The sequence below is a fragment of the Azospirillum terrae genome, from assembly GCF_053470425.1.
The window spans coordinates 216,281-416,601 of sequence record NZ_JBPXMR010000004.1 but is presented as its reverse complement, the minus strand read 5'-3'; the positions used below and the strand labels follow the sequence as shown (position 1 = coordinate 416,601).

The window sequence follows — 200,321 nt, the reverse complement described above, 5'->3', positions numbered from 1 at the left end:
GATGGAACTGGGCCACCAGCCGCTCCGGGTCTTCCAGCAGACCACGGACATGCTCCCACACGGTCCGCTCGATGTCCGGCGCGGCGACGTTGGCGCGGGGACACGGCTGCGCCCGGGCGGTTTCCACGCAATCCTTGCCGGCGCAGCGGTAGTAGAGGCGTTCGGCCCGCTTTCCCGCCGGCCGGGTCGTACCGTGCATGGACAAGCCGCAAGCGCCGCAGGTCAGCAGACACCGCAGAAGGTAGTCATGCTTGCTGTTGTTGCGGAACGACAAGGTGGCGTTGCGGGCGAGTTGGGCCTGGGCGCGGTCCCAGGTGTCCTGATCGATGAGGGCGGGCACCGCGATCGGGATCCACTGGTCCTTCGGCCGCAGCCGGCGGCACCCGACGCCGGAATAGGTTGGCTTGCGGGGGCGCGGCTTTTTCGCCGCGACGAATTCGTAGCGGTTGGCGTAGGCGGTGCCGGTGTAGACGGGGTCGGACAGGATGTGGTGGACCGTCGACGGCGACCAGGGGTGCCGGCCGCAGCGGGGGAACCAGGGCCCGAAGTTCAGGCGCTTGAGAATCTGGCGCAGGGTCATGCGCTCCTCCACCAGCCAGGCGTAGAGCAGGCGCACGGTTTCGGCCTCGGCGTCATCGATGACCCACTGGCCGGCCGCCTTCTCCTGACGCGGCAGGTAACGGTACCCGTAAGGTGGGTGGGTGCCGACGATCTGGCCGGCGCGGGCCTTCTGAAGTTTGCCGCGGCGGAACCGCTCCCCGAGGAGGGCGCGTTCGTACTCGGCGACGGCGCCCTGGATCTGAAGCAGCAGCTGGTCGCCGGGATCGTCGGTGATGGTGCGGTTGAGGAAACCGACGGCGCAGCCGACCCGGCGGAATTCCTCGAGGAGCAGAACCTGGTAGGCGTAGCGCCGCGCCAGGCGATCCGGGGCCAGCACGGCGACGATATCGACCTCGCCATCGCGCACCGCATCGCGCAAGGCATCCAGCCCCGGCCGATCGAGCCGGGCGCCGCTGTAGCCTTCATCACGGAAGACATGGCTGTCGTTCAGGTCGTGGCCGTTGGACTCGGCCCAGGCGCGCAGGGCGACGAGTTGGCTGTCGATGGTCTGCTGGCGCTCCTGGCGTTCGGTGGAGACGCGGGCATAGACGGCGGCATGCATGATGCTTCTCCCTCGGCCGGGCCGGCGGTCGCCGCCGGCCGTGATGTCGCGATGGGGGCAAGAAGACGGCGGTAGGTGTCGGCCAGCCGATCCGGCCCGTCGCGGGTCCGGACGAAGACGGAGCGGATGGCCCAGGTCGCTGGCGTCGGGGGGTGTCGATGGCGCGGCATGGGCGGGCACCTCGGTGGTGGAGGTGTCCGCCCAACAGACCGCCACGGCGGTCACCGGCGACGGTGGCGCGGTTTGGCCAAGTGCGGCCAAGCAAACGCCAGCGTAGCCGTGAAGTGGATTCGGTCGATTGCGTTCGGATCGTGCATTGGATCCGCAACGCCTTGGCGCACGTGCCCAAGGGCCAGCACACCATGGTGGCGGCCGCCCTGCGCCAAGCCTTCCTGCAGCCCGATGCCGAGCCGGCCCGGCAGACCTGGCGCCATGTCGCCGACCAGCTGCGCGAGCGCTGGCCGAAGCTGGCGGCGCTGATGGACGAGAGCGAGGCCGACGTGCTGGCCTACATGAGCTTCCCCGCCCAGCATCGGGCCAAACTGCACAGCACCAACCCACTGGAACGGCTGAACAAGGAGGTGAAGCGGCGCGCCGACGTGGTGGGCATCTTCCCCAACGAGCCGTCGATCATCCGCCTCATCGGCGCGGTGTTGCTGGAGCAAAATGACGAGTGGCAGCTCCAGCACCGCTACATGCAGGTCGAGGCGATGGCCGAACTCTACACCCCGGCCGCCGAGGCCGACCCAGTCCAGATTCCACCCAAGGCCGCCTGACCGATGGCCACCTTAAGCCACACCCGAATTTACACCTGCTTGACGGACGTGACCGCGCCACGCTCACGCTGGCAAGCTGTTCGCTGTACCCGTTGGCATTCCTTGGTTCACGTCGTTGAGCCGCTCTATACCGCCAAGGTTATGCCCGGACTTTTGCCCCACGTACCGCGGGAGCGAGGTTAAGGCGCTGAATTCGTGTATGATTCTGGTGCTGAAACAGTCTCACCACGGATCAACGGAGTTCACGCCCGCCATGGCCGAGAGTACCGGGGTTCTGCCCGGCTTGTCACCGGTTGCCGGCAAGCCGGTTATCGCCGCCTTCGATGGCGGCCGTCTCACCTCCGACGCCGGCATCCTGCTGCTGGCGGAGATCGACCGGCGGCTCGGGATCTGCGAGCGCCTGGCGGATTGCATCGAGGACCCGCGCGCCCCTGAGCGCATCCAGCACACGCTGGCGGAGATGATCCGCTTCCGCGCCCTGCTGATTGCGGCCGGGTATGCGGATGCCAACGACTGCGACGCTCTGCGCACTGATCCCGCCTTCAAGATGGCGGTCGGTCGGCTGCCGGAGAGCGGAGGCGACCTCTGCTCGCAACCGACCATCAGCCGGCTGGAGAACCTGCCCGGCCCAGTGGCGCTCAAGCGCATGATGGCAGCCATGGTGGACCTGTTCTGCGACAGCTTCGCCACGGTGCCGCGGCGCATCGTGCTAGACATCGACGACACTGAGGACCGCGTCCACGGCGCCCAGCAACTCTCGCTGTTCCACGCCCATTACGACGGACACTGTTTCTTGCCGATGCACATCTACGAGGCGACGACGGGCAAGCCGGTGGCCGTCATCCTGCGGCCCGGCAAGACGCCGGACGGCGCCGAGGTGGCGCTGGTGCTGCGCCACGTCGTGCGCGCCATCCGCGCCCGCTGGCCGCGCGTCGATATTTTGGTGCGCGGCGACAGCCATTACGGCCGCCACAAGGCGATGAGTTGGTGCGAGCGCAATCGCGTCGGCTACGTCTTCGGTCTGGCCGGCAACAAGATCCTGCTCGGGCGCATCACCGATCTGGCCGAAGACGCTGCGATGGGCCGGCTGGCCGGGGAGGCGGACAAGGCTCGGCGCTTCCGCGCGCTCCATTACGCCGCCCGCACCTGGAAGGTCGAGCGGCGGGTCATCGCCCGGGTCGAGGCGTCGGCCCAGGGCACCGACACGCGCTTCATCGTCACCAACCTGACCGGCACGCCCAAGGCGCTGTACGAGACCATCTACTGCGCCCGCGGCCAGATGGAGAACCTGATCAAGGCGCACAAACTGCACCTCGCCTCCGACCGGACGTCGTGCAGCAAGGCAACTGCCAACCAGTTCCGATTGCTCATCCACACCGCCGCCTACTGGCTGCTGCACACCTTGCGCGGCTTGGCGCCGAAGGCGTCGTTCTGGCGCAAGGCGCAGTTTGACACGCTGCGCCTCGGCCTCATCAAGGTGGCGGCGCGGGTCACCGAGATGGTGACGCGCATCAAGGTGTCGCTGCCCTCCAGCTTCCCCTACCAGGAAAGCCTCGCGGTGCTGGCCGCACGCACCGTCAAGCTGCCGCCGTGATTGCTGGGGCGACGTGCCCCCGAACGAACCTGTCCCCGCAACCCTCCAGCCCCGTCATGCCGCGCCGTTGGCGCCACCCATCGACGCGCCTTCGGGCCGCCGTTCCAAAACGCTGATGAATGATCCGGGCTAACGAGGCGCAAGAATTAACTCCTGTGATTTTTCAGGCTAATGATCCTTGGGCTGCGTCTACGATCCCATGCGGGCATAGTGTTCCTTGACACAATACGCTGGATTGTTGCCACCAAGCAGCGGATTTGCCGGATTTCGACTCGCTATATGCCGGACAAGCTTTTCTTAAGTCGTTGATTTTGCGGAGGTGGGTAGTCCGCTTTATGCCGAACTCAACATCCCGAACGGGTGAGCCTCGGAAGCGTCCCTGGTTGCGGGTGGGGGTTGCCCCCACCCTTGTTCCATGATGCTCGCTCGTTTCGCCTTTCGGGCCGCCACGGCAGCGCTGGTCCTGGCCGCCTCCCTCGCCTTCGCCGCGCCCGCGTCGGCGCTCCAGGACGACGCGCGCCTCGACGGTCTTTTCCGCATGCTCCTCACCGCGCCGGCCGGCGAGACGGCCGAGGCCGTCGAGGACGAGATCTGGGCGATCTGGCTGGAGCACCCCGGCCGCGAGGTGCTGACGCTGATGAAAGCCGGCGTGGACCTCCTGCACAAGGACGACTTCGCGGCGGCGCTCAAGGCGTTCGACCGCATCGTCACCCTGGCGCCGGGCTACGCCGAGGGCTGGAACAAGCGGGCCAACGCGCATTACCTGCTCGGCGACTATCCGGCGGCGGTGGCGGACATCCGCCACACGCTGCTGCTGGAGCCGCGGCACTTCGCGGCGTTGGCCGGGCTGGGGCTGGTCTATCTGGCGGTGGACGAGCCGGCGGGGGCGCTCAAGGCCTTCGAAGCGGCGCTCGCCATCAACCCGCACATGGACGGCGTGCGCGAGCAGGTCGACACGCTGCGCAAGCAGATCGCCGGGGCGCCGCTGTAGAGGGCTGGCTCAAGCCTCCACCCACGCGATGCGCAGGATGTTGGTGTTGCCCGGCGTGCCGAAAGGCACGCCCGCGGTGATGACCAGACGCTGCCCCTCCGCCGCCAAGCCGTCGTCGTGGGCGATGCGGGCGGCCTTCTGGACCATCTCGGAGAAGTTGTCCACGTCCTCGGTCTGCACGCTGTGCACGCCATAGGCGATCACCAGACGGCGCGCCGTCTCCGGGCTGGAGGTCAGGCAGAGGATCGGCACCTCTGGCCGCTCGCGCGCGGCGCGCAGCGTGGTCGAGCCGGACGTGGTGTAGGTGACGATGGCCGCCGCCTCGATGGTATGCGCCACCTGCCGCGCCGCGGCGGTGATGGCGTCGGCGGCGGTCTGCTGCGGGTCGGGGTGCTGGGCGTCCATGATCGTGCGGTAGAGCGGGTCCTGCTCCACCCGCCGGGCGATGCGGTCCATCATCGACACGGCCTCGACCGGGTAGGCGCCGGACGCCGTCTCGGCCGACAGCATCACCGCATCCGCCCCGTCGTACACCGCGGTGGCCACGTCCGACGCCTCGGCGCGGGTCGGGGCGGGGGCGGAGACCATGGACTCCAGCATCTGCGTGGCGACGATCACCGGCTTGCCGGCGCGCCGCGAGTCGCGGACGATGCGCTTCTGGATCGACGGCACGTCCTCGGCCGGCAGCTCGACGCCGAGATCGCCGCGCGCCACCATCAGGCCGTCCGACAGCTCGATGATCTGGTCCAGGTGATCGATGGCCTGCGGCTTCTCCATCTTGGAGAGCAGCGCGGCGCGGCCGGCGATCAGCTTGCGCGCCTCGGCCACGTCCTCCGGCCGCTGCACGAAGGACAGCGCCACCCAGTCCACTCCCTGGTCCAGGGCGAACACCAGATCCTCGCGGTCCTTGTCGGTCAGCGGCGACAGCGGCAGCACCACGCCCGGCACGTTGACGCCCTTGCGGTCCGACAGCCTGGTGCCGGACACCACGATGGTGTCGGCGTGCTCAGGGCTGCATGAGACGACGCGCAGGCGCACCTTGCCGTCGTCCAGCAGCAACTCGGCCTCGGGCTCCAGCGCCGCGAAGATCTCCGGGTGCGGCATGCCGACGCGCGTGGTGTCGCCGGGCTCCTTGGAGAGGTCGAGGCGGAAGCTCTGGCCGGCGGTCAGCTCGACGGGGCCGTTGGCGAACTTGCCCAGGCGCAGCTTCGGGCCTTGCAGGTCGGCCATGATGGCGATGGGGCGGCCGGTTTCCTTCTCCAGCGCGCGGATCGCCTTGACGCGCGCGCCGTGGTCGTCGTGGCTGCCGTGGCTGAAGTTCAGGCGGAACATGTCCACGCCCGTCTCGAACAGCGTGCGGATCATCTCCGGCGTCGAGGACGACGGCCCCAGCGTGGCGACGATCTTGGTCAGGCGGAAGCGGCGGATCGGGCTGCCCTTGCGTTTCATGGTCTTCTTTTTCCTGATCGGCGGCCGGCGTCAGCGCAGGCGGGAGGAGACGAGGAGAGCGCGGAAATCGTTGACGTTGGTGAGCGTCGGCCCGGTGACCACGAGGTCGCCCACCGTCGCGAACAGAGTGTACGCGTCGTTGTTGCCCAGCACGGCCTGCGGATCAAGGCCCGCGGCGCGCGCGCGGTCGAGAGTGTCCGGCCGGACCAGCGCCCCGGCGTTGTCCTCGGTGCCGTCGATGCCGTCGGTGTCGCCGGCGAGGGCGTGGATGCCCGGCGCCCCAGCGAGGCCGAGCGCCATGCCCAGCGCGCATTCCGCGTTGCGCCCGCCGCGGCCCTGGCCGCGCACCGTCACCGTGGTCTCGCCGCCGGACAGCAGCACGCAGGGCGGCTCCAGCGGGTGGCCGTGCTGCGCGCAGGACAGCGCCATGCCGGCCAGCACGCGGCCGACGTCGCGCGCTTCGCCCTCCAGCGAGTCGCCGAGGATGATCGGCGTCACCCCGGCGGCGCGGGCCTCCGCCGCGGCGGCTTCCAGCGCGTCCTGCGGCCGGGCGATGATGACCGCCTCGGCGCGGGCGAGGCGCGGGTCGCCGGGCTTGGGGGTTTCCGAGGCCGGGTCTTCCAGATGGCGGCGCACGGCGTCCGGCGGCGTGATGCCGTAGCGCGCCAGCACGGCGCGGGCATCGGCCAGCGTCGTCGGGTCGGCGATGGTCGGGCCGGAGGCGATCACGGTCGGGTCGTCGCCGGGCACGTCGGAGACCAACAGCGCCACCACCCGCGCGGGATGCGCCGCCAGCGCCAGCCGTCCGCCCTTGATGGCGGAGAGGTGGCGGCGCACGCAGTTCATCTCGGAAATCGTGGCGCCCGAGCGCAGCAGATCCTTGGCGACGCGGCGCTTGTCGTCCAGCGTCAGTCCCGGCGCCGGCAGCGCCAGCAAGGCCGAGCCGCCGCCGGACACCAGACACAGCAGCAGATCGTCGGCGCCGAGGCCGGAGGCCATCTCCAGGATGCGCTCGGCGGCCTTGGTGCCGGCTTCGTCGGGCAGCGGGTGGCCGGCTTCCAGCACCTCGATGGAGCGTGTCGGCGCGCCGTGGCCGTAGCGGGTGACGACGAGGCCCGACAGCGGGCCGTTCCAGTGATCCTCGACGGCCTTCGCCATGGCGGCGGCGGCCTTGCCGGCTCCGACGACGACCGTGCGCCCGGTGGGCGGCGGCGGCAGGGCCGGGGGGACGCGGGCGTCGGCGGACACCGCGTGGATGGCGGCGTCGAACAGGTGGCGCAGAAATTGGCCGGGATCGGCAATGGGGTGAGCGGACACGGCGGGGGGTCCTCGATGGTTCCGGGGAACCGGGCAGGCTGCCCGCCTATCAACTGAAGGGTTGGACCCTGGATGTCAACGGGGGTGGGCGCGATGGCGAGAGCTCAGCCCCCCGGCGCGCTCCGCCCCGACAACGGCGTTCCCCCCGTCGTGCCCATTTCCTGATAGCGGTGCAGGACCCAGGAGAGGTGTTCGCGCACGGCCTCCGCGGCGGCGTCCGGCTGTCGCTGGGCGATGGCCTCGTGGATGGCGCAGTGGTGCTGGTACATCTTCTCCTCGTCCACGGCGAAGGCCGGGGAGTGGTGGAACTCCACCATCTGGCCCAGCGTGTCGCGGATCGTGAAGAGGAGGTGCAGGTAGACCGGGCTGGAGGCGGCGCGGCCGATGGCCAGATGGAAATCCATGTCGTCGGCGCTGCGGTTGCCGCCGGGCTTCGCCATGGAGGCGACGATCTGGCCGATGGCGGCGATCTGCTCGGCGTTGCCGCGTTCGGCGGCGCGGCGGGCGGCCCAGGTTTCCAGCTGGATGCGGATTTCGACGAGGTCGTAGAGGTTGTCGAGCTTGACGCGGACCATCTCGGTCAGCGCGCCGTCCATGCCGCCGGCCGAGGACACCACCCGCGTGCCGCCGCCCTGGACGGCGGTGAGGAAGCCCTGGGTCTTCAGCTTCTGCAAGGCGGCGCGCACGGAAACGCGCGAAACGCTGAGCTGTTCGGCCAACTGGCGCTCGCCGGGCAGGCGCTGGCCGGGCTCCAGATCGCCCGTGCCGATGCGGTCGAGGATACGCTCCGCCACCCAGTCGGAGATGCGCCCGGTCGTCTCGGAGGCCGTGGCTTGGCCGTCGTCGGACACGTTGCATACTCCCGTGATTATTCAATCCTCGAAGCAGTACTCGCGCGCACGTGGTGCGTCAACCGGTGAGGCGTGCTGACAGCATTGCGGTATTGCCGTTCCTCGGTTTACCTATGGTTTACCGGGTGCCCCGCCGGGCCAGCAGGATGCCGAGCAGCACGATCGCCGCACCCGCCGCCTGCCACGGCCCCAGCGGCTCGCCGAGCAGCGCCCACGCCAGCACCGCGGCGGCGGCCGGTTGCAGCAGCAGGCTGACCGAGGAGAACGAGGCCGGCAGATGCGCCAGCGCGTAGGCGATCAGGCTCTGCCCGCCGGCGTGGCTGAACAGCGCCAGCCCCAGCAGCACCGCCCAGCCGTACGCCGTGCCGGCGATCAGGCTCTCGCCGGACAGGAGCGCTATGGGCAGCAGCGCCAGGGCGGTGACGACACCGCTCCAGGTCATGATGGTGGCGGTCGAGAACTCCGTGCGCAGGCGGCCGACGGTGAGGATGTAACCGGCGTAGAACATGGCGGTGACCAGCCCGAGGGCATCGCCGAACAGCGCGTCCATGCTGAGGTGCAGGCTCTGCCCCATCAGCACCACGGCCCCGGCGACGGCGAGCACGAGGCCGGCCACGAAGGTGCGGGTGAAGCGTTCCTTGAACAGCAGCCACGACACTGGCGCCACGAAGATCGGCGCGAAGTTGGCGAGCAGCGTGGCGTTGGCGACCGAGGTGAACTTGATCGACCAGTGCCAGAACGCCAGATCCCCGGCGAAGAACAGCCCGACCAGGGTGAGCCGCGAATAGTCGGAGCGCGTGGACGGCCGGCGCGAGCGCGGGCCATCGGTGCGCTCGAACCGGGTCCAGGCGTACAGCGCCGGCACCGCGAAGCCGACCCGCCAGAAGGCGGTGGCGGTCGGCCCCAGTTCCGACAGGCGCACGAAGATCGGCGAGAAGGCGATCCCCAGCGCGCCGGCCAGCAGCGCGATCAAGGCGATGCGGGCGGTGCGGTCGGCGTGGGCCTGCGCGGCGGCGGTGGTGGTGCTGGCGTCGGGCATGAATGCCTTATAAACGGGCAACGCGTCGTCCGCCAGCGTGGGCGACGGAGTGGCCCGTGTGCGCTGTGCACCGTTGTGCTGGGGGCGTTTGCCGCACAATGCCGCAAAATGGAGAGTTCCGGTGTTCCATCAATGGGTTGCCGGTGATCGTTCGTGAACGGGCGTGTAGCATTTCGTTTGCTGGCGAAGCAATTCGTGGGCGGCGAATGAAACGGAATGAAACGCCATGCAACACGTTTCGTGGTAGTGTTGCATTCGGTCCCGCTGTCGGTGGGCGCAATTCGGGTGTTTAAGGACTTTGATCCTAGCAAATGCTGTGGTGGATGGCAACGGCGTCGGCATGGTCTTTCCGAAAGTTCGCGGTTCGCGTGGCTTCGTCTCCAATTCCTCTCGCCCCCTACGACCCGCAATTCGCCGTGCACACCCGCGTCGCCGTCACCTTGCCGCCGCAGCCCTCGAAGCACGTGCGGTAGGTTTCGTCGCACGCATTCCGGCAGCCGCCGATGTAACACAGGCTGCGGTAGCGGTTGGCGTAGTCGAAGTAGGTCCGTCCGGTCCCGCCGCGGCGGGGTCCCCCAGGATCGCCCACCTCTTGCTGGAAATCGCGCATGGCGCGCGATTCGGCATCGGTGAGGCAAAGACGCTCGCTGCGGTCACAGGACCGCATGCACGTGGCGCGCTCGGCCTCGCACCGGGCGGCGCAGCTTCGGCCTTCGGCGGTGTCGGGCAGGGAGTAGCCGTAGGTCGTCTCGATCACCGGCGCGCAGGAGGCCAGCAGCAGAAAGGCGAGCAGCGGGGCGAACGGCGTCGGCATGGCGGCGGCTTCCCGAGGGGAACGGAATAAAGCTGGCTGTCCGCCGGTTGTTCGGCAAGCCGCCTGCGGCTTGCCCTTTCGTTCGCTCGCGATACAGTTGGAGCCATGAGCCTGCGTTCCCCTTCCCCCCGCCAACCGGTCGACCACAGCCCGCCGCTGCTGGGTGAGGACGACCCGCCGGCCGTGCGCGTGCTGAACGGCGACGGCTCGGCGCAAGTCCTGCTGGTCTGCGACCACGCGTCCTGCGCCATTCCGCGCACACTCGGCACGCTGGGCCTGCCGCCGGAGCATCTGGTCCGCCACATCGCCTGGGACATCGGCGTCGCCGAGCTGACGCAGACGCTGTCGGCGCGCTTCGACGCACCGGCGGTGCTGTCGGGCTATTCGCGGCTGGTGGTCGATCCGAACCGGGCGCTGGAGGACCCGACGCTGATCCCGGTGGTCAGCGACGACGTGGTGGTTCCCGGCAACCGCGCCCTGGATGCCGCGGACGTCCGGCGGCGGGTGGGCGCGCTGTACCGCCCCTACCACGACACCATCAAGACCATGGTCGCCACCATGCACGACCGCGACACGGGCGGATGGGTGGTGCCGGCCATCGTCTCGATCCACAGCTTCACGCCGGAGATGCGCGGCGTCCGGCGGCCGTGGCACGTCGGCGTGCTGTGGGACCACGACCCGCGCATCCCGCTGCCGCTGATCGAGCGTCTGCGCGCGGACGGGCGCTGGGTGGTCGGCGACAACGAGCCGTACTCCGGCCGCACCACGCTGGGCGGCACCGTCGAGATGCACGCCACGCCGGCCGGCCTGCCCAACGTGCTGATCGAGGTGCGCCAGGACCTGATCGCCGACAGTGCGGGCGTGGCGGCGTGGGCCGACGTGCTGGGCGAGGCGCTGGCGCCCATCCTCGCCGACCCGGCGCTGTACCGCGTCGAACACCATCCACGGGGTTGAGCCATGCAGGAACCCGCCTTCACCCTCGGCCTCGAAGAGGAATATCTGCTGGTGGACCGTGGCACGCGCGACATCGTGCAGTCGCCGCCGGAGGAGATGCTGACGGCCTGCCAGGACAAGGCGCCCGGCCAGATCCACCCGGAGTTCCTGCGCTGCCAGATCGAGGTCGGCACCCCGGTCTGCCGCACCGTGCAGGAGGCGCGCGCCGAGCTGGCGCGCCTGCGCGGCACCGTGGCCGGGGTGGCGGACGCCTACGGGCTGGCGCCCATCGCCGCCTCCACGCACCCCTTCGCCGCGTGGGAGCCGCAGAAGCACACCAACCGCGACCGCTACAACATGCTGGCGCGCGACCTGGGCGCCCCGGCGCGGCGGCTGATGATCTGCGGCATGCACGTGCACGCCGGCATCGAGGACGACGACCTGCGCATCGACCTGATGAATCAGGTCCGCTACTTCCTGCCGCATCTGCTGGCGCTCAGCACCTCGTCGCCGTTCTGGCGCGGGCGGGTGATGGAGCGCAAATCCTACCGCCTGTCGGTCTGGCACGAGCTGCCGCGCACCGGCATGCCGGACGCCTTCGACAGCTACGGCGAATATCTGCACCACGTGAACGTGCTGGTGAAGGCCGGGGTGATCGAGGACGCCACCAAGCTGTGGTGGGACATCCGGCCGTCCACGCGTTTCCCGACGCTGGAGATGCGCATCACCGACATCTGCACGCGCCTGGACGACGCCATCACCATCGCGGCGCTGTACCAGTGCCTGCTGCGCATGCTGTGGCGGCTGAAGCTGCGCAACGTGGCGTGGCGGCCCTACAAGAACCTGTTCATCGAGGAGAACCGCTGGCGCGCCCAGCGCTATGGGCTGGACGACGGGTTGGTGGACTTCGGGCGCGGCGAGATCGTCGGCTACCCGGAGCTGCTGGAGGAACTGATGGAGCTGGTCCGCGAGGACGCCGAGCATTTCGGCTGCCAGGCGGAGCTGGAGAACGCCCGCGACATCCTCGCGCGCGGCACCAGCGCGCACCGGCAGGTGGCGGTCTACCAGGAGGCGCTGGAGGCGGGTGCCACGGGGTGGGAGGCGCTGCACAAGGTGGTGGACTGGCTGGTGGACGAGACGGTGCAGGGGGTGGAGCCGGTGGAGTGACGCGAGCGCGTCCCCGCCGCCCCGCTTGACGCCTCCTTCCACCGTCCCTACGCTCCGCGCCCAGTGACACAGGCGAGGAGGCCGTCCATGGCGGACGCGAAGTTCCTGAAGTTCGACACGCTCAGCCTGCACGCCGGGCAGCAGCCCGACCCGACCACCGGGGCGCGCGCCGTGCCGATCTATCAAACCACCTCCTACGTCTTCCGGGACACCGATCACGCCGCGGCGCTGTTCAACCTGGAGCGTCCGGGGCACATCTATTCGCGCATCTCCAACCCCACCGTCGCGGTGCTGGAGGAGCGCATCGCGGCGCTGGAAGGCGGTGTCGGCGCGGTGTGCACCGCCAGCGGGCAGGCGGCGCTGACGCTGGCCATCACCACGCTGATGGGTGCGGGCGGGCACATCGTCTCCTCGGCGTCGATCTACGGCGGCAGCCGCAACCTGCTGGCCTACACGCTGCCGCGCTTCGGCATCGAGACGACTTTCGTCAACCCGCGCGACCTCGACGGTTTCCGCGCCGCCATCCGGCCGGACACGAGGCTGGTGTTCGGCGAGGTGCTGGGCAATCCGGGGCTGGAGGTGCTGAACCTGCCGGAGGTGGCGAAGATCGCCCATGCGGCGGGGGTGCCGCTGCTGGTCGACTCGACCTTCTGCACGCCGTACCTGTGCCGGCCGCTGGAGCACGGTGCCGATCTGGTCATGCACTCGGCCACCAAGTGGCTGGGCGGGCACGGCGTCGCCATCGGCGGCGTCATCGTCGACGGCGGCACCTTCGATTGGGAAGCGTCGGGGAAGTTCCCGACCATGACCGAGCCCTACGCCGGCTATCACGGCATCGACTTCGTCGAGGAGTTCGGCCCGGCCGCCTTCATCATGCGCGCCCGTGCCGAGGGGCTGCGCGACTTCGGCGCCTGCATGAGCCCGACCAACGCCTTCCACATCCTCCAGGGTGTCGAGACGCTGCCGCTGCGCATGAAGGGGCACATCCACAACACCCGCCGGGTGGTCGGATTCCTGGAGTCGGAGCTGGCGTCCGAGAAGGGCGCCGTGGACTGGGTGAGCTACCCGGAGCTGGTGGATCATCCCGACCACGCGCTGGCGTCGAAGCTGCTGCCGAAGGGGGCGGGCTCCATCGTGTCGTTCGGCATCAAGGGCGGACGCGCGGCGGGCAAGCGCTTCATCGAGGCGCTGACGGTGTTCTCGCACCTCGCCAACGTCGGCGACGCCAAGTCGCTGGTCATCCACCCGGCCTCGACCACGCACGCCCAGCTCGACGCCGAGGCGCTGAAGGCCACCGGCGTCGGCGAGGAGATGATCCGCCTGTCCATCGGGCTGGAGGATGGCGACGACCTGATCGACGATCTGCGGCAGGCGCTGCGCGCCGCCCTCAAAGGCTAAGGATAGGGGTAAGGGCCGATGGAACTGACGGTCAACGACGCGCCGGTCTTCGCTCACACCGGCGGCCGTCCCTTCGATCCGACGCTGCCCGTGGTCGTTCTGATCCACGGCGCCGGCATGGACCACACGGTGTGGAGCCTGCAAAGCCGCTACCTCGCCCACCACGGCCGGTCGGTGCTGGCGGTGGATCTGCCGGGGCACGGGCGCTCGGGCGGGGGGCCGATCGCCTCGATTGCCGGGATGGCGGACTGGGTGGTGGCGCTGCTGGACGCCGCGGGGGCCGCGAAGGCGACGCTGGTCGGGCATTCCATGGGCGCGCTGGTGGCGCTGGAGGCGGCGTCGCGCCATTCCGGCCGGGTGGCGTCGCTGGGGCTGCTGGGCGTGGCCGAGAAAATGCCGGTGCATCCCGATCTGCTGAAGGCCGCTGCCGACAACGACCCGCTCGCCATCGATCTGGTCACCGGCTGGGGCTTCGGCCCGCGCGGGCATGTGGGCGGCAATCCGGCGCCGGGGCTGGCGCTGGGGCCGACCTCGCGCCGGCTGATGGGACGGCAGAAGCCGGGCGTGCTCGGCATCGACCTCGCGGCGTGCAACGCCTACACGCGCGGCGCCGAGGCGGGCGGGCAGGTCGCCTGTCCGGCGCTGTTCCTGCTGGGGGCGCTGGACCGCATGACGCCGGCCAAGGCCGGGCGGGCGCTGGCGGCGCGCGTCGCCGGGGCTTCGGTCAGCGTGCTGCCGGGCATCGGCCACATGGTGATGGTGGAGGCGCCGGACGCCACCACCGACGCGCTGGCGGCTGGCGTCTGATTTCCAGTACGCTGTTACCGGATGGTCATCAGAGGATAACTTTTGGCGTCTAAATTATCGCGACGATAGACCGTTCGTGCGTCGGCACCCTGGATAGGAATGAGGCGTGCAGCTCAGCGAGCCTTACTTTCGCGCCCTGATGGCCAACTCGACCGACGTGATGGCGGTGCTGTCGCGCGACGGCCGCTTCGTCTTTGTCGGCGACAACGTGCGCAAGGTGTTCGGTCACGCGCCGGAGGACATGCTGGGCCGGCCGCTCGGTGACTTCGCGCACCCCGACGATCGCGCCTCGCTGATGGAGCGCCTGGGAGTCCGCGCCCGCGCGCCGCAGGGCAGCACCGGCACCAGCACCTTCCGCCTGCGCGACTCCGCGGGGCGCTGGCGCACCGTCGAGGCGACCGGCTGCAACCTGCTGGACGATCCCGACGTGCAGGGGATGGTCGGCAACATCCGCGACGTGACGGAGCGGGTCGAGGCGGAACGGCGGCGGCGCGAGAGCGAGGCGCTCTACCATTCGCTGGCCGAGGCGGCGCCGGTCGGCATGTTCCGCACCGACGCCGACGGCGGCATCCTGTTCGCCAACCGGCAGCTCGCCGCCATGACAGGGATGCCGGTCGAACGCATCCTGGCCGAGGGCTGGTTCGCCGCCGTGCACCCCGACGACCGGCCGCGGCTGGAGGAGGAGTGGGCGCGCAGCGTCCCCGCCGGCACGCCGATGCTGTTCGACTGCCGCCTGCTCGGGCCGGAGGGGACGGCGGCGGCGGTGTTCCTGCAAACCACGCCCGTGCGCGACGCCGAGGGCTGCGCGCGGGGCTGCATCGGCTCGCTGACCGACATGAGCGAGTACGTGCGCACCGCCGAGGCGCTGCTGGTGGCCGAGGCGCGCAACCGCTCCGTCGTCGAGGCGGCGGCCGACGCCATCCTGACGGCGGACGAGGAGGGCATCGTCCACAGCTTCAACCCGGCGGCCGAGGCCATGTTCGGGGTGAGCGCGGCGGACATCGTCTGGCAGAAGCTCGACCGGCTGATCCCGCAGGCGGTCGTCGAGCGGCACCGGGCCTACCTGCACCGACCGAAGCCGACGCCGGTGAGCGGCTGCCTCAACGACATCCAGGCGCGCCGGGCGGACGGCACGCTGTTCCCCATCGAGCTGTCGGTGTCGCTGCTGGAGGTCCAGGGGCGCCGGCTGTTCACCGCCATCGTCCGCGACGTGACCGAGCGCAAGCTCATCGAGGCGGAACTGATCCGCGCCAAGGAGGCGGCCGAGACCGCCGACCGCGCCAAGTCCGCCTTCCTCGCCACCATGAGCCACGAACTGCGGACGCCGCTGAACGCCGTCATCGGCTTCGCGCAGGTGATCGAGATGCGCATCCTCGGCGCCGACGCCATCGACCGCTACACCGATTACGCGTCGTCGATCCGCCAGTCGGGCGAGCATCTGCTGGGCATCATCGACGACATTCTGGACATCTCGAAGATCGAGGCCGGCGACTTGCATCTGATGGAGCAGCCGGTGGATCTGACCGACGTGGTCGGGCAGTCGCTCAACCTCGTCGCCATGCAGGCCGGGCAGCGGGGCGTGGCGGTGAGGCTGGATCTGGAACGCGAGTTGCCGCCGTTGCGCGTGGACGAACTGCGCCTGCGGCAGATCCTCGTCAACCTGCTGTCCAACGCCATCAAGTTCACCGACACCGGCGGTCAGGTGACGGTCGGCGCGCGGCGTGCGGCGGATGGCGGGGTGGAAGTGCGCGTGCACGACACCGGGGTCGGCATGGCGCCCGAGGACATCCCCAAGGCGATGGCGCGCTTCAGCCAGGTGGACCAATCGATGACCCGCCGCCACGAGGGCACGGGGCTCGGCCTGCCGCTGACCAAGCGGCTGGTGGAGAAGCACGGCGGTACCCTGCACATCGACAGCGAGCGCGGAAAAGGCACCACGGTGACCGTCCACCTGCCGGCAGAGCGGGTGATGCGGTTGGAAGAGTTGTTGGGGGAATAGCTCCCTCCCCCGGCCGAGCCGGGGGAGGGACTGTTTTGCCGTTACGCCGCCTGCTGGGTCAGTGCCGGCTGGCGGCCGGCCGCCGCCTCGATCTTGATCGCGCGGGGCTTCATGGCCTCGGGGATCTCACGGGCCAGCTCGATGTGCAGCAGGCCGTTCTCCAGCTTGGCGCCATTCACCTTGATGAAGTCGGCTAGCTGAAAGCGGCGCTCGAAAGCGCGTCCGGCGATACCCCGGTAGAGGAATTGGCCGGTCTCCTGCTCCTTCTTAGCTTTCCCAGTGACCACCAGCGAGTTCTGCTGAGCGGTGATTTCCAGATCCTCCGGCCCGAAGCCGGCGACGGCCATGGTGATCCGATAGGCGTCGTCACCCAGCTTTTCGATGTTGTAGGGCGGGTAGGACACCGCCTCGTCGCTGGTCGCAGCGCCTTCGAGCAGGCGGGTCAGACGGTCGAAGCCGACGGTCGAACGGAACAGAGGCGAAAGGTCGTAAGTACGCATGACATATCCTCCAAGAGAGCGATATTGCGATCGGGAACCACCGTCATGGTCGGCTCCCGCGGGCGTTTCGCCGGAAGACCCCATGTGGGCGTCCGCCAGCGCCGTTAGACATAGTCACGGTCCCGCGGGCGTCAAGAGGGTCCGCATCACGGGAATCCGCACGCGCGGGACCAATGTCCACTCATCCTTTGTTAATCAGTTGCCGCCACGCTCGGTTTCGGGCCACGCGGCCGCGGGAGGGGTACGGCCGTGATCGCTTCTGCCACGTTCTTCAACGGGACGTACGACGAGACGATGGCGCTGCTCATCGAGACGCGCAATTACATCGCGTACCACGAGGCCGGCGACCACCAGAACCGGCCGCCGCACGTCCGCCTCCAGATCAGCTATGAGAGCATGCGGGTGACCAGCCGCCTCACGCAGGTGATGGCGTGGCTGCTGGCGCAGAAAGCCGTGCACGCCGGCGAGATCACGCAGGAAACGGCGGCGTCGGATGAGTTCGCGCTGTCCGGCGGCGAGATCTGCTCCGATCCGTCAGGCCCGGACAACGACGACCTGCCGAGCGGTCTGCGCAGCCTGCTGGAGCGCAGCCACCGCCTGTACATGCGCGTCCACCGCCTGGACGAGCAGTTCCGCGACCGCGTCGCCGAACTGGCGGTCGGGTAGGGCGCTCTCACGAAACACAAACGCGAAAAGGGCGCCCGGAGGACCGGGCGCCCTTTTCGCAGACGCAAACTGGCGTCAGCCTTCCTTCTTGAGGCCGAACCCAGCGAAGCGCTTGTTGAACTTGGCGATCTGGCCGCCGGTGTCCAGCAGCTTCTGCACGCCCGTCCAGGCCGGGTGCGACTTCGGGTCGATGTCCAGGCGAATGGTGTCGCCGGCCTTACCCATGGTGCTCCGGGTCTGGAACGAGGATCCGTCCGTCATGACGACGGTGATCTCGTGATAATCCGGATGGATGTCTTTCTTCATGGCCCAGGTCCCTAAATGCGAGCCGGGTTTATAGCGGCGACCTCACCGTGATGCAACCTGTTCCGTGCATCGGATGCTCCTTATCTTGAGCGGAAGGGCCGGGCGCGCCATATGGGCGGTCTGATCGCGCCCAAATTCGCCCGAAACCCAAGGATATCCGGTGTCCCGCGAACCGACCCAAGCCGACGCGGCCCCCCGCCGCGACCTGAAGCCGTTGCGCCGGCTGCTGCCGTTCCTGTGGCCGTACCGCCTGCAGATGCTGGGCGCCTTCGTGTCGCTGGTGGTCGCGGCCGGCACCGTGCTGGGGCTGGGGCAGGGCATGCGGGTGCTGGTGGACCGCGGCTTCACGGCCGGCGACGCGGCTCTGCTCGACCGGGCGCTCCTGGTGCTGCTGGGCGTCATCGTGCTGATGGCGGCCAGCACCTTCGGGCGCTTCTATCTGGTGTCGTGGATTGGCGAGCGGGTGGTCGCCGACTTGCGGCGCGCCGTCTATGACCATGTGCTGAGCCTCAGCCCCGGCTTCTTCGAGACGACGCGGACCGGCGAGATCCTGTCGCGGCTCACCACCGACACCACGCTGTTGCAGACGGTGGTCGGCTCGACGGTGTCCATTGCGCTGCGCAACCTGTTGCTGCTGCTGGGCGGGCTGGCGATGCTGCTGGTCACCTCGGCCAAGCTGACCGGGCTGGTGCTGTTGGGGGTGCCGCTGGTGGTGGCGCCGATCATCCTGTTCGGCCGCGGCGTGCGCCGGCTGTCGCGCGACAGCCAGGATCGGGTCGCCGACATCGGCGCTCACGTGGACGAGACGCTGACCGGCATCCGCACGGTTCAAGCTTATACCCACGAGTCGCTGGAGCGCGTCCGCTTCGCCGACCGCGTCGAGGACGCCTTCCGCGTGGCGATCCATCGCGTGCGGGTGCGCGCGGTGATGACGGTGGCGGTGATCGTGCTGGTGTTCGGCGCGGTCGGGCTCATCCTGTGGATCGGCGGCCACGACGTGCTGGCCGGCCGGCTGACGGCGGGTGAGCTGTCGGCCTTCGTACTGTACGCCGTGGTGGTGGCCAGCTCGATCGGCGCCATCAGCGAGGTGTTCGGCGATCTGCAACGGGCGTCGGGCGCCACCGAGCGGCTGTTCGGACTGCTCGCCACCATGCCGGATGTGCAGCCGCCGGCCGAGCCGGTGCCGCTGCCGCAGCCGGCCAAGGGGGCGCTGGGGTTCGAGGACGTGCGTTTCCACTACCCCTCGCGCCCCGACGACGCGGCGCTGGAGGGCTTCACGCTGGCCGTGGCGCCGGGCGAGACGGTGGCGCTGGTCGGGCCGTCGGGGGCCGGCAAGTCCACGGTCTTCCAACTGCTGCTGCGCTTTTACGACCCGCAGGCGGGTGCGGTGCGTCTGGACGGCGTGGACATCCGCGACGCCGATCCGGCCGAGGTGCGGCGGCGCATCGGTCTGGTTTCGCAGGACCCGGTGATCTTCTCCGCCGACGCCTGGGAGAACGTCCGCTACGGCCGCCCCGACGCCAGCGACGACGAGGTGCGCGCGGCGGCCGAGGCGGCGCACGCGCTGGAGTTCCTGGAGGCGCTGCCGGACGGGCTGTCCACGTACCTCGGTGAGAAGGGCGTGCGGCTGTCGGGCGGGCAGCGCCAGCGGCTGGCCATCGCGCGGGCGATCCTGCGCAACCCGCCGGTGCTGCTGCTGGACGAGGCGACCTCGGCGCTGGACGCCGAGAGCGAGCGCATGGTGCAGGACGCCCTGGAAAAGCTGATGAAGCAGCGCACGACGCTGATCATCGCGCACCGGCTGGCGACCGTGCTGAACGCCGACCGCATCGCGGTGATGGAGCGGGGGCGCATCGTCGCATCCGGCCGGCATGCCGAGCTGGTGAGCCAGGGTGGGTTGTACGCGCGCTTGGCTGCCTTGCAGTTCGATGCGGCGGTGGAGTAGGGGAACAGCCCTCTCCCGCCCCGGGAGAGGGTGGCCGGCGAGAGCCGGCCGGGTGAGGGTAAGCGCAAGGATCCTTGGATTTACCCTCACCCTCCCACTCTTCGAGTGGACCCCTCCCTCTCCCGGGGCGGGAGAGGGGTATGCGCCTATCGCGCTTCCCAACCCCGCCCGAGTCGGCTATATCCGCGCGGCCCATGAAAACCGCCGATTTCGACTTCGAACTGCCGCAAGACCGCATTGCGACCCACCCCGCGAGGCCGCGCGATTCCGCGCGCCTGCTGGTCGTGGGAGAGGCGCTGTCCGATCGCATCGTGCGCGAGCTGCCCGACCTGCTGCGGCCCGGCGATCTGCTGGTCTACAACGACACCCGTGTCATCCCGGCGCGGCTCACCGGCACGCGCGGCGTGGTGAAGGTCGAGGTCACGCTGCACAAGCGCGAGGGCGAGGATGCCTGGGCGGCCTTCGCCAAGCCCGGCAAGCGCCTGAAGATCGGCGACACCATCGGCTTCGCCGAGGGTTTCTCCGCGGTGGTCGAGGACAAGCGCGAGGGCGGCGAGGTGCGGTTGCGCTTCAACGTCGGCGGGGCGGCGCTGTTCGCCAAGCTGCACGAGCACGGCTTCATGCCGCTGCCGCCCTACATCCACCGCGACGGCCCCGACCCGCAGGACCAGGACGACTACCAGACCGTCTTCGCCCGCCACGAGGGCGCCGTCGCCGCGCCCACCGCCGGACTGCACTTCACGCCGGACCTGCTGGCGGCGCTGGAAGCCAAGGGCATCGCGCGCGTGCCCGTGACGCTGCACGTCGGCGCCGGCACCTTCCTGCCGGTCAAGGTCGAGGACATCGCCGACCACAAGATGCACGCCGAGTACGGCGAGGTGTCGGCCGCGACCGCCGAGGCGGTGAACGCCACGCGCGCGGCGGGCGGGCGGATCGTCGCGGTCGGCACCACGGCGCTGCGGCTGCTGGAATCCGCGGCGTCGGAAGATGGGCGGCTGGCGCCGTTCGCCGCCGAGACCGAGATCTTCATCACGCCCGGCTACCGGTTCCGCATCGTCGATGCGCTGCTGACCAACTTCCACCTGCCGTGCTCGACGCTGTTCATGCTCGTCTGCGCGTTCGCCGGGATGGAGCGCATGAAGGCGGCCTACGCGCACGCCATCGCCTCCGGCTACCGGTTCTATTCTTATGGCGACACGTCTTTGCTGGTGAGGGCCTCGTGAGCGGGTTGGCGTTCGAACTCCTGAAGACCGACGGCGGCGCGCGGCGCGGCTGCCTGCACACCGCGCACGGGCTGGTCAACACCCCCGCCTTCATGCCGGTCGGCACCGCCGGCACCGTCAAGGGCATGCACCCGGAACAGGTCAAGGCCACCGGCGCCGAGATCCTGCTGGGCAACACCTACCATCTGATGCTGCGGCCCACGGCCGAGCGGGTGGCGCAGTTGGGCGGGCTGCACAAATTCATGAACTGGCCGGGGCCGATCCTCACCGACAGCGGCGGCTTTCAGGTGATGTCGCTGTCCGAACTGCGCACCATGGACGCGGACGGCGTCACCTTCCGCTCGCACGTGGACGGCTCCAAGCACCGGCTGACGCCGGAACGCTCCATGGAGATCCAGCATCTGCTGGATTCCAACATCACCATGGCCTTCGACGAGTGCACGCCGTTCCCGGCGACGCACGAGCAGGCGGCGGCCTCCATGCGGCTGTCCATGCGCTGGGCCGAGCGCTGCAAGACCGCCTTCGCCGCGCGCTGCGGCTATGGCCTGTTCGGCATCGTGCAGGGCGGCGTCTATGAGGATCTGCGTGCCGAGTCCGTGGCGGCGCTCACCGGCATCGGCTTCGACGGCTACGCCGTGGGCGGGCTGGCGGTGGGCGAGGGGCAGGAGGAGATGTTCCGCGTGCTGGACTTCACCACGCCCATGATGCTTGCCGACCGGCCGCGCTATTTGATGGGCGTCGGGCGGCCGAGCGACCTCATCGGCTCGGTGCGGCGCGGCATCGACATGTTCGACTGCGTGATGCCGACACGCTCGGGGCGGACGGGGCAGGCGTTCGTGCGGCGCGGCCAGATCAACATCCGCAACGCCCGCCACGCCCACGACGAACGGCCGCTGGACGAGGGCTGCCACTGCCCGGCCTGCACCAGCTATTCGCGCGGCTATCTGCACCACCTGTTCAAGGCGGGTGAGATGCTGGGGCCGATGCTGTTGACGTGGCACAATCTGCGTTTCTACCAGGATCTGATGGCGAGCCTGCGGGTCGCCATCGAGGAAGGCCGCTTCGAGGAGGTGGCGACGGCCTGGGAGGCGGAGATGGCGCTGGGCGACATTCCGGCGACGGCGGACCCGCTCAAGCCCGTTCCCGTGGAGAGCTGAGATGAGCGACGAGACGATCTACCGCAACCTGACCCAGTTGGGCGGCAAGACCGAGCAGCCCGCGTCGCCGGACGTGGCGATGCTGGAGCGCGTGGCGAACCCGCATCCCGGTGAAAAGTATCTGGTGCGCTTCGCGGCGCCCGAGTTCACCTCGCTGTGCCCGATCACCGGGCAGCCGGACTTCGCGCATCTGGTGATCGACTATGTGCCGGGCGACTGGCTGGTCGAGAGCAAGTCGTTGAAGCTGTACCTTGCCTCGTTCCGCAACCACGGCGCCTTCCACGAGGCGTGCACGGTGTCCATCGCCAAGCGCCTGGAAGCCGAGTTGAGCCCGCTGTGGATTCGCATCGGCGGCTATTGGTACCCGCGCGGCGGCATCCCCATCGACGTGTTCTATCAGTCCGGCGAAGCGCCGGCCGGCGTGTGGATTCCCGACCAGGGCGTGGCACCCTACCGTGGCCGCGGCTGACGACATACGGGCGAAAGCCCGGTCGCTGGGCTTCGACGCGGTGGGGTTCACCGACGCCGGGCTGGGCGACGGGGTGCGGGAACATCTCGCGGAGTATCTGGAGCGCGGCCGCCACGGCGATATGGCGTGGATGACCGAGAAGACCGACCGGCGCGGCGATCCGCGCACGCTGTGGCCCGACGCCCGCAGCGTCATCGTGCTGGGCATGTCCTACGCGCCGGACTTCGATGTGCTGGAACGGCTGGAGCGGCGCGACCGCGGGGTGATTTCGGTCTACGCGCTGAACCGCGATTACCATGACCTCATCAAGGGGCGGCTCAAGCAACTCGCGCAGTGGATCGCCAGCCGGTTCAAGGCCGAGGTCAAGGTGTTCGTCGACACCGCGCCGGTGATGGAAAAGCCGCTGGCGGCGCGCGCCGGTGTGGGCTGGCAGGGCAAGCACACGGTGGTGGTGTCGCGCACGCACGGCTCCTGGCTGTTCCTGGGCGAGATCTACACGACGCTGGACTTGCCGCCCGACGAACCGCACGCCGACCGCTGCGGGACGTGCCGGCGCTGCCAGGACGTCTGCCCGACCGACGCGTTTCCGGCGCCGTACCAGCTCGACGCGCGGCGCTGCATCTCGTACCTGACCATCGAGCACAAGGGACCGATCCCCGAGGAGTTCCGGGCCGCCATCGGCAACCGCATCTATGGGTGCGACGATTGTCTGGCGGTGTGCCCGTGGAATCGCTTCGCCCAGGCCAGCCGCGAGGCGGCGTTCCTGCCGCGCGAGGCGTTGACGGCGCCGCGGCTGGCGGAGCTGGCGCGGCTGGACGATGCGGGGTTCCGGGCGCTGTTCACGGCGTCGCCGGTCAAGCGCATCGGGCGCGACCGCTTCGTGCGCAACGTGCTGATCGCGTTGGGGAATTGCGGCGACCCGGCGCAGGCGGCGGTGGCGCGCAGCCTGCTGGACGACCCGGCGGAGGTGGTGCGCGACGCGGCGCGCTGGGCGGTGGAGCGGCTCAAACCCTCTCCCGCCCCGGGAGAGGGTGGCGCCGTAGGCGCTGGGTGAGGGTGTGGCAAGGATACTTGGTTTTACCCTCACCCGGCCGCTGCGCGGCCACCCTCTCCCGGGATGGGAGAGGGTTGTTGGAACTCCGCCGGCTTGGCGTTCCAGCACACCAGCCGCAGCCGTCCGTCCGCCTCGCGGCGGATCAGGCCGAGATGGCCGGTCTTCATCTGGTAGGACACGCCCGGCTCGGCGACGCCCAGCAGGCGCGGTACGAAGCGCAAGGTGCCGTTGCTCGACACGATCAGCCGGCGCTCGCCGTCCCTGGCCGTCGCCAGCACCTCGTCGAGGAAGCCCCGCAACGCGTCGAGGATCTCCGCCTGCGTGCTGCGCCAGCCGGCGTTCTCCGGCCAGACGTCTTCCTTCTGCCACGCCTCGGCCATGGCGCTGCCGCCCGGCAAGGCGGCGATCTCCTCGGAGCTGAGCCCGGCCCAGGCGCCGTAGTCGATCTCGTCCAGGCGCGGGTCCTGCGCCGCCGGGGCGTCCGGGCAGATTGCCGCGCGCACGATGCCGGCGAAGCCGCGCGTGCGCATCAGCGTGCCGGAGGTGACCGAGGTCGGCAGCAGCCCGGCGGTGCGCAACGCCTCCGCGGCCTCGCGCGCCTGTTCCTCGCCGCGCTCGACCAGGGGCAGGTCGGTCTCGCGGCCGACCCAGGCGACCTTGTCGCCAGGGCCGAAGGTGTTGCCGTGGCGGGCGAAGATCAGGCTGACCGTCATACCAGTTCCCCCTCGCGCTCGATGATCGCCTCGGCCAGATCGATGTCGGCGGGTGAGTCCACCGAGCCGTGCGTGCGGCCGCGGTAGTCCACCGTCACCACCTGGATCGGAATGCCGTTCTCCAGCGCGCGCAGCTGCTCCAGTTGCTCGGCCTGCTCCAGCGGCGTCGGCTCCAGCGTGGCGAGGCGGTCCAGCGCGTCCGTCGAATAGCCGTAGATGCCGATGTGCCGGAACACCGGCGGCGGCTTGGTGGTGTCGCGGGTGCGCAGGTAAGGAATGATGTTTTTCGAGAAGTACAGCGCCTTGCCGGTCCGGTCCATGGTGACCAGCGTGCCGCTCGACGGGTTGCTGCGCTTGTGCTCCTCCAGAGCCGCGACCTGTTCCCACGAGCAGTGCACGGCGGCGGTGACGATGCTCACCGACGGGTCGGCGTGGAAGGCGTCCACCAGCGCCTGCACCACCCACGGCGGGGTCAGCACGGCGTCGCCTTGCAGGTTGATCACCGCGTCGGGGCGCTTGTGCAGCGTTTTGATCGCCGCGTGCGCCCGCTCGGTGCCGTTCTCGCAGTCGGGGGAGGTCATGATCGGGATGGCGCCGAAACCGCGCGCGTGCTCGGCGATGCGCTCGTCGTCGGTGGCGATGTAAACCTCGGCGACGCCGGTGACCGCCTTGCCGATGGCCCACACCCGGTGCAGCAGGCTCTTGCCGCGGATCGGCAGCATCGGCTTGCCGGGAAGCCGCTTGGAGCCGTAGCGCGACGGGATGACGATGGCGATGTCCATGCCGGCCTTCCGATTTTTCACTTCGTGACGATGGGGCATACCACAGCTTTCAGCGCGCGGGCGAGATCGACGGGCTTGCATGCGATCTGCAAGCCGCGCCGGCCGCCGTTCACCACCATCTCCGGCAGTGACTCGGCGCTCTGGTCGATGAAGGTGCGCAGCGGCTTGCGCTGGCCCAAGGGGCTGATGCCGCCCACCATGTAGCCGGACGAGCGCTCGGCCGCCGCCGGGTCGGCCATCTCCGCCTTCTTGGCGCCGGCCGCGTGCGCCAGCGCCTTCAGGTCCAGGCGCGCGGCCACGGGGATCACCGTGCACACCAGGGCTTTCGTGTCGAGCTGCACCACCAGCGTCTTGTAGACAACCGCCGGGTCGAGCCCCAGGGACTCGGCGGCGTGCAGGCCGATGGCGTCGGCTCCAGCGTCGTATTCATACTCCAGCAGGCGGAATTCCAGTCCCGCCGCCTTGGCCGCGCTCACCGCTGGTGTGCCCTTGCTCGCCATGCTCTGCCTGCCTTTTTGCCCATTTCTTGGGCCGATTGTTCGTCCGAAGGTCAATATGCCTCGTCCAAAGGACGTGCGCCGTGCCGCCCAACCCGTTTGCGAGAGGGGTGCAATGTTGTTTTTCCCGTTCCGAGGACAATCGCGATTGAAATGCTGCGAAACTCGGGTCATCCTCGCTGCACCGCAGTCCCCGGCGGGCAGCGGCTTGTCACTACTTGCACGAGACTTGTTCATGTACGACCGTCCGCAGCGCAACGCCTCCCGCGATCCCGAGATCACCCACCGCGACATCCGCGCCACCGTCAAGTGGTACAACCCGACCAAGGGGTTCGGCTTCGTCACGCCCGATGACGGGTCGCCGGACGCGTTCCTTCACTCCTCCGTCGTTCAGTTCTCCGGCCATGACGAGCTGCCGGACGGGGCGACCATCATATGCGACCTGGGGCGCGGCCCGAAAGGCCTTCAGGTCGCCACCGTCCATTCCGTGGACACCTCCACCGCCAGCGCCCCGCGCCCGCGCGCGCCGCGTGGCGATTACGGCGGGGGCGGCTACGACCGCGGCGACCGTGGCGGCTACGGCGGCGGCTATGACCGCGGCGGCTACGGCGGTGGCGGCTACGGCAGCCAGGGCGGCGGCGAAGTCGTCGAGGGCACCGTGAAGTGGTTCAACGCGACCAAGGGCTTCGGCTTCGTGGCGCCGGACAGCGGCGGTAAGGACATCTTCGTCCACATCCGCGCGCTGGAGCGCTCGGGCCTCAGCGCGCTGGCCGATGGCGAGCCGGTCCGCGTGACCGTCCGCCAGGGCGCCAAGGGTCCCGAGGCGGAGCGGGTCGAGATCGCCTGACGCCGGATTTCCGGCCGTCCCGGCGCGAGGGGCCGCCCGTCGAGGGCGGCCTTTTGCGTTCGGGGGGTATAAGACTGCCAAGACTTTGCGTTGCGTCGGGAATTGGAGATAATAAGGACTCGAAACTGCCGCGGGACTGGGGGGGCACGGTGTGAGGACGCTGCTGGCGCGCAGTCTCGACCAGTTGGTGGTGCATCGGCCGAGCGCTGCGCGCGCGCACGGTATCGCCTTGCTGTGCGTGATGCTGGCGACGCTGCTGCGGCTGACGCTCGATCCGTTCGTCGCCAACGTGGTGCCCTTCGCCACCTATTATCCGGCGATCCTGATCGCGACACTGGTCGGTGGTGGGGCGGCGGGCCTATCGGCGTGGGCATCGAGCAGCGTCGCCGTCTGGTACTTCATCTTCCCGCCCAACTTCCACTTCACATGGCTGGCGGTCAACGAGGCAACCAGCCTCGGCCTGTTCGCGCTCACCAGCCTGCCGGTCGTCGCGGTGGCGCACCGGCTGCGCCGCGTCGTGGCGGCGCTGCAACAGAGCGAAGACCGCTTCCGCACACTGGTCGAGGCCGTTCCGCAGCTGGTCTGGACGGCGGGCAGCGACGGCGGGTGCGACTACGTCAACCGGCAGTGGGTCGCCTTCACCGGCATTCCGGCTGCGCGGCACTTCGGTAACGGCTGGATGGACGCCATCCACCCCGAAGACCGCGAAACGGTGGGGGCCGTGTGGCGGGCGGCCCTGGCGGGGCGGGGCAGCTACGACCTGGAATACCGGCTGCGCCGTTTCGATGGTGGCTACCGCTGGTTCAAGGTGCGCGGCTTGCCGTTGCGCAACGCCGCCGGCCAGCCGGTGCGCTGGATCGGCGGCGCCACCGAGATCACCGAAATCCAGGAAGCCCGGCAGGCGCTGGCGCGCTCGCACGACGATCTGGAGCGGCTGGTCGCCGAGCGCACGCGGGAGCTGGCCGAATCCAACCGCCTGCTGATCGCCGAGATCGCCGAGCGCGAACGCGCCGAGGCGGCGCTGGCCCGCGCCCAGCGGCTGGAGGCCATCGGGCAGCTGACCGGTGGCGTGGCGCACGACTTCAACAATCTGCTGACCGTGATCGTCGCCAACCTCGACATGATGGACCGCGCCGCCGACAACCCCGAGCGGGTGCGGCGTCTGGCCTCCGCGGCGCTGGCCGCGGCCGGCCGCGGCGAGCGGCTGACCCAGCAGCTCCTGGCCTTCGCCCGCCGGCAGCCGCTGCGGCCGGAGGTGGTCGGAGTCAACCGGCTGCTCCGGGAACTGGAGCCGCTGATCCGCCGCGCGGTCGGCGAGGCGGTCGAGGTGACGCTGGACCTGAATGAGGGCCTGCGCCCTTGCCGGGTCGATCCCAGCCAGTTCGAGGCGGCGGTGCTGAACCTTGCGGTCAACGCCCGCGACGCGACTCCGGCGGGCGGGCGCATCACCGTTTCGGCGAGTGGCCGGACGCTGCCGGCGCCGGAGGACGATGCGCCGGTGGAACTGGCCGCCGGCGAGTGGCTGATGGTCGCCGTGCGCGACACCGGGGCCGGCATCCCGGCGGACGTGCTGCCCCACGTGTTCGACCCGTTCTTCACCACCAAGGACGTCGGCAAGGGCTCCGGCCTGGGGCTGAGCCAGGTGTATGGCTTCGTCAGCCAGTCGGGCGGGCAGGTGCGCATCGACAGCGCGCCGGGGGGCGGCACCACCGTGCAGATCTGGCTGCCGTGCGCCGCCGCCGGGGCCGAAGAGCCGGCCGCGCCGCGCCCGGCATTGCCGGCGGACGGGCTGGCCGGCTACGGCGAAACCGTGCTGGTGGTCGAGGACGACGCGGATGTGCGCGCGGTGGCGGTGGAGACGTTGCAGGCGCTGGGCTACCACGTGGTCACCGCGGCGGACGGCGTCGAGGCGGTGGAGGTTCTGGAGAGTGGTCAAGCCATCGACCTGCTGTTCACCGACGTGGTGATGCCGCGCGGCATCAACGGCGCCGAACTGGCTCGCCGGGCGCACGAACTGCGGCCGGGGCTGCGCGTGTTGCTGACCTCGGGCTACACGGCGCAGGCGCTGACGTCGGAGCACGGCGTGGTGCCCGGCTTCCCGCTGCTGCGCAAGCCCTACCGCAGTGCCGCGCTGGCGGGCGAGGTGCGGGCGGCGCTGGCGGAGGCGCCCATGGCGCCCGAGCCGTTGCGCGTCTTTGTCGTCGAGGACGACGAGCTGACCCGTCTGGCGGCGCTGGAGCTGCTGGATGACATCGGCGTGCGGGTGGTGGGGGACGCAGCGGATGGCGAGACGGCGCTCGCCCGGCTCGACGGCGTGGCGGATTTGGACGTGCTGCTCACCGACATGCGCCTGCCGGGCATGAGCGGCGCCGACCTGACGCGCGAACTGCGCCGCCGCCGGCCGGCGTTGCGGGTGGTGCTGGCGACCGGCTACGGCGATGCGGTGGAGGGCTTCGACGGAGCCGCCCCCGGCAACGCCATTCTCGCCAAACCTTACGGCACCGCGGAGCTGTGCCACGTTCTGGACCGCATGCGCGTTCGCGAGGCGGCGGAATAGCCTACTGGTCGTAGCCGCCGCGGCTGCTGAAGAACACCAGGCGCATGAGGCCGAAGGTCAGCAGCGCCACGCCCAACGCGCCCAGCCCGAGCGCCAGCCAGCCGTTCAGGCTCATGGTTTCCGACGCCAGATAGAGCTGGTAGGCCGCCCAGCCGATGGCGACGGCGCAGGCCACCACCACGACGATGAGCAGGAACAGGGTGCCGCGTGTCATGCCCTTGACGGTGGGGCGTCGCGCTCGTCCGTCAAGGCACGCGGATCCTTGCCCGGAAGAATGCCGCCAGCACCGGCAGCGCCAGCCCGGCGGCGAGGAACAGCGGCGGGAAGCCGTAGGCCTCGGCCAGTGGCCCGCCCAGCGCCACGCCGGCGGCCTGACCCAGGAAGAAGCACGAGGCGAACACTGACACCGCGACGCCGCGGGCGTGCGGCGCCATCTGCGTGGCCTGCGTTTGCAGCGTGTTGTGGAACAGGTAGAAGCCCAGCCCGCTGAGCGCGATGGGCAGCGGCAGCAGCCACCACGGCGGCGTCAGCGCGAACAGCGCGAAGGCCAGCGCCAGCAACACGCCGCCGGCCAGCACCATGTTGCGCTGGCCGAGCATCGCCACCACGCGCGACGCCATGGTCGTGTAGGCCAGCGCGCCGATGCCGAACGACGCCAGCAGCCCGCCGATGGCCGTGTAGCCCAGCCCGTAGGCGTGCCGGACGAAGGCGCCGACGAAGGTGAAGCCGCCGAAGAACAGCATGCCCTCGACGAACACCACGCCGACCACCAGCCGCACGCGCGGCGTGCGCGCCAGCGCGGCGAAGTTGGCGATCAGCCCGGACAGGGTGACCATGTTGCGGACCTGCACGACGCGCGGCGAGCGCAGCTCCAGCCACAGCAGCGCGCCGATCGCCACGTAGACGGCGGCCAGCGCCAGGAACACGCCGCGCCAGCCGATCCACTCGCCCAGCGCGCCGCCGGCCGCCTGCCCGGCGATGACGCCGAGGATCTGCCCGGACATGAAGCGGGCCAGCACCGGCTGGCGGTTCTCGTAGGGCACGATGTCGCCGATGTGCGCCATGGACAGCGGGATGATCGCCGCCGCCGTGGCGCCGCTCAGCAGCCGCAGCGTGCCCAGCGTGGCGAGGTCGCCGGCCAGCGCCGCCAGCCCGGTGCCGAGCGCCGACAGCAGCGTCATGACGGCGATCAGCGTGTACTTGCCGTAGCGGTCGCCGACGGGGCCGTAGATCACCTGACACAGCCCGTAGGCCAGCGTGAAGCCGGTGGCCACCACCGAGGCGCTGGCGACGCTGGTGTGGAACTCCTCGGCCACCTGCGGCAGCAGCGGGTCGGCGACGCGCGCCGTCGCCGCCGAGGCGAAGGCGGCGAGGCTCAGCAGCGCGATGGAGCGGAAGGGGACGGGAGCGGCGGCGGCGAGGCTTTCGGTCATGGACGCGAGCCTACCCGCGCACCGTCTGTCTCGCCAACCATGCTCATCCCATGACAGGGCTGCGCGTGGCGGATGGCAGGGCGGCTAGGCTCGCATGTCTAGGCCCGGCCGGCCACGGTGCCGCCGGCGCGCTCGACCGCGGCGACGCGGAAGCGGATGTCCTGGACGATCTGCTCGACCAGCGGCTTCGCCTGATCGGCCGGCAGGCCGCGGGTGGTCAGCAGCTCCAGCGTGATTCGGCGATAGGCGTCGATCGCCACCTCGCGCGTCTGGACCGGCACGCCGGCCAGGAAGGCGGACAGCTTCTGCGCCACCTCGGTGGCGGCGATCTCGACGCGGGTGGGAACGGCGGGGGTCTGGCACGATCGGGTGGTGGCCGGCATCGGGGGTTCCTTTCGGACCATCGTCCACACCACGATAGCGGGGTGAGAACGCACCACCAGACACCCCGACGACGTACCCGTTCCGGGCAAGACCCGCCGCTTGGGATCACTCCGATCGGCTGCGCCAGAAGTCCGGCGCGCGCTGCTCCTTGAAGGCCGCCACCGCCTCGCGCAGTTCGTCCGAGCGCAGGCAGGCGTCGAACTCCCGCACCTCGTGGGCGCTGCGTTCGGCCACGGTGGCGAGGTCCGCCTTCAGCAGCGCCTTGGTGCGGCGCAGCGCGCCCTGCGGCTTGGCCGCCAGCGCGCCCGCCACCATCATCGCGTGGTCGAGCAGTTCCTCGGCGCCGATGATGGCGTTCACCAGCCCGAAGCCGTGCGCGGTGGCGGCGTCGAACGGCTCGCCGAGCAGCACCAGCTCCGCCGCCTTCTGGTGGCCGACCAAGCGCGGCAGCAGGAGCGACGACGCGGCCTCCGGCACCAGTCCCAGATTGACGAACGGCAATTGGAAACGCGCCGCGGGCGTGGCGTAGACGAGGTCGCAGTGCAGCAGCATGGTCGTGCCGATGCCCACCGCGACACCGTCCACCGCGGCGATGACCGGCTTGGTGGCGCGCATGAGCGCGTCGATGAAGGCGAGGATCGGCGTGCCCTCGGCCGAATCGATGGTCAGGAAGTCGTTCAGGTCGTTGCCGGCGCAGAACGCCCCCGGCGCGCCCGCGATGATGAAGCTCAGCACGCCGTCGTCCTGCTCGCCGCTGCGGATGGCCTCGGCCATCGCCGTGTACATGGCGAGCGTCAATGCGTTCTTCTTTTTCGGCCGGTCCATGCGGATCAGCCGGGCGCCGTCCCGGTCGGTGACGGCGATGGTGTCGGTCATCGGGGTTTCCTCTCCTGCTGCGCTTTGAGCCGAGGATAACACCAGTCGGCGGAAACAGGTGACCTTTACGTCAACGTGAAACCTCGGACGGGGCCGGGTGTTATCCCTTCGGTACGTAAGGCATCCAGAACCGAGGGAGTTTGCCATGCGCGGAGCGCTGCTGTGGATTCTCGGGATACCGATCCCGATCATCATTCTGCTGTACCTGTTCCACGTGATCTGATCGGCACGAGACTGGCCCCGGTTCCGGGGCCTTCTTTTTTGGTGTAGCGTTGCCGTGAACTCAACGGGAGACTGCGCCATGGAACCGAGCCTCGCCCTTCTCAGCATTCTCGGCGCGTTGACGGTGGGCGCGGTCAGTCCGGGGCCGAGCTTCGTGCTGGTGGCGCGCACGTCGATCGCCCTGTCGCGGCGCGACGGGCTGGCGGCGGCGCTGGGCATGGGCGTCGGCGGCGTGGTGTTCTGCGCGCTGGCGCTGCTCGGCCTGCACGCGGTGCTGGCGAGCGTGCCCTGGCTGTACGCCGGGCTGAAGCTGTTCGGCGGGCTGTATCTGGCGTACCTCGGCGTGCGGATCTGGCAGGGTGCGCGGCAGCCCATCGTGGTGCCGGACGGGGCCGAGGGCGGGGCGCGCGGTGTGGGGCGGTCGTTCGGCTTCGCGCTGGCGACTCAGCTCAGCAACCCGAAGACGGCGGTGGTCTACGCCAGCATCTTCGCCGCGCTGCTGCCGGCGGACCCGCCGCTGTGGGTGTCGGCCGTGCTGCCGCCGGCCATCTTCGCCATCGAAGCGGGCTGGTACGCGCTGGTGGCGGTGGCCTTCTCAGCCGGGCGTCCGCGGGCGGCGTATCTGCGCTCCAAGATCTGGATCGACCGGGCGGCGGGCGCGGTCATGGGCGCGCTGGGGGTGCGGCTGGTGGTGGAGGCGGTGCCGGTTTAAGTTAGCCAATCAGTTTTCCCCCTGATCCAAACAGGAGAGAGTGTCGTGGACTCGGTCGTTGCCCTTCTCTGCATCCTTGGCGCCTTGACGGTCGGGGCGGTCAGCCCAGGGCCGAGCTTCGTGATGGTGGTGCGCACGTCCATCGCCGTGTCGCGGCGCGACGGGCTGGCGGCGGCGCTGGGCATGGGAGCTGGGTGCGTGGTGTTCTGCGCACTCGCCCTGATCGGCCTGCACGCGGTGCTGGCGAGCGTGCCGTGGCTGTATGCCGGGCTCAAGCTGTTCGGCGGGCTGTATCTGGCGTACCTCGGCGTGCGGATCTGGCAAGGCGCGCGGCAGCCCATCGTGGTGCCGGACGGGGCCGGGCAGGGGGCGCGCGGTGTGGGGCGGTCCTTCGGCTTCGCGCTGGCGACGCAGCTCAGCAACCCGAAGACCGCGGTGGTCTATGCCAGCACCTTCGTGGCGTTGTTGCCGGCGGACCCGCCGCTGTGGGTGTCGGCCGTACTGCCGCCGGCAGCCTTCGTTATTGTAGCTGGGTGGTACGCGCTGGTGGCGGTGGCCTTTTCCGCCGAACGGCCACGGGCGGCCTACCTGCGCTCCAAGATCTGGATCGACCGGGCGGCGGGGGCGGTGATGGGGGCGCTGGGGGTGCGGCTGGTGGCGGAGGCGGTGCCGGGCTAATTCAGCCGGTACGACACCCGCAAAACCCCCTCTTCCTCGCTCTCGGCAACCGTAAACCCGAAGTGGCCGAGGAAGCTCAGCATGGGGGCGTTCTCGGTCAGCACGTCGCCGGTCATCTCCAGCGTGCCGCGGTTGCGGCAATAGTCCATCATCTTGCGCATCATGCGCGTTCCCAGCCCCTGGGCCTTCAGGTCGGAGCGGGTGACCATCGAGAACTCGGCCTGCCGGTTGTCAGGGTCGGCCACCACGCGGATGACGCCCAGGGTTTCCGGCTCGCCGTGCGCGTCGGGGGCGATGGCGATGAAGGCCATCTCGCGGTCGTAGTCGATCTGCGTCAGCCGCGCCATCTCGCTGTGCGGCAGCGCCGCCTTGTAGTGGAAGAAGCGGAAGCGCATGTCCTCCGGCGTCAGCTTGGAGATGAAGACGTGGTGTGCCGGTTCGTCCTCGGGCCGGATCGGCCGCAGCAGCACGGCGCGGCCGTCGCGCAGCAGGATCGTCTCCTCCAGCCACTTCGGGTAGGGGCGGATGGCGAGGCGGTTGGGGTCGGGCCTGGCCGCCGCCACCTTCATGCGGGCGTCCACCGCCGTCACGCCGTGGTCGTCGGCGAACAGCGGGTTGATGTCCATCTCCAGAAGCTCCGGCACGTCGGCGATGAGCTGCGAGACCTGCATCAGCGTCAGGCAGACGGCGTCCAGATTGGCGGCGGGGCGATTGAGGTGCTCCTTCAAGAGCGTCGCCACGCGCGTGCGCGCCACCAGCTCCTGCGCCAGTGGCACGTTGAGCGGCGGCAGGCCGACGGCGAGGTCGCGGAACAGCTCGGCCGCGCGCCCGCCCTCGCCGAACAGGATGATCGGGCCGAACAGCGGGTCGGTGGCGGCGCCGATGAACAGCTGGCGGGCGTTGCCGCGCGGCACCATGCGCTGCACGCTGAAGCCGGTGACGCGGGCGTCCGGCCGCTTCTCGCGCACGCGGGCCAGCATGCCGCGGGCGGCGGCCTCCACCCCGTCCGCCGTCTCCAGGCCGAGCGCCACGCCGCCGACGTCCCACTTGCGGCGGATGTCCGGCGACATCACGGTCACCGCGACGGGGAAGCCGATGGACTTGGCAAGGCGCTTGGCGTGAGGCGGGTCCTCGGCGATGTAGGTCTCGACGACGGGGATGCCGTAGGCGGACAGCACCTCCTTCACCTGCGGCTCGTTCAGGTAGGTCTGGCCGGCGGCGAGCGCCGCCTGGACGACGCGGCGCGCGGTGTCCGGGTCGGGGTGGAACTCGACCGGGATCGAGGCCGGCGTCTGCATCAGCGAATCCTGCCGGTGCCGGTAGTTCACCATGTGCAGGAAGGCGCGCACCGCGTCGGCCGGCGTGTCGAAGGTCGGCACGCCGGCTTCGACGAACAGCTTGCGGTCGGTCGCCACCGTGTCGCCGCCGATCCAGCAGGTCAGCACGTTGGTGCCGTGCTGGCGCACCGTGCGGATCACCGCCATGGCGGCCTCGGTGCTGCTGGTCAGCGTGGTCGGCGTGTGCATGGCGAGGATGGCGTCGATCTCCTCGTCCTCGCCGAGGATCTTCAGCACGTCGGCGTAGCGCGCCGCGGTGGCGTCGACGCGGATGTCCATGGGGTTGAGGCCGTTCCATTCGGCACCCAGCAACGCCCGGAGTTTCGCCGCGGTCTTGTCGGACAGCGTGGCGAGGTTCAGGCCGCCGGCGTACAGCTCGTCCGCCGCCATGGTGCCGGTGCCGCCGCCGTTGGACACGGCGACCAGCCGCTCGCCGCGCATGGGGCGGGCGCGGGCCAGGGTCTCCACGGCGCCGAACAGCTCGTCGATGGAGCGCACGCGCAGAATGCCGGCGCGCTGGAGCGCTGCGTCGAACACGTCGTCGGGATCGACCAGGGACAGCACGTCGGCCGACAGCTCGACATAGCCGGCGGTGCTGGTGCCCGGCGGCCGGCGGCCGGCCTTGATGGCGAGCACCGGCTTGTTGCGCGCGGCGGCGCGGGCGGCGGCCATGAAGGTCTTCCGCTCCCGCAGATCCTCGATGTAGAGCAGGATGGCGCGGGTGCCGGGGTCGGAACCGAGATAGTCCAGCACCTCGCCGAAGCCGATGTCGGACGCGTCGCCCAGCGAGACGAAGTGCGAAAAGCCGACCTTGCGCGGGTAGGCCCAGTCGAGCACCAGCGTGCCCACCGCGTCCGACTGCGAGACGAAGCCGATGTGGCCGGGCAGCGCCTTGACGTGGCTGAAGCTGGCGTTCAGGCGGAACGGCGGCACCTGGATGCCCAGGCTGCGGCCGCCGAGGAAGCGGAGGTCGTGGCGTTTGGCGGCGGTCAGCGCGCGGGTGTGCTGGGCTTCGTTCATGCCGCCGATGACCAGCGCGGCGCGGGTGCCGCGGGCGCCGAGTTCGTCGATCAGGTCGGGGACGGTGTCGGGCTGGGTGCACAGCACGGCCAAGTCGGGGGTGCGCGGCAGGCTGAACACGTCGGGGTAGGCGAGCACGCCGGCCACCGCCTCCTGGCGCGGGTTGACCGGCATGATCGGCCCTTCGAACCCGCCGGCCTGGAGGTTGCGCATGATGACGTTGCCGACGCTCTGCGGCCGGTTGGTGGCGCCGACGACGGCGACGGACCGCGGGCGGAACATGTGCTGGAGGTACAGGATGCTCATGGGCGCGCGACGCTCCTTCACGGGGATTCTATGCGCCCGGGGTGGGAGTGGGCAAGGTTGCTGCGGGTCCGGTGATTCGTGGCGTCGGGGGCAACATTCACACGGATTTTGGGGATTTTGGCACGGATTACACGGATGTTCTTTTATGCTTGCGGTGCGTCGAGTCATCCCGAAGGCCGCTGCTGAGCACGATTAGAAGAAATCCGTGTAATCCGTGTTTAAATCCCCAAAATCCGTGTGAATCTTGTTTTTCGGGCGAAGGGTTCACAGCCCCAGATACGCCTCCTTCACCCGCTCATCGTGCAAGAGCGCGGTGCCTGTGTCCGCCAGCACCACGCGCCCGGTTTCCAGCACGTAGCCGCGGTCGGCGATGGCCAGCGCCGCGTGGGCGTTCTGTTCGACCAGGAAGATGGTCGTCCCCTTGGCCTTCAACGCCTCCACCGCCGCGAAGATCTCCGCCACCAGGATCGGCGCAAGGCCCATGCTGGGCTCGTCGAGCAGCAGGAGCCGGGGGTGTGCCATCAGCGCGCGGGCCATGGCCAGCATCTGCTGCTGCCCGCCCGACAGGGTGCCGGCCGGCAGGCGGCGGCGTTGCGCCAGGATGGGGAACATCTCGAAGCTGCGGTGGATGTCCGCTTCCACGTCCGGGCCGTGCCGGCGGTAGGCGCCGAGGCGGAGGTTGTCCTCCACCGTCAGGGGTGCGAACACCTGCCGGCCCTCCGGCACCTGGAGGATGCCCAGATCCACCCGGCGTTCGGGGGCCATGCCGGTGATGTCCCGGCCCTCGAACCGCACGGTGCCGGAACTGGCCGGATGCACGCCGGACAGAACGCGCAGCAGAGTCGTCTTGCCCGCTCCGTTGGCGCCGACCAGCGCCACCAGTTCGCCCTCGTCGATGGTGATGTCGATGCCGTGCAACGCCTCGATGCGGCCGTAGTGGGCCGACAGGCCCTGGATCTCCATCATCATGCGGCGGCTCCCAGATAGGCGGAGATGACTTCGGGGTGGGCAGCGATTTCGGCCGGCGTGCCCTCGGTCAGCTTGCGGCCGTAGTTCAGCACCAGGATGCGGTCGGAGATGCCCATGACCATCTTCATGTCGTGCTCCACCAGGATCACCGTGATGCCCTGCGCGGCGATCTTCTTGATGACCGCATCCACCTCGCGGCTCTCGGTGGCGTTGAGGCCGGCGGCCGGCTCGTCGAGCAGGATCAGCTTGGGCTCGGTCGCCAGGGCGCGGGCGATCTCCAGCCGTTTGAGCGCGCCGTAGGGCAGGGAGGCGGCGTCGGAATCGACGTAGCGGCCGCAGCCGACGAACTCCATCAGGCGGATGCAGTGCTCGCGCGCTTGGTCGTCGCGGCGGACCACGCCGGGGAATCGCAGCAGCGACGGCAGCAGCCGGCGGTCGAGCCGCAGGTGCCGGCCGACCATGACGTTCTCCAGCGCCGTCATGGTGGTGAAGATCTGCAGGTTCTGGAAGGTGCGCGACAGGCCGCAGGCGGCCTGTTCGTGCGGTGGTTTGCCGGCCATCGCGGCGCCGTCCAGAAAGATCGCCCCGCGGCTTGGCGTGTAGACGCCGCTGATGAGGTTCAGCACCGTCGTCTTGCCGGCGCCGTTCGGGCCGATGATCGAGTGGATGGTGCCGGGCTCGACCTCGAAGCTCAGCTCGTCCACCGCGGCGATGCCGCCGAACTGCTTGGACAGGTTCTGTACGCGCAGCAGACTCATGACCGCCTCCCCCCTGACTGTTTCCAGGACTTGGCGAGATCGAGCAGGGTCACGAACAGGCCGCGGCGCATGAACACCATGGTGCCGATCATGATGGCGCCGAGGATCATCGACTCGTAATCCTCGAACGCCACGAGGATCTGCGGCAGCACCGTCAGCGACACCGCGCCGACGATGGCGCCGAAGGTCGAGGCCATGCCGCCGAACACCACCATGGTGACCAGTTCCACCGACTTCATGAAGCCGGCTTTGCCCGGCGTGATCATGCCGGCGTAGTGGGCGAACAGGCTTCCGGTGACCGCGGCCATGATGGCGGAGACGACGAACACCAGCACCTTGTAGTGCGCGGTGTCGACGCCGAGGACCTGGGCGCCGATCTCCGTGCCGTGCAAGGCGCGCAAGGCGCGGCCGACGGGGCTGTCGATCAGGTTCAGCGCCAGCCAGACGGCGAGGATCAGCACGCCGCCCACCGTCCAGTACCATGCCTTGTCGCCGGACAGCTTCCAGCCCAGCACCGTGAAGTCGTCGAGCATCAGCCCGTCCGGCCCGCCGGTGATCCAGCTTTCGGTGTTAAGCACGATGGAGATGATGACGCCGAGACCGAGCGTGGCCATGGCGAGGTAATGGCCCTTCAGCCGCAGCACCGGCCGCGCCACCACGAAGGCCAGCACGCCGACCAGCACCGCGCCGGCCGCCAAGGCGCCCAGCGCCGGCCAGCCGTAGCGCACGGTGAGGATGCCCGACGCGTAGGCGCCCAGCCCGAAGAACGCCGCGTGGCCCAGGCTGATCTGGCCGGCGTAGCCGACCAGCAGGTTGAGGCCGACGCAGACGATGGCGTTGAGCCCGGCGTTGATGGCGATGTCGTAGGCGTAGGCGTTGGACAGCGCCAGCGGCAGCAGGGCGATGACCAATGCCAGCAGGCCGAGGCCGCCGGTGCGCGGCTTCATCAGCGCGCAGGCAAGGCCGCTGCGTCGCCGCACGGGCGCCGTGGAAACGTGAACGTCCGAGGTCATACGCGCTCGCCCCCCTTGTGTCCGAGCAGACCGTTGGGCAGGAAGAACAGCACGGCCAGGATGATGACGAAGGCGGTGGCGTCCTTGTAGGCCGAGGACAGATAGCCGGCGCTCATCGCCTCAGCGATGCCGACGATCAGCCCGCCGAGCACGGCGCCCAGGCCATTGCCGAGACCGCCGAGCACCGCCGCCGAGAAGCCCTTGAGGCCCAGCATGATGCCGGTCTCGTAGCTGGTGAAAGTGATGGGCGCGACGACGATGCCGCCGATGGCGCCCAACGCCGCCGACAGCCCGAAGGAGGTCAGCAGCACGCGGCGGATCGGCACGCCGACCAGTTGTGCGCCGAGCTTGGAATAGGACACCGCCAGCATCGCCTTGCCGGCCATGGTGCGGCCGAAGAACCAGCCCAGGCCCAGGATGGCGGCCAGCGATACGCCCATCACCCACAGGCTCTGCGGCAGCATGGTGGCGCCCAGCACGTTGAGCGGTGCGGTGCCGGTGAAGGCGGGCAGCGCGTGGAACTCCTTGTCCCAGACCACCTGCGCCAGTCCGCGCAGGAAGATCGACGCGCCGATGGTGATGATGATGACGGTGACGACCGAGGCGTCCTTGGCCGGCAGAACGGCGAAGCGCGCCAGCGCCAGCCCGACCAGGGCTGTGACCGCCACGGCGAGCGGGATCGCCAGTTCCATCGGCAGCCCCAAGCCGACCAGCGCGACGGTGGCCATGCCGCCGATCATCAGGAACTCGCCCTGGGCGAAGTTGATGACGTGGCTGGCGTTGTAGATGATCGAGAATCCCAGGCCCGCCAGCGCGTAGATCGCGCCCAGCGTGATGCCGGAGAACAGGTATTGCAGGAAAGCCGACGCCATTTGGTTCCCTCCCGTGAATCCCCTCTCCCCGCCGGGGAGAGGGTGGTCCGAAGGACCGGGTGAGGGGGTTCTCGGGGGACCGCAAATGCAAGCGACGCGAGACCCCCTCACCCCAACCCTCTCCCCGGAGGGGAGAGGGGGATTTGGCGTCAGTCGACCAGCGCCCAGGCGCCCTTGCGGACTTCCACCATGTGGAAGGAGTCCGGCTTCAGGCCCATGTGGTCCTTGACGGACATGGTCACCATGCCGCCGGTGCCGATGTAGCTGGAGGTCTTCTCGATCTCATCGCGCACCACCGCCTTGTCGGTCGAACCGGCGCGGTTGATCGCCGCCAGCGCGATCATCAGCCCGTCGTACGCGTGCCCGGCGAAGGTCGACACCTCGGTCTTGAAGGTGTCCTCGTAGGTCTTCTTGAAGCTGGTCACCACCGGCTTCTGCGGGTCGGTGGCCGACAGCTGGTCGGCGACCACCAGGCCGGCGGCCGGCAGACGCACGCCCTCACTGGCCGGGCCGGCGAGCTTGATGAACTCCTTCGAGGCCACGCCATGGCTCTGGTACAGCGGCAGCGTGAGGCCGAGTTGCTGGTAGTTGCGCGTCACGATGGCCGGGCCCTGACCCAGGCCGAAGTTGAACACCGCCTGCACGCCGGCCGCGTTCTTGATGCGGGTGAGCTGCGCGGTGACGTCCGGGTCCTTGGGCGAATAGACCTCGTCGGCGACGATCTCTATCCCGAAGTCCTTGGCGATCAGCACCGACTGGTCATGGCCGGACTTGCCGAATCCGGCGTCCTCGGAGATCAGGCCGATCTTGGTCAGCCCGCGCTTCTTCATGTCGGCGAACACCTTCTCGGCCGCGAGGCGGTCGGTGTGCGGCGTCTTGAACACCCACTTCTTCATGGGCTCGACGATCACCACGGCGCCGGCCAGGGAGATGAAGGGGATCTCCGCCTTCTCGGCCAGCGGCACGGCGGCCATGGTGGTGGCGGTGGTCGTGCCGCCGATGAGGATGTCCACCCCCTCGCTCTCGATCAGGCGCTTGGTGAAGCTGGCCGCCTTTTCGGCCGCCCCGGCGTCGTCATAGACGGTGAGCTGGAGCTTGCGCCCCTTCACGCCGCCGTCCTTGTTGATCTTGTCGACGAACAGCTCCAGCGTCTTCTTCTCCGGGTCGCCAAGGAAGGACGCGCCACCCGTCACCGACAGGATGGCGCCGATCTTGATCGGCGGCTCGGCGGCCTTGGCCGCCATGGGCTGGAACGACAGGGCGAGCGCTACCGCGCCCGCACCGAGGATAGTCGGCAGGCCGAGGGATGGTGCCTTCATGGTGTGCGTTTCCTTCCACGTTTCCCTGGGTTTTTTCCGCCTGTCGCCCGGCGGTTTGGTGGCCAAGCAAACTGTTGCTCTTGCTTAAGCCGTTATTCGGTACTATAATGCGTATTTAATGGGCAGCCAAGCGGAAAGTGGGGTTATACGGATCGGCCGAGCCGGTTCCGAACCCAGCCGGGAAGCGCCCTTCGGCAACCAACGCCGCCAAAAAAACGCAAGAGGAAACGCATTATGAAGGCCAGCCTGAACGCCGGTATCAGCACCACCAAGCGCATCGTCATCGACCGTGACCGCACCATCGGCTTCATGGGCGAGGAGGGGCGCGTCTACGCGACGCCGGAACTGGTCCGCGACATCGAGGTGACCTGCCGCGACTTCCTGCTGGAACATCTGGATGAGGGCGAGGACAGCGTCGGCACGCGAGTCGAGCTGGACCATATGGCCCCGACGCTGGTCGGCATGTGGGTGGACATCACGGTTACGGTGGCCGAGGTGAACGGCCCGGCGGTGACGCTGGAGATCCTCGCCCGCGATCCTCTGGACAAGATCGCCAAAGGCAAGCACGGCCGCTTCATCGTCAGCGTGTCGAAGACGGCGGAGCGTCTGAAGGCCAAGGCCGCCAAGGTCGCCGCGCTCGTCTGACATCCCATGTCCGCACCGGCGGGCGGGCGCCGTGACGGCGTCCGCCCGAGGGGAGACTCCATGCACGAGATCCGCATTCACGGACGCGGCGGGCAGGGCACTGTGCTCGCCGCCGAGATCCTCGCCAAGGCCCTGGCCGCCGCTGGCAAGTACGCCGTCGCCATCCCGTCCTTCGGGTTCGAGCGGCGCGGCGCGCCGGTGTCGGCCTGCCTGCGCGTGGACGAGCGCGAAATCCGCGCCATGACCAACATCTACCACCCCAACACGCTGCTGTGCATCGACCCGACGGTCGGGCGCGCGGTCAACATCTTCGACGGCATGGCCGACAACGGCACGCTGGTGCAGGCCAGCCGGCGGCCGGTCGAAGAGCTGGCTCTGCCCGAAACCGTTGAAACGGTTGGCATGTGCGACGCGGTCGGCATCGCCATGGGCATCTTCAAGCGGCCGATCACGAATTCGGTAATGCTTGGCGCATTTGCGCGGGCGACCGGGCTGGTGTCGCTGGAGGCGCTGAAGGACGGTATCGAGGCGGCGGACTTCCGCGACGCCGGGCTGACGCAGAACCTCGCGGCGGTCGAGCGCGGCTACAACGAAACCAAAATCTACCGGCGCACGGAGGGCGGCTATGAAGCCCGAGCCTGAGGCGATTCCAAACGATCTCTGCCCGGTCGCCACCGAGATGACGACGATGCTGCCCGGCGACTGGCGGGCGGTGAAGCCGGTGGTGGACCGGGCGAAATGCGTGAAGTGCGCGGTGTGCTGGCTGTACTGCCCGGTGCAATGCATCGTCGAGAAGCCGGCGTGGTTCGACGTCGATCTGCGCGTCTGCAAGGGCTGCGGCATCTGCGCCAGCGAGTGCCCGCACCGCGCCATCGCCATGGTGGAGGATTCCGATGGCTGACGCCGCCCTGCTGTCAAACAAGCCCCGCACCATCGTCTGCGACGGCAACGAGGCCGCCGCCTGGGGTGTGGTGCTCTCGAGGCCCGACGTGGTGGCGGTCTACCCGATCACGCCGCAATCCTCGCTGGTCGAGTACGTCTCGCAGTTCATTGCCGACGGCACGCTGGACGCCGAGCTGCTGAACCTGGAGGGGGAGCACAGCGTGCTCTCGGCGCTCCAGGGGGCGGCGCTGGCGGGGGCGCGGACCTACACGGCCACCTGCGGCCCCGGCCTCGCCTTCATGTTCGAGCCGTACGTCCGCACGCCGGGCCTGCGGCTGCCCATGGTGGCCTCGCTGGTGACGCGCGACATGCTCACCCCGCAATGCGTCTGGGGCGGCCAGCAGGACGCCATGACGGTGCGCGACTGCGGCTGGATACACATGTACTGCGACTCCGTGCAGGAGGTGCTGGACACCACCATCATGGCCTACCGCATCGCCGAGCACCGCGACGTGATGCTGCCGGTCAACGTCAACCATGACGGCAACTACCTGAGCTACGGCGTGGCGCGCGCCGAGATGCCGGGGCAGGCCGACGTGGACGGGTTCCTCGGCGTCAAGGACGTGAACTGGCACGCGGCGCTCGACCCGCAGCGGCCGATGGCCATCGACCCGCTGACCGGCGGGTCGGGCGGGCCGGGGCCGTCGATGTTCGTGCGCTACCGCAAGGGTCTGTGCAACGGCATGCAGAACGCGCTGCGCGTCATCGAGGACGTGCACGCGGAGTGGGGCCGCCTCACCGGCCGCTACCACGCGCCGCTGGTCGAGGAGTACCGGCTGGACGACGCCGAGGTGGCGCTGGTCACCATCGGCTCGATGACCGGGGCGGCCAAGGACGCGGTGGACGCGCTGCGCACCGCCGGCAAGCGGGTCGGCCTCATCAAGGTGAAGACGATGCGGCCCTTCCCGGTCGAGGCGCTGGCGCGGGCGCTGTCCAAGGTCCGGGCCATCGCCGTGGTGGACCGCGCGGTCAGCTACGGCTGGAACACCGGGCCGCTCTACCAGGAGACGCTGGGGGCGCTGTACCGGGCGCGGCACATGATCCCGGCGGTCAGCGTCATCGGCGGACTGGCCGGTGCCGACATCACCGATGGGCATTTCGCGCGCTGCATCGAGATGGCGTTTGCCGCCGCGGCTACGGGCCAAGTCCCGGACGGCCCGGTGTGGCTCAACGAGAACGATTGAGGGGACCGACGATGCTGCACACCCGCTACCTCGTCGTCGGCGCCAGCCACGCCGGCCTGGAGGCGGTGACGGCGATCCGCCACTGGGACGCCGAGGGCTCGCTGACCATGTTGAGCCGCGAGGCGCACCAGCCCTATTCGCCGACCATTCTTCCCTATGTGGTCTCCGGCCGCTCGAAGCCGGAGCGCGTCGCGCTGAAGGACGCGGCGTGGTTCGCCGAGCGCAACGTGGATTTGCGCTGCGGCGAGGAGGTGGTGTCCATCGACACGGCGAACTCCGTCGCCCGCACGGCGTCCGGCGCGGAGTTGCAATACGAGCGTCTGTTGCTGGCGACCGGCGCCGCGCCTGCCGTGCCGCCGGTGGAGGGCTTGGCCGACGTGACGTTCCACGTGCTGCGCACGCTGGACGACGCGCTGGCGCTGCGCGACGCCGGGGCGGGGGTGAAGACGGCGGTGGTGCTCGGCGCCGGGCTGGTCGGGCTGCACGCGGCCGAGGTGCTGGCCAAGGCCGGAAAGCGGGTCGTCGTGGTCGAACGGCAGCCGCACGCGCTGCCCGGCTATCTCGACGCGCCGGCGGCGGAGATCGTCGAGCAGGCATTCCGCGACCGCGGCATCTTCCTGATGTTCGGCCGCACGGTGGCATCCGTGCAGGGCAAGGACGGCAACCCGGCGGCCATCACTCTGGACGACGGCGAGATGCTGCCGGCGGAGCTGCTGCTGATCGGCACCGGCGTGCGGCCGGTCACGGGCTTCCTGACCGGCTCGGGGCTGGCGGTGGAGCAGGGCATTCTGGTGGACGACACCATGCGCACCAGCGCCGCCAACGTCTGGGCGGCCGGCGACGTGGCGCAGGCGCGCGCCTTCTTCGGCGAGGGGCGCATCGTCAACGGCATCCTGCCCGACGCGGTCGAGCAGGGCCGCATCGCCGGCATGGCGATGGCCGGCGATCCGGGCCTCAAGCCCTATGTCGGCGGCTTGCCGATCAACACGTTCCCGTTCTTCGGCCGCCACGCGGTGAGCGTCGGCATCTCCGGCGAGGGCGATCCGGCGGTGGAGACCCATACGCGCCTCGATGCCAAGGCCGGGCTCTACAGCCGCATGTCGCTGAAGGGCGGCCGGCTGATCGGCGTGTGCACGGTGGGCATGCCCATCGACGCCGGGGTGATGTGGCAGCTCATCAGCCGCCGCGTCGATCTGGCTCCGGTCAAGGAGGCGTTCGTTGCGGCGCCGCTCGACACCGGCCGGACGCTGATGTCGCGGTTGTGGCGCTGAGGGGAGGGCGGAACATGTCCAGCTACGAGACCATCGCCTTCCGTGCCGAGCACTGCGACGGCTGCATGAAGTGCGTCACCGCCTGCGCGCAGGCCAAGTCGGGCACCGACGACCCGGTGCACTCGCGGATCAATATCCTCGCCAGCGCCGATACCTGGGAACTGGCGCTGTGCCGCCAGTGTGGCGATCCGAAATGCGTCAGCAACTGCCCCTCCGCCGCGCTGGCGAAGGACGGTGAGAGCGGCGTCATAGCCTGGGATGCGGACCAGTGCGTCAACTGCCTGCTGTGCACGGTGGGCTGCGCCTACGCCGGCATCACCTACGACGCTCAGGTCGGGCATGTCGCCAAATGCGACATGTGCGGCGGCGATCCGGCCTGCACCAAGGCCTGCCCGACCGGCGCGCTGACGCTCAACACCGCGGCGCGCATCCACAAGCGGGTGGCCGACAAGGAAGATCTGTTCGCGCCGGGCTTGGCGGCCTGCCAGGGCTGCAATTCCGAACTGCTGATCCGCCACACGCTGCGCCATGTCGGGCGCAACACGGTGGTGGCGACGCCGCCCGGCTGCATCCCCGGCATGGGGACGGTCGGCTACAACGGGCGCACGGGCACCAAGGTGCCGGTCTTCCACCCGCTGCTGACCAACACCGCGTCGATGCTGACCGGCATCAAGCGCTACTACAACCGCATCGGCCGCGACGACGTGCAGGTGCTGGCGCTGGCCGGTGATGGCGGCTCGTCGGACGCCGGGTTCCAGTCGCTGTCCGGGGCGGCCGAGCGCGACGAGCCGATGCTGTACATCTGCGTCGACAACGAAGGCTATATGAACACCGGCATGCAGGCGTCCTCGGCCACGACCTACGGGTCCTGGACATCGACGACGCCGGTCGGCGAGCGGCTGAAGGGCAAGTCCGGCGAGGCGAAGAGCCTGCCGCTGGTCATGATGATGCATAACTGCTCGTACGTCGCCACCGCCGCCACGGCGTTCCTGGAGGACTTCTACGAGAAGCTCGACAAGGCCATCGAGGTGTCGAAGACCGGCATGGCCTACCTGCACGTCTTCGCGCCGTGCCCGACCGGCTGGCGCTTCGGCTCCGACCGCACGACGGACGTGTGCCGGCTGGCGGTGGAGACGAACTTCTTCGCGCTGTGGGAGTTCACCGCCGATACCGGGCTGAGCTTCACCCGGCCGGTCTCCCGGCCGCGGCCGGTGCGCGACTATCTGACCGGCATCGGCAAGTACAAGCACCTCAGCGAGGAACAGGTCCAGCACATCCAGGCGACGGTCGAGCGCCGGGTCCAGCAACTGCGCCGCTTCGAACGCGCGAGCGCTTAAAAAATCAAAGGGGGGAAACCGCAATGTCCATCACGACCGCCGACTACATGTTCGCGCCCGACGTGGAGACCATGCCGCGCCACAAGCTGGCCGATCTCCAGCTCAAGCGCCTGCAGCAGGTGGTGCGCCGCGCCTACAAGAACGTGCCCCACTACCGCCGCACCTTCGAGGCGGCCGGCGTGGTGCCGGACGATCTGAAGACGCTGGAGGATCTGGCGAAGTTCCCCTTCACCGTGAAGACGGACCTGCGCGACAACTACCCCTTCAACATGTTTGCCGTGCCGATGAACGAGGTGATCCGGCTGCACGCCTCGTCCGGCACCACCGGCAAGCCGACCGTGGTCGGCTACACGGCGGGCGACCTGGACACCTGGGCGCAGCTGATGGCGCGCTCGCTGGCCTCGGCCGGCGGGCGGCCGGGCAACCTGATCCACAACGCCTACGGCTATGGGCTGTTCACCGGCGGCCTGGGCATGCACTACGGCGCCGAGAGGCTGGGCTGCACGGTGGTGCCGATGTCCGGCGGCAACACCGAGAAGCAGATCGTGCTGATCAAGGATTTCGGCGCGCAGATCCTCTGCGCCACGCCGTCCTACGCGCTGAACATCGCCGAGGTGGCGGAAGCCGAGGGCGTGGACCTCAAGAACTCGCCGCTGAAGATCGCCATCTGCGGCGCCGAACCGTGGTCGGAGGGCATGCGCAAGGCGCTGGACGACCGGCTGGGCGTGCGCGCCCACGACATCTACGGCCTGTCGGAGATCATGGGCCCCGGCGTGGCGGTGGAGTGCCAGGAGCGCGACGGCCTGCACGGCTGGGAGGACCATTTCCTCTTCGAGATCGTCGATCCCGAGACGATGAAGCCCAAGGCCATGGGCGAGACGGGCGAGCTGGTCATCACCACGCTGACCAAGCAGGCGCTGCCGATGATCCGCTACCGCACGCGCGACATCACCAAGCTGTCGGCCGAGCCGTGCTCGTGCGGGCGCACCCACGTGCGCATCCTGCGGGTGACCGGGCGCAACGACGACATGATGATCATCCGCGGCGTCAACGTGTACCCGTCGCAGGTCGAGGCGGTGCTGGTCGGCTTCCCGAACATCGCGCCACACTACCAGCTGGTGATCCAGCGCGAGGGCATGCTCGACACCATGACGGTCGAGGTCGAGGCCGAGGCCGGCTTCGCCATCAGCCAGGACGCCTACGAGCACATCGGCCAACAGGTGCAGCACCACATCAAGTCGATCATCGGCGTGAGCTGCCGCGTCGTCGTGCTGAGCCCCGGCGAGCTGCCGCGCTCGCAGGGCAAGGCGATCCGCGTGCGCGACCTGCGCAAGAAGGCGCCGGGGGTTGCTTGAGGGTACGGCGACGCCCACGTTGGGTCGGCAAGGGTGAACGGAGGGGTGGGTATGCCGACGGTGTGGGCGTTCGACGGTCTGGTTCCGGTGGTCGATCCGACCAGCTACGTGCACCCCTCGGCGGTGCTGATCGGCGACGTGATCGTCGGGCCGGGCTGCTACATAGGGCCGTTCGCGTCACTGCGCGGCGACTTCGGGCGGATCGTCATCGAGGCGGATGCGAACGTGCAGGACGGCTGCGTCCTGCACAGTTTCCCGGCGCGCGACATGCTGATCGAGGCGGAGGGGCACATCGGGCATTCCGCGGTGCTCCACTGCTGCACGATCCGCCGGGGTGCCATGGTGGGGATGAACAGCGTGATCAACGACGGCGCGGTGATCGGCGAGTACGCCATCGTCGCGGCGCAGGCGTTCGTGAAGGCGGGGGCGGAGATTCCTCCGCGCTGGCTCGCCGCCGGGATACCGGCGAAGCCCGTGCGGGCGCTGACCGAGCAGGAAATGGCCTGGAAGGTCGAGGCGACGCGGCAATACCAGCGGCTGACGGAGCGCTCTCTGGCGACGGTGCGGCCGGTGGAGGCGTTGACGGCGGTGGAGCCGGATCGCCGGCGCGTGACGGGATCGGACATCGACCCGCTGCATGTGGTGAAGGGACGGTAAGAACCCTCTCTCGTCCCGGGAGAGGGAGGGGCCCGCCCGGAGGGCGGGAGGGTGAGGGTAAATCCAAGGATCCTCGCCGGTACCCTCACCCGGCCGCCTCACGGCGGCCACCCTCTCCCGGGGCGGGAGAGGGGGTTAATTCATCCCCCGGTACGTCTCGGCCAGCCGGGAGTCCACGTCCGGCTCCAGCATCATGCCGATGCCGGCGAGCAGGCCCATCTCCTCCTTCTGCACGTGGAAGATCTGCCGCTCCGCCAGTTCCAGGCCGAGCGTGTGGACCTCCGTCCAGTCCTCGGACGTGAACGCCCCGGCCTTAAGGGCTTGCGTGATCAGCTGCACGACATCCTCGGCGATGGGGCCGATGGCTTCATGCTCGGACACCAGGGTCAGCACCATCGGCTGCTCGCCGACCTCGGCCAGCAGGGGGAACAGGTGCTCCTCCTCGAAGGCGAAGTGCGTGGCGGTTTCCTGCGCCAGCACGCCCTTGGCCTCGACCAGCACCGCCCGCACCTTCGGGTCGGTCAGGTCGGCCGGCTTGCCCGGCCCCTGGCGGGCGAGCAGCGTTTCCAGGTTCTGCACCGCCCGCAGGCAACGCTCGTGGTCGTCGTGCAGCAGGCGGCCGATCTGTGTGGTGTGTTCGAACATGGTTCAGCCCTTCTGTTGCGGAAGTTGCCAGCCGGTGCGCTCGCCGGCCCGGCTGGTGCCGCGGCCGCGCACCGGCGTGTGGACCACGGCGAAGCCGTTGGAGCGCGCCGCGCGCAGCACGATGGTCACCTTGACGAACCAGCCCGTCACCGTCAGAGCGATGCCGGACAGCACGCCCAGCACATCGGGCAGCACGCCGACCAGCGCCAAGGCCAGCAGCGCCGCCGGCACCGCATGCCCCCCGATCACCAGCGGTTCCGCTTCGGCCAGCACGGCCAGCGTGCCGGCCGGGGCGCCGTTGGCGTCCAGCTGTGTGCGGTAATGCCGCCACGCCGCGTAGCGCGCGCCGCACAGCAGCAGCGCCGCCGCGTAGGCCCACAGCGGCCGGGTGCCGGCCAGCCCGGCGATCACCAGATACAGCCCGGCGCCCTCGGCGAGGCCGCTCGCCAGGATGAAGGGCTGTATCGCCGGCTCGCTCCAGGCGCGGATTCCCTTGGCGGCGCGCAGGATGCGCGCTTGGCAGTACAGGAAACCCAGCCCGACCAGCGCCGCCGCCGCCATCAGCAGCGCGGCGGCGATGCCCATCTCCGGCCGGCTCAGCGCCAGCAGAACCGACAGCGCCGCAAGGCCGAACAGCGGCAGCGAGACGATGCCCTCGCGGGTCATCCACGAGGTCTGCGGGTGGAAGAAGACGTTGATGGCGCGCAGCGGCTTGCCGATCTCCAGCCAGACCATGGACAGGCCGAAGCCGATGAAGGCCAGCGCCAGCAGACCGGCCGCGGCGAACGGTCCGCCGACCAGCGCGGCGATGGCGGCGAAGACCAGCAATCCGGTGCCGGTGCCGCCGCCGATGAAGTTGCACGCCGCCCGCAGGTCCCACGAGCGTTGCAGCTTGGGAACGGTTCCGATGTTCATGCCCCAGCTCCCTTTTGGGCCCCATCCCAGAGATAATAGAAGCCGGGGTTCGTCCCCTGGTCCTCGTGCATGCGGAAGTGCTGGTTCTCGCGCAGCAGCTTCGACACGTTGCTGTCCGGGTCTTCGATGTCGCCGAACGACAGCGCACCCGAGATGCAGGAGTTGACGCAGGCCGGCGTGGCGTCGGGATCGACGCCCGGTGTCAGGCCCTTCGCCGTACCGGCATCCACCGTATCGACGCAGAAGGTGCACTTCTGCGCGACACCGATCATCGCCGGGTCGTAGCGCCGCTTCTCCACCACCGTCGGCGTGTCGCCGAAGGCCCACATTGGTTTGTCCACCTTGTAGCGGGCCTCGTACGGGCAGGCGACGGCGCAGTACGAGCAGCCGATGCACAGATCGTAGTCGATGGTGATGATGCCGTCGGCGCGCTTGCCCGTCGCGGTGGACGGGCAGACCTCCATGCAGGGCGGGTCGGAGCAGTGCTGGCAACCCACGGGGATGAACACGCGCTGGACGTCGGGGAAGGTGCCGACCTCCATGTCCACGACGCGGCGCCACTGCACGCCGGGCATGGTGGCGTTGGTGACCTTGCAGGCCGCCGTGCAGGTCTGGCAGCCGATGCAGCGGCGCAAGTCCGCGACCATCACATAGCGGGTCATGCCGCACCTCCGACCATCTCGGGCAGGATCTTCTTGAGCGACACCTTGACCACGTCGGCGCCCGATCCGGTGGAGTCCGTCAGGTCGAGCGATAGCGGCGCCACGGTGTTGAGGCTGGGGAAGCCCAGCTCCTTGGCGAAGGGTGTCGCCCAATGATCGAACTGGCCGTGGATGATCAGCGTGTCGGGACGCACCCCCTGGATCACGATGGCCTTGCCGCGCGTCACGTTGGTGATCGAGCGCACCTCCACCATGTCGCCGTCGACGATGCCGAGCCTGGCTGCCGTGGTGGCGTTGATCTGCACGCCGCCGTGGTCGCGCACGTTCTTGCCGACGTCGTTCATCAGCGGGATGCCGGCGTTGTTGCCGGTGGTGTACTGCATGGTCTTGGTGGTGATCAGCCAGAACGGGTAGTCGGCGGGCTCGCCGCCCAGCGTCCTGACCGCGTCCTCCCACTTCTTCGGCACGTCGTGCCATTCCGGGAGCGCGGTGTACTCGTGCAGCTGCTCGTCCCACCAGTGGATGCCGGCGCCGTGCAGGCGGGCACCCAACTCCTTGCCGACGCGCAGCAGGCGTTCCTGATAGGGCAACTCGAAGCGCAGGCCCAGCTTCACCATGGTCGGGTAGAGGTACCAGTCCACCCGCTTGAACGGCACGAGGAAGTGGCCGTTCTCCTTGAACCAGTCCAGGTCGTGCACCTCCTCACCCTTGGTGAAGGCGGCGCAGGCGGCCTTGCACTCGGCGTCCCAGATGGCGTCCACCGAATGCTCGGCCGTGGGGTCGAGGGTGAAGTCGTAGCCTTCGCCCTTCAGCGGCACCAGGGCCGCACCGCGGTTGATCGCCTTGTTGTAGTCCTCAAGGAGGCCGCAGCGCTTGGCGAGCTGTCCGGCGATCCAGGTCATGTCGCGGGCGTCGCCCTGCGGTTCGACCGCCGGCTGGCGCAGCGCCACGCCCTGGTGGTGCCAGTGCTGCTCGACGAACTTGGTGCCGCCGACGCGGATGAGCTGGGTGCTTTCCAGATCGGTGGCGTCGGGCAGCAGGATGTCGGCCATCCAGTTGGTCTCGTCCACCGTGTAGGCGAAGGCGACCACGAAGGGCATCCGCGCCATGTTCTCGACCATCTGCTTCGTGTCCCAGAAGGAGATGGCCGGGTTGGTGCGGAACAGGAACCAGACGTCGGGGAAGCTCGGCTTCGGCCAGCCCTCCGGCGTGGCGCGCAGGAACATCCAGGCGAGGTGCGTCGGGCCGAGCGCCTGACTCCACGACGAGTTGCCGACGATCGGCACCAGCGTCTTGTGGGCGTTGCGGCCGGAGGGCTTGGAGGCCCAGTTCTCGGAGTCGGTCGCGTTGAACTTCGTCTCCATGAAGCCGTCGGCGCCGGGCTTGACGCTGCTCAGCCGGTTCTCGTGCGGGCGGTTGAGGCGGACGGTGGTGCCCAGCGTGCCGCCCGGAACCTCCAGCGCACCGACCAGCGTCGCCATCATGGTGCGCGCCCAGCAGCACTCGTAGGCGCCCCAGCCGTTGTTGACCGTCTTGCCCAGCGTGATCGCCACCGGGCGGAAGGGCAGGGTCTGCCCGTCGATCTCGATGGTCTGGCCGACGCAGGCGTTCTCCACGTACTCGTTGGCGACGCGGCGCACGGTCTTGGCGGGGATCTGGCAGACGCCCTCCGCCCATTCGGGCGAGAACTGCGCCATCTGCTCGATCATCGCGGTGAAGGCGGTGTGGCCCTCGACGGCGCGGTGTTCCCACTTGGTGTCGTCCGGGCCGTGCTCGACGGCGTGCGGGACGGTAAATCGGCCCTCCAATGCCGGTTCGGCGCCGGGGGAGTCGTGCGGGACGGCCTTGCCGGTCTTGAGGTCCCACAGCAGCGGCTTGCCGCTGTCGGGGTCGCGCAGATAGTAGCCCTCCGGGCCGATCAAGTAAGGCGAGGCGGTGCGGTCGCGCAGGAAGGGCAGGTCGAGCTTCTCGCGCGGCACCTCGTGCAGCAGCACGTGGATCAGCGACAGCAGGAGCGCGCCATCGGTCTTCGGCTTGATCGGCACCCACTCGGCCGACGCGGCGCCGGTCACCGACAGGTGCGGCTCGACCTGGACGCGCTTGATGCCGCGGATGCGGGCGTCGGCGTGGCGGTAGACGGCGCACACGCCGCCCGACACCTCGACGTTGGTGCCGAACGAGATGACGTAGCGCGTCATCACCGTGTCGGCGCACACCGTGAAGGCGCGGTGCCAGTACTCGCCGTAGAGGTGCTCGGAGTGGACGCACTTGACGCCCTGGCCCGAGCCGAAGCTGAAGTCGATCGGCCCCCACGACGCCAGCCACGCCGGCAGCGTGCCCATGTAGCTGGCCGGCGTGCCGCCGTGCCCGAAGGTGGCGGCGACGCGCGGCAGCCCGGCCTCGTCCAGCAGCCCGGTGGCGCGGACGTGGTTGAGCTTGGTCGCGATGGCGTCCAGCGCCTCGTCCCAGCTGATCGGCACGAAGCCGGGGTCCTCGCCGCGGCCCTTTTTGGGGTTGGTGCGGCGCATCGGAGTCTGGATGCGGTGCGGGTTGTAGGTCTTCTCGATCAGCCCGTACGCCTTGACGCACACGCGGCCGGCGGCCGGGTGCTCCTTGGCGGCGAAGTTCGGGCGGATGTTGGTCGCAACGCCATCCTCGACGACGACGGTCATCAGGTCCGGTCCCGCCACGCAGTTGTAGCAGTAGGTCGGGACGGATTTCGGCTTTGCCCTGTTGTTGGCTGCCTTCATGTCGGCTCCCTAGCGCCTTCCCCCTGTGGCGCGGTTGGGGTGTCCTCCGCGCCAATTGTGCATAATGGTACCACTATGCCAAATTAACGCACGAGGTTCAACGTGCCGTTTGGGCAGGAGTGGTTCCGGCAGACAGGAGCCATTGTCGCGGGCGGGTTTCCATACTACCTTGAGCTATCAATCCAACCGCTTCGCTCGGTCTTAGAGGCCCGGCGGCGCACCCGTTGGACGCGTCGGCGGCCGGATATCAGCAATGTCGCACCAGAATTCTTCTATCACACAAGAGCACGACACAGCGCTGCGCGTGAGGCCGGCGGAACCGTCCGACGTGCCGGCGGTGATCGCGCTGGACGCCGAGACGACGGGGCTAGAGAAGCCCGCGTACTGGAGCGACCTGTTCGAGCGCTATGGCCGGCGCGCCCAGGACCGGTTCTTCCTGATCGCCGAGCATGGCGAGCAGCCCGTTGGCTTCATCGTCGGCGAGGTGCGGGCGTGGGAGTTCGGCTCGCCGCCGTCCGGCTGGATCTTCGCCGTCAACGTCAAGCCGGGCACACGGTTGCTGGGCGTCGGCTCGCATCTGTTCGACTCGATCTGTGCGTGCTTCCGGCTGGCTGGCGTGAAAAAGGTGCGCACCATGCTGTCGAAGGAGGCGACGTTGCTGATGTCGTTCTTCCGCAGCCAGGGCATGCGGGCCGGCCCCTTCATCGAACTGGAAAAGAGCCTCTAGCGATGAGACTGCAAAAGGCCACGCGCTTCGCGCTCTACGCCATCCTCGAACTGGCGTCCGACCCGGAGAAGCAGTTCTCGGCGGCCGACATCGCCGAGCGCTTCGACATCTCGGTCAACCACCTGTCCAAGGTGCTGCGCTCGCTGGGCCGCGCCGGGCTGGTGGAGGCGGTGCGCGGGGCCGGCGGCGGCTACCGCTTTACCGGCAACGCCAAGCGCATCACGCTGCTCGACCTGATCCGCCTGTTCGAAGAGGTGGACTCCGCCCACAACGACACCCGCGAGCCCGGCGATACCACGCCGGAGGGCCGCGCGCTGGGCAGCGTGCTGGAGGAGATCGAGGACATCGCCCGCGCGACGCTCAGCTCGATCTCGGTCGCGACCATGCTGAAGCTGATCGCCGAGGAACGCCGTGCCGCCGGTATGGATCTGCGGGCGATGGCGGAGTAGGCATGGTGCGAACAACAGAATTCACACGGATTTTGGGGAGTTGAACACGGATTACACGGATTTTTTTTAGATCCTGCGCAGCAGCGGCTTGCAGGAACGCCGATGCGCTGCAAGCGTCAAAAAATCCGTGTTTAAATCCGTGTAATCCGTGTAATCCGTGTGAATTCTGCTTCAGACAAGAATCCTCGGACTTCGGCTTACGTCCAGCCCGGACACATTTGCGCCTGGATAATGGGGTGGAACCTTGATCGGGGGCCACCTGTTGGCTGGCGAGAACGGAACTGCGTCGGAACAGGGCCGGCACGGGGGCTGAGATGGACGACGGCAGCACTCCCCGACACGCACCCAACCACATGCCCCCGCCGGACGCGGCCGGGGCGCCGCAGCACACCCGCGACGCACCGTTGCGTGGCGATCCGGTGCTGGACGGCAATCGCCCGCGGGTGACGAGTCCGCCGCGCGTCTCGCCTTCGGCGGCGGACGGGGGCTGGACGGTCGGCGGCGTGACGATGCCGATGGTGGCGCTGCTGGTGGTGGTCGTGCTTCTGGTGCTCAGCATGCTGGTGCTTCGCTAGCCCCGGTGCCGGCTTTCGAGACGGGAGGTTTCCCATGGGCAGGACCATTGTCTCCCAGGGCGGCCGTGCCGGCGATGCTCGCCGGGCGGTCGACGGTCTGGTGTGCGCCGAGCCGCAGGGCGCGGGAGAGCGGAACTTGGACGATCCCGCGGCGGATCGGGCCGGCACGCGGACCAAGGATGATGCGGACGTCGGCCAGCCCGGCACCTCGCCGGGGACGCGCGGCGGGGCGACGGCTTTTGGAGGGATCAAGCGCGAGACGCCGCGGACGAAGACACCCTCTCCCCAGGGGAGCGATAGGAATCAGGTCGGATAGGAAATCTCGACCACCTCGATGTTCTCCACCCCCGCCGGGGTGCGCAGCGCCACGACATCGCCCTCCTGCGCCTTCAGCAGCGCGCGGGCGATGGGGGAGATCCAGCTGACGTGGCCCTTGTCGGTGTCCGTCTCGTCGATGCCGACGATGGTGACGGTGCGCTCGGCGCCGTCCTCGTTGGCGTAGGTGACGGTGGCGCCGAAGAACACGCGGTCGCGGTTGGTCTGCCGCTCGGGATCGACCACCTCGGCGGCTTCCATGCGCTTGGTCAGGAAGCGGATGCGCCGGTCGATCTCGCGCAGCCGCTTCTTGCCGTACAGATAGTCGCCGTTCTCCGAGCGGTCGCCGTTGCCGGCGGCCCACGACACCACCTCGACCACCCGCGGGCGCTCGACGCGCAGCAGGTGCTTCAGTTCGTCCTGCAAGCGCTGGAAGCCGCCCGGCGTGATGTAGTTCTTCACGCCCTTGGGGATCGCCGGCGCGCCCTCGGCGCCGTCGTCATCGTCCCCGTCGGACTCCCTGGTGAACGCCTGGCTCACGGTCTTGATCGGCGTCAGGGCAGCGGCTTGCCGTCCATCAGGTCGACGAAGCGGCGGAACAGGTAATGGCTGTCCTGCGGGCCGGGCGACGCCTCGGGGTGGTACTGCACCGAGAAGACCGGCTTGCCCTTCAGGCGGATGCCCTCGTTGGTCTGGTCGAACAGGCTGACGTGCGTCACCTCGACGTCGGCCGGCAGGCTCTCCGGCAGCACCACGAAGCCGTGGTTCTGGCTGGTGATCTCGACGCGGCCCGTCGCGAGGTCCTTGACCGGATGGTTGGCGCCGCGGTGGCCGCGCTCCATCTTCGCCGTCCGGCCGCCCAGCGCCAGCGACAGCATCTGGTGGCCGAGGCAGATGCCGAACATCGGCACGCCGGTGTCGATCAGCGCCTTGATGGTCGGCACGGCGTATTCGCCGGTGGCGGCGGGGTCGCCGGGGCCGTTGGAGAGGAACACGCCGTCGGGCTTGTGGCGCATCACGTCCTCGGCCGTCGCGTTGCCGGGGACGACCGTCACCTTGCAGCCGGCGTCGGCCAGGCAGCGCAGGATGTTCTGCTTGGCGCCGAAGTCGATGGCGACCACGTGGAAACGCGGGTTCTCCTGCGTCGCGTAGCCCTTGCCCATGGTCCAGGCCGCCTCGGTCCAGGAGTAGGTCTGGCGGCAGGAGACCTCCTTGGCGAGGTCCATGCCCTCCAGCCCCGGCCAGCCGGCGGCCTTGGCGCGCAGCGCGTCGAGGTCGAAGTTGCCCTTCGGGTCGTGCGCGACGACGCCGTTCGGGGCGCCCAAGTCGCGGATGCGGCGGGTCAGGCGGCGGGTGTCGATGCCGGCCAGACCGATCAGGCCGAAGCTCTTCAGCCAATCGTCCAGATGGCGGGTGGAGCGCCAGTTCGACGGATCGGTGATGTCGGCGCGCAGGATCAGGCCGCGCGCCGCCGGGGTCACCGTCTCGATGTCCTCGGGGTTGGCGCCGACGTTGCCGATGTGCGGGAAGGTGAAGGTGATGATCTGCCCGGCGTAGCTGGGGTCGGTCAGGATTTCCTGATAGCCGGTCATCGAGGTGTTGAAGCAGACCTCGCCCACCGAATCCCCGATGGCGCCGATGCCGCGGCCACGGAAGACCGTTCCATCGGCAAGGACGAGCACACCGGTGTAGAGTTCGGGGGAATTGCTATCGGGCATCGGGTCCGCACCTTCACAACGCCTGCCGCGGGCGACATATCCACTGCACGCGGAACAGCGTCGGCATAGCATTCCGCGGGGCGCACGCGCTCGCGCCTGAAGGCCCCCGTTCCGGTCAGGGCGCGGGGGCAAGCGGGCTTCGAATAGACAGGAGCGGTGGGCCGGTCAACCTATATGACGAATGGCCGCAGGATTTCCACCCCCTCGTTTCTCGCAGCAGGGTTTCGCGGGGCGGGGATGCTGGATGCGGCGGGAGGAATGCGCTATCTGGTGCGCCTTGCTGAACTGAAGCCGACGAACGAGGACGATCATGCTGCGCAACCGCTTCAACGAAGCCATGAAAGACGCCATGCGGGCGAAGGAGCAGGGCACCCTGTCCACCGTGCGCATGATCCTCGCCAAGCTCAAGGACAAGGACATCGAGGCGCGCGGCAAGGGCGTCACCACCGGCCTCGAGGACTCGGAGATCCTCGGCATGCTCCAGGGCATGATCAAGCAGCGCCAGGAGTCCGTCGCGCTGTACGAGCAGGGCGGCCGCCAGGAACTGGCCGACAAGGAACGCGCGGAGATCCAGGTGATCGAGAGCTTCCTGCCCAAGCAGATGTCCGAATCGGAGGCGGTGGAGGCCATCAAGGCGATCATCGCCGAGACCGGTGCTGCGTCGGTGAAGGACATGGGCAAGGTGATGGCCGAACTGCGCGCCCGCTACGCCGGCCAGATGGACTTCGGCAAGGCCAGCGGCCTGATCAAGCAGCAGCTTTCGGGAGGGTGAGTCTTCTTTCCCGTTCCCCTCCCTCTCCCGGGGCGGGAGAGGGGATATGGGGGCAGCCCGGTGTCCGATGACGGGACCTTAACCGTTCTGCTATAGCGTACGGCCCTTCTCGCCCGTTTGACCGGACCCCGATGGCCTTCCCGCCCCAATTCCTGGAGGAACTGCGCGTTCGTCTGGCGCTGTCCGACGTGATCGGCAAGCGCATGCGCCTGCTCCGCGCCGGCCGGGAGTACAAGGCGCCGTGCCCGTTCCACAATGAGAAGACGCCGTCCTTCTACGTCAACGACCAGAAGGGGTTCTTTCATTGTTTTGGCTGTGGGGCCCATGGCGACATCATCGGCTTCGTCATGCGCCACGACAACATGGCGTTCCCCGAAGCTGTGGAGGCGCTGGCGTCGGAGGCCGGGCTGCCGGTGCCGCGCCCGTCGGACGAGGACAAGCAGCGCTACGAACGCCGCAAGACCCTCAACGACCTCGTCGAGCAGGCCTGCCGCTGGTTCGAGCAGCAGTTGATGGCGCCGGGCGGGCGCGCCGGGTTCGAGTACTTCCGCCGCCGCGGCCTCGACGACGAGACGATCTCCCGCTTCCGCCTGGGCTTCGCGCCGCCCGACCGCGGGGCGTTGCGCCAGCATCTGCTCGCTCAGGGCTTCTCCGACGACGACATGGTCACCGCCGGCCTGCTGAAGCGGCCGGAGGACGGCCGCGCGCCCTACAGCTTCTTCCGCAACCGGGTGATCTTTCCGGTGGCCGACCGGCGCGGGCAGGTGGTGGCGTTCGGCGCCCGCCTGCTGGAGGGTGACGGGCCGAAATACATCAACACCGCCGACACGCCGCTCTTTCACAAGGGCACGCTGCTCTACGGTCTGTCCCGCGCCCGGCAGGCGGCGGGCGACGGGCAGCCGGTGGTCGTCGCCGAAGGCTATATGGACGTCATCGCCCTGGTGCGCGCCGGCTTCGAGGGGGCGGTGGCGCCGCTCGGCACCGCGCTGACCGAGACGCAGATCCAGGAGCTGTGGAAGCTCATCCCCGGTGCGGAGAAGGAGCCGTACCTCTGCTTCGACGGCGACAAGGCCGGCCGGCGCGCCGCGTGGCGGGCGGTGGACCGCATCCTGCCGCACCTCGCCCCCGGCCATTCCGCCCGCGTCGTCTTCCTGCCGGAGGGCGAGGACCCCGACAGCCTGATCCGCGCCCACGGCGCCAAAGCCATGCGCGGCATGCTGGAAGCGGCGATCCCGCTGGCCGAGGCGGTCTGGCGCATGGAGACCGAAGGCAAGCGCACCGACAGCCCGGAGACCAAGGCCGCCATCAAGGCGGCGCTGGAGGCGCGCTGCGACCAGATCGCCGACCGCACCGTGCAGTCCTTCTACCGCACCGACATGCGCCGGCGGGTGGACGAGGCGTTCGCCTGGAAGCGCCCCGCCGGACCGGCGAAAACCCCATGGCAACCGGGTCCGCGCGGCGCGACTCGGAAGCCGCAAAGGCACCAGGTGGGCGAGCCGGGGCTGCGCACCTCGCCTCCGCCGGGGCATGTGCGGGGGAGGGTGGGCCGGCCAGTGCAGGAGCATGTGCGCGAAAAAGTTATGCTCGCCACCATCGTCAACCACCCAGAGTTGTTCGATGAGGTGGGGGAATCGCTGGGAATGCTGGCTTTTCCGCCCGGACCGCTCGAAGAGCTGCGGCAAGCGGCCATTGGAGTGCTTTCTGCCGACTCAGGGAGCGACTCGGGGCTTGACGCCGCGGCTGTCGAAAGCCATTTGTCTTCCGCGGGCTTCGATACCATTTTGGCATCATTGCTAAGCGAGTCGACCTATGACCATGGGCGCTTCGCCCGGCCGGACGCATCCCTGGAGGAAGCGCGGCGGGGCTGGTGGCCGACCTGGGGGCACCTGCATCACGAGCGGGTCGCTGCCGAACTGAGGGACGTGAGGGAGACGCTGGAGCGCGAGTACAGTGACGAAACGTACGCGCGGATGTTGGCTCTCCTGCAGGAGGTCATCAAGGTCGGAATGGGGATGGATGACACGGACCTCGACGACAATGCGTCGTAACCACTGTTGTGGTGGCGGAACGGGGCTTTGGACGGAAAAAAAAGCGGGGCCGGGTGTTGGTTCAGGCCAATCTTGGTTTGGTTGGAAAAATTCGGTTGGCGGAACGAACGGCGCGGTGTGACCGCCGCGGCTTCGTGTCGTCTTTTCTTTATCTGGGGTAGTGCGGGGGCAGCAGTCGCATGGCCACGAAAGCAGCGAACAGCGTCGAATCGTCCGAAAACCGGGAAGAGTCCGGTGACGGTCCTCTGATGGATGGCATGGGGTTGGCCGTCAAGAAGATGATCGCCAAAGGCAAGGAGCGCGGCTACGTCACCTACGACGAGCTGAACTCCGCCTTGCCGCCCGACTCCTCGTCTTCCGAGCAGATCGAAGACACGATGGCGATGCTGTCCGAGATGGGCATCAACATCGTGGAGTCCGAAGAGCAGGACGACGCCGCCAACGCGGAAGCCGCGGCGGACGGCGAGGGCCGCTCGGCGGGCAACCTGGACGACGACGACATCGGCCGCACCGACGACCCGGTGCGCATGTACCTGCGCGAGATGGGCTCGGTCGAACTGCTGAGCCGCGAGGGCGAAATCGCCATCGCCAAGCGCATCGAAGCCGGCCGCGAGATGATGATCGGCGCGATCTGCGAATCGCCGCTGACCATCCGCGCCATCATCGAGTGGCACGATTCCCTCATGGAAGGGAAGATGCTGCTGCGCGACATCATCGACCTGGACGCCACCTACGGCGGCGGCCCGGACGGCGAGGGCCTGCCGGACGGCGTGGTGCCGGCCGAGGGGCTGGCCCCCGGCGCCGAACCGGCCGAGGGCGATGAACCGGAGGGTGCCCGCGCCGAAGGCGGCGACGAGCGCGAGCCGGGTGCCGAAGGCGACGGCGAAGGCGAAGGCGACGAGGACAACAACATGTCCCTGTCGGCCATGGAGGCCGCGCTGAAGCCGCAGGTGCTGGAGACCTTCGAGAAGATCAAGGCGACCTACGACAAGCTGCACAAGGTGCACGAACAGCGCCTGACCGCCATGCAGCGCGGCGAGGACGTGACCAAGCAGTCGGACAAGAAGTACGAGAAGCTCAAGGCCGAAATGGTCGAGCTGATGAACACCGTCCGCCTGAACAACCAGCGCATCGAGCAACTGGTCGAGCAGCTCTACGGCCTGAACCGCAAGCTGACCGGCTATGAGGGCAAGCTGCTGCGCATGGCGACCGAGTGCCGGGTCAAGCGCGAGGACTTCCTGAACCAGTACTTCGGCCACGAGCTGGACCCGAACTGGCTGGAGCGCATCCGCGGCCTGAACCCCAAGACCTGGGGCAAGTACGCCGAGAAGTACGGTGCCGAGATCACGAAGACGCGTGAGGCCGTGGGCGGCATCGCCGACGAGTCGCGCGTGCCGATCAACGAGTTCCGCCGCATCGTCTCGACCGTCCAGAAGGGCGAGAAGGAAGCCAGCCGGGCCAAGAAGGAGATGGTGGAGGCCAACCTGCGCCTCGTCATCTCCATCGCCAAGAAGTACACGAACCGCGGTTTGCAGTTCCTGGACCTGATCCAGGAGGGCAACATCGGCCTGATGAAGGCGGTGGACAAGTTCGAGTACCGGCGCGGCTACAAGTTCTCGACCTACGCGACGTGGTGGATCCGGCAGGCCATCACCCGCTCGATCGCCGATCAGGCGCGCACCATCCGCATTCCGGTGCACATGATCGAGACGATCAACAAGCTGGTGCGCACGTCCCGCCAGATGCTGCACGAGATCGGCCGCGAGCCGACCCCGGAGGAGCTGGCCGAGCGTCTGATGATGCCGTTGGAGAAGGTCCGCAAGGTCCTGAAGATCGCCAAGGAGCCGATCTCCCTCGAGACGCCGATCGGCGACGAGGAGGATTCGCACCTCGGCGATTTCATCGAGGACAAGAACGCGGTCCTGCCGCTCGACGCGGCGATCCAGGCGAACCTGCGCGAGACGACGACGCGGGTGCTGGCTTCGCTGACGCCGCGCGAGGAGCGGGTTCTGCGCATGCGCTTCGGCATCGGCATGAACACCGACCATACGCTGGAAGAGGTCGGCCAGCAGTTCAACGTGACCCGCGAGCGCATCCGCCAGATCGAGGCGAAGGCGTTGCGCAAGCTGAAGCACCCGAGCCGTTCGCGCAAGCTGCGCAGCTTCCTGGACACCTGATCCGGAGTTTGGGTAGGGATGATACGGACGGGGGCCTTTCGGCCCCCGTTTCGTTTGCGGAGGGCGCACTCCGGGGTTGCGCGCGGCTTGGTTTGCCGCCACATTCCCTGCTCTCGTGGGCCTGTAGTTCAGCGGTTAGAACGCGCCGCTCATAACGGTGTTGTCGTCGGTTCGAATCCGGCCAGGCCCACCACCTTCTCTCAGAAGCCTTGATCCGCCTGGAGCCGTTGAAAACGCTGTGGATTTGGCGTGTGGATCTCCACACAATGCCTCCACACAGCGCGTTTCGGAGGCGGTCGTGGCGGGACGGAAGACGAGGGCGGGCAAGCCCAAGGCAGGTGACTGGAGGCACATCGTCGAGCGGGGCGGCAGGCTATATCTGCGACTCCGTGTGCCGTCCGATGTGCAGAGCCATTTCGGCGGACGCTCCCATCTGGAACGCGCGCTTGGCACATCGGACGTCGTCACGGCGCGGAGGACGCGGAACCGGCTTCTTCCGGAATGGGAGGCGGCCTTTGCGGAAGCCCGCACCCTTCCGCCGCCGGATGCATACCGTCCGGTCATGGAGCGCTACGGGCTGACCGGGCCGGCTACGCCCGACATCGTCCGGCGGTTGCGCGAGGCGTTGGCGCTTGAGGCGCAGATTGCTGCCGATGCTGATGCGGCCTATGAGGAACGCCTTGAGGAACAGCGCGCCTCGGCTCGCGCCTGGGCGGACGGACACTCGGACGCTGAGTGGGAGGCGCTACGGGTGCGCGCGCTCTACGCCCACCGCATTCCCGCATTGCTGCCAGGGCAGCAGGAGCGCCCCATTGCTGCGCTCGCGTCCGATTCGGTGGTGGCACCCGACGAGGTGTTGGCGGCGCTGGATCGCGTAGAGGGTAAGGCCGTTCCACCGCCTCCCCCGGCATCTTCGTCCGAGGAATTCACCCTTACCGACGCGCATGCGCTGTATCTCACGGAGAATCCCGACATCGCGCCGAGGACGCGGAGGGAGTGGGTGACCGCCGTGAAGGAATTCACATCCCTGCACGGCGACATGCCGGTGAGGGACATCACCAAAGCGGCTATGATCGCCTACAAGGACCGCCTGCGGTCACATATGACTGCGAAGGGAACACCGCGTACCCCGGCGACGGTCAACAAACTGCTCACTGGGATTCGGTCAATCCTGGAAGTTGCCATCAACCACGGGCATTTGTCCGAACCAAACCCTGTCGCGAGACTAAACATAAAAATCAAGAGGAAGAAGGGCAAGAAGAAGAGGTTGCCGTTCCTGATCTCAGAAATTGAAAAGGTGCAGATTCCGTTGGAGGATCGGGACTATTGGCTGTGGAAATTGCTCGTGTATACTGGCGCCCGCCTTGGCGAAATTTCACAGATGCGCAAGGCAGATGTCGTCGTGAGAGGCGGCGGACCCTGCGTCGTAATCCATGACCAGGACCACCGACGGGTCAAGAACGAGCCGTCCATTCGGGTCGTTCCGATCCACCGTGACATTCGGGCCGACTTCGTTGCCTGGGTACAGGGACGCCCGGACGGCCCGCTATGGCCCCGGTACTGGCGCAAGGTGGACGGGGTGATGGCGCCGCACACAGACCCAGCGTCCAAGCGTTGGAATCGCATACTCCGGCTCGCGGGCGTCCATTCCAACAAAAAATGCCTGCACTCAGTGAGGCATGCCTACAAGGATTGGTTGCGTGTCAAAACGAAAGACGAAGAAAAACGCGATGCGATCACGGGCCATTCTGGATATGGGGGCGTTGGTCGGGATTACGGTGATGGACATTTCATCCAGAAACTACGGCGAGAGATTGATAAGATTGATCTGAAGGCAATCAAAAAGTTGCAGGAGGTTGACCTGTCGGAGTGGCAACGGGAGGTCGAAGACGACAGTGCGGACTGACGCCGTATCGCCCGCACAGCCGCCTCCGATCCCTGCGTTTGCGAGGCTCCGCCCTCGGTCGTGCTTGTGAACGGGGGCGCCATTGCATGCAACGATCGGCCCGCCATCATAAAATGCCTTTGTAGAGACGATCCTGGCCTGAACCATAAGCATGCCTGCGAGACAATGTGTCGCGAACGACTATATTGCGACGTGTTGACATCGCGATGTTGCTTACGTAAACATGCCCAACGACTTTGCGCGCGGAATAGTAGAATAAAACACACGTTGGAGTAGAGCCAAGGTGACAGAAAACTATTTCTGGGCATGGGGTGATGAGAAAGTAGGCTGACAAAGTAGCGATTTTATCCGACGATCACAGGGAGGTATAGATGAATGGGGTTGTTCTTGGTGCTCTGGGGTTTTGCGCTGTTATCTTCATCTTTATAGTTATGATGAAGACTGGGGAAAGTAGTGAAGTTGGTAGTGATGGTATCATGTCTCTCCGTGGCGTGAAAGTTGATGTAAACAAGAAAGAACTTTATATCGAAGATAAAACATATCAGTCCGGTGACATCCGCGGAATTCGCTATGAGAAGTGGGCCGATGGTTCTGGAATAGTCTACATAGATCTCAATGACATGAATCGCCCATCGCATAAGATGACGTTTACCGCAGGAAATGCTATGGAGAATTTCTTGCAAAGATTCTCGTTGGTTTTTGGCATCTCCCTTTCCTGATTTTTCCTTTGCGCCGCCAATGAGGCTATGCCGTTCGTATGCGGAGCCATCGCACCGGCTTGTCGCGAGCATGGCGAAGACCGGCTCCGTCTTCCTCGCATCTGGCGGACGGTGGCACGTCCGTGACGCTGACGGTGGATCGGAGGCGGTGGCGGGCACCTTGGGGAGCAATCGGGCAACCGCCTCCGATCCCCGCAATCTTGCGGAGTCGCATCCGTCCGTTTTTGTAATTTTGTTTTCAGGTTCCGAGGGTCAGCCGGATGGCTGCGGTCTATCCCGAACCACTCCCCTTGTGTAACTCATGCGCAACTGCACCGAGGGCTCACCGACGGGGGTAGCCTCCACGAGGCCGATCAGCATGGCACCCGGAAACACCCTGCGCACCTCGGCCAGCGTGTCCGCCGCCGCGTCGTCCACCAGCGGCTCGGTGGCTGTCGTCTCCTCGACCAGTGGGGGCAGGGGAAGCGGGAGGGGTGGCGGGGCGTTGTGATTTCGCCAGTCAAGCGTCGCCCACGCCGCGGCATAGAGGCGCGCCGCGCTGGTACGGGACCGCTCGCAGCGCCGGGCCGCCTTATCGGTGTGCTGTGCCTGGAGGGCGGCGGCTACCTCCGCGCCGTCCAGGTGTCCGGCGCCTGTCAGCGCGGCATGCTCGGCGGCGGTGACCAGCACGTGCAACCCGCCGCGCCGGATTGTCCCTAGTTGGGCCGCCACGGCGGGTGGGGTGAACGGTCGCGTCGACTCCACGCCGTAGTCCCGACGCCAGACATGCGGGCAGTCCGCATCGGCGTCCACTGCCACCTCGGCCACCCCGGCGCGTCGCTGGTACGCCTCGCCGTAGCGTCCAACCCGTTCCTCTCTCACCGGTTGAAGCGTGTGGGTTGGCCCCTCCGCGTCAACGACAAAGCCAACCGCCGTGAATGCGTGCATGTCCAGCAGCGCGTCGCCGTATCTCTGCTCGGACAGCGCCCTGGCGACGTGCTGCGCCAGCGGCATGTCGGCCAGCGAGTCCGGGTCGCTCGTGTAGAGGTAATGCCAGTCGGCTTGCAAGCCAGCCCGCAGGCCGACCATGGAAGATCGGCGGACGCCATGCGCCCACGCTGCGGCGGCGTATTCCGGGCACAGGGCAGGGTTGAGGTACGGCAAGATGTACGATGCCAGCGAGGCGGCCCGCTTGGGCTCGCCCCTGGCGTCGGGCATCGGCTGCCCGGCCCGGTCCAGCAGCACGTCGCCCTCCGGCTGCAACACCCGGATGTTGATCCGGGAGGCGGCGAAGGCGCCGCGCACCGCGTTGTCCGACGCTTCGGTGAATGCGTCCAGCAACTCGCGTTCGCGCGCGACGAGGGCGAGGTGCTGCGCGTGCCAGCGGGTGCGCATCTCGTCCTTGGTCCCGCCGTGCCGGGCGCTCATCTCCCGTGCCGTCTGCCGGGTCCAACCGGCCAGCGCCTCACGGGAGTCGGCCAGGAGACTTTGGATTTCCGCGCGCACCGCCCGCGCCTGCTTGCGGAGATCGTCGGCGACGACAGCGTGCTTCACGTCGCTGCGGTACGGTCCAAGGTTCCAATCGTCGATGTAGACGCCGTGCCGGCAGCCGTCGCATCCCTCGTCTGGCATCGGCCCGCCGGTCAGCGCGGTTGCCACATCGTCAATGCGCTCCTCGGGCACGCACGCAATGACGTGGCGGTGTAGGGTGCTGCTGTCGTGGAACTCAGCGACGATGAACGCGAAAAGGGGGATGCTCCATTTCTGGAACAGGTTGACGGCCCGGTGCCACATGCCCTGCATAGCCATCGCCGCATGCTCGGACGTGTTTTTCGGGTCGCCCCGCCGACCCTTGGTGGCGCCGACGTGAAACTCGGCAGGCAGCGTCAGCGTAATGAAAACCACGCGCCACCCAAGCCGCCGTGCTACCTCCTGCATGCCCAGCGCCTGGGTGTAGCGCCGCGCATTGCGGGCGGCGGTGGCGCGGTCGGCGATGTCCGCCATCGGCATGGCCCGGATGGCGTCGGGCGTCCCGGCGGCGTCCAGCGGCACGGCGTATGACCCTGCCAGCCACTCACGGGTGCGAGCCTGTTGCTCCTCGTATGCCTCGGCGACCTCATCAGACACCACCGCCCGTCCCCGTTTGCCCCCGACCAACCCGAGCACGACATCGGCGTGAGCATGGGCAAAACGGGCGCGCTTCTTGATTGCACGGGCGTGGAAGTGCGGATCGGTTTGGCGCCGCTGGTCCGGGGTCCGCTCCTCTTCGGGAATCGCGGCGAGGTCGGCGGCGGTCATGTCGGCCAGCGCGCAAGCCAGCGACCAAATGCGGGTACCGTCGTACCCGCACGCGATGTGTTCCAATGCCGCCCGTTGGCACGTCTCCGGGTCGTCCGATACCTGGAAACGCCGGGTGGTAGCGAGTGGGACGACGATCTCGTTGTAAAGGGCCTCCGCCGCGTGGGTCTCGCTGTCGGTGTGACGCGTCCGCCGCACCCACTCGCCGCCCGCCGCGCGCCGCTGTTTGGGCGACAGCGCGGCATAGAGCGCGGAGAACGCCTCGGCGGGGCTGCGCAGGTCCGCGTGAGGATCGTATTTCGCCGGGCTGCGCAGGCCGTTGAACAACGCGCGCGCCATCGGCGACAGCCTCGACCGGGCGGCTTGCCGTTGCTCGTCGCGGCTGCGTAGCCGCGCGAACATCGCGTGTGTTTCGGCGCGCCAGTCGCGCGAAACGGTGAGAAAACCAGCATCATCAAACGGCATCATGCCCCCTTCGTGGGGCGACAACCGGAGACGACTGTGATGGTGGATGAGGATTTCGGAGGCTACGGACTAAATAACGTTGCCGCGCCGCGCGTGTTATCCTATAATCATCAAATCATCATCAGCCGACCTCCGATCGCCGCCCCGCCTGCCAGCAGAGTTGATCGGAGCCACGAAGAAAAAACCACCAAGAGGTTATGCCTCGCGGTGGTTTTTTTGTGCGGCGCCTGCCAGTGTAGCAGATGGCTTCGCACAAATCTTTTTGATGATTCGTCACTAAGTAATTTTTTCGGAACGCGCGAAGCGTTGATATAGACGCGAAAGTTCCGTCAACTGTGAGGCGTCAACTAGTTTACTCAAAATTGTATGATTGTGCCGTCGATGCTCGGTGACATGCGGGTGTAATGCCAACATCATTGTTCGTTTGTCATGTGTTGTTGCTGTCATGCTGCCCCTGTGTCGTTGCTGGTATCGCCGCCAGCCTTCCTGAAGGTCGGGTCGAGCCACGGCGGAACCGGATTCGGCGGCTCCGGTCGGTGCTCTGCCTGCGCCTCCTCCTGGCTCTGCTTCTGCGACGTTTCCTGGGGGTGGTTGAGCCGGCGTGCCGCTCGCTCCTCGGCGGTCATGCCGTGGGTGCCGCGCTCGTGGTCTTCAGCGATGGCGATGGCGTCGGCCAGGGTGTCGCGGGCACGCTGGTCATGACGGAGGGCGTGTAAGGCTACTTCCCGGTCTTCTAAAGATGCCCGGCGCACGGCATGCCGCAACGCTGTGTCGTCTCGGCCTGCGTCGTATGGGTCGGCGGTGCCCTCCAGGGCGGCGCGGCGACTGCTGGCCGCGCGTTCGGCCAGGGTACGAAGCGTGGCGGGCGGATGGCCTTCTACCCGCGCCGGCTCTGCTGGCGCCGAAGTGGGGGCGTCCAGGTCGCTCCACAGCCGCGCCAACGCGTCGGCCCGGCTGCTGGCCATCCGTGCGTCCAGGTCGTCCGACGGCGCGCGTTGGGCCAGCGTTGCGGCGCGCTGGTCCAGGAGATCGCCGACGCGCTGCCGCAGTGCCGGCGGGCATGTCGCGAACACGGCGCGGACGTTTTTGAGATCGCCCCGGCTGTGTGCGGTGGCTGCGGCGCGGGCGTACTCGCCGGCTGCATCTGCAGCCGGCTGCTTGACCTGGCTGTCGGTCGCCGCTGCGCGTTCGGTGGCGAGGCGCCGCCGTTCTTGCTCGACGATGTGCCGGAGTTCGGGATTGGTCACCTCCAGGCCGGCGGCAACGGCGGCGCGGGCCGCGCGCTGTTTGAAATCGTCTGGTCCGGTGAGGTTGATCGCCTGCCAGCCTTTGGCCCGTGCGAGCGCGATCATGCCGCCGATCGCCGTGACGGACGGGTCGGCGCGGCCTCGGCCTCGCCCCTGCCACGCGCCTGTGATGGTGATGCGGTCGCCGTGGTCGTCGACGGTGGAACCGTCGTTGAAGATGACGCGCGGGCCGTCCTGGGCGTCCAGGTCGAGCCGGCGCACCGTGTCGGCAATGCGCGGAAAGTCGTCCAGCGGGCCGTATCGCCCGGCCAACAGGCGCGCCTTGTAGCCGGCGGCGCGGCGCTGGCGCTGCTCCTCGGTCAGGGCCGCGCGCTCAACGGGGCGGATGCCGGCAGGTTGCGCGGGTCGGCGGCGTTGTTTTTCTCGGTCGAACGCCGCAACCGCTTTGGTGGCGCGCCGCCGTTCCGTGCGGGCGCGGTGCTGGTCGCCGCGCTCTGTCCGTGTCCCCTTCCTCTCGATGGCGATGGCCTGCGGCCCAAGGTGCTTCGTGGGCTCCTGAGTGATGCCCCGGTCCCGGAAGGAGCGCGCGTCCTGCCGTAGATCCTGCCCCGCGCGCTCATAGGCGCGATTCACGAGTTCAGCCCATCGGGCGCGGATGGCGGTGACACGTTCTGGCCCGTTGAAGAGGTCGGACACCCTCTTGCCCGGCCCATCGGGACCGATGGGGAGGTGAGACACCATCACGTGGGCGTGAAAATTCCTGGGGTCGCCGCCGGGAAGGTCGGCGGCTTCCTGGTGCTGGCGTGGGTGTGGGGCGTGAATGTTCGCGTCCACGGCAACACCAGTTGCCGCGAGTTCGGCGGCAAGGTCGCGGATCAACTCGACGCGCTGCGCATGGGTCAGCGTTGCCGGAAGGGCCAACTCCAACTCGGTGGCCACCCTGCCGTTGGCTCTTGTCTTGGCTTCCAGGCGGTTCCATAGCGCGGCGCGATCCTGCGCCCATGCGCATGCCGGCGGCACGACGATTTCGCTGAACACGACACCATGGCGGCGGCTGTAGTCGAACGTTTCGCCCGTCCGCTGGTCCTCCAGAAGCGCGCCGGATCTGTAGGCCGCTGCGGCGACGGCGGAGCGTCCGCCGGCCCGACCGATTGGCTTCACGGATAGGTGGTATTGATTGTCGTGTTCCGGCATTCGCCCTTCCCTCCTCGTTTTTGCTCTGACCGTTGGAAACTGCGCCGCCGGCTGCCCCCGGAGGGCGCACGGGTTTCAACTCTCGCTTGTGATGGTTGAAACCCATAAGTGCGCCCTTCCGGGGCTTGTCCCTTACTGAGGCTTGGCTGGTGGCCGAAATTTTCCGGGTGCCCCGCTGCGGCTCTACCGCCGCGCCGGAATGCCCGCACATACAGTCCATCTGAGGTCCGTGACCGCATGCGGGAGAGAGAGCATGACAATTTCGGAGGACGAGGTGGCCGACTGGCTCGCGAGTCTCGACGACGGCGATTTGTCGGAGCGGAAGCGACTTGCTGAGGCGAGGCGCGTTCGTGCAGAGCAAGCGCTGGCGCGGCTCGGCCAGGACCAGCGAAAAATCGACACGCGCCGCAAGATCGTCGTCGGCAGTTCGGTGCTCGCCGCCGCTCGTCGCGATCCGGAGAGCAGCAAGTTCCTCTATCGTGTGCTGAACGCAGCGGTGACGATGCCGCGAGATAGAGCGTTGCTCGGCCTCGATCCGCTACCACCCGCTGACGCTGGCGCGGGTGCGCCCGCGCAATGTGACGACCGACATTGAGAGAGGGTGCGACCGTGGCTGAAGACCCCATCCCCCTCTCGCTGCTTGAAGCGCTGGCCCGCTATGGCTGGCCATCGGAAATGCTCGGTCCCGTCCCACGGGCGGGTGGTCTCGGATGCGCCCGCGTCGCTGCCGGGCTCGGCTGCTGGCGCGTGTGGGCTGATCAGGCCGACGACATCGCTGCCGCCCGCGCGGCGACGGACGATAGCGGCAACGCTGCCGATCTTAAGCGCGTCCTCGCCCGGATTGACCGCGAGATCGCTGAGTTGGAACTCCATGCGTTCCGCGACGTGGAGCGCTCTGGCGCGGTGGAGCCGTGGCGGCTGGCCCGCATCGATGCGCTGAGGGCGCGTCGGCAGAATGTAAGGATGCTCGCCGCTGCCGGATTTACGCCGCCGATCTGAGCGCGAAACGAAAAGGGCGGCTTGAAGCCGCCCTATCTTCGCGCCGTTACCGCTGAGCAGTCCCGGATTCCGTATTTTTGCCGCCGTTGCCGGCGCACGGGTACGGAATGACCCGCCTTGGCAGAATGTCAGCGCTTAGTCTCGCCGGCTACCTCGGCGGCAGCCGACCGCAGCCCCACGGCGAACGGCGTGAGCGGCTCGCCGTGGCCGACTAGCCCGCATGCGGCTGCCACGGCGCAGAGCAAGTGCGGAACCTTGTCATCATCTGCCACGGGCTCGTTAGCGCCCTCAATCGCACGCTCCGCGAGCGTCGCGGTCCGCAGCAGCACCCGTGCTGCTGTCGCTGGGTCGAGGCGGCGTGTGCTTTCGAGCGCAAATGTCCTCGCCTCGTCGACTCGCTGTGCGAAATCCTCCGCGTCCAGGGTGTAGGTCGCCGTATTCATGCCGCTCCTCCCTCGCTGTCGCCATTGCCCGGCTGCGGCATCGGCCCCTCGTCGTCCCAGTCGCTGTACCAGCGCCGCGTCGCTTCGTCGCCCGCTGCATCGATCAGCGCGCGCAGCGCGTCCCACTCTCTGGGCGCTGTCCGGTCCCCGGAATTCCACTTCGCACGTATCGCGCGCTTGAGGGCGACCGCCCGCGCATGCTCGCCGTCGGTCATCGTGGTCCTCGCATAATTACTCATACTGTCCTCCTGCTGCCGCCCGGCGGCTGCGTGAAATTCGCCTCGACCCCTTGGCGGTGCCGGTACCACCGCAACGGCGCATATGCGTTGCCGTCCCGCATGTAGCCGCCGTCCGTGCCCGTGATTGCCACCTCGGCGGCGGCGAGGGCACCGGGGCGGTGGTCCTCCACGCCCAGCCGCCCGCCGCCCGTCCACGTCCAGCCGGGGCCGTCGTGGTCCAGCGTGAAGCGGGCGAGGGGCGTACCGAGCGGCACGCTGCCGCGTCCGGTTGCGTCGTACTCGTGCCATGCCCCCCATATGCGCAACATCGCGTCAGCCATGGTCGTCCACCTCGTCGTCATCAGCGGTGACGGTGGCATCCCAGCGCAGCATGGCAGCGACGACGGCAAGACGGTGCTCGCCGTGTACGTAGTCCAACCGCTGCCACATGCTGTCGCGGCTCACCTCATCGGCGAGCCAAGAGTAATCGCAGACATGCAGGAGGGCGCACGCTATGGCCACTTCACTCGACGACATCACGCCGATGGCGTCACGCACACGCTGCATATTCGCGTCGGCCTCCTCAGCGTTGCAGTCGAGCAGGGCCCTGAACGCTTTCTGTACGTCGCGCCAGCACCGGCAGCGTGCGATGGGAATGCCAATCCGGTGGGCAATTTGCCCGCCGGGACCGCGTGCGAAATCGTGAAACGTCAGCGCCGCGCTGCCCGACTGTGGCGCGCTGCTCACGGGGGCGCCGTATCTGACCCACTTAATCCCCGCCTTGCCCGTCAAAGGTTCCGACATAATCATTTCTCCCATCAGCGTGGCCAATTTTGCCAACGACAACATAATATCACACACTCTGAGAGGTAGTTATGCAATTTTTGCAGATGCCAACCAACATTTATGCCGTAGCAAGACTTGTTTGCGAGGGCGAATTGCTTAAAGCATCCGTGCTCGTATGTGTCTTGTCTTCGTAATTCGAGTCTCGTCTTCGTAATTGGAGTCTCGTCTTCTCGCGCTCGCCGCCCCCGCTTTCCAGTCCCGCCGACAGGCGGGGCCGGAGCGCAGCGGAGCATGTCCCCAGCGGCTAAAAGCGCCGTCGACAGCGCAACTTTGGCCGCTGGGGGCATGTGCGTAAGCGGGGGCGGCGTCGGGTGGGCCGGCGCGTGCCAGTGCGGTCGTCCTCGCAAATCCGGGCGCGTAAACGAGTTGACGTCATCCGGTCGCGGAAGTGTCCGCCGGCCCGCCAGCCGGCGGGCAAAGCCGGAGCCCCTGGGGGCAGAGGCTTTTTCATTCGGGCGGGGGGAGGGGGCTCCTGGGTGTCGTCGTCGGGAAACCGCATGACCGGAGGTCGTCAACGCTGCGACAGCATGCCGCAGGGTGTGGTCTCCACACAAAGCCACCACACAAATTGAGAGGCGCCGCTCGTTAACTGATTGAAATGTAATGGCATTAATGGTGCGGTGCGCCCTCCGGCCGGGCCCACCACTCCCTCCAAGAGGGGCGCGACAGTCCGTTGGTTCCACGCGGAGCCGCTCCGCCGGTCTACCGCGCCGCAGTTCGCTATGCCGCCTCGCCCAGGAGTTTCTTGAGCGTCTCATGCAGCAGGCGCGGCGTCACTGGCTTGATGACGATTCCCAGTCCCTGCTTGGCGGCTTCGGCCCGCAACTCCGGCCCGGTGTCGCCGGTCAGGATCACCCCTGGCACCATGGCGCCGACCTGCTCACGGACCAGAAGCACCGCATCGACGCCGGTGCGGTTCTCCGCCAGCCGGTAGTCGCTCACGATGACCGCCGGGGTCCGGCCATCCATTCTGAGCCGCTCCCGTGCTTGCTCGGCCGAGGTGCCGGTTATGGTGTCGTACCCCCAATCACGGACGATCTCCCGCAATCCCAGCAGCACGTCGGCCTCGTCGTCGATCAGGACGGCCAAGCGCCCGCCCCCGTTCGGCGCCACCGCCGCGAACGGTTCCGACGGGCGCACCGCACGGGTTTCGCCAAGCGGGACATCCACCGTGAACACGGAGCCTCGCCCCGGCACCGAGCGCATGGACACCGGATGGTCGAGCAGCTTGGACAGCCGCTGCACGATCGACAGCCCCAGGCCCAGACCCTTGTTCCGGTCGCGCTCCGGGTTGGCGACCTGATGGAACTCCACGAAGACCAGGTCCTGCTGGTCGGGAGCAATGCCGATGCCGGTGTCATGCACCGCAAGATGGGCGCGGACACCGACGACGCGGCACTCCAGGTGGATGCTCCCCTGCTCGGTGTATTTGATGGCGTTCTCGATCAGATTGCGGACCATACGACCAAGGAGATGGCGGTCGCTGCGCACCACCACATTTGCCGGGACGTCCACCTTGAAGTCCAGCCCCTTGCCCCTGGCGATCGGCGCGAACGAGGCGCCGATCTGGTCGAGCACGGGAGCCAGCAGGACATCTTCGACGGTCGGGCGGATCACCTCGGCGTCCAGGCGGGAGACATCGAACAAGCTGTCCAGCAGCCCCTTCAGGGCTTCAAGGTTGCGCTCCAGCGTGTCCAAGGCGCTCCGGCCGCGCTCCGTGGACACTTGGCCGTGCAAGGCGGCGGCGAAGAGGAAGATCGACTGCAAGGGTTGGCGCAGATCATGGCTTGCCGCGGCCAGGAACTTGGACTTCGCCAGGCTCGCCCGTTCGGCCTCCTCCTTGGCCCGGCGCAGCGCGTCCTCCATGGCCTTGCGCTCGGTGATGTCGCGGCCGACCGACTGCTTCTCGACGAAATGGCCGGCCTCGTCGAAGATCGCACAGCCCTCCCAGGCGAACCAGCGGATGCCGTCCACCGTCAGGATGCGGGCCTCCACCGTACTCCGGTGGTCCAGCGCAGTCTTCGTCTCCTCGATGGCCGCCCTGATCGCCTCGTGGTCGTCCGGGTGGACGAACTGGGTCCACGGAGACTTCAGGAGTTCGTCGCGCAACGGGCCGAGCGTCCGGCACGCCGTGTCGTTCACGAAGGTAAAGCGTCCGTCGGGGCCGATCCGCACGATCAGGTCGGCCTGCGTCTCCACCAAACCGCGGTAACGCGTCTCGCTGGACCGCTGCGCCGTTTCGATGCGCTTCAGGTCGGTGATGTCGCGGGAAATGCCGATGATGCCGACGACGCGGCCGGTGTCGTCGCGCAACGGCGTCTTGGTGGACAGGTAGCAGCGCGTCTCCCCGTGGCCCTTGCTGAACACCACCTCCTCGCACGTCACGGCTTGGCCGGACCGCATGATTTGGCGGTCGTTGTCCCGCACCTCGGCACCGTTCTCGAAGGAGGCGCGATCCTGCTCGGGGACGCCGATCAACTGGTTGCGCTCCTTGCCGTGCACGAACCCGGTTGCGGCGTTCGCCACGATGTACCGTCCCTCCATGTCCTTGACGAAGATCGGGTCGGGGGAGGATTCGATGATGGTGTCCAGCAGCGTCAGGTTCTCCTTCAGCCGCTCCTCGCCTCGGCGCAGCGCCTCCTCCATGCGCTTGCGCTCGGCGATATCCTGGAGGGTGAGGACCGCCATCACCGTCCGCCCGTCCGTGTCGCGCACCGGCGCCGCACTGATGGCGAAGGTGGTCAGGCTTCCGTCGCCGCGGCGGTAGAGCATCTCCTCCTGGGCGACCTCCTCGTCGTGCAGCAGTGCCCGGAGCAGCGGGTACTCCTCGGGTGCGTACGGGGAGCCGTCCGGGTGGACGGCTCCGAACTTTGCGTAGTCATTCACGCCTTGGGCGTCGTGGACGGGATGGCCGAGGAGGCGCTCCAGCGCCGCGTTGTGCAGCAGGCGCCGTCCGTCCGGCGCGGCCGCCGCGAACACGCCCGAGGGCAAGTGCGCGAGCACGCCCTTCAGCAGCATCCGCTCCTTTTCGAGTTCCCGGGCCAACCCCTTGCGCTCCTGTTCGGCCTGCCGGCGCTCCGTGATGTCCTGGAAGAAGACCGCCATGCCTTCGCGTGATGGAAACGCCCGTGCGAAGAACACACGTCCGCTCAACGGTCCGGTGACCTCGAGCTCACAGGGTGCATTCACCTCCATGACTTCTTGGAAGCGCGTCGCGACGTTGGTGCTGACGAGTTCAGGATAGGCTTCCCAGAAGCCTTGGCCCGTCGCATCCCGGCCGCCCGGAAGGAGCGTCCGTGCGCGTTCGTTCATGAAAGTCACGCGCCAGGTGCGGTCCACGTCGAGGACGGCGTCGGTCGTGCTTTCCAGCACCGTGGCCATTTTGAGGGCTGTGCGGAGCGAGTCTTCGCGGGCCTGCGCCTGAAGCTGCTGGGCTCGGTCCCGTTCGGTTCGCCGCCGGACCGACAGTGAGACCAGCAGGATGAGCAGGATTGCCACCAGCCCCGCCGCGGCCACGGTGACGGTGGCGTTTCGCCGCCATCCGGCGAGGAGATCATCCTCGGCCAAGGCGACGGCGACGACCAGCGGGAAGCCGCTGATTGAGCGGTAACTGACGAGACGCGGGGTTTGATCGAGCGGGCTGAGGGCCCGATAGGTTCCGTTCGCGGTCTCGGGCAGGTGCTTCTGGAACAGAGTCCGCGTCGAGTTGTCTTTCCCGATCGCCTTTTCGTCGTAGGGGGAGCCGACGAGCAGGATACCGTCGCGCCGGTACAGGGCGATGCGGTCGTGGTCCCCGAGGTCCAGTTCGCGGAAGAACCGCTCGAAGTAGGGAGGCTCCACCGCGGCGACGGCGATACCGCCGAAGCTGCCGTCCGGGCGGGTGATGCGGCGGCTGACGCTGACGAACCAGCGCTGCACCGACCGGCTGATAAGCGGCTTGCCGATGCGCAGGGCGGGGCTGGGGTCGGCCACGTGAGCTTTGAAGTAATCACGATCCGCGAGGGCGATGTGAGGCGTGTTGGGGTGATCGGTGTCCTGGGTGATGAAGCCATCGGGGCCGATGACGAAGAGCGCGCGGATCTCGGGCAGTGCCTTCAGGCGCCCGCGCAACGTGTCCTCGAAGGCCGGGTTGTGATCGCCGAGTCCGGGGCTCAGCGTCAGCGCGTCGATGATGCCCGTCAGCGTCAAATCGACGGCCTGGAGGCCGCGGACCGTCTGCTCCTCGAGCACCCGGCTAAGCGCTCCTGCCGATCGCTCTCCTGCATGAAGTGTGTTTGCGCGGTCAAGCCACAACCACACCCCGGTTCCGGCGGCCAGCACGATCAGCGCGACTGTGGTTAAGACGCCGCTGCGTATCCAGTGGCTTCGAGAGGGCTCATGAGAACTGTAGGCAGTCATGGCAGGTTACCGGTATTGGCAACGCCGAACTTCAACAGCTAGCCGTCTTTGCTTGATGTGCGGCCCGAACGGAGGCTGTCAAGTTGCAACCTTTCCCGCTGGTGTCGCTCGTCACCCCATATGGCTACCTTCACGCTTGGCTTGGAACCACATGGCCCTGGGGAGTTGAGGTGATGCGGGTGCCGCATGATACGGCCGGCGCTCGGAGCCCGCCGTCATCATCCGCCAGCCTGGAGCCGACGAACGATGACGGTCGGCGACGCCGTGCCTACCGGCCGGCCAGCGCGCCAGTCAGGCGGGTGCGGATGGCGGCGACGGCGCATTGCAGGGGGCGGTCGTCCTCCGGCTTCGGCGTGCCGGACATCGCCACCTCGGGGCACAGATCCTCCATGCGCCAACTGCGCGGCGGCGGCGGCGGGGTGGCGCTTGCGTCGCAGGTCGCCGGGTCGGGGTGGGTTTCCTCGGCGTTGGCGGCGCCGGGCGGGGCGCCCGGCGGCGGCGGCGGACCGGCCGGCTTGATCTCCAGGTTCGGCGAGATGCCGAAGCAATCCACCAGCCCGCCGGACGGCCGGAAATAGCGCGCCGTGGTCAGCCGGATGCCGACCTCGCCGGTCAGCGACGAGATGGTCTGCACCGAGCCCTTGCCATAGCTGCGCGCGCCGAACAGCAGGGCGCGGTTGTGGTCCTGCAAGGCGCCGGCGACGATCTCCGACGCCGAGGCCGAGCCGCTGTTGATCAGCACCACCAGCGGCAGTCCGGGCATCAGGTCGCCCGGCGTGCCGCCGTAGCGGCGGTTCTCGTCCGGGTCGCGGCCGCGCACCGAGACGATCTCCACCGCCTCCAGGAAGCGGTCGGCGACGTTGACCGCCTGATCGAGCAGCCCGCCGGGGTTGTTGCGCAGGTCGATCACCGCGCCGGCCAGCTTGCCGCCGGTCTGCCGGCGCATGTCCTCCACCGCCTCGTCCAGGCTGTGGGCGGTCTGCTGGTTGAAGGCGGCGATGCGGATGTAGGCCACGTCGCCCTCCAGCCGGTAACGCACGGGCTGGATCTTGACCACGGCGCGGGTCAGCGACACCCGCACGGGCGCCTCGCTGTTGCTTCGCCGCAGCGTCAGCGCCACCGAGGTGCCGACCGGGCCGCGCATGCGGGCCACCGCGTCGCGCAGGTTCAGGCCCTTCACCGCCTGCTCGTCGATCTTGGAGATGAGGTCGCCGGTGCGCAGGCCGGCGCGCGAGGCGGGCGAGCCGTCGATCGGGCTGACGACACGGACCATCCCCGATTCGTCGTCCATGGTGACCTCGATGCCGAGGCCGCCGAACTCGCCCTGCGTCTGTTCGCGCATGTAGCGGAAGTGCTCGGAGTCGAGGAAGCTCGAATAAGGGTCGAGCGAGGTCAGCATGGTGTCGAGCGCACCCTCGGTCAGCGCGCGGTCGTTGGCGCCGGGCTCTTCCTTCTTCTTCTTCTGAAGGCCCTGCACCGCCTTGTCGACCAGCACCTGCGGGTCGGAGGGCTTGACGTGCTCGCTCAGCACGCGGCGCAACACGTCGGCGAACAGGATGTAGTTGCGGTCGGTGGTGGCGAGCTGGGTGCCGCTGGGGCGCACCTTGGCGAACTCGTGCCGGTAGCGTTCGAGCGCGGTGCTGACGTCGGCGCGCCCGGCCGGCCCCACCGCGCACGCCGTGCCGGAGCCCACCATCAGCAGCAGCAACGCCACCAGCAGTCTCGCCATTCTGCGCCCCTCTCGGCTGACCGGTCCCACCGGCCTGTTGCTGGTCATCGACGTCATCGCACCACGCATTGTCTCAACGCCGGAAACACGCTGGCGCGCCGTAACGCCGCACCCGGGTCCCGGCAACCCGCCCGCAAGGTAGCATGGCGCACCGCCGATCTCAAATTGGCCCGGAAGGGCGCAGCGTCCGGCAAAGTACATGGGAACGGGACGTGCGGTTTGCCCAGCGCGTTCCCACAAAAATCACAGCTTTAGTAGGCGCCGCGGCCCGACACCATGACGCGGGCGGTCTTCAGCATGATCGCGATGTCGCCCCAGAAGCTCCAGCCGAAGACGTAGGCGGTGTCGAGCTGGACGCGCCGGCCGTAATCGACGTCGTTGCGGCCGCTGACCTGCCACAGCCCGGTCAGGCCCGGCCGGCACTGCGTGTAGAAGGCGAAGCAGGTGCGATAGCGCGCCACCTCGGCGTCGACGATGGGGCGCGGGCCGACCAGACTCATCTCGCCCTTCAGCACGTTGAAGAGCTGCGGCAGCTCGTCCAGACTGGTGCGCCGCAGGAATCGGCCGATTCGGGTGACGCGCGGGTCGTTCTTCAGCTTGTGGGTGGCGGCCCATTCGGCGCGCGCCTGCGGGTCGCGGCGCAACAGCGCCTCGAACACCCCATGCGCATCGACGACCATGGAGCGGAACTTCCAGCAGGTGAAGGCGCGCCCATCGGCGCCGACGCGCCGATGCCCGAACACCGCCGGGCCGCCGTCGAGCAGGATCAGCAGGGCGATCAGCAGCATCAGCACCCCGAACAGCCCCAGCAGCCCGAGCGCCCCCACCACGTCGAAAACCCGCTTCAGCCGGTTGACCCGCAACGGCCGCGGTGGCGCCAGCCGCCTTGCCAGATCGGTGGAGGTCATACCGGCCAATGGGATGTTCTGCAGAGTCGCCATCGCGTCCTCGTGTTCGCTCGGGGAATCCCTTCCGTGCCTTGGTGGCGCGAAAGGGAGCCAGGGAGTAACGCGCTGGACAAGAGGAAGACTCGGTGTCCGCAATGTTCTTCCAGGTGGCAAGGAGGGCAGGCGCCGTAACGCCGACGCGTTTTCTTGCCATGCGATGGGGTGAATACTTTCGGGGTGTCAGCAGATCCGGGGCAATTGCTCGCCGCTCAGCCAATCGACAATGCGCTTGCCGCCAAAGCGCGTCTCCATCTGCACGAAGTGGTGCGGGTCCTCGTGCACGGTGCCGATGATGGCCGCGTCGCGGCCCAGGGGATGGGCGCGCAGGACGGCCAGCAGGCGGTCGGCGTCCGCCGCGGCGCAGACGGCGATCAGCTTGCCCTCGTTGGCGACGTACAGCGGGTCGAGGCCGAGCAGCTCGCACGCCGCCGCCACTTCGCCGCGCAGCGGCACGTCCGCCTCGCGGATCAGCATGCCGACCTGGGACTGGTGGGCGATCTCGTTGAGCGTGGTCGCCAGCCCGCCGCGGGTCGGGTCGCGCAGCACGTGCACGTCGGGGACGGCCGCGACCATGTCGGCCACCAGCGTGTGCAGCGCCGCGCTGTCGGAGACGATGGCGGTCTCGAAGGTCAGGTTCTCGCGGGTGGACATGATGGCCACGCCGTGGTCGCCCATGGTGCCGCTGACCAGGATGACGTCGCCGGGCGCCGCCCGCTCGCCGGACGGCGCCACGCCGGGGGGAATCACGCCGATGCCGGTGGTGGTGATGAAGACGCCGTCGCCCTTGCCGCGCTCGACCACCTTGGTGTCGCCGGTCACCACCGGGACGCCGGCCTCCTTCGACGCCGCCGCCATGCTGGCGACGATGCGCGCGAGGTCGGCCAGCGGGAAGCCCTCCTCCAGGATGAAGCCGGCGGTGAGGTAGAGCGGCTTGGCGCCGGCCATCGCCACGTCGTTGACTGTGCCGTGCACCGCCAGCGAGCCGATGTCGCCGCCGGGGAAGAACAGCGGCGAGACGACGAATCCGTCGGTGGTCACCACCATGCGCCCGGCCGGCGCGTCGAACGCCGCTTGGTCGTTCTGCTGGTCGAGGTACGGATTGGCGAAGGCGGCGGCGAACAGCTCGCGCACCAGCTGGGCCATGGCCTTGCCGCCCGAGCCGTGGCTCATGTCCACGGAGCCGTTGGCGAGGTCGAGCTTGCGGGTGAACAGGCGGTTGGCGGTCATGGGCAGCCTATCATTCTAATGTGCCGTCGTCGTCGCGGTGCTGGGCGCCGTGCCAGATACGGACAATCTCCACGTCGCCGGGCGAGGACATCGCGACCGGCGCGGCCGCCCCAGCGCCGCGTGGTGAACTCCCGAATCTGGAAGAGGATGCCCAGCGCTTCGGGCGACCAGATGACCCGACGCGGCACGGCGGAGGTCAGCGTTGCCTGGGAGCGCGCCGTTTCACCTCCGGCGGCGGCAGTTCATGGTCTGTGTCCCAGCTGTCCACCCAGGTCCACACATCCTCGTCGTCAACATAGTGGCCGGCATCAAGGGACGCCAACCCCTCGCGGACGGCCTTCAGGAAGGCCTCCTTGTCGCCGTAGACGGGGTCCCACTCGGTGGGGCGGTCAGGCTGGGGCTGCGGCTTGCTCATGGCGGGAAGGGTATCACTGCCCTACGGCCCCGGCAACGGCATCACCCGTCTGCGCCACGCCGGCCTCGGCCAGCAGGGCCAGCGTCTTCTCGGCCTCGGCGCGGTCGAGGCGGGTCAGCGCGTAGCCGACGTGGACGATGACGTAGTCGTCCACCGCAACCCCCTCCACCAGCGCCAGTGAGACGGGCATGGTCACGCCGCCCAGGTTCACCGTGGCGCGGTCGTCCTCCAGCAGCGCGACGACGCGGGCGGGAACGGCTAGGCACATTCGTTCAGTCCTCCTGCATCACACTCAGCGCGGCGAGCCATGCTTGACCGAGGCTCAGGCCGCCGTCGTTGGCCGGTGCCTGCCGCGGCAGCAGCGCCGTCACGCCGCGCGCCGCGAAGGCGGACACCAGCCGCTGCGCCAGCACGCCGTTCATCAGGCAGCCGCCGCCCAGCGCGATCCGGTCGAACCGGCGCGCCGTCAGTTCCGGCATCGCCCAGTCCACCAGCGCCGCCGTCAGCGTACCATGAAACAGGTCGGCCCCCTCCGCCGCATTGACGTGCAGCAACCGCTCCAGCAATGGCGCCGGGTCGAGCACGCCGCCATTCACCGTCCAGGCGCCCTCGGCGACGGTGGGGCGGCGCACCAGGGATTCCAGCGCCATCGGCGCCTCACCCTCGAAGCCGGCCACCGCCCGCACGCCGAGCAGGCCGCAGGCGGCGTCGAACCAGCGCCCGCACGAACTGGTCTGCGGCGCATTGAAGCCCGCCTCGATCATCCGGCGCACGCCCTCGGCCGGGCCGTGCGCGCCGAGGCGCGGGGCGATCTCGTCGGCGCGTCCCAGGCGGGCGAGGGCGGCTGCCGCCATGCGCCAGGGCTGGCGCGCCGCCGTGTCGCCGCCGGGCTGGGCGAGCGGGGCGAGGTGGCCGATGCGCTCGAACCGCGCGCCGTCCAGCAACAGCATCTCGCCGCCCCAGGACCCGCCATCGGCGCCCAGGCCGAAACCGTCCAGCGCCAGGCCCAGCGCCGGTCCGGTTACGCCGTGCTCGGCCAGCACGGCGGCGATGTGGGCGTGGTGGTGCTGCACGGGCCGGGTGGGAAGGCCGAGGCGTTCGGCGAAGCGGGTGCTCTGGAAATCCGGGTGCAGGTCGTGGGCGACGGCGACCGGCTCGACCTCCAGGATGTGCAGGAGGTGGGCGACGGTCTCCTCCAGGAAGCCGATGGTGGCGGCGTTGTCCAAATCGCCGATGTGCTGGGACAGGAAGGCGTGCGCGCCGCGGGTGACGCAGACGGTGGCCTTGAGGTGCCCGCCGACCGCCAGGATCGGCGGCACGGGATGCGGGAGGCGGATCGGCACCGGCACGTAGCCGCGCGCCCGGCGGAGGAAGGCCGGGGCGCCGGCCAGCACGCGGACCACGGAATCGTCGGCGCGCACGACGATGGCGCGGTCGTGGTCGACGATCAGGTCAGCGATGCCCGCCAGCCGCCGGTGCGCCTCGTCGTTGCCGGTGGCGAGGGGTTCGCCGCCGGGGTTGGCCGAGGTCATCACCAGAGTGAGATCCTGCGGCTCCTCCAGCCACGCCGTGCCGGCGGGGCGGCCGGCGGCCTCGTGGAACAGCAGGTAATGCAGCGGCGTGTAGGGCAGCATGACGCCCAGCCATGCGAGGTCGGGGGCGATGTCCCTGGGGAGATCCGGCGCCCCGATCTTGCGGCGCAGCAGCACGATCGGGCGCGCCAGGCCTTCCAGCAGCTTCCGTTCCTGATCCTCCACCTCGACGAACCGTTCCGTCGACGCCGTGTTGGCGACCATCAGGGCGAAGGGCTTACCGTTGCGCTGCTTGAGCCGGCGCAGGCGCTCGACCGCCTCGGCGTTGGTCGCGTCGCAGGCGAGGTGGAAGCCGCCAAGACCCTTCAGCGCGACGATCTTTCCTGCCTTGATGGCTGTCAGAATGTCCGCGATGGAATGCGACAGGCGCGGGCCGCAGGCCGGGCAGGCGGTGGGCTGGGCGTGAAAGCGGCGGTCGGCGGGGGCGTGGTACTCGGCGGCGCAGGCGGCGCACAGCGGGAAGCCGGCCATGGACGTCTGCGGCCGGTCGTAGGGCAGCCGGCGGGTGATGGTGAAGCGCGGCCCGCAGTGCGTGCAGGTGAGGAACGGGTAGCGATAGCGCCGGTCGGCGGGGTCGAACAGTTCGGCGAGGCAGGCCGGGCAGACGGCGGCGTCGGCGGTCACCGCGGTGGTGACGCGCTGCGTCGGGTCGCTGGCGCGGATGGTGAAGCCGGCCTCGTCGGGGACGGCGGGGACGAGCTGCGATTCCACCGCGTCGATGCGGGCGAGCGGCGGCGGATTGGTGGGCAGGGCGTGCAGGAAGCTCTGGGTGTCCGCCCCTTGCACCTCCAGCAGCACGCCTTCGCCATCGTTCAGCACCCAGCCGGTCAGGCCGTACGCGTGGGCCAACGCGTACACGTACGGGCGGAAGCCCACCCCCTGCACCTGACCGCGGACGCGGACCCGGAACCGTTCGGATGTAACACTATGAAACACTATGAAACGCTGTTCGGGGTTGTGTCTCATTCCGGTGATCAACCCGATGCGGCGGCGAAGGAAAGGTTACTATGGGACTGAAGTCCCTAGCAACTTTTCCCGTCATCCCCGCTTCGCCATGGCCAACCCTGCTTCGATCCAGGCGTACCATGCCTCCAGACCGGCACCGGAGGTGGCGGAGACTTGCAGGACCTCCAGGCCGGGTTTGAGCTGGAGGGCGTAGGCGATCATCCGCTCGACGTCGAAGCTGAGGTGCGGCAGCAAATCCACCTTGGTGACGACCAGCAGGTCGGCGGCCGCGAACATGTTCGGGTACTTGAGCGGCTTGTCCTCGCCCTCGGTCACCGACAGCACCACCACCTTATGCGCCTCGCCCAGGTCGAAGCCGGCCGGGCAGACCAGATTGCCGACGTTCTCGATGAACAGCACGCCGTCCTGCGGCGTGCCGAGCTTGCCCAGCGCCTGCGTCACCATCTGGGCGTCGAGGTGGCAGCCCTTGCCGGTGTTGATCTGGATGGCCGGGGCGCCGGTGGCGCGGATGCGGTCGGCGTCGAAGCTCGTCTGCTGGTCGCCCTCGATCACCGCCACCGGGAAGCGGCCCCTGAGGTCGGTCAGCGTGCGCGCCAGCAGCGTCGTCTTGCCCGAGCCGGGGCTGGACATGAGGTTGAGCACGAACGCCCGCTTGGCGGCGAACAGTTGCCGGTTCACCGTCGCGAAGCTGTCGTTCTTGGCGAGAATGTCCTGTTCGATCTGGACCAGCCGCGTCTGGCTCATCCCCGGCACCTCGGTGCCCGCCGGGCCGCGGCCGAGGTCGATCGCCTCGTGATGGTGATGGCCGTGGTCGTGATGCCCATGGTGATGATGGTGGTGATGGCCGTGGCTGTGATGGACCACGGTGCCGTCGGGCAGCACGTGCTCGTGGCCGCCATGGTCGTGGTCGCCATGGTTGTGGTCATGGTGCCCGTGGGCGTGCCCTTCGACCTTCGTCTCGCCTTCGCCGCAGCCGCAGACCGTGCACATCACTCGACCTCCAGTTCTTTGACGCGCATCTCCTCGCCGCCGGTGACGACCAGCTGGTGGCCGTCGCATCGCGGGCACGGGTCGAAGCGCTGCGCCAGCGGCACCGTCGTCTCGCAGACCATGCAGAAGGCCTGCCCGCCGGGCCGTTCGATCTCCAGTTTGGCGCCTTCCGCCAGCGTGCCGCGGCTCGCCACGTCGAAGCCGAACTCTAGCGCTTCGGGCTCGACGTGGGAAAGCGTGCCGATGATCAGGCGGATGGCTTTCACCGTGCGGAAGCCTTGCGTCTCCGCCTGTTCGCCGATCATCTCGATGATGTTCCGGCACAGCGCCATCTCGTGCATGGGGTCTCCGTCAGGCGGGGAGAAGGGTGTGCGGCCGATAGCCATCGGCCAGCGCCGCCACCGTCGAGGGCGGCGTCAGCAGGCGCGCTTCGCCATCGCCGCGCGGTTGGTGGTCGGTGTAGCCGGCCGGCGTCCAGGCGTGCAGCCCGGCGCCGTGCACCAGCCACGCCGTGCCCGGACTCTGCAACAGTTCGACCATGGCGCCGTCCGGCAGGGTGGCCAGCGCGGCGGTGTGGCCGGCGAGGCGCTCGGCGTGCAGATGCGCGTCCAGTTCCGCGGCGCGCGGCGGCGTGGCGAAACCGTTGCCCTGTGCCCAATGGCGGCGGAAGCGCTCGAAGTCGGCGCGCCGGCAGAGCGCGCAGGGGCGATGCCCGGCGGCCAGCGCCGTCGCCTCGTCGAGGAAGAACAGCTGCGTGTTCAGTCCGGGGCCGTCGAGCGGCAGCGGAGTCTTGGGCTTGTAGCCGGGGCTGCAACAGATCCAGGCCCGCGAGGCCCACCGCCGCGTGCCGATGTCGTGCGACTTGCCCGTCAGGCAGCCGCGGTTGCCCATGAAGGCACAGATCCTGAAGGGGACGGCGATCAGGTCACCGAAGGGTGTGACGCGGTTAGGTCGCGGCATGCGCCAGGGCCTCCCGCTCGATGTCGATGCTGACGCCGACGCACGGGTCGAGCGCCGCCACCAGCAGTCCGGCCCGTTCCTGCAAATCCGCGCCGGCCGGCGCGCCGGTCAGGCCGCGGGCGAGCGGCCCATCGGGGTGGAAGTTCCATTCGGTGGGCGCCACGGTGCGGTAATCGGCGACGCGCCCGTCCTCCAGCCGCACCCAGTGCGCCAACTGGCCGCGCGCGGTCTCCACCACCCCGGCGCCGGTGCCGGGCGGCGTGTGCTCGGCGCCGGCCCCGGCGGGCGTCAGGTCGTCCAGCAGCTCGGCCAAGCGGGCGGGCAGCGTTGCCAACTCGGCGAGCCGCGCCGCGGTGTGGGCGGCGAGACCGGGGCCGAAGCGCTCCAGCAGTTCGGCAACCGGCGGCTGGCCGCCCATGCGGGCGAGCGGGCCGGTGCAGGCCGGGGCGCCGCCGTCGTGCGGGCGGGCGCCGAACGCGGGATCGGCGGACAGGTGGCGGGCGAACCACGCCGCCGGGCGGCCGGGCAGCGGCGCCACGGCGCAGGCGCCGAAGCCGGGGTGGGCCAGCGTGCGGCGCAGCAGCCGGGCGGCCGGGGTGAGCCCCTGTTCCGCCCAGGCGGCAAGGCCGTCCAGCTCGTCGGGGAAGGGGACTCCGCCCAGAACCTCCTGCGTGATGTGGGCGTCCAGCCGGGCCGCCGCGACGGCCAGCGCGTCGCGGTTCGGCTGGAGGTCGCCGCCGCCCGGCCGCAGATGGTCGCGTGTGGGGTAGAGCGCCGGCAGGATGCCGGCGGTGATCGCGCGCAGCGCGGCGAGGTGCCGGGTGTCGGGCGGTTCGCCCAGGCGGTGCGGCCAGTCCATGAAGGCCTGCCAGGCATGGCTCGCCAGCGTCTCGGCCAGCACCAGCAGCGTGCGCGCGGTGCGCTGGGCCTGTGCCGGTTCGAGGCCGAGCGCCGCCTCGCACGCCTCCAGCGATGCCACGCCCTGCGCCATGCCGCAGACGCTGTACAGCAGCGGCACGAGGCGCACCGCCTCGGCCACGGTCTTGCCGCGCAGCGCGGCGGCGACGTCGGTGGGGCGGTGCACGGCGACGTGCGCGGCGCGGACGATGCCGCCGGAGACCGTCAGGCGGACGGCGATGCTGCCTTCCAAGGCGGCTGCGCCGCTCATCACCCGCCGCCGAACAGGGCGCGGCGCGAGCGCGGCGGCTTCGCCGGCCTGGTGCCGACCGGGGGCAGCGGCGGGGGCAGCGTCGGTTTGGGGATGTCCGGTGCGTCCTCAGCGGCGCTTGCCACCAGCAGCGCGCCGAGGGCGGCGTGCGCGGCGTCGCGGGCGTCGTCCTGATCGCGCAGCACCTTCATGTCGGACACCGCGGCGATGACCGCCAGCGTGCCCAGCGCGCCGACGCGGGCCGCCTTGAAGGCGAAGGTGCCGGCGGGGAGGGTTACCTCCGTCTGGTCGCCGTCGTTCAGCGCGGCCCAGCGCGCCGGATCGTGCGGGATCAGCACGGCGTTCAGCGTCCACGGCGCGATCAGCACGCCGAGCCACGCGCTGCCCATATCGCGGAAGCCGACCGCCTCGACCCGAAGCGCCGGGTTGCACACCGCCAGCCCCTGCATGTCGGTGTCGGCGACGGCGCGGTAGGCGGCGGTCAGGGCGTCCACCCGCACGGCCATCGGGTCGGCGCCCGGCGTGGCGGCGAAGAAGCCGTGCTGTGGGCCGCCGCAGCCGGGGCAGCGCCAGTGCGCCGGCAGCCGGCCGAAGGACACGCTGACCGGGATCTCGCGCAAGGGATCACCGGCGCGCCCATCGTAGACGGTGCCGCAGGCGCCGCAGGACAGGCGTTCGTCGAGGGCGAAGCCGGCAGTCGTGGTCCCGGCAGTCGTGGTCATGGAGCGGCTTCCCGTGCGGCAAGGATGTCGGCGAACAGGTGATCGGTGTTGCCGCCCTGCGCCGCCAGCAGGATGGCGTCCAGCGCGTCGTTGAGGGGGGCGACGTCCTCCTCGTCCAGCTCGCGCACGGCGCTGGCGATGTGCACCAGCACCCAGGCGCCGACCGGCACCTCGCCGACCAGCAGCAGGTTCACCATGCGCTCCTCGCCGCGCCCGGCGCAGCGGGCGAGGATTCCGTCGGTCTCCAGGACCCGCATGGGGATGCCGATGCACATGCTGCGCGTTCCGGTCTTATGGTGGGCGGAGCGTCGGGCTTGCGATGCCCCGCCGCATTGATGTGCGTCAACGCGGGCGTGCACGGACCGTCACACGGCCGTCATGGAAGGGCGCTAGGGTGCGTGCACATCCATGTCTCTCGACGAGGTTCTCCGATGGCCTTCAAGGCGCTTCTCGCCGGTACGACCGCTCTGGCCTGCTGCGTGGCGGCGGGGGCTTTTGCCCAGGTTCAGGACCCTGCTCCGCTCAAGGTCACGGCGGTGGAGTTCACCCCGACCCCGGCACCGGCCAGCGAGTTCGAGATGATTTCCGCGTACACGGCCTCCTCGGCGGTGGTGACTCTGGCGGACGGAAGCAAGAAGACGTTTCCGTTGAGCTACAACGCGCTGCACCGCTCGGGCGATTATCTGAACGGCTGGTACGCCGGGCTGGTGGTCGACCGGAACGGCCAGCCGGTCCTGCAGACGGCCCCCGATTCCAAGGGGCAGGCGCGCGGGCCGTTCAAGTCGGCGGGCGCCGACGGCACCTCGATGCTGATGCTGCCCAACGCCACGGTGGACGGGGTGAAGGGGCACACGCTGTTCCTGGTCAACCACCTGGAATACGACACCGAGGGCGAGAATCTCGATCCCAAAGGGCCGCCGGTGGACCTCTACGGCAAGCTGCCCATGGCGATGAACCTGACGGTGCTGGACCAGGACCCGGCGACCGGCAAGCTCACCCCGGTCAAGCTGTCCAACATCGACTTCTCGGCCACCGAGGGGCTGTGGATCCCCTGCAACGGCTCGACCACGCCGTGGATGACCCACCTCGGCAGCGAGGAGTACGAGCCGGACGCCCGCGCCTTCGAGACGAAGCCGCTGGAGCCGATGAACCTCTACCGCGGCACGCTGGGCAAGACCGCGGCGGAGGGCGGCGCCAATCCGTACATGTACGGGCATCTGGTCGAGGTGACCGTGGCGCCGGACGGGGCGACGCGGGCGGTGAAGCACTTCTCCATGGGCCGTCTGGCGTTCGAGTTGGGCGACGTCATGGCCGACCGCAAGACGGTCTACATGGGCGACGACGGTGACGACGTGATCCGCGCCATGTACGTGGCGGACACCGAGGGCGATCTGTCGGCCGGCACGCTGTACGCCGCCAAGTGGATTCAAGAGGATGCGGCCAACTACGGCAAGGCGCGCCTGGAGTGGATCCGGCTCGGCCACGCCACCGACGCCGAGGTGAAGGCGATCATCGACGGGGGCGTCAAGTTCTCCGATATCTGGGAGGTGGCGTCGGCCGACGCGGTGAAGGCGGAGCCGGCGAAATTCCCTGGCTTCAAGCCGGTCTACGCCTATCCCGGCAGCGGCTCCAAGGTGGCGCTGGAGTACTACAGGCTGAAGCCCGGCATGGAGCAGGCGGCGGCCTTTTTGGAGACGCGGCGCTACGCCGCCACCCTCGGCGCCACCACCGAGTTCACCAAGATGGAGGGAATCGCCCACTCCGCCGCCGACGCGAAGCAGTGGACGGTCATCAGCTATGTGCGGGCCGGCATGATCGACGGCCAGAACGGCAGCCGCCCGCAGGACGACATCCGGCTGGCCGGCGACGAAAAGGACCTGACCTGCGGCGTCGTCTACGAGAGCAACCTGAAGGGCGGGCAGAAGGATAGCGCCGGCAACCCGATCGCCAGCGCGCTGGTCGCCGTGGACATGGTCGGTTTGGTGTGGGGCGGCCGGCAGCCGGCCGGCGCCAAGGCGGGCACGTACGACAAGTGCGACACCGAGAAGGTCGCCAACCCCGACAACATCCGTTACTCGGAAGCCATGCGGACGCTGTTCATCGGCGAGGATTCCGGCAACCACCTCAACAACTTCACCTGGGCGTACAATGTGGACGGCAAGACCGCGGTGCGCATCTTCAGCGCGCCGGCGGGTGCGGAGAACACCGGGCTGAACGTCTACGACGACTACAACGGCCACGCCTACATCACCGGCAACATCCAGCATCCCGGTGCTGCCGAGGATCTGTCCAAGTACCCGGACGCCGTCAAGGTGGACCTGCGCCGCAAGATCGACGAGCGCGGCTGGGTCGGCTACATCCAGGGTCTGCCGGCGATGACGCGGTAAGCGGTCGCACCGCTAGCGCTGGGGCGCGGGCGGCGGGCCGGGCGGGGGAGGGGGCGCGCCGGGAGGCGGGTTGGGGCGGGCCACCAGACCCTCGGGCGAGTCCATGCAGGTGGCCGGGCCGGTGCCGTTCGGCGTGGCGTGCTGGACCACGTCGCCGGCCTTCTTGCCGCGGCAATCCGTGTAGGCGTGCGGCGGTGGCGGGCGGCCGTGCTGCGGGCCGGCGCCCTGCTGCTGGCCCTGCGGCTGGGGGGCTTGCGCCCAGGCGGACGGCGCGAATGCGACGGCCAGCGCCACGCAGACGCCGCGGACGATGGGGGGAATGGGCATGGCGGCTCCTCTCTTCACTCTTGTCGCCGCGCCGGCTCGACGCCCAGCGCGCGCAGTTCGGTCAGCACCATCTCCACCAGTTCCGGCACCTTGGCGGCGACCTCAGGCGTGAGGTCCAGCGTGATCTGCATGCCGGCGGGCACGCAGCCGATGAGAACCGTGCTCTCCGGCCCTTCCTCTTGCAGGCGCAGCGTCGCCAGCAGATCGGACAGGCCGACCTGATGCGGCGACAGCTTGCCCTTGAAGAAGGCCGGCACCTCATCGCCGGTCAGGCGGACCAGGGTGGCCGGCGGCGCGCCGGTCTTGACGGCGTCCACCACGATCATCCGCCGGTGGCTGGCGATGATGTCCAGCATGTCCATGCCGCAGGTGCCGCCGTCCACCAGCGAGACACCCTCGGGCATCGTCCAGCCGGCCTCCAGCGCCTCGACCACCCGCACGCCGATGCCTTCATCCTGCATGAGGATGTTGCCGAGGCCGAGGATGAGGATGGGCATGATGCTTCCTTATGGTGCGGACAAAAAACGCCGGGGGCTCGCACCCCCGGCGTCGGTTCGGATCGCGGTGGCGGTCAGGCCACCTTGACCTGGTAGGTGGACTTGCTCTCCGTGTCGGTCAAGTGCACGGCGCAAGCCAGGCACGGGTCGAAGGAGTGCATGGTGCGGATCACCTCCAGCGGCTCCTCGGGGTTGGCGACGGGATTGTCCATCAGCGAAGCCTCGTAGGGGCTGAGGTTGCCCTTGTCGTCGCGCGGGCCGGCGTTCCAGGTGGTCGGCACCACGGCCTGATAGTTCTTGATCTTGCCGTTCTCGATCACCACCCAGTGCGAGAGCAGGCCGCGCGGCGCCTCGTGCACGCCATAGCCGCGGATCTCGCCCTTGGGGAACACCGGCTTGTTGAACGTCTTGGTGTCGCCCTTGCCGATGTTCTCCATCAGCAGGGTCCACTGGTTCATCACCTCCTCGTGCAGCACCACGCAGCGCACCGCGCGCGCCGCGTGGCGGCCGATGACGGAGTGCAGCGCCTCCGGCCCCACCTGGGTCCCGGCGATGGCCGACACGGTGGACAGCACCTGACCCACCCAATAGCGCGTGCGCTCGTGCCCGGCGGCGTACATGTTCAGCACGTTGGCCAGCGGGCCGACCTGGGCGCGCTTGTCGTAGAAGGTCGGCGACTTGATCCAGCTGTACTTGCCGTCGTCCTGCCAGTCCGTGTACTGCGGCTTGGTCTCGCCGACATAGGGGTGCAGCGGGCCGGCGCCGGTCTCGTACCAGGAATGCTTGGTGCTCTCCTTGACGCCCTGCTCGAAGAAGGCGTCGTTGAAGCTGGTGATCGGCTTGAAGGTCGCGAAGTCGGCGTTCTCGATGAAGCCGCCGGGCAGGGCGAACTTGGTCCCCTTGGTGTCGATGGGCATGTCGGGGGTGGTCAGATAGTTGACCACGCCGCGGCCCACGGCGGTCCAGTCGGCGTACAGCGCACCCACCGCGCAGACGTCGGGGATGTAGACCTTGGTGATGAAGTCGCCGACCTCGCCGATCAGCGTCTTGATGTACATCAGCTTTTCCAGCGTCAGCGTGGACTGGCTGTCGAAGTTGATGGGGTTCGACACGCCGCCCACGGCCATGTTCTGGATGTGCGGGGTCTTCGACCCGAGGATCGCCACCACCTTGTTGATGCGGCGCTGGTAATCGAGCGCCTGGAGGTAGTGGGTGGCGGCCATCAGGTTGGCCTCAGGCGGCAGCTTCATCGCCGGGTGGCCCCAATAGCCGGAGCCGAAGATGCCGAGCTGGCCCGAGTTGACGAAGGCGGCCAGCCGCTTCTGCGCCGTGGCGAAGTCGGTCACCGAGTTGTTCGGCCAGTCGGACAGGGACTGCGCCAGCTTGGCGGTTGCCGCCGGATCGGCCTTCAGCGCCGAGACGATGTCGACGAAGTCCAGCGCCGAGAGGTGATAGAAGTGCACGATGTGGTCGTGCACCGCGTGCGCGCCCTGGATCAGGTTGCGGATGTACTGGGCGTTGAGCGGGATCTCCAGCTTCAGCGCGTTTTCCACCGTGCGGACCGACGCGATGGCGTGCGAGGTGGTGCAGACGCCGCAGATGCGCTGGGTGAACACCCAGGCGTCGCGCGGGTCCTTGCCTTGCAGGATCAGCTCGATCCCGCGCCACATCTGGCCCGACGCCCAGGCCTTGGTCACCTTGCCGCCATCGACTTCGCAGTCCACCCGCAGATGGCCTTCGATGCGGGTGATCGGGTCTACGACAATGCGCTGAGTCACGGTACGTGTCCTCCTAGATCAGCCGTGCTTCGCATCGGCGGCGTGCATGACGGGCAGCGTCTTCACGAAGATGAGATAAAGCAGCACCTCCAGGGCGAAGATGCCGACGGTGACGAAGATCTCCCCCAGCGAGGGGAAGTAGTGCCAGGGGCCGACCGCCGGCTCGAACCCGACGAGGTAGACGTTCAGGCGGTAGATGATGCCGCCGAACAGCACGAACGACGAGCCGAGGAACAGCGTCTTGCGGCGCGTGCGGTTGGTCTTGGGCAGCACCAGAGCCAGGCCGGCCGCGAACAGCGCGATCTCCACCCAGAACATGAGCGAACCGTTGGCGCCGAACGGCGCGCCGAGCTGGCCGCGGACGATCAGGTCGACGATTCGCAGCGCCAGGAACACGCCGGTGACCACCAGCATCAGCTCGGCCACCTTGCGCAGCACGATCTTTTCCGAGGGGCGGTTGAAGCACAGCGCCGCCATCACCGATTCCCAGATGACCACGGCGAAGCCCATCAGGACCGCGGTCAGCCAGAAGAAGACCGGCAGCATCTGCGTCTGCCACAGCGGCGACAGCTTGTGGCCGACCACCACCATCATCGTCCCCAGCGAGGACTGGTGCATGGTCGGCAGCAGAACGCCCAGCGCCACGAAGAAGAACAGCAGGCGGTTGAGCTTGCGCCGGGCGTTCTCCATGCCGAACTTCTCCAGGAAGGTCGGCATGAACTCGATGACCAGGACGACGGTGTAGGTCGCCACGCACAGGCCGACTTCCAGCATCACCGAATTGGGCTGCGCGTACCAAGGCAGCAGCAGGTGGTAGAAGTTCCAGTAGCGGCCGAGGTCGACCAGCACCGCCAGACCGGCGAGGCCGTAGCCGAACAGGCTGGCCAGCACCGCCGGGCGCACCAGGGGATGGTATTTGCCCTTGTTCAGGATGTAGGCCATGAAGGCCATGACGTAGCCGGCGCAGCCGAAGGCGGTGCCGATGACCACGTCCACGGCGACCCACATGCCCCACGGATAGCCGTCGGAGATGTTGGCCACGGCGCCCAGGCCGCCGGCGAAGCGCTGCGCCGCGATGACGGCGCCGATGCCGACGAAGGCGAGCGCGATCAGGAACGGCTCCGTGATCAGGCGGCCACCGATGGGCTTGTGCGGGTTGACCCACTTGGGCTCGGCGCGCGAGCTGGACGTGGTGTCCGAAAGGATGCTGGCCATGGCTCCGCCTCAATCCACGTCGTGGTCTTTGGTGTTGCGGTGAGCGAGGTAGGCGAGGCCCGCCAGCAGCGTCGCCGGGCCGACCATGCCGGCGTACAGCGTGTGCTGGATGCCCTCCGACAGCGTGGGGTAGCCGTACTCCGGCACGTCGGTCGGCAGGTTCAGCTTGTCGAACGGCACGGCGGAAACCGCGAGGCACTGCGTGCCGCCCAGCTCCTTCTCGCCGTAGATGTGCTGCTGGTAGGCGACCCGCACCGTCGCTTCATGGCCGTCGCGCTTGCCGCCCACCGCACCGGTGATGTCGCCGCGCGGGTACTGCGTGCGCTCGCCGGGCTTCAGCGCGACTCGGCGCTTGGCCTCCGCCTTCAGGTCCTCGGTGCGGCCGAACAACGTGGCGCCGGTCGGGCAGACGTCGGAGCAGGCCGGCAACTGGTTTTCCGCCAGGCGGTGCTTGCACAGCTGGCACTTGCGGATCTGGCCGAAGGCTGCGTCGTACTCGTACTTCGGCACGCCGAACGGGCAGGACAGCACGCAGTAGCGGCAGCCGATGCAGGCGTCGGGGTTGTAGCTGACGATGCCGGTCGTGGCGTCCTTGGTCATCGCCGAGACCGGGCACACGGAGACGCAGGACGGATCGGCGCAGTGCAGGCACTGCCGCTTGATGAAGGCGAAGCCGTTCTTCTCGTGGTCCTTCTCGGCCATCGTGCCGTCGGTGTAGACCTTGATGACGTTCAGGGTCTTGCCCGACAGCTCCATGGGCGTGTCCCAGGTGCCTTCGTTCCAGGCGGTCTGCTGGGCGTTGATGTCCGGCGGCATGCCGTTGGCGTCCTTGCACGCCTTCACGCAGGCCTTGCAGCCGATGCACAGCGTGCTGTCGTACAGCAGGCCCACCGCCTCGGCCGGGATCGGCTTGGGCGCGCGCTGCAGGGCGTTCGCCTCGGGGGCTGCGGCGACCGCCGTGCAGGCCGTGGCGGCGGCGGCGGCGCTGCCGCGGGCCGCCTTGCTGAGGAAGCTGCGACGGGAGAGCGTCATGACGGCCTCCTCACGCGCTGGGCTTGGAAGAATCGTCGGCCTTGTCCTGCTTGCCGAGGCGGCTGGCGATCACGGCACCGGCGCCGATGGCCGCACCGGTGATGCCGGCCACCGCGGCGACCGCGCCGGGGCTGGCCCCATCGCCCTTGTCGGAGCGGACGTCCGGGTAGGTGTTGGGCGGCGTCACCGACTTCAGGTCGGCCAGTTCATGGATGCTCTTGGAGAAGCCGACGCCCTCCTCGGTGCAGCCGAAGCAGGGGTGGCCGGTGCCGACCGGCCAATTGCCCTGGCCGACGTCGTTGAAGCCGATGGACGGGCAGTTGGCGTAGGTCTCCGGGCCCTTGCAGCCCAGCTTGTACAGGCAATAGCCCTGGCGGTGGCCGTAGTCGCCGAACTCCATGGCGAAGCGGCCGGCGTCGAAGTGCGGGCGGCGCTCGCAGTTCTCGTGGATCAGGCGGCCGTAGGCGAACTTCGGCCGGCCCTTGTCGTCCAGCTCCGGCAGCTTGCCGAAGGTGACGAAGTGCAGCACCGTGGACAGGAAGTTGTAGGGGTTGGGCGGGCAGCCGGGGATGGTGATGACCGACTTGCCCTTCAGCACCTTGTTCAAACCCTTGGCGCCGCTGGGGTTGACGCCGGTGGACGGCCAGCCGCCCCACGACGCGCAGGAACCGATGGAGACCACCGCGGCGGCGCCCTCCGCCACCTCCTGCACCTGTTCCAGCATGGTCTTGCCGGCGACCTTGCAGTAGATGCCGTTGTCCTTGGTCGAGACGGCGCCGTCGAGAACCATGAGGTACTTGCCCCAGTTCTCCTTCATCGCCTTGGCCTTCCAGTTCTCGGCCTGGTGGCCGGAACCGACGCTCAGCGTCTCGCAATATTCCAGCGAGATCTGCTCGAGGATCAGCGTCTCCAGGCTGGGGTGGTTGGTGCGCAGCAGCGTCTCCGTGCAGCCGGTGCAGGCCGAGCCGGACAGCCAGATCACCGAGGGGCGCGGCGCCGTGCCGGCGGCGTTGGCGATCTTCACACCCATGGCCGGCGCCAGCCCGAGGGCGGCGGCGATGCCCGCGCAGTAGTTGATGAACTCGCGGCGCGTCAGGCCGCCCAGCGTCCCGTCGTAGCTGTCGAGGTCGCCGAGCTGCTCGGCACCGAGATCCACAAGACCGTCAGGCATCACTTCCCCCCAAACCCCGGCATGCCGGTTCCAAGCAACCCCATTGATCCCCAAAGGGGATCGAATGGACATACTTTGATTGGGGCTATTGCATCAACTTGGGATAGCTGCCGTCGTTGATCTGTATCAACGGCGAAGCCCGAGGTGAAAGGATCGGTCTCATTCGGCCCGGCATCGGACATCAAGAGCCGATTGTATGTGGACGGCAAGCTTCGGCGCGGGAGTGCAACGTGGCGTGCGGCGTTGGTTCTGAGGCAAAATGTCGCGGCTGGGTGACCGGGTCAGTCCGCCTCGGACAGGTGTTTGGTCCCGGTGGCGACGGCATCCAGCATGGCGGGGAGCGAATCGGCCGGGTGCTCCACCGGGCGGCGGGCCAGCCGCACCACTTGCAGGAACGCCAGCAGCACCACCGCGGCCAGCAGCCCGATCGTCATCGACTGCCAGTGCTGGCGCGCTTCGGCCAGCGCCGCGGCGTGGCGGGCGACGTGGTCGGCGGTGGCGGCCGACGCCGCGGCCAGATCGCGGCCCAGCGACAGCCGGTTCGCCCGCACCGGCTCGCTGCCGACGAACAGCCGGGCGTCGTCCGGTCCACGCTCGCGGACGAGGCGCACCGCCTCGCGGCGCAGGTGGACGAACTCGGCGATGCGGGCGGTCAGCAGGTCGGCGTGCGGACGGTCGGCCGGCGGCGCAGCCTTCCGCCACGCGGCGACACCAGCCTCCAGCTGCTGAAGCGTCCCGAGCAGGGCATCGGGCGACGGCAGCGCGTCCGCCGTCGAGGCGGCAAGCACCAGCGAGCCGATCTGGTCGAGCAGAATGCGGCGCGCCGTCGCGGCCTCCAGGGCGGCTTGCTTGCCGCGCACGTCGGTGATCGCGGCCGAGGTGAGCGACCCGGCCACGCCGAGCGCCAGGGCGAACAACAGGAACAGCCACCCCAAGCCCCGCGGAAGCCGTAGCGTTCCGCCAGCCTGTGTCTTGCCAGCCTGTGTCATGTCGAACTCCCCGATCCGCCGGGCGTCGCACGGCGGCGCCATCCATACCGGACCGTACATTAGGCGATTTGCTATTTAGTCTCTAAACGGTATCGAGTCAAGCGGCGCCGGCGCTTGCCATGAAAGTGACGGGAACGGCATACTCGCGTGATCCGGCGCGCAGCCGGGACCGCCGCCGTCGAGGAATGCGCCGCCGAGGATTGCGCCGCCGTGCCGAAACCCGCACTTGCCGATGCCGAGACGGCCGAGGAACGCATCCGCCGGCTCGAACGCCGGGTGGCGGAGCTTGAGGCCGATCAGGAGCGGCTGAACGCCACGCTCGAGGTGCTGCGCGACCGCGACGAGCTGCTGAGCCTCGCCATGCGCGGCCCCAACGAGGGGCTGTGGGACTGGAACCCGATCACCAAGGACCTGTTCCTGTCGGCCCGCCTGCTGTCGATCCTGGGATTCGGCAGCAACGAGCTGCGCACCACCACGCACGAGTGGCTGAAGATCGTCCACCCCGACGACCGCGCGCAGTACGAGCGTCTGGTGTCCGAGCACCTGAAGGGCGTCACCGGCCATTTCGAGTGCGAGTACCGCGTCGCCGACCATGCCGGCAACTGGCGCTGGGTGCTGGCGCGCGGGCTGGCGCTGCGGCGAAGCGGGGAAGGGGGGGACCGGCGGGCCTACCGCATGGTGGGCTCGATCGGCGACATCACCGAACTGAAGCGGCGCGAGACCGATCTGCGCGGCAGCGAGGCGCGCTTCCGGTCGCTGGTGCGGACGGCCGGCAGCATCATCCTGGTGCTGGACGCCGGCGGCGCCGTGATCGAGGCCAACCGCGAGGCGGAGCGCGCCTTTGCGCTGGAGCCCGGCGGCGCTGTGGGCCGGCCGTGGCGCGACCTGATCGCCGAGCAGCAGGGCGGCCCCTTCGCCTTCCAACTGGTCGCCGCCATGGCGGGCATGGAGATCCGCAACTTCGAGCATTCCTGGAGCGATACCACCTTGGGCGGCCGGGCCGGCAGCGAGCGTGTCGTGCTGTGGAACATGAACCGCCTGCCGGACGCAGCCGGTGGGCCGGCGGCCATCGTCTGCGTCGGCCAGGACATCACGCGGCGCAAGCGCGCCGAACTGGCGCTGCGCGAGGGCAACGAGGCGCTGGAAGCGCGCGTCGCCGCCCGCACCGCCGAGCTGAGCCAGGAAATCCAGGAGCGGCGGCGCGCCGAGGAGGCGCTGCTGGCCGCCAAGGAACAGGCCGAGCTGGCCAACCGCGCCAAGTCCGAGTTCCTCGCCAACATGAGCCATGAACTGCGCACGCCGCTGAACGCCGTCATCGGCTTCGCCACGATGATCCAGGGGGAGATGGTCGGGCCGCTCGGCACGCCCCGCTACGGCGAGTACGCCGGGCTGATCGTCCAGTCGGGCGAGCATCTGCTGGCGGTCATCAACGACATCCTGGACGTCGCCAAGATCGAGGCCGGCAAGTTCGAGATGCACCCGCAGCCGGTGGATATCCGCGACGCGGTGAGCAGCTCGGTCCAGCTGATCCGTGGGCGGGCGGCGGAGGGCGGGGTGGAGCTGTCGGTGGAGATCGCCGGGGACACGCCGATGCTGCTGGCCGATCCCGTGCGGCTCAAGCAGATCCTGCTGAACCTGCTGTCCAACGCGGTGAAGTTCACCGCCAGCGGCGGGCGGGTTGGTCTGACGGTGCGGCGTGATGACGCACATGGCCTCGTCGAGATCGCCGACACCGGCATCGGCATGAGCCCGGAGGACATCGCCGTGGCGCTGCAACCCTTCGGCCAGGTGGACAGCCACCTTGCGCGGCGCCACGGCGGCACGGGTCTGGGGCTGCCGCTGGTGCGCTCGTTCGTCGATCTGCTCGGCGGGACTATGGCCATCGACAGCGCCGAAGGGCGGGGCACCACCGTGCGGGTCCGCTTGCCAGCGGCCGAGTGATATGGAATAAGTAAAATGCTGCGCATGTTCGTCATCGTGACGATCAACCGCTGCTTTCCATGCTCCATACCATGACCCGCTTCGCCTCGCTCCGTCTGCTCGCGCCGGTTCTCGTGCTGCTCGGAATCGGCGTGTTCGCCCTCGATCGTCTGCCGGCCGCGTTCGGCGCCGGCGACACCGCGCGTGCCTCGGCCCGCGCCACCGCCGCCAACCCCGCCTGGGGCAAATCCGGCGTGGGGTACCGCTATGCCTTCGACGGCAAGTGCGACGACCCGCGTTACGCCGTGACCACCGGCATCGCCGAGGTTGGCACCGACGATTACGACTGCGCGCGCTTCGGTGGCGGTCTCAAGAAGTAGGAGTCGGTTGACAGGACGCTGGTTGCCGGGTGTTTTGGGGGCCTTCCCGTCGGCATCCCGGAACACCGCATGCGCCGCCTGCTCGTCCTCCTCGCCCTGACCCTTCTCCCGTCGGTCACACACGCCCAGAGCGTCAACTGCGCCAAGCCCGCCTCGCCGGTCGAGAAGGCGATCTGCGACGACAGCGCGCTCGCCCCGCTGGACCGGCTGGTGGCCCGCAGCCTGCGCTTCGCGCAGGAGGCCGACCCGGCCGGGGCCGAGGCGCTGCGCGCCGACCAGCAGCGCTGGATCGCCGTCCGCGATGCCGCCTACGTCCCCACCAACGTCGCCCCGCTGGTGCGCGCCCACGAGGCGCGGCTGCGCGCGCTGATCGCCAAGGCCGGCGGCCGGGCTGTAGCCGCCGCGTTGGCCGCTGCCTCCCCCATCGACCCGCTGCGCGAGTCGAACCCGCAGGCGGAGGAAAACACCGCCTTCGTCGCTTTCGTGATGACCACGCTGCACCCGCAGCCGCCGGCTCCGCCCGCGGCGGCCGACGAGGGCGACGTGCTGTCCACCTACGAGCTGTACGCCGGCTTCACCTCCATCACCCCGCTGCCCGACGGCCGGCTGTTCGCGGCGGTGGCCCAGGACTGCGGCGCGTATCAGTGCTCGACGATTCCCTTCGTGCTGGACCGCAAGGCCGGCACCGCGACGCGTCTGGCCGTCGAGGTGCCGGACGCCAAGGGCGTTCCGCGCCGCGACCCCACGGCGACCCGCGTCGGCATGGTGACCGTGGCGAACGGTGTGGTGGAGATCTTCGATCAGGCGCGTGGCGGCGGCGACTGCGGCACCCGCTGGTTCTACCGCGTCGACGGCGCGACGCTGGCGCTGGTCAAGCGCATCGACAAGCCGGAGTGCGACGGCAAGGAGTGGACCGCGAAGACCGCGACGATGAAGGTTTATCGGTGATTTGACCCTCCCCCGCCTCCGGCGGGGGAGGGACTGAGCGCATGTTTGCTTCCCCCCACTCCAACCCCCACGTTAAGAAAAGGGCAGCGGAGGCGGGTATGGTGGCGAAGCGGAACAATCCGACGCGGGACGATCTGAGGGCGCGCATCGATCAGGCGCTGGGCAACGCGAAGGCCGATCTGGTCATCAAGGACACGCGCTTCCTCAACGTGGTGACCGGCGAGATCGCGCAGGGCGACATCGCGCTGTGCGGCGACCGCATCGTCGGCACCTATGAGAGCTACGACGGTACGCAGGAGATCGACGGGCGCGGGCTCACCGTGGTGCCGGGCTTCGTGGACAGCCACGTGCACTGCGAATCCACCTGCGTGACACCGTTCGAGTTCGACCGCTGCGTCCTGCCGCGCGGCACCACCACGGCGGTCTGCGACCCGCACGAGATCTGCAACGTGATGGGTGAGCGGGGCCTGCGCTACTTCCTCGACAGCGCCGCGACGATGGCGCTCGACCTGCGGGTCCAGCTGTCGTCTTGCGTGCCGGCGACCGAACTGGAGACCTCCGGCGCGCGGCTGGAGGCGGACGACCTCGTGCGCTACCGCGATCACGCGCAGGTCATCGGGCTGGCCGAGTTCATGAATTTCCCCGGAATCTTCGCCAAGCTGCCCGCGGTGCTGGACAAGCTGGCGGCGTTCGACGGCCGGCACATCGACGGGCACGCACCGCTGGTGCACGGCCGCGAGCTGAACGCGTACCTCTCCTGCGGCATCCGCAACTGCCACGAAACCACCAGCGCCGCCGAGGCAATGGAGAAGCTGCGCAAGGGCATGCAGGTGCTGATCCGCGACGGCTCGGTGTCGAAGGACGTGCACGCGCTGGCCGAGGTAATCGCGCCGGAAACCTCGCCGTTCCTTGGATTCTGCACCGACGACCGCAACCCCCTCGACATCGCCGAGGAGGGGCACATGGACCATCTCATTCGCGCGGCGATCAAGCTGGGCGCACCGGTGGCGCACGTCTATCGGGCGGCGACGTGGTCGGCGGCGCGCGGCTTCGGGCTGTTCGACCGCGGGCTGGTGGCGCCGGGGCAGAAGGCGGACCTTGTGCTGCTCGACGATCTGGAGACCTGCGCCGTTAACCGCGTCATCAAGGACGGCCGCGTGGTGACGGCGGAGCACTTCGCGCACCGGGCACCGGTCGACCCGGTCGGCCTCAACTCGGTCAAGCTCGATCCCGTCACGGCGGAGGACTTCGCGGTGCCCGCCGGCAACGCCACCCAGCCGGTGATCGGCGTGCTGCCCGGCAAGATCATCACCGAGCGCCTGTCGCTCGACGTGCCGCAGCGGCGCGGGCGGACGGTGGCCGATCCCGAGCGCGACATCCTCAAGGTCTGCGTCCTGTCGCGCCATGGCGTGAACCGCAACGTCGGGCGCGGCTTCGTGCGCGGCTTCGGCTTCCGTCTGGGGGCCATCGCCTCGTCGGTCGGGCACGACAGCCACAACGTCTGCGTCGTCGGGGCGGACGACTCCGACATGGCCGTGGCGGTCAACCGGCTGATTGCGCTTCAGGGCGGCTTCGTCGCGGTGCGTGGCGGCCGGGTGCTGGCGGAACTGGCGCTGCCGCTCGCCGGGCTGATGAGCCTGGAGCCGTTCGAGACGGTGGAGCGGGAACTGCGCACCCTGCGCCGGGCGGTGCGCGAGGACATGGGCTGTCCCCTTGCCGAACCGTTCCTGCAACTGGCCTTCCTGCCGCTGCCGGTGATTCCGCACCTGAAGATCACCGACCGCGGGCTGGTGGACGTCGACCGCTTTGAGCTGATCGCCGCGTAGTCTTCCCCACCCTTGGGAGAGTTGCGCCCCGCCGGCAGGTTCTTGGGATGTACATCCGCCAGAGATTGAATCATTGAATGGCGAAGGGTGCATGCTTCCAGGGCAGCCAATTCGGCTGCGCATGTCTGGGAGGGCAATCAGATGAACCCGTGCAGGATCGCCCTGTCTCTCTCCGCGGCGGCGTTGACGCTTGCGTCCGCCGGCGCCTTCGCCCAGGACCGCGGCCCCGGCCACATGGCGCCGAAGACCGACGCCGAGATGATCGCCAACGCCATGTCGGCCGCGCCGCGCGCGGTTGCCGAAACGGCGACGATCATCGCCATGAACGACAAGATGGAGATGCGCACGCTTCGCCAGGGGACGGGCAACTTCACCTGCATGCCCGACAATCCCACGACGCCCGGCAACGACCCCATGTGCCTGGACAAGAACGGCATGGCGTGGGCCAGCGCGTGGATGGAGCACAAGGAGCCGCCGAAGGGGCAGATCGGCCTCGGCTACATGCTGGCCGGCGGTTCGGACGCCAGCAACGACGACCCGTACGCCACGGCTCCGGCCGCCGGGCACAAATGGGTGGACACCGGCCCGCACGTGATGATCCTCAACGGCATGGATTCGCTGCAGGGGTATCCGCGCTCCGCCGACAACCCCAAGGTGCCGTACGTCATGTGGGGCGGCACGCCGTACGCCCACATCATGATGCCGGTCGCTGAATCCATGGAGCAGACGGCCGAAATGCCGCCGGCCATGCCGGCCAAGCCTTAACCCGCCGTCCCCGCCAGCCGGCGTCCCAGTTCCATGGCCGGGCGTTCCACCCGGCGGTGGAAAAGGTGCGCGACGCCCAGCGACGCCGGCACGGTGGCGATCAGGATCAGGCCCAGCGGCACCTGACCGTTCAGCAGGTGCAACAGCGTCAGCAGCACCAGCAGGTGCGTCAGGTACAGGCTGTAGGACACCCGGCCCAGCCACTCCAGCGCCGGTGCCGACAGCAGGCGTTGCGCAGCCGGCGAGCCGAGCGTCAGCGCGATCAGCAGCGTCGCTCCGGCGGCGTTGCCGATGTCGGTGGTCATGGTCAGCGCGATGCCGGCGGTCACCCACAGCACCACGCGCCCCGGCGGCGACACCCAGCGCAGCACCGCGATGAACAGCGCGCCGTGCTGCGCCAGCACCACGCCGAACAGCACGAACGGCACGAAGTGCAGCGTCACCAGCACCGCCTGCCACGGCGTTTCTCCGTACAGCGGGCGGGTGCCGACGCCGGCCTGCTCCAACCCGACGCCGACCACCGCAAACAGCACCAGCGCCGAGCCCAGCGCCACACGCGGCCGCAGCCGGCCCCACAGCATCAGCAGCGGCAGGAACGCGAAGATGCGCAGGCCGTGCACGAGGCTCCACATCACGCCGTCCAGCACCGCGGCGTCGCTGCGGCCGGTCATCAGCAGGTGTGCGGCGACCAGCTCGACCGTCACGTCGCGGCTCCACGACCAGGAATCGATCCAGCGGTTGACGCCCTCCAGCGGCCCCGGCCCGATGACCAGACAGAGCCCCGCCGCCAGCAGGATCGCCGCAGCGAACGGCAGGTAGATGCGGCACAGCCGGTCGAGCAGGAAGCGCACGTACCCCGCCTTGCGCCCGGAGGTGAGCGCCAGCGTCAGCACATAGCCGCTCAGCACGAAGAAGAAGATGACCGCCGGCCGCCCCTCGGCGACGAGGCGCAGCGGGGTGGGATGGACGTAGGGTTCGAGGGCGGCGAGGTGGGCGGTGGGCAGGGCCGTGTAGGCATGGTGCAGCAGGACGATGGCGGCGGCAATGCCGCGCAGCGAGTCGAGCGTCGTGATGCGCATCCCCAGGACCCCGTCGCAATTCGGCCCCTATGCGCAAAGGAACGTCGTGACGGCGGATCGGTGCGACGCAAAAGCAGGGTTAACCCTATTTTAGCCCTCAAACGGCGGGCGGGGCCATCCGGCCCCTTGCCTTCGCGGCCATGGGGCCGCGGGGGCTCTCGGCGGATCCAATGGATCCGCCTGCCGCCAGCGCAAACCAAAGGTTTGCGCGAGAGGCCTCAACGCCCCAGTCGCTCTACGCGCTCCTACAGCACCTTGAAGCAGCGGGCCATGTCCTGGTCTTGGCCGACGAACTGGCAGCTGTAGCCGTTGTTGAAGCTGAAGCGCGAGCCCTTGGGGTCCATGCGCTTCGCCGAGACGACAGTGGTGTTGCCGCGCTTGAAGTGCGCCCAGGCCGAGGAATCCAGGTGGATCTGGATGCCGTTGGAAAACGCCACGTTGCGGTCGCGGCCGATGGCGACAGTGATGCCGGTGTTGAACTTCAGGCCACCGCCTGGCAGCGGTTCGGCGAACAGGCCGTTGGTGCAGTTGACGCCGTCCGGCTGCACGCTGACGCATTCGAAAGGCTTCGGATCGGCCGCCGTCAGGACCATGGCGTAGATCGCGACTTCCAGCACGCTCAAGGGCATGGGGCACCTCCCAGTTGCGCCACGCTCAAGGTGTTACGCCGGATTGATTGCCAAAACCATAATTCCGTATGTGGACGCTCAAATCCGCGCCACCATGCTGCGGACCTCGGCGATGGCGGCGGCCAGCAGGGCGGACTGGCGGGTGGCGGTGCCGGAATCGCCGCGCACCAGCGCCTCCTCGATGCCGCTGCACAGCTCGGCCAGCCGGTGTGCCCCGGCGGTGCGGGCGGCACCTCCGGCGGCGTGCGCGGCAAGGCGCGCGGCCTGGAGGTCGCCCGCCGCCAGCCGGGCGGCGAGGTCGGCGCGCAGATCCTCCTCGTTGCGCAGGAACAGCGCGTAGAGATCGTTCACCTGCGCGGTCAAGCCGCCGAAGTTGCGGACCATCGGCGCGACATCGAGGATCTCCGGGTCGATGTCGGCGGGGCTGTGGAGCGGGGCTGCGGTGGCCAAGGCGATTCATCCTCTGCGGGTATGAATACAGTTGCAGGGGCAACCGGCGGGCGTCAACGCCGCCAGGGCGCGGCGAAAGGACGCTTGCTGCGATGCTGGAACCCGGCGCGGCCGTCGGTGTTCCCGTAGCGACACCTGTCATGAACTCCGAGATGGCGGACACCCGCGCATGACCGAGGCGCCTCTGGACGTTGTGGTCATCGGCGGCGGGCCGGCCGGGCTGACCGCCGCTATCTACTTGGCGCGCTACCGCCGCCGCTTTCTGGTGATCGACGCCGGGGCGCCGCGCGCCGCCTGGATCCCGCTGTCGCACAACCACGCCGGCTTCCCGGACGGCATCACCGGAATGGACCTGCTGGGCCGGATGCGGATGCAGGCCAAGCGCTACGGCGCGCCGGTCGAGCGCGGCTGCGTCGCCTCGCTGCAAAAGCGCGGCGGCCTGTTCGTCGCCCGCACCGAGGCGGGGGATGAGGTGGCCGCCCGCACCGCCATCATGGCGACCGGCGTCATCGACGTGGAGCCGGTGCTGCCAAACCTCTACCAAGCGGTGCAGCGGGGACTGGTCCGCCATTGCCCGATCTGCGACGCCTTCGAGGTGATCGGCCAGCGCGTCGGCGTCATCGGTCACGGCGCGCAAGGGGTGGGCGAGGCGCTGTGGATGCGTACGTACACCGACGACATAACGCTGCTGACGCTGGGCGACCCGCTCGGTCTGTCCGACGCGGAGCGGCGCCGCTTGGCCGCGATGAACGTCCGCGCCGTCGAGGAACCGGTGACCGAGGTGCACACGGAGGCCGGACGCATCGCCGCACTGACCACCGCCGCGGGCGAGCGGCTGGTCTTCGACACGCTGTATTCGGCATTGGGCGCCGTGCCGCGGACGGACCTGGCCAAGCCGGTGGGCGCCGGGCTGGGCGAGACGGGGCGGTTTGCGGTAGACGCCCACTGCCGCACCGACGTGGACGGCCTGTTCGCCATCGGCGACGTGGTGGAGGGGCTGAACCAGATCTCCGTCGCCATGGGGCACGCGGCGGTGGCGGCGGTCGCCATTCACCGGAAGATGCTGAAGGAAGAAGCGCTTCTGTAACTTTCCTGCACCTCGGCTGTTCAGCGCTCAAGCAAGGAATCCGTGGTGCGGGAGGATCGAGTGAGAACCGCGAAAGGATGGGCCGCAGCGGCCCTTTGGACGGCCCTGACCGGAAGCGCGTTCGCGCAGGACGGCGCGCCGCCGGTGATCGGCGAACCGCATCCCTGGCAGCTCTGGCACCAGACGGCGGTGACGCCGGTGATGGAGATGATGAGCAGCTTCCATCACCTGCTGCTGTGGATCATGGTCGCCATCGTGGTGCTGGTGATCGGGCTGCTGGGCGTGGTCATGCTGCGCTTCAACGCCAAGCGCAACCCGGTGCCGTCGCGAACCGCGCACAACACGCTGATCGAAGTGCTGTGGACCGTGGTGCCGGTGATCGTCCTGGTGGTGATCGCCGTGCCGTCGTTCCGCCTGCTGTATTTCGCCGACCGCACCCACCAGGCGGAGATGACGCTGAAGGTCACCGGCCGGCAATGGTACTGGGATTACGAATACCCGGACCAGGGCGGCTTCACCTTCTCCTCCATCATGATCCCGCCCGAGGACGTCAAGCCTCCGCAGCGCCGGCTGCTGGACGTGGACAATCACGTGGTGCTGCCGGTCGACACCAACATCCGCATTCTGGTCACCGGCGGCGACGTCATCCATTCCTGGTCGGTGCCGGCCATGGGCATCAAGCACGACGCCGTCCCCGGCCGCAACAACGAGACGTGGATGCGCATCGAGCGGCCGGGCATCTACTACGGGCAGTGCTCGCAGATCTGCGGCGTGAACCACGCCTTCATGCCGATCGAGATCGAGGCGGTGCCGAAGGACCGCTTCACCCAATGGGCCGCCGGGAAGAAGCAGGCCATGCTGGCGCCCCAGATGGCGCCCCGGACGGCGCCGCACACCGAAATCGCCGAACGCGCCGACACGCGCGCAACCGTTGAGTGAGAGAGGCTGCGATGGCCGAGCAACGCGAGACGCACGTCCACCCCCACCCACACGACCTCGACCACGGTCATGACCACAAGCCGGCCTTCGTGCAGCGCTGGCTGTTCTCGACCAACCACAAGGACATCGGAACGCTGTATCTGGTGTTCGCGCTGGTGGCGGGCATCGCCGGTCTGGCGCTGTCCGGCATCATCCGTGCGGAGTTGCAGAACCCCGGCCTGCAGATCGTGTCCAGTGGCCAGACGTGGAACGTGGTGTCCACGGCGCATGGCCTGATCATGATCTTCTTCGTGGTCATGCCGGCGCTGATCGGCGGTTTCGGCAACTGGTTCGTGCCGATCATGATCGGCGCGCCGGACATGGCGTTCCCGCGCCTCAACAACATCAGCTTCTGGCTGCTGGTACCGGCGTTCTGCCTGCTGTTCGGCTCGGTCTTCGTGGACCCCGGAGCGGGGACCGGCTGGACGATCTACCCGCCGCTCTCCTCGGCCTCGGGGCATCCCGGACCGTCCGTCGACATGGCGATCTTCGCCCTGCATCTGGCGGGGGCGTCGTCGGTGCTGGGCGCCGTCAACTTCATCACGACGATCTTCAACATGCGCGCGCCGGGCATGACGCTGCACAAGATGCCGCTGTTCGTCTGGGGCATGCTGGTGACGGCGTTCCTGCTGCTGCTGGCGGTGCCGGTGCTGGGCGGCGCCATCACCATGCTGCTGACCGACCGCAATTTCGGCACCACCTTCTTCAACCCCGAGGGCGGCGGCGATCCGCTGCTGTTCCAGCACCTGTTCTGGTTCTTCGGCCACCCCGAAGTCTACATCATGATCCTGCCGGGGTTCGGCATCATCAGCCAGGTGATCTCGACCTTTTCCAAGAAGCCGGTCTTCGGCTATCTGGGCATGGCCTACGCGATGGTCGCCATCGGCGTCGTCGGCTTCGTGGTGTGGGCGCACCACATGTTCACCACCGGCCTCAACGTCGACACGCGCGCCTATTTCACGGCGGCGACGATGATCATCGCGGTGCCGACCGGCATCAAGATCTTTTCCTGGATCGCCACCATGTGGGGTGGCTCCATCGAGTTCAAGACGCCGATGCTCTTCGCGCTGGGCTTCATCGTGCTGTTCACCATCGGCGGCGTGTCGGGCGTGGTGCTGGCCAATGGTGGCCTCGACATCTCGCTGCACGACACCTATTACGTCATCGCGCACTTCCACTATGTGTTGTCGCTGGGTGCGGTATTCTCGATCTTCGCCGGCTGGTATTACTGGATCGGCAAGATGAGCGGGCGCCAGTACCCGGAGTTCTGGGGCAAGGTGCATTTCTGGCTGACCTTCATCGGCGCCAACCTGACCTTCTTCCCGCAGCATTTCCTGGGCGTCGCCGGCATGCCGCGCCGCATCCCGGACTACCCCGACGCGTTCCACGCCTGGAACCTGATATCGTCGCTTGGCTCTTACGTGTCGTTCACCGGGCACATCATCTTCATCGCCACGGCGATCTACACGATCTGGTACGGCAAGCGGGTCGGAGCGAACTATTGGGGCGAGGGCGCCACGACGCTGGAGTGGACCCTCAGCAGTCCGCCGCCCTACCACCAGTTCGAGCGGCTGCCGCAGGTGAAATAATCCCTCTTCCGCCCCGGGAGAGGGAGGGGCTCACGCGCAGCGTGGGAGGGTGAGGGTAAATTCAAGGATCCTTGGATTTACCCTCACCCGGCGCCTTCGGCGCCACCCTCTCCCGGGGCGGGAGAGGGTTCGTCCCCCCGCCGCATTTCCGCGGCCAGGGCGTCGCGCGCGTCGGGGGGCAGGCGGGCGATGGCATCGGCCAGCAGCGACAGCCGGCGGCGCAGCCCGTGCACGGTGTCGAGCAGCGACAACACCACCGGCACCGCCTCGTCGTTGACGTCCATGTCGTGGCGCAGGTCGCAGATCAACTCGATCCGCGCCACGTCGATCTCGCTGAAGGTCCAGCCGGTGCCCTCGTGGTGCGGGCGGACCCAGTGCCGCTCGATCCACAGCGTCAGGTCGCCGGAGGTGGCGCGCCGGCAGTTCGCCAGCACCTCGTCGAAGCCGATGCTCATCCACTGACCTCCATCCCGCGGCGCGGGTCGTAGCCGGCGGGCGGCGTCCAACTCTTGACGAACTCCTCCAGCGCCGGGTCGGGCGGATCGGGCAGGGCGATGCGCAGCGTCACGTACTGGTCGCCGCGCGTGCCCTTCTGCGGGTCGGCGATGCCCTTGCCCTTCAGGCGCAGCACGGTGCCGTTGTTGGCCCCCTTGGGCACGCTGAGCATCACCGCTCCGTCGATGGTCGGCACGCGCACCTTGGTCCCCAGCACCGCCTCGGCCAGCGTCACCGGCAGGTCGAGGCGCACGTCGCCGCCGTCGCGCCGGAAGAAGGGATGCGGGCGCACCTGCACGGTGATCAGCGCGTCCCCGGCCGGCCCGCCGCCGACGCCCGGCAGCCCCTGGCCCTTGAGGCGGACGGTGCCGCCGTCCTCCAGCCCGGCGGGCAGGTCGATGTCCAGCGTGCGGCCATCGGGCATGGTCACCCGGTGCTTGCCGCCCTTGACCGCGTCGAGGAAGTCGAGCGGCAGCGTCAGGCTGAGATTGCCGCCTTTCATCCACATGCCGGCATCGCTACCCCCACGGCCGCCCCTCCGGCCGCCCCCAAAGCCGCGCCCGCCGAACAGGTCGGCGAAGACGTGCTCCAGATCGTCGTCGGCCATGGCGTCGGCGCCGTGGTACTGCGTTCCGCCGGGGCCGCCGGCGTAGTCGCGGTAATAGTGCCGCTGCGGGCGTTCCTGCCCATCGGCGTCGATCTCGCCGCGGTCGAAGCGCGCCCGCTTCTCCGGGTCGGAGAGCAGGTCGTTCGCGGCGGTGATCTCCTTGAACCGCAATTCGGCGTCGGCTTTGCCGGGGTTGAGGTCGGGGTGATACTTCTTGGCGAGCTTGCGGTACGCCTTGCGGATCTCGTCCGCCGAGGCGGTCTTGGATACGCCGAGGATCTCGTAGGGATTGCTCATGGTGTGCATCGCAAAAGCAGGTCAGGTCCCGCTCTGGCATGTGCGTCCGCAATTCAGCAATTCAAGTGGGTGAAATCGTCGGCGGCTGCCCCAAAATATCCGGCATGCGCACGATACCGACCAATACCGCGGCGGCCACGGTGCATCGACGCCACAAGACGATGAACCTGCTGCACTCCCTGCTGCTGCTGGGCGGCATGGTGGGGCTGCTGACGCTGTGCGGCTGGATCGTCGCGGGCGGGGAGGGCGTGCTGTGGGCCTTTGCCGCTGGGGCGTTCAGCCTGCTGTTCAGCCCGCGGGTGTCGCCGCGCCTGGTGCTGAGCATGTTTGGCGCCCGCCGCCTGTCCTACGCCGAAGCACCCCGCCTGTTCGAGGTGGTGGACGCCCTGTCGCGGCGCGCCGCGCTGCCCAGGGCGCCGGACATTCACTACATCGCCAGCCCGATGCTGAACGCCTTCACGGTCGGCAGCCGCGATCAGGCGGCCGTCGCCATCACCGACGGCCTGCTGCGCGAGTTGACCCTGCGCGAGTTGGCCGGCGTGCTGGCGCACGAGATCAGCCACGTCCGCAACAACGACCTGTGGGTGATGGGCCTCGCCGACATGGTGGCGAGCCTGACCCGCTTCATGGCGCTGTTCGGCACGGCGCTGCTGGTGGTCAATCTGCCGCTGATGCTGATGGAGCAGGAGGGCGTGTCCTGGACGCTGGTGCTGCTGCTGACCCTGGCGCCGACCGCCGGGGCGCTGCTGCAACTGGCGCTGTCGCGCACCCGCGAGTACGACGCCGACCTCGACGCCGCCCACCTGACCGGCGACCCGGAGGGCGTGGCCTCGGCGCTGTCGCGCATCGACCGGCTGCAAGGGCATGTTTGGGAAGGCGCGATGCTGCCCGGCGGCCGGTCGCGCGGCGGGCCGTCGCTGCTGCGCACCCACCCCGACACCGCGGAGCGCGTCCGCCGCCTGATGGAACTGCGCACCCCGCCGCCGGTGCTGCCGGGGCTGGAGGCGCTGCCCATCCACTTGCCGTTCCCGCACGCCCGCCGCCGCCCGCGCTATCGGGTCAGCGGGTACTGGTACTGATCCACAGATATTTGCGCTAAAACCGCTGTTCCAATAAGGCCAAAAAATCTTGTGAATTGTTCGATATTGACGCGCCGGGTAGTGGGCTAATATTCATTCGTCGTTGTGCGGTGCCATAAAAAACGGACATCTGGCTTCATGAGCAACCTGATCACGGAACGTGTGCTGCGCGTGCATCATTGGACCGACACGCTGTTCAGCTTCCAAACCACGCGCGACCAGTCGTTCCGCTTCGAGAACGGGCAGTTCACGATGATCGGGGTGGAGGTCGGCGGCAAGCCGCTGCTGCGCGCCTATTCCCTGGCCAGCGCCAACTACGAGGACACGCTGGAGTTCTTCTCCATCAAGGTGGAGGACGGCCCGCTGACCTCGCGCCTCCAGCACCTGAAGGAAGGCGACCCGATCATCATCAGCCGCAAGGCGACGGGCACGCTGCTGGTGGACAACCTGCTGCCGGGCAAGACTTTGTACCTGCTGTCGACCGGCACCGGGCTGGCGCCGTTCCTCAGTATCATCAAGGACCCCGAGGTGTACGGGCGCTTCGAGCGCATCGTGCTGACGCACACCTGCCGCACGGTGGATGAGCTGGCCTACCAGGAAATTATCAAGGAGGCGCTGCCGGGGAACGAATACTTCGGCGACGAGGTGCGCGCGAAGCTGGTCTATTACCCGACCGTGACGCGCGAGGCGTTCCACACCCAGGGCCGCATCACCGACCTGATCCGCTCCGGCCAGTTCTTCGACGATGTCGGCACCACGCCCTTCGATCCGGAGAACGACCGGGTGATGCTCTGCGGCAGCCCCGGCATGCTGGCCGACACGGTGGACCTGCTGGAGGAGCGCGGCTTCGCCGAGGGCTCCAGCGGCGAGCCGGGCCATTACGTGGTCGAGAAGGCGTTCGTCGAGCGCTGAGGCGAACGCTGAGACATTTGGCCTTCTGGACAAGCGGCCCGTTGCTTCCCTAGAACAGAGGCGGGCCGCAACTCCAGGACAGCCATGACCTTCGAACGCCGGATTCTTCTGCTCGTCGCCGCGCTGCTGGTGCTGGCCGTCGCGGCAACGTCCGTGGCGCTGACCTGGGGAGCCCGCGGCGCGCTGCTCGACCGCACGCGCGCCGAAGCGGAACGCGCCGCCGGGCGTCTCGCCCACGCCGCGGCGCTGGCGCGCACCGTTCCGGCCGAGGCCGAGGCCGCCGTTGCCGAGCAGATGGTGGCGCAGGCGGCGCTGGCCGCGCAGTACGCCGCCTCCGCCGAGGCCGCCAAGCTGCCGGTCAAGGCGGTCGCCGACCGCCTCAAGTCGGTGGTGGACGGCACCGCGCTCAAGGACATTCTGGTCACCGACTCCCGCGGCAAGGTCGTGCTGGGCAGCACGCCGGGGCAGGACTTCACCTTCACGCCGGACGGCAAGACCGCGGCGTTCTACGGGCTGCTCGGCCGCAACCCGGCGGTGGTCGTGCAGCCGGCGGCCCGGCGCGAGGACGGCCGCACCGTGAAAAGCGTCGGCGTCGCCGGCGTGGACAAGCCGCGCATCGTCCAGGTCACCGCCGACGTGTCCCGCCTGAGCGAGATCACCCGCCGCCTCGGCATGGAGCGCGCCGTCGAGGATGCGCTGGCCGGCGGTGCCGTGGCCGTCTGGGTGCTGGGGGGCGACACCGCCGTCCTGACGCGCGGCGGAAGCGCCGAGGCGCAGCTCTCGCGGGCCGAACTGGACGCGGCGAAGGCCGCGAAGGGGCGCCCGCATGCCGTGGCGGACGGCGGCGTGCTGACCGCGGTGGCGGCGGTCGAGGGTGGCGGGGCGGCGCTGGTGCGGTTGCCGCTGCCGGGCCTGCCGATGACTCTGTGGGCCGGGCTGCTGGTCGGCGCGCTGGCGGTTGTCGGCGGCGTGTGGGCGGTGTGGCTGGCGCTGCGGCGGCAGACGGAAGCGCTGGCGCGGCTGACCGGTGCGGCGACGGCGCTGGAGAACGGGCGCTTCAACCCCTTCACGCTGGACCCGTTGCGTGAGCGGCCGGACGAGGTCGGCCGGCTGGCCCGCGCCTTCCGCGCCATGGCCGGTGCCATCGACGCGCGCGAACAGGGGTTGGAGGCCGAGTTGCTGGTCCGCGCCGCCAAGCTGGAGGAAACCGCCGAGAAGCAGAAGGGTGAGCCGGCGGTGGTGGACCCCTGACCCGTATCGTCAAGCGGGGCCGTTCAGGCTGGGTTCAGGCAGTGGAGGCTAGGGTCGCGGCGATCCGCTGACCGGCGAGGGAGAAAGATCCGTGACCGACCATGTTTCCAAGACCCGCTACGACCTCGTGGCGCAGGCGCTGCATTGGGGGACGGCGCTGGCGATCATCGCCGCCTTCATCCTGATCCAGGTGATCGAAGGCATGCCCAAGGGGGACCAGCGCTCGTTCCTGATGGGCATTCACAAGTCGCTGGGCGTGACCGCGCTGGCCCTGGTGCTGGTGCGGGTGGTCTGGCGCCACCTCAATCCGCCGCCCGCGGCGCCGGCCATGCCCGGTTGGATGGAGATGGCCAGCCGCTGGGGGCATGTGGCGCTCTACGCGCTGATGGTGGCGGTGCCGATGGTGGGCATGGTGATGTCGTGGTCGGCCGGGCGGCCCATCGGCGTGTTCGGCCTGTTCACGCTGCCCGATCTGCTGCCGCCGAACCCCGCCCTCAAGAAAGGCGCCGAGGAAGTGCACGAGGTGCTGGGCAACATGATCCTGATCCTTGCCGGAGCGCACGCCGGGGCGGCGCTGTTCCACCAGTACGTGCTGAAGGACGGCGTGCTGGCGCGCATGCTGCCGTGGGGTAAAAACCCTCTCCCCGCTGGGGAGAGGGTGGCCCGATAGGGCCTCTCGCGCTGGCTTTGCCAGCGCTGACGGCGGCAGGCGGATCGAAGATCCGCTGAGAGCCGGGTGAGGGGGTTTTCGGGGGACAGAAGACGTTCGCGACGCGGGCCCCCCTCACCCTAACCCTCTCCCCAGAGGGGAGAGGGGATTATTCAATGCCGTGACGCTTTGTGATCGCCGTGGGCGCGTTTCTCGGCGGTGTCGCGGCCGATCAGCTTGTTGAAGTTGGAGCCTTCCTCGTAGAGCAGCGCCAGCTTCGACTCATCGAACTGTTTGAAGAATTCCGACCATTCGATCTCTTCCAGCTCGTTGTGATCCGACTGTTGGGCCTTGGGGAACATCAGGCGCAGCAGGCCGACGCCGGTCTTGCGGTTCCTGGCTTGGCCGTGCGTGCTCTTGACGACGGCCGGCTTGCCGCCGTGCCGCTCGGCCCAGTGGCGGATCTCCTCGTGGTCGGTGGTGGTCTTGGCCATGGTGGCCTCCCTTTTTCGGTGGGAACCCAGGGAGTCGAACAGCCGGGCTCAGCCGGCGTTGCGCCGCCGTGAGGACTCGCGCGCGCGGGTCGCCTGCTCGCGCTCCAGACGCTCGTGCAGGAAGGCCAGCACCGCGGCCTCCGCGCCGTTCAGGCCGGACAGTTCGTCGCGCAGCTCCTCCTCCACCTCGGCCTTCAAGGCGTCCAGCAGATTGCCTTCCAGGTAGGCGTCGAGCACCTCGGGGTGGACGTAGCTCTTGCGGCAGACGCTGGTGGTGTTGCCGAGGCGGGCGGCGACCTGCTCGATGGCGCGGGTGATGTTGCGCTTGGCCTTGGCCTTGCTGTCGAAGCTCTCGAACTCCTTCAGCGCCAGGGCGGCCAGCACCGTTCCGGCCCAGGTGCGGAAGTCCTTGGCGGTGAAATCCTCGCCGGTGATGGCGCGCAGATAGCCGTTCACGTCGCCCGAGGTGATGGCGTGGCGCTGGCCGTCGTCGCCGATGTACTGGAACAGCTCGTCGCCCGGCACGTCGCGGCAGGCGCGCACGACGCGGGCGAGGCGGCGGTCCTTCAGTTCGACGTTCCACACCTTGCCGGATTTGCCCTTGAACGCGAAGCGGATCTGCGCGCCGTCGATCTCCGCGTGCCGGTCGCGCAGCGTGGTCAGGCCGTAGCTGCGGTTCTCGCGCGCGTAGGTCTCGTTGCCGATGCGGATCAGCGTGGTCTCCAGCAGGCGCACGACGGTCGCCAGCACCTTGTCGCGCGGCAGGCCGGGGCGCGACAGATCCTCCTCGACGCGGGCGCGGATCGCCGGCAGCGCCCGGCAGAACTCCAGCATGCGGCCGAACTTGGTGCCCTCGCGCTGCTCGGTCCAGCGCGGGTGGTAGCGGTACTGCTTGCGGCCCTTGGCGTCGCGCCCGGTGGCCTGGATGTGGCCGCCCGGGTCCGGGCAGATCCACACGTCGGTGTAGGCCGGCGGGATCGCCAGTTTGCGGATGCGCGCCAGCGTGTCCTCCTCGGTCACCGTGGCGCCGTCCGGCCATTTGTAGGTGAAACCCTTGCCGGACCGGCGCCGGCGGATGCCCGCCTCCTCGTCGGAGACGTAGGTCAGCCCGGCGCAGGCGGCGGCCTGCTGCGGGTCGGCATTGTCGGGGAGAGGCGGTGTGCGAACGTCCATAAGGTGAGTCAACGGACCGCGCCGCCGCTTGTTGCCGTTATGATATCGTGCCGCACCGCAACAAGGAGCCGAGGCCATGGAAGAGACGAAGCTGACCGCCGCCCTGCCGAACCTCGACGTGCAGATCGTCCACCGCGCGTACCCCGATGAAAACGCCGAGGCGATCTCGATCACCTTCAAGGCGACGCCGGACTTCGAGACGGTGGGCAAGATGCTGGCGCCGAACCTGCCGCTGCTGGTGCTGTGGGCGGCGCCCATGCAGGCGTGGGGTGCGATGATGCAGCAGGCCTGGGCGCCGTGGCTGAACGCGGCGGGGGTGTCGGCGAAGCTGCTGGAGCGGAAGTAAATTCCCTCTCCCCTCCGGGGAGAGGGAGGGACCCACGCGAAGCGTGGGAGGGTGAGGGTAAATCCAAGAATTCTTGCGCGACCCTCACCCGGCCGCTTCGCGGCCACCCTCTCCCGGGACGGGAGAGGGTTTACCCGGTGACCATTTCCGGCCGTTAGCCAATCGTTAGAGGTAGAGGCGCAGCCTTCCGCGTGGTGTCCCGCGCGGAGGGTGGTCCTTGGCGAACGCGTCTTCCTGGCTGCACGGCGCAGCCCTCTACCAGATCTACCCGTTGAGTTTCCTCGACGGAAATGGCGACGGCTGGGGCGACCTGGAGGGCGTGCTGGCCGGGCTCGACCACGTCGCGTCGCTGGGGGTGGACGGGGTCTGGCTATGCCCGTTCTACCCGTCGCCGCTGAAGGATTTCGGCTACGATGTCGCCGACCACCGCGCCGTGGACCCGCGCATGGGCGACCTTGCCGGCTTCGACCGGGTGCTGGAGCGGGCGCACGCGCTGGGGCTCAAGGTGCTGGTCGATCTGGTGTGCGGCCACACCTCCGACAAGCACCCGTGGTTCGAAGCGTCGCGCCGGTCCCGCACGGGAGACCACGCGGAGTGGTATGTCTGGGCCGACGCCAGGCCCGATGGCTCGCCGCCCAACAACTGGCTGTCGGTGTTCGGCGGCGGGGCGTGGAGTTGGGAGCCGCGGCGGCGCCAGTACTACCTGCACCATTTCCTGCCCAGCCAGCCGGCGCTCAACCTGCACAACGAGGCGTGCCTCCAGGGCGTAATGGACACCGCGACGTTCTGGCTGGAGCGCGGGGTGGACGGCTTCCGCATCGACGCGGTGGACTTCTTCGCGCACGACCCGCTGCTGCGCTCCAACCCCGCGGCGCCGTGGCGGGCGGCCGAGCCGCCGCTGAAGCCCTTCGCGCTCCAGCGCCACCACTACGACATGATGCACCCGGCGGTGCGGCCGATCCTGGAACGGCTGCGCGCCACGGTGGACCGTTATCCGGGCAGGGTCCTGCTGGGCGAACTGTCCAGCCAGCCCGGCGCCGGGCAGCGCATTGCCGACTACACGGCACCGGGGCGGCTGGACGCCGCCTACAGCCTCAGCCTCGCCAAGCAGCCATTCTCCGCCAAGGCGCTGGCGCAGGCGCTGACCGGCACGCCGGACGCGCAGGCGATCTGCTGGAGCTTCTCCAACCACGACGTCGAGCGCGCGGTGAGCCGGTGGCTGCCCGCGGGCGCCGAGCGTGAGCGGTTCGCGGCGCTGCTCGCCGTGCTGTTCTGTGCGCTGCCCGGCACGCTGTGCCTGTACCAGGGCGAGGAACTGGCGTTGCCGCAGGCCGAACTGCCGCGAGACCGCCTGCGCGACCCGTTCGGGATCAACTACTGGCCGGAGTTCAAGGGCCGCGACGGTGCCCGCACGCCACTGCCCTGGCGCGCGGCGGCGCCCAACGCCGGCTTCAGCGCGGCGGCCGAGGCATGGCTGCCGGTGCCGGACGCGCACCGCCCGCTCAGCGTCGATGCGCAGGAGCGCCGGCCGGGCAGCCCGCTGGAGCTGTGGCGCGCGGCGCTCCGCCTGCGCCGGAATCACCGGGCGCTGGTGGCCGGCAATCTCTCGGCGGTGGAGGAGAAGGGCGACGTGCTGGCCTTCGAGCGCACCGCCGATGGCGAGAGCCTGCTGGCGGTGTTCAACCTCGCCGACCGGCCGGCGGAGTACATTTTGAGGCGCAAGCCGGGGCTGGTGCCATGCAATGTGCCGCGCGTCCCCGGCGTGCCGGCCGCCGAGATCACCCCCGACGGCCGGACGCTGGTGCTGCCGCCGCTGGGGGCGTTTCTCGGGCTTAAGAGTTAACCGACATCGGCCTGCGGCATCAGCTCGTACTGCGGCTTGACGCCGGGCAGGGCGCGGAAGCGCTCGCGCCACGCGGCGACGTTGGGGTAAGCCGTGAGGTCGATGGCCGACTCGTCGGCGAGGTCGATCCACGGGAAGGCGAAGATGTCGGCGATGGTGACGCGCCCGCCTTCCAGGAACTCTTTGCCGGCCAACTGCTGGTCCAACTGCGTCAAGCCGTTGGCGGCCTGGGCGTCCACCCAAGGCCATGCCGCCGGGTCCTGGTTGAAGCGGCGGGCGGCGCGGGCGCGCTGCACCGGCAGCAGCACGTCGGCCAGCCACGACAGCCAGTCCTGCAAGCGCAGCTTCTCCGCCGTGTCGCGTCCGCCGAACTGGCCGGTCTGTTCGGCCAGATAGGTGAGGATCGGCCCGGATTCGCCCAGCGCGACGTCGCCGTGCACCAGCGCCGGCACCCGGCCGAAGCGGGTGATCGCGAGGTATTCGGGGGTCTTCTGCTGCTTGGCCTTGAGGTCGATGTGCCGGTAGGCGAAGGGCACGCCGGCCATGGTCAGAAACAGCACGATGCGAGTCGCCGGCTGCGAGACGAAATTGCCGTATACGGTGAATGTGTCGCTCACGGAATAGTCCTTCCCTGCTTTGCGTTGGTCGAAATACCCCCGATAGCGGTTCGGGAGAGGTAGCGTGGAACACCCGGGCCGATACCGGGTTCAGTTTACAGGTTCTTTCCTCGTCGCCATCGGAGAAAGGCCGCATGTCTTCCGTGCAGTCCGTCGATCCGCTTTCCGCCCGCCCCGCCGGGGCGTGCTTCCCGTTGCTGTGTCCCGCTGCGGTCGCGGCGGCGCTGGCCGCGGCGCTGGCCGGGCACGCCGCCGCCGGTGCGCACCCGCCCGACGAGGCGGCGGGCCTCGCCTGGATCCTCCTGGCGGCGGCGGCTCTGGGGGCCGGTGGCGGCGTGTTGCAGGCGCACGTGCCGGGACGGGCCGCAGCCGGGCTGGTCGGGGTGCTGCTGCTGGGCGCCATGGCCTCGGCGACGCAGGCGTCCGTCGCCGCGGGAGCGTTCGCCGCCCTGGCCGGCGCGATGCTGGCGGCGCTGCATCTGGGCGGCGACCGGCACCGGTGGCTGGGGCCGCTGCTGTCCGGGCTGGCGTTCGGGCTGCTGTTCCTGCTGGGGGCGGCGGAGAACCCGGCGGCGCTGGCCGCCGCGGCACCGGCGGCGCTGGCGCCGTTCTGCTATGGCGCGGCGTTCGGCGTCATCCGGCACGGGCCGGCGTGGGGTGGCGACCAGCGGCCGGCGCTGCTGGCGATCGGGCTGCTGCTGGCGGCGCTGCTGCTGCCGCTGGGGCTGGGTTGGTTCGGCGATTACGCGGGGATGAGCGCCTTGCCCTTCGCGGCGGTGCTGACGTGGTGGGTGCTGCCGGACTTCCTGTGGGGGGCGAGCGACCCCCGCCCGCTGCCGGTGCAGACGGCGCTGACCGCCGGGCGGCTGTCCGCCCCGGCGCTGGCCGCGGCGCTGGCCGCCGGATTCAGCGGGCTGGTCGTCGGGTTGACGCTGCTGCTGCTGGTGCCGCTCGCCGGGTTGCTGGAGCGTGCGCTGGGCGGGCGGTGAGCCTCGTCACCCCACAGCCCGCAGCGACGGCGAACCCGACGCCAGACGGTCCCAGGTCAAGCGCCCGGTGCGGATCGCCTCGGCCAGTTCGGGGCGCCGGGCGAGGGCTTCCGCGGCGTGCGGGTCGCGGCTGTGCGCCAGCGCCAGGGCCGCCGCCATCGCCATCTCGACGTTCGGGCCGTCCAACTCCGCCGCCAACTCGTCCACCACGTTGTTGCACACCTTGTCGCCGGCCGCCTGCCACATGCAGACGGGCACGCGCTGGCCGGTCTGGCGGCGCTGGCGGGCGAAGTCGCGCAGCTCATGGGCGAGCACGGCGTTGGCGCGCCGCTCCAGCCCGACGATGCCGGCCATCGGCACCCCGAGGAACGCCGCCTTGAGGATCATGCGGTTCCAGCCCGTCTCGTCGAAATGGTCGGCGGGGTAGGGGTTGAACAGCGCCACCGCTTCGAACAGGGCGTGGTCGTCGGCGCGCAACGCCTCCAGCGCCCAGGTCCGCTGCCGCTCGGGATAGGGCAGCAGCGGCAGCGCCCGGTACAGCGCCGCCACCTGGGCGCGGTCGCCGCTGCGCAGCAGCCGCGCCAGCATGTCGCCGTAGCTGTCCCCGTCGCTGTCGTCGTAGACCAGCAGCAGCGTCGTCCGCGCCGCCTGATCGGCCGTCCACAGCGTCGGGCACCAGCCGGCGCGCGCCCGCTCGGCTTGCGTGCGGTCTTCAGGGCGCAGCCGCAGCGCCGCAGTCCCGACGGTGCGCGGAACCTGCGCGAACGCGGTGAAGAAGACGCCGTCCGGGGCGGCGTCGTTCAGCGCGTCGCGCATGCGGTCCAGCCAGTCCACCCCCTCCGGCGGTGCCGCCGCCTTCAGCCATTGACGAAGCAGCATCAGCACGTGTTGGGTATCGACGGGATGGTACGGTTGTGGCATGGCGGGCGCTCCCGAAGGAACTTACGGTGGCCGGATAACCGTGGGCTGGCCCGTATGGTTCCGAAAGGGGAATGGGAGAGTGCGCGGTACTACCCCATAGTACAAAGCAACAGTACAAAGAATGCGCGAGCAGGCGAGGGAGAAGCGGAATGCGACGGACGGCGCTGGCGTTGGGAATGGGGTTGTTTGTGAGCGTGGCCGGCGTGGCGTGGGCGGCGCCGCAGCATGGCATCGCGCTCTACGGCGAGCCGAAATACGGCCCCGGCTTCGGCCACTTCGACTACGTCAATCCCGACGCCCCGAAGGGCGGCAAGGTGACGCTGGCGGCCATCGGCTCGTTCGACACGCTGAACCCCTATACCCTCAAGGGGGCGGCGGCGGCCGGGCTGGCGTTCACCTACGACACGCTGACCACCAGTTCCGCCGACGAGGTGTCGGTCGAGTACGGCTTGCTGGCCGAGAGCATCGAAATCCCGGAGGACCGCTCCTGGGTCGCCTACGTGCTGCGGCCGGAGGCGCGCTGGCACGACGGCAAGCCGGTGACCGCCGAGGACGTCGTCTTCTCCTTCAAGACGCTGACCGACAGCCACCCCTTCTACAAGAGCTACTATTCCCCCGTCGCCAAGGTGGAGGCGGAGGGCGAGCGGCGCGTGCGCTTCACCTTCAAGCCGGGCGACAATCGCGAGTTGCCGCTGATCGTCGGCCAGTTGCCGGTGCTGCCCAAGCATTACTGGGAGGGCAAGACCTTCTCGCAGACGACGCTGGAGCCGCCGCTGGGCAGCGGGCCGTACAAGATCGCCTCGGTCGATCCCGGCCGCACCATCACCTATGAGCGCGTCGCCGATTATTGGGGCAAGGACCTGCCGGTCAACCGCGGGCGTTACAATTTCGCGACCATTGCCATGGAGTACTACCGCGACACCACGGTGGCGTTTCAGGGCTTCCGCGGCGGGGTGATCGATTTCCGCCAGGAGAACTCGGCCAAGAACTGGGCGACCGGCTACGATTTCCCCGCCGTCAAGGAGGGGAAGGTGAAGGTCGAGGAGATCCCCAACAAGGTCCCCGCCGGCATGCAGGCCTATGTGTTCAACACCCGCCGAGCGGTGTTCGCCGACCCCAAGGTGAGGCAGGCCATCGGCTACGCCTTCGACTTCGAGTGGGCCAACGAGACGCTGTTCCACAAGGCGTACAAGCGCACCGACAGCTATTTCGAGAACTCCGATCTGGCGTCCAAGGGCCTGCCGGGGCCGCTGGAGCTGGAGCTGCTGGAGCCGCTGCGCAACCAGATCCCGGCGGAGGTCTTCACCAAGCATTACGAGCCGCCGAAGACCGAAGGCCCGCAGGGCATCCGCAAGAACCTGCTGGAGGCCAAGCACCTGCTGGACGCGGCCGGCTGGGAGGTGAAGAACGGCGTGCGCGTCGATCCCAAGACGGGCAAGCCGCTGGCCTTCGAGATCCTGCTGGACGAACCGACCTTCGAGCGCGTCACGCTGCCCTTCATCGAGAACCTCAAGCGCCTGGGCATCCAGGCCAGCCTGCGCTCGGTGGACGCCTCGCAGTACGAGAACCGCGTCCGCGACTTCGACTTCGACATGATCGTCGGCCAGTGGCCGCAGTCGCTGTCGCCCGGCAACGAGCAGCGTGACTTTTTCGGGTCGGACAGCGCCAACCGACCGGGCAGCCGCAATCTGGCGGGCATCCGCAACCCGGCGGTGGATCAGCTGATCGATGCCGTCGTCCGCGCCGGCAGCATGGAGGATCTGCGCGCCGCCGTGGCCGCGCTGGACCGCGTGCTGCTGTGGAACCACTACGTCGTTCCGCACTGGTACAACGGCACCTTCCGCGTCGGCTATTGGACGAGGCTGAAGCGGCCGGCCACCACGCCGCCCTATTCGCTGTCCTTCGATGCGTGGTGGGTGGACGGCAACGCGCTGGCCCAGGGCGCATCCGGGCAGAACGGGGCGCCGGCTCCGGTGGCGCGCTGATCCGCCGCAACTCAAAGCCGTGTTTTCCACTTGGCGGTGCGGAACGCGGTAACGTGCCGTTAACTAAGATTTGCGAGAAACTTGTCGTACGTTCTATGAATAGGGAAGCGAACGGCATGGACTCGCTGACACCCGATCGCCCTGCCGCCGGGCACCTTAAGCTGATGGGTGGTTTGGACATGGACACTGTCGAGCAGGCCCGCACAATCCTCGTGGTCGAGGACAACGTGCTCATGCGCAAGCTCTTCGTTCGCTGCCTGGAGGAAGGCGGCTACACCGTCATCGAGGCGGAGGATCCGCGCGACGTGGTGGAGCTGATGCTGGACGCCACGCCGGAACTGGTGGTGATGGACATCGTCATGCCCGGCATGTCGGGGGTGGAACTGATCAAGCTGATCCGCGCCGACGCGCGTCTGGCGGGCACCCCGGTTCTGGCGGTGACCAATCTCGCCACCCCGGCGGACAAGCGGCGGCTTGCCGACGCCGGCTTTAACGGCCATGTGTCGAAGCCGATCAAGCCCAAGGACTTCCTCGCCAGCGTCGGGACCTTCTTCGGCGTCGCGGCGGCGGAAACGACCTGACACACCAGCGGAGCGGACATTCCATGGCGCGTTACCTTGTCACCGGTGGCTGCGGATTCATCGGATCGCACCTGATCGAGCGGTTGCTGGCGGCCGGGCATGAGGTGCGCGTCCTCGACGATCTGTCGACCGGCAAGCGCGAGAACCTGCCCGCCGGTGTTCCCGTCACCGTCGGCAACGTCGCCGACGCGGCGGCCGTGGACGCGGTGATGCAGGGCGTGGACGGCTGCTTCCACCTCGCCGCCGTCGCCTCGGTCGAGCGTTCGCGCGAGGCGTGGCTGGAGACGCACCACGCCAACCTGTCCGGCACCATCGCCGTGTTCGACGCGACGCGGCGTGCCAAAGCCGGCGGCCCGGTGCCGGTGGTGTACGCCTCGTCGGCCGCGGTGTACGGCGACAACCCGACCATGCCGCTGACCGAGGAGTCCGCGACGCGCCCGCTGTCCGCCTACGGCGCCGACAAGCTGGGCTGCGAGCTGCACGCCCGCGTCGCCGACGGGGTGCACGGGGTGCCGGCCACGGGGTTCCGCTTCTTCAACGTCTACGGGCCGCGGCAGGACCCGAAATCGCCCTATTCCGGCGTCATCTCCATCTTCGCCGGCCGCATCGCGCGCGGCGAAGGCATCACCATCAACGGCGACGGCGAGCAGGTGCGCGACTTCATCTACGTGAAGGACCTCGTGCGCTGCCTGACCGCCGCCATGGACCGGCCGCAGCCGGGCGCCCCGGTCTACAACGTGTGCACGGGCGTCGCGACGTCGGTGAACCGGCTGGCCGAGGTGCTGGCCGACCTGTCCGGCCGGCCGCTTCAGCGCACCTATGGGCCGGCGCGGGCCGGTGACATCCGCGTGTCCATCGGCGACCCGGCGCGGCTGATCGCCGCCTTCGGCACGGCCTGCCAGACCTCCCTGGAGGATGGTCTGCGGGACACGCTGGCATGGCTGGGGTGAGACGGGCGCTCGCGGCGGCGGTTCTCGGTGTGATGTTGACAGCGCCGTCCGTCCTCCGGGCCGAGACTCCCTGGGTGGTGTATTACGCCGACAAGGAGCCGCCCTCCGTCTTCGAGCCCTACACCCTCGTCGTCCTCGACAGCGAACACCACCCGCCGCTGCGTCCGCTCAAGGACCGCGGCAAGCGGCTGCTCGGCTACATCAGCCTGGGCGAGGTGGAGAGCCACCGGCCGTGGTTCGAGACGGTGAAGGCTTGGGGCATCCTGTCGGCCGAGAACCCCAACTGGCCCGGCAGCTTCTACGTGGATGTGCGCGACAAGCGCTGGGTCGAGCTGGTGGTGGCGGAGCTGGTGCCGGCGATCCTGCACCGTGGCTTCGACGGGGTGTTCCTCGACACGCTCGACAACCCGCCGCACCTGGAGCGCACCGACCCCAAGACGTATGCCGGGATGACGGACGCGGCGGCGCGGCTGGTCAAGACGCTGCGCCGGCACTTTCCGGGCATCCGCATCATGCAGAACCGGGGGTACGAGCTGCTGCCGGAGACCGCCGGGGCGATCGACTACGCGCTGGGCGAGTCCGTCACCTCCGGCTGGGACTTCCAGGCCGGCACCGCGCACCCGCAGCCGGAAGCGGACCGGGCGTTCCAGGTGGATGCTCTGAAGGCCGCCAAGCGCCTCAATCCGGCGCTGGAGGTGATGACGCTCGATTATTGGGACCCGAAGGACGCGGACGGCGTCGCCAAGCTCTACGCCACCGAGCGCAACGAAGGCTTTTCGCCGTACGTCTCGACGGTCGAGCTGGACCGCGTGCTGCCGGAGCCGAAGCGGTGAGGGGGGCGTCCGTCTTCCGGGCGTTGCTCCTTGCCGTCGTCCTGCTCGTCACCCTCGCCGCGCCGCCCTTGGCGGGAACCGTCCCGCGCACCATCCTGGCGCTGTACGACGGGCGTGAGGAGAAGACGCTCAAGCTCTCGCGCATCCACTCCATGGCGGAGATGCCGCTCAACCACCTCGGGCTGACGGTGGTTTACTGGGACGTGGCGAACGGCCTGCCGGACCCGGCCGCCTACCCGGATCTGCGCGGCGTGATCACCTGGTTCGCCGGAGATCCGTTCGACGACCCGCCGGCCTACGTGTCCTGGGTGGGCGGGCTGATGGACCGCGGCGTGCGCGTCGCCGTGCTCGGCCAGTTCGGCGTGCGGGCGGCGCATGGCGGCAAGGCGATGCCGCTGGCGCTGGTCAACCGCTTCCTTGGGCGCTTCGGTCTGCGCGACGACGAGGGGTATTCCGACCTCACCTACCGCTCGCGCCCCATCGTGCAGGACCCTGACATGGTCGGGTTCGAGCGCACGCTGAACGGCGTGCTGCCCGGCTATCCGCTGTTGCGCAAGCTGGACGACCGCGTCACCTCGCACCTCGTGCTGCGGCGCGGCGGCGATCCGGCGACCGACAGTCACCTGATCGTCACCGGCCCCAGGGGCGGGCTGGTGGTGGAGGGCTACGGCCGCTACTTCGACCCGGAGTTCCTGCGCAAGCGCTGGATCGTCGATCCCTTCGCCTTCTTCCGCCGCAGCTTCACCACCGACGATTTGCCCAAGCCGGACGTCACCACGCTGTCCGGCCGGCGGATGTACTTCAGCCATGTGGACGGCGACGGCTGGCGCAACGTCACGGAAATGAAGCCCTACGCCGAGAAGAAGCTGATCGCCGCCGAAGTGGTGCTGAAGGAGGCGGTCGAGGCGCACCCCGACCTGCCGGTCACCATCGCCCCAATCGTCGGCGACCTGGACGCCGCGTGGAAGGGGACGCCGCAGTCGCTGGGCGCCGCCCGGCGCCTGTTCGCGCTGCCGCAGGTCGAACCGGCCAGCCACACCTGGACGCACCCGTTCTTCTGGGGCTTCTTCAAGGGCCACGACCCGGCGCGCGCCGAACCCGCCCCGCCCAAGGAAGAGCCGAAGGAGGACAGCGGCTTCCTCTCCCGCCTGCTGAAGGGCCGCAAGGTCGACGCCGACGACAGCGTCGGCGAGGTGGCGGAAGCCGCTGCCGGTGCCGCCGACATGGGCAAGTACACGGTGCCGCGCGCCTACCTGCAAACCCCCTTCGACCTGGGGCAGGAGATCGGCGGCTCGCTGGACTACCTGTCCAAGCTGGCGCCCGAGGCCAAGCCGGCGCGGCTCATCCAATGGTCGGGCGACACCTCGCCCTTCGAAGCGGCGGTGGCCGAGACGCGGCGTGCCGGGGCGCGCAACATGAACGGCGGCGACACGCGCTACGACGCCGAGTACCCATCGGTCACCTCGGTTTCGCCGGTCGGCATCGCGGTGGGGGCGGAGCGGCAGATCTACGCCGCGGCCAGCAACGAGAACACCTACACCGATCTGTGGACCAACCGCTTCTTCGGCTTCCAGAACCTCGTCCACACGCTGCGCAACACCGAGACGCCGGTGCGGCTGAAGCCCTTCAACATCTACTACCACATGTATTCCGGCCAGAAGCTGGCCAGCGTCCACGCGCTCCGCAGGAACCTGGAGTTCGCCGAAGCGTCCGAACTGGCGCCGGTCACCGCCGCCACCTACGCCGCCATGGCCGAGGGGTTCTACACCGCGAAACTGCTGGCGGAGGGCGAGGGGCGCTGGCGGGTGGCGGACCGCGGCGCCTTGTCGACGCTGCGCTTCGACCGGGCGGTGTTCAAGGCGGTGGACTTCGACCGCTCGACCGGCGTGCTCGGCCAGCGCCACCACCAGGGCAGCCTCTACGTGGCGCTCGACCCGGACGTGGCGGAGCCGGTGGTGGCGCTGGCCGGTCTGGACCGCGGCGACATCGACCCGCCCGCACCCCGGCCCTATCTGGTGCACGGGCGCTGGGCCTTGGCCGGATTGCGCATGGAGGGCGAGGGGTTCACGGTGCGCGCCCAGGGCTTCGGCCCCGGCGCCATGGTCTGGCATGTGCCGGCCGCCGGGCGTTTCGAGGTGACCGCCGAGCGCGACGGCCGGACGCTGTGGCGCGGCACGGCGGACGCGGGCACCGACGGCCGCCTGTCCGTCACCGTGGCGGCGCACGCCGAGACACCGCTGACGCTGCGCGTCGCGCGCGTGGGGCGCTAGGCGATGCGCGCCAACCTTCTCGTCGTGGCGCTGGTGCTGGCGTTCGGTGTCGCGATCAGCCTGCTGCTGATCCCGCGCGGCGGCGAACTGGCCTTGCAGCGCTTCCGCGACCAGGATTTCGAACCGGCGCTGGCCGCCTATCAGGCGCGTTTCGAGGCCGGCGAGCGCGGCGCCGGCACGGTGATGCCGCTGACCCGGCTGTCGCTGATGGACGGCAACGTCGAGCGCGCCATCGCGCTCATGGAGGCCTATGTCGCCCGCGAGCCCAACCAGTTGGCCGGGCGCGAGCTGCTCGGCACGCTGTACCAGCACGCCCAGCGCACCGGCGACTATCTGGACAATCTGGAGGCCATCGCGCGCCTCAAGCCGTCCGAGGACGTGTTCCGCGAACTGGCCAACACCTACGGCTTCCACGGCGATTTCGACCGGCAGGCGGAGGCGCTGAAACGCCTGCTGGCGTTCCGCCCCGACGATTTCGCCGCCGTCGTCGACCTCGCCCAGCTGCTTGCCGCGCGCGAGCGTCTGGCCGAGGCGGCCGAGGTGCTGTCCGCCGCCGACGACCGTGCCAACGGGAACATCGAGTACGACGGCCGCGTGCTGCTGACCAGCCTGCTGCACGATCTGGAGCGCACCGACGAGGCGTTCCGCCGCGCCGGGCGCTGGCTGGCCGAGGACCCGCCGACCTATGCGATCCTCAGCCTGACCGGGCTGATGATGGAGATGGGCCGCCCCGACTACGCCCACCGTCTGCTCGCCCCCTTCACCGAGCGCGCCATGCGCGAGCCGCCGCTGGAACTGATGCTGATCGACCTGGAGATCGCCCAGGGCCGGCTGGAAGAGGCGCAGCGCCAGTTGCGCGACTGGCCGGTGCGCAAGCCGGTGGACGATGCCTCGCTGGGCCGCTTCATCGCGCTGGCGATCAACGCCGGGCTGCCACGTCTGGCGCTGGAGCAGGTGCGCGGGCGCGACCCTCACCTGATCCCGGAATGGGCGGTGGTCGGCCTCGTCGAGACGGCGTTCCGGGAACGCGACCGCGCCTTCCTCGACCGCCTGATCGGCGAGTTGGGCGACACCTTCCTCGCCGAGCGTCCGGTGCTGGCCGGCGAAATCGCCCTGGCGCGCGGCGACCGCGAGGGGGCGGCGCGCTGGGCTGGGCGGGCGGCGGAGGACCGTGACCTGACGCTGTCCGAGCACATGGCGGCGGTGCGCCTGCTGGTCCGCGCCGACCGCCGGGAGGCCGCCGTGGCGGCGTTCGACCGACTGGCGCCGGACGCCGGGGCGGCGGACGATCTGCTGGAGGAACTTGGCCTGCTGTTCCTCGACCTCGACCGCGCGGCGCGCGGTCTGGCGTGGTTCGAGGCGCGCCGGGCGGCGCGGCCCTCGGCGTCGGCGGATCTGGGGTGGGTGCGGCTGGCGGCGCGCGCCGGTGACGCGGCGGCGGTCGCCAGGTGGCTCGACGCGCACCCGACGCTCGATGCGGGGCTGCTGCAGGATGTTGCCAACGCCGCCGTGGAGCGCGGCGCCGTGCCGCTGGCGCTCAAGGCCGCAGAGCGGGTGCAGGCGCAGGCACCGACGCCGCGCAGCCGGCTGGCGCTGGCCAACGCGCTGGTCGCCGCCGGCCGGCCCGCGGAGGCGCTGGGCCACCTACGCGCCTTGCGTGACGGCGGTGGGACGGAGGTCGAGGCGCTGTACATCGCCGCTCTGGCCGGCGCCGGGCAGACCGACGAGCTGGCCCGTGCCGTCGGCGCGCGGCTAGCCTCCGACGCGGTGAGCGCCGCGGACAAGGACCAACTCGTCCAGCTCCTGATCGAGCACAAGGCTTACCGGGAGGCGCTGCCGCACCTGCGCGAGCGGGCTGAAACGGGTGGGCTGGAGTGGCTGTACGCCTACGCCGACGCCGCCATGAAGGCCGGCGCCGGGGCGGAGTTGGCGGCCTTCCTCAGCGAGGCGCTGGAGCGGCCGGGGCTCGACCCGAAGACTCGCGACGCCATGGCTTACGCGCTGCTCGACGCCGCCGGGCCGGCCGGCGCGCTGCCCATGCTGAAGAAGTTTGCCGATACGGCACCCGCCGGTCCGTGGGAGGGGCTGTACCGCGAGACGTTGACCAAGCTCGGCCGCAAGGACGAGTTGCGCCGTCACTTGGTGGCGCGTGCCACCGACGACCGGATGCCGGTGCCGGAGCGCCGGGCGCTGGCCTTCTCGCTGCTGGAGTTGGGCGAGAAGGCGGCGGCCGAGGCAACGTTCCGCAAGCTGGCGGCCGGGCAGGGCGTGGACGGGCCGGACGTGCGCCAACTGCTGTTCCTGTGGGGGCCGCGGCCGGGACCGGCGGCGCTTGACTGGCTGGAGGCGCGGGCGCGGGCGGCCAAGCCGGCCGAGCAAGGAGCATGGTTCGACAAGCTGGCCGAGGTCGGCGGCGCCAAGCGCGTCGCTGCGGCGCTCGGGCCCAAGGCGGCGGCTGGGGCGGCGGACGGCGCGCTGCGCGGTTCCTACATCGAGGCGCTGGCGGCGGCCGGCAAGGGTGCGGAATTGGCCGATGCGGTGCGCGCCGCGCTGCCCGATGAGCGCGAGCCGGACAAGTTGCGCCGCTACGCCCGGCTGGCCGAGCGGGAGCGGCAGATGTCCGTGTCCGCCCAGGCGTGGCGGGCGTTGCTGGCGCTGCGGCCGGACGACGGCGAGGCGTTGCGGCAGGTCGGCATGCTCGCCTACGGCGACGCCAAGTTCGCCGACGCCGAACGCGCGCTGGGCCGGTTCCTCGCCACGTCGGACGGTGATTACGAGGCCAACTACTTCATGGGCGAGGCGCTGGTCTCCCAGAAGCGCGCCAAGGAGGCCGAGCCGTTCCAGCGCCGTGCGCTGGCGCAGGTGCAGGCCATGGGCAACCGGAGCGACGCCGTCCGCCAGACCGAGGCCAATCTGCTGCACCGCCTGGGTCGCATTGACGAGTCGGCGGCTTTGTTCGACAAACTGCTGGCCGCCCGCCCCACCGACCGCCAACTGCGAGCCGATTACGCCGCCATGCTCATCGAGAACCGCCGACTGAAGGAGGCGCGCCATGTGCTGGGGCAATGACTCCCTCCCTCGCCCCCGGCGGGGGAGGGAAGGGGCCCGCGAAGCGGGAAGGGTGGGGGCAAGGATTCTCGGGATGACCTTGCCCCCACCCATCCTCCCCCAGCGGGGCTGGGGGAGGGGTTTGATCCTTGGCCTTGCCCTTTTTGTCGCCACCCCCGCGCTCGCCCAGCCCATGCGCATCGCGGCGGAGCGCAGCGAGGCAGCGGCGTCGCTGGCGCTGTCCTGGTCTGGCGCTGGGCCGGGCGCCGTGAAGGCCGAGCACACGCAGGACGGCCGCGAGCTTGTCTTGCGCTTCAGCCGCCCCATCGGCGACGCGCGCGTCGAGGCGATCTCCGAGCGGCTGACCGGCTGGGTGGACGGCGTGCAGTACGGCTACGACAGCCTGTTGCTGGTGCTGGCCCCGGAGGTGACGGCCACCGTCACGGACACGCGCGGCGGCGTGCGCGTCGCCTTCGCCCCGGCCCCGCGCCTCACCGCCGACGAGCGCAAGGACGAGCGCCGGCTCGACTACTTCCGCGCCGTCACCATGATGGAGGACGGCCGGGTCAGCGAGGCGCGCGGGCTGCTGTCGTCCATGCTGAAGGACGAGCCCAAGGACCGCGAGGCGGTGGACCTGCTGGCCCAGGTGGCGGAACGGCAGGGACGCTGGCGCGAGGCGGTCGGCCTGTACGGCCGCGCGCTGGACCTCAGCCCCGACAACAAACCGGCGCTGGACGCCCGCAAGCGCCTGCTGCGCGAGTTCGGCGATCAGGCCCGGCTGGACTTCGACATCTTCCATGTCCGAAACGCCGACGTGCAGCGCATCGGCCGGCTGACCGGCAATCAGGAGGTCGGCTGGAACAGCGCGCTGCGCACCACGGTCGAGCGGCGCAAGCTGGACGTCGATCAGGCGCGCCATCCCGATGGCCGGCTGGAGGCGTTCCACGGTCAGCGCACGCGCGGCGAACTGAGCCTCGTGCACGATTGGGATTCGCTCGACCAGTCGCGCGCCAGCCTGTTCTTCGCGCAGCAGACGCTGGGCGCCGGGCTCGGCCACGACCTGCGCGACGGCAGTGGCCAGACGCGGTTCACCATCGGCCTGCGGGAGCCGACCTATACCTTCGTCGAGGGCATCGTCAACGCCGGCCGGCGCGACCGCGTGTCTGTGCTGCGCGAGCAACGCCTGTCGGAGCGCTGGCTGGCGACGCTCGGCGGGGCGCTCAACCGCTACGGGCTGGGGGCGGAGGGCGATCTGGCGCGCACCGCCTCGCTGGAGGGGGCGGTGCGCTACACGTTCCTCGTCCAGCGTCCGATCGCCTCGGTCGCCTATGTGCTGGACGCCGAATACCTCGGCCGCCGCGTCGAGCGGCTGGACCCGCAGGGGCTGTCCTTCGCGCCGCTGCCGGTGACGCGGCGCGAGGTGCACTCGCTCCAGCTTGCGGTGGAGGACAGCTTCGACAACGGCTTCCGCTACGCCGCGCAGGCCGGCTGGTCGTACGACCGCTTCAACAAGGGCGGGCCGTTCGCCGCGGGGGCGGTGGCCTATGAGTTCGTCGAGGGGCTGGAGGCCGGCGTGCGCGCCAGCCACACCATCAGCACGTCCCGCGGCACCGGCAACGTCGTGGATTCCGCGGGAGGGTACCTGCTTTGGCGGTATTAACCAGTTGCTATCGTTGCCGCGCTAAGGCTGGGGCGATGCACGTGACGCGGACGGCCGACGCATGAGCGCTTCCACACTCGAACCGGACAGCGTGCCGGAGACGCGCGAGGACGCGCCCAAGCGGCTGCTGGGCTTCCGCCGCGCGGCGCTGCTGGAACTGGTGCTGTTCTTCGGCGCGGCGCTGGCGCTCGACACGCTGACCGGCGGCGCCCGCTTCGAGAGCGTGCAGCCGCACCCGTTCTGGATTCCGGTGCTGCTGCTGGCCGTGCAGTACGGCACCGGCGAGGGGGTGCTGGCGGCCATGGCGGCAACCCTGGCGCTGCGCGTCGGCAACATGCCGGAACAGCTGATTTCACAGGATTTCTACCAGTACCTCTACGCCGTCAGCCGCGAGCCGATCCTGTGGCTGGTCGCCGCGGTGCTGTTGGGCGAGCTGCGCATGCGCCAACTGCGCGAGCGCGAGGAGTTGCGCGCCGGGCTCGCCGCCGCGCGCAGGGAGTCGGATGCCATCGCGCGCTCCTACCGCCAGCTGAAGACGGTGAAGGAAAGCCTGGAAACCCGCGTCGCCGGCCAGTTGCGCACGGTGTTCACGCTCTATCAGGCCGCCAAGTCCATCGACAAGCTGGACGAGGGCGAGATCATGCTGGGCGTCGCCGACCTGATCCGCACGGTCATGCGGCCGGAGAAGTTCTCGCTGTTCCTGCTGAACAACGACGTGCTGGAGTCCGTCACCAACGACGGCTGGGAGGACGACGACACCTACGCCCGGTGGTTCGACGCCGCCTCGCCGATCTTCGAGACGGTGGTCGGGCGCCAGCGCTTTTTGTGCGTGGCGCGGCCGGAGGACGAGCGCATCCTGCAGGGCCAGGGCCTGCTGGCCGGTCCGCTGGTCAGCGAGGACACCGGCGCCGTGGTCGGCATGGTGAAGGTGGAGAGCCTGGGGTTCATGGACCTCAGCGTCCACAGCGTCGAGAACTTCCGCATCCTGTGCGAGTGGATCGGCACCGCGCTGGGCAAGGCGCGCCAGTACCGCGAGGCCGCCGATCAGCGCGTCACCACCGAGGATGGCGCGCTCTACACCTCCGGCTTCATCGGCCGGCAGGCGGAATTCCTGGCGCACCTCGGGCGGCGGCTGGGCTTCGAGACGACGATGGTGACGATCAAGCCCTCGGGCATGGCGCGCCTCAGCCCCGCCCAGCGCCACGCGGTGGCCGCCGCCATCGGCAAGGCCGTGCGGGAATCCCTGCGCGACACCGATCTGGCCGGCGATTTCGGGCACAACGGCATGGTCTACGGCGTCGTGCTGCCGGGCACGGCGGTGGAGCAGGCGCGCATCGTCGCCGCCAAGCTGGAGAGCGCCGTGCGCGCCGCGCTGCCGAGGCCGCTGGCCGGCGTGCGCATCGAGTTTATCGCCGAGCGGGTGGCCGAACGGGAAGAGGAGGCGACGTGATGGACGAATCGCTTCCTGTCGATGCCCCGCGCCTCGCCACCCTCGAACTGGTCGCCGTCGCTCTGACGGCCCTCGCCGCCGAGGCCGGTATCGGCCTGCTGGCCTTCGGCTTCTGGCCGATCAATGGCGCGGTGTACAGCGCCGTTGCCGGGCACCTGGGGCTGGCGGTGCTGCTGGCGCTGTGGCTGGTGACGCGGCAGCGGCGCGGGCTCGACCTGCGGCTGCCGGGGCTGCTCGCCCTGACGACGCTGTTCCTCGGGCCGCTCGGGCCGGCGGCGACGCTGGTGTGCGCGGTGCTGTTCGCCATCTTCAGCCGCTTCGCCATGGGCTTCCAGGACTGGTACCTGTCGCTGTTCCCGGAAAGCCAGGTGGAACCGGCGCAGGAACTGTACGAGCTGATCGTCTCCGGCCGCGAGCAGGCGCATCTGGCCGCGGCGGAATCCTTCACCGACGTGATGGCGGTCGGCACCCCGGCGCAGAAGCAGGCGGTCATCGCGCTGGTGGCGCGCCACTTCCGCCCGGCCTTCACGCCGGCGCTCAAAGAGGGCCTGTCCGACGCCGACCCCTCGGTGCGCGTGCAGGCCGCCACCGCCACCGCGCGGGTGGAGCATGAGTTCTCAGAGCGCTGGCAGGCGCTCGACAGGGCGGTCGCCAGCAACCCGGACGACGTGGCGACGCGCTTCGCGCTGGCCCGGCATCTGGACGATTACGCGTTCTGCGGTCTGCTCGACACCAACCGCGAGGCGGAGGTGCGGCAGAAGGCGTTGGAGGGGTACCGGACCTGCACCGCCATGGCGCCGGATGAGGAGATCCGTCACGATTTCGGCCGGCTGCTGCTGCGCCTGGATCTGGTGGAGGAGGCTGCCGACACGCTGGAATCGCTGGTGGACCAAGCCTCCGACCGGCGGATTCTGGTCTGGTACGCGGAAAGCCTGTTCCGCCTCGGCCGCTTCGCCGACCTGCGCGCGCTGTGCGAGCGGCGGCCCGACATCTTCGGGCCGGACGCCGAACTGCCGGACACGCTGCGCGACGTGATCGGCCTGTGGAACGGCGGGCTGTGGTTCGACGAGCGGGAGGCGGCATGAGCAAGCCCCCCGCCCAGCCCGCTGACGTTTGTCTGTTGATGGAGGGCTCGTACCCGTACGTGGCGGGTGGCGTGTCCACCTGGACGCACGACCTCATCAAGGCGCACCCCGACCTCACCTTCCACGTGGTGGCGCTGGTCGCCGACCGCGAAACGCGCAAATTCGCCTACGACCTGCCGCCCAACGTGACCGGGCTCAGCCACGTCTACCTTCAGGACCCCGATGCGGGCTGGCCGTGGACGGCCGGGCAGGGTCAGTTGTTCCGCCGGCTGGAGGGGCCGCTGCGCCGGCTTCAGCAGGGCGGCGGGCTGGCCGAGGTGGCGGAGGTGGCGCGCCTGCTGGCGCCGAAGCGCGGGCGCATCGGCCGGCGGGTGCTGCTGAACTCCGAGGACGCGTTCCGTATGGTCGTGCGGCTGTATGAGGCGACGCTGCCGGACGCCTCGTTCCTCGAGTATTTCTGGGGGTTGCGGGCGCTGATGGGCGGGCTGTTCGCCACCATGCTGGCGCCGATGCCCAAGGCGCGCGTCTACCACGCCATCTCCACCGGCTACGCCGGGCTGTTCGCGGCGCGCGCCAAGCTGGAAACCGGGCGCCCGGTGCTGCTGACCGAGCACGGCATCTACACCAACGAGCGCCGCATCGAGATCCTGATGGCGGAGTGGCTGTTCGAGGGCTCCGACATCAGTCTGGCGGTGGAGAAGAAGAAGCGCGACCTGCGCGACCTCTGGCTCGACACCTTCGCCAGCTATTCCAAAGCCTGCTACGACGCCTGCGACAAGATCGTCACGCTGTACGGCGGCAACCAGGAATTCCAGCGCCGCCAGGGCGCCGACCCGGCCAAGCTGAAGATCATTCCCAACGGCATCGACTACGCCGGCTACAGCAAGGTGCAGCGCGACACGGCCGACCGGCCGCCGACCATCGCGCTGATCGGCCGCGTGGTGCCGATCAAGGACGTGAAGACCTTCATCCGCGCCGCCGGCATCCTGCGCGAGGACATACCGGACGTGAAGGCGATGATCCTCGGTCCCCTGGAGGAAGATCCGCAGTACGTCGAGGAGTGCCGGACCATCGTCAAGCACCTGGGCCTGGAAGACACGGTGATCTTCGCCGGCCGCGTCAAGCTGACCGACTGGCTGGGCCGGGTGGACGCCATCGCGCTGACCTCGGTGTCGGAGGCGCAGCCGCTGGTGATTCTGGAGGCCGGCGCGTCGGGCGTGCCGACGGTGGCGACGGACGTGGGCTCGTGCTCGGAACTGCTGCTCGGCCGCCCGGACGAGGAGCCGCCGCTGGGGGCGGGCGGCGCCATCACCACGCTGGCCTCGCCGCTGGACACGGCGCGCGAACTGGGCGCGCTGCTGCTCGACAACATGTGGCGCGAGCGCTGCGCCGTCGCCATCAAGGAGCGCGTGCGGCTCTACTACGACAAGGTGGAGATCGACCGCATCTACCGTGCCCTCTACGACGAGCACATCGCCATGCCCGATGTCTCGGTGCCCGATCTTTCCGTGGGGGCCGCGTAGATGGCGGGCATCGGCTTCGCGCTGCGCAAGCTGGCGCGCCGGGACGATCTGCTCGGCGTGTTGCAGGGCTATGCACACTCGGCGTTCATCGCGTCGGGGCCGTGGATGTTCACCATCCTGGCGCTGGCCGGCATCAATCTGCTGGGCCGCAATCTGGCGGCCGAGGACGAGCTGACGCTGTTCCGCGTCGTCATCATCTACAATTTCTGCTTCTCGGTGGTGCTGACCGGTCCGCTGGTGCTGGTCGCCACGCGCTATCTGGCGGACGCCATCTATCTGAAGCAGGTGGATACGGCGCCGGGCATGCTGCTGGCCAATCTGGGCGTGGCGTACGGGATCGCGGCGCTCACGGCCGGGCCGTTCTACCTGTTCTTCAGCGACCTGTCGCCGGCCATGACCTACGCGGCGCTGGTGAACTTCTTCCTGGTCTGCGGGATCTGGGTGGTGTCGATCTTCCTGTCGGCGCTGAAGGACTATGTGATGGTCACCACCGCGTTCGGCGCCGGCATGCTGCTGAGCTTCGCGGCGACGCTGGTGCTGGGGGCGCTGGCCGGCGGGGTGGGGATGGTGTGGGGATTCAGCGTCGGGCTGGCCGGCATCCAGTTCGCGCTGATCGCCCGCGTGTTCGCCGAATACCCGTACCGCGTGGCGCGGATCTTCGCCTTCCTGGCCTATTTCCGCCGCTATTGGGATCTGGCGCTGATCGGGCTGGTCGCCAATCTGGCGGTCTGGGTGGACAAGTGGATCATGTGGAGCGCGCCGGAGCACGAGACGGTGTCCGGCGCCATGGTCATCTACACGGCGTACGACAGCGCCATGTTCGTGGCGTACCTGACCATCGTGCCGGCGCTGACGCTGTTCACCGTCAACATCGAGACGCGCTTCTTCGAGCGCTATCAGGCCTTCTACCGCGACATCCAGAGCCACGCGACCTACGCGCAGATCGCCCGCAACCACAAGCTCATCATCCAGGCGCTGCTGGAGAGTGCGCGCAACCTCATCATCCTCCAGGGTGCTGTGTGTGCCATCAGCATCTTCATGGCGCCGAGCATCGTCGGCTGGCTCGGGCTGCACTACGCGCAGATCGGCATGTTCCGCTTCGGCACGCTGGGGGCGTTCTTCCAGGTGCTGTTCATGTTCACCACCATCATCCTGTCCTACTTCGACCTGCGGCTGCGCAACCTGCTGGTCCAGCTGTTCTATCTGGCGGCCAACGCCGGCTTGACCTGGGTGTTCAGCGAGTTGGGCTTCGCGTGGTACGGCTACGGCTATTTCCTGGCGTCGCTGTTGGCCTTCGCGGTGGCCTATTTGATGGCGGCGGACGCGCTGAAGCGGCTGCCCTTCGTGGCGTTCGTCGCCAACAACCCGTCGGTGCGCTGATGCGGGCGCCGTGGCTTGCGGCTCTGCTGCCGGCCGCCTTGTCGTTCGCTCTGGGGCCGGCCGCGGCGCGGGAGCCGCTACGCACCGAGCCGGGGCACATGCACGGCATGATCGAGCCCTACGTGACGCCGCAGCCCGGCCTGCCGCGCACGCAGCACATCCGCGCGCAGGTGGTCTATCGCCTGCCCAAGGGGATCTCCGAGATGGCGACCAGGGACGCCACGCTGTCGCACCTGTGCCAGCGTGGCGCCTTCATCCCGGAGAAAAGCAGCTTCTATTGGGCGCACACGCCGGACCGCGCTTACGCGGTGGCGTTCTCGGGCGGGGCGAACCTGACGGACCCGCAGAAGAAGCGCAAGCCGGGCAAGGTGTACTTCTTTGATCTGGCGGACGCGCGCTGCACCGTCTGGATCGGCGATCAGGCCAAGCTGATGGCCCACTATGTCGGGCCGCTGCCGGGAGACTGAGGGTGGGGGCTACTCCGCCAGGAACTTCGCAATCGCGTCCCCGGCCTTGGCGATGTTGAACAGCCCGTCCAGATGCCCCATGGGGCCGGTGATGGCCTCGGTGTACTCGACCTTGCCGCCCTCGTTCAGCTTGGCCTTCAGCGCCCGCATGTTCTCGTCCGGGAAGAACACGATGTCGTTCGCCGAGGGGATCATCAGCACCGGCGCCTTGATCTTCGCCAGCCCTTCTTCCAGCGAGCCGCCGTTGCCGGTCACGAAGATCTGGTTGGCCTTCACCAGATAGAGGAAGTGGTTGGCGTCGCTCAGCGCCGCACGGGCGGCTGCGGCCTTGTCGAGAAAGGACTCCACCTCGTACTGGTTGGCCATGGAGGCGCGCGGGTCCTTGCCCTCCTCAGCGAACTTGCGGCCGAACTTGGCATCGAACCATTGCCAATAGTTGGCCTGGAGCGTCACCACCTTCAGCGCCTCGGCCAGACCCTTCACCGGCTCGGCCTTGCCGTAGTAATCGCCGTTGTTCCAGTTGGGGTCGAGCTTGATGGGCGCCGCCCAGGCGTTCAGCCAGCCGATCAGGAAGGCGTTGGACTCGGCGCCGCCGATCACCGGGATGACGCGCTTGACCATCTCCGGGTGCGAGGCCGCCCACTCGAACGCCTGGAGCGAGCCCATGGAGCCGCCCATCACCGCGTGCAGCGTCCTGATGCCAAGGCTGTCCAGCAGTGCCTTCTGCACCTCGACGAAGTCGCGGATGGTGACCACCGGGAAGCTCATGCCGTAGGGCTTTCCGGTGTCGGGGTCGATGCTGGCCGGGCCGGTGGTGACCACGTTGGGGTCCTTGGCGCCCAGGTTCACCAGCGTGTCGGAGCTGATGACGAAGTACTTGTCGGTGTCCAGCGGCTTGCCGGGGCCGATGATCGCGTCCCAATAGCCGGGCGCCTTGTCTTCGGTCTTGTACTTGCCGGCGGCGTGCGACGTGCCGCTGAAGTAATGGGTGACCAGGATGGCGTTGTCCTTGGCGGCGTTGAGCGTGCCGTAGCTCTCCCAGCCGATGCGGACGTTCTTGATGGTGCCGCCGCCGGTCGTCGTGTAGCTCGGCATCTCGAAGATCTTCTTCTGGACGATGCCGTCATAAGCGAACGCGGGCGCTCCCAGGATCAGGCTGGCGGCAACCGCAAGACCGCCGAGCGTCGAACCCAAACTGCGCATGAAGATCCCTCCCTGTCGGATGTGCGAACGTCGATGGAGCGCCGGTGCGCGATTCTCTTTTTTGGGGAGTCTATGCCGGCAATCGGGCTTGTCCAGCGGGGCAAAAGGCAGGGCGGCCGCTGTAACACGGTGCGTGTTGCTGCGGCTTTCTTTCGCGCACCAAACAATGGTATGACCACCCCCTCAGTCCTTCGGATATAACCCCGGCCACCGCTGCCCCGCCTGGATGCCCACCATGTCGCTGCGCCGCACTGAATCGTACGGCTATCTCGTGAACTACCTCGGGCGCCTGTTCGCGCGGGCGCTGGAGCGGCGGATCGGTCCGCACGGGCTGTTCCCCGGCCAGATGCCGGCGCTGCTGGCGCTGTGGGAACGCGAGGGGATCAGCCAGGCCGAGCTGTGCCGCATCGTCCAGGTCGAGCAGCCGACCATGGCGAACACGCTGAACCGCATGGAGCGCGACGAGTTGATCCGCCGCGTGCCGGACCCGGAAGACCGCCGCCGCGTGCTGATCTACCTGACCGACCGCGCCCGCGCGCTGGAGGAACCGGTGACCGCGCTGGCCCGTGACGCCAACGGCATCGCCGGCCAGGGCTTCACCGAGGAGGAGTCCCGCGAGGCGATGCGGCTGCTCGGCAAGCTGATCAGCAATCTGGAACGCGATGTCAGCGTTTGAATAAAAGATATATAAACCACGCCTGTGCGGCGGTGGCGCAAGAAGAATGAAAGCTTCAGCTTAAGCAATCGTATTTTTGTTCGAGTCTTCGATGTTTCGCGCCTTACGGCTACGTTGCAGGTTCTCTTTTTGTTCTTGAACGGTGTGAAAGAACAGCCATATTTAGAGTCCGGCGCCATGGTTAACGCCGGGTTGGCTGCAACTTCGCATCGGACGGCGCGGCATGGCGATCACGGAGCAACAGAGGGCCTTGCGGGCTGGGCGGGTCGGCTCGTCCGACGCCGGGCGCGTGATGGCCGGAGACTGGCTCGCGCTGTGGCGTGAGAAGACCGGGCGCGCCGAGCCGGCGAACCTCGATCTCGTTGCCGCCGTGCAGATCGGCATCGCCACCGAGCACCTGCACCCGCGCTTCGTCGAGCACGCCACCGGCGTGCCCTGCGTTCCGGCCGAAGGCACGGCCGTCCATCCCGAGCATGACTGGCTGGTGGCGCACCCGGACTTTCTGAGCTGGGACGGCGCGCCGGCCGGCGCGCCCGACACGCTGGTAGAGGCGAAGTTCTCCGGCGGCTTCCAGTCCGATGCGGACTTGGCGCAGCGCTACCACTGGCAACTCCAGCACCAGTTCCTGGCGACCGGGATGCAGCGCGGGATGCTGTCGATCCTGCGCCCGACCGGTCATTCGCTGATGCGGGTGCGGCGCTCGGAGGTGGAATGCGACCGGTTGCTCGCCACGCTGGAGGCCTTCTGGTGGCACGTGGCGAACGATGTCGAGCCATCGGACCCGCTGCCGGCCGACGCGCCGCTCTACGAGACGCTGCGGGTGGTGGACATGGCGCGCCACAACCGCTTCGCCGCGCTGGCCGCGACGCTGGTGGAGCGGCGCCCGGCGGCGCTGGAATGCCGCGATGCCGAAGCGGCGCTGAAGGCGCTGATGCCGGCCGACGCCAGGGTGGCGTTCGTCGCCGGCCTGTATCTCGCGCGCGACCGCGACGGGCGCTTGAGCCTGCGCTACGGCGAACCGCCGCGCCGCGCGCTGGACCGGGCCGAACGTTGGGATTCGACCACCGTTCTCTCCGCTGACCTTAGCTTGTCCGCCGTTCTCGACGGGGGCTGGGGTGAGGGGAGAGATCAACAGCCCTGAAAGGGCAAGCTTGTATAGGGGACCCCACCGATGGGACGTATGAGCAAGACCGACACCGTGGCCGAGACGGGCAAGGTCGAAACAAAAACCGATGGCCCGAAGATCAGCGGCCCGCAGACCGACACGCTCGACCTGTGGAACCGCCTGAAGCGGACCGATCCCAAGGCGACCAAGCCGTTCACCCGCGCGGGCGGCTTCCGAGGCACGCAGATCGACCCGACGTGGCGCTTCCAGATGATGACCGAGGTGTTCGGCCCGGTCGGCAAGGGCTGGGGCTATGAGCAGATGGACTGGACCATCGCCGAGCGCATGGTCTTCATCTGCGCTCGCGTCTGGTACGTCGATCCGGCGAGCGGCGAGAAGTGCTGGACCGGCCCGCAGTGGGGCGGCACCGAGATGGTGCGCCGGCGCAACGGCATCGAGGCGCCGGACGACGAGTGCTTCAAGATGTCGATGACCGATGCGGTGGGCAAATGCCTGCTTCAGATCGGCCTCGCCGCCGACGTCTACATGGGCCAGTTCGACGATTCCAAGTACCGCGAGGAGTCGGAAGCGTTCTACGCCGCCAAGTCCAACCCGGAGCTTCAGCCCGACGCCATTGCCGCGTTCGAGGCCGAGGTGAGGAAGCGCCTGAACGCCTGCCTCGACCTGGACGATCTGGAGGAGGTCTGGCGCGCCGGTGCCGGCACGCGGCTGCGCGAAATCGGTTCGGTGGACAAGGCCGCGCAGCACCGCATCACCGGCCTGTTCGCCCAGAAGAAGGCCGAGATCATCCGGCGCGAGGAAGGCCGCGAAGAGGGCCGCGAGGAAGCGGCGTAACGCCCATGGCGAACCTATCCGCCGAACGCTCTCCCAGCGGCCTGTTCCGCATGGCCACCTGGGAGGGCGACATGGAGCGCAGCCACGCCCAGATGCCGCGCTGGTACTGGAACCGCGCCGAGCGGTACCGCCAGTTCGCCCGCTGGGTGGAGGCCGAGGCCGACGGCATGGCGATGCAGCTGGCCCGCCATCTGCGCCCCGACACCCCGCCGGAGACGGCGGCCCCGGTGCGCATGCTGGTCGAACTGCTGGCCCGCGACGCCGCCTGGGCCCGGCACAGCGCGGAACAATCGGTGGAGAGGGCCGCCTGACATGAGAAGGAAGAACAAAGCGATGACCATCGAGGAGGTCCAGGCCCGTCTGCGCGCGGCGCACGCCCGCATCGGGCACGAGGGCCGCTTCGCCCTCACCCTCAGTCTGACCGGGACTGAAGAGGCGTACCTGACGCACTGGTTCCGCCCTGACCCCCACGCCTTCGAGGACTGCAAGGCGGTGGGCTCCGGAACCATCACGGAATGCCTGGCGGCGCTGGAGCGCTACGTCGCCGGCTACCGTCGCCAGCCGACCAATGAAGAGGTCGGTCTTATCCTAGGGCTCGCCCCACCCGCCGTGGACGAGCCTGGGGGGACGGGGAAACGACGCTTCCTCGTGGCGGCGGAATGAACTGACGCTCCGTTGTTGACTCTCCATCCTGACCCCTTCCCCGACCTGTGGGGGAGGGGTTTTTTGTGGCGCCAGCCTGCTTACATCAGGAAAAGCTGAAGGAGTGGAGCCATGCACGTCGTCTGCCCCCATTGCGACACCGTGAATCGCGTGCCCGACGACAAGCCGGCCGGACGCGGCAAGTGCGGCAACTGTGGCCGCGCGCTGTTCGACGGGCATTCGGTGGCGCTGACCGGCGACCGCTTCGCGGCGCACGCGGAGAAGGGCGACTTGCCGCTGCTCGTCGATTTCTGGGCGCCGTGGTGCGGCCCGTGCCGGAGCATGGCTCCGGCTTTCGAGCAGGCGGCGCAGGCGCTGGAGCCGCGGGTGCGGCTGGTGAAGGTGAACACCGACGAGGAACAGCGCCTGGCCGCGGCGTTCGGGGTGCAGAGCATTCCGACGCTGGCGCTGGTCCACAAGGGCCGCGAGATCGCCCGCACGGCGGGAGCGATGCCGGCTGCGGCGCTTGTGCAGTGGACGAAGGCGCGGTTGGGGATGTGAGTTTCTTGCCCTCCCCCGGCCGCGCCGGGGGAGGGGACCAAGGTCACCCCTTGCGGGCTGCCAGCGCCCTGGCAAACGCGTCCGCCAAGCTGCCTTCCGCCGCCGGTTCCGGCTTCTTCGCCGGCTGCGGCTTCGGCGCCGGGCCGGTCTTCGCCGCCGGAGCCCCGCGCCGCTCATCGCGCTGCTGCGGCGCCGGCCGTGCCGCCGGCTCAGCCAACCGCATGGTCAGGCTGATGCGCTTGCGCGGGATGTCCACCTCCTGGACCTTCACCTTGACGATGTCGCCGGCCTTCACCACCGCGTGCGGGTCCTTCACGAAGCTGTTGGCGAGCTGCGAGATGTGCACCAGTCCATCCTGGTGCACGCCCACATCCACGAACGCGCCGAACGCCGTCACGTTGGTCACCACGCCCTCCAGCAGCATGCCGGGCTGGAGGTCCTTCAGCTCGTTGACGCCCTCCTTGAACTCCGCCGCCTTGAACTCCGGGCGGGGATCGCGGCCGGGCTTCTCCAGCTCCTTGATGATGTCCTCCACCGTCGGCACGCCGAAGCGCTCGTCGGTGAAATCCTCAGGTGCCAGCGACCGCAGAAACCGCGCGTCGCCGATCACCGAGCCCAGCTCCTTGCCGGTCTTCTTCAGGATGCGCTGGACCACCGGATAGGCCTCGGGGTGGACCGAGGAGGCGTCCAGCGGGGTTTCGCCGCCCTGGATGCGCAGGAAGCCCGCCGCCTGCTCGAAGGTCTTCGGGCCGAGGCGCGGCACCTCCAGCAGTTGCTTGCGCGAGCGGAAGGCGCCGTGCGCGTCGCGGTATTCGACGATGTTGCGGGCGATGGTCTCGTTGAGGCCCGAGACGCGGGTCAGCAGCGGGATCGACGCGGTGTTGAGATCCACCCCCACGGCGTTCACGCAGTCCTCGACCACCGCGTCCAGCGAGCGCGCCAGCTTCTGCGGCGCCACGTCGTGCTGGTACTGGCCCACACCAATGGACTTCGGCTCGATCTTCACCAGTTCGGCCAGCGGGTCCTGGAGGCGCCGGGCGATGGACACCGCGCCGCGCAGCGACACGTCCAGTTGCGGGAACTCCGCCGCCGCCGTCGCCGAGGCGGAATAGACCGAGGCGCCGGCCTCCGACACCATGATCTTGGACAGCTTCAGCTCGGGATGCCGGGCGAACAAGTCGGCGACCAGCTTGTCGGTCTCGCGGCTGGCGGTACCGTTGCCGATGGCGATCAGCTCGGCCTTGTGGCGCACGGCCAGCGCGGCGATGGCGGCGATGGAGCCGTCCCAGTCGTTGCGCGGCTGGTGCGGGTAGATGGTGGTGGTCTCGACCAGCTTGCCGGTGGCATCGACCACGGCGACCTTGACGCCGGTGCGGATGCCCGGATCGAGGCCGATGGTGGCGCGCATGCCGGCCGGGGCGGCCAGCAGCAGGTCGTGCAGGTTGCGGGCGAAGACGCGGATCGCCTCGTCCTCGGCCTTCTCGCGCAAGCCGCCCATCAGGTCGGTCTCGATGTGCGGGCCGATCTTCAGCTTCCAGGTCCAGCGCACCACGTCCGACAGCCACTTGTCGGCCGGGCGGCCAAGATCCTTGATGCCGGTGTGCGCGGCGATGGTGCGCTCGGCCGGGTGCTTCTCGCCCTCCGGCACCTCCAGGTCGAGGTTGAGGTCGAGCACGCCCTGCGCCCGGCCGCGCAGCAGCGCGAGCGCGCGGTGCGAGGGCACCTTGCCCAGCGGCTCGGCGAAGTCGAAGTAGTCGGAGAACTTGGCGCCCTCGGCGCGCTTCTCCTCGACCACCTTGGAGTGGACCTTGCCCTTTTCCGCCATGTCCGCGCGCAGCTTGCCGACCAGTTCGGCGTCCTCGCCGAAGCGCTCCACCAGGATATGACGGGCGCCGTCCAGCGCCGCCTTCACGTCGCCGACCGCCTTGCCGGCATCGACGAAGGCGGCGGCCTCGGCCTCCGGCGCCTTGGACGGGTCGGCGAGCAGAAGGTCGGCCAGCGGCTCCAGCCCGGCCTCGCGGGCGATCTGCGCCTTGGTGCGGCGCTTGGTCTTGTAGGGGAGATAGAGATCCTCCAGGCGCGTCTTGGTGTCGGCCTGTTTGACCTGCAATTCCAGCTCGGGCGTCAGCTTGCCCTGCTCGGCGATGGAGGTGAGGATCGTCGCGCGCCGGTCCTCCAGCTCGCGCAGGTAGCCCAGGCGTTCTTCCAGCGTGCGCAACTGCGTGTCGTCGAGGCCGCCGGTGGCCTCCTTGCGGTAGCGCGCGATGAAGGGGACGGTGGAGCCTTCGTCCAACAGCGCGACGGCAGAGGCGACCTGGGCTTCGCGGACCTGGAGTTCGTCGGCGATGCGGCGGCTGATCGGGAGCATGGCGAGCGATGACCGTGATGGAAGCGAGGGGGGCTCCTATACCCCTTCCACCCCCACCATGCCACTGGCGAGAAGGGGGAGGCCGTGGGGCGGGGGCCTCCGCGGTCGAATGGAACAGTTTGGAACGCTATGGAACAGTGTGCGGAGGGTGTTCCATTCACGCCCCCTTCGCCGCGGGCACAGTTCAGGTGTTTATGACTTTGATCCTAGCGAAAAATGGGGTGCTTGGCAAGACGGAAGGATGGAGCCTCACGTCACCGGACCCTTGGGGGGGTGGCGGTGACCATTCGCGCCTCCTGATGGTGACGGCGTCACACGGTCAGCCGCCGCCGGGGCGCGACACCCGGTTCTTGCTGGTGGTGTGCGCCAGACGGATCTTTGCGTATGTAGAACGAAACGATCCGTCTGGTTCTGTCCATTAGTTCAGGCGCGCATGTCAGGGGTGCCATCCAGGGCGTCATCCAGCGACGGTATCCAGGTGAAGTCGCTCATCCTTTCTTGGACTTCAAAAAACGTGTCCCGGAACTCCGTGCAGGTGTCGCAGCAATTCACACGGAGTGCCGGATCTCCAATAAAGAAGTTCTCGCGAAATTCCTGATCATATTTCAGAAGCCTCTTAAGTGCCTTGAGGCAGTCATTCCAGCCCTGGCGGTAGATCGAGGCAATGACTTCATCTCGGTCTCGCATGGTTGCCTCCTTGGTGGATGTGCGGCAATGATGCGCCGGGTGTCATGCGAATTCAACGCGATAATCCGTCTTGACATGCAGGATTGTCTGTTTTTCAGTCACGTTACTATGCGTTTTCACGATATTAACCTATTATATGTGCGATGGAAATTAGTCTGCCCGTGCGCGATGGAATTAATCTACTGGCCGAAGGGCATGTTTAGATTACTCGGTAATTATGCTGCTGGCGCTCGTGGTACAAAACAGCCTGCTGAATCGAACTAGACGGATTGTGTCGTTTGTAGCTCGTGGACACGACGCATTCCGCCGCCTTAACTGAGCCACTTACGTAACGGTCCGTCTGGCGCACACCACTAGAAGCTGAGTCCGAAAGCGTCGGCGAAGCCCCGGCGGCCGGCCTCGGTGACGCTGATGGCGCGGCTGTCGCGCACGCGCTCGATCCAGCCCAGTTCCAGGCAGCGGGCGCACAGCGCCGCCCCCAGCCGGCCGGCGAGGTGCGGGCGGCGCTCGCTCCAGTCCAGGCAGGTGCGGCAGAACGGGCGGCCGCCGCGGCCCGAGGTGAGGTCGATGCCCAGCGTGCCGGCGAGGAAGCTCCCGCCCGCCTCGGTGAGGCGGCCGGCACCATCGGCGAGCACGACGTGCCCGCGCTCCCGCAGTGCGTCCGCGAGGCCAACGCCGAGCCGCCCGGCGAGGTGGTCGTAGCAGGTCCGCGCCGTGCGCAGCGCCTCGTCGCGCGGTCCGGTCGGGCGGTGGCGTTGCGGTCCGGCGGCGGCGACCGCCATCAGGGCTTCGATGGCGTGCGCCACCTCCGGCCCGGCCAGCCGGTGGTAGCGGTGGCGGCCCTGGCGCTCCTCGGCGATCAATCCGGCCTGCCGCAGCCGGGCGAGGTGGCCGCTGGTGGTCTGTGGGCTGACGCCGGCATGCCACGCCAGTTCGCCGGCGGTCAGCGCCCGGCCGTCCATCAGTGCCGAGAGGATGTTCGCCCGCGCCACGTCGCCGATCGCCGCGGCGACCTCGGCCAGCGTGTTTCCGGAAACCATGCTGCTCATGGCATGAACGATAGACGAGGCCGCCGGCTCCGTCACGCTGCGACGCTTCGGCCAGGGCCGTAGCGTTCGGCAGCGACGGCTGTCGATTGGCGTGACACTCTGTGGGCGCTTCTGGAGCACGGGGGAGTGACGGCGATGAACGGACAGGGCGCGGCCAAGGGGAACGGCGGACTCGCCGGTGAACTGGCGCTGCTGGCGGTGCTCGCCGTGCTCTGGGGCGCCTCCTACACCTTCATCCGGGTGGGGGTGGCGACGATCCCGCCGGTGACCTTCATCGCGGCGCGCACGCTGATCGCGGGCTTGGTCCTGCTCGGGGTGTTGCGCTTGCGCGGCATTGGGCTGCCGCGCGACCGCGCGATCTGGGGCAGCTTCCTCGTCCAGGCCGGGCTCAACAGCGTGCTGCCCTTCACCCTGATCGCCTGGGCCGAACTGCGGGTCGAGGCCAGTCTTGCCGTCATCCTCAACTCCACCACGCCGGTCTTCACCTTTTTGATCACCTGGGGCCTGACGCGCCACGAAGCGGTGACCGGGCGCAATCTCGCCGGTGTCGCCGCGGGTCTGGTCGGGATCAGCCTCATCGTCGGCACGCAGGCCCTGGACGGCTTGGGGAGCGACCTCGTCGCGCAGATCGCCATCGTCGCCGCCACGGTGGCCTATGCCGGCGCGGTGATCTTCGGGACGCGGTTCAAACATTTCGACTCCATGGTCCCGGCGGCGGGCTCGCTGATCTGCGGTGCCGTCGTGCTGGTCCCCGTCAGCCTCGTCGTCGACCGGCCATGGACGCTCCAGCCGGCCATGGGATCGTTGCTGGCGCTGCTCGCCCTGTCGGTGTTCTCGACCGCGCTGGCCTTCGTCATCTATTTCCGGCTGTTCCGCACGTTGGGCTCGGTCGGGGCGACGGCGCAGGCGTACCTGCGCGTGCCGGTCGGCGTCGCCATCGGCGTGCTGTTCCTGGGTGAGCGCTTGCCGCCGACGGCGTGGGGCGGCCTCGTCTGCGTGGTGTTCGGCGTCGCCGCGATGACGCTTCCCGCGACGCGGGGTGCCAAGCGCGAAGCCGCCGCCGTCGAGGCGCGGAGTCGCCGGGCTGTGACATGAACACGGTTAAGAATTTTGGTTAATTTCTTTACCTTGCATTAACCAAACCCGCGTAGAACGGTCTTCAGCAACTTGGTTGCGTTTCCTCCCGAACCAAAACTGACGGCCCCCGGCGAACGCCTGGGGCCGTTTTTTTGTCCCATGCGGCGGAGGCGGTTGGCGCCGGCCGACCCACCGGCCTTTCGCGCCCCGGCAACACAGCGTCATATTGTCAAGCCACAGTATTTCCCCTTGCAACGAGCGGGCGGAAAGATCCTTACTTATAGGGTACTCCCTCCTTAGGTTTCCGGCCGTGGGTCTCGTCGTTTCTGCAATCGCCTGTCTCCTGCTGCTGGCGGCGGTGGGGGTGGCGGTATCCCGTATTTCGTTCGCGCGCGGTCTCGTGTACGGCGGCACCACGGCGGTCTGCGCGCTCATCGCGCTGTGGGCCGTGCTGTCGCTGGCCGGTGGCCGCGGGACCGAGGCGCTGGTGCTGCCCATCGGGTTGCCCTGGCTGTCGGCGCACTTCCGCGCCGACGCGCTGTCGGCGTTCTTTTTGCTGGTGATCAACCTGACGGGCGCCACCGCCAGCGTGTTCGGCTGGGGGTATGAGCGCGCCCACCACGACACCCGAACCGGGCCGGTGCTGCCGCTGTACCCGCTGTTCATCGCCGGCATGAACCTCGTGCTGGTGGCCGACGACGCCTTCGTCTTCCTGGTGTCGTGGGAGTTCATGTCGCTGGCCTCCTGGCTCTTGGTGCTGTCCACCCACCGCGACCCCGACACCCCGCGCGCCGCGCGCATCTATCTGATCATGGCGAGCTTCGGCACGGTGTGCCTGCTGCTGGCCTTCGGGCTGCTGGCCGGCACGCACGGCGACTACAGCTTCGACGCCATCCGCAGCCACGCCCCGGCCGAGTGGGCGGCGACGCTGGGCGTGCTGCTGGTGCTGGCCGGTGCGGGGTCGAAGGCCGGCATCGTGCCGCTGCACGTCTGGCTGCCGCTGGCGCACCCCGCGGCTCCCAGCCACGTCTCGGCGCTGATGTCCGGCGTGATGACCAAGGTGGCGGTCTACGCCATCATCCGCGTGCTGTTCGACCTGATCGGCGAGCCGCTGTGGTGGTGGGGCGGCGTCATGCTGGTGTTCGGCGCGGTTACCGCCATCATGGGCGTGCTGTACGCCATGATGCAGGACGATCTGAAGCGCCTGCTCGCCTACTCGACGGTGGAGAACATCGGCGCCATCGTCGTGGCGCTGGGCATGGCGCTGGTGTTCAAGGCGTCGCACACGCCGGTGATCGCGGCGCTGGCCATGTCGGCGGCGCTGCTGCACGTCATCAACCATTCGCTGTTCAAGAGCCTGCTGTTCTTCGGCTCCGGCGCCGTGCTGTGCGCCGCGCACAGCCGCGATCTGGGCCGCATGGGCGGGCTGATCCACCGCATGCCGGCCACCGCGGTGTTCATGCTGGTGGGGGCGGCGGCGATCTCGGCGCTGCCGCCGCTGAACGGCTTCGTCGGCGAGTGGCTGCTGTTCCAGGCCATCCTCAATGGGCCGGCGCTGCCGCAATGGTCGATGAAGATCCTCATCGCCGTCATCGGCGCGGCGCTGGCGCTGGCGGCGGCGCTGGCGGCGGCGTGCTTCGTGCGCATGTACGGCACGGCGTTCCTGGGCCGCCCGCGCTCGACGGAGGCCGCCAAGGCCGGCGAGGTGGGCTCGGCGATGCGGCTGGGCATGGCGGTTCCGGCCATCCTGTGCGTTCTCCTGGGCGTGCTGCCGACGCCGGTCCTGCGGCTGTTCGAGCCGGCGACGCGGCTGATGGTGGACGCCGGGCCGTTCGACGACCGCGCCTACCAGCCGTGGTTCTGGCTGGCGCCGACCTCGGCCATCGGCAACTCGTACAACGGCCTGATCATGCTGGTGGCGATCGGCGGGCTGTCGCTGGTGCTGGTCGTGGCGATCCACCGCTGGGCGTCGGCCCGCGTGCGGCGGGCCATCCCCTGGGGCTGCGGCTATGACGGGCTCGACCCGGCGGCGGTCACCCAGTACACGGCGTCGAGCTTCGCCCAGCCGATCCGCCGCGCCTTCGGCTCGACGGTGTTCAACGCCCGCGACCACGTGGACATGCCCGAACCCGGCGACACCCGCGCCGCGCACTTCCGCGTCTCCTGGACCGATCCGGCGTGGAAGGTCATCTTCACCCCCATCGGCAAGGCCGTGGACCGGCTGGCCGACATGGTGAACCATTTGCAGTTCCTGACGATCCGCCGCTACCTGTCGCTGATGTTCTTCGCGCTGGTGGTGCTGCTGGTCATGGTGGCGGTGATGCAGCGATGACCCTGGCGATGTCCATCTTCCTGCAACTCGTGCAGATGGTGCTGGTGCTGGCGCTGGCGCCGGGGTTGACGGGGTTCGTGCGCTGGGTGAAGGCGCGGCTGGTCGGCCGGCGCGGGCCGTCGATCCTCCAGCCCTACCGCGACATCCTGCGCCTGCTGCGCAAGGAGGTCGTGCTGGCGCACAACGCCTCCTGGCTGTTCCGCAGCACGCCATACCTGATGTTCACCGCGATCTGGCTGGCGGCGGGGCTGATCCCGACCTTTTCGACGCAGCTGGCCCTGGCCCCCACGGCGGACCTCATCGCGCTGATCGCGCTGCTGGGTTCGGCGCGCTTCTTCCTGGCGCTGGCCGGCATGGACGTGGGCACCGCCTTCGGCGGCATCGGCTCGTCCCGCGAGATGATGATCGCGGCGCTGGCCGAGCCGGCCATGCTGATGGTGGTGTTCTCGGTGTCGATCCTCGTGCGCACCACCTCGCTGGCGGAGATCGCCGAGTTCATGGTGTCGGGGGCGGTGGGCCTGCGCATCTCGCTGGCGCTGGCGCTCATCTCGCTGATCATGGTCGCCATCGCCGAGAACGCCCGCATCCCCGTCGACAACCCGGCCACGCACCTGGAACTGACCATGGTGCACGAGGCCATGGTGCTGGAGTACTCCGGCCGCCATCTGGCGCTGATCGAGGGCGCCAGCATGCTCAAGCTGCTGCTCTACATGGCGCTGATCGCCTGCGTCTTCGACCCCTGGGGCATGGCGGGGGCGAACGCCGACGGGGCGGCGATCCTGCGCGGGCTGGTCAGCTTCGTCGCCAAGCTGGCGGTGGGCGGCGCGCTTCTGGCGGTGTTCGAGACCTCCGTCGCCAAGATGCGCGTCTTCCGCGTCGGTGAGTTCCTTGGTGGCGCGCTGCTGCTCAGCTTGTTGGGAGCCATCTTCCTTTACGTGTCGCGGGGGGTGTGATGCTCGACCTCGGTTACGATGCCGCGCATCTCCTGGGGGCGGTCGTGCTGCTGATGAGCTTTGCGCTGCTCTACCAGCGCCGGCTGTTCTCGCTGCTCAACGTCTTCGCCTTGCAGGCGCTGGCGCTGTCGGCGGCGGCGGCGTGGCAGGGCTACATCCAGGACGCGCCGCACCTCTACATCACCGCGCTGCTGACGTTCGGGCTGAAGGCGATCCTCATTCCGGTGGCGCTGCACCGGATCATCCTCAAGCTCAACATCCACCGCGCCATCGAGCCGGCGCTGTCCATCGGCCTGACCATGCTGGCCGGCGTGTCGCTGGTGACGCTGTCGATCCTGCTGGTGATGCCGGTGACCGAGCAGGCCTCGGCGCTGACCCGCGAGGATCTGGCGCTGTCGCTGTCGGTGGTGCTGCTCGGCCTTCTGATGATGATCTCGCGCCGCAACGCGGTCAGTCAGGTGGTGGGCTTCATGTCCATCGAGAACGGGCTGATCCTGGCGGCCATCGGTGTCGCCGGCATGCCGCTGGTGGTCGAGATGTCCATCGCCTTTTCGGTCATGGTGGCCTTCATCGTCTTCGGCATCTTCCTGTTCCACATCCGTGAGCGCTTCGACACGCTGGACATGCACAAGATCGAGTCCTTCCGGGGGGAGAGCGAGTGAGCCCGATCTACGGCATCGTAGCCCTGCCGCTGCTGTCGGCGGCCATGCTGGCGCTGGTACCCTGCTACAAGCTGGGGGCGTGGCTCAACGTGGCGGTGTCGGGGGTGACGCTGGCGCTGTCGCTGCTGCTGTTCGGCGGCGACACCGGGGCCGACGCGCTGTTCGTGGTGGACGCCTTCAACATCTACCTGCTGGTGCTGACCACCTTCGTCGGCTTCACCACGTCGATCTTCTCGGCCACCTACATCGGCCACGAGATCGCCGCGGGCAAGCTCAAGCCGCTCAACATGCGCTTCTACCACGCCATGTATCAGGCGTTCATGTTCACCATGCTGCTGGCGCTCAGCGCCAACAACCTGGGCGTCATGTGGGTGGCGGTGGAGGGGGCGACGCTGACCACCGTGCTGATGGTCAGCCTGTACCGCACCGCCGCCAGCATCGAGGCGGCGTGGAAGTACTTCATCCTGTGCGGCGTCGGCATCGCGCTGGCGCTGTTCGGCACCATCCTCATGTACCTCGCCGCGCAGCCGGTGATGGGGCCGGGCATGGCGGCGATGACCTGGACCGAACTGATCCGGTTCGTGAGCAAGGTCGATCCGTCCATCCTGAACCTCGCCTTCGTCTTCCTGCTGGTCGGCTACGGCACCAAGGTGGGCTTGGCGCCGCTGCACGCGTGGCTGCCCGACGCCCACGCCGAGGGGCCGACGCCGATCTCCGCGGTGCTCTCGGGGCTGCTGCTGAACGTGGCGCTGTACGCGGTGCTGCGCTTCAAGATGCTGCTGGCGGCCAACGGGGCGGCGCTGTCGCCGGGGCCGCTGATGGTCGCCATGGGGCTGGGATCGCTGACGCTGGCCGGCTTCATGCTGTACCGGCGGCGCGACATCAAGCGCTTCTTCGCCTACAGCTCGATCGAGCACATGGGCATCATCACCTTCGCCTTCGGCATGGGCGGGCCGCTCGCCAACTTCGCCGGCCTCCTGCACATGGCCATGCACAGCCTGACCAAGTCGGCGATCTTCTACGCCGTCGGCCACGTGACGCAGGCCAAGGGAACGCAGGCCATCACCAGGATCAGCGGCCTGACGCTCAGCCATCCGGCGCTGGGCTGGGGCCTGCTGCTGGGCGTCGTCGCCATCGCCGGGCTGCCGCCCTTCGGCATTTTCATGAGCGAGTTCCTGCTGATCACCTCCACCTTCGCCCGCGAGCCGCTGCTGGCGCTGCCGCTGACGTTGGGCGTGCTGATCGCCTTCGGGGCGCTGGTGCTGCGGGTGCAGCAGCTGTGCTTCGGCGAGCCGGAGGGCGAGTCGGCGCCGATCCACGGCTCGCTGGTGCCGCTCTACGCGCACCTGGGTCTGGTGCTGGTGGCCGGGATCTGGCTGCCGGGGCCGCTGGTGGCGTGGTTCCAGACCGTCGCGCATCTGTTGGGATAGGGCCATGTACTTCGGCGAAGACCCCCTGTTCGGCATTCTCAGGCGCATCGGCAAGCCGGTGGAGGGGCACCGTCCCTGGCCGCGCTACACCACCACCGTGGGCGGCTGGCGCACGCTGATCGAGGCGATGGCCGGCAACAGCTGGTCGCTGCTCGGCCTGTGGGCCGAGCCGGGCATGGTGCACGCCGCGGTGCGCGAGGACATGGCCGGCGATCTGGCCGTGGTGACGCTGGAGTGCCCGAACGGCACCTTCCCCAGCATGAGCGGCGTGCGCCCCGGCGCCATCCGGCTGGAGCGCGCTATCCAGGACCTGTACGGCCTGACCGCCGAGCGGCTGACCGACCCGCGCCCGTGGTTCGACCACGACCGCTGGGGCGTGCGCCGGCCGCTGTCGGACAATCCGGCCGCCCCCATGCCGAACCCGCCGCCCTACACCTTCCTGCCCATCGAGGGCGAGGGGCTGCATCAGGTCGCCGTCGGCCCGGTGCACGCCGGCATCATCGAGCCCGGCCACTTCCGCTTCACCTGCAACGGCGAGACGGTGGTGCGGCTGGAGGAGCAGCTGGGCTGGGTGCACAAGGGCATCGAGGGCCTGATGCGCGGCAAGAGCATCGAGGACGCGGCCAAGCTGGCCGCCCGCATCTCCGGCGACAGCACGGTCGCGCACTCGCTGGCCTTCGCGCAGGCGGTGGAATCGGCCCTGGGCGTCGCCGTGCCGCCGCGCGCGGTGTGGCTGCGCGCGCTGATGGCGGAGCTGGAGCGCCTCGCCAACCATCTCGGCGACATCGGTGCGGTGTGCAACGACGCCGCCTTCGCCTTCATGCTGGCGGAGATGAGCCAGCTGCGCGAGCTGGTGCTGCGCACCGCCGACGCCTGCTTCGGCCACCGGCTGATGATGGACCGCGTGGTGCCCGGCGGTGTCGCCGTGGACATATCCGTGGACGGGCCGGCGCGCCTGCTGGAGATGGCGGCCGAGCTGCGCCGCCGCTTCCCGCCGCTGGTCCGCGTCTACGACGAGAAGGCGAGCTTGCAGGACCGCACGGTGGGCACCGGCACGGTGTCCGGCAGTCTGGTGAACCGCTTCGGCACCGGCGGCCACGTCGGGCGCGCCTCGGGGCGCGGTATGGACGCGCGGCGCAGCCCGTCCTACGCCCCCTACGAGGATCTGGAGTTCGAGGTGCCGGTGCTGACGGAGGGCGACGTCAACGCCCGCGTTTGGATCCGCATCCGCGAGGTGGAGCAGAGCCTCGGTCTGGTCGAGCAGATCGTCAAGCGCATGCCGGGCGTGCCGCGCGACCAGGCGGGTCAGACACCGCTGCCCCGCGTCCCGGTGGAGGGGCCGGCCGGCGAGGGCATGGCCTTGGTGGAAAGCTTCCGCGGCGAGATCATGACTTGGGTGCGGGTGAACGCCGGGGGCACCATCGACCGCTGCCACCCGCGCGACCCGTCCTGGTTCCAATGGCCGCTGCTGGAAGCGGCGATCGAGGGCAACATCGTGGCCGACTTCCCGATCTGCAACAAGTCGTTCAACTGCTCCTACTCCGGGCACGACCTGTAGGAAGGGACGGACGATGCTCAAGCACATCCTCAAGGCGCTGCGCGGCGGCCCGGTCACCATGGACGGCCCGGCCCCGGCGCAGGGCGCGCTGGACGAGCTGGCGGCCAAGCTGCACCGGGCGACGCACCTGCGGCTCGGCCGCAGCCTGTCGATCCGCGAGGTGGACGCCGGCTCGTGCAACGGGTGCGAGCTGGAGGTCCACGCGCTCAACAATCCCGTTTACGATCTGGAGCGCTTCGGCATCCGCTTCGTCGCCTCGCCGCGCCACGCGGACGTGCTGCTGGTGACCGGGCCGGTGACCAAGAACATGCGGGAGGCGCTGCACCGCACCTGGGACGCCATGCCGGACCCGAAATGGGTGGTGGCCTGCGGCACCTGCGCCATCGACGGCGGGCTGTTCAAGGACAGCTACGCGGTGACCGGCGGCGTGTCCGAGGTGGTCCCGGTGGACCTGCACATCCCCGGCTGCCCGCCGCGCCCGGTGGACCTGCTGGCCGGATTGCTGGGGCTGCTGGAAACCAGCGCTGCGAAGTGAAGTTAGTCCCTCCCCCAGCGGGGCTGGGGGAGGGTTATTCCTTTACCGCCCCATCAACGCGCCCATCACCTGGGTGTGGCCCTGCTGGCGGCCGAGCGTGATGGCGGAGTTGCCCATCTGGTCGGTGCGCGACGGGTTGGCGCCGGCGTCCACCAGCATGCGGACCACCGGCTCGTTGCCGGCGTGCGCGGCGTACATCAGCGCGGTCCAGCCGTGGTTGGCCGCCCGGTCGACGATGGCGCCGCGGGCCAGCAGGGCGCGCACCACGCCGGTGTGGCCGCGCGCCGCCGCCGCCATCAGCGCGGTCTTGCCGTCGTCGTTGCCGGCGTTGACGTTGGCCCCGGAGTCGGCGAGCAGCGCCACCACGTCGTCCCGCCCGTTCCACGCCGCGTACATGATGGCGGTGGCGCCGTCGCGGGTGCGCAGGTTGGCGTTGGCGCCGTGCTCGACAAGCAGGCGCGCCGCGTCGCGCAAACCGGCTTCGGCGGCCAGCATCAGCGGCGTCTTGCCGTTCTCCAGGCGCTTGTTCGGGTCGCGCCCGGCGGCCAGCACGGCGCGCAGCGACGCCGGCTGGTTGAGGATCGCCAGCGTCGATTCCTGGTCGGCGAAGCCGTCGGCCAGCTCGGACGGCGGCAGCTTGGCCGGCTGCGCCTCCGGCTGGCCGGCGCGGTCTTCGCCCTTGAGCTGCGCGCGCAGCGCCGGGTCGTTGGGGCTGACCACCAGCGCGCGTTCCATGTAGCGCTTCGCCTCGCCGGGGCTGCCGTCCTTCTCGGCCTGGGCGGACCAGCGCCGGTAGGTGTCGACCATGGCCGCCACCAGTGCCGGGATCTCCGGCGAATCCGGCGCCACTTCGCGCAGACGCTGCACCGTCTCGTTGGCGTTGTCGCCGGGCGGCGTGGTCAGGCGCTTGCCGGCCATCTGCCGGCGCGCCTGCTCGACCAGAACGCGCGCGCGTTCCGTGGTGCTCGGTTCGGGCTGCGGCGGCGGGGTGTCATGAAGCTTGGGCAGGGCGGCGACCGGGGCGGGCTCTGCTGGTGGTGACTGGGCGGGTGGTGTCGGGGCGGGCGGCGTCGGAACCGGGGCGATGGCCACCGGTGCGGGCGCGGCCGGCGACGGCGGGATGGCCGGGAGCAGCACGGCCGGCACGGGCGCGGTTGGGGGCGGCGGGACGGCCGGGAGCGGCACCGTCGGCACGGCTGCGGCTGGCGGCACGGCTGCGGCTGGCGGTATGACGATGGTCGGCGGCAGCGGACCGGTGTCGCCGCCCGGCGGCGACGGCTCGGCCTTCGGCAGCGGCGGCGTCAGCGGCGCCGGCTTCTCGGGCGGAACGGTGGGCTCGACGGAAAGGGCGCGGGTGGGCGGACGCTCCTCTACGGGCGGCAGCGCCGCCACCTGGTCGCCGGGAGGGCTCTGCGATGGCCGATCCCGTTCGGGGAGGCCGGTGCGGTCGAGCGCCAGGGCGTCGTCACCCTCCGCGCGCGGCCAGCCGAAGGTGTCGCGCGACCATGCGCGCGCGGTGTCGCCGACGCCGGCCCACAGCGTTCCCGCCTCGTCGCCCAGCCGTGCGGCGGTGTGGTCGAGGTCGATGTCCGGGCGGAACTGCTGGAGCGCCAGCGTGGCGCCCGCGCCAGCGACGGCGACGAGGATCGCCGCGGTCACCCAGGCGCCGGTCACCGTGTGGAGGCGCTGGCGCAGCGGCTGCGTCGCGGTCGCCAAGGACGGCACGGTCCACTCCGCATCGCTCTGGGGAGCGGGCCGGGGCAGGTGGCTGAAGCCGATGGCCGACACGGTCGCCTCCTGCACCCCGTGCGGTGTCGCCGAGGGCACGGCGTCGCCGGCCAGCCGGTAGATGACGCCCATCTCGCGCATGGCCTGCTGAAGGCCGGGGCGGGCCAACGTGTGCTCCAGGTCCGGCGTGCCGGACAGCAGGATCTGCACGAATCGCCCGCTGCCCGTTTCCGACCGGCTCAGTTCGGTGAGGTCGAGCAGCGTGGCGGGGGTGAGGAGATGGGCGTCCTCCACCGCCAGCAGGCCGCTGCCGGCCATGTCCAGCTGGTTCTCCAGTTCTCCGATCAGCGCGTCGAAGTCGGTGCCGTCGCCGTCGTCCGGCTGCACCCCCGCGGCCGCGGCCGCGGCGACCACCAGATCCTCGACCTGCATGCCGTGCTGTGCCACCACCGGCAACACCAGCGCCCCGTCGGACCCGACCTGCTCGATCAGCCGGGCGAACACGCCCGACCCGGCGCCGCCGACCAGCACCAGCAGGCGCTTGCGGGCGAGCAGGGCGAGCAGAAGCCCATCGAACGCTTCCTGCTGGTCGGGGCAGAACGCGCCGCGGCGCGGCGGAGAGGGCTGCTGAGCGTGACGGTCCATGGACGTGCCGTGGCCTGTGAAAAAGGTACTCGGACCAAGAGTCTAGTAACGCCGCCGCCCCTTGCGACGGTGCAAAAGGGCGGAACTCCCCCTCTTTTGGAGAGGGCGGGCACCACGGGAGGGCTGGCCGGCTGCGGGGCAGCCGGTATAGGGTGCCGGCCCCGCAACGCCTTTCCCCAGGCCTGACCCATGCGCATCGGCATCGACCTCGGCGGTACCAAGATCGCCGCCGTGGCCCTCGACGAGCAGGGCCGCGAGCGCGCCCGCGTGCGCGCCGACACGCCGCACGGCTACGACGCGATGCTGGACGCGCTGGCCGGCACGGTGGCGGAACTGGAGCGCGCGGCGGGGGCTGCGGTGGGCGTGGGCGTCAGCCTGCCGGGGGTGGTCGACGGGGTGGCCGGGACGGTGCGGGCGGTGAACCTGCCCTGGATCGGCGGGCGGCCCTTCGCCGCCGACCTCGCGGCGCGTACGGGGGGCGGCGTGCGGATCGCCAACGACGGCAACTGCTTCGCCCTGTCGGAGGCGGTGGATGGTGCCGCCGCCGGGGCCGGGGTGGTGTTCGGAATCATCCTCGGCACCGGGGTTGGCGGCGGGCTGGTGGTCGGCGGGCACATCGTTCCCGGCGCCAACGCCATCGCCGGGGAGTGGGGGCACACGCCTCTGCCCTGGCGCCGGGAGGAGGATGGGCCGCCGGAGCCCTGCGGCTGCGGCCGAATGGGCTGCATCGAGACGCTGCTGAGCGGCGGGGGCTTGAGCCGCCTGCACGCCCACCACGCGAACGAAACCCTGGCGCCGCCGGAGATCGCCCGACGCGCCGAAACCGGCGACGCCCAGGCCCGCGCGACGCTGGAGCGCTACGCCGACGCGCTGGCGCGTGCGCTGGCGGTGATCGTCAACATCCTCGATCCCGACGCGGTGGTCATGGGCGGCGGCCTGTCGAACCTGACCGGGCTGGCCGAGGCCGTGTCCGTCCGGCTCGGCCACCACGCGCTGGTGGCGACGCCGCGCACGCGCATCGTCCGCGCGTGGCATGGTGCCGAGAGCGGCATGCGCGGCGCTGCCTGGCTGTGGCCGCGGGACAACCGGTGATTGGCACGATGTTTGCGGCGTAAGAAGCACCTGAAGGGGAGCGGTGCCTCATGAGACACGGAAATGGCGGAGTCGAGCGCGTGTCGGCCCAGAACGCGTCGCAAATTGCGAACCGATTTGCATATAGCGGTATGGAAAATGCCAAGCCGCCGCGCCGTCGGCTGGAGCATGCGTGCATGTCGCTTCAGGACGCCGCAGAGGAATTGGAGGCGGTGCTGGATTCTCTGCCGTCGTCAGACGCCAGCGGCGCCGAGCACGTGCACGAGGCGATCGGCACCATCATGGAGACGCTGCGGCTCCTCAGCGACGCCTACGGGTGTCTGGAGACGCGCGACACGTTGCGTGTGGTCGGAAGCGGCGACTGACGCGACGTGGATTGAGCGGAGACTGAAAGGGGGGCGTTCTTCGCCCCCCTCCTTTTTTGGCCCCTCCCTTTTTGAGGAGAGGGGCTCCGAGCCGAATCGATCGGTGGCAGGATCAGTCCGTGATCGTCTGCCAGAAGAAGAAGATGGCGACCAGGGCCAGCAGGGCGATGTCCATCGCGGGACTCCCTAAAAATGGGGGTTGGGGCGGGTTCGGACGCTTCTATACGCCAGAATCCGCAGCGGGGGGAGCCCCCGGATCAGCAACGCTCCATTTTTCCGCCGACCCACGTGGCGGTGGGCCGCAAGGCCCCGTCCAGATGCACGAGGTCGGCCGCCAGCCCCGGCGCGATGCGGCCGCGGCGCGACGCGATCCCCAGGAAATCGGCGGGGTAGGCCGACGCCATGCGCAGCGCCTCGTCCAGCGGAATACCGATCCGCTCGACGCAGTTGCGCACCGCCGTCGCCATGTCCAGCGCCGAACCGGCCAGCCGCCCATCGGCGCTGACGCAGCGCCCGCCCTGCACCGTCACCGTCCGGCCATAGAGCTGGAAGTCGCCGGGAGGGGCGCCCACAGGAGGCATGGCGTCGGTGACCAGGAACAGCTTGCCCGCCGGCTTGGCCTTCCACGCCAGACGCACCGCGGCGTCGTGCACGTGGTGGCCGTCCACCACGATGCCGCACCACACCCGATCGTCGGCCAGCGCCGCGCCGACCGCGCCCGGCGCGCGGTGATCCAGGGGGCTCATGGCGTTGTAGAGGTGGGTGAAGCCGCTCACCCCCGCGGCGACGCCGGCCTGCGCCTGCTCCCAGGTGGCGGCGGTGTGCCCGGCGCAGATGCGCACGCCGCGCGTCGCGAGATCGCGTATCACCGCAAATGGCACGGCGTCCGGCGCCAGTGTGACCAGCGTGCGGCCGGGGCCGAGGCGGGTCATCAGGTGCAGATCCTCGTCGTCCGGCGGGCCGATGAAGCGGGCGTCGTGGACGCCGCGCCGGTCGAGGCCGATGTGCGGCCCTTCCAGATGGATGCCCAGCACGCCCGGTTCGCCGGCGGCCAGCGCGGCGGCGACGGCGTCCACCGCGCGGCGGCGCTTCTCGCGCGAATCGGTGATGAACGTGGGCAGCAGCGCCGTGGTGCCGAAGCGGCGGTGCGCCGCGACGATGGCGCGGATGGCCTCGATTTCGGGACGGTCGTTGAACAGCACGCCGCCGCCGCCGTTCACCTGCGCGTCGATGAAGCCCGGCGCCAGCACGCCGCCGCCCAGATCGTGCCGCACGGCATCGGCCGGCACGTCGGCGCGCGGAATGACCCCTGCGACAGAATCGCCGTCGATCAGCACGGCTGAGTCGGTCAGAACGGCGGTGCCCGTGTGGATGGTGGCGTTGACGAGAGCGTCCAAGGTCTGCGCGTCCCGAGCTAAGTGGTTGTCTCTCCAGCTAACTCCGCCTTCGGCCGTCCGCAAGGGCGATGCGCGTGCCCTGTCGCGCGGCGGCAACGCTAGGGCCTTGGTACAGTAGGATTATTCCTTTTGTTAGGGATTGCCCGCTGCCCAAGTTTCTGGCAGAAAAAAGGCCGCTGACGAACAGCGGCCTGAGTTTAGGGAGGAAACGCCCAAGAAGGGCGAAGCAGCAATCGCTTGCTGCGCTGCACAAAATAGCAGGAAACGCTGGTGTGGCAACACCGAAGCACAGCCCCCATCGCGGGGCTGTCGCTTTTTGGGGCATTGTGTTGCTGCAACGCCACAATCAAGGCGTGAGGCATGCTTTTGCGCCGCAACAAAATTACGCACCGGCGTGTTGGCCTTCAAATCCCGACGTCACGGAGGTTTCCGCATGGCTGAGGCAAGGCCGAACCATTCTCCCTCGGCCGGGCGTGACTTTGCCGCGTTCCTGGACGCGCTGGGCGGCCGGCGGCCGGCGCTGTTCCTGGATTACGACGGCACCCTGACGCCCATTGCCGACCGCCCCGAATTGGCGGTGCTGGACGAGGCGACCCGTGCCGCCGTCGCGCGGCTGGCGGCGCTGTGCCCGGTGGCGGTGGTGAGCGGGCGCGACCTCGACGACGTGGCGCGGCTGGTCGGGCTGGAGGAGCTGGTCTACGCCGGCAGCCACGGCTTCGACATCCGCGGGCCGCACCTGCGCACGCAGATCGGGCTGGAGTACGCCCCGGCGCTGGAGCGCGCCGATGCGGCGCTGCGCCGCCGGCTGGCCGGCGTGCCGGGGGTGCTGGTCGAGCGCAAGCGCTTCGCCATCGCCGTGCACACGCGCCGCGTCGCGCCCGCCGCCAAGCCGGGCGTGGCCGAAGCGGTGCAGGCCGTGGCCGGCGGCGAACCGGAACTGCGCGTCACCGGCGGCAAGGAAATCCTGGAACTGCGCCCCGACCTGCCGTGGGACAAGGGCCGCGCGGTGCTGGCGTTGCTCGACGCGCTGGGGCTGGCGGACGCGGTGCCGGTCTACATCGGCGACGACGAGACCGACGAGGACGCCTTCCGCGCGCTGGGCGGGCGCGGCCTGGGCATCCGCGTCATGGACCCGCCGGCCGAGACCGCCGCCGGCTGGAGCCTGCGCGACCCTACGGAGGTCCGGCTGTTCCTGGAGCGGCTGGCGGCGGAATTAGCCGGGCGTTAACGCTGCGGGCGCAGCATGGGTGTCGAGGTTTTTTCCGAGAGCGGGAGCCCTGTCATGGAGATCGGCCGGACGCCGTCCGCCGCGCTCAGCGCGTTCGACGGCCTGAGCGGCGCCCAGGCGCGCATCGCCGAGGGCAGCCAGCGCATCGCCGAGGGCGAACTGGAGCCCGCGGTGGTCGTGGATATCCTTGCCGCCAAGGTGCAGTTCCAGGTCAGCGCCGCCGTGCTGAAGATGACGAACGAGACGGACAAGCAGATCCTCGACCTGCTGGCGTGATCGCCGCGGACTAGCGGTGGGCGGGGAAGTAGAGGTGGAGTGAGACGAACGCCACGGCCACCAGGGTCAGCACCAGCGCCAAGGCGCTCAGATACCCGACCAGCGGCACCTTGTAGAAATCGCAGTAGGGGACGCCCTTCACGGGGCAGGCGTCACAGGACCTTGGTCCGGTCCTGAGGGGGCATCCATGGTGTCCGTCCATGAGCCCGCCCCCTTTCCGTATCAAGAGTGCTCATCGACCCGAACGCGGTTCGGGTTTTCCCTTTGGAACAGCTCTAGCGTATGCGACGGGCTGCGACAACATACAACAAGAAACAGCGCTTTCTCTTATACGGCCAGATACGCTCGCCGCGCGTCCTCGTCGTCCAGCAGGGCGCCCATGGCGCCGTCCCAGCGGATGCGGCCCTTTTCGATGACCAGGGCGCGGTCGGCCACCGCCGCGGCGAAGCTCAAGTTCTGCTCGGACAGCAGGACCGACAGACCCTCGGCCTTCAGCGTGCGCACCGCCTCGGCCATCTGCTGGACGATGCGCGGCGCCAGGCCCTCGGACGGCTCGTCGAGCAGCAGCAGCGACGGGTTGCCCATCAGCGTGCGGGCCAGGGTCAGCATCTGTTGCTCGCCGCCGCTCATGCGGGCTCCGCGGCGGTCCTTCATCTCGGCGAGATTGGGGAACAGCGTGTACAGGCGCTCGGGCGTCCAGGCCGGGGCGCCCGCGCGGGGCGGCTGGCGGCCGACCTCCAGGTTTTCGCGCACGGTCAGCTCGGCGAAGACGCGGCGGTCCTCCGGCACGTAGCCCATGCCCAGCCGCGCCACGCGGTGCGGCGGCAGGGCGGCGATGTCCTTTCCGTCGAACAGCACCCGACCGCGGCGCTCGGGCAGCAGGCCCATGATCGCCTTCATGGTGGTGGATTTGCCGGCGCCGTTGCGGCCCATCAGCGCCACCACCTCGCCACGCTCGACGGCCAGGTCGACGCCCTGGAGGATGTGCGCGCGGCCGTACCACGCGTGCAGGTCCGCGACGGTCAGCAGGCTCATGCCGGGCTCCCGAGATAGACGGCCTGCACCCGCGGGTCGGCGCGCACCGCTTCGGGCGTGCCTTCGGCGATGAGTTGGCCGCGGTCGAGCACGATCACCCGGTCGGCGTGGCCGAACACCACGTCCATGTCGTGCTCGGTGAACAGCACCGCCATGCCCTGCTCGTGCGCCAGCGAGTCGGTGAGCGCCATCAGTTCCTGCCGCTCGGCCGGGGCCATGCCGGCGGTGGGCTCGTCCATCAGGAGGAGTTTGGGTGCGCTGGCGATCGCCATGGCGAGTTCGACGCGCTTGAGGTCGCCGTAGGCCAGCACGCCGCACGGGCGCTCGGCTTGGCTGCCCATGCCGACGCGCTCCAGGATGCCCTGCGCCTCGTCGCGGAACAGCCGCGCCGCCGGGGTCCACAGGCCGAGCAGCCGGCGGCGCCGCGACAGCAGCACCATCTGCACGTTCTCGCGCACGGTCATCGAGGCGAAGGTGGCGGTGATCTGGAAGGTGCGGCCCACCCCCAGGCGCCAGATGCGGCGCGGCGCCTTGCCGACCAGCTCGGCGCCGTCCAGGCGGATGCTGCCGCCATCGGGGCGGAGCTGGCCGTTCAGCAGGTTGAAGCAGGTGGTCTTGCCGGCGCCGTTCGGGCCGATCAGCGCCAGCAGTTCCCCCGCCTCCAGCCGGAACGACACGCCGCGCACCGCGTGCACGCCGCCGAAGGAGCGGGCGAGGTTCTCGACGATGAGGCGGCTCATGATGCCTCCTCCCGGCGGGTCCACAGGCGGCGCGCGAAGCCAACGATGCCCTGCGGGAACAGCAGCACCAGCGCCACGATGATCAGGCCGAGGATGCCGCGCCAGTAATCGGTGGCGCGCATGACTTCGGTTTGCAGGATGCGGAAGACCGCCGCCCCCACCACCGGGCCGGCGACGGTCTGGATGCCGCCCATCAGCACCATGACCAGCGCGTCCACCGACTGCGGCACGGAGAGCAGGGTGGGGAAGACGCTGCCCTTGGCGAAGGCGTACAGCCCGCCGGCCAGCCCCGCCGCGGTGCCCGACAGCCCGAAGCCGAGCCACTGGTGACGCCGCACGTCGATGCCCACCGCCTCGGCGCGCAGGGCTGAATCGCGGCCGGCGCGCAGCGTGTAGCCGAACGGCGCGAAGGCGGCGCGGCGCAGCCCCCACAGGGCCGCGGCGACCAGGATCAGCGTCAGCTCGTAGAAGGTGGCTTTGCCGGCGGCCCAGCCCGGCGGCCAGACGCCGAGGATGCCGTTGTCGCCGCCGGTGAAGCCGTACCATTGGAAGGCGACCGACCACGCGATCTGCGCGAAGGCCAGCGTCAGCATGGCGAAATACAGCCCCGACCGCCGCACGCAGAACCACCCGGCGATCGATGCGCCCACCCCGGCCAGCACCGGCGCGCCGAGCAGCGCCAGCGGCATAGGCGCAGCCAGATGCTTGACCAGCAGCGCCGCCCCATAGGCGCCCAGGCCGAAATACGCCGCGTGGCCGAACGACACCAGCCCGCCGAAGCCCACCAGCAGGTGCAGGCTGGCGGCCACCAGCGCCAGGATCACCACTTCGGTCAGCACGATCAGCGCGTACTCGCCGGCCACCAGCGGCACCGCGGCCAGCAGGGCGAGCGCCGCCAGGGCCGCCAGCGCCACGCCGCGCCCGCCGGGGGCGAAGGGCGGTCCGCCGGACGCGGCGCCGGGCGGCGCCTCCTCCGCCTTGCCGAGCAGGCCGTAGGGGCGCAGCACCAGCACCAGCGCCATGAACAGGAACACCAGCACCAGCGTGATCTGCGGGAACACCAGGATGCCGAACGCCTGCAACTGGCCGATCAGCAGCGACGCCACGAAGGCGCCGGGCAGGCTGCCCATGCCGCCGACCACGACGACGACGAACGCCTCGACGACGATGGCCATGTCCATGTGCAGGGTCACCGCCTCGCGCGGCACCTGCAACGCCCCGCCCAGCCCGGCCAGCGCCGAGCCGAGGAACAGCACGCCGGTGAACAGCTTGGCCTGATCGACGCCGAGCGCGGCGGTCATCTCGCGGTCCTGCGTCGCGGCGCGCACCAGCGTGCCCCAGCGCGTGCGGGTGAACAGCAGCCACAACAGGCCCAGCACGATGGGGACGAGCGCGATCAGCGCCAGATCGTACAGCGGGAAGGGGCGGCCGACGATGTCCACCGTGCCTTTCAGCAGCGGCGCCCGGCGGCCCAGCAGATCCTCCGGCCCCCAGACGGCGAAGGCGGCGTCCTGCACCACCAGCACCACGCCGAAGGTGGCGAGCAGCTGGAACAGCTCCGGCGAACGGTAGAGCCGGCGCAGCAGCAGCACTTCCATCATGGCGCCCAGCGCGCCGACGATCAGCGCCGCCAGCAGCACGCCGCCCCAGAAGCCTTCCGCGGTGGAGCCCCAGCGCTCGACGAAGGTCCAGGCGAGGTAGGCGCCGAGCATGTAGAAGGAGCCGTGCGCGAAGTTCACGATTCGCGTGACGCCGAAGATGATCGACAGGCCGGACGCCACCAGGAACAGCGTCGCCGCCTGCGCCAGACCGCTCAGGAACTGGACGAGGTAGAAGTCCATCGGCTCAATCCGCGCGAAGAACCCTCTCCCGTCCCGGGAGAGGGTGGCCGCGAAGCGGCCGGGTGAGGGTACCTTCAAGGATCCTTGGCTTTACCCCCACCCTAACCCTCCCCCGGGGCGGGGGAGGGGATTTGTCATTCCGCAGGCCGCAGCGTGCGGACCACGTCGTCCGGCGGCAGGTACGCGGCGCCGTTGGCGTAGCGCCAGTCGACCATGGTCGGCTTGCCGTCCTTCACGTCGGTGCGGCCGACGAAGGCGCCCATGGTCGATTGGTGGTCGATGGCGCGGAAGGTCACCGGGCCGAACGGGCTGTCGCTCGTCAGGCCGGCCAGCGCGGCGAGCAGCTTTTCGGGTTCGGTGGAGCCGGCCTTGGCGACGGCGGCGGCAATCGCCTTGAACGTCGCGTAGCCGACCACCGAACCCATGCGCGGCGGCTCGTTGAAGCGCTTGCGGTAGGCCTCGACGAAGGCCGTGTTCTCCGGCGTCCTGACCTGATCCCAGGGGTAGCCGGTGACGATCCAGCCCTTGGGCGCCTCGTCCTTCATCGGCTCCAGGTACTCGGGCTCGCCGCTCAGCAGGCTGACCACGCTGCGCTTGGCGAACAGGCCGCGGTTGTCGCCCTCGCGCACGAACTTGGCGAGATCCGCCCCGAAGGTGACGTTGAAGATCGCATCCGGGTTGCTCGCGGCCAGCGCCTGCACCGTCGGCCCGGCCTCCAGCTTGCCCTGGGCGGGCCACTGCTCGGCGACGAACTCGACGTCCGGGCGCTTTTCCTTCAGCAGTTCCTTGAACCACTTCACCGCCGACTGGCCGTACTCGTAGTTGGGCGCCACGGTGGCCCAGCGCTTGGCGGGCAGCTTGGCCGCTTCCTCCACCAGCATGGCGGCCTGCATGTAGGTGCTGGGCCGCAGGCGCCACGTGTAGCGGTTGCCCTTCTGCCAGGTGACGGCGTCGCTCAACGGCTCCGACGCCACGAAGACCACCTTCTCGCGCGCCGCGAAGTCCGCCACCGCCAGCCCGACGTTGGAGAAGTAGGTGCCCGCCAGCAGGTCCACCTTCTCATTGGCGACCAGCTCACCGGCGACGCGCACGGCGTCGTCCGGCTTGCCGGCGTCGTCGCGCGAGACGACCTCCAGCTTGCGGCCGCCGAGCAGGCCGCCCGCGGCGTTGACTTCCTCGACCGCCAACTGCCAGCCGTTGCGGTAGGGGATCGTGAAGGCCGGCAGGCCGGTGTAGCTGTTGACTTCACCAACCTTGATCGGCGGCAGCCCCTGCGCGGAGGCGAGGGCGGGGACAGCGAGCCACGCCGCGGTGGCGGCGCCGAGCAGGCGGAGGGGCAGGCGGACGATGTGGCGGCGGTTCATGGTGTCCTGCGTCGTGCATGGAGGACCGAGGGAGCCCGAAGGACCCCCGCGTTCATACCAAACCACCGCGAAATGTCACGGTTTCCGCAGCGCGGACCCGATGATTCCCCTACATCAGCCGCCCGAGAAGGGTGAGGAACGTCGCCTGTTCCTCGGCGCTCAGCGGCGCCAGGGTGCGGGCGTGGGCTTCCTGCGCCCTCGGCAGCAGGGCCGTCACCAGGGACTGGCCGGGGCCGGTCAGGCGCACGCTGGTGCGGCGGCGGTCGTGCGGGTCGGGGTGGCGCTCGACCAGATTGCGGTCGACGAGACGGAGGATCACGCCCTGTGTCGTCGCCGGGTCCATGCAGGTCAGGCGGCCGAGCTGGTTCTGCGACAGCGCGCCTTCGGCGTTCAGCGTCACCAGCGCCGCCCACTGCGTGGGGGTGAGCTGGAGGTCGGCGATCGTCTCCAGGAAGATGGCGCTGGCACGCTGATGAGCGCGCCGCAGACGGTGGTTGATCTGTTCGGCCAGAGCGTATTCGCCCGCAGCCGGAACCTCGGCCTCGAACGGAATCTTCAGTGCACTCGAGCGCATATCATTCCCCCGTCTGTCAGACCCGCTCCGTTCGATTATCACGAAGGTTGTAGGTCTATGACGGAAGTTTATGGGAGGGCGGTGTGCACCGCAACGAAAACACCGTGCGTCATAGGGACACAGTTGAGCGAAACATGGCTCAAATACGACATACCCGGGAATGCAGAAGCGGCACCTTCCGGCACGCCCACCGGTCAGGGCTTCTGTTTGGGCGGATAGGTATCGGGCGGTGGCGTGCGTTCGGCCGGCGAGGCGGGCAGGTCGCCCTCGGGCGCTGGCACGCCGCCGGGGGTATAGGGCGGGCTTGTTTGGTCGGCGGGGCGCTTGGGTGACTTGGGCAGCTCGGGGGGCGTGTTCGGGGCGTTCGCCATGGCGGGTCTCCGGCGCGGGGGTGCGCGTTGAGAACAGTTCCGCGCCGGGCAAGCGCAACGCCCCTTCCGGCGTACCGAAAGCGGCCGGGCCACCAGGAGTCTCGCGGCGCGGGCGGGCGCCGGCCGGGCAAGCAGGCGGCAGGCGTATGACTTTCGTTATGAAGCATCCTGAAGTGGCCGCCGATCCTGCGCGTAACACGCAAGTCTTGTGGCCCGGATAACACAGCGACGAGCAAAAACCGGGGCGCGGCGGCTTCACTGTTGCCTTGGCACCACGGTATGAGTTGACTTTGCGGCGACTGTCCGCGGTTTCCCGAGCCGGCGGGCACACAGAAATAACGGCCGAAGAGCCCAAGCGCGGTGCCCGAAATGAAGAACACGTCCCTGTCGATCCTCGCCCTTGCGACCGTGGCCACCGCCCTGTCCGGCATGCCGGCTTCGGCGCAGGAGCTGGAGCGCGGCGAAACCGTCCTGCAACGCCGCCGCCCGGAAGTCGAGCAGCTCGGCGTGCGCGCCGGATCGTTCCTCATCCTGCCGCGCATCGAGGCCGGCGAGTCCTACAACAGCAACACCTTCCTGACCGAGAACCGCGCCAAGGGCGACTGGACCTTCGTCACCCGGCCCAGCCTGGACATCCGCTCCGACTTCAGCAATCACGCGCTGAACCTGCACGCGGACGGCGATTTGGGCTGGCACCACCGGTACAGCAGCGAAGACTACAAGGACTACCGCCTGGACGCCAACGGCCGCTACGACATCGCCCGCGAGACCCAGCTCAGCGGCGATGTCTTCCACCGCCGCCTGCACGAGGGCCGCTCGGACCCGGACGTCTTCACCCAGGGACAGGGCACGTTCGGCATCGGCTCGTACGCCGAGCCGGTCACCTACTACGTCAGCGGCGGCGAGGCGGTGCTCTCCCAGGGCTTCAACCGCATCCGCACGCGCTTGAGCGCCACCGCCGCCTATTACAGCTACAACGACGTCGCCGTCATCGGCGGGCCGAAGGCCTCGCTGGCCGACCGTGACCGTTGGGAGTACGGCACCGCGCTGCGCGTCGGCTACGATCTCGGCACCGGCGTCCAGCCGTTCGTGCAGGGCACCTACACGCGCACCGACTACCGCCTCTCCGCCGACTTCGCCGGCCGCAACCGTGACGCCAACGGCTGGGAACTGGTCGCCGGCTCGACGTTCGACCTGACCGGCCTGATCACCGGCGAGGCGTACGCCGGCTACCTGACCAAGACGTACAACGATCCCCGCCTGGAGGATTTCGGCGGCTTGGCGCTCGGCGGCCAGCTCAACTGGGCGGTCACGCAGCTCACCACCATCTCCGGCCGCGCCAGCCGCACGGTCAATGAGAGCGACCTGTCGCAGGGCGGCCGTCTGGCGTCGAGCTACGTCCGCACCATCGCTGCGTTGGGCGTCGACCACGAACTGCTGCGCAACCTGCTGCTGAACGCCCGCCTGCAGTGGCGTCAGGACGACTTCCACGGCGTCGACCGGACCGACAACGTCTACACCGCCGGCGCCGGCGCCACCTACCTGATCAACCGCAACTTCTACCTGACCGGCGGCTACACCTACGAGACCCGCAAGTCGAACGTGACCGGCCTCGACTACAAGGACAATCTGATCTTCCTGCGCGTCGGCGCGCAGATGTAAGCGCCGGTTCCAAAGAACCAGACGTTCAGCGCCCGCCTTTCGGCGGGCGCTTTCTTTTTGGCCCGGCCGTTCGTGCCGGCATAGGACTGCTGTGACGTTCGCGCGAGGCGGTGTTCGTCCGGGTGCGTTACTCCGACTCCACTTTTTCCCAAACCGCGGCGAGTTGCTACGCTCCGGGTTCATGAGGTCCGGGTTCACGAGCCAGGGAAGGTTTTGGGATGAATCGACGCACTATGTTCCGCGCGCTCGGGTTCGCCGCCGTCGGTGCCGGTCTCGCCGTCGCCGGCTGCGCCAGCCAGGACGCGCCGCCCGAGCCGGTGGGCATGGCGCCCACGGCCGCCGAGTACCGTCTGGGCGCCGGTGACGCGTTGCGCGTCATCGTGTTCGGCGAGGACCAGCTGTCCGGCGAGTTCCGCCTGGACGGCGCCGGCCGCGTGGCGCTGCCGCTGATCGGCGAGGTCGCCGCCAAGGACAGGACCACGCGCGATGTCGAGAAGGACATCGCCAAGCGCCTGGAGGCCGGCTACGTCAAGGACGCCAAGGTCAGCGTCGAGGTGTTGAACTTCCGGCCCTTCTTCATCCTGGGCGAGGTGCGCAACCCCGGCCAGTACACCTACGTCAACGGCATGACCGCGCTGTCGGCCATCGCCATGGCCGGCGGCTTCACCTACCGCGCCAAGGAGGACTACATCCTCATCTCGCGCGGCAGCGACCCGAAGAAGCAGGTCTACAAGGCGCCCGTCACCACGCCGGTGCTGCCGGACGACGTGGTGCGCATCCCCGAGCGCTATTTCTAAGCACTTCCAACGGAAACGGCGCGGTGGCCACTGGCTGCCGCGCCGTTTCATTTTGTGTCCGGCTCAAGCGGAGATTATCCACCATAGGCGCTTCCCTATCCGTATAGGCGCCAGAATTCGCCATTTGGTCTTTGTCTGGCGGCCGCTTCCGGACTGATTGCAGGGAACCTCGTCCGCGCATCCTCGTTCCTGCGAGCGGCTACCCTACGGCATCGGAGGCTTCGAAATCCGCGGCGAGGCGGTGCGAATCGCTGGGCGCGCCACGGCATCAGGCGGGTGCGGCGGAGTAGAAGCGGGGGCGGCGCTCAGCCGGCCACCATCACCAGGGCCAGCACCACGAGGATCACCGCCAGCATGGACGCGACGGCGATCCCGAGCCCGCGCCCTGGGCCGTTCTCATAGCCCTTGGCATGGCCGGGCGGCGGCGACGGGTGGCGTTCCCCGGCGCGCGGCAGCGCCGACTCGGCTGGGCGGGTGCCGGCCGCCTCGTCGTCGGTGCCAAGCGGGGCGGCGGCGGGGTCGTCGACGGGGATCTTGTCGCCGGTGCGGCCGCGGTCGATATCGGCGCGCAGATGCTGCGCGGCCATGGTCGGCTTCGGAGTCGCGCCGTCATCGGCGCGCGGCTTGTACTCGGCCATGGAAGGGCCTCCGGTTGCGAGCGTGTCTGCCCGTCTCAACCGGCGCCGTTCGGGGCGGGTTCCCGCCTCAGGAGTAGGTGACGATCAGGAACGTCACCGCGGCGAGGGTGGCGGCGACGACGGCGATCAGCCCGGTCGTGCGCAGCGCGCCTTGCCGGTGCAGCGCCACCGCGACCGCCAGGATGGCTCCGCTCAGGAGGAGCAGGGTGAATTCGCGATCGGTCATGGTATAGGCGGTCTTGGGGGTGGGCGGAATCGCCGCATTAAGGGGCACTTACCGCCCCGCTGCCAAGCTGCTTTTCTGGGAGGCGCGGACGGGGTGGTGGGTCGGCCACCACCCCCGCCGCTCAAGGAGGGAACGAGGATGAAAGAGATCCTCACTCTCCTGATCCTGCTGTTGCAGGTGCTCAAGCTCGTGCTGGAGCATCTGGACCGCTAGGATCGGGCCGGCGGGCGGGTGTAACGAGCACCCGCCCGCCTAGCCTCAAGATAGTCGACTCGGTGGCCATCGACAACCCCGACCACGCGCGGGAAGCCCCTGGAGAAACTGGTGCCGGATACAGGAATCGAACCCGTGACCTTCTGATTACAAATCAGCTGCTCTACCAGCTGAGCTAATCCGGCAAACCCGCGAAGGGGCGGGCGGCCCTAACCTAGCGCCGCGAATCGCTTACGACAAGCTATCCGCGCCGCCGCGCCACTTCATAGAGCGCCACCGCCGCCGCGTTGGACACGTTCAGGCTGCCGACCGGCCCCTGGGTCGGCAGGCGGACGATCTCGTCGCAGCGCTCCATGGTCAGCCGGCGCAGCCCGGCGCCCTCCGCGCCGAGGACGATGGCCGTGCGGCCGGTCAGGTCGAGCTGCGCCAGCGTGCGTTGGCCCGATTCGGCCAGACCGACGCACCAGAATCCGGCCTGCTGCAACTCGCCCAGCGCCCGCACCAGATTGGTCACCCGCACCAGCGCCACCGATTCGAGTGCGCCCGACGCGCTCTTGGCCAGCACGCCGGTCACCTCCGGGGCGTGGCGTTCGGTGACCAGAACCGCCTTGGCGCCGAACGCCGAGGCCGAGCGCAGGATGGCGCCGACATTGTGCGGGTCGGTGACCTGATCGAGCACCACCACCAGCGCATTCGAATCGGACCCGGCCAGTTCGCAAAGCTCCTCAAGCGCCATCTCCGGCCGCGGGCCGGCGTCCAGAACCATGCCCTGGTGCACGGCCCCCGCCGGCAGCAGGCGGTCGAGGTCGGGCCGCTCCACCGGAGTCGGGGCCGGGCGCGGCAATCCAGCCGCCTTGGCCCGCGTGAATGCCTCGGCGAGCGCGGCGCGGCCGGACTCGGTGACCAGCAGGCGGCGGCAGGTGCGGTCCGGATTCGTCCAGGCGGCGGCCACCGCGTGCAGCCCGTACAGCAGTTCGCCGCCCTGGCCGCGGCTCGGCTTCTCCACCGGCGCGGATTGGCCGGAGCGCCGCTCCTGGGAGGGCTGCCGGCCTTGCGGGCGCTCGTTTCGGGCGTGCGGAGCGGGAGGCTTCTTCGATCGGTTCATCGGTGGTCTTACGTTTCGGCGGGAGGGCATGGGAAGGACGCGGAGGACCTATATAGACATTTCCGCAAAAAGCGTCTTCAGACCGGTTGACAAGGCCCGAAAAATTCTCATAGTGCCGAACTCCGCGGCGGGGTTAACCCGGAGCGGTTCTACGGAAGGGTGGCCGAGTGGTTAAAGGCAGCAGACTGTAAATCTGCCCGCGTTAGCGTACGTAGGTTCGAATCCTACCCCTTCCACCATATATTCTAGGGCTATGCCGGGGGCGTTGCTTCCGGGTGGTCGCGCAAAGCGGAGCTTCGGCAAGGCGGGTGTAGCTCAATGGTAGAGCAGAAGCCTTCCAAGCTTACGACGAGGGTTCGATTCCCTTCACCCGCTCCAGCTCGCGCGTCCTCCGGATCGTAAAGCGTACCAGGCTGGCCCTTTACCTGTGTCTCCGGAACGGCTGGAACGAAAGATACGGCAATGGCGAAGGCGAAATTCGAACGTAACAAGCCGCACTGCAACATCGGCACGATCGGCCACGTCGACCACGGCAAGACGTCGCTGACGGCGGCCATCACCAAGATCCTGGCCGAGACCGGCGGTGCCACGTTCACCGCCTACGACCAGATCGACAAGGCGCCGGAAGAGAAGGCGCGCGGCATCACCATCTCGACGGCGCACGTCGAGTACGAGACGACGAACCGGCACTACGCCCACGTCGACTGCCCGGGCCACGCCGACTACGTCAAGAACATGATCACCGGCGCCGCGCAGATGGACGGCGGCATCCTGGTGGTCTCGGCCGCCGACGGCCCGATGCCGCAGACGCGCGAGCACATCCTGCTGGCCCGTCAGGTCGGCGTGCCGGCGCTGTGCGTGTTCATGAACAAGGTCGACATGGTCGACGACCCCGAGCTCCTGGAGCTGGTCGAGCTCGAGGTGCGCGAGCTGCTGTCGTCCTACCAGTTCCCCGGCGACGACATTCCGATCGTCAAGGGCTCGGCGCTGTGCGCGCTCGAGGACCGCAACCCGGAGATCGGCCGCGACGCCATCCTGAAGCTGATGGCCGAGGTCGACCGCTACATCCCGCAGCCGGAGCGTCCGAAGGATCGTCCGTTCCTGATGCCGATCGAGGACGTGTTCTCGATCTCGGGCCGCGGCACCGTGGTGACCGGCCGCGTCGAGCGCGGTGTGGTGAAGGTCGGTGAGGAAGTCGAGATCGTCGGCCTGAAGGCGACGGTGAAGACCACCGTCACCGGCGTCGAGATGTTCCGCAAGCTGCTCGATCAGGGCGAGGCCGGCGACAACATCGGCGCGCTGCTGCGCGGCACCAAGCGCGAGGACGTCGAGCGCGGCCAGGTTCTGGCCAAGCCGGGCTCGATCACCCCGCACACCAAGTTCAAGGCGGAAGCCTACATCCTGACCAAGGAAGAGGGTGGCCGTCACACGCCGTTCTTCTCCAACTACCGCCCGCAGTTCTACTTCCGCACGACGGACGTGACCGGTCAGGTGGTGCTGCCGGAAGGCACGGAGATGGTGATGCCGGGCGACAACATCGCCATCGAGGTGCACCTGATCGCCCCGATCGCCATGGACGAAGGCCTGCGCTTCGCCATTCGTGAAGGCGGCCGCACCGTCGGCGCCGGCGTTGTTGCGAAGATCGTCGAGTAGTGGTATAAGCCTGCCTCCGCCGCCGGCTGACCGCCGGCGGCGGATGTTTTTGTCCAAGTTGAATAAAGGTTCGACGCGGTGGTAACACCGTGACGCCGGGGTTTCTCGGAACCCCGATCTGGCGGCGCTAGGAGTGTAGCTCAATTGGTAGAGCACCGGTCTCCAAAACCGGGGGTTGGGGGTTCGAGCCCCTCCACTCCTGCCATCCGCCCCGTCTCGTCGATCTTTGACAATTTGGTCTCTCCGGAGCTGGCACGTACCCCACGATGGCAAAAGTAAAACCCGCAGAATTCGCTCGTGAGGTCCGCCAGGAAGTCGCCAAGGTGACGTGGCCGACCCGCAAAGAGACGGGCGTGACCACGGCCATGGTGTTCGTCATGGTGGTGGTGGCCGCGTTGTTCTTCCTCATCGTCGATCAGGTGATGGCGCACGCCGTCAAGCTGCTGCTTGGTCTGGGAGCCTGACGCCAATGGCCATGCGCTGGTACGTCGTTCACGTTTATTCGGGCTTCGAGAAGAAGGTCGCCCAGTCGATCCGCGAAAAGGCCGCCCAGAAGGGTCTGGAGGACAAGTTCGAGGAGATCCTGGTGCCGACCGAGCAGGTCGTCGAAGTGCGCCGCGGCTCGAAGGTCAACGTCGAAAACAAGTTTTTCCCCGGCTACGTCCTGGTCAAGATGGACCTCGTGGACGAGAGCTGGCATCTGGTGAAGAACACGCCGAAGGTCACCGGTTTCCTGGGCGGTGGCGGCAAGCCGCAGCCGATCAGCGACCGTGAGGCCAACCGGCTGCTCCAGCAGGTGCAGGAGGGGATCGAGCGTCCGAAACCCTCGATCACCTTCGAGGTGGGCGAGCAGGTCCGCGTTTCCGACGGTCCGTTCACCTCGTTCAACGGTACGGTGGAAGAAGTCGACGAAGAAAAGGCCCGCCTCAAGGTGGCGGTGTCGATCTTCGGCCGCTCCACCCCGGTCGAGCTGGAATACACCCAGGTCGAAAAGGTCTGATGCCCGCCTCGGGGACGTGCAGTCCCCGAGGCGGCTTTCATCCGTGGGAGGCTCGCCATAGCCGGACCACGGGAACCCGGCGGCGCTGACCCTGGCATTGCAGTGGGGCGTCGCGTTTGGAGGTTGTGACATGGCAAAGAAGATCGTTGGTTACATCAAGTTGCAGGTCCCGGCCGGCAAGGCCAACCCGTCGCCGCCCATCGGCCCGGCGCTCGGTCAGCGCGGCCTGAACATCATGGAGTTCTGCAAGGCGTTCAACGCCAAGACGCAGGACCTCGAAGTCGGCATGCCGATCCCGGTGGTCATCACCGCCTTCGGTGACCGCACGTTCACCTTCGTCACCAAGACCCCGCCGGCCAGCTACTTCCTGAAGAAGGCTGCCGGGCTCGATAAGGGCTCGCAGACTCCGGGCAAGGGCGGTTTCGTCGGCAAGGTCACGACGTCCCAGGTGCGCGAGATCGCCCAGAAGAAGATGGCCGATCTGAACGCCCATGACGTCGATCAGGCGGCGACCATGATCGCCGGTTCCGCCCGTTCGATGGGCCTCGAAGTGGTGGAGGGCTGAGCATGGCCAAGATCGGCAAGCGTCTGAAGGCCGCCAACGCGACCGTCAACATCGACGCGTTCTACAACATCGATGAGGCCATCAAGCTGGTCAAGGCGAACGCCAAGGCCAAGTTCGATGAGACCGTCGAGATCGCCATGAACCTCGGCATCGATCCGCGCCACGCCGACCAGATGGTCCGCGGCGTCGTGAACCTGCCGAACGGCACCGGCAAGACCGTGCGCGTGGCGGTGTTCGCTCGCGCCGGCGCCAAGGCCGACGAGGCGCTGGCCGCCGGTGCCGACATCGTCGGCGCCGACGATCTGGCCGAGAAGATCCTGGCCGGCGAGATGAACTTCGACCGCTGCATCGCCACCCCGGACATGATGGGCGTGGTCGGCAAGCTCGGTAAGGTGCTCGGCCCGCGCGGCCTGATGCCGAACCCGAAGCTGGGCACGGTGACGCCGAACGTCGGCGAGGCCGTCCGCGCCGCCAAGGCCGGCGCCGTCGAGTTCCGCGCCGAGAAGACCGGCATCGTGCACGCCGGCGTCGGCAAGGCCAGCTTCGGCGAGCAGGAGCTGATCGAGAACGTCCGCGCCTTCGTCGACGCTATCAGCCGCGCCAAGCCGGCCGGCGCCAAGGGCACCTACATCGAGAAGATCTCGCTCTCCTCGACCATGGGTCCGGGCCTGAAGCTGGACGTCGCCACCGCGACGACCGCCGGCTGACGTGAACCGAATTCGCCGCCGGCCCGTTGAGGGCCGGCGGCGATCCCGGATGGCGGCGACGCCGTCCGGCCCTGTCCGAGACCGCAGGTGTCCGACCGTTCGCAAGAACGGTAGGACTTAAAATCCACCTGCATAGACAGGAGTTGAAACCGGATTTCCAAAGGGCATCGCGCCCGGCGGACGAACGGCTTGAGCTTCTGGGACAGGTTTGTAACCGGGGCCGCGCCACGATTGGAGCGGTCCTATCAGTGCACCTCTGATGCAACGGAGGCGATCCGTGGATCGTACACAAAAAGAAGCGACGATCGCGGACCTGAACACGAAGCTGCAGGACTCGGGCCTGGTGGTGGTCACCCATCACCTCGGCCTCACGGTGGCGGAAGTCACCACCCTGCGCGGAAAAGTTCGGGCCGCGGGTGCCAGCTTCAAGGTGACGAAGAACCGGCTCGCCCGCCGCGCCCTGAAGGGCACGCAGTTCGAAGGCATCGACGGCCTCTTCAAGGGGCCGACGGCGATCGCCTACTCGAAGGATCCCGTGGCGGCCGCCAAGGTGGTGGCCGACTACGCGAAGACCAACGAGAAGCTGGTGATCATCGGTGGCAGCCTGGGCAACCAGCTGCTCGACGCCGAGGGTGTGAAGGCTCTGGCCTCGCTCCCGTCGCTGGACGAACTGCGCGCCAAGCTTGTGGGCATGATCCAGACCCCGGCGACTCGCATCGCTGGCGTCCTCCAGGCTCCGGGTGGCCAAGTCGCCCGCGTGCTTGCTGCCTACGCGAAGAAGGACGAGGCGGCCTGAGCCGCACGTTGACGTTTAAGTCTCAACCCAGAAGACAAGTCTTTGGAGTAGTATAATGGCTGATCTGCAGAAGCTGGTCGATGATCTGTCGGCCCTGACCGTTCTCGAGGCCGCCGAACTGTCGAAGCTCCTCGAAGAGAAGTGGGGCGTCTCCGCCGCCGCTCCGGTGGCCGTTGCCGCCGCCGGCCCGGCCGCTGCCGCCGCCCCGGTCGAAGAGCAGACCGAGTTCAACGTGATCCTCGCCGACGCCGGCGACAAGAAGATCAACGTGATCAAGGAAGTCCGCGCCATCACCGGCCTGGGCCTGAAGGAGGCCAAGGATCTGGTCGAAGGCGCGCCGAAGCCGGTCAAGGAGGCCGTTTCGAAGGACGAGGCCGCCAAGATCAAGAAGCAGCTTGAAGAGGCGGGCGCCAAGGTCGATATTAAGTAAGACCGTAGTGCTGCGATACGGATCTGACATATCCACGCCGAACGGCGGCTGGCTCCGACAAGGGGCCCGCCGCCGCGCGGCGTTTTCTGCCTTCCACCGGACGGGGGCTCTCCCCGCCCGGTATTTTCCGTCCCGTATTTCCGGGGCGGTCCGCGCGATCGCCGGTTGAGCGTACACACCAGACGTTTGGGGACATCCATGGCCAAATCCTTTACGGGTCGTAAGCGTGTTCGGAAAAGCTTCGGGCGCATCCCGGAAGTCACCCAGATGCCGAACCTCATCGAGGTTCAACGGAGCTCGTACGACCACTTCCTGCAGATGGATGTGGCGCCGGAGAAGCGCGCCAACCTGGGCCTGCAAGAGGTTTTCCGGTCGGTCTTCCCGATCAAGGATTTCTCCGACCGCGCCGTTCTCGATTTCGTGAAGTACGAGCTTGAGACGCCCAAGTACGACGTGGACGAGTGCCAGCAGCGCGGCATCACCTTCGCCGCGCCGCTGAAGGTCACCCTGCGTCTGTCCGTCTTCGACGTCGAGGAGGACACCGGCCTCAAGTCGATCCGCGACATCAAGGAGCAGGACGTCTACATGGGCGACATGCCCCTGATGACGGCCAACGGCACCTTCATCATCAACGGCACCGAGCGCGTCATCGTCTCGCAGATGCACCGCTCGCCCGGCGTGTTCTTCGACCACGACAAGGGCAAGACCCACTCGTCGGGCAAGTACCTGTTCGCCGCGCGCGTCATCCCCTATCGCGGTTCCTGGCTGGACTTCGAGTTCGACGCCAAGGACCTCGTGTATGTGCGCATCGACCGCCGCCGCAAGCTGCCGGCCACCACGCTGCTGTTCGCGCTGGACGGCGCCGAGACGGCCGTGGCGCGCGCCGAGCGCAAGGCGAACGGCAAGGACCTGCTGCCCTACGAGGCGCAGGGCATGGGCAAGGAGGAGATCCTCTCCTACTTCTACCAGCACATCACCTACACGCGCGCCTCGGGCGGCTGGAAGACGCCGTTCAACGCCGAGCGCCTGAAGGGTGCCAAGCTCTCCTCCGATCTGGTGGACGCCAACACCGGCGCCGTCGTCGCCGAGACCGGCGCCAAGATGACGCCGCGCCTCATCAAGAAGCTCCAGGAGGGCGGGCTCACCGAGCAGCTCGTCTCGACCGAGGAGCTGACGGGCCGGTACCTGGCAGTCGACATCATCAACGAGAAGACCGGTGAGGTGCTGTTCGAAGCCGGTGACGAATTGTCGGCGGCCGATCTGGAGCGTCTGGAGAAGCTCGGCGTCGATGAACTGCCGATCCTCGCCATCGACCACCTGAACGTCGGCGCCTACATCCGCAACACCATGGCCGCCGACCGCAACGCGTCCCGCGAGGACGCGCTGATCGACATCTACCGCGTCATGCGTCCGGGCGAGCCGCCGACTCTCGAGTCGGCCGAGGCGCTGTTCGCCGGGCTGTTCTTCGACAGCGAGCGCTACGACCTGTCGGCCGTGGGCCGCGTCAAGATGAATGCCCGCCTGGGCTTCAAGACCGACGACCAGATCCGCGTGCTCCGCAAGGAGGACATCCTGGAGATCCTGAAGGTTCTGGTGAGCCTGAAGGACGGCCGAGGCGAAATCGACGACATCGACCACCTCGGCAACCGCCGCGTGCGCTCGGTCGGCGAGCTGATGGAGAACCAGTACCGCGTCGGCCTGCTGCGCATGGAGCGCGCGATCCGCGAGCGCATGAGCTCGGTCGAGATCGACACGGTCATGCCGCACGACCTGATCAACGCCAAGCCGGCGGCCGCCGCCGTGCGCGAGTTCTTCGGCTCGTCGCAGCTGTCGCAGTTCATGGACCAGACCAACCCGTTGTCCGAGATCACGCACAAGCGTCGTCTCTCGGCCCTCGGGCCGGGCGGTCTGACCCGCGAGCGCGCCGGCTTTGAGGTGCGCGACGTGCACCCGACGCACTACGGCCGCATCTGCCCGATTGAGACGCCGGAAGGCCCGAACATCGGTCTGATCAACTCGCTGGCCACCTACGCCCGTGTCAACCAGTACGGCTTCATCGAGAGCCCGTACCGCAAGGTGCACGACGGCAAGGTGACCGACGAGGTGGTCTACCTCTCGGCCATGGAAGAGGGCCGCTACGTCGTCGCCCAGGCGAACGCCGAGCTGGACGCGGACAACCGCTTTGCCGCCGACCTCGTGTCGTGCCGTCAGGGCGGCGAATATCTGATGTTCCGGCCGGAGGCCATCGACCTCATCGACGTGTCGCCCAAGCAGCTGGTGTCCGTCGCCGCGGCGCTCATCCCGTTCCTCGAGAACGACGACGCCAACCGCGCGCTGATGGGGTCCAACATGCAGCGTCAGGCGGTGCCGCTGGTCAAGGCCGACGCGCCGCTGGTCGGCACCGGCATGGAGGGCACGGTCGCCCGCGATTCCGGCGTGACCATCGTCGCCAAACGCTCGGGCATCGTCGATCAGGTGGACGCCACCCGCGTCGTCATCCGCGCGTCCAACAACGCCGACTCCACGGCGCCGGGTGTCGACATCTACAATCTGCTGAAGTTCCAGCGCTCGAACCAGAACACCTGCATCACCCAGCGCCCGCTGGTGACGGTGGGCGACCGCATCGAGGCCGGCGACATCATCGGCGACGGCCCGTCCACCGAACTGGGCGAGTTGGCGTTGGGCCGCAACGTGCTCGTCGCGTTCATGCCGTGGAACGGCTACAACTTCGAAGACTCGATCCTCATCAACGAGCGCATCGTCAAGGACGACGTCTTCACCTCGATCCACATCGAGGAGTTCGAGGTGATGGCCCGCGACACCAAGCTGGGCCAGGAAGAAATCACCCGCGACATCCCGAACGTCGGTGAAGAGGCGCTGAAGAACCTCGACGAGGCCGGCATCGTCTACATCGGCGCCGAGGTCCGTCCGGGCGACATCCTGGTCGGCAAGGTGACGCCGAAGGGCGAAAGCCCGATGACGCCGGAAGAGAAGCTGCTGCGCGCCATCTTCGGCGAGAAGGCGTCCGACGTGCGCGACACGTCGCTTCGCCTGCCGCCGGGCGTGGCGGGCACCATCGTCGAGGTGCGCGTGTTCTCCCGCCGCGGCGTCGACAAGGACGAGCGCGCGCTCGCCATCGAGCGGGCGGAGATCGAGAAGCTCGCCAAGGACCGCGACGACGAGAAGGCCATCCTGGAGCGGTCGTTCTACGGCCGCCTCAAGGAGATGCTGGTTGGCCAGACCTCGGTCACCGGTCCGCGCGGTTTCAAGACCGGCGGCGTGATCGCGGCGTCCGACCTCGAGCCCTTCACCAAGGGCCAGTGGCGGCAGATCTCGGTCGAGAGCGAGCAGGCGATGGAGAACGTCGAGAACCTGGGCAAGGTCTTCGACGACGCCATCCAGGCGCTGCAAAGCCGCTTCGAGAACAAGGTCGAGAAGCTCCAGCGCGGCGACGAGCTGCCGCCGGGCGTGATGAAGATGGTCAAGGTCTTCGTCGCCGTGAAGCGCAAGCTTCAGCCGGGCGACAAGATGGCCGGCCGTCACGGCAACAAGGGTGTCGTGTCGCGCATCATCCCGCAGGAGGACATGCCGTACCTGGAAGACGGCACTCCGGTCGATCTCGTGCTGAACCCGCTGGGCGTGCCGTCGCGCATGAACGTTGGTCAGATCCTCGAGACGCACCTGGGTTGGGCGGCGGCGGGCCTCGGCAAGCAGATCGGCCGTGCGCTGGACCAGTACCGTCTGGGCATGAAGCAGAACGCGGAGAAGCTCGGGGCGCCCCGCCTCGAGGAGCTGCGCAAGGTTCTGAAGCACGCCTACGGCGACAAGGTCTACGGTGAGGACGTCGCCTACCTCGGCGACGGCGAAGTCCTGGAACTGGCGAGCAACCTGCGCAAGGGCGTGCCGTTCGCCACGCCGGTGTTCGACGGTGCCCGCGAGGAGGACATCTGCCTGCATCTCGACGCCGCCGGCCTCGACCGCTCGGGTCAGGTGCACCTGACCGACGGGCGCACCGGCGAGACGTTCGACCGCAAGGTGACCGTCGGCTACATCTACATGCTGAAGCTGCACCACCTCGTGGACGACAAGATCCACGCGCGCTCCATCGGCCCGTACTCGCTGGTTACCCAGCAGCCGCTGGGCGGCAAGGCGCAGTTCGGCGGTCAGCGCTTCGGTGAGATGGAGGTGTGGGCGCTCGAAGCCTACGGCGCCGCGTACACCCTCCAGGAGATGCTCACGGTCAAGTCGGACGACGTGTCCGGCCGCACCAAGGTCTACGAAGCCATCGTCCGCGGCGACGACAACTTCGAGGCGGGCATCCCGGAATCGTTCAACGTGCTGGTCAAGGAGCTGCGCTCCCTCGGCCTGAACGTCGAGCTGAACCAGCGGACGTACTGACCACGTCACAGAGCACCTGTCGGGAGCGGCGTGCGCACGCCCTCCCGACAGCACGTCCCCTTATACGAAACGCGGCTTACGCCAGCGGGAGACGGTCATGAACGAGTTGATGAACATTTTCGGCCAGGTCCAGGGTCCCCAGAGCTTCGATCAGATCCGCATCTCGATCGCCAGCCCGGAGAGGATCCGCTCCTGGTCGTACGGCGAGATCAAGAAGCCGGAAACCATCAACTACCGCACTTTCAAGCCTGAGCGCGACGGTCTGTTCTGCGCGCGCATCTTCGGGCCGATCAAGGATTACGAGTGCTTGTGCGGCAAGTACAAGCGCATGAAGTACCGCGGCATCATCTGCGAGAAGTGCGGCGTCGAGGTGACCCTCTCGAAGGTCCGCCGCGAGCGCATGGGCCACATCGAGCTGGCCTCGCCGGTGGCGCACATCTGGTTCCTGAAGTCGCTGCCGAGCCGCATCGGCCTGCTGCTCGACATGACGCTGAAGGATCTCGAGCGCATCCTGTACTTCGAGAACTACGTCGTCATCGAGCCCGGCCTCACCCCGCTCAAGCTGCACCAGCTGCTGGGCGAGGAAGAGTTCATGAACGCCCAGGACGAGTACGGCGAGGACGCCTTCACGGCGTCCATCGGCGCCGAGGCGCTGCGCATCATGCTCTCGGCGCTCGACCTCGAGGAAGAGAAGAAGAAGTGCCGTGAGGATCTGCGCGACACCTCGTCCGAGGCCAAGCGCAAGAAGCTGGTCAAGCGCCTCAAGCTGATCGAGGCGTTCATGATGTCGGACTCGCGTCCGGAGTGGATGATCCTGGAAGTGATTCCGGTGATCCCGCCCGAGCTGCGCCCGCTCGTGCCCCTGGACGGCGGCCGTTTCGCGACGTCGGACCTCAACGACCTGTACCGCCGCGTCATCAACCGCAACAACCGCCTGAAGCGGCTGATCGAGCTGAAGGCGCCGGACATCATCGTGCGCAACGAGAAGCGCATGCTGCAGGAGGCGGTGGACGCCCTGTTCGACAACGGCCGCCGTGGCCGCGTCATCACCGGCGCCAACAAGCGTCCGCTGAAGTCGCTGTCCGACATGCTGAAGGGCAAGCAGGGCCGCTTCCGCCAGAACCTGCTCGGCAAGCGCGTCGACTACTCGGGCCGTTCGGTCATCGTGGTGGGCCCGGAGCTGAAGCTGCACCAGTGCGGCCTGCCCAAGAAGATGGCGCTGGAGCTGTTCAAGCCGTTCATCTACGCCAAGCTGGAGCTGTACGGCCTCGCCTCGACCATCAAGGCGGCCAAGCGCATGGTGGAGAAGGAGCGGCCGGAGGTCTGGGACATCCTGGAGGAGGTCATCCGCGAGCATCCGGTCATGCTGAACCGGGCGCCGACGCTGCACCGTCTCGGCATCCAGGCGTTCGAGCCGACGCTGATCGAGGGCAAGGCGATCCAGCTGCACCCGCTGGTCTGCACCGCCTTCAACGCCGACTTCGACGGCGACCAGATGGCCGTGCACGTCCCGCTGAGCCTCGAGGCCCAGCTGGAAGCGCGCGTCCTGATGATGTCGACCAACAACATCCTGTCGCCCGCCAACGGCAAGCCGATCATCGTGCCCAGCCAGGACATCGTGCTGGGTCTCTACTACATCACCATGGACCGTCCGGGTGAGGTGGGCGAGGGCATGGTGTTCTCCAACGTCGGCGAGATCCAGCAGGCCCTCGACTCCAAGGCGCTGACGCTGCACGCCAAGATCAAGTGCCGCTACACCGGTGTGACGGTCGAGGGCGGCGAGTCCGCCACCTCGGTGGTCGAGACCACCGCTGGCCGCATGCTGCTGTCGGAGATCCTGCCGCGTCACCCGATGGTGCCGTTCAGCCTGATCAACCGCCTGCTGACCAAGAAGGACGTCGGCAACGTCATCGACGCCGTCTATCGCCACTGCGGCCAGAAGGAGACGGTGATCTTCGCCGATCGCCTGATGAAGCTGGGCTTCGGCCACGCCTGCCGCGCCGGCATCTCGTTCGGCAAGGACGACATGGTCATCCCGGAGGCCAAGGGCCGTCTGGTGAACGAGTCCAAGGAGCGGGTGAAGGAGTTCGAGCAGCAGTATCTCGACGGCCTGATCACCCAGGGCGAGAAGTACAACAAGGTCGTCGACGTCTGGTCGGAGTGCACCGAAAAGGTCGCCACCGAGATGATGAAGGCCATCTCCGACACCGCGCCGGGCAAGCCCGTCAACTCGGTGTACATGATGGCCCACTCCGGCGCCCGCGGTTCCGCCGCGCAGATCCGTCAGCTCGCCGGCATGCGCGGCCTGATGGCCAAGCCGTCGGGCGAGATCATCGAGACGCCGATCATCTCGAACTTCAAGGAAGGCCTGACGGTGCTGGAGTACTTCAACTCCACGCACGGCGCCCGCAAGGGTCTGGCCGACACCGCGCTGAAGACGGCGAACTCCGGTTACCTGACGCGCCGTCTGGTCGACGTGGCGCAGGACGCCATCATCGTCGAGCGCGATTGCGGCACGAAGCAGGGCATCACCGTCAAGGCGGTCATCGAGGGTGGCGAGGTCATCAGCCCGCTGGCCGACCGCATCCTCGGCCGCACGGCGGTGGGCGACGTCATCGACCCGCTGAACGGCGAGATGATCTGCAAGGACGGCGACCTCATCGAGGAGGCGACCGTCGACCGCATCGATCGCTCCGGCATCGACAGCATCATGATCCGCTCGGTGCTGACCTGCGAGACCAAGGACGGCGTGTGCGCCAAGTGCTACGGGCGCGATCTCGCCCGCGGCACGCTGGTCAACACCGGTGAAGCGGTCGGCGTCATCGCGGCGCAGTCGATCGGCGAGCCGGGCACGCAGCTGACCATGCGCACGTTCCACATCGGTGGCGCGGCGCAGCGCGGTGCCGAGCAGAGCCAGGTGGAGGCGGCGTTCGATGCCACGGTGCGGATCAACAACCGCAACGTCGTCATCAACTCGTCCAACATCCCGGTCGTGATGGGCCGCAACTGCGAAGTGATCCTGCTGGACGAGCAGGGCCGCGAGCGGGCGCGCCACCGCGTGCCGTACGGCGCCAAGCTGCTGGCCGACGAGGGCGTCAAGGTCACGCGTGGCCAGAAGCTGGCCGAGTGGGACCCGTACACCCTGCCGATCATCACCGAGCGCGAGGGCACGGCGCACTACACCGACCTCGTCGAGGGCATCTCGATCCGCGAGGTCATGGACGAGGCGACGGGCATCAGCTCGAAGGTGGTCGTCGACTGGCGTCAGCAGCCGCGTGGTGCCGACCTCAAGCCGCGCATCGTTCTGCGCGACGAGAAGGGCGAGACCATCACCCTGCCGAACGGCCTGGAGGCGCGCTACTTCCTGTCGGTGGACGCCATCCTGTCCATCGAGAACGGGGCGCACGTGAAGGCCGGCGACGTGCTGGCGCGTATCCCGCGCGAGTCGTCCAAGACCCGCGACATCACGGGCGGTCTGCCGCGCGTGGCCGAGCTGTTCGAGGCGCGCCGTCCGAAGGACTTCGCGATCATCTCGGACCTCGACGGTCGCGTGGAGTTCGGCAAGGACTACAAGACCAAGCGCCGCATCGTCGTCCGCAACGACGAGACGGGGGATGAGAAGGAGTATCTGATCCCGAAGGGCAAGCACATCTCCGTGCAGGAGGGCGATTACGTCCAGCGGGGCGACCTGCTGATGGACGGCAATCCCGTCCCGCACGACATCCTGTCGGTGATGGGCGTGGAGGCCTTGGCCAACTACCTCATCAACGAGATCCAGGAGGTCTATCGACTCCAGGGCGTGAAGATCAACGACAAGCACATCGAGGTGATCGTCCGCCAGATGCTGCAGAAGGTCGAGATCATGGACGCCGGCGAGACCACCTTCCTGGTGGGCGAGCAGGTGGATCGCCAGGAGTTCGACGAGGAGAACGAGAAGACCATCGGCGAGGGCCTCAAGCCCGCCGACGGCAAGCCGGTGCTCCAGGGCATCACCAAGGCCTCGTTGCAGACGCGTTCGTTCATCTCGGCCGCGTCGTTCCAGGAAACCACCCGCGTCCTCACGGAAGCGGCGGTCGGCGGCAAGGTCGACAACCTGGAAGGCCTCAAGGAGAACGTCATCGTCGGCCGCCTCATCCCGGCCGGCACGGGCTCCGTGGTCAACCGCCTGAAGCTGATCGCTGCGGAGCGCGACCGCGCCGCGGAGATCGCCGAGGGCGGCGAGGAGGCTCCGGCGCTCCCGCATCCGGGCGAGAGCACGGCGGCCTGACGCGTCAGGTCATAGGGTAGGGAAGGGGGCGCGTTCCGCGAGGGGCGCGCCCTTCTTCTTTGGCCGGGCGGGAGATGGCTTTTTTGCGTCCCGCGCATGCCACAAACCGGCATCTCCGCGCTTGACGCACGCAGACGCCATCCATATAGTCCGCCCACTTCAGAACAGGGCTGGTGGTAGGCGGACGCATGCCTATACACGTCCTGCATGAATCTCGATATAGCCGTATCCGAGCTTTTTCGGACGGCGTTCGACCGATCAGCCCGCAGCGAGGCGGAGACGCTTCGAAGGCGGGTTTTTGCATCGTCCGGCCGTGGCCGGACACACACCAAGGAATCGAAGGGCTGATATGCCGACGATCAATCAGTTGATCCGTAAGCCGCGCGAGCCGCTCGCCGCGCGCAACAAGGTCCCGGCGCTGGAGGCGTGCCCGCAGAAGCGTGGCGTTTGCACCCGCGTCTATACCACGACGCCGAAGAAGCCGAACTCGGCCCTTCGTAAGGTCGCGCGCGTGCGTCTGACCAATGGCTTCGAGGTGACCTCGTACATCCCCGGTGAAGGCCACAACCTTCAGGAGCACTCGGTGGTCATGATCCGCGGCGGTCGCGTCAAGGATCTGCCCGGCGTGCGCTACCACATCATTCGCGGCACGCTCGACACCCAGGGCGTCAAGGATCGTAAGCAGCGTCGTTCGAAGTACGGCGCGAAGCGTCCGAAGTAAGGAGAATCCACGATGTCCCGTCGTCGTCGCGCCGACAAGCGTGAAGTCCTGCCGGACGCCAAGTATGGCGACCGCGTCCTGACCAAGTTCATGAACTGCCTGATGTTCGATGGCAAGAAGTCCGTCGCCGAACAGATCGTCTACGGCGCGCTCGAGCGCGTCGAAGGCAAGGCCAAGGCCGACCCGGTGCAGGTGTTCCACGATGCCCTGAGCAACGTGAAGCCGCATCTGGAAGTCCGTTCCCGCCGCGTCGGTGGCGCCACGTACCAGGTTCCGGTCGAGGTCCGCACGGACCGCGCCCAGGCCCTGGCCATCCGTTGGCTCATCAACGCCGCCCGCGCCCGCTCGGAGAACACCATGACCGAGCGTCTGTCGGGTGAGCTGCTGGATGCGGCCAACCAGCGTGGCACCGCGGTCAAGAAGCGTGAAGATACGCATCGTATGGCCGAGGCCAACAAGGCGTTCTCGCACTACCGCTGGTAAGGTGATCCGAGGCGGAGACGACTCGTCATGCCCCGTTCGCACCCCCTGGACCGCTACCGCAATATCGGCATCATGGCTCACATCGATGCCGGTAAGACCACGACCACGGAACGCATTCTGTACTACACCGGTAAGTCGTACAAAATCGGTGAGGTGCACGAAGGCACCGCGGTCATGGACTGGATGGAGCAGGAGCAGGAGCGGGGTATTACGATCACCTCCGCCGCGACTACCTGTTTTTGGCGAGACCACCGCGTCAACATCATCGACACGCCGGGCCACGTCGACTTCACCATCGAAGTCGAGCGCAGCCTGCGGGTCCTTGACGGCGCGGTGGCGGTGTTCGACTCCGTCGCCGGAGTCGAGCCCCAATCGGAGACCGTGTGGCGGCAGGCGGACAAGTACCGCGTGCCGCGCATGGGATTTGTCAACAAGATGGATCGCACCGGCGCGGACTTCTTCCGCTGCGTCGCGATGATGAAAGAACATCTGGGCGCCACGCCGCTGGTGCTGCAACTGCCCATCGGCTCCGAGTCCGGGTTCGTCGGGGTGGTCGATCTGGTCGAGAACCGCGCCATCGTCTGGAAGGACGAGACCCTCGGCGCCGAGTTCACCTACACGGACATTCCCGAGTCCCTTAAAGCCGACGCCGCGCTGTACCGCGAGCGCCTCATCGAGGCCGCGGTCGAAATGGACGACGCGGCCACGGAGCGGTTCCTGGAGAGCGGGGAGGCGCCGGACCCGGCGACTCTCAAGCGTCTGATCCGCAAGGGGACCATCGGCTTCCGTTTCGTTCCCGTGCTGTGCGGCTCGGCCTTCAAGAACAAGGGCGTGCAGCCGATGCTGGACGCCGTCGTCGATTACCTGCCGAGCCCGCTCGACATCGACCACATGCGCGGCCACACGCCGGACGGCGCCGAAGCCGTGCGCGCCACCGACGATGCGGCGCCGTTCTCGGCGCTTGCGTTCAAGATCATGAACGACCCGTTCATCGGCTCGCTGACCTTCGCGCGCATCTACTCCGGCAGCGTCGCCACCGGCTCCACCATCCTCAACTCGGTGAAGGGCCAGCGCGAGCATGTCGGGCGCATGCTGCTGATGCACGCCAACGACCGCGAGGAGATCAAAGCGGCCGGCGCCGGTGACATCGTCGCCTTCGCGTCGCTGAAGTCTACGGCCACCGGCGACACGCTCTGCGACCCGGACCATCCCATCGTTCTGGAGCGCATGGAGTTCCCCGAGCCCGTCATCGAGGTGGCGGTGGAACCCAAATCCCAGGCCGATCAGGAGAAGATGGGCGTGGCCCTGGCCCGTCTGGCGCAGGAGGACCCGTCCTTCCGCGTCTCGGTGGACCACGAAAGCGGCCAGACGATCATCAAGGGCATGGGTGAACTCCACCTGGAGATCATCGTCGACCGCATGAAGCGCGAGTACAAGGTGGAGGCCAACGTCGGCGCGCCGCAGGTGGCGTACCGCGAGACCATCACCCAGGCCGCCGAGATCGACCACACCCACAAGAAGCAGACCGGCGGCACCGGGCAGTTCGCCCGCGTCAAGCTGGTCGTCTCGCCGCTGCCGCGCGGCGGCGGCTTCGTCTTCGAAAACAAGATCGTCGGCGGCGCCGTGCCGCGCGAGTACATCCCCGGCGTCCAGAAGGGCCTGGAGCTGTCCAAGGAGTCCGGCGTGATGGCCGGCTTCCCCGTCATCGACGTCAAGGTCGAGCTGGTGGACGGCGCCTTCCATGACGTCGACTCGTCGGTGCTCGCCTTCGAGATCGCAACGCGTGCCGCCTTCCGGGAAGGCATGACCATGGCCGGTCCGGTCCTGCTGGAACCAGTCATGAAGGTCGAGGTGGTGACGCCCGAGGACTACATGGGCGACGTCATCGGAAACCTGAACAGCCGGCGCGGCCAGATCACCGGCATGGACCAGCGCGGCAACGCGCGGGCGGTCTCTGCCATGGTGCCGCTGGCCAACATGTTCGGGTACGTCAACAGCCTGCGCTCGATGAGCCAGGGGCGTGCCCAGTACACCATGCAATTCGACCACTACGAACCGGTGCCGCAGGCCATCGCCGACGACATTCGCGCGAAGATGGCTTGACCAGCCGCTAGAATTGAAAACACGGAGACCCAACCATGGCTAAGGCCAAATTCGAGCGGAACAAGCCGCACTGCAACATCGGCACGATCGGCCACGTCGACCACGGCAAGACGTCGCTGACGGCGGCCATCACCAAGATCCTGGCCGAGACCGGCGGTGCCACGTTCACCGCCTACGACCAGATCGACAAGGCGCCGGAAGAGAAGGCGCGCGGCATCACCATCTCGACGGCGCACGTCGAGTACGAGACGACGAACCGGCACTACGCCCACGTCGACTGCCCGGGCCACGCCGACTACGTCAAGAACATGATCACCGGCGCCGCGCAGATGGACGGCGGCATCCTGGTGGTCTCGGCCGCCGACGGCCCGATGCCGCAGACGCGCGAGCACATCCTGCTGGCCCGTCAGGTCGGCGTGCCGGCGCTGTGCGTGTTCATGAACAAGGTCGACATGGTCGACGACCCCGAGCTCCTGGAGCTGGTCGAGCTCGAGGTGCGCGAGCTGCTGTCGTCCTACCAGTTCCCCGGCGACGACATTCCGATCGTCAAGGGCTCGGCGCTGTGCGCGCTCGAGGACCGCAACCCGGAGATCGGCCGCGACGCCATCCTGAAGCTGATGGCCGAGGTCGACCGCTACATCCCGCAGCCGGAGCGTCCGAAGGATCGTCCGTTCCTGATGCCGATCGAGGACGTGTTCTCGATCTCGGGCCGCGGCACCGTGGTGACCGGCCGCGTCGAGCGCGGTGTGGTGAAGGTCGGTGAGGAAGTCGAGATCGTCGGCCTGAAGGCGACGGTGAAGACCACCGTCACCGGCGTCGAGATGTTCCGCAAGCTGCTCGATCAGGGCGAGGCCGGCGACAACATCGGCGCGCTGCTGCGCGGCACCAAGCGCGAGGACGTCGAGCGCGGCCAGGTTCTGGCCAAGCCGGGCTCGATCACCCCGCACACCAAGTTCAAGGCGGAAGCCTACATCCTGACCAAGGAAGAGGGTGGCCGTCACACGCCGTTCTTCTCCAACTACCGCCCGCAGTTCTACTTCCGCACGACGGACGTGACCGGTCAGGTGGTGCTGCCGGAAGGCACGGAGATGGTGATGCCGGGCGACAACATCGCCATCGAGGTGCACCTGATCGCCCCGATCGCCATGGACGAAGGCCTGCGCTTCGCCATTCGCGAAGGCGGCCGCACCGTCGGCGCCGGCGTTGTTGCCAAGATCGTCGAGTAACGACGCATCGCGTTGAGGACAGGGCGCCGCCGGCTTTCGGGCCGGCGGCGTCTTGCCGATCTGGAAGGGTGTACGGTCCTGGGATTCCGGTTGACAGCCGGTGTTCGAGGGCCTAAAGGTACGCCCCTCTGGAATTAGGGTTGGTAGTGGGCGAGTTCGGCCTAGACGCAGCCCGATACGAAAGAAAAGCGCCGACGTTCCAAGCGAACCCGGCCGGAAACATCCCGATCCGCGCAGCCCGCGGCGGGGTGTTCTCTTTTTTCGTCATCGGTCCCTGCAATGCCGGACAAGCTGCTGCCCGATCCTTCGGCCGAGCCGACCGATGCGGGACCGCGCGGTCGACTGTCCGGTCAGGGTTAAAGGTTCGGGTGGCGCTCGGCGTCACCGCCACGTTTGTGTAAGGGACGTTTGGACATGGATAGTCAGAACATCCGAATCCGCCTGAAGGCGTTCGATCATCGCGTGCTCGACCAGTCGACCAGCGAGATCGTGAACACCGCCAAGCGGACCGGTGCGCGCGTGCGGGGCCCGATCCCGCTGCCGACGCAGATCGAGAAGTTCACCGTCAACCGTTCGCCGCACGTCGACAAGAAGTCGCGCGAGCAGTTCGAGATCCGCACCCACAAGCGGCTCCTGGACATCGTCGATCCGACCCCGCAGACGGTGGACGCGCTGATGAAGCTCGACCTCGCCGCCGGCGTGGACGTTGAGATCAAGCTCTGAGTTTTAGTCGTTAAGGGACCTCTCCACCAACGGAAGTCCCTGGCAAGGAGACAACAAAAATGCGATCCGGTTTGATCGCACAGAAACTCGGCATGACCCGCATCTTCACGGATGCTGGTGAACACGTGCCGGTCACTGTGCTCAAAGTCGACAACTGCCAGGTCGTCGCCGTTCGCACCGAGGACAAGGATGGCTACACGGCCGTCCAGCTCGGCGCAGGCGCGATCAAGGTCAAGAACGTGACGCAGCCGATGCGCGGGCATTTCGCCAAGGCGCGCGTCGAGCCGAAGCGCAAGCTGGTCGAGTTCCGCGTCACCCCCGACGCGCTCATCGACGTCGGCGCCGAGCTGTCGGCCGCCCACTTCGTTCCGGGCCAGTTCGTGGACGTGCAGGGCACCTCCATCGGTAAGGGTTTCGCCGGCGCCATGAAGCGCTGGAACTTCGGCGGCCTGCGCGCCACGCACGGTGTGTCGGTGTCGCACCGCTCGCACGGTTCGACCGGTAACCGCCAGGATCCCGGCAAGGTCTTCAAGAACAAGAAGATGGCCGGTCACCTCGGCGATGAGGCCGTGACCATCATGAACCTGAAGGTCGTCTCGGTCGACGAGTCGCGCGGCCTCATCCTGGTCAAGGGCGCGGTCCCCGGCAGCGAAGGCGGCTGGGTCAAGATCCGCGACGCCGTGAAGCGCAAGCAGCCGGACGGCCTGCCGTTCCCGGCGGCGATCAAGGCTGCCCCGGCGGGTGAAGCCCCGGCCGCGGCGCAGGAGTGAGACCGATGAAGGCGATCATCAAGAACCTGAACAACGAAGCCGTGGGCGAGATCGAACTCGCCGACGAGGTCTTCGGCCTCCCGCTCCGCACCGACCTGTTGCACCGTATGGTGAACTGGCAGCTGGCCAAGCGCCGCTCCGGCAACCATAAGACCAAGAGCATCAGCGAGATCTCGGGCACCGGCAAGAAGCCCTTCAAGCAGAAGGGTACCGGCCGCGCCCGTCAGGGCTCGACCCGCTCGCCGCAGTTCCGCGGCGGCGCCGTGATCTTCGGCCCGGTCGTCCGCTCGCACGAGCACGACCTGACCAAGAAGGTCCGCAAGCTGGCCCTGAAGACCGCCCTGTCGGCCAAGGCCGCCGACGGCAAGCTCGTCGTCCTCGACACGGCCACCGCCGAGTCGCACAAGACGAAGGAACTGGCTGCCCGTCTCGCCACGCTGGGTCTGACCTCGGTGCTGGTCATCGACGGCGCGAACCTCGACGAGAACTTCTTCAAGGCGTCGCGCAACATCCCGTCGATCGACGTGCTGCCGGAGCAGGGCGCCAACGTCTACGACATTCTGCGCCGCGATACGCTGGTCCTGACCCGCAACGCGGTCGAGCAACTGGAGGCTCGCCTGAAATGAGCAAGCAGTCGAAACCTTCGGTGAGCCGGGAGCGGATGTACGATCTGATCCTCGCTCCGGTCATCACCGAGAAGTCGACGATGGCGTCGGAGCACAACCAGGTGACTTTCCGGGTTCCGCTCTCCGCTTCGAAGCCCGAGATCAAGGCTGCCGTGGAAGGCCTGTTCAACGTCAAGGTTACGGCGGTGAACACGCTTATTGCCAAGGGCAAGACCAAGCGTTTCCGTGGCATCGAAGGCCGTCGCCCGGACTTCAAGAAGGCCGTCGTGACCCTCGCCGAGGGAAACAAGATCGACGTGACCACGGGCATCTGAGCGGGAGTGTGATCCGATGGCTCTAAAGCAATACCGCCCGATTACGCCGTCGCTCCGCCAGTTGGTCATCGTTGACCGCTCGGAGCTGTGGAAGGGCAAGCCGGTCAAGGCTCTCACCGAGGGTCTGACCAAGTCCGGCGGCCGCAACAACACCGGCCGCATCACCGCGCGCCGGATGGGTGGCGGTCACAAGCGCGTCTACCGTCTGGTGGACTTCAAGCGCCGCAAGTTCGACGTCCCGGCGACGGTCGAGCGTCTGGAGTACGATCCGAACCGGACGGCCTTCATCGCGCTGATCAAGTACGCCGACGGCACGCTGTCGTACATCCTGGCGCCGCAGCGCATCAAGGTGGGCGACACCGTGATCTCCGGCGAGCGCACCGACGTGAAGCCCGGCAACGCGATGCCGCTGAAGAACGTTCCGGTCGGCTCGATCATCCACAACGTCGAGCTGAAGCCCGGCAAGGGTGGTCAGCTGGCCCGTTCGGCCGGCACCTACCTGCAGCTGGTCGGCCGCGACAGCGGGTACGCCCAGCTGAAGCTGCCCTCGGGCGAGGTTCGCCTGGTTCGCTCGGAGTGCATGGCCACCATCGGTGCCGTGTCCAACCCGGATCAGATGAACATCAACCTGGGCAAGGCCGGCCGCAATCGCTGGCTGGGCCAGCGCCCGGCGGTCCGCGGCGTCGCCATGAACCCGATCGACCACCCGCACGGTGGTGGTGAGGGTCGCACCTCGGGCGGCCGTCATCCGGTCACGCCGTGGGGCAAGCCGACCAAGGGCAAGAAGACGCGTCACAACAAGAAGACCGACGGCCTGATCCTGCGCCGTCGGACGAAGTAAGGAGGTCGGACCGTGGCACGCTCCGTTTGGAAGGGTCCGTTTATCGACGGCTATCTGCTGAAGAAGGCGGACAAGTCCCGTGCGTCGGGCCGTAACGAGATCATCAAGATCTGGTCTCGGCGTTCGACCATCCTGCCGCAGTTCGTCGGGCTTACGTTCGGCGTCTACAACGGCCATAAGTTTCTGCCGGTTCTGGTGAACGAGAACATGATCGGTCACAAGTTCGGCGAATTCTCTCCGACGCGGACCTTCTACGGCCACGCGGCGGACAAGAAGGCGAAGAGGAAGTAACCATGGGCAAAGCCGCCAATCCCAGCCGCATCGCGGAGAACGAGGCCAAGGCGTCGTCCCCGATGATCCGGACGAGCCCGCGCAAGCTTAACCTCGTCGCCCAGCTCATCCGCAACATGGACGCCAGCCGCGCGGTCGCCGAGCTGACCTTCTCCAAGCGCCGCATCGCGGTCGAGGTCAAGAAGGTCCTGCAGGCGGCCATCGCCAACGCGGAGAACAATCACCAGCTCGACGTGGACCGGCTCTTCGTGTCGTCCGCCACCGTCGGCAAGGCTCTGGTGATGAAGCGCTTCCACGCTCGTGCCCGCGGTCGCGGCGCGCGCGTCGAGAAGCCGTTCTCCAATCTGACGATCATCGTGCGCGAGCGCGAAGAAGCCGCCGAAGGGGCCGAGTAAGATGGGTCAGAAAATCAATCCGATCGGGCTGCGCGTCGGCATCAACCGCACCTGGGACAGCCGCTGGTTCGCCGGTCGCGACTACGCCAAGCTGCTGCACCAGGACCTGAAGCTGCGTGAGTTCCTGCAGGACCGTCTGAAGCAGGCGGGCTGCTCGCGCGTCATCATCGAGCGTCCGGCCAAGAAGGCCCGCGTCACCATCCACTCGGCACGTCCGGGCGTGGTGATCGGCAAGAAGGGCGCGGACATCGAGAAGCTGCGCGGCGAGCTGGCCAAGATGACGGGCTCCGAAGTGAGCCTGAACATCATCGAGATCCGCAAGCCGGAGATCGACGCCCGCCTCATCGCGGAGAACATCTCCAGCCAGCTGGAGCGCCGTGTCGCCTTCCGTCGCGCCATGAAGCGCGCCGTGCAGTCGGCCATGCGCCTCGGCGCGCAGGGCATCCGCATCAACTGCTCGGGTCGTCTGGGCGGTGCGGAAATCGCCCGCATGGAGTGGTACCGCGAGGGTCGCGTTCCGCTGCACACGCTGCGTGCGGACATCGACTACGGCACCGCCACGGCCAAGACCACCTACGGCACCTGCGGTGTCAAGGTGTGGGTGTTCAAGGGTGAGGTTCTCGCCCACGACCCGATGGCCCAGGACAAGCGTATGGCCGGCGAGCCGGTCTCCACCGACGGCGAGCACCAGCCGCGCCGCGAACGCCGTGAGCGTGACCACGACCGTGGTGACCGCCGCGGCCGCCGCGACGGCGCTGGCCAGTAAAGGGCAAGAGCGATGCTTTCCCCCAAGCGTACAAAATACCGCAAGGCCTTCAAGGGCCGCATCCACGGCATTGCGAAGGGCGGCTACGAGCTGAACTTCGGCGCCTACGGCCTCAAGGCCATGGAGCCCGAGCGCATCACGGCCCGTCAGATCGAGGCGGCCCGCCGCGCGATCACCCGCGCCATGAAGCGTCAGGGCCGTGTCTGGATCCGCATTTTCCCGGACGTTCCGATCTCGTCGAAGCCGGCCGAAGTCCGCATGGGCTCCGGTAAGGGCACGCCCGAGTATTGGGCTGCCCGCGTCAAGCCTGGCCGCATCATGTTCGAACTGGATGGCGTTCCGTTCGAAGTGGCCAAGACGGCGTTCGAGCTGGCGGCTGCCAAGCTGCCGATCAAGACCAAGCTTGTGACCCGCCTCGGCGGCGAGGAGACTGCGGCATGAAGGCCCAGGATATCCGTACCAAGAGCGCGGACGAGCTGACCGATCAGCTCCTCCAGCTCAAGAAGGAGCAGTTCAACCTGCGCTTCCAGAAGGCCTCGGGCCAGCTGGAGAACACCGCGCGGGTGAATGCCGTGCGTCGCGACATCGCGCGCATCAAGACGGTCCTCGGCGAGCGTGCGAACGCCGCCGCGGCCGCGAAGTAAGGAGGGCTACCAATGCCTCGCCGCGTACTGCAGGGCACGGTGGTCAGCGACAAGGGCGACAAGACGATCATCGTCCTCGTCGAGCGTCGCGTGATGCACCCCGTGTACAAGAAGTTCATCCGTCAATCGAAGAAGTATGCCGCTCACGACGAGAACAACTCGTTCAAGGCCGGTGATGCGGTTTCGATCATCGAGTGCCGTCCGATCTCCAAGCGCAAGCGCTGGGAAGTCGTGACGGAGTCCGCCGGCACGACCGGCGCCGCTTGATTAGAGCCGTCTGATTAGAAAGGTCTGATCCATGATTCAGATGCAAACCAACCTGGAAGTCGCCGACAACAGCGGGGCGCGCCGGGTGCAGTGCATCAAGGTGCTTGGCGGTTCCAAGCGGAAGGTGGCTTCCGTGGGCGACATCATCGTGGTGTCGGTCAAGGAGGCGATTCCGAAGGGTCGCGTCAAGAAGGGCGACGTGCATCGCGCCGTCATCGTCCGCACTGCGAAGGAACTGCGCCGCGACGACGGTTCGGCGATCCGCTTCGACCGGAACGCCGCCGTGCTGATCAACAAGCAGGGCGAGCCGATCGGCACCCGTATCTTCGGGCCGGTCACCCGCGAGCTTCGCGCCAAGAAGTTCATGAAGATCATCTCGCTGGCGCCGGAGGTGCTGTGATGGCCGCGAAGATCAAGACCAAGGACAAGGTCGTCGTTCTGTCCGGCAAGGACAAGGGCAAGACCGGTGAGGTCCTCCGGGTGCTGCCCAAGGACGAGCGCGTCGTGGTTGCCGGCGTCAACGTCGTCAAGAAGCACACCCGCCCGTCGGCCCGTTCGCAGGGCGGCATTCTCGAGATCGAGGCGCCGATCCACGTCTCCAACGTCGCTCACGTCGATCCCAAGGACGGCAAGCCGACCCGCGTCGGTTTCAAGGTCCTTGAGGACGGCCGCAAGGTGCGTGTCGCCAAGCGGTCCGGCGAGACCATCGATCTTTGAGGGCCCGGACCATGGCTGCACGTCTTAAGGAAATCTACGACTCGAAGATCCGCGCCGCGCTCAAGACCGAGTTCGGCTACGGAAACGATCTGCAGGTTCCGCGGATCGAGAAGGTCGTCATCAACATGGGTGTCGGCGAAGCGGTTGCCGACACCAAGAAGATCCAGAACGCGGTTGCCGAGCTTCAGGCCATCTCCGGTCAGAAGCCGGTGGTGACCAAGTCCCGCAAGTCGATCGCGCAGTTCAAGCTGCGCGAGAATATGGCGATCGGCTGCAAGGTGACCTTGCGCCGCGACCGCATGTACGAGTTCCTGGACCGTCTGATCACGATCGCGCTGCCCCGCGTCCGCGACTTCCGCGGCGTGTCGGCGACGAGCTTCGACGGCCGTGGCAACTACGCCATGGGCCTGAAGGAGCAGATCATCTTCCCGGAGATCGATTACGACAAGATCGATCAGATCCGTGGCATGGACATCATCATCGTCACCTCGGCGAAGACCGACAAGGAGGCCAAGGCTCTCCTCAAGGCCTTCGATATGCCGTTCGTGAGCTGATAGGCAGGAGCACGTACACCCATGGCTAAGACCAGCGCTGTCGAAAAGAACAAGCGCCGCGCCAAGCTGGTGAAGCAATTCGCCAACAAGCGCGCCAAGCTGAAGGCGATCGCCAAGGACCGCTCGCTATCGCCCGAGGAGCAGTTCGCCGCCCGCCTGAAGCTCGCGGAGCTTCCGCGCAATTCGTCGAAGGTCCGTATCCGCAACCGGTGCGAAGTGTCCGGTCGCCCGCGGGCTTTCTATCGTAAGTTTAAGCTTTCGCGCATTGCCCTGCGTGAACTGGCCTCGACCGGCCAGATCCCGGGCATGACGAAGTCGAGCTGGTAAGGAGGACCGCAAGATGGCTTTGAGCGATCCCCTCGGCGATATGCTGACCCGCATCCGCAACGGCCAGCGTGCACGCATGTCGTCTGTGGAAAGCCCGGCTTCGAAGCTCCGCACGTCCGTGCTGGAGGTGCTGAAGCGCGAGGGCTACATCCGTGGCTACGCCCAGGAAGAAGTGCGTCCTGGTGTGAGCAACCTGAAGATCGAGCTGAAGTATCACGAGGGAGAGCCCGTCATTAAGCACGTCTCCCGCGTGTCGAAGCCCGGTCGCCGCGTCTACTCGAAGATTGCCGACATGCAGCGGGTCTACAACGGCCTGGGCATTGCGATCCTTTCGACGCCGCGCGGTGTCATGTCGGACAACGAGGCCCGCGCTGCCAATGTCGGCGGCGAAGTCCTCTGCCGCGTGTTCTAAGGAGGCTCACCCGATGTCACGCATTGGCAAGCATCCGGTAGCCGTCCCGGCCGGTGTCGACGTTCGCGTCGACGGCCAGACGGTCACCGCGAAGGGCAAGCTGGGCCAGCTCAGCCTTACCCTGATCGACGATGTCCTCGCCTCCCTGGAGGACGGCGCCGTCGTCGTCAAGCCCCGGAACGACAGCAAGCGCGGCCGCGTCATGTGGGCCACCTCGCGCACGATGGTGAACAACCTCGTGACGGGCGTCTCGCAGGGCTATACGGTCAACCTGGAGATCAACGGCGTCGGCTACCGTGCCGCCGTGCAGGGCAAGGAGCTGGTCATGCAGCTCGGCTACTCGCACGACGTCAAGTACCCGATCCCGGAGGGCATCTCGATCAAGTGCGACAAGCCCACGGCGATTTCGGTTTCCGGCTACGACAAGCAGAAGGTCGGGCAGGTTGCCGCCGAAATCCGGGCTTGGAAGAAGCCGGAGCCCTACAAGGGCAAGGGCATCAAGTACGAGACCGAAACCATCCTCCGCAAGGAAGGGAAGAAGAAGTAGGCCCGCCATGCTGAATCCCAAGCAACTCCAGGAGCGCCGCAAGCGCCGCGTGCGCGCCCAAATCGCGAAGAAGGCTGGCGGGCGGCCTCGCCTGTCCATCCATCGCACCAACCTGCACATCTACGCCCAGATCATCGACGATGCCGGGGGCCGCACCGTGGCCGCCGCGTCCTCGCTGGAGAAGGATCTGCGGACGCAGCTGAAGCACGGCGGCAACGTCGAGGCGGCCAAGCGCATCGGCGCTCTGATCGCCGAGCGCGCCAAAGCTGCCGGCGTCACCGAGGTCGTCTTCGACCGCGGCGGCAACCTTTACCACGGCAGGGTCAAGGCCCTGGCCGAGGCCGCCCGCGAGGGCGGGCTGTCGTTCTAAGGAGTCCCTGATATGGCACGTGAAAGAGGCGAACGGGGCGACCGCGATCGGCAGCCGCGTGAGCGCGAAGAGAGCGAGCTGATCGAAAAGCTCGTCGGGATCAACCGCGTCGCCAAGGTGGTGAAGGGTGGCCGTCGCTTCGGCTTCGCCGCTCTGGTCATCGTGGGTGACGGCAAGGGCCGCGTCGGCTACGGCTCGGGCAAGGCCCGCGAGGTGCCGGAAGCCATTCGTAAGGCGACCGATCAGGCCAAGCGCGGCATGATCCGGGTTCCGCTGCGCGAGGGCCGGACCCTGCACCACGACACCAATGGCCACTACGGCGCCGGCAAGGTGGTTCTCCGTGCGGCTCCGGCCGGTACGGGCATCATCGCGGGCGGCCCGATGCGCGCCATTTTCGAGGCGCTCGGCGTCGCGGACGTGGTGACGAAGTCCATCGGCACGTCCAACCCGCACAACATGATCAAGGCGACCTTCGACGCCCTGGCCCAGGTGGTCAGCCCGCGTTCGGTGGCCGCTCGCCGCGGGCGTCGCGTCAGCGACATCCTCGGCCGCCGCGAAACCGGCGCCGCCGGTGCGCAGGAGGCGTGAGCATGACTGAGAAGAAGACTGTCGTGATCACCCAGGTCGGCAGCCCGATCGGCCGCCGTCACGACCAGCGCGAGACGCTGGTCGGTCTGGGTCTGAACAAGCTGCACCGGACCCGCGAGCTGGAGGATACCCCGGCCGTGCGTGGCATGATCGCCAAGGTCGCGCACCTGATCCGCGTCGAGAACGAGGGCTGATGCAATGACCAAGCTGAACGATCTCCGGGACAACCCCGGTGCCCGCAAGGGTCGCATGCGCGTCGGTCGCGGTATCGGCTCGGGCAAGGGCAAGACCGCAGGCCGCGGCGTGAAGGGTCAGACCTCGCGCACGGGCGTTGCGATCAACGGCTTCGAAGGCGGCCAGATGCCCCTTCACCGCCGTCTGCCCAAGCGAGGCT

The 200,321-nt window shown here is 68.5% G+C and carries 195 protein-coding genes, 5 tRNA genes and 1 pseudogene (1 of these 201 cut by a window edge); 122 read left to right on the top strand and 79 right to left on the bottom strand.

Annotation, left to right across the window (positions count from 1 at the left end; genetic code table 11):
* Positions 1 to 1,162, bottom strand: a 1,162-nt coding sequence (locus ACSVDD_RS14460; protein ID WP_448190063.1) for a recombinase family protein, incomplete at its 3' end; no start/stop codon positions are given.
* A 311-nt stretch (positions 1,163 to 1,473) separates the two neighbouring features.
* Here ACSVDD_RS14460 and ACSVDD_RS14455 point away from each other — a divergent pair.
* The 3 genes and pseudogenes from ACSVDD_RS14455 to ACSVDD_RS14445 form a co-directional block, all read left to right on the top strand.
* Positions 1,474 to 1,938, top strand: a pseudogene (locus tag ACSVDD_RS14455) (transposase); the annotation flags it as partial.
* A 253-nt stretch (positions 1,939 to 2,191) separates the two neighbouring features.
* Complete coding sequence (locus ACSVDD_RS14450; protein ID WP_448190062.1) at positions 2,192 to 3,532, top strand: IS1380 family transposase; 1,341 nt, start codon at positions 2,192 to 2,194, stop codon at positions 3,530 to 3,532.
* 415 nt (positions 3,533 to 3,947) lie between these two features.
* Positions 3,948 to 4,523 (top strand): tetratricopeptide repeat protein, encoded by a 576-nt coding sequence (locus ACSVDD_RS14445; RefSeq protein WP_448190061.1) that lies wholly within the window; start codon positions 3,948 to 3,950, stop codon positions 4,521 to 4,523.
* Positions 4,524 to 4,532: 9 nt separating this feature from the next.
* Here the strand turns inward: ACSVDD_RS14445 and pyk are convergent, their stop codons facing one another.
* The 5 genes from pyk to ACSVDD_RS14420 form a co-directional block, all read right to left on the bottom strand.
* Complete coding sequence (gene pyk, locus ACSVDD_RS14440; protein WP_448190060.1) at positions 4,533 to 5,972, bottom strand: pyruvate kinase; 1,440 nt, start codon at positions 5,970 to 5,972, stop codon at positions 4,533 to 4,535.
* Positions 5,973 to 6,002: 30 nt separating this feature from the next.
* Entirely contained in the window at positions 6,003 to 7,289 is a 1,287-nt protein-coding gene (locus ACSVDD_RS14435; protein ID WP_448190059.1) for a glycerate kinase type-2 family protein, read from the bottom strand.
* A 104-nt stretch (positions 7,290 to 7,393) separates the two neighbouring features.
* The gene (locus ACSVDD_RS14430; protein ID WP_448190058.1) at positions 7,394 to 8,140 is read right to left on the bottom strand and encodes a FadR/GntR family transcriptional regulator; all 747 of its coding nucleotides are present in this window, start codon (positions 8,138 to 8,140) and stop codon (positions 7,394 to 7,396) included.
* Positions 8,141 to 8,258: 118 nt separating this feature from the next.
* Positions 8,259 to 9,179 carry a DMT family transporter gene (locus ACSVDD_RS14425; RefSeq protein WP_448190057.1) on the bottom strand — a complete coding sequence of 307 codons (921 nt, stop codon included), beginning with the start codon at positions 9,177 to 9,179 and terminating at the stop codon, positions 8,259 to 8,261.
* Between the two features lie 397 nt (positions 9,180 to 9,576).
* Entirely contained in the window at positions 9,577 to 9,993 is a 417-nt protein-coding gene (locus ACSVDD_RS14420) for an Aq_678 family protein (protein WP_448190056.1), read from the bottom strand.
* Positions 9,994 to 10,098: 105 nt separating this feature from the next.
* Here ACSVDD_RS14420 and ACSVDD_RS14415 point away from each other — a divergent pair, with 105 nt between their 5' ends.
* The 5 genes from ACSVDD_RS14415 (at position 10,099) to ACSVDD_RS14395 (ending at position 16,297) form a co-directional block, all read left to right on the top strand.
* On the top strand, positions 10,099 to 10,947 hold the full coding sequence (locus ACSVDD_RS14415) for an N-formylglutamate amidohydrolase (protein ID WP_448190055.1): 849 nt from the start codon (positions 10,099 to 10,101) through the stop codon (positions 10,945 to 10,947).
* A 3-nt stretch (positions 10,948 to 10,950) separates the two neighbouring features.
* Complete coding sequence (locus ACSVDD_RS14410; RefSeq protein WP_448190054.1) at positions 10,951 to 12,093, top strand: carboxylate-amine ligase; 1,143 nt, start codon at positions 10,951 to 10,953, stop codon at positions 12,091 to 12,093.
* A gap of 87 nt (positions 12,094 to 12,180) precedes the next feature.
* On the top strand, positions 12,181 to 13,491 hold the full coding sequence (locus ACSVDD_RS14405; protein ID WP_448190053.1) for an O-acetylhomoserine aminocarboxypropyltransferase: 1,311 nt from the start codon (positions 12,181 to 12,183) through the stop codon (positions 13,489 to 13,491).
* Between the two features lie 18 nt (positions 13,492 to 13,509).
* Positions 13,510 to 14,298 (top strand): alpha/beta fold hydrolase, encoded by a 789-nt coding sequence (locus ACSVDD_RS14400; RefSeq protein ID WP_448190052.1) that lies wholly within the window; start codon positions 13,510 to 13,512, stop codon positions 14,296 to 14,298.
* Between the two features lie 106 nt (positions 14,299 to 14,404).
* A complete protein-coding gene (locus ACSVDD_RS14395; RefSeq protein WP_448190051.1) occupies positions 14,405 to 16,297 on the top strand; it encodes a PAS domain-containing protein in 1,893 nt (630 codons plus the stop codon).
* A 41-nt stretch (positions 16,298 to 16,338) separates the two neighbouring features.
* On the opposite strand, the gene ACSVDD_RS14390 is transcribed toward ACSVDD_RS14395, so the two are convergent.
* A complete protein-coding gene (locus tag ACSVDD_RS14390; protein WP_448190050.1) occupies positions 16,339 to 16,797 on the bottom strand; it encodes an Hsp20 family protein in 459 nt (152 codons plus the stop codon).
* A 249-nt stretch (positions 16,798 to 17,046) separates the two neighbouring features.
* Between ACSVDD_RS14390 and ACSVDD_RS14385 the strand changes: the two genes are divergently transcribed.
* Positions 17,047 to 17,463 carry a DUF1465 family protein gene (locus ACSVDD_RS14385; protein WP_448190049.1) on the top strand — a complete coding sequence of 139 codons (417 nt, stop codon included), beginning with the start codon at positions 17,047 to 17,049 and terminating at the stop codon, positions 17,461 to 17,463.
* A gap of 75 nt (positions 17,464 to 17,538) precedes the next feature.
* On the opposite strand, the gene rpmE is transcribed toward ACSVDD_RS14385, so the two are convergent.
* On the bottom strand, positions 17,539 to 17,769 hold the full coding sequence (rpmE, locus tag ACSVDD_RS14380) for a 50S ribosomal protein L31 (protein WP_448190048.1): 231 nt from the start codon (positions 17,767 to 17,769) through the stop codon (positions 17,539 to 17,541).
* Positions 17,770 to 17,929: 160 nt separating this feature from the next.
* Here rpmE and ACSVDD_RS14375 point away from each other — a divergent pair, with 160 nt between their 5' ends.
* The 5 genes from ACSVDD_RS14375 (at position 17,930) to queG (ending at position 23,617) form a co-directional block, all read left to right on the top strand.
* The gene (locus tag ACSVDD_RS14375) at positions 17,930 to 19,714 is read left to right on the top strand and encodes an ABC transporter transmembrane domain-containing protein (RefSeq protein ID WP_448190047.1); all 1,785 of its coding nucleotides are present in this window, start codon (positions 17,930 to 17,932) and stop codon (positions 19,712 to 19,714) included.
* Between the two features lie 194 nt (positions 19,715 to 19,908).
* Positions 19,909 to 20,937 (top strand): tRNA preQ1(34) S-adenosylmethionine ribosyltransferase-isomerase QueA, encoded by a 1,029-nt coding sequence (gene queA / locus ACSVDD_RS14370; RefSeq protein ID WP_448190046.1) that lies wholly within the window; start codon positions 19,909 to 19,911, stop codon positions 20,935 to 20,937.
* Positions 20,934 to 22,094: a tRNA guanosine(34) transglycosylase Tgt gene (tgt, locus tag ACSVDD_RS14365; RefSeq protein ID WP_448190045.1), complete on the top strand. Its 1,161-nt coding sequence runs from the start codon at positions 20,934 to 20,936 to the stop codon at positions 22,092 to 22,094. The genes queA and tgt overlap by 4 nt, the downstream gene beginning before the upstream one ends.
* 1 nt (position 22,095) lies before the next feature.
* Positions 22,096 to 22,563 (top strand): preQ(1) synthase, encoded by a 468-nt coding sequence (gene queF, locus ACSVDD_RS14360; protein WP_448190044.1) that lies wholly within the window; start codon positions 22,096 to 22,098, stop codon positions 22,561 to 22,563.
* The gene (gene queG, locus ACSVDD_RS14355) at positions 22,550 to 23,617 is read left to right on the top strand and encodes a tRNA epoxyqueuosine(34) reductase QueG (protein WP_448190043.1); all 1,068 of its coding nucleotides are present in this window, start codon (positions 22,550 to 22,552) and stop codon (positions 23,615 to 23,617) included. The genes queF and queG overlap by 14 nt, the downstream gene beginning before the upstream one ends.
* Before the next feature lie 29 nt (positions 23,618 to 23,646).
* Here the strand turns inward: queG and ACSVDD_RS14350 are convergent, their stop codons facing one another.
* The 3 genes from ACSVDD_RS14350 to ybaK are packed head-to-tail and all read right to left on the bottom strand — an operon-like array spanning position 23,647 to position 25,612.
* On the bottom strand, positions 23,647 to 24,330 hold the full coding sequence (locus tag ACSVDD_RS14350; RefSeq protein ID WP_448190042.1) for a histidine phosphatase family protein: 684 nt from the start codon (positions 24,328 to 24,330) through the stop codon (positions 23,647 to 23,649).
* Positions 24,327 to 25,112 carry a 3-deoxy-manno-octulosonate cytidylyltransferase gene (gene kdsB, locus ACSVDD_RS14345; protein WP_448190041.1) on the bottom strand — a complete coding sequence of 262 codons (786 nt, stop codon included), beginning with the start codon at positions 25,110 to 25,112 and terminating at the stop codon, positions 24,327 to 24,329. The genes ACSVDD_RS14350 and kdsB overlap by 4 nt, the downstream gene beginning before the upstream one ends.
* Positions 25,113 to 25,129: 17 nt before the next feature.
* Positions 25,130 to 25,612 (bottom strand): Cys-tRNA(Pro) deacylase, encoded by a 483-nt coding sequence (gene ybaK, locus ACSVDD_RS14340; RefSeq protein WP_448190040.1) that lies wholly within the window; start codon positions 25,610 to 25,612, stop codon positions 25,130 to 25,132.
* Positions 25,613 to 25,844: 232 nt separating this feature from the next.
* On the opposite strand from ybaK, the gene ACSVDD_RS14335 reads away from it, so the two are divergent.
* Positions 25,845 to 26,456: a cold-shock protein gene (locus tag ACSVDD_RS14335; protein WP_448190039.1), complete on the top strand. Its 612-nt coding sequence runs from the start codon at positions 25,845 to 25,847 to the stop codon at positions 26,454 to 26,456.
* Positions 26,457 to 26,607: 151 nt separating this feature from the next.
* Entirely contained in the window at positions 26,608 to 29,013 is a 2,406-nt protein-coding gene (locus ACSVDD_RS14330; protein WP_448190038.1) for a response regulator, read from the top strand.
* Between the two features lies 1 nt (position 29,014).
* Here the strand turns inward: ACSVDD_RS14330 and ACSVDD_RS14325 are convergent, their stop codons facing one another.
* The 4 genes from ACSVDD_RS14325 to ACSVDD_RS14310 form a co-directional block, all read right to left on the bottom strand.
* Entirely contained in the window at positions 29,015 to 29,227 is a 213-nt protein-coding gene (locus ACSVDD_RS14325) for a hypothetical protein (RefSeq protein WP_448190037.1), read from the bottom strand.
* A gap of 31 nt (positions 29,228 to 29,258) precedes the next feature.
* Positions 29,259 to 30,446 carry an MFS transporter gene (locus ACSVDD_RS14320; protein WP_448190036.1) on the bottom strand — a complete coding sequence of 396 codons (1,188 nt, stop codon included), beginning with the start codon at positions 30,444 to 30,446 and terminating at the stop codon, positions 29,259 to 29,261.
* 98 nt (positions 30,447 to 30,544) lie between these two features.
* A complete protein-coding gene (locus ACSVDD_RS14315; protein WP_448190035.1) occupies positions 30,545 to 30,829 on the bottom strand; it encodes a hypothetical protein in 285 nt (94 codons plus the stop codon).
* A 106-nt stretch (positions 30,830 to 30,935) separates the two neighbouring features.
* Entirely contained in the window at positions 30,936 to 31,706 is a 771-nt protein-coding gene (locus ACSVDD_RS14310; RefSeq protein ID WP_448190034.1) for an enoyl-CoA hydratase, read from the bottom strand.
* A gap of 301 nt (positions 31,707 to 32,007) precedes the next feature.
* On the opposite strand from ACSVDD_RS14310, the gene ACSVDD_RS14305 reads away from it, so the two are divergent.
* Both ACSVDD_RS14305 and ACSVDD_RS14300 read left to right on the top strand, forming a co-directional pair.
* Positions 32,008 to 32,640: a LysE family translocator gene (locus ACSVDD_RS14305; protein WP_448190033.1), complete on the top strand. Its 633-nt coding sequence runs from the start codon at positions 32,008 to 32,010 to the stop codon at positions 32,638 to 32,640.
* Between the two features lie 45 nt (positions 32,641 to 32,685).
* Positions 32,686 to 33,318, top strand: a complete 633-nt coding sequence (locus ACSVDD_RS14300) for a LysE family translocator (RefSeq protein ID WP_448190032.1) — start codon at positions 32,686 to 32,688, stop codon at positions 33,316 to 33,318.
* Here ACSVDD_RS14300 and ACSVDD_RS14295 read toward each other — a convergent pair.
* The 6 genes from ACSVDD_RS14295 to ACSVDD_RS14270 form a co-directional block, all read right to left on the bottom strand.
* Positions 33,315 to 35,981, bottom strand: a complete 2,667-nt coding sequence (locus tag ACSVDD_RS14295; protein ID WP_448190031.1) for a bifunctional acetate--CoA ligase family protein/GNAT family N-acetyltransferase — start codon at positions 35,979 to 35,981, stop codon at positions 33,315 to 33,317. The genes ACSVDD_RS14300 and ACSVDD_RS14295 overlap by 4 nt on opposite strands.
* 264 nt (positions 35,982 to 36,245) lie before the next feature.
* Positions 36,246 to 36,950: an ABC transporter ATP-binding protein gene (locus tag ACSVDD_RS14290; RefSeq protein ID WP_448190030.1), complete on the bottom strand. Its 705-nt coding sequence runs from the start codon at positions 36,948 to 36,950 to the stop codon at positions 36,246 to 36,248.
* Positions 36,947 to 37,708 (bottom strand): ABC transporter ATP-binding protein, encoded by a 762-nt coding sequence (locus ACSVDD_RS14285; protein ID WP_448190029.1) that lies wholly within the window; start codon positions 37,706 to 37,708, stop codon positions 36,947 to 36,949. The genes ACSVDD_RS14290 and ACSVDD_RS14285 overlap by 4 nt, the downstream gene beginning before the upstream one ends.
* Positions 37,705 to 38,721 (bottom strand): branched-chain amino acid ABC transporter permease, encoded by a 1,017-nt coding sequence (locus ACSVDD_RS14280; RefSeq protein WP_448190028.1) that lies wholly within the window; start codon positions 38,719 to 38,721, stop codon positions 37,705 to 37,707. Before ACSVDD_RS14280 ends, ACSVDD_RS14285 begins: the two co-directional genes overlap by 4 nt.
* Positions 38,718 to 39,593, bottom strand: a complete 876-nt coding sequence (locus ACSVDD_RS14275; RefSeq protein ID WP_448190027.1) for a branched-chain amino acid ABC transporter permease — start codon at positions 39,591 to 39,593, stop codon at positions 38,718 to 38,720. The genes ACSVDD_RS14280 and ACSVDD_RS14275 overlap by 4 nt, the downstream gene beginning before the upstream one ends.
* A gap of 149 nt (positions 39,594 to 39,742) precedes the next feature.
* The gene (locus tag ACSVDD_RS14270; protein ID WP_448190026.1) at positions 39,743 to 40,912 is read right to left on the bottom strand and encodes an ABC transporter substrate-binding protein; all 1,170 of its coding nucleotides are present in this window, start codon (positions 40,910 to 40,912) and stop codon (positions 39,743 to 39,745) included.
* Positions 40,913 to 41,146: 234 nt separating this feature from the next.
* Here ACSVDD_RS14270 and ACSVDD_RS14265 point away from each other — a divergent pair, with 234 nt between their 5' ends.
* The 8 genes from ACSVDD_RS14265 to ACSVDD_RS14230 are packed head-to-tail and all read left to right on the top strand — an operon-like array spanning position 41,147 to position 48,303.
* Entirely contained in the window at positions 41,147 to 41,557 is a 411-nt protein-coding gene (locus tag ACSVDD_RS14265) for a thioesterase family protein (protein WP_448190025.1), read from the top strand.
* Positions 41,558 to 41,617: 60 nt separating this feature from the next.
* Positions 41,618 to 42,199: an NADH-dependent phenylglyoxylate dehydrogenase subunit gamma gene (gene padE / locus ACSVDD_RS14260; RefSeq protein WP_448190024.1), complete on the top strand. Its 582-nt coding sequence runs from the start codon at positions 41,618 to 41,620 to the stop codon at positions 42,197 to 42,199.
* Complete coding sequence (padF, locus tag ACSVDD_RS14255) at positions 42,183 to 42,458, top strand: NADH-dependent phenylglyoxylate dehydrogenase subunit delta (RefSeq protein ID WP_448190023.1); 276 nt, start codon at positions 42,183 to 42,185, stop codon at positions 42,456 to 42,458. The genes padE and padF overlap by 17 nt, the downstream gene beginning before the upstream one ends.
* Positions 42,451 to 43,683 carry an NADH-dependent phenylglyoxylate dehydrogenase subunit alpha gene (gene padG / locus ACSVDD_RS14250; protein WP_448190022.1) on the top strand — a complete coding sequence of 411 codons (1,233 nt, stop codon included), beginning with the start codon at positions 42,451 to 42,453 and terminating at the stop codon, positions 43,681 to 43,683. Before padF ends, padG begins: the two co-directional genes overlap by 8 nt.
* A gap of 11 nt (positions 43,684 to 43,694) precedes the next feature.
* The gene (gene padH / locus ACSVDD_RS14245) at positions 43,695 to 44,954 is read left to right on the top strand and encodes an NADH-dependent phenylglyoxylate dehydrogenase subunit epsilon (RefSeq protein WP_448190021.1); all 1,260 of its coding nucleotides are present in this window, start codon (positions 43,695 to 43,697) and stop codon (positions 44,952 to 44,954) included.
* Positions 44,955 to 44,968: 14 nt separating this feature from the next.
* Entirely contained in the window at positions 44,969 to 46,291 is a 1,323-nt protein-coding gene (padI, locus tag ACSVDD_RS14240; protein WP_448190020.1) for an NADH-dependent phenylglyoxylate dehydrogenase subunit beta, read from the top strand.
* Positions 46,292 to 46,314: 23 nt separating this feature from the next.
* Positions 46,315 to 47,646 (top strand): phenylacetate--CoA ligase family protein, encoded by a 1,332-nt coding sequence (locus tag ACSVDD_RS14235; RefSeq protein WP_448190019.1) that lies wholly within the window; start codon positions 46,315 to 46,317, stop codon positions 47,644 to 47,646.
* 51 nt (positions 47,647 to 47,697) lie between these two features.
* A complete protein-coding gene (locus ACSVDD_RS14230) occupies positions 47,698 to 48,303 on the top strand; it encodes an acyltransferase (protein ID WP_448190018.1) in 606 nt (201 codons plus the stop codon).
* A gap of 135 nt (positions 48,304 to 48,438) precedes the next feature.
* Here ACSVDD_RS14230 and ACSVDD_RS14225 read toward each other — a convergent pair whose 3' ends face one another.
* The 4 genes from ACSVDD_RS14225 to ACSVDD_RS14210 are packed head-to-tail and all read right to left on the bottom strand — an operon-like array spanning position 48,439 to position 53,275.
* Positions 48,439 to 48,948 (bottom strand): hemerythrin domain-containing protein, encoded by a 510-nt coding sequence (locus ACSVDD_RS14225; protein WP_448190017.1) that lies wholly within the window; start codon positions 48,946 to 48,948, stop codon positions 48,439 to 48,441.
* Positions 48,949 to 48,951: 3 nt separating this feature from the next.
* On the bottom strand, positions 48,952 to 49,863 hold the full coding sequence (locus ACSVDD_RS14220; RefSeq protein WP_448190016.1) for a DmsC/YnfH family molybdoenzyme membrane anchor subunit: 912 nt from the start codon (positions 49,861 to 49,863) through the stop codon (positions 48,952 to 48,954).
* A complete protein-coding gene (locus ACSVDD_RS14215; protein ID WP_448190015.1) occupies positions 49,860 to 50,525 on the bottom strand; it encodes a 4Fe-4S dicluster domain-containing protein in 666 nt (221 codons plus the stop codon). Before ACSVDD_RS14215 ends, ACSVDD_RS14220 begins: the two co-directional genes overlap by 4 nt.
* Positions 50,522 to 53,275 carry a molybdopterin-dependent oxidoreductase gene (locus tag ACSVDD_RS14210; protein ID WP_448190014.1) on the bottom strand — a complete coding sequence of 918 codons (2,754 nt, stop codon included), beginning with the start codon at positions 53,273 to 53,275 and terminating at the stop codon, positions 50,522 to 50,524. The genes ACSVDD_RS14215 and ACSVDD_RS14210 overlap by 4 nt, the downstream gene beginning before the upstream one ends.
* A 304-nt stretch (positions 53,276 to 53,579) precedes the next feature.
* Here ACSVDD_RS14210 and ACSVDD_RS14205 point away from each other — a divergent pair, with 304 nt between their 5' ends.
* The 4 genes from ACSVDD_RS14205 (at position 53,580) to ACSVDD_RS14190 (ending at position 55,342) form a co-directional block, all read left to right on the top strand.
* Positions 53,580 to 54,002: a GNAT family N-acetyltransferase gene (locus ACSVDD_RS14205; protein ID WP_448190013.1), complete on the top strand. Its 423-nt coding sequence runs from the start codon at positions 53,580 to 53,582 to the stop codon at positions 54,000 to 54,002.
* Between the two features lie 2 nt (positions 54,003 to 54,004).
* A complete protein-coding gene (locus ACSVDD_RS14200) occupies positions 54,005 to 54,451 on the top strand; it encodes an Rrf2 family transcriptional regulator (protein WP_448190012.1) in 447 nt (148 codons plus the stop codon).
* A gap of 353 nt (positions 54,452 to 54,804) precedes the next feature.
* Positions 54,805 to 55,026 (top strand): hypothetical protein, encoded by a 222-nt coding sequence (locus ACSVDD_RS14195; protein ID WP_448190011.1) that lies wholly within the window; start codon positions 54,805 to 54,807, stop codon positions 55,024 to 55,026.
* 34 nt (positions 55,027 to 55,060) lie between these two features.
* Entirely contained in the window at positions 55,061 to 55,342 is a 282-nt protein-coding gene (locus ACSVDD_RS14190; RefSeq protein ID WP_448190010.1) for a hypothetical protein, read from the top strand.
* Here the strand turns inward: ACSVDD_RS14190 and greB are convergent.
* Positions 55,330 to 55,881 carry a transcription elongation factor GreB gene (gene greB, locus ACSVDD_RS14185; RefSeq protein WP_448190009.1) on the bottom strand — a complete coding sequence of 184 codons (552 nt, stop codon included), beginning with the start codon at positions 55,879 to 55,881 and terminating at the stop codon, positions 55,330 to 55,332. The genes ACSVDD_RS14190 and greB overlap by 13 nt on opposite strands.
* 14 nt (positions 55,882 to 55,895) lie before the next feature.
* Complete coding sequence (carA, locus tag ACSVDD_RS14180) at positions 55,896 to 57,059, bottom strand: glutamine-hydrolyzing carbamoyl-phosphate synthase small subunit (protein WP_448190008.1); 1,164 nt, start codon at positions 57,057 to 57,059, stop codon at positions 55,896 to 55,898.
* Positions 57,060 to 57,369: 310 nt separating this feature from the next.
* On the opposite strand from carA, the gene ACSVDD_RS14175 reads away from it, so the two are divergent.
* From ACSVDD_RS14175 to ACSVDD_RS14150, 6 genes are all read left to right on the top strand, one after another.
* Complete coding sequence (locus ACSVDD_RS14175) at positions 57,370 to 57,831, top strand: GatB/YqeY domain-containing protein (protein WP_448190007.1); 462 nt, start codon at positions 57,370 to 57,372, stop codon at positions 57,829 to 57,831.
* A gap of 131 nt (positions 57,832 to 57,962) precedes the next feature.
* Complete coding sequence (gene dnaG, locus ACSVDD_RS14170) at positions 57,963 to 59,879, top strand: DNA primase (protein WP_448190006.1); 1,917 nt, start codon at positions 57,963 to 57,965, stop codon at positions 59,877 to 59,879.
* 179 nt (positions 59,880 to 60,058) lie between these two features.
* Positions 60,059 to 62,056 carry an RNA polymerase sigma factor RpoD gene (gene rpoD, locus ACSVDD_RS14165; RefSeq protein WP_448190005.1) on the top strand — a complete coding sequence of 666 codons (1,998 nt, stop codon included), beginning with the start codon at positions 60,059 to 60,061 and terminating at the stop codon, positions 62,054 to 62,056.
* 117 nt (positions 62,057 to 62,173) lie between these two features.
* Positions 62,174 to 62,249, top strand: a tRNA-Ile gene (locus ACSVDD_RS14160).
* 105 nt (positions 62,250 to 62,354) lie between these two features.
* Positions 62,355 to 63,962: a DUF6538 domain-containing protein gene (locus tag ACSVDD_RS14155; RefSeq protein ID WP_448190004.1), complete on the top strand. Its 1,608-nt coding sequence runs from the start codon at positions 62,355 to 62,357 to the stop codon at positions 63,960 to 63,962.
* Positions 63,963 to 64,333: 371 nt separating this feature from the next.
* Positions 64,334 to 64,681: a hypothetical protein gene (locus ACSVDD_RS14150; RefSeq protein ID WP_448190003.1), complete on the top strand. Its 348-nt coding sequence runs from the start codon at positions 64,334 to 64,336 to the stop codon at positions 64,679 to 64,681.
* A 252-nt stretch (positions 64,682 to 64,933) separates the two neighbouring features.
* Here the strand turns inward: ACSVDD_RS14150 and ACSVDD_RS14145 are convergent, their stop codons facing one another.
* Positions 64,934 to 67,426 (bottom strand): replication endonuclease, encoded by a 2,493-nt coding sequence (locus ACSVDD_RS14145; protein ID WP_448190002.1) that lies wholly within the window; start codon positions 67,424 to 67,426, stop codon positions 64,934 to 64,936.
* A gap of 440 nt (positions 67,427 to 67,866) precedes the next feature.
* Positions 67,867 to 69,864 carry a MobA/MobL family protein gene (locus tag ACSVDD_RS14140; protein ID WP_448190001.1) on the bottom strand — a complete coding sequence of 666 codons (1,998 nt, stop codon included), beginning with the start codon at positions 69,862 to 69,864 and terminating at the stop codon, positions 67,867 to 67,869.
* A 253-nt stretch (positions 69,865 to 70,117) separates the two neighbouring features.
* Here ACSVDD_RS14140 and ACSVDD_RS14135 point away from each other — a divergent pair, with 253 nt between their 5' ends.
* Complete coding sequence (locus tag ACSVDD_RS14135; protein ID WP_448190000.1) at positions 70,118 to 70,459, top strand: hypothetical protein; 342 nt, start codon at positions 70,118 to 70,120, stop codon at positions 70,457 to 70,459.
* A gap of 14 nt (positions 70,460 to 70,473) precedes the next feature.
* A complete protein-coding gene (locus tag ACSVDD_RS14130) occupies positions 70,474 to 70,863 on the top strand; it encodes a hypothetical protein (protein ID WP_448189999.1) in 390 nt (129 codons plus the stop codon).
* Positions 70,864 to 70,991: 128 nt separating this feature from the next.
* Here ACSVDD_RS14130 and ACSVDD_RS14125 read toward each other — a convergent pair whose 3' ends face one another.
* The 17 genes from ACSVDD_RS14125 to ACSVDD_RS14045 all read right to left on the bottom strand — a co-directional run bounded on the left by ACSVDD_RS14125 (position 70,992) and on the right by ACSVDD_RS14045 (position 87,759).
* Positions 70,992 to 71,306 (bottom strand): hypothetical protein, encoded by a 315-nt coding sequence (locus tag ACSVDD_RS14125; protein ID WP_448189998.1) that lies wholly within the window; start codon positions 71,304 to 71,306, stop codon positions 70,992 to 70,994.
* Positions 71,303 to 71,545 carry a hypothetical protein gene (locus ACSVDD_RS14120; protein ID WP_448189997.1) on the bottom strand — a complete coding sequence of 81 codons (243 nt, stop codon included), beginning with the start codon at positions 71,543 to 71,545 and terminating at the stop codon, positions 71,303 to 71,305. Before ACSVDD_RS14120 ends, ACSVDD_RS14125 begins: the two co-directional genes overlap by 4 nt.
* Positions 71,542 to 71,853, bottom strand: a complete 312-nt coding sequence (locus tag ACSVDD_RS14115) for a hypothetical protein (protein WP_448189996.1) — start codon at positions 71,851 to 71,853, stop codon at positions 71,542 to 71,544. Before ACSVDD_RS14115 ends, ACSVDD_RS14120 begins: the two co-directional genes overlap by 4 nt.
* 4 nt (positions 71,854 to 71,857) lie before the next feature.
* Positions 71,858 to 72,328 carry a hypothetical protein gene (locus ACSVDD_RS14110; RefSeq protein ID WP_448189995.1) on the bottom strand — a complete coding sequence of 157 codons (471 nt, stop codon included), beginning with the start codon at positions 72,326 to 72,328 and terminating at the stop codon, positions 71,858 to 71,860.
* A 762-nt stretch (positions 72,329 to 73,090) separates the two neighbouring features.
* A complete protein-coding gene (locus ACSVDD_RS14105; protein ID WP_448189994.1) occupies positions 73,091 to 76,600 on the bottom strand; it encodes a PAS domain-containing protein in 3,510 nt (1,169 codons plus the stop codon).
* A gap of 436 nt (positions 76,601 to 77,036) precedes the next feature.
* Positions 77,037 to 78,497: a S41 family peptidase gene (locus ACSVDD_RS14100; RefSeq protein WP_448189993.1), complete on the bottom strand. Its 1,461-nt coding sequence runs from the start codon at positions 78,495 to 78,497 to the stop codon at positions 77,037 to 77,039.
* Between the two features lie 251 nt (positions 78,498 to 78,748).
* Positions 78,749 to 79,438 (bottom strand): sugar transferase, encoded by a 690-nt coding sequence (locus tag ACSVDD_RS14095; protein ID WP_448189992.1) that lies wholly within the window; start codon positions 79,436 to 79,438, stop codon positions 78,749 to 78,751.
* A 186-nt stretch (positions 79,439 to 79,624) separates the two neighbouring features.
* Positions 79,625 to 80,671 (bottom strand): hydrogenase expression/formation protein HypE, encoded by a 1,047-nt coding sequence (gene hypE, locus ACSVDD_RS14090; protein WP_448189991.1) that lies wholly within the window; start codon positions 80,669 to 80,671, stop codon positions 79,625 to 79,627.
* A 196-nt stretch (positions 80,672 to 80,867) separates the two neighbouring features.
* Entirely contained in the window at positions 80,868 to 81,086 is a 219-nt protein-coding gene (locus ACSVDD_RS14085) for a hypothetical protein (protein WP_448189990.1), read from the bottom strand.
* Positions 81,087 to 81,099: 13 nt separating this feature from the next.
* Complete coding sequence (locus tag ACSVDD_RS14080; RefSeq protein WP_448189989.1) at positions 81,100 to 81,354, bottom strand: HypC/HybG/HupF family hydrogenase formation chaperone; 255 nt, start codon at positions 81,352 to 81,354, stop codon at positions 81,100 to 81,102.
* Positions 81,355 to 81,358: 4 nt separating this feature from the next.
* Complete coding sequence (hypF, locus tag ACSVDD_RS14075; protein WP_448189988.1) at positions 81,359 to 83,644, bottom strand: carbamoyltransferase HypF; 2,286 nt, start codon at positions 83,642 to 83,644, stop codon at positions 81,359 to 81,361.
* 72 nt (positions 83,645 to 83,716) lie between these two features.
* Positions 83,717 to 84,634: a hydrogenase nickel incorporation protein HypB gene (gene hypB, locus ACSVDD_RS14070; RefSeq protein WP_448189987.1), complete on the bottom strand. Its 918-nt coding sequence runs from the start codon at positions 84,632 to 84,634 to the stop codon at positions 83,717 to 83,719.
* On the bottom strand, positions 84,634 to 84,975 hold the full coding sequence (hypA, locus tag ACSVDD_RS14065; RefSeq protein ID WP_448189986.1) for a hydrogenase maturation nickel metallochaperone HypA: 342 nt from the start codon (positions 84,973 to 84,975) through the stop codon (positions 84,634 to 84,636). Before hypA ends, hypB begins: the two co-directional genes overlap by 1 nt.
* Positions 84,976 to 84,985: 10 nt before the next feature.
* A complete protein-coding gene (locus tag ACSVDD_RS14060; RefSeq protein ID WP_448189985.1) occupies positions 84,986 to 85,594 on the bottom strand; it encodes a hypothetical protein in 609 nt (202 codons plus the stop codon).
* On the bottom strand, positions 85,581 to 86,762 hold the full coding sequence (locus tag ACSVDD_RS14055; protein WP_448189984.1) for a nickel-dependent hydrogenase large subunit: 1,182 nt from the start codon (positions 86,760 to 86,762) through the stop codon (positions 85,581 to 85,583). The genes ACSVDD_RS14060 and ACSVDD_RS14055 overlap by 14 nt, the downstream gene beginning before the upstream one ends.
* Entirely contained in the window at positions 86,762 to 87,484 is a 723-nt protein-coding gene (gene hybE, locus ACSVDD_RS14050) for a [NiFe]-hydrogenase assembly chaperone HybE (protein ID WP_448189983.1), read from the bottom strand. Before hybE ends, ACSVDD_RS14055 begins: the two co-directional genes overlap by 1 nt.
* Positions 87,481 to 87,759, bottom strand: a complete 279-nt coding sequence (locus ACSVDD_RS14045) for a HypC/HybG/HupF family hydrogenase formation chaperone (protein WP_448189982.1) — start codon at positions 87,757 to 87,759, stop codon at positions 87,481 to 87,483. Before ACSVDD_RS14045 ends, hybE begins: the two co-directional genes overlap by 4 nt.
* A 156-nt stretch (positions 87,760 to 87,915) precedes the next feature.
* Between ACSVDD_RS14045 and ACSVDD_RS14040 the strand changes: the two genes are divergently transcribed.
* A complete protein-coding gene (locus ACSVDD_RS14040) occupies positions 87,916 to 89,871 on the top strand; it encodes a PhoX family protein (RefSeq protein ID WP_448189981.1) in 1,956 nt (651 codons plus the stop codon).
* A 12-nt stretch (positions 89,872 to 89,883) separates the two neighbouring features.
* Here the strand turns inward: ACSVDD_RS14040 and ACSVDD_RS14035 are convergent, their stop codons facing one another.
* The 7 genes from ACSVDD_RS14035 to ACSVDD_RS14005 all read right to left on the bottom strand — a co-directional run bounded on the left by ACSVDD_RS14035 (position 89,884) and on the right by ACSVDD_RS14005 (position 96,880).
* A complete protein-coding gene (locus tag ACSVDD_RS14035; protein WP_448189980.1) occupies positions 89,884 to 90,198 on the bottom strand; it encodes a hypothetical protein in 315 nt (104 codons plus the stop codon).
* Between the two features lie 14 nt (positions 90,199 to 90,212).
* Positions 90,213 to 90,695 carry a HyaD/HybD family hydrogenase maturation endopeptidase gene (locus ACSVDD_RS14030; RefSeq protein WP_448189979.1) on the bottom strand — a complete coding sequence of 161 codons (483 nt, stop codon included), beginning with the start codon at positions 90,693 to 90,695 and terminating at the stop codon, positions 90,213 to 90,215.
* 74 nt (positions 90,696 to 90,769) lie between these two features.
* Positions 90,770 to 92,473, bottom strand: coding sequence for a nickel-dependent hydrogenase large subunit (locus ACSVDD_RS14025; protein ID WP_448189978.1), 1,704 nt, complete (start codon positions 92,471 to 92,473; stop codon positions 90,770 to 90,772).
* A gap of 18 nt (positions 92,474 to 92,491) precedes the next feature.
* Entirely contained in the window at positions 92,492 to 93,688 is a 1,197-nt protein-coding gene (gene hybB, locus ACSVDD_RS14020; protein ID WP_448189977.1) for a Ni/Fe-hydrogenase cytochrome b subunit, read from the bottom strand.
* Between the two features lie 9 nt (positions 93,689 to 93,697).
* The gene (gene hybA, locus ACSVDD_RS14015) at positions 93,698 to 94,720 is read right to left on the bottom strand and encodes a hydrogenase 2 operon protein HybA (RefSeq protein ID WP_448189976.1); all 1,023 of its coding nucleotides are present in this window, start codon (positions 94,718 to 94,720) and stop codon (positions 93,698 to 93,700) included.
* 10 nt (positions 94,721 to 94,730) lie between these two features.
* A complete protein-coding gene (locus ACSVDD_RS14010; protein ID WP_448189975.1) occupies positions 94,731 to 95,891 on the bottom strand; it encodes a hydrogenase small subunit in 1,161 nt (386 codons plus the stop codon).
* Between the two features lie 281 nt (positions 95,892 to 96,172).
* A complete protein-coding gene (locus ACSVDD_RS14005) occupies positions 96,173 to 96,880 on the bottom strand; it encodes a hypothetical protein (RefSeq protein WP_448189974.1) in 708 nt (235 codons plus the stop codon).
* Between the two features lie 147 nt (positions 96,881 to 97,027).
* Between ACSVDD_RS14005 and ACSVDD_RS14000 the strand changes: the two genes are divergently transcribed.
* The 5 genes from ACSVDD_RS14000 (at position 97,028) to ACSVDD_RS13980 (ending at position 102,719) form a co-directional block, all read left to right on the top strand.
* The gene (locus ACSVDD_RS14000; RefSeq protein ID WP_448189973.1) at positions 97,028 to 98,821 is read left to right on the top strand and encodes a PAS domain-containing sensor histidine kinase; all 1,794 of its coding nucleotides are present in this window, start codon (positions 97,028 to 97,030) and stop codon (positions 98,819 to 98,821) included.
* Positions 98,822 to 98,880: 59 nt separating this feature from the next.
* Positions 98,881 to 99,180, top strand: coding sequence for a hypothetical protein (locus ACSVDD_RS13995; RefSeq protein ID WP_448189972.1), 300 nt, complete (start codon positions 98,881 to 98,883; stop codon positions 99,178 to 99,180).
* Between the two features lie 69 nt (positions 99,181 to 99,249).
* The gene (locus tag ACSVDD_RS13990; RefSeq protein ID WP_448189971.1) at positions 99,250 to 100,128 is read left to right on the top strand and encodes a lysozyme inhibitor LprI family protein; all 879 of its coding nucleotides are present in this window, start codon (positions 99,250 to 99,252) and stop codon (positions 100,126 to 100,128) included.
* A 98-nt stretch (positions 100,129 to 100,226) separates the two neighbouring features.
* Entirely contained in the window at positions 100,227 to 101,954 is a 1,728-nt protein-coding gene (gene ade / locus ACSVDD_RS13985; RefSeq protein ID WP_448189970.1) for an adenine deaminase, read from the top strand.
* A 141-nt stretch (positions 101,955 to 102,095) separates the two neighbouring features.
* On the top strand, positions 102,096 to 102,719 hold the full coding sequence (locus ACSVDD_RS13980) for a hypothetical protein (protein ID WP_448189969.1): 624 nt from the start codon (positions 102,096 to 102,098) through the stop codon (positions 102,717 to 102,719).
* Here ACSVDD_RS13980 and ACSVDD_RS13975 read toward each other — a convergent pair.
* The 3 genes from ACSVDD_RS13975 to ACSVDD_RS13965 all read right to left on the bottom strand — a co-directional run bounded on the left by ACSVDD_RS13975 (position 102,716) and on the right by ACSVDD_RS13965 (position 104,877).
* A complete protein-coding gene (locus ACSVDD_RS13975; protein WP_448189968.1) occupies positions 102,716 to 103,798 on the bottom strand; it encodes an acyltransferase family protein in 1,083 nt (360 codons plus the stop codon). The genes ACSVDD_RS13980 and ACSVDD_RS13975 overlap by 4 nt on opposite strands.
* Before the next feature lie 245 nt (positions 103,799 to 104,043).
* Complete coding sequence (locus ACSVDD_RS13970) at positions 104,044 to 104,427, bottom strand: hypothetical protein (protein WP_448189967.1); 384 nt, start codon at positions 104,425 to 104,427, stop codon at positions 104,044 to 104,046.
* 78 nt (positions 104,428 to 104,505) lie between these two features.
* Positions 104,506 to 104,877 (bottom strand): Hpt domain-containing protein, encoded by a 372-nt coding sequence (locus tag ACSVDD_RS13965; RefSeq protein ID WP_448189966.1) that lies wholly within the window; start codon positions 104,875 to 104,877, stop codon positions 104,506 to 104,508.
* Between the two features lie 169 nt (positions 104,878 to 105,046).
* Here ACSVDD_RS13965 and ACSVDD_RS13960 point away from each other — a divergent pair, with 169 nt between their 5' ends.
* Genes ACSVDD_RS13960 through ctaD form a run of 3 tightly spaced genes read left to right on the top strand, consistent with a single transcriptional unit; the run spans position 105,047 to position 108,531 of the window.
* Entirely contained in the window at positions 105,047 to 105,964 is a 918-nt protein-coding gene (locus ACSVDD_RS13960; protein WP_448189965.1) for an NAD(P)/FAD-dependent oxidoreductase, read from the top strand.
* 60 nt (positions 105,965 to 106,024) lie between these two features.
* Complete coding sequence (gene coxB / locus ACSVDD_RS13955) at positions 106,025 to 106,903, top strand: cytochrome c oxidase subunit II (RefSeq protein ID WP_448189964.1); 879 nt, start codon at positions 106,025 to 106,027, stop codon at positions 106,901 to 106,903.
* Positions 106,904 to 106,914: 11 nt separating this feature from the next.
* Positions 106,915 to 108,531 carry a cytochrome c oxidase subunit I gene (ctaD, locus tag ACSVDD_RS13950; protein WP_448189963.1) on the top strand — a complete coding sequence of 539 codons (1,617 nt, stop codon included), beginning with the start codon at positions 106,915 to 106,917 and terminating at the stop codon, positions 108,529 to 108,531.
* A gap of 83 nt (positions 108,532 to 108,614) precedes the next feature.
* On the opposite strand, the gene ACSVDD_RS13945 is transcribed toward ctaD, so the two are convergent.
* Complete coding sequence (locus ACSVDD_RS13945) at positions 108,615 to 108,986, bottom strand: chaperone modulator CbpM (protein ID WP_448189962.1); 372 nt, start codon at positions 108,984 to 108,986, stop codon at positions 108,615 to 108,617.
* On the bottom strand, positions 108,983 to 109,930 hold the full coding sequence (locus tag ACSVDD_RS13940; RefSeq protein ID WP_448189961.1) for a DnaJ C-terminal domain-containing protein: 948 nt from the start codon (positions 109,928 to 109,930) through the stop codon (positions 108,983 to 108,985). The genes ACSVDD_RS13945 and ACSVDD_RS13940 overlap by 4 nt, the downstream gene beginning before the upstream one ends.
* Before the next feature lie 104 nt (positions 109,931 to 110,034).
* Here ACSVDD_RS13940 and ACSVDD_RS13935 point away from each other — a divergent pair, with 104 nt between their 5' ends.
* The 4 genes from ACSVDD_RS13935 to ACSVDD_RS13920 all read left to right on the top strand — a co-directional run bounded on the left by ACSVDD_RS13935 (position 110,035) and on the right by ACSVDD_RS13920 (position 113,842).
* Positions 110,035 to 111,009 (top strand): zinc metalloprotease HtpX, encoded by a 975-nt coding sequence (locus ACSVDD_RS13935; RefSeq protein ID WP_448189960.1) that lies wholly within the window; start codon positions 110,035 to 110,037, stop codon positions 111,007 to 111,009.
* 138 nt (positions 111,010 to 111,147) lie between these two features.
* Complete coding sequence (locus tag ACSVDD_RS13930; protein ID WP_448189959.1) at positions 111,148 to 111,921, top strand: ferredoxin--NADP reductase; 774 nt, start codon at positions 111,148 to 111,150, stop codon at positions 111,919 to 111,921.
* An 84-nt stretch (positions 111,922 to 112,005) separates the two neighbouring features.
* Entirely contained in the window at positions 112,006 to 113,172 is a 1,167-nt protein-coding gene (locus tag ACSVDD_RS13925; protein WP_448189958.1) for a HAMP domain-containing protein, read from the top strand.
* Positions 113,173 to 113,263: 91 nt separating this feature from the next.
* Positions 113,264 to 113,842: a cytochrome b gene (locus tag ACSVDD_RS13920; RefSeq protein ID WP_448189957.1), complete on the top strand. Its 579-nt coding sequence runs from the start codon at positions 113,264 to 113,266 to the stop codon at positions 113,840 to 113,842.
* A 152-nt stretch (positions 113,843 to 113,994) separates the two neighbouring features.
* Here the strand turns inward: ACSVDD_RS13920 and ACSVDD_RS13915 are convergent, their stop codons facing one another.
* Positions 113,995 to 114,315, bottom strand: a complete 321-nt coding sequence (locus tag ACSVDD_RS13915) for a hypothetical protein (protein ID WP_448189956.1) — start codon at positions 114,313 to 114,315, stop codon at positions 113,995 to 113,997.
* A 48-nt stretch (positions 114,316 to 114,363) separates the two neighbouring features.
* Positions 114,364 to 115,488, bottom strand: coding sequence for a DNA topoisomerase IB (locus tag ACSVDD_RS13910; RefSeq protein ID WP_448189955.1), 1,125 nt, complete (start codon positions 115,486 to 115,488; stop codon positions 114,364 to 114,366).
* 76 nt (positions 115,489 to 115,564) lie between these two features.
* On the opposite strand from ACSVDD_RS13910, the gene ACSVDD_RS13905 reads away from it, so the two are divergent.
* Together ACSVDD_RS13905 and ACSVDD_RS13900 are read left to right on the top strand one after the other, a co-directional pair.
* A complete protein-coding gene (locus ACSVDD_RS13905; protein ID WP_448189954.1) occupies positions 115,565 to 115,834 on the top strand; it encodes a hypothetical protein in 270 nt (89 codons plus the stop codon).
* Between the two features lie 217 nt (positions 115,835 to 116,051).
* Positions 116,052 to 117,677 carry an alpha-glucosidase gene (locus ACSVDD_RS13900; protein WP_448189953.1) on the top strand — a complete coding sequence of 542 codons (1,626 nt, stop codon included), beginning with the start codon at positions 116,052 to 116,054 and terminating at the stop codon, positions 117,675 to 117,677.
* On the opposite strand, the gene ACSVDD_RS13895 is transcribed toward ACSVDD_RS13900, so the two are convergent.
* Positions 117,674 to 118,294 carry a glutathione S-transferase family protein gene (locus tag ACSVDD_RS13895; protein ID WP_448189952.1) on the bottom strand — a complete coding sequence of 207 codons (621 nt, stop codon included), beginning with the start codon at positions 118,292 to 118,294 and terminating at the stop codon, positions 117,674 to 117,676. The two genes, ACSVDD_RS13900 and ACSVDD_RS13895, sit on opposite strands and share 4 nt — an antisense overlap.
* A 134-nt stretch (positions 118,295 to 118,428) precedes the next feature.
* Here ACSVDD_RS13895 and ACSVDD_RS13890 point away from each other — a divergent pair, with 134 nt between their 5' ends.
* Complete coding sequence (locus ACSVDD_RS13890; protein ID WP_448189951.1) at positions 118,429 to 119,283, top strand: hypothetical protein; 855 nt, start codon at positions 118,429 to 118,431, stop codon at positions 119,281 to 119,283.
* 6 nt (positions 119,284 to 119,289) lie between these two features.
* Here ACSVDD_RS13890 and ACSVDD_RS13885 read toward each other — a convergent pair whose 3' ends face one another.
* Positions 119,290 to 120,204, bottom strand: coding sequence for an EboA domain-containing protein (locus ACSVDD_RS13885; RefSeq protein ID WP_448189950.1), 915 nt, complete (start codon positions 120,202 to 120,204; stop codon positions 119,290 to 119,292).
* Between the two features lie 149 nt (positions 120,205 to 120,353).
* On the opposite strand from ACSVDD_RS13885, the gene ACSVDD_RS13880 reads away from it, so the two are divergent.
* From ACSVDD_RS13880 to ACSVDD_RS13825, 12 genes are all read left to right on the top strand, one after another.
* The gene (locus ACSVDD_RS13880) at positions 120,354 to 122,189 is read left to right on the top strand and encodes an extracellular solute-binding protein (RefSeq protein WP_448189949.1); all 1,836 of its coding nucleotides are present in this window, start codon (positions 120,354 to 120,356) and stop codon (positions 122,187 to 122,189) included.
* A 116-nt stretch (positions 122,190 to 122,305) separates the two neighbouring features.
* On the top strand, positions 122,306 to 122,770 hold the full coding sequence (locus ACSVDD_RS13875; RefSeq protein ID WP_448189948.1) for a response regulator: 465 nt from the start codon (positions 122,306 to 122,308) through the stop codon (positions 122,768 to 122,770).
* Between the two features lie 23 nt (positions 122,771 to 122,793).
* Positions 122,794 to 123,720 carry an NAD-dependent epimerase/dehydratase family protein gene (locus tag ACSVDD_RS13870; RefSeq protein WP_448189947.1) on the top strand — a complete coding sequence of 309 codons (927 nt, stop codon included), beginning with the start codon at positions 122,794 to 122,796 and terminating at the stop codon, positions 123,718 to 123,720.
* On the top strand, positions 123,708 to 124,553 hold the full coding sequence (locus tag ACSVDD_RS13865) for a glycoside hydrolase family 191 protein (protein ID WP_448189946.1): 846 nt from the start codon (positions 123,708 to 123,710) through the stop codon (positions 124,551 to 124,553). Before ACSVDD_RS13870 ends, ACSVDD_RS13865 begins: the two co-directional genes overlap by 13 nt.
* The gene (locus ACSVDD_RS13860; RefSeq protein WP_448189945.1) at positions 124,550 to 126,823 is read left to right on the top strand and encodes a polysaccharide deacetylase family protein; all 2,274 of its coding nucleotides are present in this window, start codon (positions 124,550 to 124,552) and stop codon (positions 126,821 to 126,823) included. Before ACSVDD_RS13865 ends, ACSVDD_RS13860 begins: the two co-directional genes overlap by 4 nt.
* Before the next feature lie 3 nt (positions 126,824 to 126,826).
* Entirely contained in the window at positions 126,827 to 129,892 is a 3,066-nt protein-coding gene (locus tag ACSVDD_RS13855; RefSeq protein ID WP_448189944.1) for a tetratricopeptide repeat protein, read from the top strand.
* Positions 129,893 to 130,013: 121 nt separating this feature from the next.
* Positions 130,014 to 131,531 carry a tetratricopeptide repeat protein gene (locus ACSVDD_RS13850; protein ID WP_448189943.1) on the top strand — a complete coding sequence of 506 codons (1,518 nt, stop codon included), beginning with the start codon at positions 130,014 to 130,016 and terminating at the stop codon, positions 131,529 to 131,531.
* A 61-nt stretch (positions 131,532 to 131,592) separates the two neighbouring features.
* On the top strand, positions 131,593 to 132,981 hold the full coding sequence (locus ACSVDD_RS13845; RefSeq protein WP_448189942.1) for a GAF domain-containing protein: 1,389 nt from the start codon (positions 131,593 to 131,595) through the stop codon (positions 132,979 to 132,981).
* Positions 132,981 to 134,066: a tetratricopeptide repeat protein gene (locus ACSVDD_RS13840; protein WP_448189941.1), complete on the top strand. Its 1,086-nt coding sequence runs from the start codon at positions 132,981 to 132,983 to the stop codon at positions 134,064 to 134,066. The genes ACSVDD_RS13845 and ACSVDD_RS13840 overlap by 1 nt, the downstream gene beginning before the upstream one ends.
* Positions 134,063 to 135,589: a GT4 family glycosyltransferase PelF gene (gene pelF, locus ACSVDD_RS13835; RefSeq protein WP_448189940.1), complete on the top strand. Its 1,527-nt coding sequence runs from the start codon at positions 134,063 to 134,065 to the stop codon at positions 135,587 to 135,589. The genes ACSVDD_RS13840 and pelF overlap by 4 nt, the downstream gene beginning before the upstream one ends.
* A complete protein-coding gene (pelG, locus tag ACSVDD_RS13830) occupies positions 135,590 to 136,969 on the top strand; it encodes an exopolysaccharide Pel transporter PelG (protein ID WP_448189939.1) in 1,380 nt (459 codons plus the stop codon).
* Positions 136,969 to 137,436, top strand: a complete 468-nt coding sequence (locus ACSVDD_RS13825; RefSeq protein ID WP_448189938.1) for a DUF8265 family protein — start codon at positions 136,969 to 136,971, stop codon at positions 137,434 to 137,436. The genes pelG and ACSVDD_RS13825 overlap by 1 nt, the downstream gene beginning before the upstream one ends.
* A gap of 9 nt (positions 137,437 to 137,445) precedes the next feature.
* Here the strand turns inward: ACSVDD_RS13825 and ACSVDD_RS13820 are convergent, their stop codons facing one another.
* A complete protein-coding gene (locus tag ACSVDD_RS13820) occupies positions 137,446 to 138,639 on the bottom strand; it encodes an E22 family MetX-like putative esterase (protein ID WP_448189937.1) in 1,194 nt (397 codons plus the stop codon).
* 235 nt (positions 138,640 to 138,874) lie between these two features.
* On the opposite strand from ACSVDD_RS13820, the gene ACSVDD_RS13815 reads away from it, so the two are divergent.
* The 6 genes from ACSVDD_RS13815 (at position 138,875) to trxC (ending at position 142,478) form a co-directional block, all read left to right on the top strand.
* On the top strand, positions 138,875 to 139,315 hold the full coding sequence (locus ACSVDD_RS13815) for a MarR family winged helix-turn-helix transcriptional regulator (protein WP_448189936.1): 441 nt from the start codon (positions 138,875 to 138,877) through the stop codon (positions 139,313 to 139,315).
* A gap of 223 nt (positions 139,316 to 139,538) precedes the next feature.
* Positions 139,539 to 140,456, top strand: coding sequence for a YqaJ viral recombinase family protein (locus ACSVDD_RS13810; RefSeq protein ID WP_448189935.1), 918 nt, complete (start codon positions 139,539 to 139,541; stop codon positions 140,454 to 140,456).
* A 39-nt stretch (positions 140,457 to 140,495) separates the two neighbouring features.
* Positions 140,496 to 141,275 (top strand): hypothetical protein, encoded by a 780-nt coding sequence (locus ACSVDD_RS13805; RefSeq protein ID WP_448189934.1) that lies wholly within the window; start codon positions 140,496 to 140,498, stop codon positions 141,273 to 141,275.
* Between the two features lie 5 nt (positions 141,276 to 141,280).
* Positions 141,281 to 141,586 (top strand): hypothetical protein, encoded by a 306-nt coding sequence (locus tag ACSVDD_RS13800; RefSeq protein ID WP_448189933.1) that lies wholly within the window; start codon positions 141,281 to 141,283, stop codon positions 141,584 to 141,586.
* A gap of 22 nt (positions 141,587 to 141,608) precedes the next feature.
* The gene (locus ACSVDD_RS13795; RefSeq protein ID WP_448189932.1) at positions 141,609 to 141,938 is read left to right on the top strand and encodes a hypothetical protein; all 330 of its coding nucleotides are present in this window, start codon (positions 141,609 to 141,611) and stop codon (positions 141,936 to 141,938) included.
* Positions 141,939 to 142,049: 111 nt separating this feature from the next.
* Positions 142,050 to 142,478, top strand: coding sequence for a thioredoxin TrxC (trxC, locus tag ACSVDD_RS13790; protein WP_448189931.1), 429 nt, complete (start codon positions 142,050 to 142,052; stop codon positions 142,476 to 142,478).
* 43 nt (positions 142,479 to 142,521) lie between these two features.
* On the opposite strand, the gene ACSVDD_RS13785 is transcribed toward trxC, so the two are convergent.
* The 3 genes from ACSVDD_RS13785 to ACSVDD_RS13775 all read right to left on the bottom strand — a co-directional run bounded on the left by ACSVDD_RS13785 (position 142,522) and on the right by ACSVDD_RS13775 (position 146,582).
* Positions 142,522 to 144,846 carry a Tex family protein gene (locus ACSVDD_RS13785; RefSeq protein WP_448189930.1) on the bottom strand — a complete coding sequence of 775 codons (2,325 nt, stop codon included), beginning with the start codon at positions 144,844 to 144,846 and terminating at the stop codon, positions 142,522 to 142,524.
* A gap of 423 nt (positions 144,847 to 145,269) precedes the next feature.
* Positions 145,270 to 145,533: a hypothetical protein gene (locus tag ACSVDD_RS13780; RefSeq protein WP_448189929.1), complete on the bottom strand. Its 264-nt coding sequence runs from the start codon at positions 145,531 to 145,533 to the stop codon at positions 145,270 to 145,272.
* A 353-nt stretch (positions 145,534 to 145,886) separates the two neighbouring features.
* A complete protein-coding gene (locus tag ACSVDD_RS13775) occupies positions 145,887 to 146,582 on the bottom strand; it encodes an ArsR/SmtB family transcription factor (protein WP_448189928.1) in 696 nt (231 codons plus the stop codon).
* A 135-nt stretch (positions 146,583 to 146,717) separates the two neighbouring features.
* On the opposite strand from ACSVDD_RS13775, the gene ACSVDD_RS13770 reads away from it, so the two are divergent.
* From ACSVDD_RS13770 to ACSVDD_RS13740, 7 genes are all read left to right on the top strand, one after another.
* A complete protein-coding gene (locus ACSVDD_RS13770) occupies positions 146,718 to 147,677 on the top strand; it encodes a DMT family transporter (RefSeq protein WP_448189927.1) in 960 nt (319 codons plus the stop codon).
* Between the two features lie 292 nt (positions 147,678 to 147,969).
* Complete coding sequence (gene hyfB, locus ACSVDD_RS13765) at positions 147,970 to 149,991, top strand: hydrogenase 4 subunit B (RefSeq protein ID WP_448189926.1); 2,022 nt, start codon at positions 147,970 to 147,972, stop codon at positions 149,989 to 149,991.
* Positions 149,988 to 150,944, top strand: a complete 957-nt coding sequence (locus tag ACSVDD_RS13760; RefSeq protein ID WP_448189925.1) for a respiratory chain complex I subunit 1 family protein — start codon at positions 149,988 to 149,990, stop codon at positions 150,942 to 150,944. The genes hyfB and ACSVDD_RS13760 overlap by 4 nt, the downstream gene beginning before the upstream one ends.
* Positions 150,944 to 151,606, top strand: a complete 663-nt coding sequence (locus ACSVDD_RS13755) for a hydrogenase-4 component E (RefSeq protein WP_448189924.1) — start codon at positions 150,944 to 150,946, stop codon at positions 151,604 to 151,606. Before ACSVDD_RS13760 ends, ACSVDD_RS13755 begins: the two co-directional genes overlap by 1 nt.
* On the top strand, positions 151,603 to 153,036 hold the full coding sequence (locus ACSVDD_RS13750) for a hydrogenase 4 subunit F (protein WP_448189923.1): 1,434 nt from the start codon (positions 151,603 to 151,605) through the stop codon (positions 153,034 to 153,036). The genes ACSVDD_RS13755 and ACSVDD_RS13750 overlap by 4 nt, the downstream gene beginning before the upstream one ends.
* A 4-nt stretch (positions 153,037 to 153,040) precedes the next feature.
* On the top strand, positions 153,041 to 154,594 hold the full coding sequence (locus tag ACSVDD_RS13745; protein ID WP_448189922.1) for a hydrogenase large subunit: 1,554 nt from the start codon (positions 153,041 to 153,043) through the stop codon (positions 154,592 to 154,594).
* 13 nt (positions 154,595 to 154,607) lie between these two features.
* Complete coding sequence (locus tag ACSVDD_RS13740; protein ID WP_448189921.1) at positions 154,608 to 155,129, top strand: NADH-quinone oxidoreductase subunit B family protein; 522 nt, start codon at positions 154,608 to 154,610, stop codon at positions 155,127 to 155,129.
* Positions 155,130 to 155,171: 42 nt separating this feature from the next.
* Here the strand turns inward: ACSVDD_RS13740 and ACSVDD_RS13735 are convergent, their stop codons facing one another.
* A complete protein-coding gene (locus ACSVDD_RS13735) occupies positions 155,172 to 157,502 on the bottom strand; it encodes an ankyrin repeat domain-containing protein (RefSeq protein WP_448189920.1) in 2,331 nt (776 codons plus the stop codon).
* Between the two features lie 189 nt (positions 157,503 to 157,691).
* Between ACSVDD_RS13735 and ACSVDD_RS13730 the strand changes: the two genes are divergently transcribed.
* Together ACSVDD_RS13730 and ACSVDD_RS13725 are read left to right on the top strand one after the other, a co-directional pair.
* Positions 157,692 to 158,594: an ROK family protein gene (locus tag ACSVDD_RS13730; RefSeq protein ID WP_448189919.1), complete on the top strand. Its 903-nt coding sequence runs from the start codon at positions 157,692 to 157,694 to the stop codon at positions 158,592 to 158,594.
* A 176-nt stretch (positions 158,595 to 158,770) separates the two neighbouring features.
* Positions 158,771 to 158,959 (top strand): hypothetical protein, encoded by a 189-nt coding sequence (locus ACSVDD_RS13725; RefSeq protein ID WP_448189918.1) that lies wholly within the window; start codon positions 158,771 to 158,773, stop codon positions 158,957 to 158,959.
* A gap of 257 nt (positions 158,960 to 159,216) precedes the next feature.
* Here the strand turns inward: ACSVDD_RS13725 and nagA are convergent, their stop codons facing one another.
* Positions 159,217 to 160,356, bottom strand: coding sequence for an N-acetylglucosamine-6-phosphate deacetylase (nagA, locus tag ACSVDD_RS13720; protein WP_448189917.1), 1,140 nt, complete (start codon positions 160,354 to 160,356; stop codon positions 159,217 to 159,219).
* A gap of 433 nt (positions 160,357 to 160,789) precedes the next feature.
* Between nagA and otsB the strand changes: the two genes are divergently transcribed.
* Entirely contained in the window at positions 160,790 to 161,584 is a 795-nt protein-coding gene (gene otsB / locus ACSVDD_RS13715) for a trehalose-phosphatase (RefSeq protein ID WP_448189916.1), read from the top strand.
* 54 nt (positions 161,585 to 161,638) lie between these two features.
* Positions 161,639 to 161,860 carry a hypothetical protein gene (locus tag ACSVDD_RS13710; RefSeq protein WP_448189915.1) on the top strand — a complete coding sequence of 74 codons (222 nt, stop codon included), beginning with the start codon at positions 161,639 to 161,641 and terminating at the stop codon, positions 161,858 to 161,860.
* Positions 161,861 to 161,870: 10 nt separating this feature from the next.
* On the opposite strand, the gene ACSVDD_RS13705 is transcribed toward ACSVDD_RS13710, so the two are convergent.
* From ACSVDD_RS13705 to ACSVDD_RS13675, 7 genes are all read right to left on the bottom strand, one after another.
* Positions 161,871 to 162,002 carry a hypothetical protein gene (locus tag ACSVDD_RS13705; RefSeq protein WP_448189914.1) on the bottom strand — a complete coding sequence of 44 codons (132 nt, stop codon included), beginning with the start codon at positions 162,000 to 162,002 and terminating at the stop codon, positions 161,871 to 161,873.
* Between the two features lie 185 nt (positions 162,003 to 162,187).
* A complete protein-coding gene (locus ACSVDD_RS13700) occupies positions 162,188 to 162,895 on the bottom strand; it encodes an ABC transporter ATP-binding protein (protein ID WP_448189913.1) in 708 nt (235 codons plus the stop codon).
* On the bottom strand, positions 162,892 to 163,635 hold the full coding sequence (locus tag ACSVDD_RS13695; protein ID WP_448189912.1) for an ABC transporter ATP-binding protein: 744 nt from the start codon (positions 163,633 to 163,635) through the stop codon (positions 162,892 to 162,894). The genes ACSVDD_RS13700 and ACSVDD_RS13695 overlap by 4 nt, the downstream gene beginning before the upstream one ends.
* The gene (locus ACSVDD_RS13690) at positions 163,632 to 165,476 is read right to left on the bottom strand and encodes an ABC transporter permease (protein ID WP_448189911.1); all 1,845 of its coding nucleotides are present in this window, start codon (positions 165,474 to 165,476) and stop codon (positions 163,632 to 163,634) included. Before ACSVDD_RS13690 ends, ACSVDD_RS13695 begins: the two co-directional genes overlap by 4 nt.
* Positions 165,477 to 165,610: 134 nt before the next feature.
* On the bottom strand, positions 165,611 to 166,840 hold the full coding sequence (locus tag ACSVDD_RS13685) for an ABC transporter substrate-binding protein (RefSeq protein ID WP_448189910.1): 1,230 nt from the start codon (positions 166,838 to 166,840) through the stop codon (positions 165,611 to 165,613).
* 109 nt (positions 166,841 to 166,949) lie between these two features.
* Entirely contained in the window at positions 166,950 to 167,414 is a 465-nt protein-coding gene (locus tag ACSVDD_RS13680; protein WP_448189909.1) for a MarR family winged helix-turn-helix transcriptional regulator, read from the bottom strand.
* A gap of 194 nt (positions 167,415 to 167,608) precedes the next feature.
* Positions 167,609 to 167,785 (bottom strand): hypothetical protein, encoded by a 177-nt coding sequence (locus ACSVDD_RS13675; protein ID WP_448189908.1) that lies wholly within the window; start codon positions 167,783 to 167,785, stop codon positions 167,609 to 167,611.
* A 369-nt stretch (positions 167,786 to 168,154) separates the two neighbouring features.
* On the opposite strand from ACSVDD_RS13675, the gene ACSVDD_RS13670 reads away from it, so the two are divergent.
* Together ACSVDD_RS13670 and ACSVDD_RS13665 are read left to right on the top strand one after the other, a co-directional pair.
* Entirely contained in the window at positions 168,155 to 169,447 is a 1,293-nt protein-coding gene (locus ACSVDD_RS13670) for an outer membrane beta-barrel protein (protein WP_448189907.1), read from the top strand.
* 218 nt (positions 169,448 to 169,665) lie between these two features.
* Positions 169,666 to 170,244, top strand: a complete 579-nt coding sequence (locus ACSVDD_RS13665) for a polysaccharide biosynthesis/export family protein (protein ID WP_448189906.1) — start codon at positions 169,666 to 169,668, stop codon at positions 170,242 to 170,244.
* Between the two features lie 305 nt (positions 170,245 to 170,549).
* On the opposite strand, the gene ACSVDD_RS13660 is transcribed toward ACSVDD_RS13665, so the two are convergent.
* From ACSVDD_RS13660 to rlmB, 4 genes are all read right to left on the bottom strand, one after another.
* Entirely contained in the window at positions 170,550 to 170,882 is a 333-nt protein-coding gene (locus ACSVDD_RS13660) for a hypothetical protein (RefSeq protein ID WP_448189905.1), read from the bottom strand.
* Between the two features lie 67 nt (positions 170,883 to 170,949).
* The gene (locus ACSVDD_RS13655; RefSeq protein ID WP_448189904.1) at positions 170,950 to 171,108 is read right to left on the bottom strand and encodes a hypothetical protein; all 159 of its coding nucleotides are present in this window, start codon (positions 171,106 to 171,108) and stop codon (positions 170,950 to 170,952) included.
* Between the two features lie 322 nt (positions 171,109 to 171,430).
* A tRNA-Thr gene (locus tag ACSVDD_RS13650) sits at positions 171,431 to 171,506 on the bottom strand.
* 56 nt (positions 171,507 to 171,562) lie between these two features.
* Positions 171,563 to 172,426 carry a 23S rRNA (guanosine(2251)-2'-O)-methyltransferase RlmB gene (rlmB, locus tag ACSVDD_RS13645; RefSeq protein WP_448189903.1) on the bottom strand — a complete coding sequence of 288 codons (864 nt, stop codon included), beginning with the start codon at positions 172,424 to 172,426 and terminating at the stop codon, positions 171,563 to 171,565.
* Positions 172,427 to 172,579: 153 nt separating this feature from the next.
* Between rlmB and ACSVDD_RS13640 the strand changes: the two genes are divergently transcribed.
* From ACSVDD_RS13640 to rplO, 37 genes are all read left to right on the top strand, one after another.
* A tRNA-Tyr gene (locus ACSVDD_RS13640) sits at positions 172,580 to 172,665 on the top strand.
* Between the two features lie 65 nt (positions 172,666 to 172,730).
* Positions 172,731 to 172,804 (top strand) — tRNA-Gly (locus ACSVDD_RS13635).
* A gap of 84 nt (positions 172,805 to 172,888) precedes the next feature.
* Positions 172,889 to 174,079, top strand: coding sequence for an elongation factor Tu (gene tuf / locus ACSVDD_RS13630; protein WP_448189892.1), 1,191 nt, complete (start codon positions 172,889 to 172,891; stop codon positions 174,077 to 174,079).
* 129 nt (positions 174,080 to 174,208) lie between these two features.
* A tRNA-Trp gene (locus ACSVDD_RS13625) sits at positions 174,209 to 174,284 on the top strand.
* Positions 174,285 to 174,345: 61 nt separating this feature from the next.
* The gene (gene secE / locus ACSVDD_RS13620; RefSeq protein ID WP_448189902.1) at positions 174,346 to 174,543 is read left to right on the top strand and encodes a preprotein translocase subunit SecE; all 198 of its coding nucleotides are present in this window, start codon (positions 174,346 to 174,348) and stop codon (positions 174,541 to 174,543) included.
* Positions 174,544 to 174,548: 5 nt separating this feature from the next.
* A complete protein-coding gene (nusG, locus tag ACSVDD_RS13615) occupies positions 174,549 to 175,079 on the top strand; it encodes a transcription termination/antitermination protein NusG (protein ID WP_448189901.1) in 531 nt (176 codons plus the stop codon).
* A gap of 130 nt (positions 175,080 to 175,209) precedes the next feature.
* The gene (gene rplK, locus ACSVDD_RS13610; RefSeq protein WP_448189900.1) at positions 175,210 to 175,644 is read left to right on the top strand and encodes a 50S ribosomal protein L11; all 435 of its coding nucleotides are present in this window, start codon (positions 175,210 to 175,212) and stop codon (positions 175,642 to 175,644) included.
* Positions 175,645 to 175,646: 2 nt separating this feature from the next.
* Positions 175,647 to 176,351: a 50S ribosomal protein L1 gene (gene rplA, locus ACSVDD_RS13605; protein WP_448189899.1), complete on the top strand. Its 705-nt coding sequence runs from the start codon at positions 175,647 to 175,649 to the stop codon at positions 176,349 to 176,351.
* A 277-nt stretch (positions 176,352 to 176,628) separates the two neighbouring features.
* On the top strand, positions 176,629 to 177,147 hold the full coding sequence (gene rplJ, locus ACSVDD_RS13600) for a 50S ribosomal protein L10 (protein WP_448189898.1): 519 nt from the start codon (positions 176,629 to 176,631) through the stop codon (positions 177,145 to 177,147).
* Positions 177,148 to 177,202: 55 nt separating this feature from the next.
* The gene (gene rplL, locus ACSVDD_RS13595) at positions 177,203 to 177,577 is read left to right on the top strand and encodes a 50S ribosomal protein L7/L12 (RefSeq protein ID WP_448189897.1); all 375 of its coding nucleotides are present in this window, start codon (positions 177,203 to 177,205) and stop codon (positions 177,575 to 177,577) included.
* 198 nt (positions 177,578 to 177,775) lie between these two features.
* On the top strand, positions 177,776 to 181,975 hold the full coding sequence (gene rpoB, locus ACSVDD_RS13590; RefSeq protein ID WP_448189896.1) for a DNA-directed RNA polymerase subunit beta: 4,200 nt from the start codon (positions 177,776 to 177,778) through the stop codon (positions 181,973 to 181,975).
* Between the two features lie 97 nt (positions 181,976 to 182,072).
* Entirely contained in the window at positions 182,073 to 186,242 is a 4,170-nt protein-coding gene (gene rpoC, locus ACSVDD_RS13585) for a DNA-directed RNA polymerase subunit beta' (RefSeq protein WP_448189895.1), read from the top strand.
* A gap of 349 nt (positions 186,243 to 186,591) precedes the next feature.
* Complete coding sequence (rpsL, locus tag ACSVDD_RS13580) at positions 186,592 to 186,963, top strand: 30S ribosomal protein S12 (protein WP_109121864.1); 372 nt, start codon at positions 186,592 to 186,594, stop codon at positions 186,961 to 186,963.
* Positions 186,964 to 186,975: 12 nt separating this feature from the next.
* Positions 186,976 to 187,446, top strand: a complete 471-nt coding sequence (gene rpsG / locus ACSVDD_RS13575; RefSeq protein ID WP_448189894.1) for a 30S ribosomal protein S7 — start codon at positions 186,976 to 186,978, stop codon at positions 187,444 to 187,446.
* A gap of 27 nt (positions 187,447 to 187,473) precedes the next feature.
* Complete coding sequence (gene fusA, locus ACSVDD_RS13570; protein ID WP_448189893.1) at positions 187,474 to 189,549, top strand: elongation factor G; 2,076 nt, start codon at positions 187,474 to 187,476, stop codon at positions 189,547 to 189,549.
* 35 nt (positions 189,550 to 189,584) lie between these two features.
* Positions 189,585 to 190,775 carry an elongation factor Tu gene (gene tuf / locus ACSVDD_RS13565; protein WP_448189892.1) on the top strand — a complete coding sequence of 397 codons (1,191 nt, stop codon included), beginning with the start codon at positions 189,585 to 189,587 and terminating at the stop codon, positions 190,773 to 190,775.
* Between the two features lie 414 nt (positions 190,776 to 191,189).
* Positions 191,190 to 191,498: a 30S ribosomal protein S10 gene (gene rpsJ / locus ACSVDD_RS13560; RefSeq protein WP_014241039.1), complete on the top strand. Its 309-nt coding sequence runs from the start codon at positions 191,190 to 191,192 to the stop codon at positions 191,496 to 191,498.
* Between the two features lie 59 nt (positions 191,499 to 191,557).
* Positions 191,558 to 192,268 carry a 50S ribosomal protein L3 gene (gene rplC, locus ACSVDD_RS13555; RefSeq protein ID WP_448189891.1) on the top strand — a complete coding sequence of 237 codons (711 nt, stop codon included), beginning with the start codon at positions 191,558 to 191,560 and terminating at the stop codon, positions 192,266 to 192,268.
* 5 nt (positions 192,269 to 192,273) lie between these two features.
* Entirely contained in the window at positions 192,274 to 192,894 is a 621-nt protein-coding gene (gene rplD, locus ACSVDD_RS13550; protein WP_448189890.1) for a 50S ribosomal protein L4, read from the top strand.
* On the top strand, positions 192,891 to 193,208 hold the full coding sequence (locus ACSVDD_RS13545; protein WP_448189889.1) for a 50S ribosomal protein L23: 318 nt from the start codon (positions 192,891 to 192,893) through the stop codon (positions 193,206 to 193,208). Before rplD ends, ACSVDD_RS13545 begins: the two co-directional genes overlap by 4 nt.
* Positions 193,209 to 193,224: 16 nt before the next feature.
* On the top strand, positions 193,225 to 194,049 hold the full coding sequence (gene rplB, locus ACSVDD_RS13540; protein WP_448189888.1) for a 50S ribosomal protein L2: 825 nt from the start codon (positions 193,225 to 193,227) through the stop codon (positions 194,047 to 194,049).
* Positions 194,050 to 194,061: 12 nt separating this feature from the next.
* Complete coding sequence (rpsS, locus tag ACSVDD_RS13535; RefSeq protein ID WP_448189887.1) at positions 194,062 to 194,340, top strand: 30S ribosomal protein S19; 279 nt, start codon at positions 194,062 to 194,064, stop codon at positions 194,338 to 194,340.
* Between the two features lie 2 nt (positions 194,341 to 194,342).
* On the top strand, positions 194,343 to 194,735 hold the full coding sequence (gene rplV / locus ACSVDD_RS13530; protein ID WP_448189886.1) for a 50S ribosomal protein L22: 393 nt from the start codon (positions 194,343 to 194,345) through the stop codon (positions 194,733 to 194,735).
* Position 194,736: 1 nt separating this feature from the next.
* Positions 194,737 to 195,501, top strand: a complete 765-nt coding sequence (rpsC, locus tag ACSVDD_RS13525) for a 30S ribosomal protein S3 (protein ID WP_448189885.1) — start codon at positions 194,737 to 194,739, stop codon at positions 195,499 to 195,501.
* A 12-nt stretch (positions 195,502 to 195,513) separates the two neighbouring features.
* On the top strand, positions 195,514 to 195,942 hold the full coding sequence (gene rplP, locus ACSVDD_RS13520; protein WP_448189884.1) for a 50S ribosomal protein L16: 429 nt from the start codon (positions 195,514 to 195,516) through the stop codon (positions 195,940 to 195,942).
* Positions 195,939 to 196,145 carry a 50S ribosomal protein L29 gene (gene rpmC, locus ACSVDD_RS13515; protein ID WP_448189883.1) on the top strand — a complete coding sequence of 69 codons (207 nt, stop codon included), beginning with the start codon at positions 195,939 to 195,941 and terminating at the stop codon, positions 196,143 to 196,145. Before rplP ends, rpmC begins: the two co-directional genes overlap by 4 nt.
* A 12-nt stretch (positions 196,146 to 196,157) precedes the next feature.
* Positions 196,158 to 196,412, top strand: coding sequence for a 30S ribosomal protein S17 (gene rpsQ / locus ACSVDD_RS13510; RefSeq protein WP_448189882.1), 255 nt, complete (start codon positions 196,158 to 196,160; stop codon positions 196,410 to 196,412).
* A gap of 31 nt (positions 196,413 to 196,443) precedes the next feature.
* The gene (gene rplN, locus ACSVDD_RS13505) at positions 196,444 to 196,812 is read left to right on the top strand and encodes a 50S ribosomal protein L14 (protein ID WP_109120103.1); all 369 of its coding nucleotides are present in this window, start codon (positions 196,444 to 196,446) and stop codon (positions 196,810 to 196,812) included.
* Positions 196,812 to 197,129: a 50S ribosomal protein L24 gene (rplX, locus tag ACSVDD_RS13500; RefSeq protein WP_448189881.1), complete on the top strand. Its 318-nt coding sequence runs from the start codon at positions 196,812 to 196,814 to the stop codon at positions 197,127 to 197,129. The genes rplN and rplX overlap by 1 nt, the downstream gene beginning before the upstream one ends.
* Positions 197,130 to 197,140: 11 nt before the next feature.
* Positions 197,141 to 197,683: a 50S ribosomal protein L5 gene (gene rplE, locus ACSVDD_RS13495; protein WP_448189880.1), complete on the top strand. Its 543-nt coding sequence runs from the start codon at positions 197,141 to 197,143 to the stop codon at positions 197,681 to 197,683.
* Between the two features lie 21 nt (positions 197,684 to 197,704).
* Positions 197,705 to 198,010: a 30S ribosomal protein S14 gene (rpsN, locus tag ACSVDD_RS13490; protein WP_448189879.1), complete on the top strand. Its 306-nt coding sequence runs from the start codon at positions 197,705 to 197,707 to the stop codon at positions 198,008 to 198,010.
* Between the two features lie 13 nt (positions 198,011 to 198,023).
* The gene (rpsH, locus tag ACSVDD_RS13485) at positions 198,024 to 198,422 is read left to right on the top strand and encodes a 30S ribosomal protein S8 (RefSeq protein WP_448189878.1); all 399 of its coding nucleotides are present in this window, start codon (positions 198,024 to 198,026) and stop codon (positions 198,420 to 198,422) included.
* A 13-nt stretch (positions 198,423 to 198,435) separates the two neighbouring features.
* Positions 198,436 to 198,969, top strand: coding sequence for a 50S ribosomal protein L6 (gene rplF, locus ACSVDD_RS13480; protein WP_448189877.1), 534 nt, complete (start codon positions 198,436 to 198,438; stop codon positions 198,967 to 198,969).
* Between the two features lie 7 nt (positions 198,970 to 198,976).
* The gene (rplR, locus tag ACSVDD_RS13475) at positions 198,977 to 199,339 is read left to right on the top strand and encodes a 50S ribosomal protein L18 (protein WP_448189876.1); all 363 of its coding nucleotides are present in this window, start codon (positions 198,977 to 198,979) and stop codon (positions 199,337 to 199,339) included.
* 12 nt (positions 199,340 to 199,351) lie between these two features.
* Positions 199,352 to 199,927: a 30S ribosomal protein S5 gene (gene rpsE / locus ACSVDD_RS13470; protein WP_448189875.1), complete on the top strand. Its 576-nt coding sequence runs from the start codon at positions 199,352 to 199,354 to the stop codon at positions 199,925 to 199,927.
* 2 nt (positions 199,928 to 199,929) lie between these two features.
* Positions 199,930 to 200,121, top strand: coding sequence for a 50S ribosomal protein L30 (gene rpmD / locus ACSVDD_RS13465; RefSeq protein ID WP_448189874.1), 192 nt, complete (start codon positions 199,930 to 199,932; stop codon positions 200,119 to 200,121).
* 4 nt (positions 200,122 to 200,125) lie between these two features.
* Positions 200,126 to 200,321, top strand: the 5' end (the start) of a protein-coding gene (rplO, locus tag ACSVDD_RS13460) for a 50S ribosomal protein L15 (RefSeq protein ID WP_448189873.1). 290 nt of this gene lie beyond the right edge of the window; only the first 196 of its 486 coding nucleotides appear in the window; the start codon lies at positions 200,126 to 200,128; its stop codon lies beyond the right edge, outside the window.

Bases quoted from the DNA above. Each gene is read 5' to 3' on its own strand.
- ACSVDD_RS14265 (WP_448190025.1), top strand. From the start codon at position 41,147: ATGAAGGCCAGCCTGAACGCCGGTATCAGCACCACCAAGCGCATCGTC.
- ACSVDD_RS13775 (WP_448189928.1), bottom strand. From the start codon at position 146,582: ATGAGCAGCATGGTTTCCGGAAACACGCTGGCCGAGGTCGCCGCGGCG.
- ACSVDD_RS13675 (WP_448189908.1), bottom strand. From the start codon at position 167,785: ATGGCGAACGCCCCGAACACGCCCCCCGAGCTGCCCAAGTCACCCAAG.
- rpoB (WP_448189896.1), top strand. From the start codon at position 177,776: ATGGCCAAATCCTTTACGGGTCGTAAGCGTGTTCGGAAAAGCTTCGGG.
- rpmC (WP_448189883.1), top strand. From the start codon at position 195,939: ATGAAGGCCCAGGATATCCGTACCAAGAGCGCGGACGAGCTGACCGAT.
- rpsH (WP_448189878.1), top strand. From the start codon at position 198,024: ATGGCTTTGAGCGATCCCCTCGGCGATATGCTGACCCGCATCCGCAAC.
- ACSVDD_RS14415 (WP_448190055.1), top strand. From the start codon at position 10,099: ATGAGCCTGCGTTCCCCTTCCCCCCGCCAACCGGTCGACCACAGCCCG.
- ACSVDD_RS13735 (WP_448189920.1), bottom strand. From the start codon at position 157,502: ATGGACCGTCACGCTCAGCAGCCCTCTCCGCCGCGCCGCGGCGCGTTC.
- dnaG (WP_448190006.1), top strand. From the start codon at position 57,963: ATGGCCTTCCCGCCCCAATTCCTGGAGGAACTGCGCGTTCGTCTGGCG.
- ACSVDD_RS13990 (WP_448189971.1), top strand. From the start codon at position 99,250: ATGCGCCGCCTGCTCGTCCTCCTCGCCCTGACCCTTCTCCCGTCGGTC.
- ACSVDD_RS13545 (WP_448189889.1), top strand. From the start codon at position 192,891: ATGAGCAAGCAGTCGAAACCTTCGGTGAGCCGGGAGCGGATGTACGAT.
- rpmD (WP_448189874.1), top strand. From the start codon at position 199,930: ATGACTGAGAAGAAGACTGTCGTGATCACCCAGGTCGGCAGCCCGATC.
- ACSVDD_RS14150 (WP_448190003.1), top strand. From the start codon at position 64,334: ATGAATGGGGTTGTTCTTGGTGCTCTGGGGTTTTGCGCTGTTATCTTC.
- nusG (WP_448189901.1), top strand. From the start codon at position 174,549: ATGGCCATGCGCTGGTACGTCGTTCACGTTTATTCGGGCTTCGAGAAG.
- ACSVDD_RS14040 (WP_448189981.1), top strand. From the start codon at position 87,916: ATGGCCTTCAAGGCGCTTCTCGCCGGTACGACCGCTCTGGCCTGCTGC.
- ACSVDD_RS13745 (WP_448189922.1), top strand. From the start codon at position 153,041: ATGTACTTCGGCGAAGACCCCCTGTTCGGCATTCTCAGGCGCATCGGC.
- ACSVDD_RS13695 (WP_448189912.1), bottom strand. From the start codon at position 163,635: ATGAGCCGCCTCATCGTCGAGAACCTCGCCCGCTCCTTCGGCGGCGTG.
- ACSVDD_RS14055 (WP_448189984.1), bottom strand. From the start codon at position 86,762: ATGAGCGGCGCAGCCGCCTTGGAAGGCAGCATCGCCGTCCGCCTGACG.
- ACSVDD_RS14450 (WP_448190062.1), top strand. From the start codon at position 2,192: ATGGCCGAGAGTACCGGGGTTCTGCCCGGCTTGTCACCGGTTGCCGGC.
- fusA (WP_448189893.1), top strand. From the start codon at position 187,474: ATGCCCCGTTCGCACCCCCTGGACCGCTACCGCAATATCGGCATCATG.
- rplV (WP_448189886.1), top strand. From the start codon at position 194,343: ATGGGCAAAGCCGCCAATCCCAGCCGCATCGCGGAGAACGAGGCCAAG.
- ade (WP_448189970.1), top strand. From the start codon at position 100,227: ATGGTGGCGAAGCGGAACAATCCGACGCGGGACGATCTGAGGGCGCGC.
- rplB (WP_448189888.1), top strand. From the start codon at position 193,225: ATGGCTCTAAAGCAATACCGCCCGATTACGCCGTCGCTCCGCCAGTTG.
- rpoD (WP_448190005.1), top strand. From the start codon at position 60,059: ATGGCCACGAAAGCAGCGAACAGCGTCGAATCGTCCGAAAACCGGGAA.
- ACSVDD_RS13820 (WP_448189937.1), bottom strand. From the start codon at position 138,639: ATGCGCAGTTTGGGTTCGACGCTCGGCGGTCTTGCGGTTGCCGCCAGC.
- ACSVDD_RS14095 (WP_448189992.1), bottom strand. From the start codon at position 79,438: ATGGCGACTCTGCAGAACATCCCATTGGCCGGTATGACCTCCACCGAT.
- ACSVDD_RS13870 (WP_448189947.1), top strand. From the start codon at position 122,794: ATGGCGCGTTACCTTGTCACCGGTGGCTGCGGATTCATCGGATCGCAC.
- ACSVDD_RS13980 (WP_448189969.1), top strand. From the start codon at position 102,096: ATGAACCCGTGCAGGATCGCCCTGTCTCTCTCCGCGGCGGCGTTGACG.
- ACSVDD_RS13935 (WP_448189960.1), top strand. From the start codon at position 110,035: ATGCGCACGATACCGACCAATACCGCGGCGGCCACGGTGCATCGACGC.
- rplN (WP_109120103.1), top strand. From the start codon at position 196,444: ATGATTCAGATGCAAACCAACCTGGAAGTCGCCGACAACAGCGGGGCG.
- secE (WP_448189902.1), top strand. From the start codon at position 174,346: ATGGCAAAAGTAAAACCCGCAGAATTCGCTCGTGAGGTCCGCCAGGAA.
- ACSVDD_RS14290 (WP_448190030.1), bottom strand. From the start codon at position 36,950: ATGATGATGGAGATCCAGGGCCTGTCGGCCCACTACGGCCGCATCGAG.
- ACSVDD_RS14405 (WP_448190053.1), top strand. From the start codon at position 12,181: ATGGCGGACGCGAAGTTCCTGAAGTTCGACACGCTCAGCCTGCACGCC.
- kdsB (WP_448190041.1), bottom strand. From the start codon at position 25,112: ATGGACATCGCCATCGTCATCCCGTCGCGCTACGGCTCCAAGCGGCTT.
- ACSVDD_RS13975 (WP_448189968.1), bottom strand. From the start codon at position 103,798: ATGCGCATCACGACGCTCGACTCGCTGCGCGGCATTGCCGCCGCCATC.
- ACSVDD_RS13865 (WP_448189946.1), top strand. From the start codon at position 123,708: ATGGCTGGGGTGAGACGGGCGCTCGCGGCGGCGGTTCTCGGTGTGATG.
- ACSVDD_RS14200 (WP_448190012.1), top strand. From the start codon at position 54,005: ATGAGACTGCAAAAGGCCACGCGCTTCGCGCTCTACGCCATCCTCGAA.
- trxC (WP_448189931.1), top strand. From the start codon at position 142,050: ATGCACGTCGTCTGCCCCCATTGCGACACCGTGAATCGCGTGCCCGAC.
- rpsL (WP_109121864.1), top strand. From the start codon at position 186,592: ATGCCGACGATCAATCAGTTGATCCGTAAGCCGCGCGAGCCGCTCGCC.
- ACSVDD_RS13910 (WP_448189955.1), bottom strand. From the start codon at position 115,488: ATGGACGTTCGCACACCGCCTCTCCCCGACAATGCCGACCCGCAGCAG.
- queF (WP_448190044.1), top strand. From the start codon at position 22,096: ATGAGCGACGAGACGATCTACCGCAACCTGACCCAGTTGGGCGGCAAG.
- ACSVDD_RS13795 (WP_448189932.1), top strand. From the start codon at position 141,609: ATGACCATCGAGGAGGTCCAGGCCCGTCTGCGCGCGGCGCACGCCCGC.
- ACSVDD_RS13940 (WP_448189961.1), bottom strand. From the start codon at position 109,930: ATGAGCAATCCCTACGAGATCCTCGGCGTATCCAAGACCGCCTCGGCG.
- padH (WP_448190021.1), top strand. From the start codon at position 43,695: ATGCTGCACACCCGCTACCTCGTCGTCGGCGCCAGCCACGCCGGCCTG.
- ACSVDD_RS14230 (WP_448190018.1), top strand. From the start codon at position 47,698: ATGCCGACGGTGTGGGCGTTCGACGGTCTGGTTCCGGTGGTCGATCCG.
- ACSVDD_RS13810 (WP_448189935.1), top strand. From the start codon at position 139,539: ATGGCGATCACGGAGCAACAGAGGGCCTTGCGGGCTGGGCGGGTCGGC.
- ACSVDD_RS14195 (WP_448190011.1), top strand. From the start codon at position 54,805: ATGCCCCCGCCGGACGCGGCCGGGGCGCCGCAGCACACCCGCGACGCA.
- ACSVDD_RS14220 (WP_448190016.1), bottom strand. From the start codon at position 49,863: ATGAACATCGGAACCGTTCCCAAGCTGCAACGCTCGTGGGACCTGCGG.
- ACSVDD_RS13885 (WP_448189950.1), bottom strand. From the start codon at position 120,204: ATGCCACAACCGTACCATCCCGTCGATACCCAACACGTGCTGATGCTG.
- rplE (WP_448189880.1), top strand. From the start codon at position 197,141: ATGGCTGCACGTCTTAAGGAAATCTACGACTCGAAGATCCGCGCCGCG.
- ACSVDD_RS13725 (WP_448189918.1), top strand. From the start codon at position 158,771: ATGTCGCTTCAGGACGCCGCAGAGGAATTGGAGGCGGTGCTGGATTCT.
- ACSVDD_RS13805 (WP_448189934.1), top strand. From the start codon at position 140,496: ATGAGCAAGACCGACACCGTGGCCGAGACGGGCAAGGTCGAAACAAAA.
- tuf (WP_448189892.1), top strand. From the start codon at position 172,889: ATGGCGAAGGCGAAATTCGAACGTAACAAGCCGCACTGCAACATCGGC.
- padE (WP_448190024.1), top strand. From the start codon at position 41,618: ATGCACGAGATCCGCATTCACGGACGCGGCGGGCAGGGCACTGTGCTC.
- ACSVDD_RS13905 (WP_448189954.1), top strand. From the start codon at position 115,565: ATGGAAGAGACGAAGCTGACCGCCGCCCTGCCGAACCTCGACGTGCAG.
- ACSVDD_RS13770 (WP_448189927.1), top strand. From the start codon at position 146,718: ATGAACGGACAGGGCGCGGCCAAGGGGAACGGCGGACTCGCCGGTGAA.
- hypE (WP_448189991.1), bottom strand. From the start codon at position 80,671: ATGACCGCCAACCGCCTGTTCACCCGCAAGCTCGACCTCGCCAACGGC.
- ACSVDD_RS14390 (WP_448190050.1), bottom strand. From the start codon at position 16,797: ATGCGTACTTACGACCTTTCGCCTCTGTTCCGTTCGACCGTCGGCTTC.
- ACSVDD_RS14350 (WP_448190042.1), bottom strand. From the start codon at position 24,330: ATGACGGTCAGCCTGATCTTCGCCCGCCACGGCAACACCTTCGGCCCT.
- ACSVDD_RS13960 (WP_448189965.1), top strand. From the start codon at position 105,047: ATGACCGAGGCGCCTCTGGACGTTGTGGTCATCGGCGGCGGGCCGGCC.
- ACSVDD_RS14325 (WP_448190037.1), bottom strand. From the start codon at position 29,227: ATGACACGCGGCACCCTGTTCCTGCTCATCGTCGTGGTGGTGGCCTGC.
- rpoC (WP_448189895.1), top strand. From the start codon at position 182,073: ATGAACGAGTTGATGAACATTTTCGGCCAGGTCCAGGGTCCCCAGAGC.
- ACSVDD_RS14215 (WP_448190015.1), bottom strand. From the start codon at position 50,525: ATGACCCGCTATGTGATGGTCGCGGACTTGCGCCGCTGCATCGGCTGC.
- rpsN (WP_448189879.1), top strand. From the start codon at position 197,705: ATGGCTAAGACCAGCGCTGTCGAAAAGAACAAGCGCCGCGCCAAGCTG.
- carA (WP_448190008.1), bottom strand. From the start codon at position 57,059: ATGCCCGATAGCAATTCCCCCGAACTCTACACCGGTGTGCTCGTCCTT.
- rplC (WP_448189891.1), top strand. From the start codon at position 191,558: ATGCGATCCGGTTTGATCGCACAGAAACTCGGCATGACCCGCATCTTC.
- pelF (WP_448189940.1), top strand. From the start codon at position 134,063: ATGAGCAAGCCCCCCGCCCAGCCCGCTGACGTTTGTCTGTTGATGGAG.
- queA (WP_448190046.1), top strand. From the start codon at position 19,909: ATGAAAACCGCCGATTTCGACTTCGAACTGCCGCAAGACCGCATTGCG.
- ACSVDD_RS13740 (WP_448189921.1), top strand. From the start codon at position 154,608: ATGCTCAAGCACATCCTCAAGGCGCTGCGCGGCGGCCCGGTCACCATG.
- ACSVDD_RS14285 (WP_448190029.1), bottom strand. From the start codon at position 37,708: ATGAGTCTGCTGCGCGTACAGAACCTGTCCAAGCAGTTCGGCGGCATC.
- rplD (WP_448189890.1), top strand. From the start codon at position 192,274: ATGAAGGCGATCATCAAGAACCTGAACAACGAAGCCGTGGGCGAGATC.
- ACSVDD_RS14190 (WP_448190010.1), top strand. From the start codon at position 55,061: ATGGGCAGGACCATTGTCTCCCAGGGCGGCCGTGCCGGCGATGCTCGC.
- ACSVDD_RS14005 (WP_448189974.1), bottom strand. From the start codon at position 96,880: ATGACACAGGCTGGCAAGACACAGGCTGGCGGAACGCTACGGCTTCCG.
- ACSVDD_RS13970 (WP_448189967.1), bottom strand. From the start codon at position 104,427: ATGCCCTTGAGCGTGCTGGAAGTCGCGATCTACGCCATGGTCCTGACG.
- ACSVDD_RS13665 (WP_448189906.1), top strand. From the start codon at position 169,666: ATGAATCGACGCACTATGTTCCGCGCGCTCGGGTTCGCCGCCGTCGGT.
- ACSVDD_RS14270 (WP_448190026.1), bottom strand. From the start codon at position 40,912: ATGAAGGCACCATCCCTCGGCCTGCCGACTATCCTCGGTGCGGGCGCG.
- padG (WP_448190022.1), top strand. From the start codon at position 42,451: ATGGCTGACGCCGCCCTGCTGTCAAACAAGCCCCGCACCATCGTCTGC.
- ACSVDD_RS14445 (WP_448190061.1), top strand. From the start codon at position 3,948: ATGATGCTCGCTCGTTTCGCCTTTCGGGCCGCCACGGCAGCGCTGGTC.
- otsB (WP_448189916.1), top strand. From the start codon at position 160,790: ATGGCTGAGGCAAGGCCGAACCATTCTCCCTCGGCCGGGCGTGACTTT.
- ACSVDD_RS13710 (WP_448189915.1), top strand. From the start codon at position 161,639: ATGGAGATCGGCCGGACGCCGTCCGCCGCGCTCAGCGCGTTCGACGGC.
- ACSVDD_RS14295 (WP_448190031.1), bottom strand. From the start codon at position 35,981: ATGAGCATCCTGTACCTCCAGCACATGTTCCGCCCGCGGTCCGTCGCC.
- ACSVDD_RS13780 (WP_448189929.1), bottom strand. From the start codon at position 145,533: ATGCGAGACCGAGATGAAGTCATTGCCTCGATCTACCGCCAGGGCTGG.
- rplX (WP_448189881.1), top strand. From the start codon at position 196,812: ATGGCCGCGAAGATCAAGACCAAGGACAAGGTCGTCGTTCTGTCCGGC.
- ACSVDD_RS14115 (WP_448189996.1), bottom strand. From the start codon at position 71,853: ATGTTGCGCATATGGGGGGCATGGCACGAGTACGACGCAACCGGACGC.
- ACSVDD_RS14275 (WP_448190027.1), bottom strand. From the start codon at position 39,593: ATGGCGTCGGCTTTCCTGCAATACCTGTTCTCCGGCATCACGCTGGGC.
- ACSVDD_RS13800 (WP_448189933.1), top strand. From the start codon at position 141,281: ATGGCGAACCTATCCGCCGAACGCTCTCCCAGCGGCCTGTTCCGCATG.
- ACSVDD_RS14145 (WP_448190002.1), bottom strand. From the start codon at position 67,426: ATGATGCCGTTTGATGATGCTGGTTTTCTCACCGTTTCGCGCGACTGG.
- ACSVDD_RS14425 (WP_448190057.1), bottom strand. From the start codon at position 9,179: ATGCCCGACGCCAGCACCACCACCGCCGCCGCGCAGGCCCACGCCGAC.
- ACSVDD_RS13925 (WP_448189958.1), top strand. From the start codon at position 112,006: ATGACCTTCGAACGCCGGATTCTTCTGCTCGTCGCCGCGCTGCTGGTG.
- ACSVDD_RS14135 (WP_448190000.1), top strand. From the start codon at position 70,118: ATGACAATTTCGGAGGACGAGGTGGCCGACTGGCTCGCGAGTCTCGAC.
- ACSVDD_RS13760 (WP_448189925.1), top strand. From the start codon at position 149,988: ATGACCCTGGCGATGTCCATCTTCCTGCAACTCGTGCAGATGGTGCTG.
- ACSVDD_RS14100 (WP_448189993.1), bottom strand. From the start codon at position 78,497: ATGGCGAGACTGCTGGTGGCGTTGCTGCTGCTGATGGTGGGCTCCGGC.
- rpmE (WP_448190048.1), bottom strand. From the start codon at position 17,769: ATGAAGAAAGACATCCATCCGGATTATCACGAGATCACCGTCGTCATG.
- ACSVDD_RS14400 (WP_448190052.1), top strand. From the start codon at position 13,510: ATGGAACTGACGGTCAACGACGCGCCGGTCTTCGCTCACACCGGCGGC.
- ACSVDD_RS13915 (WP_448189956.1), bottom strand. From the start codon at position 114,315: ATGGCCAAGACCACCACCGACCACGAGGAGATCCGCCACTGGGCCGAG.
- ctaD (WP_448189963.1), top strand. From the start codon at position 106,915: ATGGCCGAGCAACGCGAGACGCACGTCCACCCCCACCCACACGACCTC.
- rpsC (WP_448189885.1), top strand. From the start codon at position 194,737: ATGGGTCAGAAAATCAATCCGATCGGGCTGCGCGTCGGCATCAACCGC.
- ACSVDD_RS13755 (WP_448189924.1), top strand. From the start codon at position 150,944: ATGCTCGACCTCGGTTACGATGCCGCGCATCTCCTGGGGGCGGTCGTG.
- rpsJ (WP_014241039.1), top strand. From the start codon at position 191,190: ATGGATAGTCAGAACATCCGAATCCGCCTGAAGGCGTTCGATCATCGC.
- ybaK (WP_448190040.1), bottom strand. From the start codon at position 25,612: ATGGCGAGCAAGGGCACACCAGCGGTGAGCGCGGCCAAGGCGGCGGGA.
- rplL (WP_448189897.1), top strand. From the start codon at position 177,203: ATGGCTGATCTGCAGAAGCTGGTCGATGATCTGTCGGCCCTGACCGTT.
- ACSVDD_RS14305 (WP_448190033.1), top strand. From the start codon at position 32,008: ATGGAACCGAGCCTCGCCCTTCTCAGCATTCTCGGCGCGTTGACGGTG.
- ACSVDD_RS13845 (WP_448189942.1), top strand. From the start codon at position 131,593: ATGAGCGCTTCCACACTCGAACCGGACAGCGTGCCGGAGACGCGCGAG.
- pelG (WP_448189939.1), top strand. From the start codon at position 135,590: ATGGCGGGCATCGGCTTCGCGCTGCGCAAGCTGGCGCGCCGGGACGAT.
- ACSVDD_RS13700 (WP_448189913.1), bottom strand. From the start codon at position 162,895: ATGAGCCTGCTGACCGTCGCGGACCTGCACGCGTGGTACGGCCGCGCG.
- ACSVDD_RS14420 (WP_448190056.1), bottom strand. From the start codon at position 9,993: ATGCCGACGCCGTTCGCCCCGCTGCTCGCCTTTCTGCTGCTGGCCTCC.
- ACSVDD_RS13690 (WP_448189911.1), bottom strand. From the start codon at position 165,476: ATGGACTTCTACCTCGTCCAGTTCCTGAGCGGTCTGGCGCAGGCGGCG.
- ACSVDD_RS14225 (WP_448190017.1), bottom strand. From the start codon at position 48,948: ATGTTCGAACACACCACACAGATCGGCCGCCTGCTGCACGACGACCAC.
- hypA (WP_448189986.1), bottom strand. From the start codon at position 84,975: ATGCACGAGATGGCGCTGTGCCGGAACATCATCGAGATGATCGGCGAA.
- rpsQ (WP_448189882.1), top strand. From the start codon at position 196,158: ATGCCTCGCCGCGTACTGCAGGGCACGGTGGTCAGCGACAAGGGCGAC.
- rplF (WP_448189877.1), top strand. From the start codon at position 198,436: ATGTCACGCATTGGCAAGCATCCGGTAGCCGTCCCGGCCGGTGTCGAC.
- ACSVDD_RS13930 (WP_448189959.1), top strand. From the start codon at position 111,148: ATGAGCAACCTGATCACGGAACGTGTGCTGCGCGTGCATCATTGGACC.
- padF (WP_448190023.1), top strand. From the start codon at position 42,183: ATGAAGCCCGAGCCTGAGGCGATTCCAAACGATCTCTGCCCGGTCGCC.
- ACSVDD_RS13815 (WP_448189936.1), top strand. From the start codon at position 138,875: ATGTCGCTGCGCCGCACTGAATCGTACGGCTATCTCGTGAACTACCTC.
- ACSVDD_RS14110 (WP_448189995.1), bottom strand. From the start codon at position 72,328: ATGTCGGAACCTTTGACGGGCAAGGCGGGGATTAAGTGGGTCAGATAC.
- ACSVDD_RS13875 (WP_448189948.1), top strand. From the start codon at position 122,306: ATGGACTCGCTGACACCCGATCGCCCTGCCGCCGGGCACCTTAAGCTG.
- ACSVDD_RS14085 (WP_448189990.1), bottom strand. From the start codon at position 81,086: ATGAGCAAGCCGCAGCCCCAGCCTGACCGCCCCACCGAGTGGGACCCC.
- ACSVDD_RS14030 (WP_448189979.1), bottom strand. From the start codon at position 90,695: ATGCCCATCCTCATCCTCGGCCTCGGCAACATCCTCATGCAGGATGAA.
- ACSVDD_RS14120 (WP_448189997.1), bottom strand. From the start codon at position 71,545: ATGAGTAATTATGCGAGGACCACGATGACCGACGGCGAGCATGCGCGG.
- rlmB (WP_448189903.1), bottom strand. From the start codon at position 172,426: ATGAACCGATCGAAGAAGCCTCCCGCTCCGCACGCCCGAAACGAGCGC.
- rplR (WP_448189876.1), top strand. From the start codon at position 198,977: ATGCTGAATCCCAAGCAACTCCAGGAGCGCCGCAAGCGCCGCGTGCGC.
- ACSVDD_RS13655 (WP_448189904.1), bottom strand. From the start codon at position 171,108: ATGACCGATCGCGAATTCACCCTGCTCCTCCTGAGCGGAGCCATCCTG.
- ACSVDD_RS14060 (WP_448189985.1), bottom strand. From the start codon at position 85,594: ATGCCGCGACCTAACCGCGTCACACCCTTCGGTGACCTGATCGCCGTC.
- rpsE (WP_448189875.1), top strand. From the start codon at position 199,352: ATGGCACGTGAAAGAGGCGAACGGGGCGACCGCGATCGGCAGCCGCGT.
- ACSVDD_RS14280 (WP_448190028.1), bottom strand. From the start codon at position 38,721: ATGACCTCGGACGTTCACGTTTCCACGGCGCCCGTGCGGCGACGCAGC.
- padI (WP_448190020.1), top strand. From the start codon at position 44,969: ATGTCCAGCTACGAGACCATCGCCTTCCGTGCCGAGCACTGCGACGGC.
- ACSVDD_RS13890 (WP_448189951.1), top strand. From the start codon at position 118,429: ATGTCTTCCGTGCAGTCCGTCGATCCGCTTTCCGCCCGCCCCGCCGGG.
- ACSVDD_RS14140 (WP_448190001.1), bottom strand. From the start codon at position 69,864: ATGCCGGAACACGACAATCAATACCACCTATCCGTGAAGCCAATCGGT.
- hybB (WP_448189977.1), bottom strand. From the start codon at position 93,688: ATGGCCAGCATCCTTTCGGACACCACGTCCAGCTCGCGCGCCGAGCCC.
- rplK (WP_448189900.1), top strand. From the start codon at position 175,210: ATGGCAAAGAAGATCGTTGGTTACATCAAGTTGCAGGTCCCGGCCGGC.
- tuf (WP_448189892.1), top strand. From the start codon at position 189,585: ATGGCTAAGGCCAAATTCGAGCGGAACAAGCCGCACTGCAACATCGGC.
- ACSVDD_RS13855 (WP_448189944.1), top strand. From the start codon at position 126,827: ATGCGCGCCAACCTTCTCGTCGTGGCGCTGGTGCTGGCGTTCGGTGTC.
- ACSVDD_RS13840 (WP_448189941.1), top strand. From the start codon at position 132,981: ATGGACGAATCGCTTCCTGTCGATGCCCCGCGCCTCGCCACCCTCGAA.
- ACSVDD_RS14320 (WP_448190036.1), bottom strand. From the start codon at position 30,446: ATGACCGAAAGCCTCGCCGCCGCCGCTCCCGTCCCCTTCCGCTCCATC.
- ACSVDD_RS13680 (WP_448189909.1), bottom strand. From the start codon at position 167,414: ATGCGCTCGAGTGCACTGAAGATTCCGTTCGAGGCCGAGGTTCCGGCT.
- ACSVDD_RS13660 (WP_448189905.1), bottom strand. From the start codon at position 170,882: ATGGCCGAGTACAAGCCGCGCGCCGATGACGGCGCGACTCCGAAGCCG.
- ACSVDD_RS13995 (WP_448189972.1), top strand. From the start codon at position 98,881: ATGCTCCATACCATGACCCGCTTCGCCTCGCTCCGTCTGCTCGCGCCG.
- rplP (WP_448189884.1), top strand. From the start codon at position 195,514: ATGCTTTCCCCCAAGCGTACAAAATACCGCAAGGCCTTCAAGGGCCGC.
- ACSVDD_RS13785 (WP_448189930.1), bottom strand. From the start codon at position 144,846: ATGCTCCCGATCAGCCGCCGCATCGCCGACGAACTCCAGGTCCGCGAA.
- ACSVDD_RS14410 (WP_448190054.1), top strand. From the start codon at position 10,951: ATGCAGGAACCCGCCTTCACCCTCGGCCTCGAAGAGGAATATCTGCTG.
- ACSVDD_RS14125 (WP_448189998.1), bottom strand. From the start codon at position 71,306: ATGAATACGGCGACCTACACCCTGGACGCGGAGGATTTCGCACAGCGA.
- ACSVDD_RS14315 (WP_448190035.1), bottom strand. From the start codon at position 30,829: ATGCCGGCCACCACCCGATCGTGCCAGACCCCCGCCGTTCCCACCCGC.
- rpsG (WP_448189894.1), top strand. From the start codon at position 186,976: ATGTCCCGTCGTCGTCGCGCCGACAAGCGTGAAGTCCTGCCGGACGCC.
- ACSVDD_RS13945 (WP_448189962.1), bottom strand. From the start codon at position 108,986: ATGAGCATCGGCTTCGACGAGGTGCTGGCGAACTGCCGGCGCGCCACC.
- ACSVDD_RS14310 (WP_448190034.1), bottom strand. From the start codon at position 31,706: ATGACCGACACCATCGCCGTCACCGACCGGGACGGCGCCCGGCTGATC.
- rplA (WP_448189899.1), top strand. From the start codon at position 175,647: ATGGCCAAGATCGGCAAGCGTCTGAAGGCCGCCAACGCGACCGTCAAC.
- ACSVDD_RS14080 (WP_448189989.1), bottom strand. From the start codon at position 81,354: ATGTGCCTAGCCGTTCCCGCCCGCGTCGTCGCGCTGCTGGAGGACGAC.
- ACSVDD_RS14035 (WP_448189980.1), bottom strand. From the start codon at position 90,198: ATGCCCATTCCCCCCATCGTCCGCGGCGTCTGCGTGGCGCTGGCCGTC.
- ACSVDD_RS13825 (WP_448189938.1), top strand. From the start codon at position 136,969: ATGCGGGCGCCGTGGCTTGCGGCTCTGCTGCCGGCCGCCTTGTCGTTC.
- ACSVDD_RS14045 (WP_448189982.1), bottom strand. From the start codon at position 87,759: ATGTGCATCGGCATCCCCATGCGGGTCCTGGAGACCGACGGAATCCTC.
- ACSVDD_RS14175 (WP_448190007.1), top strand. From the start codon at position 57,370: ATGCTGCGCAACCGCTTCAACGAAGCCATGAAAGACGCCATGCGGGCG.
- ACSVDD_RS14335 (WP_448190039.1), top strand. From the start codon at position 25,845: ATGTACGACCGTCCGCAGCGCAACGCCTCCCGCGATCCCGAGATCACC.
- hypB (WP_448189987.1), bottom strand. From the start codon at position 84,634: ATGTGCACGGTCTGCGGCTGCGGCGAAGGCGAGACGAAGGTCGAAGGG.
- ACSVDD_RS14235 (WP_448190019.1), top strand. From the start codon at position 46,315: ATGTCCATCACGACCGCCGACTACATGTTCGCGCCCGACGTGGAGACC.
- ACSVDD_RS13670 (WP_448189907.1), top strand. From the start codon at position 168,155: ATGAAGAACACGTCCCTGTCGATCCTCGCCCTTGCGACCGTGGCCACC.
- ACSVDD_RS14010 (WP_448189975.1), bottom strand. From the start codon at position 95,891: ATGCCTGACGGTCTTGTGGATCTCGGTGCCGAGCAGCTCGGCGACCTC.
- ACSVDD_RS13880 (WP_448189949.1), top strand. From the start codon at position 120,354: ATGCGACGGACGGCGCTGGCGTTGGGAATGGGGTTGTTTGTGAGCGTG.
- hypF (WP_448189988.1), bottom strand. From the start codon at position 83,644: ATGAGACACAACCCCGAACAGCGTTTCATAGTGTTTCATAGTGTTACA.
- ACSVDD_RS14210 (WP_448190014.1), bottom strand. From the start codon at position 53,275: ATGAAGGCAGCCAACAACAGGGCAAAGCCGAAATCCGTCCCGACCTAC.
- hybE (WP_448189983.1), bottom strand. From the start codon at position 87,484: ATGACCACGACTGCCGGGACCACGACTGCCGGCTTCGCCCTCGACGAA.
- ACSVDD_RS13685 (WP_448189910.1), bottom strand. From the start codon at position 166,840: ATGAACCGCCGCCACATCGTCCGCCTGCCCCTCCGCCTGCTCGGCGCC.
- pyk (WP_448190060.1), bottom strand. From the start codon at position 5,972: ATGAAACGCAAGGGCAGCCCGATCCGCCGCTTCCGCCTGACCAAGATC.
- hybA (WP_448189976.1), bottom strand. From the start codon at position 94,720: ATGACGCTCTCCCGTCGCAGCTTCCTCAGCAAGGCGGCCCGCGGCAGC.
- ACSVDD_RS13730 (WP_448189919.1), top strand. From the start codon at position 157,692: ATGCGCATCGGCATCGACCTCGGCGGTACCAAGATCGCCGCCGTGGCC.